The sequence below is a fragment of the Streptomyces sp. NPDC049954 genome (genome assembly GCF_040656295.1).
GTDB lineage: Bacteria > Actinomycetota > Actinomycetes > Streptomycetales > Streptomycetaceae > Streptomyces.
The window spans coordinates 293,077-522,168 of record NZ_JBFALS010000002.1 but is presented as its reverse complement, the minus strand read 5'-3'; the positions used below and the strand labels follow the sequence as shown (position 1 = coordinate 522,168).

Below are 229,092 nucleotides of genomic sequence, written 5' to 3'. Positions count from 1 at the left end.
CGGAGGTGATGACGTCGACGCGGCCCGGGTGCATCGCGGGGATCGCGGCGCGTTCGGGGTGGGTGGAGGTCAGGAGGCGGTCGGTGATCGCGGACACCGACGCGTAGGAGACGCGGGAGTGGTGGATCGCCGCCGAGTCGTACTCCTGGAGGTCCAGGGAGATCGCGGCGAGCGTCGTGACCGTGCCCGCGAGGCCCACGAGGGTGTGCGCCTCGGTCAGCGGGACCGTTTCGGCGGCCTGGTCCAGGGCTCGTTCGATGTCCGACTCGATCGCGGCGACCAGGTCCGCGGTCGGCGGGTCGACCACCGTGCCGTCCTCGCGGGCGAGATGGCGTTCCGTCATGCGGACGCAGCCGATGTCGACCGAGCGGGCCGCGGCCACCGTGTCCTCGCCGACCACGAACTCCGTGGAGCCGCCGCCGATGTCCACCACCAGGTACGGCTTGCGGTACGTGTCGGAGCCGGTGAGTTCCTTCGTCGCGCCGGTGAAGGAGAGCTGGGCCTCCTCGTCGCCGGTGATCACCTCGGGGTCGACGCCCAGGATCTCGTGGACGCCGCGCACGAAGTCCTCGCGGTTGGAGGCGTCGCGGGAGGCGGACGTCGCGACGAAGCGCAGGCGGCCGGCCGGGACGCCGTGCTCCTCGATCACGCGCGCGTACTCGCGGCACGCGTCGAAGGTGCGCTCCAGCGCCTCGGGGGCGAGGCGGCCCGTGCGGTCCACGCCCTGGCCCAGGCGCACGATGCGCATGGCGCGGTGCAGGTCGCGCAGTTCGCCGGTCGCCGGGTCGGCGTCCGCGACGAGCAGGCGGATGGAGTTCGTACCACAGTCGATCGCCGCGACCCGCGTCACTTGCCCTCCCCCTCGGCCGTCGCGCACAGGTCCGCGCACGGGCCCTTCGCCCACCACTCGGGGAGCATCGCGAGGGCCTCGTCGCCGAGCGGGTTGACGCCGGGCCCGGCCGCGAGCGAGTGCGCGACGAGGACGTGCAGGCACTTCACGCGCTCCGGCATGCCGCCCGCGCTCGGGAAGCCGGTCAGCTCCTCGATCTCGTCGCGGCGTTTCAGGTAGTCCTCGTGCGCGGCGCGGTAGGCGTCGGCGAGTTCCGGGTCGCGGGCGAGGCGCTCGCTCATCTCGCGCATCACGCCGTTCGCCTCCAGCGTGCCGATCGCGGACGCGGCGCGCGGGCACGTCAGGTAGTACAGCGTCGGGAACGGGGTGCCGTCGGGCAGCCGGGGCGCCGTCTCCACGACGTCCGGGAGCCCGCAGGGGCAGCGGTGCGCGATGGTGCGCAGCCCGCGCGGCGGACGGCCGAGCTGCTGCTTGAAGGCGGCGACATCGGCCTCGGTCGGCTCGGTGGGCGCGGTGGGCGGCGGGGGCGTGTCCATGCGGGGCTTTCTCTCGTACGTACGGCGGCGGGCCTGGCGGGCGGGGCCGGCTCGGTGCCGTCCCGTTCCCCCCAGTATCGCCGCAGGGCGGCGGCGCGCCGTCCCCGGGCGGTTCAGCGGTCCGCGGCGTCCGCGTGGTCGATCCCGGTGAGCAGGTTCGCGTACCAGGCGCGGCCGGACACGGCGCTGTCGCCCTGCGGGCCCTGGAGCGCGGCGCCCCGGACCACGGCGGTGTAGCCGGTCTCGCCGGGCAGCACGTAGTGGAGGCGTTCGCGGATGCGCTGACGGGCGTAGGAGGGGTCCTCCCAGCGCGCCTTCTCGTCGCGCAGCCGCTCCACGCCGGCGCGGTGCTCGCGCAGTTGCTCGCGCATGTCGGCGATCTCGTTGCGCTGCGAGACGTACTGGCGCATCGGGTAGGCGAGTGCGACGACCAGCGTGCACAGGACCAGGACGAGGAGGGCGGCGCGTCCGGTCAGCCGGGAGCGGCGGTCCTGGCGGCGGGACTGGGAGCGGTAGACGCGGGCGGCGGTCTGCTCGCCGAGCGCCCGCAGCCGGGTGGCCGTGGAGAACCGGTCCCGGTGGTCCCTCGCTGGCATCGTGCCTCCCCGTGCACCCGTGAAACGCGCGTACGTCCTGAACACGCGTACGTCCCCGCACACGGTACGGGACCGGGTGCGGGGACGTACGGAGGCCGTGCGCCCCGGGGCGGGCCGTCAGCCGGGTGCCGACGGGCGCCGCGCGGCGCGGGGGCCTCGGGGGCTCAGCCCTTGAAGCGCGGGAACGCGGAGCGGCCCGCGTACACGGCGGCGTCGTCGAGGATCTCCTCGATGCGCAGGAGCTGGTTGTACTTGGCGACGCGGTCGGTGCGGGCCGGGGCGCCGGACTTGATCTGACCGCAGTTCACGGCGACGGCGAGGTCGGCGATCGTGACGTCCTCGGTCTCGCCGGAGCGGTGGGACATCATGCACTTGAAGCCGTTGCGCTGGGCCAGCTCCACGGCGTCCAGGGTCTCGGTCAGCGAGCCGATCTGGTTGACCTTGACGAGCAGGGCGTTGGCGGAGCCCTCCTCGATGCCGCGCGCCAGGCGCTCCGGGTTGGTGACGAACAGGTCGTCACCGACGAGCTGGACCTTGTCGCCGAGCTTGTCGGTGATGGTCTTCCAGCCGGCCCAGTCGTCCTCGTACAGCGGGTCCTCGATGGACACGAGCGGGTACGCGGAGACGAGCTCCGCGTAGTACTCGGTCATCTCGGCGGCCGAGCGCTCCTTGCCCTCGAACAGGTACGTGCCGTCCTTGTAGAACTCGGAGGCGGCGACGTCCAGGGCGAGCGCGACGTCACGGCCCGGCACGTAGCCGGCTTCCTTGATCGCCTCAAGGATGAGGTCGAGGGCGGCGCGGTTGGACTCCAGGTTCGGGGCGAAGCCGCCCTCGTCACCGAGGCCCGTGGAGAGGCCGCGCTGCTTCAGGACCTTCTTGAGGGTGTGGTAGACCTCGGAGCCCCAGCGGACGGCCTCGGAGAAGGACTCGGCGCCGATCGGCGCGATCATGAACTCCTGGATGTCCACGTTGGAGTCGGCGTGCGAGCCGCCGTTCAGGATGTTCATCATCGGCACCGGGAGCAGGTGCGCGTTGGGGCCGCCCAGGTAGCGGAAGAGCGGCAGGTCGCTGGCCTCGGAGGCGGCGTGCGCGACGGCGAGGGAGACTCCGAGGATGGCGTTGGCGCCGAGCGAGGACTTGTCCGGGGTGGCGTCCAGGTCGAACATCGCCTGGTCGATCAGCCGCTGCTCGGTGGCGTCGTAGCCCACCAGCTCCGGGCCGATCTGCTCGATGACGGCCAGGACGGCCTTCTCGACGCCCTTGCCGCCGTAGCGGTTCGCGTCTCCGTCACGCAGTTCGAGGGCCTCGAAGGCCCCGGTGGAGGCGCCGGAGGGCACGGCCGCGCGGCCCGTGCTCCCGTCGTCGAGGCCGACCTCGACCTCGACCGTGGGGTTGCCTCGGGAGTCCAGGATTTCCCGGGCTACGACGACGTCGATGGACGGCACGAGCATCTCCTTCGTGGGATGTGAAGCAGGAAGTGCGGGGTGCGTGAGCACCTTGCGTCATGAGCCTAACCGGCGCGGGACCTCCGGCCCCCCGAAGCCCGCCCGCTAAGACGAAACGAGCGGACACAACGGGCATCGTCCGCATATCCGGCGCGTTGCCGACGGGGTGACCGAGCATCTGAGCCGCCCGCCGTGACACATGAGCCCGCCGTTGAGCGGGGCCGCGCACGGACGAGCCGGGCGGCCGGAAAGGCCCCCGCCCCGGCACGCGCGGGGGACACGTGCCGGGGCGGGGCGGCCCTCAGGGGCCGGGGCGGCCCGTGCGGGCCGTGGCCCATGGGGGTGGGCCGGGGAGCGGCGGGCGCGGGGCCCGCCGGCCGGGTCAGCTCAGGTGGAGCTGCTGGCCCGGGTAGATCAGGTCGGCGTTCTTGACGATGTCGTCGTTGAGCTGGAACAGCTTGGACCAGCCGCCGGAGACGTGGTGCTTCTGCGCGATCTCGCTCAGCGTGTCGCCGGTGACGACCTTGTACTCGCCGTCGCCCTTGGGGACGATCTTGCCGGTGTCGGTCTTGACCGTGCCGGTCGTGGACTTCGGGGCGGCCTTGGGCGCGGCCTTGGGCTGCGGGGCCGCCTGGCGCTGCTGGCCGCGCGAGGCGGCCTGGCTGTCGGTGTGCTGCGGGGCGGCCTGCTGCGGCTGCTGGCCGGAGGAGGAGCCGGTGCTGACGCCCGGGTCCACACCGTCGTTGGTGAGGCCACCGGCGCCGGCGCAGGACCAGGCGCCCGGTCCCTGCATGGCGAGGAGCTTCTCGGCGGTGGCTATCTGCTGGCCCTTGGTGGCCAGGTCGGCGCGCGGGGCGTACTGGGTGCCACCGGCGGCGGCCCAGGAGGACTGGTTGAACTGGAGGCCACCGTAGTAACCGTTGCCGGTGTTGATGGACCAGTTGCCGCCGGACTCGCACTGCGCGACCTTGTCCCAGGTCGAGACGGAGGCGGCGGAGGCGGTGCCGGAGGCCATCAGCGGGACGGCGATGGCGGCGCCGGTGACACCCGCGAGGGCGACGACGCGGGTGGCCTTGGAAGAACGACGGTGCTTGCCCTTGCTGGAAAACAGCATGAAGAGGTCTCCTCACCGACGCCTACGAGGTGAGCTGTCGGGTTCGGGCCCGTGAGTTGCCCGGCCGTGCGACCTTGCGCACGACTTCACCCCGAGCCCCGTACGCCGCCCGGATCTCTCCGGACGGCGCACGGGGCACAAACCTTGGGTCCCCCGCTCCTGCCTTCGGCGCTCGACGCGACGACTGTCCCGCACGGTCGCCGGCAGGATTCGGCGTGACGACCGTCGGGGCTCCCGGTGGGGAGCGGAGACGACGTTAAGCAAGAAACAACCGGAACTTCAAAGACGATCAGGGCTGTTGAGACTCATGTCTCACTTGCCCTCAACCGGACAATTAGCCCCGAACCCTGACACCCTCTTGTCCGGTTATTGACCCGAATCCACACCAAGATCCAGGCTCTGGCCAGGAAGGATGAGGTCGGGGTCGGCGCCGACGACCTTCTTGTTCTGCTCGTACAGCGCGGTCCAGCCCGCGGGGAGCTTGTGGGCGTCCGCGATGGCCCAGAGATTGTCGCCCGAACGCACCTTGTACGTCTTGTCCTTGGTGTCGTCGTTCGCCGACCTCTGCCCGTTTTCTCCCCGGGAGGCGTGGAGTTCGCCGGCCACGGAACGGTCCGTTCCGGTGGCGGCCGGGTCCTGGGCGGCCTCGTCGTCCGGCGCCTGGTCCGTCGCGCCGGAGCCGGACGTGTCGTCGCCCCCCTCGTAAGAGGCGGACGGGTCGCCGGTGGGGCTCTGAGCGCCCTTCTTGGCGTGGCGGCCGGAGGACTTGCCGGAGGCGTCGTCCCCTCCACTCCCGGCCGAGGGGGAGGCGCTTGACTTGGCGTCCGGTGCGGACGATTCGTCCGAAGCGCCCGGCTTGGCGTGCTTCGAGCTCTTCTTGGGCGACTTCGACGCCTCGGCGCTCTCGTCCCCCTTGCCGGACTTGTCCCCCTTGCCGGACTTCCCCGCTTCGGTGGACTCGTCGCTCTTGCCGGACTTCGCCTTCTTCGCGGAGTCCCCGGAGGCCGAGGGCTTCGCGGAGGGCGAGGCGGGGACGGTCGAGGTGTCGCCGACACCCGCGCCCGCCGCGTCGTCGGTGCCGCCGTCATCGCGGGTCAGCCCCGCCCCGATGGCACAACCGGGCCAGGCGGACGGGCCCTCGGTGGCGAGGATGCGCTGACCGACGAGGATCTGCTGGGCGCGCGTGGCCATGTCGGCGCGCGGGGCGAGGTCGAGACCCCCGTTCGCCTCCCACTCGTCGTCGGAGAGCTGGAGGCCGCCGTAGTAGCCGTTGCCGCCGTCGGCGCTCCACGAGCCGCCGGTCTCACATTCGACGAGGCGGTCCCAAGGGCCCTGGTCCGCGCTGGCGCCGGTCGCGCCGAGCAGCGGAATGGCGATGGCCGAGCCGGTCACACCTGCCGCGACGACAAGGGCCGGGGCCTGGCGGGGGCGTCGGTGACGGCCGTTCCCGGAGAGCATGCGGTTGCCTTTCGCGTGACAGCTGAGTCGGACGTGAACGTAGCCGGATTCGAATGCCTGTCACAAGTCGATGCAGCCCCGATCACGCGAACATCACATTTTTGACGTGGGTTCAGGTCGTACGAGGTGTCACATCGCGGGTAAGTCGGGTATTACGCGCCCCCGTCCGGGGCACGAGTGACGGGAGTGAAGCGGACGGGCAGGGTGCGCAGCCCCCGCATGATGAGGCCGCCGCGCCAGCGCAGGTCCTCGGGTTCGGCGTCGAGCGCGAGGTCCGGAAGGCGGGTCAGCAGCCGCTCCAGCGCGGTCTGCCCTTCGAGGCGGGCGAGCGGCGCGCCGAGGCAGTAGTGGATGCCGTGGCCGTAGCCGAGGTGCTGGTTGTCGCGGCGCGCGAGGTCGAGCGTGTCGGGCTCGGCGAAGCGCTCCGGGTCGCGGTCGGCCGCCGCGAGCACCACGAGTACGGGGTCGCCGGGCGCGATGTCCTGCTCGCCGACGCGCAGCGGCGCGGTCGCGTACCGCCAGGTGGCCAGTTCGACCGGGCCGTCCCAGCGCAGCAGTTCCTCGACGCCGGTCGCGAGCAGGCCCCGGTCCCCCGCGGCCAGGGACTCCTGGAGGCGGGCGCGTTCCCGGGGGTGCCCAAGCAGGGCGAGGACCCCGTTGCCCACGAGGTTCACGGTCGTCTCGAAGCCGGCGAACAGGAGGATGAAGGCCATCGCGGCGGCCTCGTTCTCCGTGAGGTGCTCCCCGCCGTCGGAGGCGCGGACGAGGTCCGAGATGAGGTCGTCGCCGGGGTCCAGGCGTTTGCGGTGGATGAGTTCGGCGAGGTAGCCGCGCATCTTCTTGACAGCCCGGCCCACTCCCCCGCGCGGTCCGCCGCCGTGCCGGATCATCATGCCCGCCCAGTCCCGGAAGTCGTCCTGGTCCTCGCGCGGGACGCCGAGCAGATCGCAGATGGCGTAGATGGGGAGCGGGAACGCGAACTCGTGGATGAGGTCCGCCTCCCCTTTCTGTGCGAACCCGTCGATGAGGGCGTCGGTCAGTTCGCGTACCCGGGGCTCGAAGGCGGCGACCCGGCGCGGCGTGAACGCCTTCGAGACGAGGCGGCGCAGCCGGGTGTGGTCGGGCGGGTCGATGTTGAGCAGGTGCGTCATGAGTTCGGCCTTGCGCTCGCCCGGGATGCCGGTCCTGCCCTTGGCGTGCGCGGACTCGGCGTGGTGCGCCGGGTTCTTCGACAGCCGGGGCTCGGCGAGGGCCTGCCGGGCCTCGGCGTACCGCGTGACGAGCCACGCCTCGACCCCGCTCGGCAACCGCGTCCAGCGCACCGGCTCGTGCTCGCGCAGCCAGGCGTACGCGGGGTAGGGGTCGGCGGCGAACTCCCGGCTGAACAGCGGCGGGGTCGGGCCGGGCGCCGCGAGGGGGCAGGCGGGGGCGGTGGGCTCGGCCGGGGTGGAGGGGGCGTTCTCGGTCACCGGTCGACGGTACCGGGCCGGGCGGGGGGCTCCCTCGGCGCTGCCTCCGTCCGTGCGGGCCCGGCGGCGGCGTGAACTCCCGTGCGCGGCTTTCACTCTTTCGTATATACCTGCGGCATATGCCCCAGGTAGGCTCTTGAGTACGGCCATACTCCGTCGCATGGGAGCGCTTATGAGCACCGCCGCCGAGAACACTCCGGGGCCGCAGGGGCCGGAGCCGCAGGAGGAGCGGTTCGCCTGGCCGACGCCTCCGGCCGGCGGCTGGACGGCGGAGGACCTCGACCGGATTCCGGGGCTCCCGCCGCACACCGAGCTGATCGACGGGGGCCTGTTCTTCATGAGTCCGCAGACGTACTTCCACCTGCTCGTCGTCCGCCTGCTGGAGGACGCGCTGCGGATTCAGGTCCCGGACGACCTGGAAGTGCTCCGGGAGATGACGACGAGACTCGGCTCCCGCACCCGCCCGGAACCGGACCTGATGCTGGTTCCGCTGAAGGCCGTGGAATCGCTGCGGCAGTCCTGGATCGACCCCGCACTCATCCTGCTGGCCGTCGAAGTCGTCTCACCCGAATCGGAGGAACGTGACCGCGAGGTCAAGCCGCGTAAGTACGCGGCGGCCGGCATCCGTCACTACTGGCGGGTGGAGAACGTGGACGACCGCCCTGTCGTCTACGTCTACGAGCTGGACCCGGCGACGGAGAGCTACGCGATCACCGGCATTCACCACGACCAACTGCGGATCCGGGTCCCGTTCCCCCTGGACATCGACCTGAAGTTCGCGCGCCGCCGCCCCCCTCAGCCCTGACGGCTCTCCGCCGCCAGGATCGCGTCCCGGTACGCGCGGGCCGCGCCGCGCAGGGCGGTCTCGGGGTCGACGCCCTGGGCCTGGGCCTTCGCGGCGAGGGCGAGGAGTTCGTAGCCGATGCCGCCGCCCGCTCCTTCGTCGCCGGGGACGGGGACGGGGCCGGTGGGCAGGTCCACGTCGAGGGCCGCCGTGCGGGCGCGGGCGTGGAGTTTCGCGGCGAGGGACAGGGCGGGCTGGCCCAGCGGCACGCCCTCGGTGACCGAGGTGCGGCCCTTCTCCTCGGCCTTCCTGCGCAGCCACAGGGCGCGTACGTCCTCGGGGGTCTCGGCGCTCTCCTCGCCGAAGACGTGCGGGTGGCGGTGGACGAGCTTGTCGACGATGGCGCCCGCGACGTCGTCCACGGAGAAGGGCTCCTCCGCGTCCTCCTCCGCGATCCGGGAGTGGAAGACGACCTGGAGCAGGACGTCGCCCAGCTCCTCGCGCAGTTCGGCGCGGTCCCCCGTCTCGATCGCCTCGACGAGTTCGAAGACCTCCTCCAGCGCGTACGGGGCGAGGCCCTCGTGGGTCTGGAGGCTCGACCACGGGCAGTCGGCGCGGATGCGGTCCATGACCTGCACGAGGTCGAGCAGGCGCGCGCCCGGCAGGTCGTAGGAGGCGGGGAGCAGTTCGAGTTCGGGCATCGCGAAGCGGCCCGAGCCTGCCATCGCGGCCAGCTGGTCGGTCAGGCGCCGGTCCCCCGCCGTGTCGCTCTCCCCGCCGGGCCCGCCCGGGAGGACGACGACGGTCGAGCCGTCGGCGCAGAACTCGACCAGCTCCCGCGCCTCGGGCGCGTACCGCTCGACACCGATCCCGGCCTCGCGCAGGTACGGGAGCTGGGGGTGGTCCGGGTCGGCGCACAGGACGCGGGCGGCGGTGCGCAGCGTGTCCCAGGCCGGCCAGGACAGCAGCCCGGGGGCGACCCGGTGGCTCGTGGTGAGCAGGACGATCCGGCCGGGCCCGGCGGCGGGGGTGGTTGCGTTCACCCCCCGAACGTAACGCAGTGGCCGCGGGCCCCGGCGGGCGGCGGGGGCCCGGTCAGCTCTGCTCGGTGCCCGGTCAGCTCTGTTCGGTGCCCGCCGGTTTCGAGACCTCGCGCAGCCAGGCGGGCTGCGTGTCGGCGCGGGCGCTGGTGCGTGTGTTCCACGAGCCGTACCGCGGGTTGACGTCCACCTTCAGTTTCTTCCCGGCGACGGACAGCGCCTTCCAGAACGCGTCCTGCCCCTCCTTGGTGTTCGGGTCGGCGCCGAGCGCCCGGTAGAGCTTCTGCGCGGCGATCTCGGTGCGCAGGCTCTCGTCCAGGCGGGCGGGCGCGACCCCGTTCTGCTGGAGCCAGGCCGTCCGGAGGGCCTTGTCGCCCCCGGCCTGCTGGGCGAAGGAGGCGCGCAGCCGCTGGACCTCGGCGCGGCTCACGGTGACCCCTGCGTCCCGGGCGGCGCGGTCCAGGACGCGGTCGCGGACCATGGACTGGAGGGTGAAACGGGACAGCTTGCCGCTCTTGCCGACGATCTGCTCGTACGACTTGGTGTCGGGGCTCGCGGCGCGCTGCGCCTCGCGGACCTCGCTGACGCGGTTCTCCAGCTGCGCGACGGTGATGCGCTGGCCACCGACGACGGCCGCGGCCCCGGGATGGGCCTCGCTGCCGCACGCGGACAGCAGGGGCACGCCGGCGAGGAGCGCGGCGGAGAGGGCGAGCCCGGTGGTGCGGCTACGGCTGCGGCTGGTGCGACGGCGGCTGTGCACGGGGAGCCTCCCAGAGATTGTGCTTCGGAGCACAAGCTTGCGGTGATCGATGTTAGGCAGTCGGCAGCCCGCGGGCTACCGCTTCGACCAACGATTCACGGCCAGTTGTGTGGCGCGTGAGCCGATCGGGGGCGAGGAGAGCTGACGCGGGCTCAGCGGACGCGGCTGAGCCAGTGCAGGGTGCGGCGGATCTCGGCGGGGAGGGGGTGGCCCTGGCCGTGCAGCCGTTCGGCGTCGAACAGCAGGGAGGACAGGGCCTCGTGGGCGGCGCCGTGGTCGCCCACGGCGAGCAGGACGTGCCCGATCCTGCGCCGTACGTCGAGGGCGAGCAGCCGGTCACCGGCGTACGGGTGCGAGAAGTACGCGAGCAGCTCGCGGTACTCGCGCAGGGCGCTCGCCGCCTCGCCGAGCTGTTCGAGGCACTGGGCGGCCTCGTAGCGCAGACGCAGCACCTCCCGGTCGGCGGGCCCGCTCCCGGCGGCGTGTTCCCCCACGAGGCGGCGCAGTTCCGGCAGGGCGCGGCGGTACTGGCCGTCCTCCATGAGGGTGGCCGCGTACTGCTTGCGGAGCATGCGGACGACGACGGAGCCCTCGCCGTAGCTCGCGGCGGCGGCCGGCAGGAGATCACCGAGGAGGTCGACGGCCTGGGTGACCCGGCCCTCGCCGAGCAGGTGCTTGACCTGGTCGACGGCGGTGGTGACGTCCGGGACCCCGCCACCGGTGACCGGCCGCGGGGTGTGGGCGCGGGACGGGGACGGGGCCGCCGGGGCCGGGTGGAGGGGCCACGGGGCGTGCGGGCGCAGGAAGGGGCGCAGCGGGTCGAGCGCTCCGGCGGGCGTACCGCGCGCGGGCAGCAGCGGGAGCAGCGCCTCGTGCACGGCGGCGGCGTCGCGCGGACGCGCCTGCGGGTCCTTCGCGAGCAGCCGCCGCACGAGCGTGTCCAGGGCGTGCGGGACCTCGGCGCGCACCTGGCGTACGGGCACCGGGATGTCGTACAGGTGGCTGTGCAGGACGCCGAAGGCCGACCCGGAGAACGGCACCTCGCCGCTGAGCAGCTCGTACAGCAGGACGCCCAGCGCGTACAGGTCGGTGTACGGGCCGACCGCGCCGCCCCTCGCCTGCTCGGGCGCCATGTACGCGGGGGTGCCGACGGGGACGCCGGTCTGCGTGATGCGTGTCGTGTCGGTGTCCATGACCGAGGCCACGCCCAGGTCGAGGACGGTGACGGTGCCGTCCTCGCCGATCATGATGTTGTGCGGCTTGAGGTCGCGGTGGACGATCGGCACCGCGTGCACGGCGGACAGCACGGAACACAGCTGCGCGGCGACCGCGACCGCCCAGGGCCAGGGGTAGGGCCGGTGCCGCGCGAGGTGTTCGGCGAGGTTCACCCCGCCGACGTGCCGCATGACGAGGAACAGGTCCTCCCCCTCGGTGCCCGCGTCGTGCACGGTGACGAGCCCGGGGTGGTCGACCTGCGCGGTGACCCGGCACTCGCGGGCGAAGCGGTGGCGCAGCTCCTCGGCGTGCTGCCCCGAGGAGCGGTCCGGGCGCAGCAGTTTGACGGCGACCCGGCGGTCCAGCCGCTGGTCGTAAGCCGTCCAGACCTGGCCCATGCCGCCCTCGCCGAGCACCGTCGCGAGGCGGTAGCGGCCGGCGACGAGCCGCGAGGTCTCCCCCGTGCCGGCGTGTCCGGCGCTCACCGGGAGGTGGTCCCGTCCGGGCTGTCGGGGGCCCAGCCGTGGGCGCCCGGGTACTCGGGGGCGGTCCCGGAAGGGGCGGGGCCGGAGGGGGAGGGACCGTGGCCGGAGGGGACGTGGTCGGAGGGGCCGTAGCCGGAAGGGACGTGGTCGGAGGGGACCTGGTCGGAGGGGACCTGGTCGGAGGGGACCTGGTCGGAGGGGCCGTCAGCCGGGGTGCGGCCCGCCTCCTCGGCGCGCAGATAGGCGCTCAGTTCGTCGAGTTCGGCGCGGACCTGGTCGATGCGGCCCGGGTACGGGGCCGACAGGGGCACCGGGGCGGGGAGGGGCTGCGGGTATCCGGACGCCGGGCGGGCGGGGAACCCGTGGGCGGTGGGGGCGTAGGGGCCGGCGGGCGCCGCGGGGGCGTAGGTCCCGGGGGCGGGGTAATGGCCCGGGGCGTGGGCGGACACACCCACGAGGCCGGGCGGCGAGGCGGCCGTCGCGCGGTAGCGGATGTCGGAGTACAGGTAGTAGGCCGTTCCCGCGAAGGCGTTGAGCAGCAGGAGGACCATGCCCACATTGCCCTGCCAGCCCTCGATCTCGTCGCTCCCGGGGTCGGCCGCGACGAAGACGGTGCCGAGAACGGCACACGCCACCGAGCACCACAGGGCGAACCAGCCGGCCCGCCTGCGCGTCACGCTCGCCGCCCGCAGCAGGGAGATCCAGCTCAGGAAGCCGAGCGCGCACAGCGAGACCAGCGTGAGCCCGGTGCGCTCGACGGCCAGCGCGGCCGTCGAGGGACGACGGGACCTCGGAGGCACAGGGCCGGGACCGATGCCGTGCATGGCGTGCTCCTGGGGCAGGACGGCGGAGGGAACACCGCTTCTGCGGGCGGCTTCCTGACATGCGCCCATTCTCGCCTCGCGCACCGTCGGGGCGGAACAGTTTCGGAAGGCGGACCGCGAAGCCGCGCCGCCGGGGCGGTGAGCGGGGGCAAGCCCGTCGGTCCCGGTCGGCGCGGGCGAAGCGGCACCCTGCCGGGCGGTGCGAGGCGGTGCTGACGCGCCACGGTCAGGGCGATCCGTCAGGGGGAGCCACCAGGGGGAGCCGCCAGGGCGAGGTCGTCAGGGCGACCCGTCAAGGGAAGCCGTCAAGGCAGTGCGCGTGGCCGCGCACACGCGGCGACGTGCGCGGGGAGGGCCGGTCTCAGCATCCGGGGCGGCTGAGCCGACGGGTGTCCAGCCCTCCGCGCCCGGGAGTCGCCGGGCTGTGCGGGCTGCTCGTGGGCGCGGGCCCCCGCGCTCAGTCCGCGTGGAAGCGGGCCGGGGCGCTGGTCGGGGCGTCACCGGCCGGGAGCTTCTGGCCGGGGCAGGTGGACAGGACCTTCTTCATCGCCGCCCGCTCGGCGCCGGTCACCCACAGCCCGTACTTCTTCTTCACGGCGACCTGGCCGGCGACGTACGTGCACCGGTAGCCCTTGTTCGCGGGCAGCCAGGTCGCGGAGTCGCCCTCGCCCTTGCTGCGGTTGGGACCGGCGCTGACGGCCAGCAGGTTGAGCGGGTCGTTGGCCAGCGCTATGCGCTTGCTCGCGTCCCACTGCTGGGCGCCCTTCTGCCAGGCGTCGGACAGCGACACGAGATGGTCGATGTCGATCGTGCTCGCGCCCCGGGTGAAGCGGATCGTCTTCCCCGAGTAGGGGTCGTCGGTGAGAGTCCCCCCGGCGATGACGCACTTCCCCTCCTTGTACCGCACGTCCTCAAGGTCGCGTTTGAGGACGTCGTCGCGGGTGTCGCAGTGGTTGGAGTCGGTGTCGGCCCAGGCGCTGCCGAAGCGGTCGCGGGCGTAACCCGTCTTGGGCGCGCGGCCCTTGACGGTCAGCGAGTCGACGGCCGCGAGCGCGGAGCCGCGCGCGGCGGTGGCCGGGCCGCCCGAGCCGCCGCCCGAGCCCGCCGTCACCTCGTCCAGGTCCGAGCAGCCCGCGCTTGTGAGCAGTACCCCGCAGAGGACCGCCGTGCCCACCGCGCCCAGCGGTCCCGCCTTGTGCCGCATACCGTGCCTCTCGCTGTGCCCACCGACGTGCCCCCGGCGTTTCGAGCCGGGCTTCATGTCTACCCGGTCGGCGGGCGCCGACTCCGGGCGGGCCGGGGCGAGGTGGGCGAGGTGGGCCTAGACCTTCCCGATGCCCAGGGTCGTCGTGGACGGGAGCAGGCCCGCGCCGATCACGTCGAGCCAGAAGGGGCCGAGGAGTTCGGCGAGGCGGGCGGTGTCCTCCGTGCCGAGGGCCTGCCAGGGGGCGGCCGCCAGGGCGTCGGTGCGGGTCTCGACCTCGGTGCGCAGGGCGCGCCCCGCGGGGGTCGCCGTACCGTCCTCGGCCACCAGGCCCCGGGCGTGGAGGCGTGCGCGGGCCGCCGACCACTCCCGCTCGCTCCAGCCCCGGCTCGCGAAGGTCTCCTCGGGGGCCGCGCCGATCGCGGCGAAGGACACGAGGGACTCGGCCGGGTCCAGGCCCGCCGTGAGCAGGGCGGCGAGGTGGCCGTCGCCCCGGTGCTCGCGCAGGATCGTCGCCGCCTGCCACAGCACGAGGTGCGGGGCGGTGGGCCAGGGCAGGGCCGCGTTCGCGGCGGCCAGGGGGCGGCCCGCCGGCTGCGCCGCGAGCGCCGCGCGCCGCGCGAGCGAGGCCGCCTCGGCGAGTTCGGGGCTCTCGGTGCGCTCCCCGAACAGCCGCCCGTAGAACCGGTCGACGCCGCGCAGCCGCGCCGCGAGGACCTGCTCCGGGCTCGCCTTGCGCCAGTCGGGGGCGTACCGCTCGACCGTGGGCGGGCTGAAGCTGTAGAAGGCGGAGGCGATGCCCGGCGCGCCCACCGGGCCCAGCGGCGCGGCCCGCAGCGGGAAGTAGGACGGCCAGCGCTCGTCCGTCGCGAGGCCCAGCGCGGCCGACTCCTCGAAGACCTCGGGGGCGTAGTAGACGACCGCGTGCACGGGCTCCAGCAGATGCCACATCTGGCGCACCCGCGCGGGATCCACCGGCGCCGCCGCCGGGGCGGGCCCCGCCGCACCCTCGGCCCGTACCTGCTTCTCTTCGTTCTCGGCCGTCATGTCTCCCCCGACTCCCGTACCGGCACCGCTTCTTGTCATTGACAAGATTGGGGGACGGAGAGGGGGCGCGTCAACCTCTCCGGACGCGCCCCCAGCCCCACCGGCAGCTTTACGAGCCCAGGATCGAGGCCAGGAACTCGCCTGCCCAGGACAGGAGTTCGCGGCCCATCAGCGGTTTGCCGCCGACCTTCGCCGTCTTCGGGCGCGGGACGAGCGCCTGCTGGGTGGACGGCTTCATGACGGTGCCCGGGTACAGGCGCTGAAGCCGCAGCTGCTGGGACTCGCGCAGCTCGCCCACGGGCGCGAAGCGGATGTTGTTGCCCTGAAGGACGATCTCACCGACCCCGCAGGAGCGGGCCAGCATGCGCAGCCCCGCGACCAGCAGCAGGTTCTCGACCGGCTCGGGCAACTTGCCGTAGCGGTCCGTAAGTTCCTCGCGGACGGCCTTGACGTCCTCCTCGCTGGTGGCGGAGGCGATCGCGCGGTACGCCTGGAGACGCAGCCGCTCGCCGGGCGCGTAGTCGTGCGGGACGTGCGCGTCGACCGGCAGTTCGATCTTCACCTCAAGCGGCGGCTCCTCGTCCACCGAACCGTCCAGCTCCGCGCGGTAGTCGGCGACGGCCTCGCCGACCATGCGCACGTACAGGTCGAAGCCGACGCCCGCGATGTGCCCGGACTGCTCGCCGCCCAGCAGGTTGCCCGCCCCGCGGATCTCCAGGTCCTTCATCGCGACGTACATCCCGGCGCCCATCTCGGTGTGCTGGGCGATCGTCGCGAGGCGTTCGTGCGCGGTCTCGGTGAGCGGCTTCTCCGGCGGGTACAGGAAGTAGGCGTAGCCACGTTCGCGGCCCCGGCCGACGCGGCCACGCAGCTGGTGGAGCTGGGAGAGGCCGAAGTTGTCGCCGCGCTCCACGATCAGCGTGTTGGCGTTGGAGATGTCAATACCGGACTCGACGATCGTGGTCGACACGAGGACGTCGAACTTGTTCTCCCAGAAGTCGACGACGACCTGTTCCAGGGCCGCTTCGGACATCTGGCCGTGCGCCGTGGCGATCCGCGCCTCGGGCACGATCGCGCGCAGCGCCGACGCGGCCCGGTCGATCGAGTCGACCCGGTTGTGGATGTAGAACACCTGGCCCTCGCGCAGCAGTTCGCGACGGATCGCGGCGCCGATCTGCTTCTCCTCGTAGGGCCCCACGAAGGTCAGCACCGGGTGCCGCTCCTCGGGCGGCGTGGTGATCGTGGACATCTCGCGGATTCCGGTGACCGCCATCTCCAGGGTGCGCGGGATGGGCGTCGCGGACATCGTGAGGACGTCGACGTTGGCGCGCAGCTTCTTCAGCTGCTCCTTGTGCTCGACGCCGAAGCGCTGCTCCTCGTCGACGATGACCAGCCCGAGGTCCTTGAACTTCGTCTCGGAGGAGAACAGGCGGTGGGTGCCGATGACCAGGTCGACGGAGCCGTCCCGCAGCCCCTCCAGGGTGGCCTTGGCCTCGGTGTCGCTCTGGAAGCGGGACAGCGCCCGGATCTTCACCGGGAACTGCGCGTACCGCTCGCTGAACGTCGAGTAGTGCTGCTGGACGAGCAGGGTCGTGGGCACGAGGACGGCGACCTGCTTGCCGTCCTGCACCGCCTTGAACGCGGCGCGCACCGCGATCTCCGTCTTGCCGTAGCCGACGTCCCCGCAGATCAGGCGGTCCATCGGGACCGTCTTCTCCATGTCGGACTTGACCTCGCTGATCGTCGTCAGCTGGTCGGGGGTCTCGGCGTACGGGAAGGCGTCCTCCAGTTCCCGCTGCCACGGGGTGTCCGCGCCGAAGGCGTGGCCGGGCGCCGCCATCCGCGCCGAGTACAGCTTGATGAGGTCGGCGGCGATCTCCTTGACGGCCTTCTTCGCGCGGGCCTTCGTCTTCGTCCAGTCCGCGCCGCCGAGCCGGTGCAGGGTCGGGGCCTCCCCGCCCACGTACTTGGTGATCTGCTCCAGCTGATCGGTGGGGATGTACAGCCGGTCGCCGGGCTGTCCGCGCTTGGCGGGCGCGTACTCGACCACCAGGTACTCGCGGGTCGCGCCCTGCACGGTGCGCTGGACCATCTCGATGTAGCGGCCCACGCCGTGCTGCTCGTGGACGATGTAGTCGCCGGTCTCCAGCGTCAGCGGGTCGATGGTCTTCCTGCGGCGCACCGGCATCCGGGCGCCTTCCTTCCCGGCCGCCTTCTGGCCGGAGAGGTCGGTCTCGGTGAGCACGGCGAGCTTGAGCGCGGGCTCCACGAAGCCGTGGTCGATCGAGCCGCAGGACACGTGCACGACGGACGGGGAGATCTCCCCGAGGTCCGGGTCCAGACGCGCCGCGATGCCCTCGCCGCCCAGCACCTCGACGGTGCGGCTCGCGGGGCCCTGCGCCTCCGTGACGTAGACCATGCGCCAGCCGTCCGACAGCCACTGCTTGGTGTCGGCGAGGGCGCGGGCCGTGTCACCCCGGTAGCTCTCGGGGGCACGCATCCCGAGGTTCAGGGTGTCGGCGCCCAGCTCCTCGTCGATCGCGAACGGCGACACCGACCACCACAGCATGCCCAGCTCGCGCGCGTGCTCGCGGACATCGGCCAGGCCCCACAGGGAGGCGGCGCCGACGTCGATGGGCGCCTCGCCGCCGGTCGCGGACGCCGCCCACGAGGCGTGCAGGAACTCCTGGCTGGTCGCGACGAGGTCCCCGGCCCGGGTACGGACCCGCTCCGGGTCGCACACCACGGTCATGGCGCGCCCGGGCAGCACGTCGAGGAGCAGTTCCATGTCGTCGACCAGCACGGGGGCCAGCGACTCCATGCCCTCCACGGCGATGCCCTCGGCGATCTTGCCGAGCAGTCCCCCCAGTTCGGGGTGGGCCTCGGCGAGGGCGGCGGCCCGCTCCCGCACCTGGTCGGTCAGGAGCAGTTCCCGGCAGGGCGGCGCCCACAGCCCGTACTCGGCGACCTCCAGGGAGCGCTGGTCGGCGACCTTGAAGTAGCGGATCTCCTCGACGTCGTCGCCCCAGAACTCGACGCGCAGCGGGTGTTCCTCGGTCGGCGGGAACACGTCGAGGATGCCGCCACGCACTGCGAACTCGCCGCGCTTCTCGACCAGTTCGACGCGGGCGTAGGCGGCCGCCGCGAGCGCCTCGACGACCTCGCCGAGATCGGCGCTCTGCCCTTGCCGCAGGCTCACCGGTTCGAGGTCGCCCAGGCCCTTGACCTGCGGCTGGAGCACCGAACGGATGGGGGCGACGACGACCGAGACGGGCCCGGTGTCCGGGTCGTCGGTCTGCGGGTGGGCCAGCCGGCGCAGCACGGCGAGGCGCCGGCCCACGGTGTCGGAGCGGGGCGAGAGCCGCTCGTGCGGCAGCGTCTCCCAGGACGGGAACTCGACGACGCCGTCGGCGGGCAGCAGGGTGCGCAGGGCCGCCGCGAGGTCCTCGGCCTCCCGGCCGGTCGCGGTGACGGCGAGCACGGTACGGCCCGTCTCCCGGGCCAGCGCCGCGACCACGAAGGGCCGCGCGGCGGGCGGGCCCACCAGGTCGGCCTGCGTGCGGTGGCCGTCGGCGGCGGCCTTGACCGCTTCGGACAGCGCGGGATCGGCGACCACCGCGTCGAGGAGACCGTGGAGACTCATGAAGGCTTCTTTCCGTCCTGGCGGCTACGGGGTGGAACGGGGTGGACAGGGGACAGGCGCCGGTGGGCCGGTGGGCGGCCCGAAGGTCTCGGACGGCCCCGGCCCCCGGGGAAGGCATCGCGAAGAGCCCGACACGCGCACGGGCCGGGGGTTCCCAGCGTACGACCTACAGCCCCGGAGCGGCTTGCGGGCGGGTCCACGAGCGGGGCCACGAGCGAGCGGCTTGCGGGCGGCTTGCGGGCGGCTTGCGGGCGGGGCCGGTGCGGACAGGGGGGCGGGTGCGGCTTGGGGGGCGGGGTCCGCCGGTACGGCCTCGGGGCGGGGTCGGTGCGGCCTGGGAGAGCGGGTCCGGTGCGGCCCCTGGGGGTAGGGCAGGTTCGGTGCGGCCTGGGGGCCCAGCCCGTGCGGACCCGGACCGGGCGGGTACGGCCTGGGGCGGGGTGCGGCCTGGCGGCGGGTTCGGGCGGGTCCGGGCCTCCGGTCGCTCCGGCCTCCCGCGCAATGCAACCGCGCGCGTACGGGAGTCGCCGGGGCGCCCGTACGCGGCGCCGGCCCCGCCGGGGCGCGCGTCTTGGGTGCCGCACACGAGCGGCGTCGCGGCGCCCGTGCCAGGTACGCCGCTCCCGCCCCCACGTACGGCGGCGGGGCGGGCGGGGCGGGGAGAGGCCGCAGCTGTGCGGTGCCCCTGCCCTGCCCGCCCGCCCCGCCGCCTGCCCGGTACGGTCCCGGCGTCGGCCGCTCAGTCGGTGGCGATCGCGTTCAGGACGTTCATGCGGGCCGCCCGGAAGGCCGGGACGAGCGCGGCGAACAAGCCGACGAAGGCCGAGGCCACGAACACCCCGAGGATCGTCGGCCACGGGATCTCCAGGACGTCGAGCCCTTCCATGGCCAGCAGGGACTGGGCGCTCGCTCCCCAGCCCAGGCCCAGGCCCAGGCCGAGCAGCGCGCCGAACAGGGCGATGACGACGGACTCCAGCCGGATCATGCGGCGCAGCTGCCTGCGGGACAGGCCGACGGCCCGCATGAGGCCGATCTCCCGGGTGCGTTCGACGACGGAGAGGGCCAGCGTGTTGACCACGCCGAGCACGGCGACGACGATCGCGAGGCCCAGCAGCCCGTAGACCATGTTGAGCAGCTGGCCTATCTGGTCCTTGAGGGTCTGCTTGTAGTCGGCCCTGTTCTGGACCTCGTACTGCGGGTAGGAGCGCAGCGCGTCCTTGAGCGCGGCGTACGCCCGGTCCTGCTGGCCGTCGGCGGCCTTCGCGAGCATCATCGCGTTCGCCGGGACCCGGTCGGCCGGTACGTGCGCCTCCAGAGTGGAGATCGCGAGGTAGCGGGCACCCTGGTCGATGCTCGTGTCGTCCGAGGTGATGGCCTTGACCGTCATGGGCACGGTGTCCCCTCCGGCGAAGGACACCTTCAGCCGGTCGCCGACCTCGACCCCGTGCTTCTTCGCGTAGGCGTCACCCACGGACATCGCGTCCTTGCCGTAGGCCGCCGCCAGGTCGCCCGCGACGACCTCGCGCCGCACGTCCTGGCGGTAGCCGGGGTCGGTCGCGGAGAGACTGGTCTTCTCGCTGCTGCCGTCGGGGGCGGTCATCCGCACGTCGACCAGCTTGGTGCGGGTGACGTGGTCGAGTCCGGGCACCGCGCCCACCGCCTTCTCGGCCTTCGGCACGATCGGCTGGGTCGTCGAGTCCACGATGAAGTCGGCGCCGACCGTACGGTCCAGCTGATCGCTCGCGGAGGCCACCATGGAGGAGCCGACCACCGACAGGCACGCGACGAGCGCCAGGCCGATCATGAGGGCCGCCCCGGTGGCGCCGGTGCGGCGCGGGTTGCGCAGTGCGTTGCGCTCCGCGAGCCGGCCGACCGGCCCGAACACCCGCAGCAGCACGGCGCCCAGGGCGCGCACCACGATCCCCGCGAGCAGCGGGCCCACCGCGACCAGGCCGAGGAGGCTCAGCAGGATGCCCAGGCCCAGCCAGGGCGCCCCGCTGCTCGCCTTGTCCGCGTCGGTCGCGAGGTACAGCGTGAGCGCGCCGCCCGCCGTGAGCAGCAGGCCGACGGCGCCCCGGATCCGGCCGGCCCTGCCGTCGGCGGGGGTACCGGCGTCCCGCAGGGCGGCCATCGGCGAGATGGTCCCCGCGCGGCGGGCCGGCAGGTAGGCGGCGAACACGGTCACGAGGATGCCCAGGGCCAGACCGACGACCGGGGTGCTCCAGGCGATCGTCAGATCGCGGGTCGAGAGGTCCATGCCCGCGGCCGACATGAGTTTCATGAGGCCGACCGCGAGACCGATACCGGCGCCGACCCCGAGGACCGAGCCGAACACCCCGAGCAGCAGCGCCTCGACGAGCACCGAGCGGTTGACCTGCTTGCGGGAGGAGCCGATGGCCCGCATGAGGCCGATCTCCCGGGTGCGCTGGGCGACCAGCATGGAGAAGGTGTTGACGATCAGGAAGATCCCGACGAGGAAGGCGATCCCGGCGAAGCCGAGCATCGCGTACTTCACGACGTCCAGGAAGGACCCCAGGTCGTCCTGGTTGGCGTCGGCCGCCTCCTTCTGCGTCTGCACCTTGTACCCGGCGCCCAGGGTGTCGGCGGCGCGCCGCTTGAGCGCGGTGTCGCTGACCCCCTGGTCCGCGGTCAGGTTGACCTGTGTGAACGCCCCCTCCTTGCCCAGCAGTTCACGCTGGGCGGTGGCGGTGTCGAAGTAGAAGACGGCCGCACCCGGGTTGGTGACGGTGAAGGAGGCGATACCGACGATCCGGGTCCGGAAGTCGCCGGTCACGGTGATGGTGCGCAGTGCGTCACCGAGCTTCAGGTGGTGCTTCTTCGCCGTGTCGGAGTCGAGCATGACCTCGGTGGGCCCGCGCGGAGCGTGGCCGGAGGTGATCTCCATGGACCGCAGATCGTTGCGCGTCCAGTTGCCGGCGAAGGTGGGGCCGCTCGCGGCGCCCACATTGTCGTTCTTGTCGTTGACGACGGTGACGCTCTGGCTGCTCACGGCGCCCTCGGCGGCCCGCACCCCCTCGGCCTTCCCGAGGCTGCTCACGACGGAGGCGGGCAGCGACTCGGGGCGGCCGGTGGAGCCGCCGCTCGCGTCGTCCCCGCCGTCCGGGGCCTTCGGGGTGACGGTGACGTCGGCCGAGGTGACCGCGAAGAGCTTGTCGAAGGTCGTGTTCATCGTGTCGGTGAACACGAGGGTGCCGCACACGAAGGCGACGGACAGCAGCACGGCGATCGCCGAGAGGACCATCCGGCCCTTGTGCGCGAGGAAGTTGCGCATTGAGGTCTTGAGCACGGTCATGACGTCCGCCCGCGCGCGTCGAAGTCCTTCATGCGGTCGAGGACCTGCTCGGCGGTCGGGTTGACCATCTCGTCGACCAGCCGGCCGTCGGCGAGGTACAGCACCCGGTCCGCGTAGGAGGCGGCGACCGGGTCGTGGGTGACCATGACCATGGTCTGGCCCAGCTCGTCCACCGAGGTGCGCAGGAAGCCGAGGACCTCGGCGCCGGCCCGGGAGTCGAGGTTCCCGGTCGGCTCGTCACCGAAGATGATCTCGGGGCGGGCGGCCAGGGCCCGCGCCACCGCGACCCGCTGCTGCTGGCCTCCGGAGAGCTGGGTGGGCCGGTGCTTGAGGCGGCCCGCGAGGCCGACCGTCTCCACGACCCGCTCCAGCCACTGCCGGTCGGGTTTGCGGCCCGCGATGTCCATGGGCAGCGTGATGTTCTCCAGCGCGTTCAGGGTGGGCAGCAGGTTGTAGGCCTGGAAGATGAAGCCGATCCGGTCGCGGCGCAGCTGGGTGAGCTTCTTGTCCTTGAGTCCGGTGATCTCGGTGTCGGCGAGGAATATCTGCCCCGAGGTCACCGTGTCGAGACCGGCCAGGCAGTGCATCAGTGTCGACTTCCCCGAGCCCGAGGGCCCCATGATGGCCGTGAACCGGCCCCGCTCGATGTCGACGTCGACTCCGTCGAGGGCGAGGACCCGGGTCTCCCCGCTGCCGTACGCCTTGACGACGCGGCGGGCCCGCGCGGCGACGGCCACCTGCCCGCCGGCACCGTGGTGCTGAGGAATGGTCACAGCCGTTGTCACTGGAAGTCTCCTATGTCGGTCATGCTGATCGCGTGGGTCGCTCACGCCGGTCACGGACGAGGGCGTGCGGCAGCGCGGCCCGGGTGGGCGGTGCCTTGCACGGGGAGGGTCGGAGAGGTGAGGAGAGTGCGGTTTCCCCCGTGAGCCGCACTCTCCTGCTCGCGTTTCCGATTCTTTCGGTCCGGCCGTCCTGGCGCCCTGAGGTACAGCGCAGTCTTTTACTGCGGTAAACCTCAGTACGGGTGCTGCGGTCAGCCTCCAGACCGATGAGACAAGGCTAGAGAACGCACCCTCGCCGCCTCGTCCTCCGACGGGACGAACGACCCCCCACCCAGGGTCCGGTCTTCCCCCCTAGGGGACTCCACCCTCCGGGCCGCCCCCGTCCACCCGGGGGTGGAGCGCGAAACGCGCGGGCGTCCTCCCTCTGACCGGTCCTCGGCCGGCCCGGAGCACCGCCTCGGGCTGTCGGCGCAGGTCAGGGCGTATGCCCTCTCCGCACCTTCGGCGGTCACGCAGCGAGCCTGTCCCGTAGGGGTGGCGCCTGGGCGGGACTTCGGCCGGACCCGGACCGGACTCCGCGCCTCCGCCAGGACCACAGGGACCACAGGGTCCGCCGGGTCCACAGGGTCCGCCGGGTCCACGGGGTCCGCCGGTCCGCCGGTTCGCCGGTTCGCCGGTTCGCCGGTTCGCCGGTTCGCACGGTCCACCGGATCGCACCGTCGTCCCCCGAGTCCGCAGGGTCGGCCGGGCGGCGCTCCTCCGCTTCAGGCGCCGCGTTCCGCCGCGCTCGCCGACCGGGGCCGGCCCACGCGGGGCCGCCTCGCCCCGGACGTCCCCGCGCTTCCGTCCGGGCCACCAGCCCCCGCCGTACCGGCGGTACGGGCCGTGTCCCGCGCCCCCGCCCCACCGGCGGCACCGGGCGCCTCGTCCGTCGCCGTCGTACCCGCGACAGCGGCCGTGCCCCGCGCCCCGGCCACGTCCACGTCCCGCGCCCCGCGAGCCGGTTCCGACGCTCGGTCCCCGGCCGGGCGGACCGCCTCAGGGGCCTTCTCCCCGGCCTCCTCCGCGCCCTGCCGCAGTCCCCGGCCCGTCAGGGCCGCGAGGCTGGCCCGTACGTGACTGAGGTGGGCGCGCACCTGTTCGGCCTGCTCCTCGTGGGCCCGGAGGAGTTCCTCGCTCTCGCGGGCGACGCGTTCGGCGTGGGCCTCGGCGCGGGACAACAGGAGGGCGGCGCGGGCCTGGGCGTCCTCCTGGCGGTGCCGGGCCGCCTCCTCCTGTTCGGCGAGGGCGCGGCGGGCGGCGGACAGGGTCTCCTCCGCCGCGGCCAGGCGGCGCGCGGCCGTCTGCTCCGCCCGCGTCTGCGCGGCGGCCTCCCGCTCCCGCGCGATCCGGGACCGCTCGGCCTGTTCCGCCTCCCGTGCCGCGACGGCCTCCTCGCAGCGGGCGCGCACCTCGCGCAGCGCGGCGAGGGCCCCGGCCCGCAGCCGGTCGGCCTCGTCCTGCGCGGACCGGCGTTCGCCCTCGGCCTCGGCGTGTGCGGCGGCGAGGCGCCGCGCCGCTTCCTCCTCTGCCGCCGCGCGCACTCCCTCCGCGTACCGGGCCGCCTCCCCGGCGAGCCGGGCGGCGTCGACGCGGGCGGACTCCTCGGCCTCCTCGGCGTCGGCGCGGGCCGCGTCCGTGACGGCCGCGACCTCCTCCTCGGTCAGGGCGAGCAGTTCGCGGGCGCGGGAGCCGAGCGTGTCGTACGTCTGCGGGGCGAGCCGGGCCACGGTCTCCCGCAGCCGGTCCGCCTCGGCCGCCACCTCTGCCGCGACCTCCTCCAGCCGTCGCGCGCGCTGCCGGGCGAGGTCGCGGTCCTCGGTGAGGGCGGACACCCGGGGGTCGACCTCGGCGGGGCGGTAGGCGCGGGCCCGCACGGAAGGGGAGACGAAGGCGAAACCGTGCGGCGACCCGGTACTGCTGCTCATCCCGTATCCCTGCCCCTCTGCGTCGGACACCGGCCCGCGCGGCGCTCGCGTGGACCGCTCACCTGCGGTCACCTTCGGTCACCCCGGGTGGGGTACCTCCGGGTGGACACAGGGGAACGCCCCATAACACGACACTCTGCCCATCCATTCGCTCAAGGATGCGTCATTTGGTGTCAGAATCCGGAATCGGGCGATCTTCCCGGAGCGCGCGGAACAGGGCACGGGCGTCCGGCTCCTTCCAGACGACGACGTCGCCGACCCCACTGACCTGCGGCTCGGCGGAGACCGGCACGGTGGTCGTGGCGCCCTTGCCGTCCGAGAGGTCACGCATCTGGCGCGCGAGGCCCAGCAGCGCCCGCACGTCCGTGTCGTCGTCGACGGTGACCGCGTCGAACGTGCTCCGCAGGAACGGCACCAGCTCCCAGGGGTTCAGCACGACGGAGGCCGAGAACGCCTCGTGCGCGACCGCGCTCACCAACTGCCGCTGCCTTTTGACCCGGCCCAGGTCGCCCTGCGGGTCGGTGTAGCGGGCCCGGACGTACGCGAGGGCCTGCACGCCGTTCATCCGCTGACAGCCCGCGTCGAAATCGGCCCCCGAGTGGCTGTCGCGCAGCCCGCCCTTCGGCACGCAGATCCGTACGCCGCCGAGCGAGTCCACGACGTCCACGAAGCCGGGGAAGTCGACCTCCGCGTAGTGGTCCAGGCGCAGCCCCGTCGCCTGCTCGACGGTGCGGGTCAGCAGCTTCGCCCCGCCCAGCGCGTACGCCGCGTTGATCTTGTTCTTCCCGTGCCCGGGGATCGCGACGTAACTGTCGCGCGGGACCGACACGAGGTACGGCCCGTTGTCGCCGTAGTGCACGATCATCAGGGTGTCCGTGTTGCGGCCCGCGTCGCCGCCGACGTGCAGCCGCCTGCGCTCCTCGGCGCTGAGCCCCGAGCGGCTGTCCGAACCGATCAGCAGCCAGTCCGAGCCCTTGCTCACGCCGGGACGGCCCGGGTACGAGGCGAGCGCGGACGTCGTCCGCAGCTGCTGCCCCGCCCAGAGGTACAGCCACGTCCCGTACCCGGCGACGCCCAGCACGAGGACCAGCAGCACCACGAACGTGATCCACGGCCAGCGCCGCCTGCGCCGCCGCGCCGTGGTCCCCTGCGGCGGGGGCCCTGCGGATTCCGGGGACGGGGAGGGAGCAGCCATGACCGCATGATCAGGGGCACCCCACCCGTCACCCGGAGGGGCGCCCCGTGGGGCCACTCACACGGACTACCCCGTCCGGCTCACAGCAGCCCGTCCCACATCTGCTCCAGCAGCACCGACCACCAGGTCTCCGGGGAGCCGAGCGCCGCCGCGTCCAGCGCCGCGAGCTGGGCCTGGAAGTCGACCGTCCAGCGGCCCGCCTGCTCCGGGGTCAGCCCGAACCGCAGCCGCCACATACGGCCCAGCAGCGCGAGGCAGCGCGCGAACTCCGGGAGCCCCGAGTTCACGAACTGCGGCGGCACCGGCGCCCCGTTCGCACCGGCCTCCACCGGCACCGCGACGATGTGCGCCGTGCCGTACTGCACACAGATCGCCCTGCCGAAATCGCTGCCCATCACCAGGTACGTACCGGCGTCCTGCGCCGCGGGCACCCCGCGCTCCTGCGCCAGCTCGGCGAGCGTCGGCACCGGACGGCCCGGCTGGGCCTGCGCCCAGAAGAACGGCCCCATGTCGAAGGGCAGACCCGCCGTCACCAGCGTCCGCGCCACCAGCTCGGGCACGCCCTGCCGCGACACCGCGCGCTCCTCGAAACGGAACAGCCCCTGCGGACCGAAGGCCTGCGCCAGCTCGTGCGCGACCCCCTCCGGCGGCACCGGGGGAAGCGGCGGCACCTGCGGCAGCGGGGCGCGCACCGGGGCGGGCCGCGCCGGCCCGTCCGCGACCTGGTGCAGCTCGCCCTGGTGCGCGAGCAACTGCGCCATGCCCTGCTGCCGGCTCGCGTGGTCCGTCCCGTACGGGGCGATCGACGTGATCCGCGCCTGCGGGAAGGTCTCCCGGATCATCCGCGCGCAGTACGCGCCCGGCAGCTCGCAGGACTCCAGCTCCGTGTGCAGCTCCAGCACCTGCTGCGGCGGCACGTTCATCGCCCGCAGCTCGTGCAGGATCTGCCACTCCGGGTGCGGGGTGCCCGGCGCCGAACGCCGGATCAGCTGCTGCTCGGAACCGTCCGGGGCGCGGTAGCGCAGGACGGCCTGGTACCCCGGGCCGACCGTCGGCAGCCCCTGCTGCTGCGGATAGCCGTAACCGGGCGGCGGCGTCCCCGGGCCCGGCGGCGGCACGCCCGGGCCGGGCGGCATGCCCTGCGGCGGCGTGTGCGGTGCGGCGGGCGGCGGGGGCGGAGCACCCGGACCGCTCACCGGCGGCCCCGAGGGCGGCGGCAGCGGCACGCTCGGACCGCTCGGCGGGGGCAGCGGCACGCCGGACGGGGCGGGCGTCGCGGGACCCGGCTTCGACAGGACCGTCTCCGCGTGGTGCACACCCTGCGGCGGCGTCCCCGGCGCGGGCGGCGGGGTGGGCGGCGGCGGCCCCTGGAAACCACCAGGACCACCGGGCGCCTGCGGGCCGCCCGGCACACCGGGCCCGCCGAGGCTCTGCCCCGGACCCGAGAGCACCGTCGCCGCGTGATGCACACCCTGCGGCGGCGTCCCCGGAACGGGCGGACCCGAAGGAGCGGACTGGCCGGACTGGTCCGGCCGCGGGCGCGCGGCACCCGCACCGCCCGGCACCCCGGGAGCACCCGGAGGCGGCGGCACGGAGGCCCCGCCCCCACGGCGCGGCGACGGCTGCGCCTTGCTCGTCGCGGCCTCGCTGATGTCACCGGCCCCCGGCACGGACGAACCGGACGAAGCGCCGGGCGTACCGGACGAAGCGCCGGGCGTACCGGGAGCACCGGGAGCACCGGGAGCACCAGGAGCGCCCGGTAGGGACGCGTACGGCGCACCGCCCGACAACAGCTCCGTACGCGCCTCCGCCACCGGACCCCGGCCCTCGCCCGCACCCTCGGGCAGCGGCGGCGCGAACACCGTCGCCGGCGGCGGCACGGAACGGTTGTCGCCGTCATGAGCCGTGTCCGTCCCCGCCCACGGCGTCCCCCCGGCCGGAGCGGCCGGCGACGGGGACGGAGAGGCGGCCGGGGAGTGCGGTCCCGCACCCCCGGAAGCGGCCGCCGGACCCGCGACGAACCCCTGACCGCCCGCCGGCCCCTGACCCGCCCCCGAACCCCCACCGGCCGCAGACCCCTGACCGGCAGCCGGACGCTCACGGTCCGCGCCGCGCCGGTCCGGGATACCGAGCTTGTCGGCGGCCTCCTGAAGCCACTCAGGCGGCGACAACAGGAACGAGGTCTGGTTCAGGTCGATCCGCTCCGGCGGCGGCGCGGCCTCCGCCGCCCCGTCCCGCGCCCCGTACTCCTCCTCGTACCGGCGGATCACCTCACCGACCGGCAGCGCGGGCCACAACGAGGCCTCACCGCCGTCCCGCGCGATCACCAGCCGCTGCCCACCGCCGTCCGACACCGGACCACCCTCACGGTCCTGCGCCCACACGACGAACCCCAGACCGAACTCCCGCACCAGAACCTGCCGGTGCTGATACGGCGGAAGGTCCCCGTTGATCCACTGCTCGGCCCGCTCCTGCGCCTGCGCGAAGGTCACCACCGCGCTCACTCCTCCACCGGGACGGCGTACGCGAAGCCGCCGTCCACCATCAGATTCGCCACGGTCTCCAGCTCCGGCGGGTTGCCCGCGAGCCGGGCCAGGAACACGTCGAAATCCTCCCCGCAGGGAAACAGCAGGTCACGCACGCGCTCCTGCACCGAGAGCCCGTCCCGGTCCCGCACGTCGTCATACGCGCAGAACCACACCGACCCCAGCCCCTCCCCGCGCACCTTCACCGCGAGCAGACCACCCTGCACGAACGCCACGCCCAGGAAGTCCTTCGTCAGATGGTCCCGCAGACACTTGTTGACGTACACCAGGTCGTTTATGTCCGCCGAGTCCCGCACCGTGAAAAACGGCTGATCCACCAGCAGACCCAGCTCCGCGTCGAGCGCCACCCCCACCGGAGCACAACCACCCGCCGCCTTCAGAAACGACCGGTACGCGCCCGGCAGCCGGTACCCCAGCTCCTCCTCGACCGCCACGACCTGCTGCTCCGTCACCGACACCAGGCTCTTCGGCAACGCGAAATGCGCCGGCCGCGTCTCCCGCAGCGGACGCGTACCCCGCCGCCCGTGGTCCACCGCCGCCGTCGCCAGACCCCCGTGATGCCGCAACAGGGCCTTCACCTCGACCGGCACCAGCTCAAGACGGCGCCCCCCGGCCACGTGATGCCACGTCCAGCCGTGCGGCGTCGCCACCGGCCCCAAGGTGTCCCACAGCGCATGCCCCGCCGCCGACATCGCCGCGTTCGCCGACACGTAGTCCGTCAGCCGCAACTCGTCCACACCGAAACCCGCCGGCGGCTCCTCGATCTCCACCGCCGCACGCGCGTACGGACCGAACACCGGGAAACCCGACGCGTCGACCGCGACACCCCGAGGATGCCGCCCCGCCCGCACCGGATCCGGAAACTGCACGAGCTGCCCCGCGTAGGCCGCGTTGGGCGGCGCGCCACGCCCCCCGTCCTGGGAGCCCGAGGACGGCACCCCCTGCCCGAGCCGACCTGTCGTCATGGCGGTAGCCCCCTGCACCCTCGCTGTCACGAACCCGGCGGACACACCCTCCGCGGCGGAAGGCGGTCGGCACAGCCTATGCGGTCACCCTCCACAGGTCACCGGGCCATCGCCTGCGTGACCAGCCGACACCGCGCAGTGACCATGAAAAGCTGTACCCCCGGCCGCGGGCCCCGGATGTCGCCCCAGGCCCCACCGTTTGGCAGGCTGTCAGAGTTCTCCCGGACCCGTCCCGGAGAACGACACGGGGGAAGGTACGGAGGGGAAGCACCACCATGCACACCGCACAACCCGGCCCAGCGGCCGTCAGCACCGGCAGGCCCACGGACACCACGCCACGCCCCGGACCAGCCACCTTCACCTCCGCACACCCGGGCCCACCCGCACCGGACGGCACCCCGCGCCCCGCACCGACCGACCCGCGCACCGCCCCGCCGCACCCCGCCACACCCCGTGCCGCCCAGACCGCCGGCCCCCACAGACCCACCCCGCCCGCACCCGGCGCCCCCGCACCCACCGCCGGCGCCGCACCCGCCACGGCCCGCCCCACCCGCCTCGGCGACACCGACCCCCGCGTCGACTGGAGCGCCGACGGCAGCCGGCCCCCCACCCTGCGCCACCGCCGCGACGGCATACTGCCCGCCGTCGCCGCCGCCCTCTCCGTACGCGGCACCACCCTCACCGCCACCGGAGCCCGCGCCGACCAGCCCCCCGCCCTCCACCCCCTCGTCCAGGACTTCCTCTCCACCCTCACCAGCACCCAGCGGGAACGGTTCACCGGCCGCTGCGCCGAAGCCGCCCTCATCTCCCGCCACCTCACCGAGGCCGACACCGCCCGCACCGCCAAATCCAGACGCGCCGCCCGCCGCGCCATGACCACCGGCGAAGCCCGCAAAAGCCTCAAACACGCCAAACTCACCACCCGGCACATCCGCGAGGACGGCGACCCCCTGCACGGCGCCTTCGCCCCACCCTGCCGCTCCTGCACCGCGCTCGCCGACCACTTCGGCGTACACGTCATCGACCCCACCACCGACCAGGACTGACACCCCCGACGCCATGGACACCCCAGCCCTCCCCCTCGACCCGGCCCTCGCCGACACCTCCGGGCCCAGCACCCGCTTCCCCGCCACCGTCGACGCCGCCCTCCGCGCCGCCGGCTGGACCCCCGGCCGCTGGGACATGGCCCAGGCCGAGATCTGGGCCGACACCCTGCGCGCCCACACCTCCCCCGCCGGACACCGCCACACCGTCTCCCCCGCCGCCGTCGAAGCCTGGGCCGAATTCGGCGGACTGCGCCCCACCCCCACCACACACGGCCGCAACCTCGCCCCCACCGCACTCGACCTCGACCCCCTGCACGGCCTCCACCTCGCCCGCACCCTCGGCGACCTCGGCCGCGCCCTCGGCACCGAGCTGTGCCCCCTCGGCCTGGAAACCACCACCCACGCCGCCCTCGCCATCGACACCGACGGCCGCGTCTACGCCCTCGACCACACCGGCGACTGGCACCTCGGCGCCGACATCGACCAGGGCCTCACCGCCCTGCTCACCGGAGCCACACCCACCAGACTCACGACGGAACCCGAGGACTGACCCACCAAGGCCACGCCACACCCCCAGCAGCCGACCCCGAACAGCCGACCCGCAGACGCCGGAGAGCCAGAACTCCGCTACTCCGCGCCGGCCACCGCGGCCGCCGGCAACACGGCCGACACCCGGAAACCACCCGCGTCCGTCGCACCCGCCACGAACACACCCCCGAGCGCCAGCACCCGCTCCCGCATCCCCACCAGACCATTGCCCCCACTCGGCAGACCCGCGTCGACACCCCCCGCCGGCGGAGCCCCGTTCTCCACCTGCATCGCCAGCTCCCCCTCCCGCCGCGCCACCCGCACCCGCGTCGGCGCACCCGCCGCATGCTTGTGCGCGTTCGTCAACGCCTCCTGCACCACCCGGTACGCGGTCCGCTCCACCGAAGCGCCGTACGCCCGCGGCGCCCCCTCCACCGAGAACTCCACCGCCATCCCCGCCGCCCGCGACTGCCCGACCAACTCCTCCAGCTCCCCCAGAGACGGCCCCTCCTCCGCCCGCACCGCGGCCACCCCCACCGCCGCCGCACCCGAGGACACCGCACCCAGCAGCCCCTCCACACCCCCGGACACCACCGGGGAGGCCACCGCCCCCGCGGACACCCCCGCCACACCCGCACCGGACACACCCGCGGAGACCCGGGCCCGCCCCGCACCACCGGCCGACGAACCACCCGCCGCCACACCGTCAACCACCCCGGCCACCGCCCCCGCGGCCGCCCGGTCCACCGCATCCGAACGAGGAACCCCCGACCCCCCGGCCTGACCCGGCAGCGCACCCCGGCCACGCTCCCGCGCACCCGGCCCACCACCCGCGGCCCCACCCTCCGACGACGACCCGGCCCCCGAGGACACCCCCGCACCACCGTCCCCCGACCGCAACACCCCGAGCATCTCCCGCAACTCCGTCAACGCCTGACGCCCCATGTCCCCCACCAGCGCCGCATTCCGCACCGCCTTCTGCGGATCCTTCACCGCGATCGCCTGCAGAGCCGCCGCATGCACCACCATCAGACTCACCCGGTGCGCCACCACGTCATGCATCTCCCGCGCGATCCGCCGCCGCTCCTCACCCCGCGCCCACTCCGCCCGCTCCTCGGCCCGCTCCGCGAGCAACTGCAACTCACGCTCCAGGCTGTCCGCCCGCTCCCGCAGACTCTCCATGAGCCGCCGCCGCGCCCCCACGTACAGGCCGAGCAACACCGGCGGAGCCGTCAGCCCCAACGCCGTCAGCACCGCCATCAGCGGCGCGAACCACACACTCGACACCCGGGCGCCGCTCTCCACGTGCTGCTGCGTACGCACCAGCATCACGACCAGCGTCCCGGCCAGCGACATCCCCGTCAGCAACACCGTGATCCGCCGCGGCAGCTCCGAGGCCGCCAGCGAGTACAGACCCACGAAGCCCAGCACCATGCCCATCTCGGCCGGCGTCACCGCCAGCGCGACCAGCACCACCGCGACCGGCCACCGCCGACGCAACAGCAGCACCGCACCCGTCACCAGGCCGAACACCGCCCCCGGCCACCAGCCGAGCCCGGTCCGCTCCGCGAAGGCCCCGCCCTCGACAACACACTCACCGGCCGACAACACGGCCAGCAGCACGTCCAGGACGAAACTCCGCCACCTCGTCCACCACCACGGCCCCCCGGCCGCCCGGTGCTCTTCCCCCGTCGTGGTCATGGCCCCAGCGTACGGGCGCCCCCCTCCGTTTTCCCGGGGAGTGCGGGAGCACACACCGCGCCCGCACCCCGGCACGACACCCCTCTTCACTCGAACAAGTGAACGTCCACCGGTTTGGGGACGAACAGCGCCCCAACCTGACAAAGCTGCCCCCATGCCCTCCATGGAAGACACCCAGCGCCACTTCGAGACCCTGCGCGAACAAGCCCTCGGCCTGCGCCGGCAGGGCCTCAGCCGCCGTCAGATCCGCGACAGCCTCCACATCGGCAACAACGACCTTCTCAACCGCCTCCTCGCCGGAGAACCCGCCCCGGAGTGGACCACCAGGCCCAACGCCAAGGACGAGCTGCGCGCCCGCGCCCGCGAACTGCGCGCACAGGGCTGGACCTACGACCGCATCCAGGCCGAACTCGGCTGCTCGAAGAGTTCCGTCTCCCTGTGGGTCCGCGACCTGCCGAAACCGGAACCGCGCTATACGCGGGAGGAGCAGATGGAGCTGATGCGGGAGGGGCTGCGATTCCACCGGGAGGCCCAGGACCGCAGGCGCCAGGAGACGAAGGGCGAGGCCGAGCGCTCGGTCGGCGAGCTCACCGATCGCGAACTCTTCCTCGTCGGCGTGGCCCTGTACTGGGCGGAAGGCACCAAGGACAAGCCGCACGCCCGGAGGGAGACGGTCGCGTTCATCAACAGCGACCCGGGAGTGATCCTGACCTTTCTCGCCTGGCTCGACCTGATGGAGGTGGACCGTCAGCGCATTCGCTGCTCGGTGATGATCCATGAGACGGCGGACGTGGCCGGCGCGGAGAACTACTGGGCCGAACTCGTCGGAGCACCGGCCACGACCTTCAACAAGACGGTGCTGAAGAAGCACAACCCCAAGACGAAACGGAAGAACACCGGGGAGGAGTACCGGGGATGCCTCGTGATCAAGGTTCTCCAGAGCGCCGAGCTGTACCGTCGCATCGAAGGGGCATGGTGCGGCATAGTAGGTGCCGCGCACAGGTCGGCTGATGAAATGTCCGATTAGCCCGGCTTGCCCTCCCCTGTGGTGTAATAGGCAACACGAGGCACTTTGGATGCTTTGTTCCAGGTTCGAGTCCTGGCAGGGGAGCCCACCCACGTTCGGGTCCTGACCTCCAGGTCAGGACCCTTCTTCGTGTCCGGCCCGTCGCGCCCCGGTATCCTCCAGGTGACATTTCCCCGTCGCACCCGCAGCCGAAGGGCAGTCCCGTGAGCGCCACTCCTTCTTCGAATCTCGGCTCCGCCGGCGCGGGGGACGCCTCGCCGGCCGCCGTCGTCGTCCTGGCCGCGGGGGGCGGAACCCGCATGAAGTCGGCCACCCCGAAGGTCCTGCACCAGCTCAGCGGCCGCTCACTCGTGGGGCACGTGCTCGCCGCCGCCCGTGAACTGGACCCGCGCGAACTGGTCGTCGTGGTCGGCCACGCCCGTGAGCAGGTGGCCGCGCACGTGGCCGAGGTGGACCCGGCGGCGCGTACCGCCGTCCAGGAGGAGCAGCGGGGCACCGGGCACGCCGTGCGGACCGGTCTGGCGGCGCTGGGCCCGGTCGAGGGCACGGTGGTCGTGGTGTGCGGGGACACTCCGCTGCTGACCGGCGAGACCCTGCGGGCGCTGTCGGCGACGCACGGGGCGGACGGCAACGCGGTGACGGTGCTGACGGCCGAGGTGCCGGACGCGACGGGCTACGGGCGGATCGTGCGGGAGCCCGGTTCCGGTGCGGTGCGGGCGATCGTGGAGCACAAGGACGCCTCGCAGGAGCAGCTGTCGATCCGGGAGATCAATTCCGGGGTGTTCGCGTTCGACGGGAAGCTGCTGGCCGAGGCGCTGGGGAAGGTGCGCAGCGACAACAGTCAGGGGGAGGAGTACCTGACGGACGTGCTGGGGATTCTGCGTGCGGCGGGTCATCGGGTGGGGGCTTCGGTGGCGGTGGACCACCGGGAGATCGCGGGGATCAACAACCGGGTGCAGCTCGCGCAGGCGGGTCGTTCGCTGAACGAGCGGCTGGTGGAGCGGGCGATGTTGTCGGGGGTGACGGTGCTGGATCCGGCGACGACGTATCTGGACGTGTCGGTGACTTTCGAGCGGGACGTGCTGGTGCATCCGGGGACGCAGTTGCTGGGGGCGACGCATGTGGCGGAGGGCGCGGAGGTGGGTCCGCACACGCGGTTGACGGACACGTCGGTGGGTGCGGGGGCACGGGTGGACAACACGGTGGCGCTGGGGGCGGAGATCGGGGCCGAGGCGTCGGTGGGGCCGTTCGCGTATCTGCGTCCGGGTACGCGGCTGGGTGTGGGGGCGAAGGCGGGTACGTACGTGGAGATGAAGAACGCGACGGTGGGGGCGGGGACGAAGGTTCCGCATCTGTCGTACGTGGGGGACGCGACGATCGGTGAGCACTCGAACATCGGGGCGGCGAGTGTGTTCGTGAACTACGACGGTGTGCACAAGCACCACACGACGATCGGCTCTCATTGCCGTACCGGTTCGGACAATATGTTTGTGGCTCCGGTCACGATCGGGGACGGGGTGTACACGGCCGCGGGTTCGGTGATCACGAAGGATGTTCCGGCGGGTTCGCTGGCCGTGGCCCGTGGGCAGCAGCGGAATATCGAGGGTTGGGTGGCCCGTAAGCGTCCGGGCAGCGCGGCCGCGCGGGCGGCCGAGGAGGCCACCGGGAGGTCGGAGGGCGAAAGCTGACCGAAAACAGGTGCGTCTGTCACGGCGTACCGTGATAGATGCACGCGATTCGGCTGGCTCGTTGGTTCTGGGTGTCTTGATGTGTCTGGGCTATGCGGGTGCAGCAGCAGGTAGAACTCGTCTGAGGAGACAAGTGCTGTGACCGGGATCAAGACGACCGGCGAGAAGAAGCTGATGTTCTTCACCGGCCGCGCCCACCCTGAACTGGCGGCTGAGGTGGCGCACCAGCTCGGTGTCGGCATAGTGCCCACCAAGGCTTTCGATTTCGCCAATGGCGAGATCTACGTTCGTTTCCGTGAGTCGGCGCGCGGCGCGGACTGCTTTTTGATCCAGAGCCACACCGCTCCGATCAACAAGTGGATCATGGAGCAGTTGATCATGATCGACGCTCTGAAGCGGGCGTCGGCGCGTTCGATCACGGTGATCGTGCCGTTCTACGGTTATGCGCGGCAGGACAAGAAGCACCGTGGTCGTGAGCCGATCTCGGCGCGGCTGATGGCGGATCTGCTGAAGACGGCGGGTGCGACCCGGATTCTGACGGTGGACCTGCACACGGATCAGATCCAGGGGTTCTTCGACGGTCCGGTGGACCATCTGTTCGCGCTGCCGATCCTGGCGGACTACGTGGGCGCGAAGGTGGACCGGGAGAAGCTGACGATCGTGTCGCCGGACGCGGGCCGGGTGCGGGTCGCGGACCGTTGGTGCGACCGGCTGGGTGCTCCGCTGGCGATCGTGCACAAGCGGCGGGACAAGGACGTCGCGAATCAGGTGACGGTGCACGAGGTGGTCGGTGACGTGAAGGACCGGGTGTGTGTCCTGGTCGACGACATGATCGACACGGGTGGCACGATCTGTGCGGCGGCGGACGCGTTGTTCGCGCACGGTGCGGCGGACGTCATAGTGACGGCGACGCACGGGGTGCTGTCGGGTCCGGCGGCGGACCGGCTGAAGAACTCGAAGGTGAGTGAGTTCGTGCTGACGAACACGCTGCCGACGCCGGGTGAGCTGGAGCTGGACAAGATCACGGTGCTGTCGATCGCGCCGACGATCGCGCGTGCGGTGCGTGAGGTGTTCGAGGACGGTTCGGTGACGAGCCTGTTCGAGACGGAGGCGGAGTCGGCGGCCTGAGCCGTCCGCCCGTCTTCGGGGCCCGGCCGCTTGGAGCGGGGCGGGGTCCGGTGATCGATTTCTGGGGCGGCCTCCCCGCCGGGTAGACTCGGAAGAGTTGCTCGGCGAGGGAGGCCGTCCCGTTTCTGTTCGGGGCCGGCGGTCCGTTATCGACGCGCTCTTCGTAGCAGGCCGATCGTGGCCGGGTGACCGTCACTGTCTGTCTGTTGAGGAGGAGTGCGTCATGGCTGAGGTCAAGATCGCCGTCGAGCCCCGTAGCGAGTTCGGCAAGGGTGCCGCCCGTCGTATCCGTCGTGAGAGCAAGGTTCCCGGTGTGGTCTACGGCCACGGTGGCGACCCGATCCACGTGACGCTGCCGGGTCACGACCTGATGATGGCGCTGAAGGCGTCGAACGTGCTGCTGGCCGTGGAGCTGGAGGGCAAGTCCCAGCTGGTCATCCCGAAGGCCGTGCAGCGTGACGCGCTGAAGGGCTTCATCGAGCACGTGGACCTGCTGCTGGTCCGCAGTGGCGAGAAGGTCCAGGTGGAGATCCCGGTGCTGACCGAGGGCGAGCTGGCCCCGGGTGGTTTCCTGCTGGAGCACCTGCTCAACACGCTTCCGGTGGAGACCGAGGCGACGCACATCCCCGAGTCGGTCACCGTCTCGATCGCGGGCCTGGAGGCCGGTGCGACGATCACCGCGAAGGACATCCCGCTGCCGCAGGGCACGACGCTGGGCGTGGAGGACGACGTCGTCGTCATCCAGGTCGTGTCGGCGCAGGCCGAGGAGGCTCCGGCGGATTCGGCCGAGGGTGAGTCGGCCGAGGGCTGATCCCCGGGTTCCCGGTGACGGGGTGGCGTGCCGTGGGGTGCGCCGCCCCGTTTTCGTGTTCCGGGCGCGTGGGTGTCCGGGTGGGTGTGGCGTCGGGTCGAGGTGAGGAGTGTGGAGCGGATGGCGACGACCGAGGAGGACGCCTCGGCGCCGTGGCTGGTGGCGGGCCTGGGCAATCCCGGTCCCGAGTACGACGGCAACCGGCACAATGTCGGGTTCATGGTGGCGGATCTGCTGGCGGCTCGGATGGGCGGGAAGTTCAAGCGGGCCGGTAAGGCGCAGGCGCAGGTGGTGGAGGGCCGGTTCGGTCCGCCGGGGCTGTCGAGCCGCCGTGTGGTGGTGGTGAAGCCGATGTCGTACATGAACCTGTCGGGTGGTCCGGTGACGGCTCTGCGGGACTTCTACAAGGTGCCGACGGCGCATGTGGTGGCGGTCCACGACGAGCTGGACATCGATTACGGGGTGTTGCGGCTGAAGCTGGGGGGCGGCGACAACGGGCACAACGGGCTGAAGTCGATGACGAAGGCGATGGGTCCGGCGTATCACCGGGTGCGGTTCGGGATCGGCCGGCCGCCGGGCCGGATGCAGGTCGCGGATTTCGTGTTGCGGGACTTCTCCTCGGCGGAGCGCAAGGAGCTGGACTACTTCGTGGACCGGGCGGCGGACGCGGTGGAGGCCTTGGTGTCGGAGGGTCTGGAGCGGGCGCAGTCCTCGTTCAATTCCTAGGGTTCAACTCCTGGCGGGTGTACGTCATGGGGCCGGCCCCCGTACCTGGGTTCAGGTGCGGGGGCCGGTCCTTTGGTGTGTGTGGCGTGGGTGGGTCAGCCGGTGTTGCGCAGGCCGGCGGCGACTCCGTTGACGGTCAGCAGCAGGGCGCGGCTGAGGGTGGGGTCGGGTTCGGCTCCTGCGGCTGCTTCGGCGCGCTGGCGGGCGAGGAGGGAGACCTGGAGGTAGGAGATGGGGTCGAGGTAGGCGTCGCGGATGCCGAAGGTCTGCTGGAGGGGCTTGTTGGAGTCGAGGGGCTTCTCGCCTCCGGTGATGCGCAGGACTTCGGCGACGGTGAGTTCGTGTTCGGCGACGATGGCGTCGAAGACGTGCTTGAGCTCGTCGGGGACGAGGGTGTCGACGTAGTGGCGGGCGATCCGCAGGTCGGTCTTGGCGAGGGTCATCTCGACGTTGGACAGGAAGTTGCGGAAGAAGTGCCAGTGTTCGTGCATCTCGTCGAGGACGGCGTCGGGGCCGGCCTCGCGCAGGGCCTTGAGTCCTGAGCCGACGCCGTACCAGCCGGGGACGATCTGGCGGGACTGGGTCCAGCCGAACACCCAGGGGATGGCGCGCAGTCCGTCGAGGGAGACGCCGGAGCCGGGGCGGCGGGAGGGGCGGGAGCCGAGGTGGAGGTCGGCGAGCTGGTCGACGGGGGTGGAGGCGAGGAAGTAGGCGGGCAGGTCGGGGTCTTCGACGAGCTTGCGGTAGGCGCCGTGGGCGGCGTCGGAGACGAGGTCCATGGCGGCGTCCCAGCGGGCGAGGGCCTCGTCGGACTGCCGGGGCGCGGTGTGCAGGGCGGATGCCTGGAGGGTCGCGGCGACGGTGAGTTCGAGGTTCTCGCGGGCGAGGGAGGGGACGAGGTACTTGTCGGAGATGACCTCGCCCTGTTCGGTGACCTTGATCTCGCCTTCGAGGGTGCCCCAGGGCTGGGCGAGGATCGCGTCGTGGGAGGGGCCGCCGCCGCGGCCGACGGTGCCGCCGCGGCCGTGGAAGAGGCGCAGGCGTACGCCGTAGCGGTGGGCGACGTCGCGCAGTCGGCGCTGGGCGCGGTGGATTTCCCACTGGCTGGTGGTGATGCCGCCGAACTTGGAGGAGTCGGAGTAGCCGAGCATGACTTCCTGGACGTCTCCGCGCAGGGAGACGAGGCGCCGGTAGGAGGGGTCGGCGAGCATCTCGTCGAGGATGACGTCGGCGGCGCGCAGTTCGTCGGTGGTTTCCAGGAGCGGGACGATGCCGATCTTGGCCCAGCCGGAGTGGAGGTCGATGAGGCCGGCCTCGCGGGCGAGTACGGCGGCGGCGAAGACGTCGTCGGCGCCCTGGCACATGGAGATGATGTAGGACTCGATGACCTCGGGTCCGAAGACGTCGAGGGCGCGCTGGATGGTGTGGAAGACGCCGAGGGTCTTCTCGCCGGCCGCGTCGAGGGGGGCGGGGGTGGGGGCGAGGGGGCGGCGGGAGCGGAGTTCCTTGGCGAGGAGCTTGCCGCGGTGGTCGCGGGGCATGTCGGCGTAGCGCCAGGATTCCTCGCCGAGGCGGTCGAAGAGCTGGCCGAGGGCGTGGTGGTGGGCGTCGGCGTGTTCGCGGACGTCCATGGTGGCGAGCTGGAGGCCGAAGGCGGCGAGGGTGCGGATGATGCGGTCGAGGCGGCCGTCGGCGAAGAGGGCGCCGCGGTGTCCGCGCAGGGATTCCTGGACGCAGGTGAGGTCGGTGAGGAGTTCGGCGGTGCCGAGGTAGTCGCGGCCGGGCTGGTGGGCGGTGCCCTTGGCGAGGCGGGTCTTGGTGTTCTCCAGCTTCTGCCGGATGCAGGTGACCTTGAGGCGGTAGGGCTCTTCGGAGTTGAGCCGCTTGTAGCGGGGGCTGATCTCCGGGAGGGCTTCGAGGTCGGCTTCGAGGGAGGTCTGGAGGGCTTCGGTGACGCCGGTGTAGCGGATGGAGTGGGAGAGCAGTCCGCGCAGGTGGTCGATCTGGTCGAGGGCGTCGTTGATGCCGTGTTCGTGCTGGAGGATCAGGATGTCCCAGGTGACGGCGGGGGTGACGTTGGGGTTGCCGTCGCGGTCGCCGCCGATCCAGGTGCCGAAGCTGAGGGGGCGGGTGCCTTCGGGGAGGCGGACGCCGACGCGTTCGAGTTCGGCGCTGAGGTCCTCCAGGACGTCGCCGACGGCGTCGGCGTGGAGTTCGTCGAGGTAGTAGATGGCGTTGCGGGCCTCGTCGGCGGGTTCGGGGCGCACGACGCGCAGTTCGTCGGTCTGCCAGACGAGGTCGATGCTTTCGGCGAGGCGGGCGTCGTAGCGGCGGCGGTCGGCCTCGGTGACGGGGGTTTCGAGGAGTTCGGCGATGCGGCGCAGCTTGTTGAGGACGCTGCGGCGGGCGGCCTCGGTGGGGTGGGCGGTGAAGACCGGCCGGACGTTGAGGTGGGCGACGGTGTCGCGCAGGTGTTCGGGGTCGGCGTCCTTGAGGCGGTCCGCGGTGCGGGCGAGGAGGCTGCCCTCGCTGGCGCGGTGGGCGCGTAGTTCGCGGCCGCGGTGCACCTGCTCGGTGATGTTGGCGAGGTGGAAGTAGGTGGAGAAGGCGCGTACGAGCTTGGCGGCGGTCTCCAGTTCGGTGTCGCCGAGCAGCCGGGCGGCGGCTTCGCCGTCGCTGCGGGTGAGGGCCCGGACGCGTTCGACGAGTTCGAGGAGTTCGGGTCCTTCCTGGCGGACGAGCGTCTCGCCGAGGAGGTCTCCGAGGCGCCGGATGTCGGCGCGCAGTTCGGCTCCGGCCGCCGGGGCGGGAAGGCTGTGGTCGTCGGCACTGCTCACAGGTGCGGCTCCTTGCAGTGTGGAAGCTGTTCCGGAGGGGAACCCGGGCGGTATGCCCGGGGATGGATTTCCGAGCGGACCGCGCTGTCCGACCGTTCCCAGGATAGGTGGCGGTCCGGCGGCGCGGTGGCTCGGCCTCTTGCCGTCCGGCCGCGCGCTGCCATACTTACGTCACCGTAGGTTACGTATCCGTAGGTGCGGCTGTGCGTGGCTCGCTGTGGGCGTGGTGCCGTGTGGGTGCCGTCGCTCGGGCGTATCTACGTGTACGGGTCTACGGGACGGGATCTTCCCGCCGTACGGCTTTCCACACCACCCTCGACACTCAAGGGACGCATATGACGTCGAGCACCTCCCCTTCCTCGGGGACGGATGTGATCGAAGAGAAGTCCGGGGCCGCCGTCTCTGGACCCGCCGCGGCGACGCTGGGCGGGGACAGGAAGGGGTCCGTGGAGCAGATCGCGCTGTTGTTGTTCATCGTGGTGCCGTTCCTGGCGCTGGTCGCGGCGGTGCCGCTGGCCTGGGGCCGGGGGCTGAGCTGGCTGGACGTGGGCCTGCTGGTCTTCTTCTACTTCCTGGGCTGCCACGGCATCACGATCGGTTTCCACCGGTATTTCACGCACGGCTCGTTCAAGGCGAAGCGGCCGTTGCGGATCGCGCTGGCGGTGGCCGGTTCGATGGCCGTGGAGGGGCCGGTGGTGCGCTGGGTCGCGGATCACCGCAAGCACCACAAGTTCTCCGACGCGGAGGGTGACCCGCATTCGCCGTGGCGGTACGGGGAGTCGCTGCCGGCCCTGATGAAGGGTTTGTGGTGGGCGCATCTGGGCTGGATGTTCGACGAGGAGCGGACTCCGCAGGAGAAGTACGCGCCTGATCTGGTGAAGGATCCGGCGATCCGGGCGGTGTCGCGGCAGTTCATGCTGTGGACGGTGGTGTCGCTGGGTCTGCCGCCGCTGATCGGCGGGCTGGCGACGATGTCGTGGTGGGGGGCGTTCACCGGGTTCTTCTGGGGTTCGCTCGTGCGGGTGGCGCTGCTGCACCACGTGACCTGGTCGATCAACTCGATCTGCCACGCGGTGGGCAAGCGGCCGTTCAAGTCCCGGGACCGGTCGGGGAACGTGTGGTGGCTGGCGGTCCTGTCGTGCGGGGAGTCCTGGCACAATCTGCACCATTCGGACCCGACCTCGGCGCGGCACGGGGTGCAGCGGGGGCAGCTGGACTCCTCGGCGCGGATCATCCGCTGGTTCGAGCTGCTGGGCTGGGCGCACGACGTGCGCTGGCCCTCGGCGGAGCGCATCAGGTCCCGGCGCCGGGTGCGGGCTTCCGGACCGGCATGATGGAGCCCGTGGCGACCGACTCGATCTCAGGCAGCAGCGGTGACAAGCCCCGGCGGGCGCGCCGGACCCGGATGACGGGGGCGCAGCGCCGGGAGCAGTTGCTGGACATCGGCCGGACGCTGTTCGCCGCCCGGGGTTTCGAGGGCACGTCGGTGGAGGAGATCGCGGCGAAGGCCGGGGTCTCCAAGCCGGTGGTGTACGAGCACTTCGGCGGCAAGGAGGGCCTGTACGCGGTGGTCGTGGACCGGGAGATGCGGCAGTTGCTCGACATGGTGACGGGGGCGCTGACGGCGGGTCATCCGCGGGAGCTGCTGGAGCAGGCGGCGTTCGCTCTGCTGGACTACATCGAGACGTACACGGACGGGTTCCGCATCCTGGTGCGGGACTCGCCGGTCGCCCAGTCCACGGGGACCTTCGCCTCGCTGATCAGTGACATCGCGACGCAGGTCGAGGACATCCTGGGCCTGGAGTTCAAGAGCCGGGGCTTCGACCAGAAGCTGGCGCCGCTGTACGCGCAGGCGCTGGTGGGGATGGTGGCGCTGACCGGGCAGTGGTGGCTGGACGTGCGGCGGCCGAAGAAGGCGGAGGTCGCCGCGCATCTGGTGAACCTGGCCTGGCACGGTCTGGACGGTCTGGAGCCGAAGCCGAGGCTGATAGGGCACCGCAAGAGCTGAGGGCGCCGGGCCGCCCGGACCGGGGCCGAGGGGCGGGGCCGTCCGCGCGGTGCGCGTCATCGCCGGGCGGTTCCTCACCCTTTGCGGTGACGTGAGCGGATGCCGGGGCTACCGTGGGCGGTCCGGGCCAGACCGTCGTCGATGGGAGGCTCATGACCGCCGAGCCGCTCGCCGAGCAGGAACCGGACCCGCAGCCGACGCCCGCTCCGCGCTGGCCGGTGCCGCCCCTGGACGGATGGACCGTGGACGACCTGTTCACGCTGCCGGACCTCCCGCCGCACACCGAGTTGCTCGACGGGAGCCGAAGGCGCGGGACCAGGACACCAAGCCCGGCAAGTACGCGGCGGCCGGTGTCGAGCACTTCTGGCTCGTGGAGTTGTCGGAGGGCAGCGGTCATCCCGTCGTGCGGGTCTACGGGCGCGACCCGGTCTCGAAGACGTACCTGCTGACCGGCGTCCACCACGAGCGGCTGAAGCTGACCGTGCCCTTCGACATCGACCTGGACATCACGCCGGAGGCGCTGCGGCGTCTGTGAGGGGCTCCAGGAACTCCAGCCGGTTGCCCACCGGGTCCTCGCTGTAGAAGCGGCGGTGGCCGGGGAGCTTGTCGTCCCAGGTGACGGGGGCGCCGTGAGCGGTGAGGCGGGCGGCGTACTCCTCGATGGCGGTGACGCGCAGCCCGGGGTGGGCCTTTCGCGCGGGCCGGAAGTCGTCTTCGACGCCGAGGTGGAGCTGGACGGGCCCGGCCTGGAACCAGCAGCCCCCACGGGCGGCGAGTACGGGCGGCTTGGGGATCTCGGTCATGCCGAGGACGGTCGTGTAGTAGGCGCGCAGGGCGTCCTCGCTGCCGGGCGGGGCGGCGAGCTGGACGTGGTCGACGGCGGCGAGCATCAGGTGGTCTCCTTCGGGCGGTGGGCTACGGCGAAGAGCCGGCGAAAGGGCAGGACGGTGCCGTGCGCTCCCGCCGGGTAGGCGGTGCGCAGCGCTTCGCGGTAGGTGGTGAGGAAGTCCTCGCGCAGCTCGGGCCGTGCGGCGAGGGCGTCGAGGACGGGGCGCAGTCCGGTGCCCTTGACCCAGTCGAGTACGGGGTCGGGGCCTTGGAGGACGTGCAGGTAGGTGGTCTCCCACACGTCGGTGTCGAGGCCGAGGGCCAGCAGGCGTTCGAGGTAGGCGGCGGGTTCGAGGACGGCGTCGGCGTGGCGCAGGACCCCGTCGAGGTGCGGGCGGAAGCGGGGGCTGTCGGCGAGTTCGCGCATCAGGACGTGGCTGGGGGCGTCGAAGTTGCCGGGGACCTGGAAGGCGAAGGTACCGCCGGGGGTGAGCGCGGCGGTCCAGTCGGCGAAGCGGTCGGCGTGGCCGGGGACCCACTGGAGGGTCGCGTTGGAGACGAGGACGTCGAGCGGGGCGGTGGGGCGCCAGGTGGTGGCGTCGGCCTCCGCGAGGTCGACGCGGCCGCCGCCGGGGGCGGGTCCGGCGTGGTCGCGGCGGGCGCGTTCCAGCATGTGCGGGGAGGAGTCGAGGCCGGTGACGCGGGCGCCCGGCCAGTGCTCGGCGAGCAGCGCGGTGAGGTTCCCGGCACCGCAGCCGAGGTCGACGACGTGCGGCCCGTCCCGGTCCGGGCGCGGGACGCGGGCGAGGAGGTCGAGGAAGGGGCGGGCGCGGTGGTCCGCGTGGCGGAGATACTGGGCGGGGTCCCAGGTGGGGCCGGTGGTGGGCATGGCTCTCCTGTGGTTCCGGGGCGCTGCGGCGTCCTGGGACCACCTTGAAGCCAGGATGTCTCGACGTCAAGAGACTTCACGTCGACAGACCAACTACACTGGCCGCATGGAGGACGAGGTCGATCGGCTGGTCGCAGCATGGCGCCGGGAGCGCCCGGACCTCGACGTGGAACCGCTGGAGGTGCTGAGCCGCGTCAGCAGGCTCGCGCGCCACCTGGACCGGGCCCGGCGGCTGGCCTTCGCCGAGCATCAGCTGGAGACCTGGGAGTTCGACGTGCTCACGGCGCTGCGCCGGGCCGGGGACCCCTATCAGCTCTCCCCCGGGCAGTTGCTCACGCAGACCCTGGTGACCTCCGGGACCATGACCAACCGGATCGACAGGCTCGCGAAGAAGGGCCTGGTCGAGCGGCTGCCCGATCCCAGCGACCGGCGCGGGGTACTGGTGCGGCTGACCCCGGAGGGCCGGGAACGGGCCGACGCGGCACTCGCCGGGCTGCTCCAGCAGGAGCGGGCACTGCTCTCCGAGCTGTCCTCCGCCCAGCGCGGGGACCTCGCGGGGCTGCTACGCCAGCTGACCGCCCCGTTCGACAACATCCCCGGCTAGGGCCTGCGGGGAGTCCCCCGCCGCGCTCCCGGCCATACCGCCGGCCCGGCCCGCCGGCCGGCACCACGCCCGCCGTCCAGCCGCACCGGCCTTCGCCCAGAGGTCTCCAGCAGCCACTGAGCCGGGCCAAGACGGACCGGCGCCTGGCGGGCGGCGTCCCGGGGCCTACGGGACGGCGCTGATCTCGGCGGGCCCCACTCCCGCGCGGCGCGCGAGCGCCGCCCAGCACCGGGACCCCGCGACGCCGCTACACCGGCTGGCCACCCCGTTCCACCACGTCCCCGGCCGGCTCGGCGGGGCCCACCCCGGCGCGGCGGGCCAGCGCGACCGCCGCCAGGGTCGAGTGCACGCCGAGTTTGCCCAGCACGTTCTGCATGTGGGTGCGCACGGTGTGCGGGGACAGGAACAGCCGGTCGGCGACGGCCTTGCGGCCCAGGCCCGCGACCATGCAGCGCAGCACCTCCCGCTCACGCGGGGTCAGCGACTCGACCAGGCGCTCGCTCTCGGTGCGGTGCTTGCGGCTCGTGGTCAGCTCGCGCAGGACCCCGGTCAGCAGGGCGGGCGGCAGGTGGGTCTCGTCGCGCAGCACTCCGCGGACGACGGTCAGCAGCCGGGACAGCGAGCAGTCCTTGGCGACCCAGCCGCTGGCCCCGGCCTGGAGGGCGAGCGCGGCGCGGCGCGCGTCGTCCTTCTCGGCGAGGACCACGGGGCGCACCGCGGGATGGGCCTGGCGGACCGCCGCGACCAGCGCTATGCCGTCCACCGGGGCGCCCTCGGCGGACTCGCGCGGGGCGGGCAGCGTGCGGACGGCGGCGCCCGCGACCGCGCCGAGGTCGGCGTCCACGAGCAGGACGTCGAAGCGGCGGCCCTCGGCGGCGGCCCGCTCCAGGCTGCGCAGCGCGGCGGGACCGCTGCCCGCGGCGAAGACGTCCACGTCGGGTTCGGCCGCGAGCGCGGCGGCGAGCGACTCGGCGAAGATGCGGTGGTCGTCGACGACCAGGACGCGGATACGGACCACGGAAACCCCCTTCCCCTCGCTCCGCGGAGCTGGGGATCACCCGGACGGGGCGGTCGCGGGCGCGGCGCCCGCCGAGGGGTCGCCGTGCGCGGGCCGGCCGCCGCCGACGCGCTGTCACTGCCGCCCCCGGCGCCCGGCGCCGCACCCGCTCCACTCGCCCCTGAACGGCGCCGGCCCCCACCGGCGCTGGTTCCTCAGAGTACGGGCGGGGGTGCGCGGGGGAAGGGGATTCCCGGAACTGGTACGGGAGTGCGGGACGGCTGAGCCGTATGGTGCGCGAGGCGACCCAAGAGGACCGGCTACGACAGTAAATGGCCGGTTCGTGACAGGGGTGGCCGGATACGCCGGGACGCCCCGGGCCGGTCGACGGGCCCGGGGCGTCCCGGTGGTCGGGGGCGTGCCCCGCGGGTCAGCTCACCCGGCGTGCGCCCGCCGAGGGGACGGCCGGGAAGACGCGGGGCTCGCGGTGTCCGGCGCGCGCGAAGTCGGCCTTGACGGCCTCGGTCACGGCCTCGGCGCGGTCCCGGTCGACCAGGACGATCGCGGAGCCGCCGAAGCCGCCGCCGGTCATCCGGGCGCCGAGCGCGCCCGCCCGGTTCGCGGACTCCACGACGAGGTCGAGTTCGGGGGCGGACACCTTCAGGTCCTCGCGCAGCGAGCGGTGGCCGTCGGTCAGGACCGGCCCGACCGCGCGCACGTCGCCCCCGTCCAGGAGCGCGGAGACGAGTTCCACGCGGTGGTCGTCGCTCACGACGTGCCGGACGTAGCCGCGCACCCGTTCGTCCTCGATCTTGCCGAGGGCGGCGGACAGTTCGGCGAAGGGCACGTCGCGCAGCTGTTCCACGCCCAGGATCCGGGCCCCCTCCTCGCAGCCCGCGCGGCGTTCCGCGTAGGCGCCGTCGCCGAGGGCGTGCTTGACGCGGGTGTCGAAGACGAGCAGTTCGAGGCCGTGCGCCGACAGGTCGAAGGGCACCTGGCGGATCGACAGGTCGCGGGTGTCCAGGTGCAGGACGTGGCCCGCCTCGCAGCACGCGGAGGCGGTCTGGTCCATGATCCCGGTCGGTACGCCGACGAACTCGTTCTCCGCGCGCTGCCCGATCCGGGCCAGTTCGGGCCGGTCGATGCCGAAGGAGAACAGGTCGTTGAGGGCGAGGGCGGTGACGACCTCCAGGGCCGCAGAGGAGGACAGGCCCGCCCCGGTGGGCACCGTCGAGGCGAGGTGGATGTCCGCGCCGCCGACGTCGTAGCCGGAGCGGCGCAGCACCCACACGACGCCGGTGAGGTAGGCGGCCCAGCTGGTGTCGGCGCCGGGGGCGAGGGTCGCCGCGTCGAGCCGCAGCGCGGGCCCGTCGATGTCGGCGGAGCTGACCCGCAGGACCCCGTCGGTGCGCGTCCGGACGGCGGCCACGGCCGTGTGCGGCAGGGCCAGCGGCATCACGAAGCCGCCGTTGAAGTCGGTGTACTCGCCGATCAGGTTGACCCGGCCCGGAGCGGCCCACACGCCGTCCGGCTCGCCGCCGTACAGGTCGCGGAAGCCTTTGACGACGCCGGGCGCCGCCTCGGTCGCGGTGTCCGCAGGTGTGCTCACGCCTCGGCCCCCGTCTGCTGCGCGAAGGCCCAGGCGTCGGCGACGATGCCGCTCAGGTCGGCGCGCGAGGGCTGCCAGCCGAGCGCCTTGTGCGCGGCCTCGGCGGAGGCGACCAGGACGGCGGGGTCGCCGGCGCGGCGCGGGGCGGCGGTCTCCGGCACGGGGTGGCCGGTGACCTGGCGGACGGTGTCGATGACCTCGCGCACGGAGAAGCCCGCGCCGTTGCCGAGGTTGCAGATCAGGTGGTGGCCCGCGGCGGCGGCGGTCAGCGCGAGGAGGTGGGCCTCGGCGAGGTCGGCGACGTGGATGTAGTCGCGTACGCAGGTGCCGTCGGGCGTCGGGTAGTCGTCCCCGTACACCGAGATGGACTCGCGGCGGCCCTGCGCGACCTGGAGGACCAGCGGGATGAGGTGGGACTCGGGGGTGTGCCGCTCGCCGTAAGCGCCGTAGGCCCCGGCCACGTTGAAGTAGCGCAGCGACACGGCGGCCAGGCCGTGGGCGCGGCACTCGTCGCTGATCATGTGGTCGACGGCGAGCTTCGAGTTGCCGTACGGGCTGGTGGGCACCGTCGGGTCGGTCTCGACGATCGGGGTCTGCACCGGTTCGCCGTAGGTCGCGGCGGTCGAGGAGAAGACGAGGCGGCGCACCCCGGCCTCGCGCATCGCGGACAGCAGCGCCATGGTGCCGCCCACGTTGTTCGACCAGTACTTCTCGGGCTTCTCGACGGACTCGCCGACCTGGGAGGAGGCGGCGAAGTGCAGGACGCCGTCGAAGCTCGCGTCGACGTACCGGGCGGCGTCCTGGACGCGGCCCTCGACGAACTCGGCGCCCTCGGGCACGCCCGCGCGAAAGCCGGTGGAGAGGTCGTCGAGGACGGTCACCCGGTGACCGGCCTCCAGGAGATGGGCCGCCACGACGCTGCCGACGTAACCGGCCCCGCCCGTGACGAGGTACTTGCCGCTCATGAACTCGCTACCTCTCGAAGTCGCTCGGCCGCACGCTCGGGCGGCACGTCGTTGATGAAGACGTTCATACCCGACTCGGAGCCGGCGAGGAACTTGAGCTTGTTCTCGGTCCGGCGGATCGTGAACAGCTCCAGGTGCAGGGCGAAGTCCTCGCGGGTGAGCGGCTCGCCCGTGCCGGGGCCGTAGGCCGCGTACTCCTCGGGCGTCAGGAACGGGGCCTGGTGCCAGCCCGAGATGTAGGGGGTGCGGCCCGCCCCGGGACCGAAGAGACGGTCGAAGCGGCGCAGCAGTTCGAGGTAGATCCCGGGGAACTCGGCGCGCTGCTCCTCGTCGAGCGCGGTCAGGTCGGGGACCCGGCGCAGCGGGTAGAGGTGGACCTCGTAGGGCCAGTGCGCGGAGAACGGCACGAAGGCGGTCCAGTGCTCGCCCTCCAGCACGATCCGCTCCCCGGCGGCGCGCTCCCCGTCCACCACGAGGTCGAAGAGGTTCCCGCCCGAGGTGGTGGCCTTGTGGGCGGCGGCCGAGCGGAGCATCAGGGCGGTGCGCGGCGTGGCGAAGGGGTAGCCGTAGATCTGGCCGTGCGGGTGGGCGAGGGTCACCCCGATCTCCTCGCCCCGGTTCTCGAAGGGGTAGACCTGCCGGACGGCCGGGTGGCGGGCGAGTTCCGCGGTGCGGTCGGTCCAGGCGTCGAGGACCAGGCGGGCGTGCGGTTCGTCCAGGTCGGCGAAGGAGGCTCCGTGGTCGGCGGTGAAGCACACCACCTCGCAACGGCCGGTGTCGCCGGACAGCGAGGGGAACCGGTTCTCGAAGACGACCACGTCGTAGTCGCAGGCCGGGATCTCGGTGAGCCGCTCCCCGCGCGTGGGGTCCAGCGGGCACTGGTCGGCCGGCGGGTGGTAGGTGCGGCCCTGGCGGTGCGAGGCGATGGCCACCGCGTCGCCGAGCAGCGGGTCCGCGCGGACCTCGGAGGCGGTGCCGATCGGGTCGAGCGGCCGGCGGTCCACCGCGTCCCGCACGAGCTTCCCCGCGGTGTCGTCGAGGTCGTAGTAGATCAGTTCCCGGCCGTCGGCGAGCCGGGTCGAGGTCTTTTTCAACGGAACCGTTCCTCCTGGCCGGGCTCCCGCCCGCCACGCCGCCACACTTCGAACATAATTCAACATAACAAATCACGGCACCCTGGCAGGGTCAATGCCTGGAGAACCGTTTCACTCGGTTTGACTAGAGTGTCTCCGCGGACCCCTACCGTCCGGTAGCACCCCATGTTCGAACAAAGAACAACTAAAGACGCCCGCAAGGGTGTTCGTCCCAGCGCTACCGGGGGCAGGCGACCGTCCCCACATGTTCATCGCAACGAAGCGAGTACTCCCCATGCTCCTTGCCGAAGGGCTCAGACTCCCGACCAACTGGCTGGACTATCTGATCCTCGCCCTGTACTTCATCGTGGTCCTGGGCATCGGTTTCGCCGCCCGCCGCAGTGTGAAGACCAGCCTCGACTTCTTCCTCTCCGGCAGGTCCCTGCCGGCGTGGGTGACCGGCCTGGCGTTCGTCGCCGCCAACCTGGGCGCGACCGAGATCCTCGGTATGGCGGCCAACGGCGCGCAGTACGGCGTCTACACCGTGCACTGGTACTGGGTCGGCGCGATCCCCGCGATGGTCTTCCTGGGCCTCGTGATGATGCCGTTCTACTACAACTCCAAGGTCCGCTCGGTGCCGGAATTCCTCCTGCACCGCTTCGGGCCCTCCTCCCACCTGCTGTCCTCGATCATCTTCGCCGTCTCCTCGGTGCTGATCGCGGGCGTCAACCTCTACGCGATGGCGATCGTGCTGGAGGCGCTGCTGGGCTGGCCCGAGTGGTTCGCGATCGTCATCGCGGGCCTGTTCGTGCTCGTCTACATCACCGTGGGCGGACTGTCCTCGGCGATCTACAACGAGGTCCTGCAGTTCTTCGTGATCCTCGCCGCGCTCATCCCGCTCACCATCGTCGGCCTCAAGCGGGTCGGCGGCTGGGACGGCATCACCGACACCCTCACCCAGGACAAGGGCGGGGACTTCATGACCGCCTGGCAGGGCACCGGGATCGGTTCGGACAACCCGCTGGGCGCCAACTGGCTGACCATCGTGCTCGGCCTCGGCTTCGTGATGAGCTTCGGCTACTGGACGACGAACTTCGCCGAGGTGCAGCGCGCGCTGTCCGCGAAGAACCTGTCGGCCGCCAAGCGCACCCCGCTCATCGCCGCCTTCCCGAAGATCTTCATCCCCGCGATCGTCGTGATCCCCGGGCTGATCGCGCTCGTCATGGAGCCCACCCTCGGCAAGACCGGCAGCGGGCTCGACTACAACGACGCGATCCCGGTCCTCATGCGCGACCTGCTGCCCAACGGTGTCCTCGGGATCGCCGTGACCGGTCTGCTCGCCGCCTTCATGGCCGGTATGGCCGCCAACATCTCCTCGTTCAACACGGTGTTCACGACCGACATCTGGCAGCCCTACATAAAGAAGGGCCGGCCGGACGCGTACTACCTGAAGACGGGCCGTGTGGTCACCGCCGTCGGCGTGCTGATCGGCATGGGCACGGCGTTCATCGCCTCCAGCTTCAGCAACATCATGAACTACCTGCAGACGCTGTTCTCCTTCTTCAACGTCCCGCTGTTCGTGGTGTTCATCATCGGCATGTTCTGGAAGCGCACGACGGCCGCGGCCGGCTTCTGGGGGCTGCTGTCCGGCACGGCGGCCGCGATGATCAACTACTTCTGGCTCTACAAGCAGGGCGTCATCGGCATCCCCAGCGACCAGGGAGCGAACTTCGTCTCCTCGATCGTGGCGTTCGTGGTGGGCGCGGTCGTCATGTTCGCCGTCACCATGTTCACCAAGCCCAAACCGGCCGCCAAGCTCGCCGGTCTCGTCTACGGCACCAAGTCCCCCGGGCTGCCGGAACCGCCGGCCGAGGGCGACGACGCCTGGTACCGCAAGCCCGCCCTGCTGGGCTGGGGCGCCGTGATCCTCGCCGCCCTCTGCTACATCCCCTTCTCCTTCTGAGCCAGCGGAGGACACCACCACCATGAGCGAGAAGCACACCAGCGGCGCGGACGAGAACGCGCAGCCGCAGAACCTCAGAGACATCGAGAACGTCGAGCGACTGGAGCGCGAGTCGGCCACCGCCGCGCGCCTCTTCGACGTCCGGCGCATCATCGGCGGACTGTTCGTGGTCTACGGCGTGATCGTCACGATCGCCGGGATCACCGCCTCGGACGCCGACCTGAAGAAGGCGCAGGACATCAACATCAACCTGTGGACCGGCATCGGGATGCTCGTCCTCGGACTGCTGTTCCTGCTGTGGATGTACCTGCGGCCCACCCAGCCGCCGGCCGTCGAGGAACTCGTCCAGGACCTCAAGGAGCACCCGGAGACCTGAGCGGGCGCTCCACCTGGAGCACGAGAACACAGGGCCGGGGGCCGTGGGCCGGGCGCACAGCCCGGAACGCGGCCCCCGGCCCTGTACGTTCCCGCCGGACCGGAACCGCTCAGTCGCGGACGGAACCCGCTCAGTCCCGGCCGGACTCCGGTACGCCGGTGCCGGACGTGAAGGAGCGGTAGGAGCCGGCCCGCTCCAGCAGACCGGTACGGGCCGCGAGCGCCGCCGCCTCCAGACGGGAGCCGACGCCCAGCTTCATCAGGACCCGCTGCACGTGGGTGCGGGCCGTCGACGGGGCGATGCCCATGCCCGCCGCGATGAGCCGGGTGTCCTCGCCGTCCGCGACCCGCACCAGGACCTCGATCTCGCGCGGCGTGAGCATCCCCAGCAGCCGCTGCCCCTCGTCGTCGGGCTGCTCCACCGGGTTCAGCAGCGCGTGGAAGGCGCTCTGCAACAGGGCGGGGGCCACGGCCGCCTCCCCGGCGCGCGCCTTCATGATGGCCCGCTCCACGCCCTCGATCCGCTCGTCGTGCCGTACGTAGCCGCAGGCGCCCGCCGCGAAGGCCGCCGCGATCCCGCGCGGGCTCGGCACCGGGCCCAGGACCAGCACCGCGATCTGCGGCCGCTCGCGCCGGATCTTCACCACCGGGTCGAACATGCCGGGCTCGGCCGGGGTGGCCGTGCCCAGCAGGCACACCTCGGGCGCCCGGCTCACCACCAGGTCCGCCGCGCCCGCCGCCGGGGCGGCCGCCGCGAGCACCCGGTGCCCGCGCAGTTTGAGCGCCGAGGCCAGCGCCTCGGCGAGCAGCCGGTGGTCGTCGACCACCATCAGACGCACTCCCACAAAGCCTCCCCCCAATCCCCCACCGATCCCCCTGTTCCCCCACGGAACGGGGGCCCCTGACCCTGTGTCCACCGGAAGCTACACGGATGTTCGACCTCGCGCGCCCTCTCCCGGCAAGAAGTGCCCGGGAACGCCGAAATCCCGCTCTTTTCCGGGCCGTCGCGGCGTTGAGCGGCACGGGCACAACGCGCCGCTCCCGGCGCGCGGGGTGCGCGCCGGGAGCGGGGGTGCGAGGAGAGGCGCGGGCACGAGGCGGTGCCACGCGCCCGGGTCCGCTACTTCGGGCCGAAGCCCATCACGAGGTGGCGGTTGGTGCCGGAGTCCTCGTCGGCCTCGTCGGCGAAGACCTGCGACATGTAGAGGCGGCCCTTGTCGAAGAGGATCTCCGAGTAGCGCGGCGAGAACCGGCTCTCGGCCTCGCGGACCGCCTCGGTGTCCGGGTTGTGCAGCAGGACCGTCTCCTTGAGGTCCGGGCCGGACAGCGACACGACCTGCCCGCCCTTGTCGTACGGCGGCCTCTTGTACGCGATGACGTTGGGGCCGTCCGAACGGAGCGGGGTGATGATGTACCCCTCCCCGGCCGAAGCGCGCTGTCCGGTGAGCTTCCCGGTGCCGAGGTCGAAGGAGACGATCTCGTTGGTCTCGCTCAGGCTGTCGCCGCCGCCCTCGTGCTCCTCGGTCGGGATGTAGAGGCGGTCGCCCACGACGGCCAGGCCGGTGCACTCGGCGACCGTCGTGGCCCCGCACTCGGCGCCGTACTTCTTCGCGTCGGCGGAGAAACGGGTGCGCAGCTTCCCGGTCTTCGCGTCGACGGAGAAGATGTCGGAGATGCTGGAGCCGTCGTCGGCGGAGTCGTTGACGTCGGTCGCGACGACCAGCGGGTTCACCGAGACGATGCCCGCGTACTCGATGCCGCGCGGCATCTTGTACTCCGAGCGGACCTTCCCGTCGGCCGGGTCGAGCACCTGGATCAGCAGCTGCCTGCTCTCCCCGTACGAACCGCACTTGCGGACCACGGCGAGTCCGGTGCCGCCCATGTACCCGGCGTCGTAGCAGCTGTCGCCCGCCTTCGGGGACCACAGCTGGTCCCCGGACTTGAGGTCCCACGCGGCGCCGCCGCCGGTGCCGCCGGCCGCGGCGGTGTTCCCGGCGACGGTGACCTCGGTGAAGTTGGCCGCGGCCTGTCCGCTGCCGACCCCCTTGGTCCACAGCTTCTTGCCCGCGTTCAGGTCGATCGAGGAGACCTGCGAACAGCCCTTGTGGCGCTCGTCCTTGGTGGGCATCGCCGGCTGGTGCACGATCGCCGTGAGATGGCCCTCGCTCTGGAACCTGCTGGCCGCGCACACCGGGCCGGGCAGTTTGACCGTCCACTTCCTGGCGCCGGTCGCGGCGTCGTAGCCGCTGACGGAGGCGACGCCGGACTTCACGTAGTAGGTGTCGGTGACCCAGGACCCCAGGATGACGGTGCTGTTGGTGTCCTTCGGCGAGACGGCCTGCGGGAGCTGGAACAGCAGCTTGCCGTCCGGGTTCGCGGGGGCCTTCTCCGTGGCGGTGCCTGAACCGGCCGGGCCGGCCTGGTCCTGCTGCCCGTCCTTGCCGTCCTTGCCGTCCGATCCGCCCTTGGTGTCCTTGCCGTCCTTGGTGTCCTTGTCCTTGCTGTCGCTCGCGGCGGTGTCGTCGCTGCCGTTCTTCGCGTACAGGACACCGCCACCGACGATCAGCGCGATCGCGACGACCGCCGCGGCGACGATCAGGACGGGGGCGGACAGCAGCTTGCCGCGGCCTGCGCCGCCGGGCCCCGGCATGGGCGGCATCGGGTGCGTCGGGGGCTGCCCGTAGCCGCCGTACCCCTGCTGCGGGGCGCCCGCCGGGTAGCCGTAACCGGGCGTCTGCGGCTGCTGCCCGGGGTAGCCGTAGCCGGGCTGCTGCTGCGCGGCGGGGCCCGGGTACCCGTAGCCGCCCGGGGGCTGCTGCGGATAGCCGTAGCCCGCGCCGGCCTGCGGCTGCGGGGGCGTCGCGGGACCGAAGCCGCCGCCCGCCGGGGCGCCGAAGCCGGGGCCCTGCGGGCCGGGCGGGGTGGGCGCGCCGAAACCGGGCGCGGGCGGGGTGGGCGCACCGAAGCCCGGGGCGGGCGGGGTCTGGGGCGCGCCGAAACCGGGCGGGGGCGGGGTGGCCGGCGGGCCGTCCTCGGGCGCCCCGAAGCCGGGGGGCGCGGGCGGCGGTCCGGGCGGCTGTTCGGGCGAGGACGCGGGCGCGGGCGCGGGCGGCGCGGGGACAGCGTCCTCGGGGCCCGGGGCGTCCTCGGCGGGGCGGGCGCCCTTGCGGCTCTCGGGGCCCTCGGGCTCCTCGCCGGGCGGCGGCGGTCCGTACGGGGGCCTGGGCGGCTGGGGTGGCTGGCTCATGACGTCCTTACCTGTGTGCTGCGGGTGCTGTGGGGACGGGGCGGGAAGAAGGGGGACGGCGGCTACTGGCCGTAGGCCATCATCAGTTTCTCGGGGGCGTCGTCGTTGCCGGAGAGCCTGCTCTGGGCGAGGAGGAAGCGGCCGTCCACGTAGTCGACGAGCGGGTTGAAGTAGCCGTCCTCGATCCGGGAGACGCTCTGCGGCAGCCGCAGCAGGGTCTTCGCGGCGCCGCCGCCACTCGGCACGGACAGCACGATCCCGCCCGTCTCGAACGAGGGCTGGGCGTACATCACGACCGCGCCGTCCAGCGTCTTGAACGGCAGCATGTCGCGGTCGCCGGGGGCGTTGCCGCGCCAGCTCTCCTTGCCGGTGCCGAGGTCGAAGGCGACGACCGCGTTCGGTTTGCCGCCGTCCGCCTCGGTGGGCAGGTACAGGTGCGTGGCGTCGGCGACCGCGCCGACGCAGCTGGTCAGGTCACGCGCGAGGACCGAGGAGTCGCACTGCGGCGCGAAGCTGTCCTTGGTCGTGAGCTCGGAGCGCCGTTTGCCGTCCGCCGTCAGGACGGTGACGTTCCACTTCTTCTCCTTGTCGTTCGTGAGGTGCACGACGACCGGGTCGACGGAGTAGAGGTCGCTGATCCGCCAGCCGGCCGGGAAGCCGTAGGACCACAGCTTCTTCCCGGTGACGGGGTCGATCCTGCGCAGCTCGGGCTTGTCGGCCTTGGGCCCGCACTCCACGGCGACCAGGAGCGCGGCGCCGCCCGCGTAGCCCTGCGGCTGGCAGTCGTCCGGGTCGTCGACGCTGCGTTGCCTGAAGAGCTTCGCGCCGGTGCTGACCCGGAAGGCGCTGCCGCCGCCGAGGCGGCCGACGGCCACGGTGTCGCCGCTGATGCTCAGCTGCACGGAGGAGAGGATGTCGAAGGTCGCCTCGGAGGGGATCTCCTTGTGCCAGCTGCTCTTCCCCGTCTTCAGGTCGAGGTCCGTCATCTGGTTGCACAGCGCGTCGTCGGCGCCGTTCTTGCGGTACGCGAGGACGACCCGGCCGTCCTTGCTGATCTCGCGCGAGGCGGCGCACAGCGGCTGCGGCAGGGTCAGCGGCTCACCGCCCCACGCGGGCTTCCCGGTGGCCGCGTCGTAGGCGAAGACCTGCTTGTACGCGGGTTTCACGACGATGCCCCCGCGCACCCACAGGGCGGGCGTGGAGGCGCCGTTGCCCGGGGCGTCGGGTGCCTCCTTGTACCAGAGGACCTTCGCCTCGCCGGGTTTGCGGCCGGCGTTGAGGTCCGTCTGCTCGTCCTTGCCGTCGCCGTCGCCGTCCCCGGGGTTGACCGGCGTGGAGACCGAGGGCTTCGCCGTGGCGCTGTGCTTCGCGACGGGCTCCTCGTCCCCTCCGTCCCCGCCGCTCAGCACGGCGAAGACGGTACCGGCGGCGAGGACCACGACGGCGGCGGCCACGGCGATCAGGACCTTGGTCCGTCCCCGGAAGGGGCCGCGCCCGCCGCCGGGGCCCTGCGGGGGCTGCGGGGGCGGGTAGCCGTAGCCGGGACCGCCGTACTGCGGAGCGGTGTACGGGCCGGGCTGCTGCGGCGGTCCGTACGGCCCCGGCTGCGGCGGCGGTCCGTAGGGGCCGGACTGCGGGCCCCAGCCCGCGCCGGGCGGGGAGGGCGGCGGGGCGTACGGGCCCTGCGGCGCCGGATACCCGTAACCGGGCGCGCCCTGCGGGGGCTGCGGCGGCGGGACGGATCCGCCCGCGCCGTCCTGCGGCGGTACGGGCCCCGCGGGCCCCGGCTGCGGGCCCCCGGTCCACGGCGGCTGGTCGGGCGGCTGAGTCATCAGCGGCACCTCTACGCGCGGGACCGCCACCCGTCCGGCTCCCCCGCCGTTCCGTGGGTCACTTCCCCCCGGAACAGAGCGAATCGGGCACGCTCCCCGCAGTCCTGGTCCAGTCGGGCGGGGGTTCTTTGTACCACCCCGCCAAGCGGGCGCGCCGTCCCGTCCGGCGCCTGTGCCCAAGGGAGAACCGGGACGTGACGTCGCCGTGATGCGACGGTCCGTCAGGTGGCGAGGTGGCCGGGCTCAGGCGTCCTCGGCCAGTTCGAGCCAGCGCAGCTCCAGCTCGTCCTTCTCGCCGGCGAGTTCACGCAGTTCGGCATCCAGCTTCGCGACCTTCCCGAAGTCGGTCGCGTTGTCCGCGATCGACTTGTGGAGCGTGACCTCCTGCTGGGCGATGCGGTCCAGCCGCCGTTCGATGCGCTGGAGTTCCTTCTTCGTCGCACGGTCCTCCTTCGCGGAGGTCGCGGCGGGCGCGGCGGCGCCCGCCGGGGCCGCGGCCGGGGCGGGGACGGCCGAGGCGGCCAGGGCCTGGCGGCGCTCGACGTACTCGTCGATCCCGCGCGGCAGCATGCGCAGCGCCCGGTCGCCCAGCAGCGCGAACACCCGGTCGGTGGTGCGCTCGACGAAGAAGCGGTCGTGGCTGATGACGATCATCGAGCCGGGCCAGCCGTCGAGCAGGTCCTCCAGCTGGGTCAGGGTCTCGATGTCGAGGTCGTTGGTGGGCTCGTCGAGGAAGAGGACGTTGGGCTCGTCCATGAGCAGCCGCAGGATCTGCAGGCGGCGGCGCTCACCGCCGGACAGGTCGCCCACCGGCGTCCACTGCTTCTCCTTGCCGAAGCCGAAGGTCTCGCACAGCTGCCCGGCCGTCATCTCGCGGCCCTTGCCGAGGTCGACGCGGTCGCGGATCTGCTGCACGGCCTCCAGCACCCGCAGCTTCGGGTCGAGTTCGCCGACCTCCTGCGAGAGGTAGGCGAGCTTCACCGTCCTGCCGACGACGATCCGCCCGCCCGCCGGCTGCTCCTCGCCCTCGGTGCGGGCGGCCGAGGCCAGCGCGCGCAGCAGCGAGGTCTTGCCCGCGCCGTTGACGCCGACGAGGCCGACCCGGTCGCCGGGGCCCAGCTGCCAGGTGATGCGCCGCAGCAGCTCCTTCGGGCCCGCCGTGACGGTCACGTCCTCCAGGTCGAAGACGGTCCTGCCCAGCCGGGTGGAGGCGAACTTCATCAGCTCGGAGGTGTCGCGCGGGGGCGGCACGTCGGCGATCAGCTCGTTGGCCGCCTCGATGCGGAAGCGCGGCTTGCTGGTACGGGCGGGGGCGCCGCGCCGCAGCCAGGCCAGCTCCTTGCGGACGAGGTTCTGCCGCTTCGTCTCCTCGGTCGCCGCGCGCCGTTCGCGTTCCGCGCGGGCGAACACGTAGTCGGAGTAGCCGCCCTCGTACTCGAAGACGGAGCCGCGCTGCACGTCCCACATGCGGGTGCACACCTGGTCCAGGAACCAGCGGTCGTGCGTCACGCAGACGAGCGCGGAGCGGCGGGTGCGCAGGTGCTGCGCGAGCCACGCGATGCCCTCGACGTCGAGGTGGTTGGTGGGCTCGTCGAGGACGATGAGGTCCTGTTCGGCGATCAGCAGTTTGGCGAGCGCGATACGGCGCCGCTCCCCGCCGGACAGCGGGCCGATCACCGTGTCCAGGCCCTGGTCGAAGCCCGGCAGGTCCAGGCCGCCGAACAGGCCGGTGAGCACGTCGCGGATCTTGGCGCTGCCCGCCCACTCGTGGTCGGCGAGGTCGCCGATGACCTCGTGGCGCACCGTGGCGGCCGGATCGAGGGAGTCGTGCTGCGTCAGGACGCCGATGCGCAGGCCGCCGCTGTGCGTGACGCGGCCCGAGTCGGCCTCCTCCAGCTTCGCGAGGAGCCGGATCAGGGTCGTCTTGCCGTCCCCGTTGCGGCCGACCACCCCGATCCGGTCCCCCTCCGAGACACCGAGGGACACCTCGTCGAGCAGCGCGCGGGTGCCGTACACCTTGCTGACTGCCTCGACATTGACCAGGTTGACGGCCATCCACACTCCAGCTCGACACACGAACCCGCACGGAAGGCCGTACGGGGGGACCGGCTGTCCAGAGTAGTCGGAGCGCGGGCGGGCCCGGTCAGAGCACGGTGGCGCCCGGGGCGGGGGCCGTCGTCACGCGGGCGGCGCGGCAGTGTCCTGAGGCGGTCAGCGCCTCGGCCACCGCGTGCGCGCCGCTCTCGTCGGCGGCCAGGAAGGCCGTCGTGGGACCGGAACCCGAGACGAGCGCGGCCAGCGCCCCGGCCCGCGTCCCGGTGTCCAGGGTCTCGCGCAGCGCGGGGAACAGGGACAGCGCGGCGGGCTGGAGATCGTTGGTCAGCGCCGCCGCGAGGGCCTTCGGGTCGCCGGTGGACAGGGCGTCCAGGACCAGCGGGGACACGAGCGGCTCGGACACGGTACGGCCCTGCGCGAGCCGGTCGAACTCGCGGTAGACCGCCGGGGTGGACAGGCCCCCCTCGGCCTGCGCGAAGACCCAGTGGAAGGTGCCGCCGACCGCCAGCGGGGTCAGCCGCTCCCCGCGTCCGGTGCCGAGGGCGGCGCCGCCGACGAGGCTGAAGGGCACGTCGCTGCCGAGTTCCGCGCAGATCTCCAGCAGCTCCTCGTGGCGCGCGCCGGTGCGCCACAGCCGCTCGCACGCGAGCAGGGCGCCGGCCGCGTCGGCGCTGCCCCCGGCCATGCCGCCCGCGACCGGGATGTCCTTGTCGATGTGCAGGTGCACGGCGGGTGCGAGGCCGGCCCGCTCGGCGAGCGCGGTCGCGGCCCGCGCGGCGAGGTTGCTCGCGTCCAGCGGGACCTGCCCGGCGTCGGGGCCCGAGCAGGTCAGGCGCAGCTCCTGGGCGGGGGTCGCGGTCACCTCGTCGTACAGGCCGACGGCGAGGAACACGTTGGCCAGGTCGTGGAAGCCGTCGGCCCTGGCCGGGCCCACCGCGAGCTGCACGTTGACCTTGGCCGGCACGCGGACGGTGACGTGGTCGCTGCGGTGGTCCGTGGCCTGGCCTGTGCCCGGACCGGTGAGGTGCCCGCTCACGCCCGCTCCCCCTTCTCCTGCTGGGCCGGGGCGCTTCGCTCCGGGCGGTGCTCGGCGATGCGCGCGAACTCCTCGACGGTCAGGGACTCGCCGCGCGCCTGCGGGGAGACCCCGGCCGCGCGCAGCGCCACCTCGGCGGCGGCGGCGGAACCGGCCCAGCCGGCGAGGGCGGCGCGCAGGCCCTTGCGGCGCTGGGCGAAGGCCGCGTCGACGACGGCGAAGACCTCGCGGCGGCTCGCGCTGGTCGCCACCGGTTCGGTGCGGCGTACGAGCGAGACGAGGCCGGAGTCGACGTTGGGCGCGGGCCAGAACACGGAGCGCCCGATCGAGCCGGCCCGCTTGACCGTCGCGTACCACGCGGCTTTCACGGACGGGACGCCGTACACCCGGGAGCCGGGCGCGGCGGCGAGCCGGTCGGCGACCTCGGCCTGGACCATGACGAGGGTGCGCTCGATGCTCGGGAAGGTCTCCAGCATGTGCAGCAGTACGGGGACGGCCACGTTGTACGGGAGGTTCGCGACGAGGGCGGTGGGCGGCGGTCCCGGCAGTTCGGTGACCCGCATCGCGTCGCAGTGCACGAGCGCGAACCGGTCGGCCTTCTCCGGCAGCCGGGCCGCGACGGTCGAGGGGAGCGCGGCGGCGAGCGTGTCGTCGATCTCCACGGCGGTGACCCGGTCGGCGACGTCGAGCAGCGCGAGGGTGAGCGAGCCGAGTCCGGGCCCGACCTCGACGACGGTGTCCTCCGGGCGGACCTCGGCGGTGCGCACGATGCGCCGCACCGTGTTGGCGTCGATGACGAAGTTCTGCCCGCGCTGCTTGGTGGGGCGCACCGAGAGCGCGGCGGCCAGCTCGCGGATGTCGGCCGGGCCGAGGAGGGGGTCTGTACGGGTCACCCCGTAAGGGTACGGGGGCGGCGCCCCCCGCCTGTGCCCGCTGCCGCCCCCGCCGGTGGGCGGCGGGGGCGGCTGCTGCCGGGTCAGAGACGCGCGCCGCACACCGGCCAGGCGCCGGGGCCGCCGCGCTGGGCGTACAGGAGCTGGGCGCGGTAGGTCTGTTCACCGGCGCTCGCGTCCTGGGGACGGCCGCTGCCGCCGACGCTGTTCCACGTGCGCTGGTCGAACTGGTACAGCCCGCCGTACGTACCGGAGGGGTCGACTGCGGCGGGGTTCCCCCCGGACTCGCACTGCGCGAGCGCCGCCCAGTTCCGGCCGCCGCCGCCCGAGGGCAGGCGCGTGGTGGTGCGCGGGCGGGTGGGCCTGGGAGCGGGGGCGGGCGCGGTGGTGCGCGCGGGAGGAGCGACGGTGGGGGCCACCGGCGCCGGGGGCCTGGGCACCCGGGTGCCGATCCGCACGATCCGGTCGCGTGCGGGCCGGACCAGCTTCACGCCGAGGCGGCGCGGCTTCTCCTTCTTCCCGTCCACGGTGCGCTCGCGGTAGGTGATCCGCCGCAGACCGTCCCTGCCGGGGTCCACGACCCGCGTGGTGCCGCGCAGGAGCGAGGAGTCGTGGCGGTGGCGCGTCTTGTGCGCGATCCGCACGTCGCGGGTGCGCGTCTTCTCCCGCACCCGCTGGACGACGACCGCCTGACGGTCCTGCGGAAAGCTTTCCGCGGGTACGGAGATCCGGTCCTGCCGGTGCACCGGGATGCCCGCCTCGGCGAGCGCGTCGGTCGTGGTCGCGGCGGTGGTGCGCACGGTGTGGGTACGGCCGTCGGCGACGACCTTCAGCGTGCGGGCGCTGCGCACCACGAGGGGCAGTCCGGCCCGGCCGATCGGGGTGGAGCGGGAGGCGGTCAGGTGCGCGCCCTCGGCCCGTACGCCGAGCTGCCGCAGGGCCTCGTCCACGCGGCGCGCGGTGGTCCACACGCGGCGGCTGCTCCCGTCGACGGTGAGGTCGACCGGCCGCCCGTAGCGCACGGCGACCTCGTCGCCCGAGGAGAGCGGGGTGCTGGGGGCGGGGGCGACGAGGTCGTGCGGGCCGAGGCTGATCTTCTCGCGGGCGAGCACGACCGACACGTCCCGCGCGAAGGTGTGCAGGACCCGGGGCTCCCCGTCGACGGTGAGCCGGATCTGCTTGTCCTGGGCCGCGTAGGCGAGCGCCCCGCCGGCCAGCAGCACGAGGGCGACGGCCTGCGGGGCGAGGCGGCGCAGCCGGCGCCGCAGGACGGGCGACAGCCGCCCGGGGCCCGCGGCGGGACCCGGCCTCGGCGCCACCGGGCCCAGGTCGTGGCACGGCGGCTCGGGGAGTTCCTGGCCCGGCTCTTGCGCCGGGCTCGACTTCCGTACTGCGGGCACTGCGGGCACAGCGGTCACGGCGTCCCTCCTGCGATCCGATAATCCGGTCGGGGCGGAGCGAACGTAACCGAGGAATCGTCACTCTCCGTGGAGACTCGGCAGCGTTACGTCGAATGCGTAGGCCGTGTTGGTGGCGAGGGCGGCGGCCAGCGCGTCCTCCTGGACACCGCGCACCTCGGCCATCGCCCGCACGGTGACGGGGATCAGATAGGGCGCGTTGGGGCGGCCCCGGTAGGGCGCCGGGGTCAGGAACGGGGCGTCCGTCTCGACCAGGACGCGGTCCAGCGGCGCGACGGCGAGCGCGTCCCGCAGGTTCTGCGCGTTCTTGAAGGTGACGTTGCCCGCGAAGGACAGGAAGTAGCCCGCGCGGGCGCACACCTCGGCCATCTCGGCGTCGCCGGAGTAGCAGTGGAAGACGGTGCGCTCGGGGGCGCCCTCCTCCTTGAGGACGCGCAGGACGTCGGCGTGGGCCTCGCGGTCGTGGATGACGAGGGTCTTGCCGTGCCGCTTGGCGATCTCGATGTGCGCGCGGAAGGAACGCTCCTGCGCGTCCTTGCCCTCGGGCCCGGTACGGAAGTAGTCGAGCCCGGTCTCGCCGACGCCCTTGACCTGCGGGAGCGCCGCGAGCCTGTCGATCTCGGCGAGCGCCTCGTCGAGCGCGGCCTCACCGCCCCCGGCCCGCTCACCCTGCCGCGACCAGCCTTCATCGTCCCCGTGGACGATGCGCGGCGCCTCGTTGGGATGCAGCGCGACGGTGGCGTGGACCGCCGGGTGGGCGGCGGCCGTCTCGGCGGCCCAGCGCGAGCCGGCGAGGTCGCAGCCGACCTGCACGAGCGTCGTCACGCCCACCGAGGCGGCCTTCTCCAGGGCCTCCTCGACGGTCCCGGACTGCATGTCGAGGTGGGTGTGCGAGTCCGCCACCGCGACCCGCAGCGGGGCGGGCGGCGGTGGCGGGGTGCTCTTGTCGGCGCGCGGGGAACTCATGCCCCCGATCCTACGAAGCGGGACGGACGGCGCTCACCGCGCGAGGGCCTCAGCCCTGGCTGTGGTGCTGGAAGGGGTGCAGGAGATCGGACAGGTGCCAGTGGTGGGCGGGCTGCACCGTCCGCTCCCCGGCTGCGGCCCCGGAGGGCGCGGCGGCTTCCGTGCGGGGCGCGTGGGCCTGGGCGCTCGCGGAGGACACCCGGCCCGCCCCCATGATCCGGACGACCTGCCCGCCGCAGTTGAGGCAGGCCGGGCGGGTCAGCGGCGAGGGGACCCGCTGCCCGTCCGCGCGGTAGACGACGTAGGCGTGGCCCTCCGCGTCGACGTGCCGCTCTATCTCGTACGACCGTTCCCAGCCGTGCCCGCAGCGCATGCAGGCGAAGGAGTACGACTCGTGAACGGCGTCGAGGGACGGGAAGGGGGGAGAGGTCCGGTCCGCGGCGCCCTGGCCGGTGCGGGTGGTGCCGGTGCCGCCTGCGAAGTCACTCATGCCAACTCCTGGACTCGTGCCGGACGGGTGGTCGGGCCCGCCCCGGGACGGTGTGCGTCCCTTCATCCAGTGGACGCCTCGGCGGGCCCGCCCGCACGCGTCCTGCCGAGTGTTGGAACGAACTTGGCAGAGGCGTGTGAATCGGGCCCTTCCACGCGAGACGCCCTTTGCCTTCGGCCCGTCCGCTTTACCGTCCCGTGGCCGGGCACACCGCGTTCACGCGCCGGAACGCTCCGCGTTCTTTGCGGCGACGACGGCATCGAACACCTCGCGTTTGGGCAGTCCCGCCTCGGCGGCTACGGCGGCGATGGCCTCCTTGCGCCGCTCCCCCGCCTCCTCGCGCACCCGCACCCTGCGCACCATCTCCCCGGCGTCGAGCACGACGGTCTGCTCGGGGGCCCCTTCCACGACGACGGTGATCTCGCCGCGCACCCCCTCGGCGGCCCACTCGGCCAGTTCCCCGAGCCCGCCGCGCCTGACCTCCTCGTAGGTCTTGGTGAGTTCGCGGCACACGGCGGCGCGCCGCTCGGGCCCGAAGACCTCGGCCATCGCGGCGAGCGTGTCGTCCAGCCGGTGCGGGGCCTCGAAGTAGACGAGGGTGCGGCGTTCGGCGGCGACGTCGGCGAGCCGGGAGCGGCGCTCGCCGGCCTTGCGGGGCAGGAAGCCCTCGAAGCAGAACCGGTCCACGGGCAGCCCCGACACGGCGAGCGCGGTGAGGACGGCGGAGGGCCCGGGAACGGCGGTGACCCGCACGCCGCGCTCCACGGCGGCGGCGACCAGCCGGTACCCCGGGTCGGAGACGGAGGGCATCCCGGCGTCGGTGACGAGCAGCACCCGGGACCCGGCTTCGAGCGCGTCGGCCAGCTCGGGCGTCCGCGCGGCCTCGTTGCCCTCGAAGTACGACACGACCCGCCCCGAGGTCTGCACCCCGAGCGCCTGCGTGAGCCGCCGCAACCGCCGGGTGTCCTCGGCGGCGACGACATCGGCCGAGGCCAGCTCGACAGCAAGCCGCGGCGGAGCATCGGCGACGTCCCCGATGGGAGTACCGGCGAGCACGAGAATTCCGGAGTCAGCAGTCACACCCCCATCCTCCCTGATCCGGAGAACCCCCCGAAGCGGCCTCCCTTCCAGCCCCTCCGGCGCTTGAGGAGCGGGGTCCGGGGCGGAGCCCCGAGCAGGTGCCCGCACGGGGCCCACCCACCCGCGCCACCTTGAAGCCCCTCCGGCGTTTGAGGAGCGGGGCCGGGGGCGGAGCCCCAGAGGGCGACGGGGCCCGGGGCAGCGCCCCGAAACGCCGCGCCCCACCACCGCACGGGACTCCCACAGCCCCGTTCCCTACGATGACCCGGTGACGACCACCGGTACCGCGTCCCCGACCGACGCCCCCGCAGCGCAGACCGGCGGCGGCCCGCAGCAACCGCCGCCCTGGCAGCGCCACCTGCGCCGGTTCGGGTACACGCCCACCGGCGGCGCCGCCCCCGGCACGGACACCGGCGTCGCGGACCGGCTGTGCCCCCCGTACGCGGGCCCCGCGGACCCCCTGCTGTGGACGGCGGTCGGCCTGCCCCGCACCCTGTCCGCCTTCCTGGTCCGCCACGCGCACTGGCTCGGTCCGCTCCTGATCACGCTCGTCGCGGGCGTCACCCGGTTCTGGAACCTCGGTTCGCCGAAGGCGGTGATATTCGACGAGACGTACTACGCGAAGGACGCGTGGGCGCTCATCCACCGCGGCTACGAGGTCAACTGGCCTTCGAGCGCGAACAAGCTGATCCTCGCCGACCCCTCCTCGGTGCGGATCCCCACCGAGCCCGCGTACGTCGTGCACCCGCCGGTCGGCAAGTACGTCATCGGGATCGGCGAGTGGCTGTTCGGGCTGACACCCTTCGGCTGGCGCTTCATGACGGCGGTGCTCGGCACGCTGTCCGTGTGGATGCTGTGCCGGATCGGGCGGCGCATGTTCCGCTCCACCTTCCTGGGCTGCCTGGCCGGGGCGCTGCTCACGGTCGACGGACTGCACCTCGTGATGAGCAGGACCGCGCTGCTCGACCAGGTGCTGATGTTCTTCGTACTGGCCGCGTTCGGCTGCCTCCTGCTGGACCGCGACCGGTCCAGGGCCCGGCTGCTCGCCGCGCTCCCGGTGGAGCCGGACGGCAGGGTCCGGCCCGACGCCGAGGTCGCCGAACGCCTCTTCCTCGGCTGGCGCCCGTGGCGCTGGGCGGCCGGGATCTGCCTGGGCCTGGCCTTCGGCACGAAGTGGAACGGGCTGTTCGTGATGGCCGCGTTCGGCGTGCTGACCGTCCTGTGGGACGTCGGCGCCCGCAAGGTCGCCGGAGCACACCGCGCGTGGCCCGCGATGCTGCGACGGGACGCGCCGCTCGCCTTCGTGGCGATCGTGCCGGTGACCTTCGCCGTGTACCTCGCCTCGTGGACCGCGTGGATCCTCTCCCCGGACAACGGCAAGGGCGGCTACCTGCGGGACTGGGCGAAGACCGCGGGCCGGGGCGGCACCTGGGACTGGCTCCCGGACTGGCTGCGCAGCCTGTGGCACTACGAGCACGCCGTCTACGACTTCCACGTCGGCCTGACCGACGGCCACCGCTACCAGTCCAACGCGTGGAGCTGGATGGTCGACGGCCGGCCCGTCTCGTACTTCTACGAGTCCCCGCGCCCCGGCCAGGACGGCTGCCCCAGCGGCACCGGCGGGGACTGCGCGCGCGAGGTCCTGGCCCTGGGCACCCCCGCCCTGTGGTGGACGGCCTGCGCCGCGCTCGCCTACCTCGTGTGGCGCTGGCTCTTCCGGCGCGACTGGCGGGCTGGCGCCCTGCTGTGCGCCGTCGCGGCGGGACTGCTGCCGTGGCTGCACTACCAGGAACGGACCATCTTCTACTTCTACGCGGTCGTGTTCGTACCGTTCCTGTGCCTCGGCGTCGCCATGATGATCGGGGCGCTGATCGGCCCGCCGGGCTCCTCGGAACGGCGCCGCGTGGTGGGGGCGACGGGCGCGGGCGTACTCGTCCTGCTGATCGCCTGGAACTTCGTCTACTTCTGGCCGATCTACACCGGCCACGCCATCCCGTACTCCTCCTGGCAGGACCGGATGTGGCTCAACTCGTGGATCTGAGCGAGCCCTCGCGCTCCGGGCCCCGAACGGTTTCGTCGCGTTCCCGTAACAGAATCTCCACATGTCAGTGGCGGCTCGTATATTGCGGAGCGTGTGCCTCTCGTACACGGGTGTGATGGTCGAGCACCCGCGGGACGGGGAGGCACCCCTGGGGAGGGGGGTACGCGATGCGTACGGGGGCAAAGGCTGCCTTGGTCGGTGGGGTGCTGGTGGTCATGGTGGGCGGCGCCGGTTACGGCGTCTTCAACATCGTGTCCGGGGTCACCGGTGGCTCCGGCGGCGGCACCGGGCCGGTGGTCGCCGAGGTGAAGGCCGGGCCGATCACCGAGGCCGAGGTCAAGAAGGTCACGAAGGAGTTCTTCGCGGCCTGGGAGAAGGGCGACAGCGTCGGCACGGCCGCCCTCACCGACAACGATGCCGGGGCCACCCCGGTGTTCGCCTCGCTGCGCGAGGACGCGCACGTCTCCAAGGTGCGCATCACCCCGGGTGTCGCGCACGCCACGGAGGTCCCCTTCCAGGTCGAGCTGACCGTGCAGTGGAAGGGCAGCCGGAAGACCGTCCGCTACGACTCGAAACTGACCGTCGTGCGCGGGCCGAGAACCGGCACCCCGCTCGTCGGCTGGAAACCCGAGGTCGTACACCCCGGGATGGAGGAGGGCGACCTCCTCGTCACCGACTACTCCTCGCGCCCGCCGATCGAGGCCGTGGACCGCGACGGTCAGGTGCTGACGGCCGAGAAGTACCCCTCGCTCAAGCCGATCCTGGACACCCTGCGCGTCCGCTACGGGGAGCAGGCGGGCGGCAGGGGCGGCGTCGACTTCTCGATCCGGCACCGCGACGAGGACGCCCCCGACACCACGCTGGTGACCATCGAGAAGGGCCGGCCGGGCAAGGTGCGCACGACGCTCAGCTCGGCCGTGCAGGCCGCCGCCGAGCAGGCCGTCAAGCAGTACCCCAACTCCTCGGTGGTCGCCGAGAAGCCGAGCACCGGCGAGGTTCTGGCCGTCGCCAACCACCGCGACGACGGGTTCAACGCGGCCTTCGAGGGCAAGGTCGCGCCCGGTTCGACGATGAAGCTGATCAGCGCGGCGACCCTCATCGACAAGGGGCTGGCCACCGCGAACAGCAAGGCGCCCTGCCCGGACACCGCCCTGTCCGGCGGGCAGACCGTGCACAACCTCACGGGGATGCAGCCCGACCCGAACGCGACCCTGGCGCAGAGCTTCGCCCGCTCGTGCAACACGGCCTTCGTGTCCTTCGCCCCGAAGCTCGGCGTGGACGACCTCAGCCGGGAGGCGAAGGAGAAGTTCGGCCTCGGGCTCAACTGGCGTACCGGCATCGTCTCGGTCGACGGCAAGGTCCCCGCCGTCGAGGGCGACGACAAGGGCATGGCCCTCATCGGCCAGGGCCAGGTCCAGCTCAACCCGCTCAACATGGCCTCGGTGACCTCGACGGTCCGCACCGGCGCCTTCCACCAGCCCTTCCTGGTGCCCCGGCCGCTGACCACCGAACCGCTGGCCCAGGCCGCGGGGCTGTCGCCGAACACCGCCGCGCAGATACGCCAGATGATGAACCTGACGGCGACGAGCGGCACGGGCGCCGCCGCGATGCGCGGCCTCGGCCCCGACATCGGCGCGAAGACCGGTTCGGCGGAGGTCGACGGACAGGCCACGTCCAACAGCTGGTTCACCGGCTACCGGGGCGACGCGGCGGCCGCCGCCTTCGCCGAGGCCGGCGGGCACGGCGGGGACACGGCGGGCCCGATCGTCGCGGCCGTCCTGCGCGCGACGGGCTGACCCGGGGCCGGACCCCGGGGCCGGACCGGGCCACCGGCGTCCCGCCGTCGAGCCGCCGCCACCGTTGCCGCCGCCACCGTCGCCGTCGCCGTCGCCGTCGCCGTCGCCGTCGCCGTCGCCGAGCAGGAACGAAACACCCGCCCGGGGCCGTCCCGCGACCGTAAGAAAGCGGTCCGTTCCGGTCGCGGGCAGCCTGCCGACGATCTGTCAGGGGCAGTTGTGGGCGGCCTCGATCCTGGGGCCTCCGCCATTTGGGCGGGCGGGGGTGGGTGGGTCACCATGGCCCCGTCTACCCCCCCTGCACCCACCTGGAGCGTCCGCCGATGGACGAACGTCTGGCCACCTCCCTCCTCGGTGACCTGTGCGAGCACCTGGGCCGGGAGGCCGACCCGCACCGTACGGAAATGCGGCGCTGGGCCCACGGCGGGCTGGAGCGGATCACCTTCTCGGACGGCAACACCCTGATCCACAAGTACGGTCAGCGGCCCTTCACCAAGGAGGCCGACATGCTGCGCTCGCTGTACGCGGGCGGCGTCCCCGTACCGAGGGTCGCGGCCTCCCGGGTGCAGGGCCGGCAGATGAGCATGCTGATGGAGGACCTGGGAGAACCGTTGCGCCCGGCGACGGAGGACGAGGCGCTGGCCGCCGTACTGAGCCTGCACGCCGCGCCCATCGACCCGGCGGTGCCCCGGCTGACGGAGTCGAGTCTGCGCACCCTGCCGGAGCGGACCCTGCACCACCTGGACCGGCTGCACGTCATGAACCGCTGGCACGGTTCGGTGAGCATCGGCATGGACCTGGGACGGGTGCGCCGGGTCGCCGAGCACCGCGCGCAGGGCGCCGACCTCCCGCCGTACGGCTGGGTGCACACCGAACTCGGCTACGAGGGGCTGCACGTGGGGCCGCGCGGGCTGCGGCTGCTCGACTTCGCGCGCTCCTACACCGGTCCCGGCCTGTTCGACCTCGTGTCCTGGGGCGACGGCATCAACTCGCTGAGCCCGCGCCGCACCCGGGAGTTCCTGGAGCGGTACGTCGACGCCGGGGGCCCGCCGCAGACCCTGAAGCGGCGGGCGGGCCTCCCGGCGGAGCGGTGGGCGCTGGGCTGGCTGCGGCTGTGGCGGCTGGAATGGATTCTGGAGGACGCCTGCCGGGACTCCTGGGACCAGGCCGACGACGCGCACAGCGAGGCGCTCGCGCGCGCCGAACTCGACCAGGCCCTGGACCTGTTCGAGCTGTGACCGCGCGGCCGCTCAGCCCTGTCGGCGCGCCTCGGCCGCCGCGGCGGACTGCCGGAAGGCGGTGTTGACCGCGAGCAGTCCGCCGTCGACCCGCAGCACGGTGCCGGTGACCCAGGCGGCGTCGCGGGAGGCGAGGTAGGCGACGGCGGCGGCGATGTCCTCGGGCTCGCCGACCCGGCCCAGCGGGTAGCGGTCCGCGAAGGCTTCGAGGTGGGCGGGCCGGTCGGCCCAGGCCGTGGTGCGCACGGTGCCGGGCTGGACGAGGTTGACGCGCACGCCCCGGGGCGCGGCGTGCCCGGCGAGGGTGCGGGTGAGGGATTCCAGTCCGGCCTTGGCGGCGCTGTAGGCGTGCCCGCCGAAGTCCTGCGCGCCGTTGACCGAGCCGATGGTGACGACCGCTCCGCGTCCGGAGGCGACGAGGTGCGGGAGGGCGGCGCGCGAGCAGCGGACGGCGCCGCCGAGGCACGTGTCGAGGTCGCGTTCCCACACCTCGTCGCTCTCGTCCTCGAACAACGGGGCGTCCTGCCCGGCGGAGTAGGCGTTGTTGACCAGGACGTCGAGGGTGCCGAAGAGGTCGACGGCGCGGGCGACGGCCGCCTCGACACCGGCCAGGTCCCGTACGTCGCACGGGTAGGGCTCGGCGCCGTCGATCCCGGCGGCGGTGGCCTCGGCGGCGTCCGCGTCGCGGTCGGTGAGCAGGACGCGGGCGCCCTCGGAGGCGAGTCTGCGGGCGGTCGCCGCGCCGATCCCGCGCGCGGCGCCGGTGATCAGCACGCCGTATCCCTTCAGGCGCGGCGCGGCGGCGGAGGGGCCCTCGGCGGGGGTGGGGCCCGCGATCACGGTCGTCGGTGCGGCTGTCCCGTTCGCGGCCGCCTGCCTCGCGGCCGTCCCGTTCGCGGTTGCCTGGCTCGCGTCTGCCTGGCTCTCGGCTGTCTCGTTCGCGGCTGTCTCGTTCACAGCGCGGAACGTACCGCGCGCACCAGGGCCTGCGCACGGGGGTCGGCGGTAACTCCCTTGCGCAGCCCGTTCGTCACGTAGGCGAGGGCGAGACCGGACTCGGGGTCGGCGAAGGCGAGGGAGCCGCCGCGGCCGGGGTGGCCGAAGGAGCCGGGGGCGAGCAGCGGGGTCGCGGGGCTGTGCAGCATGTAGCCGGCGCCGAAGCGGCTGCGGGCGACGAGGACCCGGTCGGGGCCCTCGGACTCCTGGGTGCGGGCCATCGCGAGGGTCGCGGGGGTGAACAGCCTCCGGCCGCCGTCGACGTCGCCGATGAGCGCGGCGTAGAAGCGGGCGAGGCCGCGCGCGGTCGCGATGCCGTTGGAGGCGGGGAGTTCGGCCGCCCAGTACGCGGGGTCGTTCTCGTCGGCCCCGGGCGCGACGGAGCCGAAGGCGCGGCGGGTCAGGGAGGCGGGGTCGGCGTAGGCCGCGGCGATGTCGCGGCGCGGCCGGGAGCGCAGTCCGCCCGCCGGGAGCGGGTCCAGGGGCGCGAGGCGGCCGACCCGCCAGCGCTCCTCCTCGGGCAGCCCGATCCACAGGTCGAGGCCGAGCGGGGCGGCGATGTGCGCGGCCGCCCAGGAGCCGAGGCTGCGGCCGGTGACGCGGCGGACGATCTCGGCGGTCAGGAAGCCGTAGGTCTGGGCGTGGTAGCCGTGGTCGGTGCCGGGTTCCCACGCGGGGGCCTGCGCGGCGACGGCGGCGGCGGCCCGGTCCTGGTCCATGGCCTCGGCGGGGGTCAGCGGCCGGTCGAGAGCGGGCACCCCCGCGCGGTGGCCGAGGAGGTGGCGGACGAGGGTGCGGTCCTTGCCGTGCTCCTTGTACTGGGGCCAGTAGGTGACGACCGGGGCCTCCAGGTCGAGCTGTCCGCGCTGGTGCAGGAGGAGCAGGACGGCGGCGGCCACGCCCTTGGTCGCGGAGCGCACGATCTGCGCGGTGCCGCGCCGCCAGGGTTCGGTGCCGTGCGCGTCGCGGGTGCCGCCCCACAGGTCGACGACCTTGTGGCCGTCGCGGTAGACGGTGACGGCCGCGCCGCGTTCCCCGAGCCTGCGGAAGCCGGCCGTGAAGGCGTCCTTGACCTGCTCGTATCCCGGGGCGACGACGCCCTCGACGGCGGGCGGCTCCGGGGGCTGCTGTGCTTCGTTCACCTCTCCATGGTCACAGACCGCGGATCGAAGCCGAAGGGCAGTTCGAGACGGTGGGCGCTCATCAGCTCCGGGTCGCCGAGCAGCTCGGCGGTGGGGCCGTCGGCGGCGATCACGCCGTCGCTCAGGATCGCGGAGCGCGGGCACAGTTCGAGGGCGTAGGGGAGGTCGTGGGTGACCATCAGGACGGTCACGTCGAGGGAGCGCAGGATGTCGGCGAGTTCGCGGCGGGAGGCGGGGTCGAGGTTGGAGGAGGGTTCGTCCAGGACGAGGATCTCGGGTTCCATCGCGAGGACGGTGGCGACGGCGACGCGGCGGCGCTGCCCGTACGACAGGTGGTGCGGGGGCCGGTCGGCGTACTCGGCCATGCCGACCCGTTCGAGGGCCTCCTTGACGCGGGCCTCCAGCGCGGGCCCCTTGAGTCCGGCGGCGGCCGGGCCGAAGGCGACGTCCTCGCGCACGCTCGGCATGAACAGCTGGTCGTCGGGGTCCTGGAAGACGAGGCCGACCCGGCGCCTGATCTCGGCCATGTGCTCCTTGCCGACCGGGAGCCCGGCGACGGTGACCGTCCCGGCGCCGCCGCCGAGGATGCCGTTGAGGTGCAGGACGAGCGTGGTCTTGCCCGCGCCGTTGGGCCCGAGCAGGGCGACGCGCTCCCCCTTGGCGAGGGTCAGGTCGACGCCGAACAGCGCCTGGTGCCCGTCCGGGTAGGCGTAGGCGAGACCGGCCACCGCGAGGGAGGGCGGCGGCCCGGCGGGTCCTTCGGCGGGGGTGGGCGTGGGGATCGTGTTCACAGGGTCCATCCCAGCAGACATACGGCGAGGGCGGCGGCGGGCAGGGCGAGGGCGTGGGTCCACTGGGCGCGGGAGGCGGTCACGTCGTCGATGACGGGCATCGAGCCGGAGTAGCCGCGGCTCATCATGGCGAGGTGGACGCGTTCGCCGCGTTCGTAGGAGCGGATGAAGAGGGCGCCGGCCGATTTCGCCAGCACGCCCCAGTGCCGTACGCCGCGCGCCTCGAAGCCGCGGGACTCGCGGGCGATCCGCATGCGGCGCATCTCGTCGGCGATGACGTCCCCGTAGCGGATCATGAAGCTCGCGATCTGGACGAGCATCGGCGGCAGCCTGAGGCGCTGGAGGCCGAGGAGGAGTTCGCGCAGTTCGGTCGTGGAGGCGAGGAGGACGGAGGCGGCGACACCGAGGGTGCCCTTGGCGAGGACGTTGAAGGCGCCCCACAGTCCGTTGACGGACAGGGACAGGCCGAGGAACTCGGTGTGCGGCCCCTCGGCGACGAACGGCAGGAGCACCGCGAAGGCCACGAAGGGCACCTCGATGAGCAGCCGTTTGAGCAGGAACCCGGCCGGGACCCGGGCGAGGTACGCGACCCCGGCCAGCAGCACCGCGTACAGGCCGAAGGCCCACACCGCTTCGCGCGGGGTGGACACGACGACGATCACGAAGGCGAGGACGGCGGCGAGCTTGCAGTGCGGGGGCAGCCGGTGGACCGGGGAGTGGCCGTGCCGGTAGAGCCGGTGGGCGTGTCCGGCGCCCATGTCAGCGGGCCCCCGGGCGCCGGGCGCGGCCTTGCCGGCGGGTGGTGCGCGGGTGCCGGGTGGTGAAGAGGTGCATGTCAGGCGGTTTCCTGGACCTGTCCGCTGCGGGTGGCCCCGTGGTCACGGCGGCGGCGGACGACGTAGAAGATCCCCGAGCCTACGACGACGGTCGCGCCGACCCCGATGACCCCCGCGAGTCCACCGGAGAGCCGGGCGTCGGAGATGTCCTTGACACCGTAGTCGGCGAGCGGGGAGTCCTTCGCGGCGTGGTCCTCGGCCTTGCGGTCGATGCCCTTGTCGTGGGCGACCTTCTCCAGGCCGTCGGGGCTGGCGGAGGCGTAGAAGCTGACGAAACCGGCGAGGACGACGGAGGCGACGATGCCGGTGATCCACACCTTCTTCGTGGAGCGCGCGGCGACCGGCGCGGGGGCCTGGGCGGGCGCGTCGACGAGTTCGCCGCCGACCCGCAGCTTGAGCGGGGTGCTGAGCCCCCGGGCCCCGTACACGAGGTCGGGCCGTACGGCGATCACGGCGCCGACGGTGAGGGCGGTGATGACGGCCTCGCCGATGCCGATCAGGACGTGCACGCCGATCATGGCGCTCGCGACCTTGCCGAGGGAGACGTCGGTCGTGCCGCCGATCGCGTACATCGCGGTGAAGGCGACGGCGGCGGCCGGCACCGAGACGAGGGCGGCGACGAAGGAGGCGGCGGTGACGGAGCCGCGGCGGCGCGGCAGGACCTTCACGAGGCCCCGGAACAGCGCGTAGGCGACGAGGACCGTCACGATCGCCATGTCGGTGATGTTGACGCCGAGCGCGGTGAGCCCGCCGTCGGCGAACAGGACGCCCTGCATGAGCAGGACCACGGACACGCACAGCACCCCGGTGTAGGGGCCGACGAGGATCGCGGCGAGGGCCCCGCCGAGCAGGTGTCCGCTGGTCCCGGCGGCGACCGGGAAGTTGAGCATCTGCACGGCGAAGATGAAGGCGGCGACGAGCCCGGCCAGCGGCGCGGTGCGTTCGCTGCCGCCAGGACCGGCGCTCGTCCCGAGTTCCCGGCGGGCGCCGCGCAGGCTGACGGCGACGGCGGCGGCCGCGACGACTCCCGTCACGGCGGACACCGGTGCGTTGATGAATCCGTCGGGCACATGCATGGCGAGGCTCCGCTTCCTGCGGGGACGACAGGGACGAACAGGGGGTGAACGCGGGGCGGGACGGGGTGACCCGCTTCCCCGGACACGGCTGTGCCGCCTCCGCGACCGGCCGTCCCTCGTTCGAGGGCCGTTCGATCATAGTGCCCACTTGCGAAGAGTTCGCAAGAGCACCCCCCTCACAACTAACACTTCCCCGCCGCCCCCTCCGCGCCCCCTCCCCCGCTCCCCGCCCTCTTTTGTACGGATATATGCCACATTGGTGAACAGAACGTCCTGTGGGTGTTCGCTCCCCTGAGCGGGTACCCGGAGGGGCCCGGAGGTTTTGAGGTTCCCCGAGGTGGAGGAGCGAGCGATGGCCCTGGTCGAGCAGTACACACGGGTCCGGGTGGTCTCGGACGCGGCCGAGACCCCGTCCCTGCCGGTGGCGCTGCGCTACGACCCGGCGGTGGACCCGGCCACCGTCACGGTGTCGTTCCCGCACGCCACGGGCGGCGGGGACCGCAGCTTTCCGCGCTCGCTGCTGGAGGAGGGGCTGCGCGCCCCGGCGCAGTCCGGGAAAGTCCGGATCTGGCCCTGCGGCCGGGTCCAGACCGTCGTCGAGTGCCACGCCCCCGACGCGGTCTCGGTGATCCAGTTCGACAGCACGGATCTCATCCGGTTCCTGCGCCGCACGTACACGGCCGGGGCCCGCTACGAGGCCGAGCTGACCGGCCCGGCGCGCAGCGGGCCGGCACCGGCGCCGGCGCCGGCCACCACCGGGCCCGCCCCGGCGGTCACCCGGCCGGCGGAACCGAAGGTGAGCGGTTAGTCCGCGCCGCACCCCGGTCGGCTCACGCCCGTACCCGAAGCCGCGCGCGCAGGAGGCGGAACAAGGGGCGGACAGGAAGCGGCCCGGCGAGAGCCTTGCCCTCTCGCCGGGCCTTTTTCTTCACGTGCCGGCCCCGTCCCCACGGGCCTCGGCACGGCCCCCCGGGTCCGGCGTCCGGTGCGGACGCCGGGTGTCCCGGGGGCCAGGACCACTCAGACGCGTGTCAACTCCCGTTCCGCGTCCGGGTCCTGGGGCTTGTCGTCCTCGCCGAGGGCCTTCTGGAGCTGTTCGCCCTCGACGTCGACGTTCGGCATGATCCGGTCGAGCCACTTCGGCAGCCACCAGGCCCGCTTGCCGAGCAGGGCGAGCACCGCGGGGACGATCGTCATGCGCACCACGAAGGCGTCGAAGAAGACGGCGATCGCGAGGCTGAAGCCGATCATCTTGACCATCTGCTCGCTGGAGCTGATGAAGCCCGCGAAGACCGCCATCATGATGACCGCCGCCGCCGTGACCACCCGGGCGCCGTGCCGGAACCCGGTCTCCACGGCCTGCTTGGGCGACTCCCCGTGCACGTGGGCCTCGCGCATGCGGGTCACGAGGAAGACCTCGTAGTCCATCGCGAGCCCGAACACCACGCCCACCATGAAGATCGGCATCATGCTCATGATCGGCCCGGGCTGTTCGACGCCGAAGAGCGAGCCGAGCCAGCCCCACTGGTAGACCGCGACGACGGCGCCGAGCGCGGCCACCACGGAGAGCAGGAAGCCGAGGGCCGCCTTGAGCGGGACCAGGATCGAGCGGAAGACGAGCACGAGGAGCAGGAACGCGAGCCCGACCACGAGGATCAGGTACGGCACGAGGGCGTCGTTCAGCTTCTGCGAGACGTCGATGTTCATCGCGGTCGCGCCGGTGACCAGGACCTCGGCGCCGGTGTCGGCGCGTACGTCCTTCCCGGCGTCCCGGATGCCGTGGACCAGGTCCTCGGTCTCGACGGAGGAGGGCTGGGAGTCCGGCACCACGGTGATGGTGGCGGTGTCCCCGGCCTTGTTGAAGTTCGCCGGGGTCACCGCGGCGACGTCCGGGAGCTTCTTGATGTCGGCGACCACGCGCTTGGCGGCGGCCTGCGGGTCGTCCACGCCCTTGGCGTCCACGACGGTCATCAGCGGGCCGTTGAACCCGGGGCCGAAACCGTCGGACAGCAGGTCGTAGGCGCGGCGCTGGGTCGTGTCGGTGGGCTGGGAGCCGTCGTCGGGCAGGCCCAGTTCCAGCTGGGTCACGGGGACGGCGACCACTCCGAGGGCGACGACCGCGGTGACCAGCACCAGGACGGGCCGGCGCAGCACGAACCGCGCCCAGCGGGTGCCCATGTTGACCTTGTGGTTGCCCTCGGGGTCGCGCTGCGCGTCGACGACGGCGCGGGCGACCGCGTCCTCGCCTTCGCCCTTGACGGCCTTCGCGGCCTTGCGGACCTTCTTGCCGAGCACCCGGTTTCCGGCGAAGCCGAGCAGCGCGGGGATCAGGGTCAGGGCGACGAGCACGGCGACGGCCACGGTGCCCGCGGCGGCCACACCCATCTTGGTGAGCATCGGGATGTTGACGACGGCGAGGCCGACGAGGGCGATGATCACAGTGAGGCCGGCGAACACCACGGCGGAGCCCGCCGTACCGGCGGCCCGGCCGACCGCCTCCTCGGGTTTCCTGCCCTCGGCCCGTTCCGCGCGGTAGCGGGAGACGATGAACAGCGCGTAGTCGATGCCGACGGCGAGGCCGATCATCATCGCGAGGATCGAGGTCGTCGAGTCCAGGCTCAGCGCCTTCGCGAGGGCGGTGATGGAGCCGACACCCACGCCGACCCCGATGATCGCGGTGAGCAGCGGGAGCCCGGCCGCGATGAGCGAGCCGAAGGTGATCACGAGGACCACGGCGGCGATGGCGATACCGATGACCTCGGTGGCGCCGGTCTCCGCTTCGGGCTGGAGCGCGTCACCGCCGATCTCCACGGTCAGGCCGGCGTCCTGGGCCTTGCTCGCGGCGTCCTGGAGGGCGTCCTTCGAGGAGTCGTCCAGCTCCATGGAGCTGACCTTGTAGGTCACGGAGGCGTAGGCGACCTCGCCGTTCTTGGCGACGGCGGAGCCGGTCGCGAAGGGGTCGGCGACCGAGGCGACCTGCTTCGAGCCGTGGTCGATGTCGCGGACGGTCTTCTGGACCTCGGCCTTGTTCTCCTGCGCGGTGATCTTCTCACCGGCGGGGGCCTTGAAGACGACGCGGGCGGTGGCCCCGTCCGAGCTGGTGCCGGGGAAGCGCTGGTCGAGGAGGTCGAAGGCCTTCTGGGCCTCGACGCCGGGTATGGAGAACTGGCTGGGGCCAGGGCTGCTCGCGGTCGCGGCACCCACGCCGACGAGCGCGAGCACGGCCACCCAGAACAGGGCGACTATCCGGCGTCGCCGGAAGGCGAAACGGCCGAGTTTGTAGAGGAACGTGGCCACGAGGGCGGTCTCCCGGTCAGGGTCGGGGGCGGATCAGGGCAGGGCGGGCCAGCCCGACGACGGGAGCGGTGCGCGTCAGGAGGAGCTGGAACTACGAGCTGAAGGTCGTACGGACAGGGCGGGGAGACGCGCGTCAGGGAGTGGGCGCGAGGATCTCCCGGGTGCGGTTCACGAGGTCACGGGTGGTGGCGCGCCTGGGCCGGTGAAGGACTCACCGCAGACGCGGCCGCCGCTCGTGCGACGGGAACCGCGGGTGTCGGGGCTGTGCTCTCAGGCGCCGAGGGCGGGGAGGACCACGGCGTCGACGTATCGGAGGAGGAAGTCCCGGTCGACCGAGGCGCCGTCGATCATCTGCCGTGCGACGTAGGCACCGACCATCATGTGCACGACGAAGTCGAGAGCGGGTCTGTCCGCCTCCACCTCGCCGCGCTCCACCGCACGCCGCAGCACCTGGCCGAGTCCGGTGATCTCCGGCTCGACCAGCAGCTCGCGGAAGGCGCGGTGCAGATCGGGGTTGCTCTTCATCTCCATGGCGATTCCGCGCATCAGTGCGGCGTCCTCAGCCATGCGGCAGTCGTCCTGACGGCCCACGAGGGCGTGGAAATCGCCCCGCAGGCTGCCGGTGTCGACATCGGCGGACGAGATCGGCTTGTGATGGCGCAGTGCCATCACCACCAGCTCCGGCTTGCTCCCCCACTGGCGGTAGAGGGTCGCCTTGCTGGACCGGGTGCGGGATGCCACGGCGTCCATGGTGAGCGCCTCGTAGCCGACCTCGCGCAGCAGATCGAGCACGGCCTCGTACAGCTCGGCCTCGCGCTCGGGCGTCAGACGGCTTCGGCGCGTCGTCGCACCGGCAACTGCGGCCATCCCTGCCTCCCTCTGCTCGCTTGTACGTACACGTACCCGCCTCGCGGCGACCCGCACACGTACGGTCCACGCACCTTACGACGTCTTCGACGCCGTGAGGAGCGCTCTCGCACTGGAATGACCCTAACCCGGACGGGTATCGAAACGAAACGGTTTCGTACGTGTCCTGCGCCACACGCCCTGCGCTGCCTTTATTTACTCCTTCCGTACTTATGTCCTGCGGCGAGGCGGGGGAACCCCTCCCTTGCTTTGGAAAGGAGGCCCCACGTGGCGCCCGGGAAACGAGGCTCCGGGACACGGGCGCCCGTATCGCACACCCGTTCCGGTGCTCTCCGTACGGGTGCCGGGCGCCCCGCCGAGTTGCCGCGCCGGTACCCGCGTAAAAGCATGAGGTGGTGAACGAGCACGACGCGGGCTACCTGCGGTTCCCCCACCTCCACGGCGAGCGGCTGTGCTTCGTCGCCGAGGACGACCTCTGGCTGGCCCCCCTGCCGGGCGCGGACGGGCGGGCGGAGCCCGGACGGGCCTGGCGGCTGACCGCCGACCGCACCAAGCTCGGCCATCCCCGTTTCTCGCCGGACGGGCGGCTCATCGCGTTCACCACCTGGCGCAGTCTCGACCCGGAGATCCACCTCGCGGCCGTCGACGGCGGCCCGGTGCGGCGGCTCACCTACTGGGGCGGCTCCGACACCCGCGTGTGCGGCTGGACCCCGCCGGACGCGGAGGGCCGCAGCGAGATCCTCGCGGTCAGCTCGAAGGACCAGCCCTTCTCGTACTACGCCTGGGCGTACAAGGTGCCGCTCGACGGCTCCCCCGGCGGTCCGCTGCCCTGGGGCCCGGTCTCCGACATCGCCGTGGCCGACCCCCACGGCGACAGCCGCACCCTGCTGCTGACCGGCAAACCGCCACACGAGCCCGCCGCGTGGAAACGGTACCGGGGCGGGGCCACCGGCCGGCTGTGGCTGCACGGCGACCGGCTGCTGCCCGGCCTCGACGGGCACCTCGACTGCCCCATGTTCGTCGCCGGGCGCATCGCCTTCCTCTCCGACCACGAGGGCGTCGGCAACCTGTACTCCTGCCTGCCCGACGGGCGGGGCCTGCGCCGTCACACCGACCACGACGCCTTCTACGCCCGGCACGCCTCGACCGACGGGGAGCGCGTCGTCTACCAGTGCGCGGGCGACCTGTGGATCGTCGAGGACCTGTCCGAGGACGGCCGTCCCCGCCGCCTGGACGTGCGGCTCGGCGGTCCCCGCTCGGGGCGGCGCGGCTTCCAGGTGCCCGCCTCCCGGCACGTCGACGCCGTGTCCACCGACGAGACGGGCCGGGCCAGCGCCGTCGCCGTCCGCGGCAGCCTGTACTGGCTCACCCACCGCGACGGCCCGGCCCGCACCATCACCGACACCCCGGGCGTACGGGTACGGCTGCCCGTGCTGCTCGGCGCGGGCGGCGAGGTCGCCTACGTCACCGACGCGGACGGGCCCGACGCCCTGGAGATCGCCTCGCTGCCCCGGGCCAGTGACGAGGGCGCGGTACGGCGCTTCGCGGGCGGCCGGATCGGCCGGGTCGAGGAACTCGTCGCCGACAACGAGGGCACCCGCCTCGCCGTCGCCACCCACGACGGCCGCCTCCTGCTCGTCGACCCGACGCCGACGCCGACGGACGAAGGGAGCGCGGAGGCAGGGGGCGAGGAGGCGCCGCACGACCAGGGAGCGGGCGCGGGCGGGGAGGCGGCCGGGGGCGCCGGACCGGAGGACTCCAACAGTGACCGTCCGGAGGGCTCCAGCGGCGACCGTCCGGAGAGCTCCAGCGGCGACCGCCCGGAGGACTCCGGCGGTGACGGGCAGGTCACCGAGCTGATCCGGTCCCTCAACGGTCCCGTGCGCGACCTCGCCTTCTCCCCCGACGGCGCCTGGATCACCTGGTCGCACCCGGGGATCGGCCGTTCGCTGCGGCAGATCAAGATGGCCCGGATCGCCGGCCCGGGCGCCCCGGTGGTCCTCGACGTCACCAACGGCCGCTTCGAGGACGAGAACCCGGTGTTCACCCGGGACGGCCGGTATCTCGCGTTCCTGTCCTGGCGCGGCTTCGACCCGGTGTACGACGTGCACACCGGCGACCTGTCCTTCCCGCTCGGCTGCCGCCCGTACCTCGTGACGCTGTCCTCGGCGACGCCCTCGCCGTTCGCGCTGCAACCCGACGGCCGCCCGGCCGCCGGCGGACTCGACCCGGACGAACGCGCCGAGGGCTTCGACGGCGTCGTGACCGTCGAGGCGGAGGGCCTGGAGAGCCGGGTCACGCCGTTCCCGGTGCCCGCCTCGAAGTACTCGGCGCTGCACCCGGTGTCCGGCGGCGGGCTCGTGTGGCTGCGCTGGCCGATCTCCGGGGCGCTCGGCGAGACCTTCGTCAACCCGGCCGACACCTCGCACCAGCCGACCCTCGAACACTTCGACCTGACCCGCGCGAAGAAGACCCAGCTCGTCGCGCACATGGACTGGTTCGCGGTGAGCGGCGACGGCTCCCGGCTCGTCGTCGTGGACGAGGACGAACTGCGCGCCGTCCCCGCCACCGAGTCCGGCGACGACGCCACGACCGCGTGGATCGACCTGCGCCGCGTCAAGCACGAGGTGGAGCCGGGCGCCGAGTGGCGGCAGGCGTACGAGGAGGCGGGCCGCATCATCCGCTCCTACTTCTGGGACCCGGGGATGTGCGGCATCGACTGGGAGGCCGTCCTCGACCAGTACCGCCCGCTGCTCGAACGGGTCGCCTCCCCCGACGAGTTCGCCGACCTGCTGCGCGAGGTCCTCGGCGAACTCGGCACCTCCCACGCCTACGTCACCGCCGCCCGCCGCAACGAGGGACCGCCGCACTACCAGCGCCCCATGGGCCTGCTCGGCGCCGACTTCGCCTGCCGGGACGGCGAGTGGACGGTACGGCGCATCCTGCCCGGCGAGTCCTCCGACTCCAAGGCCCGCTCCCCGCTGGCCGGTACGGGCATCCGCGAGGGCGCCGTCCTCACCCATGTCGACGGCCGCCCCGTCGACCCGGTCACCGGCCCCGGGCCGCTGCTCGCCGGGGCGGGCGGCACCACCGTCGAACTGACCTTCCGCCCGGCGGGCGGCGGCCGTCCCCGGCGCGTCGCGGTCGTCCCGCTCGTCGACGACCGGCCGCTGCGCTATCAGCACTGGGTCGCCAAACGCCGCGCCGTCGTCAGGGAGTTGAGCGGGGGTCGCTGCGGCTACCTGCACATCCCGGACCTGGGCGGCTCGGGCTGGGCGCAGTTCAACCGCGATCTGCGGCTGGAGATGTCGAGGCCCTCCCTCATCGTCGACGTACGCGGCAACGCGGGCGGCAACATCAGCGAACTGGTCCTGGAGAAGCTGACCCGCACCATCCTCGGCTGGGACCTGACCCGGGACGCGCAGCCCGTGTCGTACGCCTCGAACGCCCCGCGCGGACCGATCGTCGCCCTCGCCGACGAGGCGACCTCCTCCGACGGCGACATGATCACCGCGGCCTTCAAACTCCTCGGCCTGGGGCCCGTCGTGGGGCAGCGGACCTGGGGCGGCGTCGTCGGCATGACCGGCCGGCAGACCCTCGTGGACGGCACGGTCATCACGGTGCCGATGAACGCGGCCTGGTTCGACGCGTACGGCTGGTCCGTCGAGAACCACGGCGTCGCCCCCGACGTGCCCGCGCTGCGCACCCCCCTCGACTGGGCGGAGGGCCGGTACGCGCAGCTCGACGACGCGGTGGGCCTCGCCCTCGAACTCCTCGACCGCCACCCCGCCGCCGTCCCCCCGGACCTCTCCGCCGTCCCCGACCGCACCCGCCCCCCGCTCCCGCCCCGGGCCTGAGCCGGGGACTGGGCTGAGTCCGGGGACTGGGCTGAGTCCGGGGACTGGGCTGAGTCCGGGGACTGGGCTGAGTCCGGGGACTGGGCTGAGTCCGGGGACTGGGCGGCGGTTCGCGGTCCACGGACTCGCGCGCCGCCGGGCGCGCCGCCGCGCACACAGGTGAACGCCGGAGGGCGGCTCCCGGAGCTGGTCTCCGGAAGCCGCCCTCCAGCTGGTACCGCAACCCGAGCGGTCAGCGGTCACCGCCGGGCGGACCCGGCCGGTGCCGCAACGTCACCGAGGTCACTGGTCGTCGTCGCGACCGAACTTCTCGCGCGCGTCCTCGCCCTTGTCCTGACCCTTCTCACGGGCCTGGTCCTGAGCCTGCGAACCGCGCTCGTTCGCCTGGTCCTTGGCCTCGCCCGCCTTCTGCTTGAGCTGCTCGGCCTTGTCCTGGAACTGGTCCTTGATACCCATGCGGGGTCACTCCTCTAGGGGGTGGGGTGCGGCCCCCGCCAGAGACTGGGGGGCCTCGACCAGACTGACACGCACCGACAGACCCCGCATTTCGATCAATCCACGCAGAGTGACCGGCCGTCGGCAACCGCGCCCGTGCGGGCTCGCGGCCCCGGAACCGCCGCTCAGCCCACCCCGGAGGAGCGCCGCGAACGGTCCTTCTCGTCGGCGGCGCCCCCCGCCCCGACCAGCCCCTTGCGCACCCCGGCCAGCCGCGGCCCGAAGCGTTCCATCTCGCGCCTGCCGACCGTCCCGATCAGCGCGGGAAGCACGCCCCGCACGGACTGCATCCCGCGCAGCCAGCCCTGCGCGTAGACGTGCGCGGAGCGCCGCTCGATGCCCGCGAGCAGGCGGTCGACGGCGGGAGAGAGCGGGTACGTCTTGTTCGCCGGCCACGGCAGCCGCTGCCGCAGCTCCCGCATCACCTCGTCCTCGTCGGCGCCGCGCACCATGTCGGTGTCGGTCCAGCTCAGGTAGGCGACACCGACCTTCACGCCGAGATACCCGACCTCGGCGCGCAGACAGTGCGCGTACGCCTCGACCCCGGACTTGGAGGCGCAGTACGCGCTCATCATGGGGGCCGGGGTCACGGCGGCGAGCGAGGCGACCTGGAGGAGATAGCCGCGGCTCTCGGCGAGCACCGGCAGGAAGGCGCGCGCGGTGACCGCCGAACCGATCAGGTTGACCTCGATCACCCGGCGCCACGACTCCGGGTCGGAGTCGATGAACGGCCCGCCGCCGGCCACCCCGGCGTTGGCGACGACGACGTCGACCTTCCCGAACCGCTCCTTGACCTCGGCCGCGACCCGCGTCATCGCGTCCTGGTCGGTGACGTCCGCGTACCAGTACGCGCTGTCACTGTGCAGCCGCCCCGACAACTCCTCAAGCGCCTCCGGCTCCAGCCCCACGAGCGCGACCCGCACGCCGTGCGCGGACAACTTGCGCGCGAGCAACCGCCCGACCCCGCGCGCCGCGCCCGTCACGACGGCGACCTGCCCGTCGAGGCGGCCGGCGACCCGCCGCCCCGCCCCGCGCTGCCCCGGCACCAGCCCGGCGGAGCGGGTGGGACCTCCGGTGCCCCTGGAGCCCCCGGCCGCGCCGTTGTCATCGGTGGTCGTCATGCCTTCTCCTCAGTGAGCCGGGACGAACGAGTACGGCCTTCGGGCCGCGGCCCGGGGACGGTCTCCGCACCGGCCTCCGAACCGGCCTGCGTATCGGCCTGCGTGCTGGCCTCGGACCCGGCCTCGGACCCGAGCGGCAGATGGTCCGCGACGAGTTCCCTGATCCGCCCGGTCACGGCGGCGGGCCCCTCGATCGGCGTCATGTGACCGAGGCCCGGCAGTTCCGTCAGGCCCAGCGACCGCGGCAGGGCCTCGGCCAGGGCCCGCGCGTGGACGGCCGGGGTCAGCTTGTCGGCGGTCCCGACGATCACGGCGGTGGGCGCCTCGATGAGCCGTACCCCCTCCTCCTCGTCGAGCACGTCGAGCACCCGCGACCAGCCGAAGCGCACCGGCGTGGGACACGCGTGCACGATCCGCGCACACGCGTCCACCTGCTCCGCGGTGGCGCCCGGCCCCATCACCCCGTACTTCAGGACCCGTTTGCCGAGCGGGGTGACCGGGCCGAGCGGGGCCCGCGCCCCGAGGACCGCCCCCGTCAGCCGGGTCCGTACGGGACTCGCGGGCAGCGGCAGCACCGTGGACTCGGCGACGAGCCGCGAAGGGCCGGTCGAGCACAGCAGCACGGCGCCCGCGTGCTCCCGGAAGGCAGGCCGGTCCGCCGCCGCCATGAACGTCATCCCGCCCATCGAGTGCCCGGCCAGCACCGCCTTCTCGCCCGGCTCCAGCGTCGCGTCGAGCACCGCTTCGAGATCGTCGGCGAGCGCCTTCGTGCTGTACCCGAGCGGGCCCAGCGGCGCGGGGGTACGCCCGTGACCGCGCTGGTCGTAGGCGATGACCCGGTGATCGGGCGCCAGGGCCCGGATCTGCGCCGCCCAGAAGGCCACCGAGCAGGTCCAGCCGTGCGCGAGCACCACGGCGGGCGCCCCGGCGGGCCCGAACACCTCGACGTGCACGGGCGATCCGTCCGCCGAGGTGACGGTCAGCTCCCGCGCGGCGACCGGTGGCGCGTACGTACCGCGCGTGGCGTGCCCGAACCCGCTCATGCCGCAGCCCCTTCCCGACCGGCCTCTGCCCCAGCCCTTGCCTCGGCCGCTGTTCGTGCCGCGGCTCCACTGTGCCCCCGGGGCGGCCGCAGTACCTCGTACTCGAAAAGATTCACCCGCCGGGTCGCGGACCGGAACTCCGTCGTCGTCCCGGGCCAGATGGTCGTGTTCCTCCCCGAGGAGTCGAGATACCAGCTGGTGCACCCTCCGGTGCTCCACACCGTGCGCTTCATCCTTTCCTGCACACGGTGGTTCCACGCGTCCACGGCCGGCCTGCGGGCGTCCAGCGCGGAACCGGGCCCCAGCACGTCCAACTGCCGCAGGTAGTCCGCCATGTAGTTGAGCTGCGCCTCGATCATCAGGATCATCGAGGAGTTCCCGAGGCCCGTGTTCGGCCCGATGATGGTCATCCAGTTCGGGAAACCGGCGGCGGTCGCCCCGCGCAGCGAGGCCATCCCGTCCTTCCAGCTCTCGGCGAGCGTGTGCCCGTCGGCGCCCACGACCCGCTCGGCGATCGGCATGTCGGTGACGTGGAAACCGGTGCCGAAGACGATCGCGTCGGCCTCCGTCTCCGTCCCGTCCGCCGCGACCAGGGTGCTCCCGCGCACCTCGCTGAGCCCGGAGGCGACGAGATCCACGTTGTCCCGGGCGAGCGCCGGATAGTACGTGCTCGACAGCAGGATCCGCTTGCAGCCGATCCGGTACGAGGGCGTCAACCGGGCACGCAGCACCGGATCCTTGATGGAGCGCCGGATGTTCGCCTTCGCGAGCTTCTCGACCAGCCCCAGTGCGTCGGGCCGCTTCGTGAACGCCTGCACCTGCAGTTCCCTGATCCCCCACAGCACCCGCCGCCGCGCCTCCGTCGCGAACGGCAGCCTGCGGTGCAGCCACTTCTCCGTCGCGGACACCTCGCGGTCCATCCGGGGCATGACCCAGGCGGGGGTGCGCTGGAACAGGGTCAGCCGCTCCACCTCGGGCTGGATCGAGGGAACGATCTGGATCGCCGAGGCCCCCGTCCCGATCATCGCGACCCGCTTGCCCCGCAACTCGTAGCCGTGGTCCCAGCGGGCCGAGTGGAAGACCTTGCCCGGGAACGTGTCGAGCCCCGGAATGTCCGGGATCTTCGGGTCGGACAGCGGCCCGGTCGCCGAGACCACCAGATCGGCGGTCCAGCGCCCCGACGCCGTGTCCAGCTCCCACCGCATCCGCCGCCCGTCCCAGCGCATCATCCGCACCTCGCTGTTGGTACGGATGTGCGGCCGCAGCCCGAAGGTGTCGACGACCCGCTCCAGGTAGGCCCGGATGTGCGGCTGCCCGGAAAAGGTACGGGGCCACTCGGCGCTCGGCGCGAAGGAGAAGGAGTACAGGTGCGAGGGCACGTCGCAGGCACAGCCCGGATACGTGTTGTCCCGCCAGGTACCGCCGACCGACCCGGCCCGTTCCAGCACGACGAAGTCGGTGACCCCCTCACGCCGCAACCGCACCGCCGCCCCGATCCCCCCGAACCCGGACCCGACCACCGCCACCCGCACATGCCGCACGGCCCCCTCCCCACCCGAGGCTCCACCGCCCTGGCCGGCCTTTACGACCTGCCTGAGCTGCCCGGCCTCACCGCCCTGCCCGGCCTCACCGGTACGGCCAAGTCCTCGGGGATACGCCCCCGGTGCGCCGGCCGTGGCGACCGTGGCGGCATACTCCTGCGCGCCTTGAGTGCCGGGGGCGCTTTGTGTGCCGGGGGCGCCTTGAGTGGTCCGCGTGCTCTGTGCGCCCTGCGCGCCTTGAGAGTTCTGCGCGCTCCGAGCGCTCCGTGCGTTCTCTGTGCTCTCAGTGCTCTCAGTGCTCTGCGCGCCGGGTGACTTCTGCGTTTCCTGCCGGCGGTCCCGCGCGTTCCTCGCGGTGCCCTTGTCCCTCGCGGCGTCCAAGTCACTCGCGGTGTCCATGTTCTCCGTCATAGAGCCGCCTCCCGCACCTCTCCAGACGACGCTGCCAGCAATCACTGGCACGATGGGGAGCGTAGAACAGTCCCGTACCCGTGGGTAGAGGTCGCGCAAGAAGAGTTACCGCCGGTACGACATAGGCTGCGCCCGGGAGTTCACAGTACGGAGAGGCGGAGGGCGAGACGGGGAGCGAAGGCTCGTGGCAAGACGGAGGACCGGCACCGTGACGGCCCCGGGACCGCTCTGTGACGGACCCGTAACGGTACGCATCCGGAGCGGAGCGCGACCGGCCCGCCCAGCCGGACGAGGCGCCGGCCGACCCCCGGCAGAACCCCGCGGCGTTCCCGCTACCGGAAGCCCCTGCGTCAGACAGCGTTCGCCACTTCTACGCGAGACGCCGCAGGAGAGTTGAACGCCGCGGACAGCGCAGCGAGCATGGCCGACGGCACGACGTGGAGCACGACGGGGAGACAGCCCTCGGCGGCCGACCGGACGGAACCCGGGACGCCGGGCGGACACGGTCGAGAGCGAAGACGGACCGGCGGACAGGACGACCGGCGGACAGAGACGAGGGACATGGACGAGCCGGAGAACCGAAGCGCCGGAACCGAGACACAGAGCCGAAGCGACGAGTACCGGGCTGACGAGCACCAGGCCGACGACCAAAGCGGCGGGACCAGGGCGCACCCCCCGAGCACGAGGCACGAGGCGGCAACCCGAAGCGACGAGGGCAGGGCGCAAAGCCGACGCTCCGGAAGCGGGGCCGGAGCGGGGACTCAGGGCGAGAACGGAACCGGAAGTACAGCCGGGGACGGAGTCGGGATGGGGCCCGGAAACGGAGACGGCATGGAAGCCGGGGACGAAAGCGGCACGAGAGCCGGGGGCACAGGTCGCACAGGAACCGGGAACCGCGGCGGCGCGGGAACCCCGGGCGGAAGCGATGCGGGAACCTCGGGCAGCGGCGGCGCGGGGACTGGGAACGAAGCGCATGCAAGAACCGGGGACGAAGGCGGCGCGGAACCAGGGGCCGAGAACGGCGCCGGACCAGGGCCCGAAAGGGGCGCGGGACCGGGGACCGGAAGCGGCGCGGGACCGGGGACCGGAAGCGGCGCGGGAACCCCGGGCGGCGCTGAGGACAGGAGCGGGATGGGAGCCGATCACCTGCTCAACGCCACTGCTACGCGCACTCCTTCGGGGGGCTCCCCCCTCCCCTCCCCCGCCCCCTCCCCCGCCCCCTCCCTCCCCACCCCACCTCCCCGCGAGTACCGCACGACGGAGTTGGCCGCGGCGGCCGGTATCACGGTGCGGACTCTGCGTTTCTACCGTGAGCGCAAGCTCCTCCCGCCGCCTCGCCGTGAGGGGAGGATCGCCTGGTACGACGACCACCACCTGTCACGGCTGCGCACCATCTCGGCCCTCCTGGAGCGTGGTCACACTCTCAACGGCATAGCTGAGCTGGCCGAGGCCTTCGAGCACGGTCGCGATGTCGGCGACGTCCTCGGCCTGGGCGCCCCGTCCGAGGAGACCCCCGTCCGCCTGTCCCCCGAGGAGTTGGCCGACCACTTCGCCGGTGAGGTCACCCCGGAGAACCTGGCGACCGCTCTGGACCTCGGTTACCTCGCGGTGGACGGTGACGAGATCGTCCACATCAGCCGCCGTCTGCTGGACGTCTCGGCCACTCTGGTCCGTGAAGGTGTCCCGCTGGCCACGGTCCTGGAGGCCGGCCGCCAGGTCCGTGTCCACGCGGAGGCATTGGCGGACCTGTTCCTGGAGACGCTGCGCCCGCACACTCCTCCTGCCGACCCGGGCAAGCTCAGGCCCCTTGCGAAGGCCGTCGTAGAAGCCGAGCTCTCCATGGCCCTGGACCGTCGCCTCGCCCCGTTCCGCACAGAGAACACGGAGGACATGAGCGCACCCAAAGGCGTGCCCGGGCCCCCGAAGTCCGCGTGAGTGACTGGCCACCACCAGCCGCGCCCCACCACCTCCCCACATCATCCCGCCCCGAGCGACCGCCCACGCCCACTACGAAGCAACACCTCCCACCGCCCTTTCCATGCAGACGAGTTGGTCCCGCTCGTCCCAGGATTCGACGACACCGAAGCCGAGTCTCTCGTAGAGGGCCATCGCCCCGGCCCGCCACTTCCACACCGACAGCCGCACCGCCTCGGCACCCGCGTCGGCGCAGGCGGCGAGTCCGGCTTCGATCAGCCGTGTGGCGATGCCTCTGCCGCGCAGCGACGGATCAGTCCACAGCCGCTTGATCTCCGCGCGCCCTTCGACCGGGGTGGTCACCACGAGGCAGCCGACGAGTCGGCCCCCGGTGGACGCCACCAGCACGGTGTCCCGCTCGAACGCCTTCTCAGGGTCGAGCACTTCCCGTCTGTACCGCTCGGGCAGCCCGTCGACCTCGGTCACCTCGGCGCCCTTCTCCGCCTCCGTCCGCAGGTGATAGGCGAGCAGGAGCGCGGCCGGTCCCTCCTGCGTGCGAGCGCCCGGCCCGGGCCACCGCCCGATGACGACCTCGCCACCCTCGGACTGTTCGGCCGCTCCCGACGCCTCAACTGCGGCGCCGACGGGACGGCCCGTCACCTCGTTCACCTCATTCACCTTCCCCGGGGCCCCCGGGCGCCCCGTACACCACGGTCACCGGTGCGTGGTCGCTCCAGCGCTGGTCGTGCGTGGCCGCTCGTTCGACGTATGCCTTGAGTGCGCGTTCGGCGAGCCCCCGGGTGGCCATCTGGTAGTCGATCCGCCACCCCGAGTCGTTGTCGAAGGCCCGTCCCCGGTAGGACCACCAGGAGTACGGCCCCTCCACCCCTGGGTGCTGCTGTCGGAAGACGTCCGTGTAGCCGCCGTCCGCCGGGTCGAGTACTCGGGACAGCCATTCCCGCTCTTCCGGCAGGAAGCCGGAGTTCTTGCGGTTGCCGCGCCAGTTCTTGAGGTCGGCCTCCTGGTGCGCGATGTTCCAGTCGCCGCACACGAGGACCTCGCGTCCCTCGGCGGCCGCCTTCTCCCGCAGCTCCTTGAGGTACTCCATGAACTCGGTCATGAAGCGGTACTTCTCGTCCTGTCTCTCCGTGCCGACCTCGCCGGAGGGCAGGTAGAGGCTGGCCACGGTCACGCCGGGCAGGTCCGCCTCCACGTACCGGCCGCTGTCGTCGAACTCGGCGCTGCCGAAGCCGGTCCGCAGGCGGTCGGGTTCGCGTCTGCTGTACAGGGAGACGCCCGCCCTGCCCTTGGTGGCGGCGGGTGCGTGCACGACGAACCAGCCGTCGGGCCCGGCGACCTCGGCGGGGAGCTGGCCTGGTTCTGCGCGTACTTCTTGGAGGCACAGCACATCGGCGGAGGTGCCGGCCAGCCATTCCACGAAACCCTTTTTGGCCGCCGCCCTCAGTCCGTTTACATTGACGGTGGTCACAGTCAGCAAAGCGCTCCCCTCCCTCTCCAAGAGGTGCCGCCACCCGACGCCGCGACCGCCGTGTGCGGGCAGGTCGTCGTGGTGAGCACGTTCGAAACTCTAGGGCAATGGCGTCCGGAGTCGTCCGCAGTTATCCACAGATGTGGACAGTTGTACGATTATCGCCATGCAGATTCGCCGGGTCGCCTACGACCACCCCGACGCCGTCAAGCTCAACGACCAGGTGCAGCTCGAATACGCCGAGCGCTACGGGGACGACGGCGACATCACTCCGCTCGCCGCGACCATGTTCGCCCCGCCGCGCGGCCTGTACCTCCTCGCGTACGACGAGCAGGACCGTCCGGTCGCCACGGGCGGCTGGCGCGCCCAGGAAGCGAACGACGAGGGCTATGCGGACGGCGACGCGGCGCTGAAGCGCATGTACGTGGTCCGCGAGGCCCGGGGGCTGGGGCTCGCGCGCCGCATCCTCGGCCTCCTGGAGGAGGACGCCCGCGCGGCCGGGCGGACGCGCATGGTCCTGGAGACCGGGACGGCGCAGCCGGAAGCGGTCGCCCTCTACCTCTCCAGCGGCTACCGCCCGGCCGCGTCGAAGTTCGGCCTGTACCGCGACACCGACTCCAGCCTCTGCTACACGAAGCCCCTGACCACCCGCTGACCAGCCGGCCGGAGACGACAAGCCCACCCGGCACCGGGTGGCCAGCGCGCCATCCCCTCCGGAAAGGGCCTGCGGTCAGGCACCATCCCCTCCGGAAAAGACTGCGGTCAGTACTCCGGTTCCGCCTCCGCCCCACCGGAACCCGGACCGGGCCCCTGGCTGGGCGTGGAAGTGGAACTTGCGCCCGAACCGGCGCCAGAACCAGAACCAGGTCCGGCGCCCCGTACCGGCCCGCCCTGCGGTGCCGCCCAGAAATTCAGCCCCGCCATGTCGCGGCCCTGAACGACGACCCCGTTCACCGTTCCGTCGACCGCATTGTGCACATCGCCCGCACCGGTCCGCGCGCCCCCGCTCTGCGGGGCCAACTCGTCGAGCAGGGCCCGCAGCTCCTCGGCCGTCTCCGGATGCTCGCGCAGGGCCCGGCGGAAGCGGGCCCGCAGAGCGGCCTGCACATCCGCCGCCGCCTCCTCGTCCCCCTGCTCACGCGCCTCGGCCAGTTCCGCGCGGGACAGCTCCAGCTCCGCCCCCGCCGCGTCCTCGTCGCCCGCACGCCCGAAGAAACGCGCGACCCGGCCCCGTACCTGGTTCCAGCTCTCCGACACCATGAGCCCGACCAGGGTCGTCGCCCCACTCGCCGCCAGCGCCCCGACATCCACCGCCAACACCCTCCCCGTACCGGCCGGGCACGGCCCCCGCACCGTCCGGGGCCGCACGTGGGACTCACCGTAGGCCCAGCGACCGCCCGCACACAGGGCGAAACGGCGTACGTGTCCGAGAAGGGCCGCCCCCGCGCGCTACGGGCGGCACCTGACAGAGCGTCGACGCACGCGCGTCAGTGGGGGTGGCCGTGCCGGCCGAGGGTCTCCACCTGAGTCGCGCCGGGACGGGTCCACTGCGGTACGGGGCGGCTGGTCGGCCCCCAGGTGGGGTTTCCGTCCGCGTCCGAGCGCCAGGACCAGCACGCGTCGCGCCCCTCGGGCCACCCCTCGGGCTTGTCCTCCCACGCCTCGCCGCGGCCGTAGGGCGTCATGTCGAGCAGGCCGAGGGACCCGTTGACCCGCTCGTTGCCACGGCCGGTCGTGGAGTAGGTGAGGAACACGCGCTCGCCCTCGCGGAGAAAGCAGACGAGGTACCCCATGGCGCCACCGATCGGCGCGTCCACGTCACGCACCGAGTACCAGGGCTGGGTGTACCCCATGAACTCGACGTACGGGGCCACCTCCTCCCACCGCCCCGTGGTCAGGACGGCGTACGAGACACCCCGGGCGTTGAGGTAGGTGGCGTCCCGCAGGTGCCAGGCCGTCGTGGTGCAGCCCTCGCACTGCCCCTGGTGCGGCGCACCGTCGTACCACATGTGCTGGTAGACGACGAGCTCGTCGCGGCCCTGGAACAAGTCCAGGAACGGCACCGCGCCCTCGGCCCCGACGACCTCGGCCGTCCCGTCGAGCTCCACCATCGGCAGTCGGCGGCGGGCAGCGGCGAGCGCGTCGCCCTCGTGCGTGTGTGCCTTCTCGCGGACCAGAAGCGCGTCCCGGGCGGTCTGCCAGGTGGCCGGGTCGACGACGGGCGGGCGGCCGGAAGACTCGGCGGCCGAGTCGTTCGGTGTGGTCTTCACAGCGTTCTCCGTGGTGTCTCGCGTCGAACACGTTCCACGAGTTCCCACGACGCCCTCCGAGGGCTCCCCGAACGGACTCGCGCCGAGCCGGGACCCATCGCGGCACGGAGCACCCGCGGCCCGAGCCTGCACCGGCCGCACCGGACTGACAAGCGCACACGCCGCCCCGGCCAGCACTCCCCCCCTAAACGACGAAGATCCCGCCCGGTCTTCCGACCGGACGGGATCTCCTGACGTTCACGGGAGCAACCCGTGAACAGTCGTCTGTGGACCTGTGGGGATTTGAACCCCAGACCCCCTCGATGCGAACGAGGTGCGCTACCAGACTGCGCCACAGGCCCTTGCGACGAGTGAAACTCTAGCACCCCGAACGGGGTGCTCGGTAATCCGTTCCCCGCTGGTCAGGGGAGCGGACGCCGGGGCTCACTCGTTGGCCGCTCGCGGGTGGTCGCCCTCCTCGTACTGGTCGAAGAGCGGGGTCCTGGTACGGCCCTTCGGGCGGCGGTGCGGGCCCTTGCGGGAAGCGGGGGCTTCCTGGCCGTCGGGGCGCGGGCGCTGCGACGGCGGTTCCTGGTCCGTGCGCTCCGGGTCCGTGGCGTCCGGGGCGTCGGTCCGGCCCGGGTCCGCGGTGCCGGACCGGGCGGAGGACCACACGTCGGGCGCCCCGAGGTCGACGTCCTGTGTGGCACGGGGCGCGACCGGCGCCGTCACGTACGTGGGCAGCGGTACGGGCACGGGGTCCCAGCCCGCTCCCCGTGGGTGTCGCTGGCGCTCTCTCTGCTGGTCGACCCATTCGGCGTGGTCGGTCTGCTCCACGAGGGCGCGCCGGCCGGCCGCGAGCGCCGACATCTGCGGGTCCTCCCCGGGGGTGACCGGCTCGGTGACGGCGGCGTCGTGGGCCTGGGCGGCCCGGTCCCGAGCGGTGGCGCCGCGGTGCTGGGGCTCGTGTTCGCCCGTGTCCGCGTCCTCTTCGAGGCCGCGGTACTCCTGGGTGGGTTCGTCGGCCGCGTGGTGGTCGCGGCGGGAGCGTCCCGCCTGCGGAGGCCGTCGGCGGGAGCCCTGCTCGCGCAGTCGCTGGGCCGCCGCCTCGGCCCTGCGGCGGTCCATCGTGTACGCGAAGCGGTGCCGTTCCTGTCCTCGCAGATAGACGATGTACGCGCTCAGCATCAGCGCGGGTGCCGCCGGCGCCCACAGGAAGGCCAAGCCGAAGACGGCGGCCGCGACGGCGCCCAGCGTGAAGAGGAGGAAGAGAAGAGCCGTCGTGCGGCGCCTGCGGGCCAGCACCTTGGAGCGCCGGGCGCGGGCCAGGGACTCGGGGGTCTCCTCTTCGCTCTCCGTCGCCCGCGGTCGGCGCTCCACCGCTCGTGCGCGTTCCTCGCCGGGCCCCTCCGGGGTCTCCTGCTTCTCGCGGGCGTCCCGGGCCGGCTCGTGGCGGACCTCGTGCCGCACGTGCGCGGCTGACGGGGCGGCTTGCTGCCGGTCGGCGGCGGGAGGCGAGGGGGGACGCCCCTGCGGGCCGTGCGCCTCGGGGCCGGCCGACGGGGGGCGCGCCGTCGTGGTCGTCCTGGACACGGCGAAGGACCGGACGTCGACCGAGTCGGTCAACTCCGGCGCGTCGCCAGGCTCCTCCTCGGAGCGCTCCTGGAGGCCCTTGGCGTAGCGGCGCTCCATTCCCGCGCGTCCGGACAGCAGCCGGATGGCGGTACTGAAGCGTTCCGTCGGTCGAGCCTCGTTCAGCTCGTCCTGCCTACGGAGCCACATCGGCACCAGATAGGCGGCCCAGGCCCCGACGATGACTGCGTAAATGAGGCCACTGCTGCTCACGCCTCACACCGTAGAGGGCTTTTCGCCGGGCGATCCGCCAATTGAGTCGGTGTGTCGCACGAATCAACTGATATCAATGACTTTTTTTACGACTGATCTGATCAACGACGAGCCGTAAAGGGTATTTACCGACCAGATGACCCCTTTAATTCGAATACTTATTCGAATTAAAGGGGTCATCTGGCGTTCTGCCTGGTCAGGCGGTGTTCCTGCGTTCCTGTCTGCGGCGCCGCCACCGACTGAGCAGTCCGTCCGGGACTTCCTCCGCGGTGAGCGCGTACACGAGGTGGTCACGCCAGCCACCGTCGATGTGCAGATACCGGGGCCGCAGTCCCTCTTCGCGAAAACCGAGCTTCTCGACCACTCGTCGGCTCGGGCCGTTCTCCGGGCGGATGCACACCTCGATGCGGTGCAGACCGACCGTGCGGAAGCAGTGGTCCGTCGCCATGGCCACCGCCGTGGGCATGACGCCGCGTCCGGCCACCGCCTCGTCCACCCAGTAGCCGACGTGTCCCGAGCACATGGAGCCCCACGTGATGCCGGCCACGGTCAACTGCCCGACGAGACGGCCCTCGAACTCGATGACGAAGGGCAGCATCCGCCCGGCGTTCGCCTCCGACCTCAGATGGCGGACCATTTGACGGTACGTCGGGCGCTGGACGATCGGCCCGGAGGGCGTGGGCGGCGGAATGGTCGCCTCCCAGGGACGCAGCCAGTCCCTGTTGCGCCGGTTCACCTCCCGCCACGCCTTCTGGTCGCGCTGCCTTATCGGGCGCAGCGTGACGGGGCCCTCCGCCAGGGTCACCGGCCAGGGTGAGGCGTACGCGTTCAGCTCGGGCTCCCTGCGGTGTCGGCGGAAGGGGAGGGCGCGGGGCCCGCGGGGTGGTCGCCGCCGTGGATCTGGTCGACGGCGTGGCGCAGCGCCCGTTCCAGGACGGTCAGTCCGTCGCGTACGCCTCCGGTGGAGCCGGGGAGGTTCACGACGAGGGTGGTGCCGGCGACCCCCGCGAGCCCGCGCGACAGGGCGGCCGTGGGCACTTTGGGCAGGCCCTGCGCCCTGATGGCCTCGGCGAGGCCGGGCACTTCGCGGTCCAGGACCTCGCGGGTGGCCTCGGGGGTGAGGTCGGTGGGGGACAGTCCGGTGCCGCCGGTGGTGACGATCACGTCGTAGCCGGCCGCGACGCCCGCGCGCAGCGCCGTCTCGACCGGGGCGCCGTCGGGGACGATCTGGGGTCCCTCGGTGGCGAATCCCCAGGCGGTCAGGGCCTGCGCGATCAGCGGGCCGCCGCGGTCGGGGTAGATCCCGGCGGAGGCGCGGTTCGAAGCGGTCACCACGAGGGCGCGGTAGGGCGTGCGCACGGGTTCGTCCGGCGCCGTCCTGGCCGTCGGCTGCGGGTCGGGGTCGCTCGTGGCCGGTTCGGGGGTGCCGGGGCCGGGCGCGGTCTCGGCGTCGGGGCGCCGCCAGTCGCCGGACTTGCCGCCGGTCTTGGTCTGGACCCGGATGTCGGTGATGGTCGCGGCCTTGTCGACGGCCTTGACCATGTCCACGACCGTGAGCGCGGCGACGGAGACCGCGGTGAGCGCTTCCATCTCGACGCCTGTCCGGTCCGTCGTGCGCACGGTGGCGGTGATCTCCACCGCGTCGTCGGCGACGGCGAGGTCGAGGGTCACTCCGGAGAGGGCCAGCGGGTGGCAGAGGGGGACGAGGTCGGGGGTGCGTTTGGCGCCCATGATGCCGGCGATCCGTGCCGTGGCCAGGGCGTCGCCCTTGGGGACGCCCTCTCCGCGGAGCAGTTCCACGACCTGCGGGGTGACGAGGACGCGGCCGGTGGCGGTGGCCGTACGGGCCGTCACCTCTTTGCGTGTCACGTCGACCATGCGGGCCGCTCCGGCCGCGTCGAGGTGGGTGAGCCCGGTCGGCGCCGGGTCTCCCGCGGCGGGCCGGGGGTGGGAGGGGGCGGGGTCTTCGGCGGGTCCGGGGGCGCCGTCCCCCGGGTGCATCGCGGTCATCTGGCTTGGGTGCTCCCGGTCCTGGCCGTGTGGTGTCCCGCACGGGCCTGTGTGGGCAGACACGCTACCCGCCTCGGGGCGGGGCGGCTGCGGCAGGACGGGCCGCGCGCCGGTCGGCCCCGCTCGGGCGCCCGGCCGCGTGCCGCCCGGCGGCGATCGGGCGGCGCTCCTGCCCGGGCCGCGCTCAGCCCAGGGGGATGACGTCCACCTCGGTGCCGGGTTCCAGGGACGTCGTGCCCTCGGGGACGACGATGAGCGCGTCGGCGCGGGCGAGGGCGGCCACCAGGTGGGATCCGGCGCCACCGACGGGTTCGACGGTGCCGTCGCGGTAGGCGCCGCGCAGGTACTGGCGGCGGCCGTCCGGGGAGGTGAGCGCCTTGTCCGTGCGCAGCCGGGCGCGGACGGCGGGGCGGTGCAGGTCCGTCAGTCCGGCGAGGGCGCGGATCGCGGGGCGGACGAACAGTTCGAAGGAGACGTAGGCGGAGACGGGGTTGCCGGGCAGGGTGAGTACCGGGGTGCGGTCGCGGCCGATCGTGCCGAAGCCCTGCGGTTTGCCCGGCTGCATGGCCAGGGTGCGGAAGTCGACCCCTGTCGACCGGGGGGCGTCGGGGGCGGCGGTCTCGCTCTGCTCCCCGGCGGTCGGGTCCTGCGCACCGTACGCGGTCGGGTCGTCGTCCTCTTCAGCGAGTGCCTCGTCGCCGGTCCAGCCGGAGAGGGCTTCCTTGACGACGTCGTAGGCGCCGACGCTCACCCCGCCCGAGGTCACGATCAGGTCGGCGCGGATCAGCTGGTCCTCGACGGTGGCGCGGAAGGTCTCCGCGTCGTCCCCGACCGCGCCGACGCGGAAGGCGATCGCGCCCGCGTCCCTGGCGGCGGCGGTGAGGGCGAAGCTGTTGGAGTCGTGGATCTGGCCGGGGCCGAGGGGTTCGCCGGGCTGGACCAGTTCGCTGCCGGTGGCGATGACGACGACGCGGGGGCGGGGCCGGACGCGGACGGTGCCGCGCCCGACGGCGGCGAGCAGGGCGAGTTGCGGGGGGCCGAGGACGGTTCCGGCGTCCAGTGCCCGGTCGCCGGCGCGTACGTCGCTGCCGGCTTCGCGGACGTGGGCGCGGGCGGTGGCGGGGCGGAAGACCCTGACCGGCCCGCCGGCGCCCTCGGGGGCGGCGCTGTGTGGCGTCATGCGGTCGGCGGGGCCTCCCCCGGTGCCGCCGTCGGTCCATTCGACGGGGACGACGGTGTCCGCTCCTTCGGGCAGCGCGGCGCCCGTCATGATGCGTACGGCCTGGCCCGGGCCGACGGTGGGGGGCGCGGGCAGGCCGGCGGCGGCGTCACCGACGACGGTGAGGGTGGCGGGGAACTCCTCGCTCGCTCCGGTCACGTCGGCGGTGCGCACCGCGTAGCCGTCCATCGAGCTGTTGGGGAACGGGGGGAGGGAGAGCGGCACGGCGACGTCCTCGACGAGGACGCAGCCCTGGGCGTCGAGGAGCTGGAGTTCGATGGGCTCCAGGGGGCGCACCGTGGCCAGGATGTCGTCCAGGTGCTCCTGGACCGACCAGGTGCGGGCCCGGCCGGGCGCGGTCTTCGTCGTCGTGCTGCTCAAGGTGCTACATCTCCTCGGTGACGTAACTGCGGAGCCAGGACCGGAAGTCGGGTCCCAGATCTTCACGTTCGCACGCGAGTCTGACAATGGCACGCAGATAGTCGCCGCGGTCGCCGGTGTCGTAGCGGCGGCCGCGGAAGACGACGCCGTGCACCGGGCCGCCGACCTTCTCGTCCTCGGCGAGCTGCTGGAGGGCGTCGGTCAGCTGGATCTCGCCGCCGCGTCCGGGTTCGGTCCTGCGGAGTATCTCGAAGACGTGCGGGTCCAGGATGTAGCGGCCGATGATGGCGTAGTTACTGGGGGCGTCGGCGGCCTCGGGCTTCTCGACGAGGCCGGTGATGCGGACGACGTCGCTGTCGTCGGTGCTCTCGACGGCGGCGCTGCCGTAGAGGTGGATCTGTTCGGGCGCCACCTCCATGAGGGCGACGACGCTGCCGCCGCACTGGGCCTGGACCTGCACCATGCGCGAGAGGAGGGCGTCGCGCGGGTCGATGAGGTCGTCGCCGAGGAGGACGGCGAAGGGCTCGTCGCCGACGTGCGGGGCGGCGCACAGGACGGCGTGGCCGAGGCCACGGGGGTCGCCCTGGCGGACGTAGTGCATGGCTGCCAGGTCGGAGGACTCCTGCACCTTGGCGAGCCGTTCGGCGTCGCCCTTGCGGGTCAGCGCCTCCTCCAGCTCGTAGTTGCGGTCGAAGTGGTCCTCCAGCGGGCGCTTGTTGCGTCCGGTGACCATCAGTACGTCCGAGAGACCAGCGGCCACGGCTTCCTCGACCACGTACTGGATCGCCGGCTTGTCGACGACCGGCAGCATCTCCTTGGGCGTGGCTTTCGTGGCGGGCAGGAAGCGTGTGCCCAGGCCGGCGGCGGGAATCACGGCCTTGCTGATACCGGGGTTGGCAGAAGTCATGGCGCAACGATAGCTATCGCCTATGCCTGTGTCCGCACATGTACACAGTTCGTAGTCATATAAGAAGTTTGACGCGCAAAGGAGGCTCTTTGACCACGGAGGAAGCGTCGTCCGGAGGCGGTGCGGGACACCGTCCCGAGGGCGAGGCCGACGCGAATACTGTCAAGCGCGCGTTGCGGCAAGGTCTCCTGACGGTGAGGAACAGTTTGCCGCCGGGGGACGTCGAGAGGACGGGGGCCGTCCTGGCCGACCGGGCCGCACGCCTGCCGGAACTCGCCCGGGCGCGGACCGTCGCCGCCTACGTGTCCGTCGGCAGGGAACCGGACACCGCCCCCCTGCTGGCCGCTCTGCGCGAGCGCGGCGTGCGGGTGCTGCTGCCCGTACTGATGGACGACGACGACCTGGACTGGGGGGAGTACGCGGGCCTCGCCTCGCTCGCCGCCGTGAGACGCGCGGGGCGGATGACCCTGTGGGAGCCGACGGGGCCGCGGCTGGGCCCGGAGGCGGTGTGCGCGGCGGACGCCGTTCTGCTGCCCGGTCTCGCGGTCGACGGCACGGGGACCCGGCTGGGGCGTGGCGGCGGCTCCTACGACCGGGTGCTGGCCCGGCTCGCGGCGGCCGGGACGAACCCGCCGCTCATCGTGCTGCTCTACGACCACGAGGTGGTGGAGGAGGTGCCCGCGCAGGCGCACGACCGTCCCGTGCACACGGTGGTGACGCCCTCGGGCGTGCGGCACTTCGGCTGAATACCCCGTACACGGCGGTGGCCCGCCCCCCGGTCGGGAGGCAGGCCACCGTCAACAGCGCTGCCGGAGCGTCAGGGCTTCAGCACCAGCGTGTCCTCGGTCGCGCCCTTGACGGCCTTCTCGCTGTACGCCCAGGGGAGCGTCTCCCCGTCGGCCCACTTGTCGGTCTGGTCCGTGTAGTGCGAGCTGTAGGCGTGCCCGGAGGCGCCGGTGAGGTTGATCCAGCGGGACTTGTCGAGGTTGTCGAGGTTGACGATCATGCGCATGGACGGGACCCACACGACGCCGTAGCCGCCCGCCGCGTTCCAGCCGGTCGCGTCGACGGCCGCCTCGCCGCCGCCGAGCTTCCACGGGCCGCGGTTGAGCAGGTGCTGGATGAATCCGGGGCCCTCGGTGCCGAGGGTCTGGTTCTTCAGCGTCAGCTCGTGCAGCCGGCCCCAGTTCCAGCTGTCGATGTCCTTGCCCAGCTTGGCCGTCAGCTCCCAGCGGGCGTCCTGCATGGCCCGGCCGAACAGTCCGTCGCGGGTGTTGATCTCCGGCTTGTTACGGCTGCCGGAGACCTTCCACCAGTCGTTGTCCTGGTCCTTGAGGATCTGCCGCACGACCTCGAACCAGCGGTCGCCGCCGTCCGGCTGCGCGGTGTCGGCGTCCCGCTGCCCGCATTCGCGCACCCGCTGGTCCTCGTCCACGGGGCCCGTCGTGTTGACCGGTTCGACGTTGAGGCACTGCCCCTTGACGCGGACCTCCTTGGGCATCTTGTTGCCGAAGGCGAGCTTGAGGATGTTGCGCCACACCGCGTTGAAGTACGCGGCCGCCGCCGAGTCCGGCTCCTGCGTGTAGTCCCAGCCCTGGAGCAGGTTCTGCGCCTCGCGGACGTAGGGGTCCTTGACGTCGATCTTGAGGAGGTACGGCGTCAGCAGACGGGCGATCTCGCTGCTGTTGTCCATCTGCATCGTGCGCATGTCGTCCGTGGAGATCTTCCCGCCGTCCTTGATCTTGGACTTGATCAGGTCGGTGATGCGCTCGCTGCGGGTGCCGTAGCCCCAGTCGGTCGTCAGCTGGTAGGGGTACTTGTCCTGGTCGACGACGGCCTGGTTGGCGGTCACGATGTAGCCGCGCTCCGGGTTGTACTCCCAGGGCAGCTCGCTCTGCTTGATGTAGCCGGTCCACCGGTAGTCCGCGTCCCAGCCCGGTGCCGGGAGCGAACCGTCGTCGCCCTTGGGGCGGGTGGGGATGCGGCCGGGCGCCTGGTAACCGATGTTGCCCTCGGTATCGGCGTAGATGAGGTTCTGGGAGGGCACCTCGAACTGCGCCGCCGCCTTGCGGAACTCGTTGAAGTTCTTCGCCCTGTTCAGCGAGAACACGGCGTCCATGGAGTTGCCGGGCTCCAGCGCCGTCCAGCGCAGCGCCACTCCGTAGCCGTCGCCCCGGTCCGGCGCCACGTTGGCCACGGGCGCCTTCTTGCCGACCTTGGCGATCTCCTTGTCCCGGTCGGACACGAGGGGCCCGTTGTTGGTCTCGCGGACCGTGATGACCTTGTCCGTGCCGCCCGCGACCTTGATGGTCTCCTTGCGGGTCTTGAACGGCAGGGTCTTCCCGTCGTACTGGTAGCCGTCCGAGGTGACCTTCTCCAGGTAGAGGTCGGTCACGTCGGCGCCCAGGTTGGTCATGCCCCAGGAGATGTTCTGGTTGTGGCCGATGACCACGCCCGGCATCCCCGAGAACGTGTATCCCGTGACGTCGTACTGGCACTTCGCGGACACCGACCGGCAGTGCAGGCCCATCTGGTACCAGACGGACGGCAGCTGCGGAGACAGGTGCGGGTCGTTGGCCAGCAGGGGCTTGCCCGTGGTGGTGTGCGCTCCGGAGACGACCCACGAGTTGGAGCCGATGCCGTTGCCGTTGGGGCCGAACACGGCCGGGACCCGCTCCAGGGCGTCGGACAGGCCGGCGAGCTGACTGCTGACGCCCTGCGCGTCGCTCTGCCCGGTGGAGCCCTGAACGCCGGCGCCCTGCCCCCCCTGCTCACCGGAGCCGGCAGTTCCGGATTCCGTGGTGCCGGAGAGGTTTGAACCGTCGGTGTTCTCAGAACTGCCGGAACCGCCCGTCGCGCTCCCGTCACCCGCCACGCCCGAACCGGTGGCGCCGCCGGAGGGATCCGTACCGGTGGAGGGGTCCGTACCGCTGGCGCCGGGGGGGTCGGTGAGGCCGCCGGACTTCAGGTCCGGGTCGAACTCACCGGTGGCCGGGTCGATTCCGCCGCCCTGGATGATCGGCTTGTTCTTGTCGTACGGGTACTCCGGGTACAGCTGCTTGATCTGCTTGGCGCTCAGCCGGCTCGTCATCAGCGAGCGGTCGATCTCGTCCTGCATGTTGCCGCGCAGGTCCCAGGCCATCGCCTTGAGCCAGGCCACCGAGTCGACGGGCGACCACTTCTGCGGCTTGTAGTCGTTGGTGAAGCCCAGAGCGGCGTACTCCAGCGAGATGTCCTTGCCGTCCTTGCCGCTCAAGTAGGCGTTGACGCCCTGCGTGTACGCCTGGAGGTACTTCTTCGTCGAGGCGGACAGCTTCTTGTCGTACTCCTGCTGCGCGACCCGCTGCCAGCCGAGCGTGCGCAGGAAGGCGTCGGTGTCCACCTGGCTGTCCCCGAACATCTCGGAGAGCCGTCCGGAGGTGGTGTGCCGGCGCACGTCCATCTCCCAGAAGCGGTCCTGTGCCTGGACGAAGCCCTGCGCCATGAACAGGTCCTCGTCGGAGTCCGCGTAGATCTGCGGGATGCCGTAGGAGTCACGGCGTACGTCGACGGGCCCCGACAGCCCCTTCAGGGTGATGCTCCCCGTGGTCTGGGGGTACGAGGCACGGACCGTGCTCACACCCCAGTAGGAGCCGTAACCGATGCCCGCGATGACAGCCAGCACCAGGACGATCACGATGAGGCGGGCTCGACGCCCCTTCTTCTTGCCGGACTTATGACCGGAAGAGGCGGTTGTATTCGCGGGCATCGCTGTCCTTGCTGTCCTTCGAGCGGCCGAGCGGGCTGTGTCGTCCGGGCTGATTGTCACGGAACGCTGGAGCAACCATAGGCGCAGAGCCCGCAGGCCCCTGACGCGGTCCCGGCTCCTCTCCCCCTTTGGGGCCGCCCCGCCAACGCCTCAGGACCGCCTCCCAAGGGGCCGGGAAGAGACGGCGGGGGATCTTGTTGTCCCTTCCGTCACCCCTTCTCCGGTACATCGCGGTCGTTTCACCACCCCGCCGCACCGGAGCGGCGAGCGGCCGGTGCGGCGGACGAGATCCACGAGAGGCATCAAGAAAGCGTTAACGATTAGGTAAGGTAACGAAGTAAACAGGTAGGGCGTCGATCCGCGGCGGCCTGTTCCGCGCGGAAGGATTCGGCCCCTGACTGTCGACCACCTCAACCAGCTCCTGTTCGTCTCCGCAGTCGTCCTGCTCGTGGCCGTGGCGGCCGTGCGCATCTCCTCGCGCAGCGGTCTGCCGAGCCTGCTCGTCTATCTCGGCATCGGCGTCGCGATGGGCACCGACGGCATCGGCGACGTGTCCTTCAACAACGTGCGGCTGACCCAGGTCATCGGCTACGCCGCACTGGTGGTGATCCTGGCCGAGGGCGGTCTGGGCACCAAGTGGAAGGAGGCCAGGCCGGCGCTGCCCGCCGCCGCCCTGCTGTCGACCCTCGGCGTGGGCGTGAGCGTCGGGATAACAGCCACGGGCGCGCACTATCTCGTGGGGCTGGAGTGGCGTCAGGCGCTCATCATCGGCGCCGTCGTGTCCTCGACGGACGCGGCCGCCGTGTTCTCGGTGCTGCGCAAGGTCCCCCTGCCCTCCCGCATCACCGGGGCGCTCGAGGCCGAGTCCGGGTTCAACGACGCCCCCGTGGTGATCCTGGTGGTGGCCTTCTCCACGGCGGGCCCGGTCGAGCACTGGTACGTACTGCTCGGCGAGATCGCCCTGGAGCTGGCGATCGGGGCGGCGATCGGTCTCGCGGTCGGCTGGCTGGGGGCCTACGGACTGCGGCACGTCGCGCTGCCCGCCTCGGGCCTGTACCCGATCGCCGTGATGGCCATCGCGGTGACCGCCTACGCGGCCGGGGCCATGGCGCACGGCAGCGGGTTCCTCGCCGTGTATCTCGCCTCGATGGTGCTGGGCAACGCGCGGCTGCCGCACTGGCCTGCCACACGGGGGTTCGCCGAGGGCCTGGGCTGGATAGCGCAGATCGGCATGTTCGTCCTGCTCGGCCTGCTGGTGACCCCGCACGAACTCGCCTCCGACATCGTGCCGGCGCTGGTCGTGGGACTCGTCCTGACGCTGGTCGCCCGGCCCCTCTCGGTGCTTCTCAGCCTGCTGCCGTTCCGGCGGCCCTGGCGCGAGCAGGCGCTGATGTCCTGGGCGGGGCTGCGCGGCGCGGTCCCCGTCATCCTGGCCACGATCCCCATGGTCGCCGGGATCAAGGACAGCCGGCACATCTTCAACATCGTCTTCGTCCTCGTGGTCGTCTACACCCTCGTGCAGGGGCCGACGCTGCCCTGGCTGGCGAAGCTGCTGAAGCTGGGCAACCCGGCCGGGGCGGCGGACCTGGGGATCGAGTCCGCGCCGCTGGAGCGACTGCGCGGCCACCTCCTGTCGGTGTCCGTGCCCGAGGAGTCCCGGATGCACGGCGTGGAGGTCAACGAACTGCGGATGCCGAAGGGCTCGGCGGTCACCCTCGTGGTGCGGGAAGGGGCGAGCTTCGTCCCCTCGCCGACGACGACGCTGCGGCGCGGCGACGAACTGCTCGTCGTCGCGACCGACCCGGTGCGCGACGCCGCCGAGGCCCGGCTGCGGGCGGTCGCCCAGGGCGGGAAGCTCGCCGGATGGCTGCGGCTCCCGGAGGAGGCCGCCGCGCGCTCCTCCCTGCGCAAGATCCAGCCGGGCGGGCCCGCGTCCGCCCGTACCGGCGGGCCCGCGTCCGCCCGTACGGACAGCCGTAAGGACAGCCGTAAGGACAGCCGTGCCGATGTCCGCCAGGCCGGGACCCGCGAGCCGGACGCCCGGCCGGAGCCGGTGGACGCCCCACGGGCGCCGGTGGACGTCCGGCCGGGGAAGACAGGGAGCGGAGAGGAAACCTCCGCGTCGGCCCCCACCGACGGCGGCCCTCTGGACGGCTCCCTGGACAGCTCCGTACGCCGCATGGGCGCCGGCGACGCGACGTCTGCGCGCAACGGCCTGGCGGCTCAGGTCCCGACCGTTCCGGAACGCCGTGACGGGGAGCGCGAGACGGAGCCGGAGGCCCCGGCGGAGCACGACGGGGAGCGTGACCTGGCCTGAGCCGTCATACGATGGGCGGGCACTGATCGACCAACTCTGCCTGACGCAGAGCTGGCGCGACCGTATGGCGGCCGCGACGCCCTTGCCGTGGGCGGAGCGGCATCTACCGCAGTTCCGCGCAAGAGGACAGCTCTCGGCGCCCCTCAGGGGCGCTACCAGGCGGCAGAAAGGCTTGGGCCGTGGAATCCACGGTCACCTCCGCTTCGCCCGACGCCGGCGCGGACAACGGCTCCCGCCCCGGATACGGCTCCTTGCTCCGCACCCCCGGGGTCGCCGGTTTCCTGCTCTCGGGCTTCGCCGCCCGGCAGCCCTTCGGCATGCTGACCATGGCACTCGTCGTCCTGGTCGAGCACACCTCCGGTTCGTACGGCAGCGCCGGCGCCGTGGCGGCGGTCACGGGTGTCTCCATGGCGGTGTTCGCGCCGCAGAGCGGCCGGCTCGCCGACCGGCTGGGGCAGCGCGCCGTCCTCGTCCCCGGGGTGCTGCTGCACGCGGCGTCCGTCGCGGCCCTCACGACGCTGGCCCTGGCCGGTGCCCCTCTGTGGTCGCTGTTCGTCCTGGCGGTGCCCACGGGCGCCTCGGTGCCGCAGATCGGGCCCATGGTGCGCTCGCGCTGGGCGGCCAGGCTCGGGGACTCGCCGCTGCTGCCGACGGCGGCCGCCTTCGAATCGGTCACGGACGAGTTCACCTTCGTGATCGGGCCGGTGCTCGCGACCGCCCTGTCCTCCGGCTGGCACCCGGCCGCCGGACTCGTCGCCGAAGGGGTCCTGACCCTCGTCGGAGGGCTGCTGTTCGCCGGTCAGCGAGCGGGCCGGCCCGCCGCCGGGACGCCCGGACCGGCCGTCGGCCCGGGCCGGGGCGCCGCCCCCGCGCGACGGGTCTCCGCCCTGTCCGTGCCGGGCGTACGGGTGCTCGCGGCGGCCTTCGTCGGGATCGGCGTGGTCTTCGGCGGAATGCAGGTTTCGCTGACCGCCTTCGCAGAAGAGGCGGGCCATCCCGGGATCAACGGACTGCTCTACGGGGTGTTCGCCTCGGGCAACATGATCGCGGGTGCCGCCGTGGGGGCGCTGGCCTGGAAGCGGCCCGCGCACCGGCGGCTGCTGACCGGCTACGCGGCGCTCGCGGTGGCGGCGTCGACGCTGTGGACGATCCACTCCGTGCCGCTGTTCGCCGTGGCCGGCTTCGTGACGGGCCTGTGCATCGCCCCGTCCCTCATCACCGGGTACACGCTGATCGACACCCTGGTGCCCGCTTCGGCGCGAACGGAGGCGTTCACCTGGCTCACCGGGGCGGTCGCCCTGGGGCAGGCGGCGGCCGTGACGGTGTCCGGGAGACTCGCGGACGGGCACGGGGCGAGCGCCGGTTTCCTGGTCCCCGCGGCCGGGACGATCGCCGCGCTGGCGACCCTCGTGGCACTGCGCTCCTGCCTGGTACCGGCCGCGTCGAGTCGTACCGTTGCACGTGGTATCGGTCACCGCACGCCGTCAGCAGTGGACTGAAACCGCGGAATACGTCACTATGGATCGTCGTTAGCACTCATCGAGTAAGAGTGCCAGGAGGAAGCAAGTGCCGACGTACCAGTACCAGTGCACCGAGTGCGGCGAGGGCCTTGAGGCCGTCCAGAAGTTCACCGACGACTCGCTGACCGTGTGCCCGAATTGCGATGGCCGCCTGAAGAAGGTGTTCTCGGCCGTCGGCATCGTCTTCAAGGGCTCCGGCTTCTACCGCAACGACAGCCGCGGCGCGTCGAGCAGCAGCGCCCCCGCCGCCAAGTCCACGTCGGAGGCGTCGAGCACCTCGTCCTCCTCGTCCGAGAAGAAGTCGGAGTCGTCCGCGACGTCCTCCACCTCCTCGGACACGAAGAAGAGCAGTTCCTCCTCGTCCTCCGCGTCCACGGCCGGCTCCGCCGCCTGACACCGGGACTCCGTGTGCGCCCCGTCCTCTCCCGAGGGCGGGGCGCACACGCGTGTCCGGATAATGTGCCGCCATGCCCAACAACACACAGGCGCGGTCCGCGGAGATCGGGGTCATCGGCGGGTCCGGCTTCTACTCGTTCCTCGACAACGTCACCGAGGTGACGGTCGACACCCCTTACGGCGCCCCCAGCGACTCCCTGTTCCTGGGCGAGGTCGGCGGACGCCGGGTGGCCTTCCTGCCCCGGCACGGCCGCTCCCACCATCTGCCGCCGCACCGCATCAACTACCGGGCCAACCTGTGGGCGCTGCGTTCCGTCGGGGTGCGGCAGGTGCTCGGCCCGTGCGCCGTGGGCGGGCTGCGCCCCGAGTACGGGCCCGGGACGCTGCTGGTGCCGGACCAGTTCGTCGACCGCACGAAGAGCCGCGCGCAGAGCTACTTCGACGGGGTGCCGCTGCCGGACGGGACGATCCCGAACGTCGTGCACGTCTCCCCCGCCGATCCCTACTGCCCCACCGGACGGCGCGTGGCGATCGAGGCGGCGGGCCGCGACGGCTGGGAGGCGGTCGACGGCGGCACCCTCGTCGTGGTGGAGGGGCCCCGGTTCTCGACCCGCGCCGAATCGCGCTGGCACGCCGCTCAGGGCTGGTCGGTGGTCGGCATGACCGGGCACCCGGAGGCGATCCTCGCCAGGGAACTGGAGCTCTGCTACACCTCGCTGACCCTGGTGACCGATCTCGACGCGGGCGCGGAGAGCGGCGAGGGCGTCTCGCACGAAGAGGTGCTGAAGGTCTTCGCCGCGAACGTCGACCGGCTGCGGACGGTGCTCTTCGACGCGGTGACCGCGCTCCCCGCCACCGAGGACCGCGACTGCCTGTGCGTGGGGGCCCTGGGCGGCCTCGCGCCGGGAATTGAGCTGCCGTAGAGGCTCCCCCTTGCCGTAGAGGCTCCCTTGCCGTAGAGGCTCCCTTGCCATAGAGGCTCCCGCCGAGTGGGAGGGGCTGCGGGGTTCGGTACCTGCCTTGCGGCGGCCGGCTTTGGTGGCGGGAGGCAGGATTCCGGGCCGGAGGGACAGAGGATCGGGCAGGCAGGATTCCGGGCCGGTAGGCCGGTGGTCCGGGCGCGGTAGGCCGGTGGCTTGGGGGCCGGTAGGCCGGTGGCTTGGGGGCCGGTAGGCCGGTGGCTTGGGGGCCGGTAGGCCGGTGGCTTGGGGGCCGGGCGGCGCGGAATCTCTCCTTCGAGTGAGGGGGTTTTCTGCGAACAGCCCGTTGTCCACAGGCCGTTATCCACAGGTCTGAGCGGGTTGCGGAGGATCGGGGCAGAGTGAGGTCGTCCGTCGCGCACCTGCGGCGGAGTAGCCGCTCCTGCCCGGCCCGCCGCCCGACGCGGCGCGGCTGCGGGCTCGTACGAATGACGGTGCCCACCATGCCTGTGTCCTCCCCGCCCTTGGTTTCCTCCAGCCCCCTGCCTCCCCTCCTCTCCCCCTTCCCTGATGCGCCGCACGCTCGCCCCGAGCCCCCGCGGCTGTCTCCCGCCGGGGTCTTCCCCGCACCGCACGTACCGCTGCGGGAGGCACCGCCGACCGGGGCCGTCCCCCAGTTCCCGCCACTGAGGCCCCGCCGGAGCGGATGGGGGCGGTGGCGGCTCGGCCGGCACCGGGGGAGGCTGGCTGGGGGCTGTCTCGTCCTGGCGGCCGCCGCTCTCGTACTGACTTCGCCGGACGGCGCCGTTACGCGCCCGGACAGGCCCGGTCCGGCCGCGCGGCACAGGCCGGCTGCCGCCGTGGCCCGGGTGACGACTCCCGTGCGGATCGCGGAACCGGCGGTCCTGCGCCTGTTGCGGCCGGGCGCGCGGGTCGACGTGATCGCGACCGCGCCGGGGGACGCCGCCCGCCGTCCCCGCGTGGTCGCCTCGCGGGCCCGCGTGGTGGAGGTACCGGAAGATGCCGCCGCGGACGTTTCGGGTGGGGCCGCAGGGGACAGGCGCCTGGGCGCAGCCGACGGCGGGGCGGTCGTGGTCCTCTCGGTGCCCCGTGCGACAGCGGTGGCCCTTGCGGGAGCGGCCGTGACGTCCTCGCTGGCGGTGGTCCTGTGCTGAGGGACCTCGTCCACGGCTTCGGCCTCCTGCCGGCCCGATCCGCGTCAAGCCCCTCGTTCGAGGGAGGCGACTGGACACCGGTCGGGGCCCCTGCCGTAGGTTGCGGAGCTGTTTGCTCCGATCAACATCCGTACACAGAAGGACTCCTGGGTGAGCGAGAACAGCAAGTCGGGCGTGTGGGAGGGCTTCAAGGCCTTCCTGATGCGTGGCAACGTCATCGACCTGGCGGTCGCGGTGGTCATCGGGGCCGCCTTCACCAACATCGTGAACGCGGTGGTGAAGGGGATCATCAACCCGCTGGTCGGCGCGTTCGGCACCCAGGACCTGGACAAGTACAGCTCGTGCCTGCAGGCCCCGTGCACGACGAACGCGGCCGGCGAGACCGAGGGCATCCGCATCATGTGGGGGACGGTCCTCAGCTCCACGCTGACGTTCCTGATCACGGCGGCGGTCGTGTACTTCCTGATGGTGCTGCCGATGTCGAAGTATCTGGCACGGCAGGCGGAGCGCAGGGCGGCGAAGTACGGGGCCCCCGAGGAGGCGGTGGAGACCACCGAGCTGGACGTCCTCAAGGACATCAGGGACGAGCTGATGGCGCAGCGGGCGGCCCGCGAGGGGCGCGCCCCGGGACCGAACGGTCCGGGGGCCCTGGGCGACTCCTTCGGCGGGGCGACTCCCGGCGAACGCGATCCCGGAGGCTCCTCCCCGAGCGACGGGCCGGGCGGGCCCGACAAGGGCTGACACGGCGCGCCGCCGCGGACGCGGTGGACCGTCCTGCCTCCGGTGCGGTGGGCCGATCGTCTGGGGCACGGTGGACTGGTCCGGCCCGTCCGCGGTGCACCAGTCCGACCCAGGCGCGGTGGAGGTCGGCCGAAAGGGCGGTCGACCTGCCCGGAAGCCGCCCTGCCAGGGCGTTTCCACAAGCGGCGTCCGGCGGGTTCAGGGGCGGGCAGGGCGCGGCGGCTGGTGCGGGGCAGCTCAAAGCGCCGAAGCGCCTCGGTCGGCGCCTCCACTGCTCGAACGGAGTGGAGGGCTCGGGGAAGAAGTTACGGGGCGTTTCGGCTACGCGGCGTGGCGGGGTCCCCCGCCGGAGACTGGGGGAATGCCGTGTCAGGTCGCCGCAACCCCGGCCACGGTCCGCCGGACACCCTCTGAGGGCTCAGGGCTCGCGCTTCTCCACGGGAGGGCGCACAGGCGCAGCAGCGCACGGGTCGGGAGCGCTCAAGGCCCTCAGGAAACACAGGGCGGAATGCACTGCGCGGACGGCGGCCGGGCGGGTTCGGGGGCGGTCTCAGATGTGGTGCGGGGGCTTCTCGTCGAGGAAGCGGGCGAGGTCCGCCGCCGAGCCGGTGGAGGGCGTGGGGCGGTCGCCCCAGCCCCGGTCGCTGTCGTCGGCCGAGCGGCCGGACAGGGGGTCGGCGAAGTCGAGGGCGGCCTTGGCCCGGCGTACCGCCTCTGCCGCGGCCTCCGGCCGGTCCGCCTCGGTCGATGCCTCGGCGCCGGCCACGGGGGCGTCACCGCCCGTCGACGCGGCGCCCGTTTCCTCGGAGGCGTTCCGGAGGGCCGGGGCGTCCTGGGCGGTCGTGGCGGACTGCTGGCGGGGCTTGCTCATTCCTCCAGCGTACGTCCACGTGGTGCGCGAGCGTCGTCCACAGCGGCGCGGGCACCGGCCCGTGCGCCCGGCGGAGACACCCGCGCACCACCGGGCGGCACGGAACCGGGCACTGTCAACCGCGCCGGTTCGGCCCCGGGCCCCGCCCGAGTCCGGCCCCGGATCCCGCCCGCCGCGCTGCTCGACGCAGGCCCTCCGGGCAACCGCACACGCGTCCAGACGCGTACGACGGCGTGTCAGCTTCCGTACACGCGTGCCGTCTTCCGTCGGGACGGCGGGAAGCGCTACGTTCCGAGCGTTGTGTTCCGCCTTGGAGAATACGACGAGGGCATGTGCGGGAACTCGGCGCGGTCTTCGTACGTTTTCCTGATTCCCGGACATGATGTCCGACCGAAGGGCTACGGTATGCACCCACAAGGTGACATGCAGCAACGCCGGGAGATGCCTTGAGCGTTCCGTACGAGACACCTGAGCCGCCGGAGGGCCCCGTCGCGCGGCTCCTGGGGCGTGCCCTCAACTCATTCGAACTGCCCGACGACCTGCTGTCGCGGCTCAACACCACGCTCGCGTACGACAGTTCACTGCATTCCGCCCACCACAGCGCGAGTACGCACCACGAAACCTACCGGCACTGCTGGCTGCTCCCGGACGGGGGTGCGCTGACGCTCTGGGAACTGGTGCACCGCACCGTCCCGGAGACGGAGACGCAGCACGAGATCTACGTGACGGCGGAGGACGCGGCCAACGCGGCGGCGCGCTGGTCCTACGGCCCCGTCGAGTGGGACACCGTCACCGCGAGCGAGGACCTGAGCCTCGTGATCCACGTGGCGGAGGAGGACTTCGGCCCGCAGCGGGACTACGCGCCGGACGATTCCGCCGACCACGCGCGCCGGCTCCTGCGCCGGGCGGAGAACACGGACCGCCCGCGTGAGGACATCGCGGTGCTCCTGCACTCCGCCTTCGCCCACGAGATCACCCAGGCGTTCACGCGGCCGGGACTGCGCGAGGCTTCCGGGATCGGCTTCGCGCTCTACGAGCACGCCTTCCTGCTGCTGGACGGAACGGAGCTTTCGCTCTGGGAGGTCGAGCACACCGCGACACCCGACCGCCGGCACATGTGCGAGGTCTACGAGACGGAGACGGAGGCGCACGAGGCGATGGAGCGCCGGGCCAGAGTTCTCTGAGGCTCGACCCACCAGCCGTGGCCCCCGCCCGCTGCCCCCCACCCGTCTCGCGACGCGGGCCGTCTCGCGACGCGGGCGGGGGCAGGCCGCCCCAGCGCGACCGGACCGCCCGCGCAAGCCCTGACCAACCCTCCGCGCGTCCGCGCGTCCCGCGACTCAGGGAGGCGCGGAGGGGCGGAGGCGCGGAGGGGCGGAGGGAACTTGCGGGTCACTGCGTCACTGCGTCACTGCGTCACTGCGCGCACGGTCGCACCCAAGCGCCGCTTCCAGGGGACGCCTCACCCTCGCCCCTCACGCCTCAGGACGCGCTGCGGACGCAGGCTCACCCACGGACGCACACACAGCGGCACACAGGGGCCGCACAGGGACACGCAACGCAGCCTCGCAGAGACGGCCGGGCCGACCTCGCCTGGACCTCAGCCTCAACCTCAACGTCGGCTCAGACGCAGGAGACACAGGCACACAGACGCGGACGCAACCGCAACCGCAGCCACAGCCACAGCCACAGGCGGGTCATTGACTGAGCGTCAGCCGCCGAACCCGTCTCAGCCGTGCTGTTCGTCGCCCAGTTGGCGAACGAGTCCGGCGAAGGCGGCGCGTTCGTCCGGGGTCAGGTCGACGTGCTCCGTGGCGGGGACGGTCTGGTGAGGGATACCGCCGTGCGGGGGCGCGGGCCGGGCGGCGTGCCAGTCGGTCGCCTCGAACCGGTCACGGCGGGAGAACCGGACACGGCCGACGACCCATGCGGCGGTCGCCACGAGGATGGCGGCCACGCCTATCTGCTGAACGACCGAGACATTTTGGGGCATGGGCTCAGTAGACCTCACTCAAGTGGACCGATGGTAGGAAAAATCGGTTCTTGCACCTCGAAGTGATGCATCTCCTATGCCACTTGTGCCCCGATTGACGCCACAAAACGCCAAAACCGCTTCCAGAACAGCCAAAAGGGCCCGTGCGCGGTGGCGCAGGCCCTGACGGCTCACCCCGGAGAGGGGTCGCTGGGACTCCGGTGACGCGGGCGGCCGGGTCAGGCCGCCGCGTCGAACCCGGTGTCGTGTGCCAGCTTCTTCAGTTCCAGCAGCGCGTGCTTCTCTATCTGCCGGATGCGCTCACGGGTCAGTCCGTGCTGCTTGCCGACCTCGGTGAGGGTGCGTTCGCGGCCGTCGTCGATGCCGTACCGCATCTTGATGATGGAGGCGGTGCGTTCGTCGAGCCGGCCGATGAGGTCGTCCAGTTCCTCACTGCGCAGCAGCGTCATGACGGACTGCTCGGGAGAGACGGCGGAGGTGTCCTCCAGGAGGTCGCCGAACTGCGTCTCGCCCTCGTCGTCCACGGGCATGTTCAGCGAGACCGGGTCACGCGCCCAGTCCAGGACGTCGGAGACGCGCTCCTGGTTGGAGCCGAGTTCCTTGGCGATCTCCGCGTGGTCGGGCTCGCGGCCGTGCTCACGGTTGAACTCGCGCTGGACCCGGCGGATGCGCCCGAGTTCCTCCACGAGGTGGACGGGCAGCCGGATGGTGCGGGACTGGTCCGCGATGGACCGGGTGATGGCCTGCCGGATCCACCAGGTCGCGTAGGTCGAGAACTTGAAGCCCTTGCGGTAGTCGAACTTCTCGACCGCGCGCACCAGGCCGGCGTTGCCCTCCTGGATGAGGTCGAGCAGCGGGAGGCCGCTGCGGGGGTAGCGACGGGCCACGGCCACGACGAGGCGCAGGTTGGAGCGGATGAAGACGTCCTTCGCCCGCTCGCTGGCCTCGACGAGCGCTTCGAGCTCCTCGCGCGAGGCGTCCTCGGCGCTCTTGCTCTCGGCGGTTCCGTCGAGGATCTGCTGGGCGAAGACACCCGCCTCGATGGTCTGCGACAGCTCGACCTCCTTCGCGGCGTCGAGCAGCGGTGTACGCGCGATCTCGTCGAGGTACATGCCGACCAGGTCGCGGTCGGCGATCTCCCCGCTCGTGGAACGGGCGCCGCTTGTCCCCCGGGGCTCTCCCCCGGAGCCCGAAGCCCGGGAGGTGCTCCCCACAGCGGACTTACGACGGGCGACGGCACGGGTTGCCATGCGTGCTCCCTTGCGATGGTGGGTGATCCTGCTCCCTGCGGATGCCGCACCCCTCCCACGACCCAGGTGGGTCGCGGCCGGAGTGCTTCACCCTCGCGGGTGCCCGGCATCTGAAGGAAACAACGACTGTAATCAGGACAGAATTCCCCACGGCGACATCAATCTTTGCGATCATGCAGTACCCTGTCCGACCGCATGGAGGCAAGATGTCCCAATCGTCCACAGAAACGCAGGTCAGAACCGGGGTGAAAGCCGACATCGGGCAGCTCACCGACCTCTACAACCACTACGTGCGCGAGACCCCCATCACGTTCGACACGCGGCCCTTCACCCCGGAGGAGCGACTGCCGTGGCTCCTCGCGCATCCGCCGCAGGGCCCGTACCGGCTTCTGGTGGCGGTGGCCGGGGACCGGATACTCGGGTATGCGACGAGCAGTCCCTTCCGGCCGAAGCCGGCGTACGTCACCTCGGTGGAGGTGAGCGTGTACGTACGGCCCGACGCGGGGCGGCGCGGGGTCGGCTCACGGCTTTACGAGGCGCTCCTCGCGGCGCTGGAGGGCGAGGACCTGCACCGGGCCTACGCCGGGATCGCCCTGCCGAACGAGGCCTCGGTCGCCCTGCACGAGCGTTTCGGCTTCCGGCACCTCGGCACGTACGCCGAGGTGGGGAGGAAGTTCGGCCGCTACTGGGACGTCGCCTGGTACGAACGGGCGCTGGGCTCCTGAGGAGCCGCCCGGCCGTCGCACGGTCGTACGGCCCGGTCGGTTTCCGGTGGGCTCTGGTCGGCTTCCGGTGGGTTCCTGGCCGGTTCCTGGCCAGTGCCCGGTCGGTTCCCGGTCGGTTCAGAGGGCGCCGAGGTCGGCCGCGTACCAGTGCTCGGGCCGCATCCGGAAGGTGACGAGCCCATCGGAGGAGTTACCGGTGGCGCCGGTGCGCTCCACGTAGGCGCGCGCCTTGTCCGGGGACAGGTAGCGCGCGGCGACGGTGGCGACGTCCTGGGAGGTGGTGGGGGCGGAGCCGACGACGGGGCCCTCGACGGAGACGTAGCGGTAGGTGGGTTCGGTCCGCTGCACCAGCAGGCTGAACCGTCCCGCCCGGCCCACCAGCCGGGCCTTGAGGGAGTCGGCACCGGTGAAGACGCGCAGGTCGCCGTCGTCGCCGCGCCAGTACCAGACGGGCACGTTCAGGGGTCCTCGGTGGCCGGTGCTCCTGGCCACGGCGATGCCCGCGACGCGGGACTCGGCGAGGAAGGCGTCTCGTTCCGCCGCACTCAGTGACACCGCTGCTCTCCCATGGGCTGGACCGGCCGGGTCCGCCGGGGCGCGGCTCGGCTCGGGCCGCCCAGTGTCGCCGTTCACCACGGTCCGGCCAAGGACCTAGGACCACAGACCGTTACCGGGCTGTCACGGACGGCCTAGCGTTTCCCGCATGCTCACTACAGGCGGGACCGGCGGGGAACGACCGGACGGAACGCGGGACGAGCCGCGCGCAAGCCGGAGCGGGGCGGCCCACGGGCCGGCCGCCGACGGGCCGCGCGCCAGGTCCGACGGCACGCTGGACGAGGCTCTGGAGCGGCTGCACGCGGCGGGCCCGGAGCGGGACGGCTGGCTGAGCAACCACGCGCCGATGGCGGTGGAGGCCCTCGTACGGGGCGGGCAGGCGGAGAAGGTGCACCGGTGGCTCGACCGCTACCGGCCGAAGCTGGAGGACATGCCCGCCCCCTACGAGAGGGTCACGGAACTGAACTGGCGCGAGGCGCTGGGTGATCCGCGCCGGATCGGTGACTGGTCGGCGTACTTCTCGGCGCGGCTGACGCGGGAGCCCTGGCGGGACGTGCTCGCCGTCTGGTGGCCGCGGCTGCTGCCGGGCATCGCGGGCGGGGCCACGCACCCCGTCATCCGGACCGGTCACGCCGTGCGGACCCTGCTGGAGGACGAGGCGCGGACCCCGGGCGCGACGGCCGGACCGGGGAGTGGTGCGCTCGATCCCCGGCGCGCGGAGCTGGGGCACGCGCTCGGCTACTGGGCGGCGCGCAGCCTGCCGCTGCCGCCGCTGAGCGTGTTGCCGCCCGCCCGGGACGCGGACGGCGCGCTGGCGGCGGTGCCCGGCGTCGAGCGCCGCAGCGGCGGCATCCGGGAGCGGCTGGCGCAGTTGCGGGGGCTGCCGGCCTGGCCCGAGAGGCGGCCGGCCACCCCGGAGGAGGCCGCGGCGCGGCTGCGGGAGCTGGTCGCGGCGGCGGTGCACCGGTACGCGGCCCACGGGCACGGCGAGCCCGTCATGCTGGTGCACGCGGCGACGGCCCCCAACGCCGTACTGCGCACCCTGCCCGCGCTGCCGCGGGAGTTGTGGAGCGTGAGCGTGGACGCGGCGTGGGCGGCGAGCGGGGCGGTGACGGCCGCCTACGAGGTGCCCGGGCCCGGTACGGCGGACGCCGCGCTCCTGGCGGAGGCGTCCGGGCTGGGCGCGGCGGAGCTGTTCGCCCGGGCCGCGGCCCACGGCGACGAGCACGCCGTGAAGTTCACGGACACGGCGCTCGACGTGGGCGGTCCGCTCGCCGGGGCGGCGGCACTGCGCTCACTCGCCCTCGTCGAGCCTCTCGGCTGAAGCGGGGCTCGGGGGCGCGGGCGGGGCGGGACATCACCCGAACTGGACGGAGCGTTTGGCCAGCCCCATCCAGAAGCCGTCGATGACGCTGCGCCGGGTGTCCAGTTCGCCGGTGGCCTCGGCCGCGCCCAGGGTCACGAAGAGGGGCGCGAAGTGCTCCGTACGGGGGTGGGCGAGCTGTCCGGCCGGGGACTTGTGGCGGAAGTCGAGGAGCGCGTCGACGTCTCCGGCGTCCAGCGCGCGCTGCCCCCAGTCGTCGAACTCGGTGGACCAGGCCGGGACGCCGTTCGTGTGCCGGAGCGCGGCGAGGTTGTGCGTGAAGAAGCCGCTGCCGACGATCAGTACGCCCTCGTCGCGCAGCGATGCGAGGACGCGTCCGACGCCCATCAGCGTCTCGGGGTCCAGCGTCGGCAGGGAGATCTGGAGCACCGGCACGTCGGCGTCCGGGTACATCTCGACGAGGGGGACGTACGCGCCGTGGTCGAGCCCCCGGTCCTCGACGTCCTGCACCGGCAGCCCGGCCCCGCGCAGCATTCCGCGGACCGAAGCGGCGAGGAGAGGGGCGCCCGGGGCGCCGTACTGGACGGCGTAGTAGTGCTCGGGGAAGCCCCAGAAGTCGTGGACGAGGGGCAGCGTCCGCGTGGCGCCGAGCGCGAGCGGGCCCTCCTCCCAGTGGGCGGAGACCATGAGGATCGCCCGGGGCCGCGGCAGCGCGGCGGACCAGGCCGCCAGCTCCCCGGGCCAGACCGGGTCGTCGGCGAGCGGCGGCGCGCCGTGGCTGAGGTACAGGGCGGGCATGCGCGCGGGGGCGGCGGCGGACATCACGGTGCTCCTTCGGCGGGCGGCCGACCGGCGCGCGCTGCGGCCGGACGATTTATTTGAAGTATCAAGCTCTTCGCGTCCGAGGTTACGGCAACATTGTTTAAGCTTCAATAAGACCGGTTCGCGGTCGAGCACGGAAGAAGCACGGAATGACGACGGAGACCACTACGCCAACCACGTCCACCACGACGCCTACGGGGACAGCGACGGAGCACGGCGAGGAACGGGACGGGGCGCAGGACGAGACACGAGGCGGGACGCGCTGGCTCACGGACGAGGAGCAGGCGGTCTGGCAGGTCTACCTCCAGGCGAGCACGCTGCTCGACGACTACCTGGACCGTCAGTTGCAGCGGGACGCGAAGATGCCGCACGTCTACTACGGGCTGCTGGTGCGGCTGTCCGAGGCGCCCGGCCGGCGTCTGCGCATGACGGAACTCGCCTGCCACGCCAAGATCACCCGCTCACGCCTCTCGCACGCCGTGGCCCGGCTGGAACGCAACGGCTGGGTCCGGCGGGAGGACTGCCCCTCGGACAAACGGGGCCAGTTCGCGGTGCTGACCGAGGACGGCGCCGGGATGCTGCGGCGCAGCGCCCCGGGACACGTGGCCGCCGTGCGCAGCGCGCTGTTCGACCGGCTCACCCCGGAGCAGCGGCGTTCGCTCGGCGAGATCATGGGCATCCTCGCCGAGGGCCTCCAGCCGGACGGGAGCGGTGGGCGGACGGATCTGCCGTGGCTGCGCTGACGCGGCCACCGGCCACCGCGCGCCCGCGCCCTTGACGCTCGGGCGCCTGAAGCCGCCGTGGTGCTCGCGCACCTGAAGCCGCCCCACTGCACGCGCACCTCACGCCGCCGGCCCCCGTACGGACTGTTCCGTACGGGGGCCGGCGGCGTGTGAGGGTGACGCGAGAGGGCTGGGCCGCTTCAGGCGCGGGCCCGGCCGCGTCAGTGAGCGATGACCGGAACCGCCAGGTCCTCGGCCGACCCCTCGGTGGTGGAGCTGTCCGAGCCGCCGCCCTTCGCGACGGCCGGGCCCGCGCCCTGGGCCCGCGTGTTGACGAGGGTCAGAGCGATGGTCGCGGCGACGGCGAGGATGCCGACCGCCCACCAGATGGCGTGGCTGTAGCCGTCCACGAGGGCCTGCGCCTGCAGGAGCTTCGGGTTGGTCCCGTCGCTCGCGTGCGAGGTCAGGTACGCCGTGGTGGCCGAGGCCGCGATGGTGTTGAGGAGGGCGGTGCCGATCGCTCCGCCGACCTGCTGCGAGGTGTTGACCATGGCGGAGGCCACCCCCGCGTCACGCGGCTGCACACCGTGCGTGGCCAGGGACATGGCCGGCATGAACGCCGTACCCATGCCGAGGCCCAGCATCAGCTCGGCCGGGAGCACGAGGGAGGCGTAGCCGGAGTCGATCTTCATCTGCGTCAGGAGCAGCATGGCGAGCGCGGCGAGGACGAACCCGGGGCCCATGAGCAGGCGCGGGGGGACCTTCGTCATGAGGCGGGCGCCGATCTGGGTCGAGCCCGTGATCATGCCCGCGACCATCGGCAGGAAGGCGAAGCCGGTCTTGACGGGCGAGTACCCCTTGACGACCTGGAGGTAGAAGGTCAGGAAGAGGAACAGGCCGAACATCGCGATGATCGCGAGACCGAGCGAGAGGTAGACCCCGCCGCGGTTGCGGTCGGTGACGACGCGCAGCGGCAGCAGCGGCGCCTTGACGCGGGACTCGACGAACAGGAACGAGCCGAGCAGGACGACGGCCGCGACGAAGGACCCGACGGTGGTCGCGTCGCTCCAGCCCGCGGACTCGGCGCGGGTGAAGCCGTAGACGAGGGACACGAGGCCCAGCGTCGACAGCAGCACACCGGGGATGTCGAGCGAGGAGCGGTTGCGGCTGCCGGCCGGTTCGCGGATCACGAACCACGCGCCGAGGATCGCGACGACCGCGAAGGGCACGTTGACGAAGAAGGTCCAGCGCCAGTTCAGGTACTCGGTGAGGAAACCGCCGAGGATGAGACCGACGGCCCCGCCACCACCGGCGATGGCGCCGTAGATGCCGAAGGCCTTGGCGCGCTCCTTGGCCTGGGTGAAGGTCACCGCGAGCAGGGAGAGCGCGGCGGGCGCGAGCAGCGCGCCGAACACGCCCTGGAGCGCGCGGGAGCCGAGCAGCATGGCCTGGCCGGTCGCGGCGCCACCGAGCGCGGAGGCGAGGGCGAAGCCGATGAGGCCGGTCATGAAGGTCCGCTTGCGGCCCCACATGTCGGCGATCCGGCCGCCGAAGAGGAGGAGTCCGCCGAAGGCGAGCGCGTAGGCCGTGATGACCCACTGCCGGTTGCCGTCGGAGATGCCCAGGTCGGTCTGGGCGCTGGGCAGCGCGATGTTCACGATCGTCGAGTCGAGGACGACCATCAGCTGCGCGAGCGCGATGAAGACGAGTGCCTTCCACCGCCTGGGATCAGGGCCCTCGGCCTCGGCCCGCAGGGGGCCGGAACGCTCGGTACGGAGTGTTTCTGACATGGGGATATCCACCTTGGGACGCTCGTGGAACACCTTCTCGGACGCGGCGGCCGGGCGGGCACACCGTGGGAGAGGGCGCGAAGAGATCGGGACGGGAGAGGCGAGTACGGGCGAGAGGCGAGGGCCTCGGTACGCATGCGCGACGTCATTGTGCGGCAGGAGCGTTACGGAAAAAGAAAGTTGGATACGACCGGGACGGAAGCCCCGGACACGAGACCGTGCTGTGGCGCTTGGCGCTCGTCAACTGAGTTCCTGGTGACGAGTACTGAATTCCTGGTGCCGAGTGCCGGGATTTCGGGCGGTCAACTGGCGTGCTGGGAAGTGGCGGTGGGAGTCGGGTGGAGGTTCTTCACTCCCGGCGGAGCTCCTCCAGGGTCACTGCGGTGCCCGGCAGGACCGAGTGGGCCGGGGCCCGTAGTCCGTCCAGGAAGAGTTGGAGATGGCGGTGGGCGAAGCGGTCGCTGTCCACCCGGCTGCACCCCGGCAACGGCCTGGTGAGCTGGGACAGGGCCATCATCAGGTCCCCGACGCCGATGTCGGGACGCAACTGACCGGCCTCGCGTGCCCGGCTCATCACCGCTTCGACGCCGGCTTCCAGCCCGAGACGCCCGGCGAGCAGATCGGGGTGGTCCATGTCGACGGTGACCGAGAGCAGTGAGCACAGCGCGCCCACCCGCTCCTCGACGGCCGCGTGGGCGAAGCCGCACAGCGCCTCGAAGGGGTCGGCGCCCTCCAGCGCCTCCTCCGCGCGCCGCGAGGCGCGGTCCATGACGGACAGGACGGACTGCCGCATCAGCTCGGCGCGGTCGTGGAAGTGGCGGTAGACGGTCGCGTTGCCCACGCCGGCCCGCCGGGCGACCTCGTCGAGCGAGATGTCGGCACCGTGCTCGACGGCCATCTCCCGGGCCGCCTCGACGATGCGTTCACGGTTGCGCAGGGCGTCGGCGCGGGGGCGGACGGCGCGACGGGGCCCGGTGGTCCCGCACGCGGCGCCATCGCGACCGGCACCGTCGCACTCCTCGGCACCGGCGCTGCACGCGGCACCTTCGACGACCTGAGCGGCCACCATGGCGTCCTCCTCCTTCACCGACGTCGTAGCTGAATCGTTCATCCGCACGGCCGAAGCGGGGACTCACTCCCCGCCTCGTTCCGACACGAGTCCAAACGGGGAGAAGGTCCCCGGATATTTCCGCAGCCCGCTGTGAGCCGGGTCACAGGAAAACCACCGATCGGCCGCATCCCGCGCGCGCCTCACGAGCACTGACCCGAGGCTGAGCTATGAGGGGGCAGCCTCGCAGGTCAGGAAGGTGGCTGCCGCGAACGGAGGGCCGGACGCATGCAGCCGACCAACGGGCCGCACTCCCCTTCGGGACCCATACGCCGACCGTCCACCGGCTCCGCGCCCGCTGTCGGCGACGGGCGGCGGGACGCGCGCCGCAGGGCCCGCCGGGCCCGCGTCCGCCAGGGCGCCGCCCTGGCCTCGCTGACCACACTGGCCGTCGCCGTCTCGATGAGTACGTCGGGGGGCGGGGGTCTCGCGGCGGAGGGGGGGCCGGCGGCGGGCCCCGCCTCCTCGGGCCGGCACGCCTCGCCCGAGACCTGCATGATCAGCGGCCCGCTCGGCGTCCAGATGTCGGAGGGGCTGCCCACGGCCCCCGGGTACACGCGTTCCACCGGCACGGTACGAGCCCTGAACCTGATGATCGACTTCCCGGACGCGCCGGGCGAGGGCACGGCACGGCAGCGGCTCGCGGAGTTCTTCCCGAGCACGACGAAGTGGTTCCGGACGAGTTCGTACGGCCGGCTGGACTACCGTCCGCAGGCTCCGGTGCGGGACTGGCTGCGCATGCCGAAGCCGTTCGCCGAGTACGGAATAGAGCGCGGGGCGCCCTTCGAGCCGGGCTACCGGGCACTCGTACGCGATCTGGTGGCGACGGCCGACCCCCTGGTCGACTTCAGTAAGTACGACCTCGTCAACGTGCTGGTGACGCCGAACGCCGGCCCCTCCGCCCTGGACACGGTGCTGTCGGTGACCTTCGCCGGCAACCACGAGGCGCCGGTCGCGGACGGTACCCCGCTCGCGAACACGTCCTTCGTCTACAGCCGCCAGGACGACGGTTCGGGCAGCTACGGGAAGACCGGCTACCGCGTCCTCCCCCACGAGAACGGCCACGTCTTCGGCCTGCCCGACCTGTACACGCAGGACGGCGGCGGGGCGGCCGGCCACTGGGACATCATGAGCGAGGACTGGGGCTCCAACAACGACCTCCTGGCCTGGCACAAGTGGAAGCTGGGCTGGCTCGACGACGACCAGGTGGGCTGCGTGCCCTCCAGCGGCACCGCTCAGTACGACGTGCTGCCGCTGCCCTCGACGAAGAAGGGCGACAAGCTGGTCTTCGTCCCCCTGACGGCGACCTCGGGCCTCGCCATGGAGGTCCGTACCCGCTCCGGCAACGACGAGACGGTCTGCCGTCCCGGCGTCCTCGTGTACCGCGTGGACACGGACGTCGACACCGGCCGCGGACCGATATCCGTGTCCGACTCCACGAAGGACAGCGGCGGCTGCACCCGCCGCCCCAACGTCCACGCCGAACTCTCCGACGCCCCCTACACCCCCGGCCAGACCTTCACCGACAAGGCGAGCGGCACGACGATGAAGGTCCTGGGGAAGGGACGCGACGGGGGGTACCGGGTGGAGGTGCGGAGGAGGTAGCGCGATGGCCCTTACCCGAACGGCAGCGGACCGACCGGGTCGACCGGGTACTCGCAATTCACGCCCATGATCGACTGGACGCGGACAACGCGACTGCCGTCGGCGTCCGCCCCCACGCACTCCCCGGCCGACGGCCCCGACGCCTCGCCCCATGACCCACCCCACCACGGCCGAACCGGCCTCCCGCCGCCCGGAAGAGCCCCACCCCTCGGTGCCGAAGCGTGTGCCCCCTGGCGGATGGTCATCCGCTACCCTGTTCTCTGGTCGGCCGTTGCCGTGGCGCCTGCCGGACAGCAATGCTGCCCAGCCCGGATCCGCACTACGTCCGACCAACGGGCTTGTCCGCCTCCCGAAAGATCCACCCCTGGACCTTCACCGAGGTTTCCCCAAGCCCATGCCTTCGTAGCTCAGGGGATAGAGCACCGCTCTCCTAAAGCGGGTGTCGCAGGTTCGAATCCTGCCGGGGGCACCAGTTTCACCAGCCGCGTTGACGGCTAAGGCCCAGGTCAGAGCAGCAACGACCTGGGCCTTCCGGGTTCCTGACGCCAGCTCAGGACACCTCGGTGCAGTTTCGATACCGTCTCAGGCAGTCCTCGCACCGAACCGGTGCCCCTGAATTCCTCCTAAACGATCAAGGGGAAGTCGCAGGTCGGACGGGGGAAGGAGAGGCCCCCTCACTACAGGAGGGAGCCTCTCCGTGCCGGGCGCCCATTGAGGGGCCGCCTCAATGGGGCGCGCCGACAGTCTCTGAAGCAGTAGACGCTTCACCTAGTCCAACGGATGCAAGCAGAGAAAGCCAGTCACCCGTTAGATCGAACACGCGTTCGAGCGTCGGCGGTACCCGTGCCCCCGTGGCATATGCCAGCAGGCCGCAGAGCTGGCCGTACATCGTGACCTGTAGCTACCCCCGGTAGCACCATCTACTTATGTTCACGAATGCCTGAAATCGCTGCTGACTTATGATCTTGAGGCGCCGTGCAGCGAATCGAGGGCGGCCGAATGGATGTCCGAATCAGCCGCCTGTGGCGCATCGCCGACGCCCTCGACTGCACCGTCGCCGATCTCCTGCCGTGAGTGGCGCTGGCCCCAGCCGGACCGACATCCGACTGGGGCCGCGACACCCTCGCCCCTGCCGGGAAGAGGCGGCCGGTGCGGGGGTCCCGCCCGCGCGACGAGGGGCGCGCGAGCGGGGCTGGTGGGGCTACGCCGCGGGCCGGGCGGTGAGGCGCGCGGTCGATATCTCGACGAACTCCCGGTGGCCGGTGCGGGCCGCGTGCCGCATCGCCCATGCGTCACCCTCGTACTGCGCGACGGGTCCGGAGTGTTCGGGGCAGTCGCGGCAGCCCGTCGTCCGCGTGGACGACACCGGCTCGCCGGTCTCGTCCACGGCGGCCGCAATGGCCCACTCGGTGCGGCGGATCAGACTTCGAGCCATGACGTCCCCGGCTTCGGCAGGCTGTTCTTCGCGGCGGCGATCTCTTCGGCGGTGGCGGGGGCCAAGTCCTGGCGTCGGCAGACGGTCCCGAGGTGCACGAAGCGCACGTAGACCTTGCCGTCCCCGAGGTCCTGCATGACGATGCCCGTTCCCCACGGCCACGCGGTGTGCTGCACGTACTCGCCGCCGTCGACGGTGACCTTCATGACGCCTCCAGGGTGCAGAACTGATACGGGCTGTCGAGGTGCCCGGGCCGGCGGGGCGGCCGGTGCCAGCACGGGGCGTCCTCCCGTTCGAGCGGGGGCACGCGCAAGTCGCCGGCCAAGGCCCGGCCGGGGAGGATGTGCGCGCAGCCGACGGGGATGAGGACCGTGACGCCGGCGCTCGGTACGGATCGCCGGGCCCGCGAGGTCGACAGCGACAGCGCCCGAGACCTCCATGGCGTCGAAGATCCGGCCGAGCGGGATCTCGGCGCACCGTTCTGCCGCCCACCCGGCCTCGGCCTCGGCAGCGGCCGAGGCCACCATCGCCCCCGTCAGCCAGGTGAGCGACGGAGGGATGGAGTCCTTCTCGATCCTCGCGGCGTCGAGGTGCGGCGCACGCCGCTTCGGGCGGATCATGACGCCGAGCCCACGCACGTCCGGCAGGCCCGCGGGTACCAGACCGCGAAGTGGGTCACGCGTGGCCGCTGCCGGACCCCGAGGTCGACGTCGTTGCCGGCCTTCAGGGGCCTGGCGCACCAGACGCAGGCGGTACCGCGTAACTGAGCCTCGGTGAGGGCGTCACCTTTGGGCAAACTTCGCTGCTCCGTTGTGGCCATCGGGCCCCCGCGTCATCGTCGGTGATCACTGAGATACTCAGGATGCCGCTGCGCGATGGACGGAATACTCACAAATTTGTGAGCGCCGTGAACGTGACCTACAGGCCGATCCAGGTGGCCATGTGCAAGAGAGAATCAGATGGGCGGCGGATGGTGTGCAGAAGCCCGGTGACGGTCTCTTTGGTCCGGGAATGGTAGCGAGTCTGCTCCGGCGCGGCGCGGCGCGCCGCAACAAGGTGACGCAGAGATGCCTCGGTGTGCCCCGTCTCCATCTCGACAACGGCACGGTCCACGAGGAAGCGGGCCCGCCTGCTCGTCAAAGCCCCGGTCGGCATGCGCATCGCGCGAGCCTTCCGTAGGGCGTCGTCGTACCGGCGGAGGGTGATTGCAGCCCCCATCTCGTGGAGGTCGATGTTTGAGTGACCGAACGACAGCCAGTGAACCTCGCGAGCCTCCCCGCCGACACGGCCCGCCAGCTCCCGCGCCATGGCGATGTGTTGCGCCACGGCGGCCAAGTCACCTGTGCGGGCGGCGACGGCAGACGCCCCGAGGTGTAGCTGCCCGGCCACCGCAAGGCCTTCACGTGAGGAGTCGTCGAGGAGGAGGTCCTGCCCAGCGCGAATCAGGCGGCGCCCGAGGTCCTGCTCGGAAGTGGCGTGCCCGAGTGCCCGCTTGTACTGGCGAATCGCGGCAAGACACGGATCGGAAGCACGTCCGGCTGCCCAGCCCATGCGGTCAAGGGCGACGACAGCCAGGTCCGGGTAGCCGACTTTGAGGGCGATGTCGTGCGCGGTGCGGTAGCTGGACGCCAGGGCCCGCCAAGTTTCCGTGGAGGGTCTGACGTGGGCGGCGAGGGTTAAGTCGGCGATCAGGTCGGGAAGTGCGCGGGCTGCCGCACGAAGGTGTGTCGCTCGCACCTCCTGGCTGAGGCGGTCTGCGGTGAGCGCCAAGGCGTCGACAGGCCGTGCTGGGGCGCGCCCGTCTGGGTCGAGGTCGTAGAGATCGAGAGCTTCGCGGATGGGGCGCACGAAGGCAGCGAGGCGCCCGTGCTGCATTTCGGTCACGTGTGGTGGTCCTGTGAGAATGGCGGGGTCGATCGCCAGAGCGGTGGCTACAGCGGAGACGAAGTCTGCGGTGGCCGGGCGGGACCCGCACTCAACCTGGTTGAGCAAGCTGTAGGAATAGGGGATGCGGACGGCGAGCTGCCTCTGTGTGAGCCGGGCGATTTTTCGCTGTTCCTTGATGCGGTCGCCTGTGCTGGTGTCGTCGGGTGTGGGCATACTGGTACCTCGTTCCTGACTCGTCATCTGGAACGGTATCCGCGCAGTCGCGCGGTGGACCTCAACCGCCCTCGATCCAGTGTGGATTGGGGGCGGTTGCGTGTTCGAATGGGGCCAGGATGGGATGGGGGCATGACGACTCTCTACCTGCTCAGCTCTGCGGCTCCCCCCGTCTTGGAGATCGCCCCCGTAATCGAGGATGCTCAGCGCCGTGGCTATGACGTGTGCCTCGGGCTGACTCCGGCGGCCGCTCGGTGGCTGGAGCCGCAGGCGGCTGAGCTGGAGCGGCTGACCGGGCATCCGGTGCGCTTTGAGTACAAGCAGCCGGGCGCTGCGGACGCGTGGCCGCGCGCGGACGTCGCCCTCTTCGCGCCCGCGACCTTCAACAGCCTCAACTCGTGGGCCTTCGGTCTCACGTCGTCCTTCGTCGTGGGCTTCGCTGCCGAGGCGATCGGGAAGGGCATCCCGCTCATCGCGATGCCGTGCGTGAACGCCGCCTACGCGCAGCACCGGGCGCTCGACCGGAGCGTCGCCGAGCTGCGGCAGATGGGCGTGCGTGTGCTGTACGGCGAAGGGGGCTTTGTGCCGAACCCGTCGGGCGAGCGGCGGCCCTTCCCGTGGGATCTCGCACTTGCTGAAGTCGAGCGCACTGTCGGCCCCTGCCCGTAGCCTGACCTTATGCCCTCCCCCTCTACTGCCCGGCCGCGTCCTGCCGCGCTCGTGGACGCGGAGATCCGCCGGTTGATGACGCGGGACGGCCGGCTGTCGGCGACGGAGCGCGCCCGACACGGGCTGCCACCCCGGGAAGGTCGGGGGGACCCGCTGACACTGTCGCCATGACGCGAAGGCAAGGGGCTCCGAGGGCCGGGCCCAACACTGCGACGTCATCTCCTCATTACCTGATGTCACTTGGCCACCATCGGTAGCGTGGGCGGTCTGTGTCTTGTTCCGTCTTGTCTCGCCCCACCGGGAGTTGTCCGTCCGTGAATCGCCGCCGTCGTCCGCTGCTGACCGTGACCGCCTTGTGTGCCGTCGCCGCTTTCTCGCTCACCGCGTGCGGGGGTGGTGACGACGCGTCCGACGACAAGGCCGACAAGCCGGTCGCCGGGGTCGACACCTCCGGCGGGAGTTCCCCATCCGTCAGCCCTAGCCCCAGTCCCAGCGCCTCCGCCGCTCCGGGGCGGCCGAAGATCGAGCTGCCCGCCGACGTGACCTACAAGTTCGAGTGGCCCGAAACGGGGGACGCGAAGAAGGATGCGGTGATGGCCGACACTCGCCAGTTCCTTCAGGCCACGGACATGGCGATTTCCCGGCAAGACCCTGACGACCCGGCATTCCGCTTCTACTCGGAAGGGGATACGGCGGCTGGCGCCCAGGCGTACGTGCAGCGCTTCGTCGACACACACGACCGGGTCACTGGACTCACGCGGTACTCGAAGCCCGACGTGAAGATCAATGAGGATGGCACCGCAGGCTTTGCGTACTGCGAGGACCAGAGCAAGTCGTACCGTAAGAGCGTGAAGACCGGAAAGACCAAGTTGACACAGGGCTCCAAGGACGACTATGTGCTCTACAACTCGCGGCTCCGGCTCAACACCAAGGGTGTCTGGGTCAGTGAAAAGCTGATCTCAGTTGTGGGGAGTGCCACGTGTCAGCCGTGAGGCGTCGGCGAGGGCTCCTCGTCGTCAGTGCCGCAGCGGCAACAGCCCTTGTCTTTTCCGGCCAGGCCGTCGCGGGCAGAGGAGATGACCTTCACTCCCAACACGTCTCCGGCGATGCCGACAAGTCCGGCAAGCTGTCCGCGACCGCCGCCGGGGCCGGTGTCGTCATCGACCGCTCGCGCAACGGGCGCGGGCAGGGGGCCGGGCCGGTGGCTGCCGCGTCCGACTGGGAGCCGCCCGCCTGCTATTACGCGCCGAAGTACACGCCCGACGAGTTGCAGAAGTATCTGGAGCCGATCTGGGCGGTGGACTCCACCAGCCCGGAGTGGGACGCGACGCAGCGTAAACGGTATGTCGAGGGCGGGGAGTACAAGGACTTCAACAAGGCCAAGGCCGGGGACGGGTTCTTCTGGGACTCGTTCGTGACGCCGGGGCGGGAGGGGGACCCGGACGCGCTGTCCTGCGACAAGCCGATCTTCTGGGTCGACACGGGAGACCCGCCGCCCGCCGACGCGCCCCAGGCCGTGACGCCCGAAGTCCTCGCCCAGCTCGCCTACGCGGAGATCCGGGTGCCCTCCACCACCGTGGAACTCGCCCCGGCCGCCGAGTCGAAGGTCAACCTGCCGACCTGGGCCTGGCTGGACGGCGCCCGCTTCGAACCCGTGGCCGTCACCGCCTCCGTGCCCCGCCTCGGGATCCAGGCCACGACCGTCGCCGAACCCGTCTCCCTGCGCATCGAACCCGGCACCGACGACGCCCGCACCCTCCCCGCCTCCGGAATCTGCCCCATCACCGACGGGCACATCGGCGAGCCCTACGCACCGGGGAAATCCGACCGTACTCCGCCCTGCGGCGTCACCTACCTGCGCTCCTCCCACGGCGGAAGCTACCCCCTGCGCGCCACCCTCACCTGGAAGATCCACTGGACCGGCACCGGCATCGCCCAGCCACAGAACCTGCCCGACGGAGAATTCGGCGCCGCACAGGACGTCGTCGTACGCGAAGTCCAGGCCGTCAACCGGTGACACCACACCGTTCTGTCGTCAGTCGGTGTCCTCCGGCTGGGCCGGGCGCAGTTCCTCGGGGCAGCCGGTGCCGCGGGGGAACTGGTACGGGGAGGCGAGGCGGTAGGTGCCCGCCTTCGGGGCGAGCAGTTCCGTCCACTTGTCGCCGAAGGCGTCCTCCGGCGTCTCGCTCAGGCAGCCGTTGAGGTTGTCGTAGGTCTTCGGTTCGTCCTCGTCCGTGCGGTTCTTGGACTGTTCGGTCTCCTGCGGCGCCTTCAGGCCCTTGCCCTTGTCGTCGACGAGGCTGAGCCACGGCGAGTACGGGATGCGGATGAGGACCCGGCCGGGGCTCTTGACCTCGATGGTCAGCTCGCCCTGGTCGGCGCGCTCGACCAGGGCCGGCGGGTCGGCGATCGGGACGGGGTGGCTGACCGCGTACAGCTCCCAGTTGGCGTCGCTCCACAGCAGGTCCAGGTAGGGCTGGCCCTCGGCGACGAGTTCGCGTTCGCGTTCGCCGCCGTCGCCGTCCGCCTCGGCGGTGCCCTTCGGCAGGACGACGAAGTGGACGGCCCAGCGCTTCAGCCACTCGTGGTAGTTCGCCGAGTTCAGGGTGTCGTCGTAGAACAGCGGGTTGCGTTTCATGTCGGCCTGGCGCAGCCAGCCGCGGGCGAGGTTCACGTACGGGGCGAGCGCCGCCGCCTCGCGGTGGCTGCGCGCGGGGACCACCTCGACCCGGCCGCGTTCCGCCCCGGAGCTGCGCAACTGGTGCAGCAGCGGCGCCAGTTCCCCTTCCTGCGCCCAGGACTCGGCGGGCTGCGTGTGGACGACGTCGTCCACCGCCTTGAAGCCGATCCAGAAGGTGACCCCGGTGAAGGCCAGGAGGATCGTGTACCACTTGCGGGTACGGGGCACCGTGAACGGCAGTGCGGCGAGCAGCGCCACCCCCGCGAACAGCATCGCGAGGCGCGTGATGTTGCTGCCGACCTGTGAGCTGATCGCCCAGGACAGCACGACGCCGACGCCGTAGACCGCCGTCGTGATCCGTACCGTGCGCCAGTTCCCCGGCACCAGGAAGAAGACGAACGCGGAGCTGATCACCGGCAGCGAGGCCGAGCCGACGGACATCGGCATCGTCCCGGAGAACGGGAACAGCAGCGAGGACAGGCCCACGACGAGCAGTGGCGTCAGGCCCAGCGCGTAGGCGCCCGGACGGCGTTTGCTCAGGAAAAGAGCCACGGCCACCAGGCCGACGTACAGCCCGGCCACCGGGGAGGCCGCCGTCGCGAGCCCCGCCAGGACCGCGGCCACCGCGGCCTTCGCCCAGCGCCGTTCGCGCCAGCGGCAGGGCCAGCAGAACACCGCGGCGACCGCGCCCAGGCCGAACATGGCGCCGAGGCCGAAGGTGACCCGGCCGGAGGCCGCGTTGCACAGCAGCGCGAAGACGCCGGCCAGTGACGCGGCCATGGGGTTGCGGACCGCGCGGCTGCGCACCAGGATCAGCGCGAGCAGGCCCGCCGAGACCGTACCGGCGGCCATCATCGTCGTCCGCACGCCGAGTACGTGCATCAGGTACGGCGAGATCACGCTGTACGACACGGGGTGCGTACCGCCGTACCAGGCCAGGTTGTAGGCCGAGTCGGGGTGGTGGCCGACGAACTCGGCCCACGCGTCCTGCGCCGCGAGATCACCGCCGCTGTTCGCGAACGCGAAGAACCAGACGAGGTGGAGGACCGCGGCGACCGCCGTCGCGACGGTCACCGGGTGTCTCAGCAGCGCCCGCGTACGGGCGCGGGCGTCCCGCGGTCCCCGCGCCGGCTCCTCGTCCGAGGGATGCGGCTCGGCGCGGGCCCGTTCTCCGTCCGGGTGGTGGGGGGCGAGGGTGTCGCCCGGCCTCGTGTGCTCCGACTCGGGCTCCGGTCCCGGCGCGGAGTCCGCGCTCGTCTCACGGGCCGGACTCGTTCGCAGGTCCGCGCTCGATTCCGGGGCCGGGGGCCCGGCGTCGTGGGTTCGTATGCTCTCGCGCCCGGGGCCGGGCGTCGAGGCGGTCGGCGGTGAGGCCGGGGCCGGTCTTTGCCGCCGGCTCTGTCCCGGGGTCGCTCGGTCCTCCGGCGCCGGGCCGCGTTCCGGCAGGGAACGCTCCTCCGGGCGGGACGTCTCGTCCGGGCGGGAGGACTCCGCCTCGTGCGCCCGCTTCGGCTCCGCGGTGGTCACCGAAGGCCCTCCCCGTGTCCGTACCGGCCGCCCCCGGGGTCCTCCGGTGGACTCGCGGTGTCCCTGTTCTCTGTCCGTTCTGCCCCGGTCCCGGCGACGCTAGCACGCGGTTGTGGGCCGGGGACCGGGGTGGTCACCCTTCGGTCCCCGGCCCACAACCGGGCGTGCGGTCCGCCGGCGGCTCAGCCGAGGCGTTGCAGCTTCGCCCCGAAGCCCGGCTCCGCCAGGGCGCTCTGGAGCGCCACCGGCACCTCGACCGCTCCGCTGGTGCCGTCGCCGACGCGCAGCACCCCGACCTTCGTGCCGGCCTTCGCCTCGTGCGGCGGCGTCCTGCCCTCGTCGGTCAGGCTCAGCTTCACGGTGAGCCCGGACCAGCCGACCGCCGTGACGTCCTTCGTCGCGACGACGGGGGTGGTGCCGCCGAGCCCGTCGTCCACCTGTCCGACGACGTCGCCCTCGCGCACGACGGTCTTGGCCTCCAGTTCGCCCTGCGCCGCCTTGATGAGCGAGGAACCGGCGGTCAGCGCCCCGGTCAGGATCGAGTTGTCCACGGGGGACGGCGGCTGTGCGAGGACCGCGCCGATCACCGTACGGGTCGTGCCGCCGACGTCCTTGGTCGCCGCGAACATCAGGTTGCCGCCCGCCGCCGTCGTCGTGCCGGTCTTGATGCCGACCGTGTTGTTCATGGGGACGAGCTGGTTCCAGTTCGGCTGGTTCTTGCCGTTGCTGTCCGTGTACGAGGGCATCCGGACGACCTCGCGGAACAGCGGGTCCTTCATCGCCTTCTTGCCGAGCTTGACCTGGTCGGCGGCGGTGCTCACCGTCGTCTTGTTGAGCCCGGAGGGGTCCGTGTACGTCGTGTCGCCCATGCCCAGCTCGTCGGCGGTCTTGTTCATCTTGTCGACGAAGGCCTGTTCGGAACCGGCGTCCCAGCGGGCGAGCCGACGAGCGATGTTGTTCGCCGAGGCGATCATGATCGCCTCGATCGCCTCCTTCTGCGTCAGCTGCTGTCCCTTGCGGACCTCGACGGTCGACTCGTTCTGCGCGGACAGTCCCGCGTCGTCCTCCGCCTTCTGGTCCATGGTGATCTTCACGCCGTCGCTGCCCGCCTTGACCGGGTGGTCGCGCAGCACGATGTACGCCGTCATGACCTTCGCGACGCTCGCGATCGGCACCGGCTTCTGCTCCCCGGAGCTGCCGAAGGTGCCGAGGCCGTCGACGTCCATCGCCGCCTGTCCGCTCTTGGGCCACGGCATCTGCGGTTTCTGGCCACCGAAGGAGAAGGTGTCGGAGGCCGTCAGCGACAGAGCGGGTGCCGGCAGCGGGCGGACGGTCTGGGCGACCGCGAAGACGATCAGGAGCAGCAGGACCAGCGGGGTCCAGATCTTGACCCTGCGCACCGCCGTGCGCAGCGGGGTCTCCGGGGGCGGCGGGGTGTTGGTCAGCTCCGCGAGCAGGTCGAGCGGCGGCTTGGGCGGCACGGGCTGCTGACGCGTGTGGTCCGGTCCGACCACCGCCGACCGGGGCAGCTCCCCGGTCGTCGCGTTGGGCGAGGCGGCGGGACGCGGGGCCGAGTAGTCGGTCGCCCAAGACGGCGGGGGCTGCTTGGGCGGCGCGGACTTCTCTGCGGGCGGTACGGACTTCTCGGTGGCCGGCGCGGACTTCTCGGCGGGCAGTGCCTTCCGCTCGTCGAGGGGCCGCAGGGGTACGAAGGTGCTGGTGCGCTCGGCCTCGGTCTCCGCCCCGGTCCCGGCGGCCCCGGGGCCCTCCTTCGGCGTGTCCGTGCGCTTCTGGGCGGGCTTGCCGAGCTTGGCGCCGGTCCGCTGCTGGGCGGGCTTGCCCAGTTTGGCGCCGGTCCGCTGCTGGGCGGGCTTCGGGGCGGTCCTGTCGGCGGGCTCGGCGGTGGGCTCGGCCGCGGGTCCCGCGGTCGGCTTCTCGTCCGGGCGGGAGCCGGTGGCCGGTCCCGTTCCCTGGGCGCCGCCCGGCTTCGGGCGGTCCTTCAGGGAGGAGCTGGGGCCGCCCACGGTCTTCAGGGAGGTCGTGGGGTGGTCCAGCGGGGGACGCAGCACCGCGAACGCCGCGGTCGGCCGGTCGACCGGCGGGGCGGGCTCAGCGGGCTCGGCGGGCTCGGCGGGCTCGGCGGGCTCGTTCGCCTTGGGGGCGGGCTCCTTCGCCTTGGGAGCGCTCGCCTTGGGGGCGGCTTCCTTCGCCTTGGGGGCGACCTCGTCCGTCCTGGCGTCCGGCTCGTGCGTCTCGGACACCTCCGGCTTCGTCGGCTCCTTCGAGGTGTCCGACGTCTCGGAGCCTTCAGCGGTCTCGGAGTCCTCGGAGTCCTCCGCGTGCTCGGAGTCGTCCGAGTGGTCGCGGGCCTCGGGGTCCTCGGCGGGGCCGTCCGGCTCCTCGTCGGTCTCCGCGGCTTCGGGCCCGGTCGCCCCGGCGGGCTCGTCGGCCTCGGGCTCCCCCGCCGGCTTCCCGTCCCCGTCCTGGGAGTCCCGGTCGTCCCTGTCGTCCCCGTTGCCCTCGCGGTCCGTGTCGTCGGCCCTCGCGACCCACGCGGCCACGGCGGCCCGCAGACGGTCGTCGCGGGCGGCCGGGACGGAGGCGTCAGACGTCTCGGACGCCGAGGACGCCGAGGACGCACCCGCCGCCTCATCCGCCTCAGAGGACCCGGACGCCTCGGACACCTCAGACGCCTCGGACGGCTCCTCGGACGACGCCGTCCCGGAGGGCGCGGACTCGGACGGGGAGGGCGAGGACGGTGTGGCGGAGGAAGACCCTGAGCGGCGGGCCATGGCGAGCCGCGGGTCCTTCTCGTCCGCTGCCGGCGTCCGCCCCTCCGATGACTTCTGCCCTTGCGCCCTGTCGGGGGACTCGCCCGCCACCGATGCCTCCTCCGTATGCCGTGCGTCTCACGCACTCGAACCGGCCGTGCTGTCCGAACCATTACCAGTGTCCTGGGTAATGCCGCGACCCGCGCGAAGCACGAGAACGACATCCCCGCGGGTTACCTGACATATCGGTCACGTGCTCTCGACAGACCAATGTGAGAGGGGTCACCCTGTCAGACATCCACGCGGGGAGGCATGGATGGGCAGGAGCCGCAGAACTATTCCGGAGGAGCTTCTGCTGCTCGCTCTGGACCCGGCCACGGGTACCACAGCGCAGCCGCAGTCACTCGATCTGGGTCTGGCCGGAGCACAGCTAGTGGAGCTGGCGATGGCTGGACGGATAGCCCCTGACGGGGATCGTATCGCCGTGGTCGTACCACGGCCGACCGGAGATCCGACGCTGGACTGTGCACTGGAGTTGCTGCGAAGGCGTGGCGCGCCGGTCCGTGCGGTCCACTGGATCGGCGGGCCCCGGCTGGGGCTGCGCCAGACGTATCTCTCGCATCTGGAGCGGTGCGGCATGGTGCATGCCGTGGCGGGCCAGATGTGCGGGGTGCTGCCGACAACGCGCTACCAGGCCACCGACACGGCCATCAGCCGGGAGATCAAGGCCCGGCTGGACACCGCGATCCGTACCGGGGTCCCACCGGACCCCAGGACCGCGGCGCTCGCCGCCCTGGCCCACGCGGTCGGGCTCGGCAAGCATCTGTACCCGGGCAACGAGGGGCGTTCCTCACGTTCCCGGTTGCGGGACCTGATCCGGCACGACCCGATGGGCGGACTCGTGGCGCACGCCGTGATGGACGTCCAGAACGGAGTGGCGGTTCCCGCTCGCCGTCCCGCCGCCCCCGGTGGCAGGACGACCGAGCAGGTGCCCGCGCAGGCACAGGTCCCGGGGCCGATCCCGTCCCAGCCACGGCACGGCGCGGTCGCTCGCGCCGTGGCCCGCTGAGCGGGGCGCCCGGGCAGGCACCACAGCGAAGTACACGGCACGGCGAGGTACACGGCCCGGCGGCGTACGCGGCGCGGCAACGCACCGCGTCGCACGCCGGATTCACCTCACCGTTCCACGGCCGCACCCTCACGGGCCGTGAGCGGAACGCGCTGTGAGGTCGCGCGGAGTGACGGAACGGGGTTGGACCACAACGGTCAACTCCGTTCCGTCACCCGCGCGTCCGCGTTTATCCGCGATTTCTCAGCGCCGTACGGGTTCTCGGTGGCAATCTGCTGAGCAGCAGATCCGCAAAGCGAAAGCGAATTCGCTGAGCGACCGAGATTCAGCCGGAGGAGCGCGCCCGTGGCGGCCAATGTCAATCCCACTGTCAGGCGAAGGCGACTGGGGCAGGAGTTGCGCAAACTGCGCGAGGGGCGCGGAATGACGGCCGAGGAGGTCGCCGAGCGGCTCCTGGTGTCCCAGTCGAAGATCAGCCGCCTGGAGAACGGGCGCCGCAGCATCAGCCAGCGCGACGTGCGCGACCTGTGCGGGGTGTACGAGGTCGAGGACATGCGCATCGTGGACTCGCTCATGCAAATGGCGAAGGACTCGCGGCAGCAGGGCTGGTGGCACACGTTCGGGGACATCCCGTACAGCATCTACATCGGCCTGGAGACCGACGCGGCCTCCCTGCGGGTGTACGACCCGCAGGTGGTGCCGGGGCTGCTCCAGACCCCGCAGTACGCGCACGCGCTGATCACGGGCGCGCTGCCGGAGTCGACGCCCGCCGAGATCGAGAAGCGGGTGCAGGTGCGCATGGCGCGCCAGGACCGGATCACCTCCAAGGACAAGCCGCTGCGGCTGTGGGCGGTGCTCGACGAGGCGACGCTGCTGCGGACCGTGGGCACCGACGACGTGATGCGCGGGCAGCTGGACCACCTCGTGGACATGTCCCAGCTGCCGCACGTCACGGTGCAGGTGATCCCCTTCTCGGTGGGCGCCCACCCCGGCCTGAACGGCCAGTACGCGGTACTGGAGTTCCCGGACACGGCGGACTCCAGCGTCGTCTACATCGAGGGGGTGACGAGCGACCTCTACCTGGAGAAGGCGAACGAGGTCGAGCAGTACAGCGTCATGTACGAGCACCTGCGGGCCCAGGCGATGAACCCGGAGGACAGCCGCGAGTACATCAGGACGACCTCGGCCGAGAGGTACGGGTCGAAATAGCCGGTGAACGCACGTCCGGGGAATGGTTTTCCGGGTTTCCCGGGCAGCCGGCGCCGGAAGGTACACCGTTCCCGGTGTTCAAGGAAGACTCCTCTGGAATATGCCATCCGGTTGAGTGAACGGCAGCTTCCGCTCCCTGAGTTGGCGGGTAGCGTCTTTCACGCAATCACGTAGCGCCACGCGGTCGGTTCGCGGGGCGGTACGGGGTCACCGGCGCACCGGCCGGTGACCGCCTCCCCTCAGGTTCAACCGGAGCAATCACATGGCTATTCAGCAGGGCCTCACGCATTCCTGGGTCAAGTCCTCCTACTCCACCGGCAACGGCGCCTGCGTCGAGGTCAAGTCCCCTGTGACGCGGGCCGTGGCCGTGCGTGACTCCAAGGTCGTCGAGGGCCCGGTCCTCGGCTTCCCCGCCGGTTCCTGGAGCACCTTCGTGGTGACCGTCGCCGACGGTGCCGCGCGCGTCTGAGCACCTCCCGTACGTACGCCCCGGGTACGCCTCTCCTTCGAGCGCCCCGTGTGCGTGCCGGTACTCGTGCCCGTAGTGGCGCAAGAGCCCTCTCGACTGGTCCGCCGTCCTGGCCGAGGGGGCTCGGCCCTTTCCGGGGCGGGGGACGACGCGGCTTCCGGGACCGGGGCTTCGGGCCTCAGAGTTCTCTCGGGTAGCGGCTGAGCCAGCCGGGGGCCGCGGCCACCGGGCTGTGCAGCGAGGCGCCCTGGGTCATCTCCATCGCGAAGTCGTCGGCGAGCTCCAGGATCGTGGCGCGCCCCTCCAGTTCGGCGAGCCAGCCGGGCGGCAGGGCGGTCTCCCCGTGCGCCGCGCCCAGCAGCGCCCCGCACAGGGCGCCGACCGCCGAGGAGTCCCCGAGGTGCCGTACCGCGCAGGACAGGCCCGCGCGGACGTCGGTGGCGACCCGGGCCGCGTACACGGCGGCGGCGAGGCAGTCCTCGGGCCCTGACGCGCCGACGAGTTCGGCGATCCGTACGTCCGCCTGAGCGGGGCCGACGGGCCGTTCAGCGGCCTGTGCGGCGGCGGTCAGGGCGCGGGCGAGAGCGGCGGTGACGGGCTCGTGTCCGGGCCGTCCGGCGAGCAGCGCGGTCGTCTCCGTCACCGCCTGCTCCAGTGGGGCGCCGCGCGCCACCCCGTGCACGAGCAGGGCGTGGGCGCCGGCCACGAGCCCGGAGACGGGGTGCCCGTGGGTCTGCGCGGCGCATTCCACGGCGAGTTGCAGGACGAGCGCGGGGTCCCAGCCGACGAGCAGGCCGAAGGGCGCCGAGCGGGTCGCGGGGGCCGCGCCGCGCGCCTTCGGGTTCTTCGGCTGGTCGAGGGTGCCGGGTGTGGCGTCGCCCAGGCCGGTCAGGCAGTCGCGGTCGGGGGCGCGGCGCGCGTACAGCCATTCCTGGCGGGCCAGCCAGCCGTCCTCGGCGCGGCGTTCGTCGGGCCCCCAGTCGCGCTGCGTCGCGGCCCAGCGGCGGTAGGCGGCGTGCAGGTCGGTGGGCGGGTGCCAGGCGCCGGTGTCGCGGCGGACCTGCGCGCGTATCAGCCCGTCGGCGGAGAACAGGGCGAGCTGGGTGACGGAGGTGACGGCGCCCCTGCGGCCGTGCGCGGGCAGCAGGTCGGCCGTCCCCCCGGGGCCGTGCGCGGGGCGCAGGCCCTCCTCGTCGAGACCGGCCAGGGGTGCGCCGAGGGCGTCCCCGAGCGCCGTGCCGAGCAGGGCGCCGCGCACCCGGCTGCGGTAGTCCTGCTGCTCCGCGCGGCCCCAGACGGTCGCCTCGCTCATGACGCCCACCGCATGTTCCTGCCTCCCGTGCGGGACCGCGCCGCCGGTGCGTTCCCGCGTGCCTGCCGTCGTTCTCCGGGCCCGGTCCCGGGCTGCCCGCGTCATCCGGTCGTCCGTCGTACGGGCGCGTGGCCCCGTTGTCCGTCCGGGTCCGGGTGACCAGTACGAGGAGTCCGCTGCCCCGTTCGTGCCCCGGGCGGCCTGCCCGGAGCTGCCCAGCACTGTAATCGACCGGGTCCGGCCGGCCCCCGGGCCCGACGAGGGCGAAGCGCTCCCCCGATTCCCGTGACCGCCGACTTCAACGGGTGTTCCGGCGTGGTTCACCCGGTGTCCGCGTGCCGCATGTCCGGCCACCGAAGGATTCCGGCCATGAGAACCGTACTAGTCACGGCGACCGTCCTCGTGGCGGGCCTCGCCGCCCCCACCGCCGCCCTCGCCGACCAGACCCCTCGGCACGGCGCCGCGGGGGTGCACACCACGAGTGCCGCCCCGGCCCACGCGGCCCTGACCTCGGCACACCGCAAGGGTGACCGGCGCGCGACGTCGAAGATCCCGTTCACCTCGGCGCGGGTGACGGACAACGGCGACGGCTCGTACAGCCTCCAGTGGACGGCACAGCGGACCCGGAAGGTCGTCGTCCGCGCGGCGGGCCGGGTCGTGGCGCAGGGGGGCGGTTCCGGCCACGCGACCGTCAGGGGGCTGCCCGCCGCCGACCGCCAGTGGTTCGACTTCACGCCCGGCAAGGGGGAGCCCCTGCGGCTCGCGGACCGCCGGATAGCCCTCCAGGGCGCGGTCAACTTCCGGGACGCGGGCGGCTACCGCACCGCCGACGGGCACTGGGTGAAGATGGGCGAGGTCTACCGTTCGGGCGCCCTCGACCAGCTCACCGACGCCGATCTGCGCAAGCTGCGCCGGCTCGGCATCAAACTGGACATCGACCTGCGCACGGACGAGGAGCGCGCGACCGCCCCCGACCGGCTGCCCGCGGGGACCCGCTACACGGTCGCCAACGTCATGGGCGCCTCGACCTCCGGCTACGAGCAGCCGAAGAGCGCCGAGGAGTCCGTGCGGATGATGGTCGACGGCGAGAAGGCCATGGTCTCCAGCGAGCTGGCCAGGTCGGCGTACACGAAGCTCGTCTCCGACGTGTCGGACGGGCGCAACCACGCGGTCCTGTTCCACTGTTCGGCGGGCAAGGACCGTACGGGCTGGGCCAACGCCGTCCTGCTGACCGCGCTCGGGGTTCCCCGCTCCACGGTGACGAGCGACTATCTGGCCTCCAACACCTACCGCGCCCAGGCCAACGCGGACGCCCTCGCGGCCCTCCCGCCCGCGCAGGCCGCCGTCATGAAGCCGATGCTGGATGTGCGCACCGAGTACCTGAACTCGGGCTTCGCCGAGGTGAAGGCCACGTACGGCACCTTCGACAAGTACCTCAAGTCCGCTCTGGGCTTCGACGCGAGCGACCTCGCGCGGTTCAGGAAGCAGATGCTCGTCGGCTGAGGCCGGCCGGGCTCCCGCAGGGTCGTGTCGCCGCCGGCCGGCGGGGACACGACCCTGCGGACGTTCAGTCCAGCACCGGCAGCAGTTCCGGCAGGTGGCCGTCCGAGTGGGCGGCGGTGGTGACGCGTTCGGCGGGAACCTCGCCGTAGAGGGTCGTGCGGGGGCGGGCGGGGCGGCCGGCCGTCTCGGCGATGGAGACCAGGTCCCTGACCGAGCGGTAGGAGCCGTAACTGGAGCCCGCCATGCGGGAGATGGTCTCCTCCATCAGGGTGCCGCCCAGGTCGTTGGCGCCGGAGCGGAGCATTTCCGCCGCGCCCTCGGTGCCCAGTTTGACCCAGCTGGTCTGGATGTTGGGGATGTGCGGGTGCAGGAGGATGCGGGCCATCGCCGTCACCGCGCGGTTGTCGCGGTCGGTGGGGCCGGGGCGGGCGATGCCCGCGAGGTAGACCGGCGCGTTGGTGTGGATGAAGGGGAGCGTCACGAACTCCGTGAAGCCGCCGGTCTCCTGCTGGATCGCGGCGAGCGTGCGGAAGTGGCCGAGCCAGTGCCGGGGCTGGTCGACGTGGCCGTACATCATGGTCGAGGAGGAGCGGATGCCGAGGCTGTGCGCGGTCTTCACGACCTCGATCCAGTCGGCGGCGGGCAGTTTGCCCTTGGTGAGGACCCAGCGGACCTCGTCGTCGAGGATCTCGGCGGCCGTGCCGGGGATCGTGTCGAGCCCGGCCTCCTTCGCCGCCGTCAGCCACTCGCGGATCGAGAGGCCGGTGCGGGAGGCGCCGTTGACGACCTCCATCGGGGAGAAGGCGTGCACGTGCATGCCGGGGACGCGTTCCTTGACGGCACGCGCGATGTCGAAGTACGCGGTGCCCGGCAGGTCCGGGTGGATGCCGCCCTGCATGCACACCTCGACGGCGCCGACCTCCCAGGCCTGCTGCGCGCGGTCGGCGACCTGGTCGAGGGAGAGGGTGTACGCGTCGGCGTCGGTGCGGCGCTGCGCGAAGGCGCAGAAGCGGCAGCCGGTGTAGCAGACGTTGGTGAAGTTGATGTTGCGGGTGACGATGTACGTCACGTCCTCGCCGACGACGGACTTGCGGATGTCGTCGGCGACGCGGCACACCGCGTCGAGGGCGGGGCCGTCCGCGTGCAGGAGGGCGAGGGCCTCGTCGTCGGTGAGTTTCGTCGGGTCGTCGGCCGCGACCGCGAGGGCCTGGCGGACGTCGGTGTCGATGCGCTGGGCGACCATGCCGGGCGCTGCCTGTTCGCGCAGCGCCTCCCAGTCGCCGTAGACCGCGTCGAAGTCCTCGCGGCGGTCGCTCGTACGGCCCTCGGTGTCGATGGTGGCGTGCAGGTCGGTGCGGCCCGAGGCGGTGAAGCCCTCGTCGGGTTCCTGCCAGGGCAGTCCGGCGGGGATCGCGTCCTCGCGGGCGAGGCCGGTCTCGGGGTCGGCCAGGGCGCGGACGTGCGGGAGCAGGCGCGGGTCGAGCCAGGGTTCGCCGCGCTGGAGGAACTCGGGGTAGATGGTGAGGCGTTCGCGCAGCGTGTAGCCGGACTCGGCGGTGCGCGCGGCCAGTTCCTCGATGTGCGGCCAGGGGCGCTCGGGGTTGACGTGGTCGGGGGTCAGCGGGGACACCCCGCCCCAGTCGTCGATCCCGGCGCCGACGATGAGCGCGTACTCGGCGTCGACGAGGTTGGGCGGGGCCTGGATGCGGGCGCTCGGGCCGAGGACGTGCCGGGCCACGGCGACGCACGCGGCCAGTTCCTCCAGCTCCGCGTCGGGCATCGCGCGCATCGCGGTGTCCGGTTTGGCGCGGAAGTTCTGGACGATGACTTCCTGGATGCCGTGGTGGCTGCGCTGCACGCGGCGCAGTTCGAACAGGGCGTCGGCGCGCTCCTCGTAGTTCTCGCCGATGCCGATGAGGACGCCCGTGGTGAAGGGGACGTTGCTGCGGCCCGCGTCCTCAAGGACCCGCAGCCGTACGGCGGGCTCCTTGTCGGGAGAGCCGTGGTGGGGGCCGCCCTTCTCGGACCACAGGCGGGTCGCGGTGGTCTCCAGCATCATGCCGAGCGAGGGCGCGACCGGCTTGAGCCGCTGGAGGTCGGACCAGGACATGACGCCCGGGTTGAGGTGCGGGAGCAGGCCCGTCTCCTCCAGGACGCGGATCGCCATGGCGCGGACGTAGGCGAGGGTGTCGTCGTAGCCGTGCGCGTCGAGCCATTCGCGGGCCTCGGGCCAGCGGTCCTCGGGCTTGTCGCCGAGGGTGAAGAGGGCTTCCTTGCAGCCGAGCGCGGCGCCCTGGCGGGCCACCTCAAGCACCTCGTCGGGGGACATGAACATCCCGTGGCCCTCGCGGCGCAGTCTGCCGGGGACGGTGACGAAGGTGCAGTAGTGGCAGGTGTCCCGGCACAGCCGGGTGAGCGGGACGAAGACCTTCTTGGAGTACGTGATGACGCCGGGGCGGCCCGCCGCCTCCAGTCCGGCGTCGCGGACCCGGGCGGCGGAGGCGCACAGGTCGCGCAGGTCCTCGCCGCGGGCCTGGAGCAGCACGGCGGCCTCGGTGGTGTCGAGGGCGACGCCGTCTCTGGCCCGCCGCAGCGCGCGGCGCATGGCGTTGGCGGTCGGGCGGCCGGGCTGCTGATCAGTCATGCGTCGAGCATACGAGCGGGATCGGGCAGGACGGCAGGCCACCGGGCGTGCGTGATGCCACATCGGGGGGCGCGAAGGGGCGGGCGGCACGGCGGCGGCCTTCCCGGGTGTCACCTCTTCTTCGTGCGCGCCCCTGGTCCCGTTCACCTCGCGGGCCGAGCATGGGCCGGGGCGTGCCCGCAGGGCTCGTGGCGCGCCCTTCACTTTCGTACCACTCGGGAGCAGCACGCATGGAGCAGCGAGAACGACCGCAGGCACAGGGCGAGGGGCGAGCGCTTCCGGCGCGGGGCCCCGGGCGGCGGTCCGTCCTGGTGACGGGGGCCGCCGCCGCTCTTACCGTGGAGGGCATGAGCTTCGCGAGCGCGGCGCAGGGCGGCGGCGGGGAGAGTGGCCGGGGCCCCGTGTCGCACACCGTGCGCGGGCGCCTGGAGCCGGGCGCCCCGGACTGGGTGTACGTGCCGGTCGAGGTGCCGCGCGGGGTGCGGGAGCTGCGCGTGGACTACACGTACGACAAGCCCGCCGTACCGGCCGGGACGCAGGGCAACGCGCTCGACATCGGACTGTTCGACCAGCGCGGTACGGCGCTCGGCGGGCGCGGGTTCCGGGGCTGGTCGGGCGGGGCGCGCTCCGGGTTCTTCGTGCGGGCCGACGAGGCGACCCCCGGCTACCTGGCGGGCCCGGTGGACGCGGGCACCTGGTACGTCGCGCTCGCCCCGTACACCGTCGCCCCGCAGGGACTCGCGTGGGAGGTGGCGGTGACGCTGACGTACGGCACCGAGGCCCCCGCCCCGCGTCCGGTGTACCCGCCGCAGCGCGTGAAGGGGCGCGGAAAGGGCTGGTACCGGGGCGACTGCCACGTGCACTCCGTGCACTCCGACGGGAAGCGGACCCCGGCGCAGATGGCGGGGCTCGCGCGCGCCGCCGGTCTCGACTTCCTGCACTCCTCCGACCACAACACGTCGAGCGCGCACGGCGCGTGGGAGGGGCTGTGGGGCGAGGACCTGCTGATCATGACCGGCGAGGAGATCACGACGCGCAACGGGCACGTGCTGGCGCTCGGACTTGAGCCGGGGACCTTCGTGGACTGGCGCTACCGGGCCCGGGAGAACCGTTTCGGCCGCTTCGCGCGCGAGATCCGGCGGGCCGGGGGCCTCGTCGTCCCGGCCCATCCGCACGCGACCTGCATCGGCTGCAACTGGAAGTTCGGCTTCGCCGAGGCGGACGTCGTCGAGGTGTGGAACGGCCCGTACACCCCGGACGACGAGGTGGCGCTGGCCGACTGGGACAACACGCTGGTCTCGGGCGCCGGCTGGACGCCCGCGATGGGCAACAGCGACGCGCACCGCGACCCGGACCGTGTCGGCCTGCCGCAGACCGTCGTCCTCGCCGAGGAGTTGTCGCGGCCCGCGCTGCTCGCGGGGCTGCGGGCGGGACGCAGTTACGTCGCCGAGTCCGCCGAGGTCGCCGTGTCCTTCGCGGCGTACGGGCCCCGGGGCGCGCACGCCGGGATCGGGGAGCGGCTGCGGGTGGCGCAGGACGCGGACGTGACGGTGCGGGCCGAGGTGTCCGGGGCGCCGGGCTGCACGGTCGGCCTCGTGACCGACCAGGGCACCCTGTTCACCTCGGCGCCGCTCCCGGCCTCCGGTACCGGTTCGGTGGAGTGGCGGACGGCGCCCCAGTACGCGGCGTACGTGCGCGCCGAGGTGCGGCATCCGGTGCAGGAGCCGGCGGTGCCCGGGCTGCCGGGTGCGCTCGCGGCCTTCACGAACCCGGTCTTCCTCGGGGAGGACTGAGCGGTCGTTCGCGGGAGTTCGCGGGCGAGGGGGCGGGCCGGCCGGTCCGCCCCCTCGCGCGTTCCCGCCGCCCGTCGCTCCGGCTCCCCTCCTGTCCCCGGGCCACTTGACATCCACCACCACCCCCTCGCATCATCATTCCACTAATCAAGTAGTGGAATGATGATGCGGGACGGCGCGGACGACGCGGAAACGAGGGCTGCCCCAGTGATCGAGTACCGCATCGAGCGGCGCAGCGGGGTCTCGACGTACATGCAGATCGTCCAGCAGACCAAGCAGGCGCTCCGGCTCGGCATCCTGGTGCCGGGGGACCGGCTCCCCACGGCCAAGCAGGTGGTCGAGGCGACGGCCATCAACCCGAACACGGTGCTGAAGGCGTATCGCGAGCTGGAGCGTGAAGGTCTGGTCGAACCGCAGCCGGGGCGCGGCACCTTCGTGCGGCGCGGGCTCGCGGCCCCGGAGGCGGGCGCCGGTTCCCCCCTGCGGGGCGAGCTTGCGGCCTGGATGCGGCGGGCCCGGGAGGCCGGACTCGGCGGCGACGACGTGAGCGCGATGTTCGAGGCGCAGGCCGAGGAGACCTTCGGGCGCGCCGGGACCTCCGGGCCCTCGTGACCCGCGCCTGCCGCACGTCCTCCGCTTCCCGGACCTCGTGAGCCCGCTCGCGAGCCCCCTCGGTCCGGCCGCCGCACACCGTCCTTCACCCGGAGGAGCCGCGTCGCCTTCGCGCGCCGTGCCCCGGGCGCGTCCACCCGTCACGACCAGGTCAGGAAGTACGTAAACGTGTTCGCACAGAGCTATGGCGCGGGGAATACCGATCCCGTGGCCGTCGAGGCCGTGGGCCTGGAGAAGCGGTATCGGCGCGGGTTCGCCCTGGAGGGCTGCTCCTTCCGGATTCCGGCCGGGCGGATCTGCGGTCTGGTCGGGCCCAACGGGGCCGGGAAGAGCACCCTGCTCGGCCTCGCGACCGGGGTGCTCGCGCCGACCGGCGGAAGTCTGCGGGTCCTCGGGCAGGACCCGCAGACCCTGGGGGCCCGCGAGCAGGTCGCCTACCTCGCCCAGGACAAGCCGCTCTACCCGCGCCTGACCGTCGCCGAGACGCTGCGCCTGGGCCGCGAGCTGAACCCGGGGAGCTGGGACCAGGAGACGGCCGAGCGCGTGGTGCGGGAGGGCGACGTGCCCTTCGACGCGCGGGTCGGCACGCTCTCCGGCGGCCAGCGCACCCGGGTCGCGCTCGCCCTCTGCTTCGGCAAGCGGCCCCGGCTGCTGCTGCTGGACGAGCCGATGGCCGACCTCGATCCGCTGGTGCGGCACGACGTGACGGGCCTCCTGATGGCGGAGGCGGCGGAGCACGGCACGACCATCGTGATGTCCTCGCACGCGCTCACCGAACTGGACGGCGTGTGCGACTACCTGCTCGTCCTGGCCGGGGGCGGGGTACGGCTGGCCGGTGAGGTCGACGACCTGACCGACGCGCACAGCGTGCTGATCGGCGCGCTGCCCGGCCCCGGCCCCGAGCTGCCCGCCTCGCTCACGGCGCACACCGTCGTCGAGGCCCGGGTCACCGGACGGCAGGTCACCGCGCTGGTGCGGCGCGAGAGCGAGGTGTACGGCGAGTGGTCGGTGGGCGTGCCCTCGATGGAGGAGCTGCTGCTCGCCTACCTGCGCTCCCCCGAAACGCCCCCGCTGCTGACCCCCAGCGCCCAGGTCCCCGAGACCCAGGGCCGAATCCACGGCACCGACCGGAGGCACGCGGCATGAGCACCGCCACCCTGAACCGCACCGGGACGCCCGCGCCCCGCTCCGCACGACCCGGTCTCCTGCACGGGCCGGCCTGGCTCGTGTGGCGCCAGCACCGGGCGGCGGCCTGGACGGGGCTCGGACTGCTCCTCGTCGTCGTGGGCCTGTCCGTGTGGCTGCACCACGCCACCGGAACGTACCTGGACAGCCACCACATCCGCGGCTGCTCCTACTTCCGGGGACCCGCGCACTGCGCCGACGGTCAGCGTGCCCTGGAGGACTACCGCGCGCTGTACCGCGACCCGGCGCAGGCGGTCCTGCTGCTCGTGACGGCGCTGCCGGTGCTGGCCGGACTGTTCGTCGGCGCCCCGCTGATCGCGCGGGAACTGGAGGCGGGCACCCATCAACTGGTGTGGTCGCAGTCCGTGACGCGCGGCCGCTGGCTCGCGTACAAGCTGGCGTTGCCGCTGCTCGCGGTGGGCCTCGGCTCCGCCGTCGCCGGCCTGTGCGCCTCGTGGCTGCTGGCCGGCGCCGGGCAGGCCACGATCGGCCTGTACTGGTACGCGTCCACGGACTTCGTGGCGGCCGGGCCCGCCGTCGTCGGCTACTCGCTGTTCACGGTGGCGCTGGGCGCGGCGGTGGGGGTGCTGGTGCGCAAGACCGTCACCTCGATGGTCCTGACGCTGGCCGGTACGGGCGTGGCCTTCTTCGCGCTCCAGTCGCTGCGCTCCCACCTGATGCCGCTCACCGAACGGCTCGCCAAGGGCGCTGTCCCGATCCAGGACACGACGTGGCTGATCGAGACGCATCCGGCGACGGCGGGCGGGCGCGCCTTCCCCAAGGACGTCTGCATGGACGCGGCGGACTTCGGCAAGTGCCTGAAGGCGAGGGGCGCCACGCACCAGTACGCGGGTTTCCACCCGGTCTCGCACATGCGGGAGCTCCAGTTCGTGGAGGGCGGGATCTGTGTCGTCCTCGCGGCGCTCCTGGTGGGGCTGGCCTGGTGGTGGCTGCGCCGCCGCACCGTCTGAGCAGCGCGGTGGGCCCGGCCGCGCCGGGCCCACGACCGCCCACCACCGCCGCCGGGTGTCCCTTTCCGGGCGTTTCCGGGGCGGCCCCGCACACCCCCGTGGCTGACGTTTGCGCCGTCAACAGGCAAACTGGCGGAGCGACAGCCAACTGTGCGGCGGTCACGACCGCCGACAAGGGGGAGAGCGATGGAGGACGGACCGCGGACACCGCGGCTGCCTGTCCCGGGCGACGAGCCGCGGTCCGGCGGACCGCGGCGGGCCGACGGGCTCCGCTTCGCTGTGCTCGGCCCGGTGCGGGCCTGGCGGGGCGAGGAGCAGTTGCCGACGGGTTCCCCGCAGCAGCGGGCGCTGCTCGCGGCGCTGCTGCTGCGCTCGGGCCGTACCGCGACGGCCACCGAACTGATCGACGCCGTATGGGGCGAGAGCTCCCCCTCCCAGGCGCTCGCGGCGATCCGCACCTACGCCTCCCGGCTGCGCAAGGCCCTCGGGGACGACGTCCTGCGCAGCGAGGCCGGCGGGTACGCGGTGCACGCCGGCTCCCTCGACCTGGACGAGGCCGAACGTCTCGTGGCCGAGTCGGAACGGGCCCGCGAGGCGGGCGACCTGCGCCGGGCCCGCGCCGCGTGCGAGGAGGCGCTCGCCCTGTGGGACGGGGAGCCGCTGGCCCAGGTGCCCGGCCCCTTCGCCGCCAACCAGCGCACGCGGCTGGAGGAGTGGCGGCTACAGATCCTGGAGTCCCGGTTCTTCATGGACCTGGAGCAGGGCCGCCACGCGGAGGCGGTGTCCGAACTGACCGCGCTGACCGCCGCGCACCCCCTGCGCGAGCGGCTGCGGGAACTCCTCATGGTCGCGCTGTACCGCTCGGGCCGGCAGGCCGAGGCGCTCGCCGTGTACGCGGACACCCGGAAACTGCTCACCGAGGAGCTGGGCGTCGACCCGCGCCCCGAACTCGCCCGTCTCCAGCAGCTCATCCTGGCCGCCGACGAGGAACTGGCCCAGCCCTCGGCCCCGCAGCGGGAGCAGCCGGGGACCCTCGTGCGTCCCGCGCAACTCCCGGCCACCGTGCCCGACTTCACGGGCCGCTCCGCCTTCGTCAAGGAGCTGGGCGAGACCCTGGCCGGCTCCGGCGCGCGGGTCATGGCGGTGTCGGCCGTCGCCGGGATCGGCGGGGTCGGCAAGACGGCGCTCGCCGTGCACGTCGCGCACAGCGCGCGGGCCGCCTTCCCCGACGGGCAGCTCTACGTCGACCTCCAGGGCGCGGGCACGCGACCCGCCGATCCCGAGACGGTGCTGGGCGCCTTCCTGCGGGCGCTGGGCACGAGCGAGTCCGCGATCCCCGACTCGCTGGAGGAGCGGGCCGCGCTGTACCGCTCGACGCTCGACGGCCGCCGGGTGCTCGTCCTGCTCGACGACGCGAAGGACCCCGCGCAGGTGCGGCCGTTGCTGCCCGGCACGGAGGGCTGCGCGGCGCTCGTCACGAGCCGCTCGCGGATGATGGGGCTGGCCGGGGCGCACCTCGTGGACCTCGACGTGATGGCCCCCGACGAGGCGCTCTCCCTGTTCACCCGGATCGTGGGCGCCGAACGCGTCGCGGGGGAACGCGAGGCCTCCCTCGACGTCGTCGCGGCCTGCGGCTTCCTCCCGCTGGCCATCCGCATCGCCGCGTCCCGGCTCGCGGCGCGCCGCACCTGGACGGTGTCGGTGCTCGCCGCGAAACTCGGTGACGAACGGCGCCGGCTGGACGAGTTGCAGGCCGGGGACCTCGCGGTCGCGGCGACCTTCGAACTCGGCTACGGGCAGCTGGAGCCGGCCCAGGCGCGCGCCTTCCGGCTGCTGGGCCTGGTCGACGGCCCCGACCTCTCCCTGCACGCCGCCGCCGCGCTGCTCGACCTGGACCCGGTGGCCGCCGAGGACCTGCTGGAGTCCCTCGTCGACACCTCGCTGCTGGAGTCGGCGGCCCCCGGCCGCTACCGGTACCACGACCTCGTACGGCTGTACGCGCGCTCCTGCGCGGAGCGGGACGAGCAGCCCGAGTCGCTGCGCACCGAGGCGCTGGGCCGGCTGCTCGACTTCTACCTCGCGACGGCCGCCCGGGTGTACGGCGTCGAGCGGCCCGGGGACCGGCTCGTGGACCGGGTCGCGGCCACCGACTACCCGGGGCTGTCCTTCTCCGGCACGCACGCCGCGCAGGACTGGCTGTACGCCGAGGCGGGCTCCCTGCTGTCGCTCGCCCGGCAGGCCACCGAGCGGGCCGCGTTCCTGCCGCGCGCCGTGGACCTGCTGTGGGTCGCGAAGGACCTGAGCGAGTCCGGGGCGAACACGAAGCAGCACCAGGACATCGTGCGGCTCGCGCTGGCCGCCGCACGGCAACAGGGGCTGCGCCAGGTCGGGATGCGGGCCCTGCTGGTCCTCGTGGACGCCGACCACTCCGCGGGCCGGCTGGAGGCGGCGGACGAGGGGACCGCCCGGATCCTGGAGCACAGCGAGCCGCAGGACGATCCGGTGGTGGTGTGCTGGGCGCACAACCTGCGCGGGGTCCTCGCGCTGTACCGCAACGACCACGAGGCCGGGGAACGGCATCTGTCCGCCGCCATCGAGCAGTTCAGGGCGCTGGGCGACCGGCCCGGCGAGGCGAGCGCGCTGTGCAACCTGTCGCGCATCCACCTCGCGACGGGCCGCACGTCGAGCGCCATCGCCCTGGCCGAGCGGGGCACCGCGATCTACGACACGACGGGCTCCTCGCTGCGCGGCGCCAACGGCCGGTACGCGCTGGCCCTCGCGCTGATCCAGGACGGGCGGACGACCGAGGCGACCGAGCGGCTGGACGAGGCGCTCGCGGTGTTCCGCGAGCACCGGCAGCGGCTGTGGGTGGGCATGACCCTGTGCCGGCTCGCCGAGGCGGGCCTCGCCGCGGGGCAGGCGGCCCGCGCGGCGGCCGACGCGGAGAGCGCCCTCGGGGTGCTCAGCGGGGTCGGCGGCGAGTGGCGGCGCGCGCAGGTGCTCACCGTGCTGGGCCGCGCCCTCGTACGGATCGGCCAGCCCGGCCGGGCACGGGTGTGCTGGGAGGAGGCGGAACGCGTGTACCGCGAACTCGGCGCCGCCGAGGCCGCGGAGGTGCGCGCGCTGCTCGCGGCGCAGGGCACGGGGCTCGCCGCCTGACGCCCCGTCCCGGCACGGGCGCGCGCGGCGACGCCCCGTCAGTCGTCCTCGGCGGGAAGGCCGCGACCTGGGGCGTGTGGCGGCCGGCCACGGCGTTCATCGTTCGTTTATCGCCCTCGGCCATGCTGCACTCCAGTCGTTCCGTCGCGTCGGGGGGCAGGCGGGCCGGCTGAGGGGGCCGCTCCCCGCGCGATTAGGGTGAGCGGCCCGGTGCGGCGGTCCGGCCACTTCGGGGGAGTGACCGGACGGCCCGCCCCGCTCCGGGACCGCCGTACGGGCGGCCCCGGCCCGAGTAGTCCCACAGCCAAGGAGAACCGATCACGATGGCCGACCAGACGAAGCCCGAGCACGTGGTCCAGCCCTACAAGGACATCCACGCGACGGGCAGCCCGGCGAACCCGGACGGCGACATCCACGCGACCGACGAACCGGTCGCCGCCGCCGCGAAGGACATCCACGCGACCGGCAGCCCGGCGAACCCGGACGGCGACATCCACGCGACCGACGAGCCCGCGACCGACAAGTAGGACCGGTCGCCGACCCCTCGGGCCGACGGGGGAACGACCGGCCGTGGCGGGCGGGAACGGGAAACGCCACGGCGGGAAGGCCCGGGGAAACACGGGGGGACACGGGGGAACACCCGGGGGGTCAGGACACCCTCCGGGGCCACGGGGGACCTCCCTGACCACGGGGGACACGGGGGATCAGGGGGATCAGGGGGCGGCGGGAATCCGGTGGGGGCCGGTTCCCGCCGGTGGGGGGCCTTCGGGCCCCCCTTTCCCGTGCCCGGACGTCCGCGGGGGAAGGGGGCGGGCGCGCGAGGAGGATGCGCCGGGGCTCTGGCCGCCGCCTCGCGTTCGGCGTAGCGTCGGGGGCCGGACACGCGACTCCCGGGAGGCGCACCATGGTTCGCAACGCGGTCGGCGCCGTACTCGCCGTGGTCGGGGCGGCCGCCGCGCTCCTCAGCCCGTTCCGCGCGTGGTACGACACGCGGCTGGGCCGCCAGTACCGCCTCTCCGAACTCTTCGGCTCCGGCGGGGTGAGCGGCGCGCACCCCAACCTGCTGTGGTCGCTGTTCCTGCCCTTCCTGGTCACCGCCGTGCTGACGCTGGCCGGTGTCCTGGCCCGCTCGCGAGCGCTCGTGGCGCTGGCCGGGGTGCTCGCCCTCGGTTTCACCGTGCTGTGGATGGTGCGCGTCGGGCAGGCCAACGGCGGCAGCCTCACGCTGGACGCGGACGGCTCGGGCCTCGCGCAGGGCGTGGCGGGCGCGGCCGGCGGCGGACTGCTGCTGCTCCTCGCCGCCGCCGTCATGAGCGGCCGCGCACGGCGCCGCCCCGAGCCGGCCACCGGCCCGTACGCGGGCCACGACGCCCCGGACTCCCCGGACTCCCCCGCGAACGCCTACGGGGAGCCGCGGAGCCCCGCGTCGCCCTACCGCGAGCCGGACACCCCGACCGCCCCGCTGGCGTACGACGCGGACGGGCCCGGCCACCAGGAGGGGCACCGGCCGCCGCCCCGGGGCTGGGAGAACCCGGGGGAACGGCGGTGAGCGCGGCCCCGGTTCAGGGCCTCGGGGCCGCCGGGGTCCCGGTGCCCTCGACGGCGTCCAGGGCGTACACGCAGCGGTCGCCGCTGCACGCGTAGACGACGCCGCCGCGCACCACGGGCGAGCCGGTGATCGCGCCGCCCGTCAGCAGCTTCCAGCGCAGTTGTCCGCCGAGCGCGCCGAGCGTGTAGAGGCAGTGGTCGGCCGAGCCGAAGTGGATGCGGCCGTCGGCGGCGACGGGCGCGCCGACGATGTCCCCGCCCGCCTGGAAACGCCACTTGGGCGTGCCGGTGACGGCGTCCAGGGTGTACATGCCGTTGCCGCTGCCGACGTGCACGTGCCCGCCGGTGACGAGTACCGGTTCGGTGGAGGAGCGGGCCTCGGTGGCGATGCGCCAGCGGTCCCTGCCGTCCGCCGCGTCCAGGGCGTACACGGTGCCGAGGTAGTCCGCGAGGTACACGCCGCCGCCGGTCACGGCGGAGCCCGGGGCGAGGGCGGGCGGGCTGAGGAACACGGCGGGCGCCTCGAAGTGCCAGCGCACCTGCCCGCCGCGCGCGTCGAGCGCCAGGACCCGGGTGCCCGCGCACACGTAGACGTAGCCGTCGCCGCCCGGGGTGAGCCGCAGCGGGACCCCGCCGCACGAGGCCGCGTCCCCCACGGGGTACGACCAGCGTTCGGTGCCGGTGCGGGCGTCGACGGCGCACAGCCGCCCCTCCCGCCACAGGTAGGCGGTGCCCTCGTGCAGGACGGGCCCGGCCTCGGCGGACTCGAAGTCGCTCTGGACCCCGCCGGTCTCCCACAGCTGCTCACCGCCGGCCGCCTCCCAGGCCTGGACGGTGCCGCCCCGGCCCGCCGTCAGGACTACGCCGTCGGCGGACTGGAGGGAGTACACCCAGGCGGCGGCGGTGACCCGCCACAGGTCGTCGCCGCTCGCGGCGTCCAGGGCGTACAGCGTCGGCCCGTCGGAGGCGTGCACCCTGCCGTCGGACACGGACATCTGCCAGGCCACGTCCCGGGTCTTGAACCGGCGGCGGCCCGTCGCGACGTCCAGCGCGTGCACCTCGAAGGAGGTGACGTACACGAGGTCCCCGGCGACGGCGGGCGTGCCCCACACGTCGTTGGACATGCGGAAGCGCCACGGACGCCACGGGGCGCCCTGCTCGGGCCCCGGCGGCGCGGCCTGCGCGGCGGGCGCGGCGGCGCGCGTCCCGGGGCCGGCCGGGGCGCCGTGCGCGGACGTACGAGACCACGTGCGGGACAGTCCGTCGAGGGCGTTCTCGGCGGCGGGCCGGGCGGCGCCCCGTACGTCGGTGACGCGGGGGCCCGGGCCGATCGGCACCCGGCCGCCCGCGAGCCGTACGGGCCCCTCGGCGGCGGGCGGCTGGGCGCCCTCGGCGCGGCCCGCGTGCCGGCCGGGCGCGGGGAGCGCGGGCGGGGCCGGCTCGGCGGGCGGGGGCTGCTGCCACGCGGGCTCGGCCCAGTCCCCGGCAGGGGGCTGCCGGGGCGGCGGCGGGGCGTACGGCGGCACCGGCGGGGCCTGCGGGGGCGCGGCGGGCGCGGCCCGGGGGGCGGGCGGTACCGGGGGCGCGGCGGGCTGCGGGCGCCGCGCGGTCGCGGAACGGGTGCCGCGCCGGCTCTCGATGAGGGCGACGGCGTGGTTCGGCAGCCACGCGGTGGCGGTGCCGCTGTCGTCGGAGCCGGCCGAGAACAGGTGCGGGGCGAGCTGGGTCTGGAGGTCGGCGGGGCTGGGCCGGGAGGCGGCCTCCATGCCCATGCACGACTCGATCAGCGGCCGCAGCTCCTCGGGCAGCCCCTCCAGGTCCGGTCCCTCGCGCAGCAGCATGAACACCGTCTCGACGGGGTTCGCGCCGTGGAAGGGGGCGTGCCCGGTCGCGGCGAACACGAGGGTCGAGCCGAGCGAGAAGATGTCGCTGGCCCCGGTGACGCTGCGGGAGTCCTTGGCCTGCTCGGGCGACATGTAGGCGGGCGTGCCCACGGCGACGTTGGTCATCGTCAGCCGCGTGTTGGAGACGCCCGAGGCGATACCGAAGTCGATGACGCGCGGCCCGTCCTCGACGACCAGGACGTTCGAGGGCTTGAGGTCGCGGTGCACGAGCCCCGCGCCGTGGATGGACTGGAGCGCCTCGGCGACCCCGGCGGCGAGCCAGCGCACCGCGTTGGCGGGCATCGGCCCGCACTCGTTGACGATCTCCTCCAGGGAGGGCGCGGGCACGTAGGCGGTGGCGAGCCAGGGGACGGCGGCGCGCGGGTCGGCGTCCACGACGGCGGCGGTGTAGAAACCGGAGACGGCGCGGGCCGCCTCGACCTCCCGCGTGAAGCGCACCCGGAACAGCTGGTCCTGCGCGAGTTCGGTGCGCACCGTCTTGATCGCGACGCGCCGCCCGGACGCCGAGCGGGCGAGATAGACGAGCCCCATGCCGCCCGCACCGAGCCGGCCCAGCACCTCGAACGGTCCGATACGCCGCGGATCGTGCTGTGTCAGCTGGTCCACCACTTTGTCTGCCACCTCCCCGTACGGGGCCGCACTCGCAGCCCCGTGCAGCGTCTCACCCCGTCGCACCGGCGGACGGTGCGCACCCGATTCTTCCTGTACGCGGGCGTGCTGACCAACCGGGGTGCCCGGGGGGCGTGTCCCGCCGCCCTCCGCCGCTCCGTCCACGCGGCTCAGTACGGGCTCCCGGGGCGGCGGTTCACTCCGAGAGGAGCCCGAACAGCGTGCCCTGGTCGTCGGTGACGGTGGCGAAGGTGCCGTACGGCATGGTCTCCGGTGCGGTGCGGACGCCGCCGCCCAGCCGGACCGCCGAGGCCAGGGCCCGCTCGCAGTCCTCGACCCGGAAGTACGTCAGGAAGTGGGCGGGCCGCGCGGCGGGGACGGCCGCGTCCATCACCTCGCGTCCGGTGACCGCCGTGTCCGGGCCGGTCCGCGCGTCCTCGGGCGACCACAGCCGGTAGCCGCGCAGTGCGGGCGGTTCGGTGCCGGTGTAGCCGAAGACGTGCTCGTAGAAGGGGTCGAGGAGTTCGGGCCGCCGCGTGTGCACCTCGGTCCAGCAGTACGTCCCCGGGGACCGGACGGCGCGGAAGCCCCGGTGCCGGCCGGGCTGCCACAGGCCGAACAGGGCGCCGTCCGGGTCGGTGACGAGCACCCGGGTGGCGTCCTCGTCCTGCTCGGGGCCGGTCACGACGTGGCCGCCGGCCCGCTCGACGCGGCCGGCGAGGGCGCGGGCGTCGGGCGTGGCGAAGTACACCGTCCAGGTGGCGGGCGGCAGTCCGGCGCGCGGGGGGACGAGGGCGGCGGCCGGTTGACGGTCCACGAAGGCTTCGGCACCGACGCGTACCTGTCCGGCCTGGTCCCCGGGGCTCTCGTGGAAGGTCCAGCCGAGCAGCCGCCCGTAGAAACGGCGGCCCGCGGCGGGATCGGGCAGCGCGCACTCGGCCCAGCACGGAACGCCTTCCGCGAATGATGCGGGCATACGGGTCTCCGTCTCACTCGTCTCGCTCCGGCCACAGCTCGTCGTCCACGTTATTCGAGGACCGGGCAAGGCGCATCAGGATCATGAAAGGGGGTTTTCCCACGCGCACATAACAGGGAGTGCCCGACGGCAATTGGGCCCTTCCGGACCGGAAGTGCATGCATAGACCACGTAACCCCTATTCGCCGCCGTTCACAGGGAGTTCAAAGCCCGCACACGCGGGGATTTGCAGCCCCTCCCGACCCTCATTCCCGGCGCCCCTTCCCCATTTGCAGTCGGCCGAATAGCGCGACACGCCGGGCTCGGTAAGCTGACGGCATGACAGCACAAGTACGCACCGTCGACGGTCGCGTGGCCGGAGAACGCGGGCAGGCGACGCGTCAGAAGCTGCTCGACTGCCTCAGCGACATGCTCAGTACCTCGCCCTATCGGGACGTCAAAGTCATTGACGTCGCGCGTAAGGCAGGCACCTCTCCCGCGACCTTCTACCAGTACTTCCCCGACGTCGAAGGGGCCGTACTGGAGCTGGCCGACGAATTGGCCTCCGAGGGTTCCGGATTCGCGGAACTCCTGGCCGGCCGCACCTGGGTCGGCAAGGCCGGCTGGCAGACCTCCCAGGCCCTCGTGGACGGGTTCCTGGACCTGTGGAAGAAGAACGAGGCGATTCTCCGGGTGGTCGATCTCGGCGCCGCCGAGGGCGACAAACGGTTCGCCAAACTCCGTATGAAACTGCTGAACTCGGTGAACAGCGCGCTCACGGGCGCCGTCAAGGACCTCCAGTCCAAGGGCAAGGTCGACAAGGACGTCAGCCCGGCCGCCGTCGCGGGTTCCCTCGTCACGATGCTCGCCGGGGTCGCCTCGCACCAGAAGGGCCTCCAGTCCTGGGGCGTCAAGCAGGGAGATCTGCGCCCCAACCTGGCGCTGCTCATCCACCTCGGCGTGACCGGCAAGAAGCCGACCCGCTGAACCGCGCGGGGCGCGCCCGGGTGCGCCCCGCGCGGCGGCACAATCGGGGGATGTCCTCCGCACCGCACGAGCACGAAGACCGGGGCGTACGAGGCGGCCGGGCCGCGTCCCACGAGCCCGCCGCGCCCTCCCGTCCCGCCCAGCCCCACGACGCTCCCGCACCGGGGGACCCCGGGGACGCGGGGCTGCGGGAGATCCTCAAGTCCCTGCGCGTGTGGGACCCCCGGCACACCTCCCTGCCCGCCTTCGACCCCGGGCGCGCCCCGGACCGGCCCCTGCCGCTGTTCCGCACGTGGTTCGCCGAGGCGGCCGACGCCGGGCAGCCCGAGCCCCACCTCGTGTCCCTCGCGACCTGCGACGAGGAGGGCCGCCCCGACGCGCGCGTCCTCGTCCTGCACGGGGCGGACGAGACCGAGGGCTTCTCCTTCGCCTCGCACTCCGGCAGCCGCAAGGGCCGCCAGCTCGCCGCGCGGCCCTACGCCGCGCTCGTCTTCTCCTGGCCGGTGCTCGGCCGGCAGGTGCGGGTACGCGGCCCGGTGACCCTCGCCCCGCACTCCAGGGCCCTCGCCGATCTGCACGTGCGTTCTACGGGTGCCCTGGCCTCCGCGCTGACCGGCCACCAGAGCGAACCGCTGTCCGGGGCAGGGGAACTGGACCGCGCCTCCGACGCCGCCTGGGAGCGAGCACGGCGCGAACCGGAGGCGGACGCCCCGAGCTGGACGCTGTACCTCCTCGACCCGCACGAGGTCGAGTTCTTCCAGGGCGACCACCGCCGCCGCCACGTCCGCCTGCGCTACGGCCGGGTCGCGGACGGCTGGACGCGCGAGTCGCTGTGGCCCTGAGCGGGTCTCCCCCTCACGCCGTGTACTGCGCGAAGTCGGCGACCTGCCGGTAACCGATGCGCTGGTACAGGGCGTTGCTCGTCGGGTTGGCGAGGTCGGTGAAGAGCAGCACCTCCTCGGCGCCCGCCGCCCGCGCGGCACGGCTCACCTCGGCGGTGACGGCGCCCGCGTAGCCCCTGCGGCGGTGGCCCGGCGGGGTGTAGACGGAGGTGACTCTGGTGGCCCCGGCGACCTCCGGAGTGCGCGCCGCCATGGCGACCGGGACCCCGGCGTCCTCCCACAGGGTCGCCGCGCCCTGCCGCAGGACGCGGACGGCCCAGGGGTCGGCAGGGGCTCAGGCCGTGGGGTCGGGGTGGGGCTCCGGGTCCCCCGCGAGCCGGGCGTGGAGGTGCAGGTCGCGGTACCGGTCGAGGGTGCTGTCGGCGAACATCGCCTCGCGCAGCAGCCCTTCCGCCCGGTAGCCGCAGCGCTCGGCGACGCGGCAGGACGCCAGGTGCCCGTCGGCGTGGCCGAGTTCGACGCGGTGCAGTCCGGCCTCCTGGAAGGCCCAGCGGCTCAGCAGGGCGAGCGCGCGGCGGGCGACACCCCGGCCGCGCGCCTCGGGCAGCACCCAGTAGCCGACGCGGGCCTCGCGCAGGGCGGGCACGATCGCCCGGAGGCTGATCTGCCCGAGCAGCACCCCCGTCGCGGCGTCGGTGACGGCGTACGCGGCGCCCCGCCCCTCCGCGCGCTGCCGCGCCACGCGCGCGAAGTAGTCGAGGACGTCCTCCTGCGTCGTCATGGGCCTGTCCATGATGTTCCAGCGCAGGAACTCGGGGTCGGTCAGGCCGCGCAGCACGGTGCGCGCGTCCTGCGCCGAGCCGGTCCGGTGCGGGCGCAACAGCAGCCCCGCACCGGCTATCTCGGAGTCGGGAAGGGGGACGGGTACGGCGGCGTGGGCGGGCATGCGCGCCATTGAAGCGGTGACCGGACCCCGTGTCCAAGGGGTGGCGGGACAGCACGTGTCGTGATCGTTTCGCAATCGCTTTCGCCGCCGACCGCGTCCCGCGCGCCCCACGGGCCACTACTGTCCGGTACATGCCCAAAGCGCTCCCCCTCGAACAGCTCTCCCCGCTCCCGGCGGACCGTCCCGTGTACGTCGTCGGCGCGGGCCCCGGCGGTCTCGCCGTCGCGGCGGCGCTGCGGGCGCGGGGCGTGCGGGTCGTGGTCCTGGAGAAGGCGGACCGGGTGGGCGCCTCGTGGCGCGGCCACTACGACCGGCTGCGCCTGCACACGACGCGGCGGCTGTCCTCGCTGCCGGGCCTGCGCATTCCGCGCCGCTTCGGCCGCTGGGTCGCGCGCGACGACGTGGTGCGCTACCTGGAGAAGTACGCCGAGTTCCACGGACTCGACGTCGTGACGGGCGTGTCGGTCGAGCGGATCGACCCCGTCCCGCACACCGAGGGCGGCGGCTGGCGGCTGAGCGCGAGTGGCGGCAGGCGGCTGACCGGCGGCGCGGTCGTCGTGGCGACCGGCCACAACCACACGCCGTACGTGCCCCGTTGGCCCGGCGCGGACGCGTACGGGGGCGAACTGCTGCACGCGGGCCGCTACCGCAACCCGGAGCCCTACCGGGGCCGGGACGTGCTGGTCGTCGGGGCAGGCAACACCGGCGCGGAGATCGCGGCGGACCTCGCGCACGGCGGGGCGGGCCGGGTGCGCCTCGCGGTGCGCACCGCGCCGTACATCCTGCGGCGCTCCACGCTGGGCTGGCCCGCGCAGCGCACCGGCATCCTGGTGCGCCGCCTCCCGGTACGGCTCGTGGACACCCTCGCCGACCCGGTGTGCCGGCTGTCCGTCCCCGACCTCTCGGACCGGGGGCTGCCGCGTCCGGCGAGCGGTCTGTACACGCGGGTGCGGCAGGGCGCGATCCCGGTGCAGGACGTCGGCCTGGTCGCGGCGGTGCGCGCGGGCCGCGTCGAACCGGTCGCCGCCGTCGAGGGCTTCGAGGACGGCGCGGTACTCCTCGCGGACGGCTCCCGCCTCACCCCCGACACGGTGATCGCCGCGACCGGCTACCGGCGCGGACTGGAGCCCCTGGTCGGCCACTTGGGGGTCCTGGACCCCCGGGGCCGCCCCCGCGAGCACGGCGCCCGCACGGTGCGCTCGGCCCCCGGCCTGTACTTCACCGGCTTCACCAACCCGATCAGCGGAATGTTCCGCGAACTGGCCCGCGACGCCGACCGCATCGCAAACCGCCTGGCCAAGGACCTTGCGGGGTAGAACCATTGAGGACCGGGCACCTCGTCGGTCGCCCTCGTCACCACCGGACCGCCCTCTTCCCCTTCCTGCCCGTTCCGGGCTGCTGACGTCACCTCCGACAGATGAGACTCTCGGCCTCTGGCCGTCCGAGCGGGGGAACGCATGTCCCAAGGCGATGAATCCACGACGCCGTCCCCCCAGGAACCGGTCACTCCCACCCCGCCACCGGAACCTCCCGGCGCAGGCCGAGCCGCGGCGGCACATACCGGGGAGCCGCCGACGTCCCGGCCAGGAGAGGACGGCCCGGGCGCCGGGACGCGCGTGGCCGGCCATCTGGCAGAGGTCGTCGACCCGGACGGCGTCCGGTCCGGAGACGGTGGCGGGAAGATCGCCGCACGCGTGGTCTACGGCCTTCTGGCCGCCCTTGTCGCGGTACTCGTCTCCGGTGTCGTCACCATCTGGTTCACCGGACCGACGGTGAAAGCGCAGAAGGACACGGAAAGGAGACTTGAGAGAACCGAGGAAAGAGACACCGCACCTTTCGTCGTCCGGATCCGGGAGGAGGACCCCGGCGACTGGCCGACCTACGTGCTGCCCCGCCCGCTCACGGAGCGGGAGAAGAGGAAGCTGCGGACGTTCGGTCCCGGCGCCCCGGGCAGCCTCGCCGAGAGCCGGGCGGCGAAGAGGTACCTGGAGACACTGGGGGCGAGACCCTACTCCCGGGACATGACGTACTCGCTCACGTTCTTCAGCGAGAGGAAGTCCCCTCTCAGCATCACGAACCTGCACGCCCGGAAGGTGAGGTGCACGGAACCGGACACGGTCACCGTCGTCCAGTTCATCTCCCAGGGCGACTCCTCCGTCTCCACGGTCTACTTCGACCTCCGCGAACCCGAGTCCCCCGCGCTGACCGCCGACACGGACGGCGGGCACCACGAGGAACCGTACTTCGACCACAACAAGATGGACCTCGGGGCCGGCGAGACGTCCGGGGCTCTCAGAGTGTCCGGGTGGTCGGACGAGAAGACGTGTGAATGGAACATCCGGGCCGAGTACCGGAACGCCGAGGGCGTTTTCGAGACCACCGTCGAAAACGCCGACGGTAAGCCCTTCGTGGCTCTGGGCATCTCCAGGAAGTACCAGGAGTACTGGACCCGCATCCCCTACGGCGGCGGGTACTGGGCAGTCTGCGGGCCGGAGAGGGACTGTTCCGGCGCACCGACACCCGCCCCCTCCCCGGCCGTCGCGGGTGCCTCGGGGGCGCCGACCGCCCGCGGGCCCCACGTGGTCGCGCCCCACAGGACGGCGCCCAGGACCGGGAGGGCGGCGAGCGCGAAGCACACGGCGAGCGGCAGCGCGCCCAGCAGGAGGCCGGTCAGCGCCGTGCCGCCCGAGGAGCCCGCGTTGAAGGCGGTGTTGACCCAGGCGCCGGTGCGGGTGCGGTGCTCGGGCGCCGCGTGCTCGTCGGCCGCGAGGTAGGCGGTGGCCATGGCGGGCGCGAAGAACAGTCCGGCGACCGCGACGACCGCGCCCAGCGCCCACGTCCCCGGGGCGAGTCCCGCAAGGGCGAGCGTCCCGCCGAGCGCCCCCGCGCACCAGAGCAGCCGGCCGGTCTCGGTGCCACGCCGGGGCAGGGCGCCCTGGACGAGCCCGCCGACGGCGCTGCCCGCCGAGAGCGCCGCCAGCAGCCACGGCACCGCCCCGGCGGCGCGGTGCTCCTCGGCGTACGCGAGGACGAGCAGGTCGAGCGCGCCGAGGCACAGCCCGACCCCGCCGAGCACGAGCACGACGCGCAGCAGCGGCGCGGGCAGCGCGCGCGGGAGCCTCGGCCGCAGGCCGCGGCGCCCGGCCGGCTTCACGGGCGCGGCGGGACCCTCGCGTACGGCGGCCACCGGGGAGGTGACCATGCCGCACGCGCCGAGCAGGACGAGGGCCGCGCTCAGTACGAGCCCGGCGGCCGGCCCGGTCCGCGTCAGCAGCGCGCCGACGATCAACGGGCCGCTCAGGAACAGCAGTTCCTCGGCGACGGCGTCGAGCCCGTAGGCGCGGCGCAGCAGGTCCCGGTCGGGCAGCAGCCTGCTCCACAGGGTGCGCATGACGGGGCCGAGCGGTGGGGTGGCGGCCCCGGCGAGGGCCGCGAGGGCGACGACCGGGGCCGTGCCCACCGGTCCGGATCCGCCGGTGAGGGCGGCGAGCGCGGTGAGCAGCAGGGCGTACAGCGCGCTCATCGGGGGCAGCGCGCGCCGCACCCCGTAGCGGTCGAGGAGCGCGGCCCGCGCCGGGGACAGCACGACGCTCGCGGCGCCGAACAGGGCCATGCCGAGTCCGGCGGCGGCGTAGGAGCCGGTGGAGCGACGCAGGGAGAGCAGGAGGGCGAGCGCGACCGTCCCGTAGGAGAGGCGGCCGAGCAGTGCCAGGGCGAAGGTGCGCGCCGCCTGCGGGGTGCGCAGGACAGCACGGTACGACGGTGGGGCCGGCGAAGACATGAGGGTTCCTCGAAGTGCCCGGCGGCCCGCGGCTGTTCGGGGCGGCCGGTGGGATCAGCAGGGACACCGGGGTGAGCGGTGTCGCCTACGCACAGAGGAGAGCCATGCGCGGGAGCGTAGCCGGGGAGCGGGGCGCCCGCCAGGGGTTTGCGGTGGGCGCCCCGTGGTTCAGGCGGGCGCCCCGGACGCGGGCGGGGCCTTGTCCGGGCGGGCGGTCCTGATGACGAGGACCATGAGCGTGGCCACCGCGCACAGCGCCCCGGAGACGTACCACATGACGTCGTACGCGCCGAAGACGTCCCGGACCACGCCGCCCGCGAAGGCCACGACGGCGGCGCCGATCTGGTGGGCGGCGAGCACCCAGCCGAAGACGATCGCGCTGTCCTCGCCGTAGTGCTCGCGGCACAGCGCGATCGTCGGCGGCACCGTCGCGACCCAGTCGAGTCCGTAGAAGACGATGAAGAACACCATCGGCAGGTGCTCGGCGGAGGCCAGCGGGGCGGACCCGCCCACGGTGTCGAGCAGCATGGGCAGGAACAGCAGGGAGACGCCGCGCAGCGCGTAGTAGACGGCGAGCAGGCGGCGCGGCGAGTAGCGGTCGGTGAACCAGCCGGAGGCCACCGTGCCCACGATGTCGAACACCCCGATGACGGCGAGCAGGGAGGCGGCGGCCGGGACGGGCATGCCGTGGTCGTGCGCGGCGGGCACGAAGTGCGTCTTGACGAGCCCGTTGGTCGAGGCCCCGCAGATCGCGAAGGACCCGGCCAGCAGCCAGAACGGGCCGGTGCGCACCGCCTTGGCCAGCACTCCGAGGGTGCGCCGGGCGGCCCCCCTCGCGGGCGCGGGCTTGGGGACGAACTCCGTCGCCCCGTAGGGCGCGAGGCCCACGTCGGCGGGGTGGTCGCGCAGCAGCAGCCACACGAAGGGCACGACGGCGGCGGCGGTCAGCGCGACGGTCACCGAGGCGGGCTTCCAGCCGTGGTGCTCGACGGTCCACGCCAGCAGGGGCAGGAACACGAGCTGACCGGAGGCGCCGGCCGCCGTGAGGATGCCGGTGACCAGTCCGCGCCGGGCCGTGAACCAGCGGTTGGTGACCGTCGCGGCGAAGGCGAGCGCCATCGACCCGCTGCCGAGCCCGACCAGCACGCCCCAGTACAGGACGAGTTGCCAGGCCGCCGTCATCGTCACGGTGAGCGCCGAGCCGGCCGCGATGACGGCGAGCGCGACCGCGACGACCTTGCGGATGCCGAAGCGGTCCATGAGGGCGGCGGCGAACGGCGCGGTGAGCCCGTAGAGCGTCAGGTTGACCGAGACGGCGAGGCCGATGGTCCCGCGCGACCAGCCGAAGTCCTCGTGCAGGGGGTCGATGAGCAGCCCCGGCACCGACATGAAGGCGGCGGCCCCGACGATCGTGACGAAGGTGACGAGCGCCACCCACCAGGCGCGGTGCGGTCCGCGGCGGGGGCGCGGGGCGGAGCCGCCCGGGCGGCGGAGGACGTGCGTGTCCTCGGGCGGTACCGGGGTGCCCGCGAGAGCCACCCGGCCCTCGGGCGGTACCGGGGAGTCCGCGAGAGCCACCCGGTCCTCGGGGGCCGGGGCGTGGCCGGGGGTCGCCCCGTCTCCCTGTATCAGCTGATCTGCCATGCGCACAGCCTCCGTTGAGGCCGCACTCCGCACCACTGGCCCGATGGACAGCATTCGCTAGGATCGGGCCATGACTGTCACCGAGCACCTTCAGGGGTTCGCCCGCCCCCCGCACCGCGTCGTCCTGCTCGCGCTGGACGGCGTCCTGCCCTTCGAACTCGGCACCGCCGTACGCATCTTCGGTATGGCACGGGACTCGGCGGGGCGGCGGCTGTACGAGGTGACGACCTGCTCGCTGCGGCCACCGGGGCCGGTCCGCGCGGCGGCCGACTTCTCGATCCTCGTCGAGCACGGCCCCGAGGCGCTGGCGGAGGCGGACACCGTGGTGGTCCCGGCCAGCTACGAACTGGGGCCGGTGCACGAGGAGGGCCGCCTCACGCCCGAACTGGCCGAGGCGCTGGGCCGGATACCGGCCGGGGCCCGCACCGTGTCGATCTGCACGGGCGGTTACGTCCTCGCGGCGGCCGGTCTGCTCGACGGGCGCCCCGCCGCGACGCACTGGTCCCACGCCACGCATTTCCAGGGGCTGTTCCCGCGCGTGCGGGTCGTCCCCGAGGTGCTGTTCGTCGACGACGGGGACGTCCTGACCTCGGCGGGCGTCGCGGCCGGTATCGACCTGTGCCTGCACATCGTGCGCCGCGACCACGGGGCCTCGGTGGCCAACGAGGTGGCCAGGCAGACCGTCGTACCGCCCCACCGGGAGGGGGGTCAGGCCCAGTTCATCCGCAGGCCGGTCGCCGCTCCGGGCGCCGACTCGACCACGCTCGCCCGGGAGTGGGCCCTGGAACGGCTGCACGAGCCGCTCCAGCTGCGGGACCTGGCCGAGCGTGCCGCGATGTCGGTACGCACCTTCACGCGGCGCTTCCGCGAGGAGTGCGGCGAGAGCCCGGGACAGTGGCTCACCCGCCAACGCGTGGAGCACGCCCGGTACTTGCTGGAGACGACGGGCCTGTCGATGGACCGGGTGGCCGAGGCCAGCGGCTTCGGCACCGCCCAGTCGCTGCGCCAGCACCTGCGCTCGGCGACCGGCGTCACCCCGAGCGCGTACCGCAGGACCTTCCGGGGCGCCCCGGCGACGCCGGCCCCTGCCTAGAGCGCGTCATCCACAGCCTGTGGACAGCGCGCGCACGGCGAACCCGCAGGCGGCTCCGCCCACCGGGACACGGCGGTCGACCTCGCACCAGATCCGCTTCCCGGTGCCTTCGGGCAGCCAGCCCCAGCGGTCCGCGAGCCCGTCGACCAGCTCCAGGCCCCGGCCGCCGGTGTCCTCGCCCGCCGCGTGCCGCTGGAGCGGGGGGCGCGCACAGGCGTCGGAGACCTCGACCCGCACCGTGCCGCTCGGCTCGGGCTGCGGGCCGCCCGGCATCTGCATGCGCAGCACCGCCGGCCGGCCGGTGTGCACGACGGCGTTCGTCACCAGTTCGGAGACGATGAGGACCAGCGTCTCGGCGACCGGTTCGCCCTCCCCTATCCCCGATCCCGCGAGGCGGGACCGCACCCATCTCCGGGCCCGGCCCACCTCGGCGGGGTCGGGACTCACTTCGAGCTGCACCTGAAGAACCTGCACCGCTCACACCATCCGAACCGGCGGACACATCGCCTCGCGCCTTCGCTGGGCAATGAGGATCACGGTCTGTGATCTCCTTGTCGCCCAGCATGGTTGACGTACAGTCACCCCAACAAGCGCTTCGGGCATATTCCCGCGCGAAGGAGTACGCCTGGGGCATACTGTGCGACGCGTCTCGTGGGGAGTCGAACAGGCAGGCGCGCGGCTTCGCCCTGCCCCGCGAACCGGGCACGCCGCGGAAGTCCGCCGCTCGGCGGCCCTCCGGCCGGCGCTCTCGCCGACCGGGCCGCGCGGGCTCCGGCCGGGGTTCACTCGCATTGCACAGAAGGTACCGGAGCGCGGGGCCGACTCCGTGCCGTGACGGCCCCGGCACGGCACGCGGGCCGAGGTCGACGCTGGGTGACCTTCCCCGGCCGGACGGAAGAGCAGGACAGGGGCCCTTTTCCTCCCGTGACGGCCGGTACTGGCGCATGCGTTCCCCAGGTGAAACCGGCGCGGTGCGCCGCGACGCCGGAACCGTGAACCAGCGCCTCGGACGCGGCCTGGGGTGTCCCGTTCTCCCCTTTTGCCGCATCCCCCGCACCCGTGCGCGGTACACGGACCCGGCTCGCGGGCGTTCGGTGGTACGCGGGAGCCCGCGGCCGTGCGACGCTCACGAGTATGAGTACACACACGGCGGTGCGTCCGCCCCCGCAACAACCTCCTGCCGGAAGCGATTTCGCGGGTCTGTCGAAACTCGTCTCCGAGGCCGGGCTGATGGCCCGCAGGCCCGGGTACTACGTCCTGCGGATCTCGGCGGTGGCGCTGGTGTACGTGGGCGGCTGGACCGCCTTCTTCCTCGTCGGGGCCAGCTGGTGGACGCTCGCGGTCGCCGCCTTCCTCGCCCTCGTCTTCGGCCAGGTCGCCCTGGTCGCGCACGACGTCGCCCACCGCCAGGTCTTCCGGCTGCGCCGGGCCAGCGGCATATCGGGCCGGATCGCGGGCGCCTCGATCGGCATGGGCTACGGGTGGTGGCAGGACAAGCACACCCGGCACCACGCCAATCCCAACCACGCGGAGCTGGATCCCGACGTCGCCCCCGACATCATCGTCTGGTCCCAGGACCAGGCCCGCGAGGCCACCGGTCTCGCCCGCTTCATCGGCCGCTCGCAGGCCTGGCTGTTCTTCCCGCTGATCGCCCTGGAGGGCTTCAACCTCCACGTGGCGGGCGTCCGCGCGCTGTGGAACCGCTCACTCAAGCACCGCACCCTCGAAGGCGCCCTACTGATCGGGCACTTCGTGCTCTACCTCACGGCCCTGTTCCTGGTGCTGCCGCCCGGGATGGCCTTCGCCTTCCTCGCCGTCCACCAGTGCCTGTTCGGCATCTACCTCGGTTCGGCCTTCGCGCCCAACCACAAGGGGATGCCGATACTGTCCGGCAAGGACCGCCCCGACTTCCTGCGCCGCCAGGTACTGACCTCGCGCAACGTGCGCGGCGGCTGGTTCGTGGACCTCGCGCTCGGCGGGCTCAACTACCAGATCGAGCACCACCTGTTCCCCAGCATGCCGAGCCCGCACCTGCGCCGCGCGCAGGTCATCGTGCGCCGCTACTGCGAGGAGCTGGGGGTCGACTACCTGGAGACGGGCTTCGTCACCTCGTACCGGCAGGTGCTGCGCAGCCTGCACGAGGCGGGCGCGCCCATCCGGGAGAGCCGCGCCGCCGCGGCCGGGGCCGTCGACGCCGCCTGACCTCGCCGACCGCCCGCCGCCCGCCCGTGTGCCGCCGCCGCCCGCCTCCCGAGCAAGGGGAGGCGGGCGGCCCGGTGTACGGCACGTCCGGGGGGCTCAGGGCGTGTGCTTGACCGCGTCCCCGTAACCGCCGATGTCCCGCGGGTCGCGGTTGCCGGGGCCCGTGTAGCGCGCCGAGGGGCGTACGAGGCGGCCGGTGCGCTTCTGCTCCAGGATGTGCGCCGACCAGCCGGCCGTACGGGCGCACGTGAACATCGAGGTGAACAGGTGGGCCGGCACCTCGGCGAAGTCCAGGACGATCGCCGCCCAGAACTCCACGTTGGTGGCCAGCACCCGGTCCGGCCTGCGGGCGTGCAGCTCCGCGAGGGCGGCCCGCTCCAGGGCCTCGGCCACCTCGAAGCGCGGGGCGCCCAGCTCCTTCGCGGTACGGCGCAGCACGCGGGCGCGCGGGTCCTCGGCGCGGTAGACGCGGTGCCCGAAGCCCATGAGGCGCTCCCCCGAGTCGAGCGCGCGCCGCACGTAGCCCTCGGCGTCGCCGGTGCGCTCGATCTCCTCGATCATGCCGAGCACCCGGGAGGGCGCCCCGCCGTGCAGCGGGCCCGACATCGCGCCGACCGCCCCGGACAGGGCCGCCGCGACGTCCGCCCCGGTCGAGGCGATGACGCGGGCGGTGAAGGTCGAGGCGTTCATGCCGTGTTCGGCGGCGGAGGTCCAGTAGGCGTCGACCGCCTTCACGTGGAGCGGGTCGGGCTCCCCGCGCCAGCGGATCATGAACCGCTCCACGATCGACTCGGCCCGGTCGATCTCGCTCTGCGGCACCATCGGCAGGCCCTGCCCGCGCGCGGCCTGCGCGACGTAGGACAGCGCGGTGACCGCCGCGCGGGCGAGGTCCTCCCGGGCCTGCCCCGCGTCGATGTCGAGCAACGGTTTCAGGCCCCAGACGGGGGCGAGCTGGGCGAGCGCGGACTGCACGTCGACCCGGATGTCCCCGGAGTGCACGGGCAGCGGGAAGGGCTCGGCGGGCGGCAGGCCGGGCGTGAAGGCGCCGTCGACCAGGAGGCCCCACACGTTCCCGAAGGACACGTGGCCCACCAGGTCCTCGATGTCGACGCCCCGGTAGCGCAGGGCACCGCCCTCCTTGTCCGGTTCGGCGATCTCCGTCTCGAAGGCGACGACCCCTTCGAGGCCGGGCACGAATGCAGACATCTTGCGGCTCCTGACTCGGCTGACTCGGCTGCTGACCGGCCGGCTGCGAAGTGGACGGAGCTGTGCTCATTCCCCGTACGGCACGGTGTCACCCCTCCCGGTGCGGCAGGATGGCGGGGTGAGCGACGATCACCACCCGCAGAGCGCACGGCCCGGCACCGAGGACTCCCGCACGGCCGGGGCGGGGCCCCGGGACCCCGCGAGCGACCTCGACCTCGACTTCGACCCCGGGCGGATGCGCGAGCAGTACCGCGCGGAGGGGGTGGCGGCGGCCGGTTTCGCCGCGGACCCGATGACGCAGTTCGGCCGCTGGTTCCAGGACGCGGCCCGCTCGGGCCTGTTCGAGCCGAACGCGATGGTGGTGTCGACCGTCGACGCGGAGGCCCGGCCCAGTTCCCGCACGGTGCTGCTGAAGAAGTACGAGGACACCGGCTTCGTCTTCTTCACGAACTACACCTCGCGCAAGGCCGGCGAGCTGTCCGGGAACCCGCACGTGGCCCTGCTGTTCCCGTGGCACCCCATGGCCCGCCAGGTCCTCGTGACGGGCACCGCGGTCCGCACCGGGCGGGACGAGACCGCCGCCTACTTCCGTACCCGTCCGCACGGCTCGCAGCTCGGCGCGTGGGCGAGCGCGCAGTCCTCGGTGATCGGCTCGCGCGAGGAGCTGGAGCGCGAGTACGCGCAGCTCGCGGCGCGCTACCCGGAGGGCGAGCGGGTCCCGGTGCCGCCGCACTGGGGCGGGTACCGCGTCACCCCGCGCACCGTCGAGTTCTGGCAGGGCCGCGAGAACCGGCTGCACGACCGGCTGCGCTACGTACGGCGGGACGAGGGCGGCGAACCGGCCGCCGGGGGGCCGTGGCGGCTGGAGCGGCTGAGCCCCTGAGCGCGGGGGCACGCGGCGCCGGGCGGGGCCCGGGAACGCAGTCGACCCGCAGGCCGTGGTTCCTCCCTGGGGAGGAAGCCGGCCGGACGTACCGGCGGCCTGCGGGTCGGGTGAACTGCTGGGATTGGGCCGGCGGCGCGCATTTCCACACGCTCCGGCCAACCGCACATGAGTGCGGAGACAGGGGCCGCTAGCCCGCAGTCACCTCACGCGTCCGGCTGTCATACATCTTCCGAACCACCTCCTTTCTCATGTGCCCACCACTGTAGGAACGCCCCCCCGGGTGCGGGCAAATGTTTTTTTCGCGCCCCTTTCGCGGGGCCGTCGCGCCCCTCGCGCTCCGGTCGCGCCCCCTGCGTGCGCCGGGCCGCCCCTGGGCCGCATCACCGCCCCGCAACGATTTCTTCGAAGGGTGTGTGGGCTGTGTCACCTTGGAGTTCAATTCATTCGAGGTATGGCAGACGTACGACACGACGTACGTACGGCAGGGGGTGCCAGGTGAGTGCTTCCCGGCGCAGTGGGACCACGGACGAACCGGATGCTCAGGAACCGGAGCACGACGATTCGGACTTGCTGGCCGCACTGCTGGACGGCATGGACGCGGCGCTGTGCGCCCTGGACGCGGACGGTGTGATCACCCACTGGAACAAGGAGGCCGAGCGCATCCTCGGCTGGAGCGCCGAGGAGGCGGTGGGCCGCGCGGGTTTCGGGGGCTGGGCCGCCCGGGGCGCGGACGCCCCCGACATGCAGGTGCGGCTGCTCGCCGCGATGCGCTCGCCGGGCCGTCAGGTCCACGAGTTCGCCCTCCTCACGAAGGAGGGCGGCCGGGTGCTGGTCCGCACCCAGACGGCCGCGGTGCGCGATGCCGACGGCCGGCCGGCGGGGGTGTACTGCGCGTTCAGCGAGGTGCACACCCAGATCGACCTGGAGCGGTCCATCGCGTTGAGCGAGGCGCTGTTCGAGGACGTCGGCTGGGGCGTCGTCCTGGTCGACGCGGACCTGCGCCCGGCGCTCGTCAACGCCTACGCGGCCAAGGCCCTGGGCACCGGCCGCACGGCGCTGCTCGGCCGCCCGCTCGGCGATCTGCTGGACCAGGGGGTCGAGGAGCTGGAGAGCGTCCTCGCCCACGTCCTCGCGGAGGGACCGCCGCCCGCCCCCTCGGAGGTGTGGGTGTCGCTGCGCGAGCACGTGGGCGAGGGTGCCGGACCGGGCCGGGACGGGCGGCGCTGCTGGCGTTCCGGCTTCGTGCGCCTGTCCTCCCCGCTGAGCGAGGAGCCCTCGCCGCTCGGGGTGGGCTGGTTCTTCCAGGACGTCACCGAGGCGCGGATCGCCGAACAGGACGCCTCGCAGCTGCGGTTCCGGGCCGGTCAGCTGCACCGGGCGGCGCGCGCGGCGGCCGAGTGCGAGGACCCGGGCGAGGCGGTCACCGTCCACCTGGACTTCGCCCTCGCCGGCTTCGCCGACCACGCCCTCGTCGACCTGCTGCGCGATCCGGTGCCGGACCACGCGGCGCCCGACGAGGCGGAGCCCGAGGTACGGCTCGTGCGCGCCGCCGTCACCCCGGCGGGCCCGCAGGGGCCGCTGCGCTCGGCGCTGAGCGGCGCGGGCGTACCGCTGCGCTACCCGGACCAGCACCCCGCGGTGCAGAGCGTGCAGCGCGCCGGGACGGTACGCGTGACCTGGGGCGGTCGCGGCGGACCGCGGGCCCGGGAGTGGGCGGCGGCCCGCCGCTGGCCGGAGGACACCACGCACGCGCTGTGCGCGGTCCTGCGCAGCCGGGGCACGACCCTGGGCGTGCTGACCTTCCTGCGCGGCCCGGGCCGCCAGCCCTTCGAGCGCCCGGACACCCTGTACGCCGAGTCGGTCGCCCTGCGCGTCGCCTCGGCCGTCGACCTCGCCCGCCTCACGGGCCGCGACTGAGCCCTTGGGGGACGGCCCTCAGTTCTGGTAGAAGATCCGGTCGCCGTAAGTCTCGAAGACCTCGGCGTTCCACTCGGTGCCGCCGTCGACGTTGCCGGAGCGCAGCAGCGGCGGCTCGATGCCGCGGGCGGCGAGTACGGCGGCGGCGCTCGCGGTCGCGGCCTGCAGCAGCGCGCTCGTGACGACGGTCGAGGCGGGGGCGAAGGGCGCGGCGATCCCGTCCAGCGCGAGGACGGTGTCGCCCACCGGGATCTTGTTGTCGAGCACGACGTCGCAGTGGTCCTTGAGGAAGGTCCCGGACGGGTTGCGGGCCTGCGTCCGGCTCGCGTAGACGACCGAGGTGACGCCGACGACCTTGAGGCCGAGGGCGCGGGCGTGCCTCGCCATCTCGACGGGCAGGGCGTTGCGGCCGGACAGGGAGACGACCACGAGGACGTCGCCGGCCCGGGCCGGGCTCGCGTCCAGGACGGCGGTGGCGAGCCCCTCGACCCGCTCCAGCGCGGAGCCGAGCGTCGCGGGCCGTACGTCGACGCCGACGGCGCCCGGCACGGCCAGCAGGTTGACGAGGGCGAGGCCGCCCGCGCGGTAGACGAGGTCCTGCGCGGCGAGTGAGGAGTGCCCGGCCCCGAAGGCGAAGATCCGGCCGCCGGCCGCCACCGCGTCGGCGAGCAGCCGGCCGGCCTGTTCGACGCTGCCGCCGGGCCCCGCCTCCTCCGCCCGCACCCGCTCCAGGAGGCCCGCCGCCGCGTCCAGGTACCGGGTGGCGACGGTCTCGCCGGGGGCGAGGGGCCGCGCCGCGTCCTCGGCCCCGCCCGTACGGGGCCGGGGCGGGGCGGGGTGTGCGGCGGACTCGTCTGCGGCGGACTGGTCTGCGGCGGGGATGTCCGTGGCGCTCATCGGGGGCCTCCTGCTCCGGTGCGGACCGCCGGGCGGTTCCGTCCTGGCCGGCCCGCCCGTGCCGGGTGGTCCGGTGCGGTGCCCGGGGGTGGCACGGCGGCGTGCCGCGGATCACGGTGCGGGCCCCGGGGCCGGGCTGTCAACAGGGCCCAGGCGCCCCGCACCCGGGTCCGGGGCCCGCCGGAGCGGGGTCGCGCGCCGCGGCCGGGGCCGGTTGTCAGTGGGATGCGTCAGAATTGGGTCAGGGCCAGCGCACGCCGACTTCGCGAAGTCACAGCACCGAGGGGCACGTATGTCCGGACTGATCGACACCACGGAGATGTATCTCCGCACCATCCTCGAACTCGAAGAGGAAGGTGTTGTGCCCATGCGCGCCCGGATCGCCGAGCGGCTCGACCAGAGCGGCCCGACTGTCAGCCAGACCGTGGCGCGGATGGAGCGGGACGGACTGGTGTCCGTCGCCAGCGACCGTCATCTGGAGCTGACCGAGGAGGGCCGCAGGCTCGCGACCCGCGTCATGCGCAAGCACCGGCTCGCCGAGTGCCTGCTCGTCGACGTGATCGGTCTCGAATGGGAGCAGGTGCACGCGGAGGCCTGTCGCTGGGAGCACGTGATGAGCGAGGCCGTCGAGCGCCGGGTGCTCGACCTGCTGCGCCACCCGACGGAGTCCCCGTACGGCAACCCGATCCCGGGCCTGGAGGAGCTGGGCGAGGAGGCCGAGGCCGACCCCTTCCTCGACGCGAGCATGGTCTCGCTCGCCGACCTGGACCCGGGCAGCGAGGGCCAGACGGCCGTCGTGCGCCGCATCGGCGAGCCGATCCAGACCGACGCGCAGCTGATGTACACGCTGCGCCGGGCCGGGGTGCAGCCGGGCTCCGTGGTGAGCGTGATGCGTTCGACGGCGGGCGGCGTGCTGGTCGGCTCCAGCGGGGAGGCGGCCGAGCTGGACGCGGAGATCGCCTCGCACGTCTTCGTCGCCAAGCGCTGACCCGGGCGCGCCCGCCGGGGAAACCTGCCGCGCGCCCTTCGCGCCCTCGTGCGCCCTTGCACGCGGTATGCGCGGGCCCGATTCAGCCGTCGCGTCCGGAACAATTCGTCCGTATCCCAAGATTCACTGTGCGGAACCGCAGCGCGGGGGCGCCGACCGTGCCAATCTGTCGCGATGAGGCTTGTGGCCCCGAGGGGCCGGGCGGCCGCGCTCCGGGCAGCGTGCGCCCTGCTGCCCGCGTGCGCCCCCCGGCGGCGCCGGGCGCGCGAACGACGCGGACGACGCGGACGCACCACCGTGCGCTCTCCTCTCGTTTCGGATGCCTGGGCCCCGGCACCTCGCGGCGCCGGGGCCCGGTTCCCCCCGGTGACGACCCGGAGCCCCGAGCTCTCAGGGTCGTCCCCCCACGGGCCTGTTCCCCGAGCGGCCCGTCTCCCGGCAGAGATCTCCCCCGGACCACGGCCGCCAATCTCCCCAGGTCGTCACTCGAACGAGGGGTATTGGCGACAGGACCAGAGCTTTCGAATGGGGGTTCGATAGCTTGGCCGGGTGACCGTTTTCTCCGCACGGGGGGACGCCACGAGGGCGTTCGCGGACCGCGAGGCAGCAGCCCAGGAACAAGATCGTGAACAGTAGGGGGGTGCCGGACCGATGGCGCGGCGAATCGACGTGACGGGTGCGGACGGGGTGCGGCTGGCGGCGTGGGAGTTCACGCGGCCGCCGAAGGAGAGCGAGGAGGGGCGGGCGCCCGGCGTGCTGTTGCTGCACGGTCTGCTGGGCCGGGCCTCGCAGTGGGCGGGCACGGCCGGCTGGCTGGCCGAGCGGCACCGTACGGTCGCTCTCGACCAGCGCGGGCACGGCGCGAGCGAGAAACCGGCCGAGGGGCGGTTCACGCGCGAGGCGTACATCGCCGACGCGGAGGCGGCACTGGAGCAGCTCGGCCTGGGGCCGGCCGTCGTCATCGGCCACGGCATGGGCGCGCTCACCGCGTGGCAGCTCGCGGGGCGCCGCCCCGATCTGGTGCGCGGCGTGGTCGTGTCCGACATGCGGGCCTCGGCCCTCGGGGTGGCCGCGCAGCGGGAGTGGGTGGACTGGCTCAACGCCTGGCCGCTGCCGTTCCCGACGCTGGAGGCCGCGCGCGGCTGGTTCGGCGAGCAGGACCCGTGGGTGGAGCGGCCGAACCCGGCGCGCGGCGCGTTCTGGGCGGAGATCATGGCGCGTACCGAGGACGGCTGGCGGCCCGGGTTCGACAAGGATCAGATGCTCGCCTCCCGGGAGGCCTGGGTGCACGAGGCCCACTGGGAGGACCTGTCCCAGGTCAGCTGCCCGACCCTGGTCCTGCGCGGCCTCGACGGGGTGCTGGGCCGGGCCGAGGCGCAGGAGATGGTGCGGGTCCTGCCACGCGGCACGTACGCCGAGGTGCGGGACGCGGGCCACCTCGTGCACCGCGAGCGGCCCGAGGCCTGGCGAGCGGTCGTGGAACCGTTCCTGGAGGGCGTCCTGACGGGGTGAGGATCGGCGGGGCCGGAGTCCGGGCCGCGTTCCGCCCGTGGGTCTCGGGGCCGGGCCTCCCCGTACAGCGGGGGCACGGCGTGGACACGGCGGGGGGCGGGGCCCCTCCGTACGTCCGGACGTCCCGGCCTTCTCCCCCGCCCCGCCCCGTCCCGTTCTGTCCCATCTCCCGCACCGTCTGCGCTCCGGGGCGCACGGACGTACCTCCGGGGCGCACGGCCGGCACCTCGCGGGGTCCGGCGGCGCCGGCCGGGCGCCGGGACCGGGGCCGGTGCGCGGGGCCGGCGAGCCGGGAAGAGCCACGGAGAGCCACGGAGAGCCGGGCCCGGGGGTGACGGCGCGGAAGGGCGGGGGCGGCGGCTGCCCGGGTCAGGCGCGGTCCCGCCCGCAGGCGTAGGCGAGCGGGCTGATCAGCTCTTCCACGTCGGGCAGCCACCGGTTGGCCGGGGTCGGGCGGCGGGCCCACTGCACGGCTCCCCGGCCGCCGAAGCGGGTCGGGGGCGCCGGCACGTACTGGCCCTCGCCGAGCGGTACGAGGTCGAGTCGCGAGGGGGACCAGCCGAGGGCGCGCACGAGGTCACCGGCCTTGGCCCCGCCGCCGGGCAGGACGAAGAACTGCATGCGGCGCTCCGGAGTGCGGGTGACCGGACCGAGCGTCAGGTCCATGCGCTCCATCCGGGCGAGGGCCAGGAACCCGGCCGTCTCGGGCACGTCGATCGCGTCGAAGGCGCGGCCGGTCGGCAGCAGGATCGCCGCGCGGGGCCGCTCCGTCCACAGCTTGCGGGCGACGGTCACGCTGCCCGTGGCCAGGGCCTGCCAGTCCTCGTCCAGCGGATGCGCTCCGGGGGCCGGGCAGTCGGCGGCGCCGCACGAGCAGCGCTCGGCCCCGTCCACCGCCTCCAGCCAGGTGCCGGGGACGACGTCCCAGTGCCGTTCCTCGGCGTACCGCGCGGCGGCGTCACGCAGGGGCTCCACGCGCTGCCCGGGGATGGTCACGGCTCCGGTCACTCCGATGGTCTTTTCCACGATCAGCACAACTGCGCCCGGCACCCCGGGTTACGGGCCGGGTGCGCGCCGGGGAGGTGCATCGATCCTGCACGCGGGGCGCACAGTGGCACCGCCGGGGGCGCGTACGGGCCGCCGGGCCGACAGGCGGGTACGCAGGTGGGGGGCGCTTACGGAGCCCCGCCGTCCGGGTACGGCCACCGGCATATGTCCCGCCCGGGAGGGGGCGGGAGGGGCGTCACAGGAAGACAGGAACAAAGACCGGAACGAAGACCGGGACAAAGACCGGGACGAAGACCGGGACGAAGACAGGAACACGGCGGGAGAGGCGATCCGGTCCGGGCCCGGAGAAACGATCCGGTCCGGGCCGGGAGGAGCGATCCGGTCCGGGCCGGAGAAGCGACCGGGCCGCGCCGGGAGAAGTAATACCGCATAGGTCCCGTATGCGGCGCATCTTCGGTTTGTCCGCAGGGCATTGATCAGCGAGGGCAGCACTTCACCAGCTCCACCAGGTCACTTCACCCAGTCCATCGAACGAGACCGATCACGCTGACCCTCGACGGTCCACGGTGCACACAGGGGGTATGCCATGGCCGCAAGGCCACTAGTCGCGCGGCAGCCGAACGAACGGCTGCAGGCGCTCATCCAGGAGGCCGGCTGCTCCAACGCCGGTCTCGCCCGCCGCGTGAACATGTGCGGCGCGGAACACGGGCTCGATCTGCGGTACGACAAGACGTCCGTGGCCCGCTGGCTGCGCGGTCAGCAGCCGCGCGGCCGGGCGCCCGCCGTGATCGCCGAGGCGCTCGGCCGCAAGCTGGGCCGGGCCGTCACGATCGACGAGATCGGCATGGCGAACGGCAAGAACCTCGCCTCGGGCGTGGGCCTCCAGTTCTCGCCGACGGTGCTCGGCGCGATCGAGCAGGTCTGCGAGCTGTGGCGCAGCGACGTGGGGCGCAGGGACTTCCTCTCGGGTTCCTCGGTGGCCTCCTCGGCGCTCGTCGAGCCCAGCCGGGACTGGCTGATCTCGGTGCCGGACGGCCAGGTCGCGCGCAACGGCGGCCCCCGGGTGGGCCCTTCGGACGTCGCGGCGGTCCGGTCGATGACGGAGGCCCTGGTCGGCCTCGACCACCAGTACGGCAGCGGGCATGTGCGGCCGGTCGTCGTGCACTACCTCAACAGCGTCGTCTCGGGGCTGCTCTCGGGCTCGTATCGGGAGAACGTGGGCCGCGAACTGTTCGGCGCGGTCGCCCGGTTGACGGAGCTGGCCGGGTACATGGCGATCGACACCGGCCAGCCGGGCCTCGCCCAGCGGTACTACATCCAGGCGCTGCGGCTCGCGCAGGCGGCCGACGACCGGGCGTACGGCGGGTACGTGCTGGCCGCCTCGATGAGTCATCTGGCCGCCCAGCTCGGCAACCCGCGGGAGATCTCGCAGCTCGCGCGCGCCGCCCAGGAAGGGGCGCGGGGCCGGGCCACGCCACGGGCCCGGTCGATGTTCCACGCGGCGGAGGCGCGCGGGCACGCCCTGCTGGGCGACCGCCGCTCCGCGCAGGAGGCAGTGGGCCGGGCCGAGTCCGAACTCGCGCGCTGCGCACCGGAGCGGGACGAGGACCCGGCGTGGATCGCGCACTTCGACGAGGCGTATCTCGCCGACGAACTCGCCCACTGCCACCGGGACCTGGGCGATCCCGTGCAGTCGGCGCGGGCGGCGGGCGCGGCGCTCGCGGGGCATCCGCCCTCGCGCACCCGGCGCCGCGCCATCGGCCTGGTCCTGCTGGCCACGGCGCAGGTGCAGCAGCGGGAGGTCGAGGAGGGCTGCCGTACGGGTCTGCGCGCGGCGGAGCTGCTCGGCTCGCTGCGCTCGAACCGGGGCGCCGAGTACCTGGACGACTTCCGGCTGCGGCTGGAGCCGTACCGGGAGGAGGCGGCGGTACGGGAGTTCGGGGCGCGGCTCGACCTCCAGGCGGTGGCCTGAGGGCGCGCCGGGGCGGACGGCTCGCGGCACAGGCGGGCGGGGAGCGGAGCGGCCGGGGGGCCGCCACCGCTCCCGGCCGCCCGGCCCGCCTCCGGCCTGCGGGGGGCGGGAGTTCGACGGCACCGCGCGGTGTCCGGGGGTTGGTGCTGCGTGGTGGGGGTACTCGGCGACCGGGTAGCGTGAGCCGACGATTCCGAGGGTCCCCCATTCGTAGGAGTTCCGGTGGCGCAGAGCGGTCATGGCGGAGAGCCGCGTCCTTCCGACGGTCGGCAGGCGCGCGAAGGGGTCGTCCTGCCGGCGGACGGCGGCGCGCCGCTGACGCCGGGGCCGGCGGCGACGCCCGCGGGCGGGACCCCGTGGGGCCCGGCGCCCACCGGACAGCAGCAGGGACCGGGGTACGGATACCCGCAGCCGCCACACGCCCAGCAGCCTCCGCAGCAGCCCTACGGTGACGGCGGTTACGCGTCGCCGCAGGGCCCGGGCCCGATCCCCCCGGTGTACGGGGCGGGCGGGGCCGACTCCGAGGCCACCCAGTACATAGCACCCATATCCGGCGATCCGGGCCCGGCCGGCGGCCCTGGCGCCTTCGGCCCGGACTCCGAGGCGACGCAGTACATCGCCCCCGTGCCCGGCGGCCCGTCCCCGCTCCAGGGGGGCCAGGGCCCCGGCCCCGGTGCGCTGCCGCCGGAGAACACCGATCAGGCGACGGCCTACCTCGGCCGGGTACGTCCCGGGGGTGAGCCGGGCCCCGACCAGCAGTCCACGCAGTACCTCCCGCCGGTACCGGCGGGTCCGGGTGCCCCGTCCCCGTACGAGGAGAGCCGGACGCAGCCCCCGGCCGAGTTCGACAACCTCTTCCGGACCGAGAGCCCGCAGGGCCCCGGCGCCTTCGACGAGGCCGGGTCCACGCAGCAGATGCCGGTGTTCACGCCGGGCGCGCCGGGCGGCCCGGGCCAGGCCCCGCCGCCGCCCTACGGCCAGACCCCTCCCCCGTACGGGCAGCAGCCCGGTTACGGCCGGCAGCCCGGCTACGGGCAGGGCGGCGGGTACGAGCAGGACGGCGGGTACGGGCAGCCGCCCCGGTCCGGTGGCGGGCGGCGCTCCGGCGGGGACGACGCGCGGCGCAGGAAGAACCTCGTCATCGCCGCGGCCGCGGGCGTGGTCGTACTGGCCGGGGTCGGGCTCGGCGCGGGGGCGCTGCTGAGCGGTGGGGGCGACGACTCCCCGAAGACCTCCGCCGTGTCCGCGACCTCCCCCACCACGGACAGCGGCGCGGGCGGGGACGAGGGGGACGAGCAGAAGGAGCAGCCGAAGCCCTCGCCGTCCGCCGATCCCGTCAAGCAGCAGGCGGTGGAGCTGGACAAACTGCTCGGGGACAGCAACAACAGCCGGGACGCCGTGGTGCGGTCGGTCGGCAACATCGGGCAGTGCAAGGCGCTCGGTCAGGCCGCGAGCGATCTGCGGGGCGCCGCGAAGCAGCGCAACGAGCTGGTGACCCGGCTCGGCGCCCTCCCGGTCGACAAGCTCCCGCAGCACGACCGGCTGACGGCCGCGCTCAACCGGGCCTGGAAGGCGTCCGCCACGGCCGACTCGCACTACGCGAACTGGGCGAGCGGCGGTTGCCGGGGCGGTCACCCGCGGGCCTCGGGGCAGCGGGCCGCCGGGGACCGGGCGAGCGGTCAGGCGACGTCCGCGAAGCAGGAGGCGGCGGGGCTGTGGAACGCGATTGCCAAGCAGTACGGGTTGAGTGAGCGGGACAAGAGCCAGTTGTAGGGGCCGGGGGTGTGTCGGCCTTGCGGCCTCGTCCTCAAGCGCCGGACGGGCTGGAGGGGCGTGCCGGGCGGGCTGCGGAGGGGCTTCGGCCTTCGGCCGTGTCCTCAAACGCCGGACGGGCTTGAAAGAGACTGCCGGACGGGCTTGAAAAATGAGCGTGCCGGGCGGGCTTGAGGGAAGCGGTTCGGGTTCAGCGGGCTGTTTCCAGGGTTTTGGTCGTGTCGGTTGTCGTGGGGCCCTCGGTGGGGGCTTGCAGGCGGCCTTCGTGGACGGTCTGGTAGGTGACGCGGGGGTTGATCATGCGGGGGTAGTCGATCACCGTGCGGGCTTCCCCGGTGCGCCAGTTGAGGGTGGGGGTCAGGCCGCCGGTGGTGACGTTCAGGCCGCTGTCGAGGGCTTTCCTGACGGTGGCGGCGGTGACGGGGCCGTCCTTCAGGGAGGCGACGGCGGCGCGCAGCACGGTGTAGGCGACCCAGGTGGTCTGCACCCCGGCGTCGGACGGGTCGACCCGGTTGTCGCCGAAGGCGTACTTCTTGACGACCTCGCGCATCGGTTCCCAGCGCGGGTCGTCCGCGGCCGGGTACCACCCGGTGACGCTCGCCCCCTCGTACGGGCCGGAGGCGCCGCCCGAGCGGTCGAGGAGCGCCTGGTCGACGCTGCCGAGCACGGAGGAGATCCGCACGCCGGGGCCCTCGGGGCGCAGGCGGCGGAAGGAGTCGAAGAAGGTGGCGGTGCGTCCGCCGAGTACGGCGGTGACGCAGCCCCGTCCCCCGGGCGCGGTACGGGCCCGGTCCAGGGCCTGCTGGGCCTGCGGCGTGTAGTCGGACAGGTCTGCGGAGACGGGCAGGTCGGCGACGGTGCCGCCGTGCGCGGCGAGGCCGATGCCCATGAGGCGGGCCCAGGGGTCGCCGACGATGGTGTCGGGCCGCACGAGGGACACCTTGGCGCAGGCCCCGGCGAGCTGACCGCCCTGTCCGGCGAGGAGGGCGGGCAGTCCGCCGTTGACCGGGTAGGACACCGGGTCGGTGAACTCCTCGGGCGTGATGCCGTAGCCGCCGATGTAGGGGATGCCGGCGATGGCGAGCGGGGAGAGGACGGCGTCGCCGTGCTCGCTGTAGGAGCCGACGACGGCGACGGCCTTCTCGCGGACGGCGCGCCGCGCGCAGCTCGCGGCGGCGACCGCGTCCCCGCGTTCGTCGCAGGTCAGGACGCGCAGCTGACGGCCGTTGATCCCGCCCTGGGCGTTGACCCAGCGTTCCACGGCGCGGGCGGTCGCCGTCATTCCCGGCAGGTTGGTCCCGGCGGACTTCTGCGGGGCCCAGGTCATGACGGTGACGGGCCCCTCGTCCTCGTCCCCGTGGCCGGGCAGCAGTCCGCAGCCGGACAGCAGCGCGGCGCCGACGCAGGCGAGCGCGGCGGCGGTGCGCAGCCGGCCGCGCGGGCGCCGTGCGGCGGAGGCGGTGCGGGGCGGGCGGGGCGCGGTGGGGAAGGGGGGTCTCGGGCCGGTCGTCATGGGCCCGCAGCCTGTCCGTGGCGTGCCAATGGCCGGGTCACCCGCGGTCAACACGTCGTGACGTACGGATGAACAGCGGGGTGCGGCTCGGTGCGCGGGCGGCCGGGAACGTACGATCACTGACCGTGCAAAGCTCGGAAAGCTCTTCCCGTCGTGCCCGCCGCTCCGCCACCATGGGGGGCATGCCACTCAACGACATGCCGTGGTGGCGCTGGCGCAGTACCGTGCGTTCCGCGCTGCACATGCTCTCCGACCCGGTGTTCCAGCAGGAGACCTGGCTGGCCGGGCGGGAGGGGTACGGGGATGTGACGGACGCGGTCTACCGGCTGGTGGAGGACACCTGGCTGGACAACTGGCCGGCCGAGAAGTACATCGGTTCCGTGTTCCGGGACGGCGCGGAGGCGGCCCTCGTGGACACCGCCGTGCTGCGGGTCCTGCGCATCCTGCACCAGGTCGGGCCGGACGCCCCGCCGGCCACGTACCTCCAGCACCCGGACTGGCCCGCGGCGGTCCAGGCCTGCCGCGAGGCGCACGTGCGGCTCGCCGTGGCGGACGGGGACGACCCGGAGGAGCCGCCGCGTTCCCTGGACGCGCTGAAGGCCCTCGTCCGCGCCGGGTGAGGGGGCCGGGCGTCCGTTGCTGAGACGCGCCGCTGCGGCGGGTGGCGGTGTGGGACCCTGGCGGGCATGACTGAACAGCCCGCCGCGTCCGCCCCCGCCACCTCCTCGTACGTGCTGACCCTGTCCTGCCCCGACAAGCAGGGCATCGTGCACGCCGTGTCGAGCTACCTGTTCATGACCGGGGCGAACATCGAGGACAGCCAGCAGTTCGGGGACGCGGACACGGGCCTGTTCTTCATGCGGGTGCTGTTCTCGGCCGAGGACCCGGTGACGCTGGAGAAGCTGCGGGCGAGTTTCGCGGCGGTCGGCGACTCCTTCCGGATGGACTGGCAGATCCACCGGGACAGCGACCGCATGCGGATCGTGCTGATGGTCAGCAAGTTCGGCCACTGCCTCAACGACCTGCTGTTCCGTTCCCGGATCGGCGCGCTGCCGGTGGAGATCGCGGCCGTCGTCTCCAACCACACGGAGTTCGAGGCGCTGGCCGGCAGCTACGGCGTGCCCTTCCACCACATTCCGGTGCCGAGGGACGGCAAGGCCGAGGCGGAGCAGCGGCTGCTGGACCTGGTGCGCGAGCAGGACGTCGAACTCGTCGTCCTCGCCCGCTACATGCAGGTGCTGTCCGACGATCTGTGCAAGCAGCTCAGCGGCCGGATCATCAACATCCACCACTCCTTCCTGCCGAGCTTCAAGGGCGCCAAGCCCTACCATCAGGCGCACGCGCGGGGCGTCAAGCTGATCGGGGCGACCGCCCACTACGTGACGGCGGACCTCGACGAGGGCCCGATCATCGAGCAGGAGGTCGAGCGGGTGCACCACGGCGTGACCCCGCAGCAGCTCGTGGCGCTCGGCCGGGACGTCGAGTGCCGGGCGCTGGCCCACGCCGTGAAGTGGCACGCCGAGCACCGCATCCTGCTCAACGGCCGCCGCACGGTCGTCTTCGCCTGAGCCGCCCGCGCCTGACGTCCCGCGCCAGATGGTCTACAGGCGGTCTACAGGCGGCTGAGCGAGGCGGTCGCGGTGAGGACGCGGCGGACGACGGAGCGGTCGCCCTCCTGTCCGGCGGCGGCCTCCTCGGGCGCCAGGTGCCCGGCGGCGAGCATGCAGAACTCGACGCCGTCCAGGCGTACCTGGGCGACGTCCTCGTACGGGGCGCGGGCGTCGGGCGGCCCCGGGTCCTTCGGGTCGACCTCGATGCGCCACTCGCCGCCGCCCGGCCCCTCTATGTCGAGCCGCAGGGTGCGCCGGGCCCGCGCGGCCGGCGTCGGCGCGGGCGCGGGGAGCGCGGCGAGGGCGTGCGGGACGAGCGTGGTGGCGAGGTCGATCATGCGGTGCAGGTGCGGTCCCGGGGGCCGGGCGTAGGGGTAGTCGACGGCGTCGGCGATGTCGCTCGCGTGCACCCAGCACTCGAAGGCCCGCTCGACGAGCGCGTCCCGCAGCGGCAGCGCGAACCCGCCGTAGGACACGGGCAGCAGCCCGGAGCCGATCCCCTCCCCCTCGGTGAGGCCGACGGTGCGTACGAGGGCGTGGCGCTGGGCGCGCCAGGGCCCGTGCTCGGCGCGGGTGGGCGGCAGCCCGGAGGCGCTCCAGTACGCCTCGGTGCGCGCCTCGGGCGGTACGGGGAGGGCGGGCGCCCGCTCGCCGAGCGGATCGGGCAGCCCGAGCGCGGTCGCGACCAGTCCGTCGACGGCCAGCAGGTGGCTGATGACCCCGGCGACGGTGGTACGGCGCCGGGCGGGGCCGCCGTTCTCGTACCAGCGCAGCTGGACGGGCGTGTGCCAGTCGGCGTCGCCGAGGGACGTCAGGAGCGCGTCGAGCCGCGCGGTCTCCGTGTCGTAGGGCACGGCCCACTCCGGTACGGGGACGCGGGGCGCCCTGCGGTCGAGGCAGCGCAGCAGGACGCGGGAGCGCAGCCCGGGGTCGAGGTCGAGGCTCTCCTCGGGGTGCAGGAGGCCCACGGCGTCGCGCAGCCGCAGCGCCTCCTCGGCGCACGGGCCGCAGTCGCCGAGGTGGGCCTCGACACGGAGCGCCTCCCGGGCGGAGCACGCGGACAGGGCCCACGCGCCCAGCAGTGACTTGAGCACCCCGTGGTCGAGCGCCCCGTCCTCCGCGTCCGGTATGCCCTCGTGGGGGCCGGACGGCCGCCCGGTCATCGCGGGTCCTCCTCGGGGGCGGGGGGCACCGGCGCGTCGTGGGCGGTGGACAGGAGCTGGAGGCCCAGGCGCAGGCGGCGCGCCGCCTCCTCCTCGGTGATGTCGAGGTCGGCGGCGGTCTGCCGGTAGTCGCGGCGCCTGAAGTACGCCTGGCGCAGGGCGGCGCGCAGCGGGGCCGGCATGGCGGTCACGATGTAGTCGGCGCGGGCGGCGGCCGCGGCCCGGCGGATCCTGTCCTCGGCGGCCCGGGCCCTGCTGTCCGCGTCGCCGGCGCCCGGGCCGGTCAGGGACTCGGTCTCGCTCTGCCGCAGCCGGCGCACCGCCTCGGTCCTCGCGAGGTCGGCGAGATGGGTGCGCAGCGGCTCGCGGTCCGGGTCGTAGCGTTCCGGGCACTCCCAGAGGCGGGCGAACACGTCGTGGGTGACCTGGGCGGCGGCGTGCTCCTCGGACAGGACGCGGTGGGCGAGCCCGTGCACGAGGGAGGCGTACCGGTCGTACACCTCGCCGAGCGCCGCCGCCTCGCCGCGGACGAGCCGCTGCCGCATCGTCCGGTCCCGGCGGCCTGGCGCTTCCATCGGAATCCGACCCCCTGGCTGGCTGTGCGCGCCGCGCATGGCGGCACCTCGCCGGTCCCCGCACCGGTCACAGCCCCATCATCCACACCTGTGATCCGAATGTAAGGGCCGTTCGGACCCCGGCACCGTCCTTTACGGCAATGTCGTCACTCTGAGACGCTGAAACTGGTAAAGGGAACCCGGAATGCCCTGTTCGGCCGCTTTGTGTGTACGCAAGTCATCCATCAGCGACTGAACCTGACCGATATCGATCGGCGTCTGACCGTATGTGGCCCTGTGGAACCGCACCCGGCCGCCGGAGAGTGTGATGGCGTACACGGCGGTTTCGGGGAAGCGCAGCCGGGAAGTCGCCGGTTGCACTGGAGAACGGAAACGGAACGTGGGATTCCAGTGGCACGGGGGCCGGGGGACGAAAGCCGGCCGCACAGGGCCGGCCCGGACGGGGCCGGTTCGCGCGAGGGCCGGTCGTACGGGGTTCGGTACGCGCGCTCGGGCGGCCGGGCCCGGGTCGTCGAACGGAAGGCGTGAGACGTGTCATTCCAGGTGACCGACGAGGAGCAGGACGGCTGGGCCGTGCTGCGCGTGTCGGGCGAGATGGATCTGGTCTCCTCGCCCGCGGTGCGCCAGCGCGTCCACGAGGCGGTGGCGGAGGGCCGGCACAGCGTCGTCCTCGACCTGTCCGAGGTCTTCTTCTGCGATTCGAGCGGGGTCGGCGTCATGATCGCCGCGCGCCGCCTGATGCGCTCGTGCCACGGGAGCCTGCGCGTCGTGCTGCCGGCCCGGGGCGCGGAGGACGGTTCGCACGTCAACCGGGTGCTCGCGGCGCTCGGGGTGCGCCGCCTCTTCGACGTCTACCCGGACGTCCCGACGGCCCTGGACGAACGCGTCCGGCCGATGTCCGCCTGAGCGGACCTGCGCCGCCCGGGGGTCCTACGACCTCTCCGCTGCGGGCGCCTCGCGCGGCGCGGGCCGGCTCTGGCTGCGTACCGCGCCGACGCTGGCCGCGATGACGAGGGCGATGGCCGCCGCCTCGATCCAGGACAGCGCCTGGGACAGGACCAGGAAGCCGGCGAGGGCGGCGATGGCCGGCTCCAGGCTCATGAGGACCGCGAAGGTCGAGGCGGGCAGCCGCCGCAGGGCGATCAGTTCGAGCGTGTACGGCAGGACCGAGGAGAGCACCGCGACGGCCGCCCCGAGCCCGAGGGTGCTCGGCACGAGCAGCGCGTCCCCGGCCTGCGCGATGCCGAACGGCAGGATCAGCACGGCGCCCACGGCCATCGCGAGGGCGAGCCCGTCCGCCTGCGGGAAGCGCCGTCCGGTGCGGGCGCTGAAGACGATGTACGCGGCCCACATGACGCCCGCGCCGAGCGCGAAGGCGACGCCCACCGGGTCGACGTCGCTCACGCCCGTCCCGCTGAGCAGGAAGACGCCGAGCAGCGCGAGCGCCGCCCACAGGACGCTGACGAGGCGGCGTGCGGCCACCACGGACAGCACGAGCGGGCCGAGCACCTCGAAGGTCACGGCGAGGCCGAGCGGGATGCGGTCGGCGGCCTGGTAGAAGAGGCCGTTCATGGCGGACATCGCGAGGCCGAAGGCGAGGACGGTGCCCCAGTCGGCGCGCCGGTAGCCGCGCAGCCTCGGCCGGCACACCACGAGCAGGACGACGGCGGCGACCACGAGGCGGATCGCGACGATGCCGAGCGGACCGGTCCGCGGCATGAGGCTCACCGCGAGCGCCCCGCCGAACTGGACGGACACGCAGCCGGTGAGGACGAGGCCGACCGGCCCCAGGCTGCCCGCGCCGCCCGCGCGGCCCGGGCCCCGGCCGCGCCACGGCAGCCGTCGCCCGCCCGCCGCCCGCAGTTCGCCCGCGACCTCCGGCTGCGCGACGGCAGCCGTCTCGATCCCCTCGCCCCGTACCGCTCCCATGCCTCCGCCTTTCGACCCGCCCCGCCGGCCCACGGTAGGGCGCCGGGGCGAGGGCGTGAAATGCCCGGAGGACTGTGGTTATGCTTGGGAGGAATAACCCTGCGGGTGGGTCTCCCGCCCGCTCGCCCCGAGCACCCCGGAGGTGCCATGCCCCCGCCGCCCGCATCCCCCTCTGCCCCCGCGTCCCCCGAGACACTGGAGATCCGGCATCTGCGCTGTTTCCTCGCGATCGCCGAGGAGCGCAGCGTGACGGGTGCGGCGGCCCGGCTCGGGGTGGGGCAGCCGGCCGTGTCCCGCACCCTCGCCCAGTTGGAGCGGGCGCTCGGGCTGCGGCTCGTGGACCGCTCCACGCACCATCTCGTCCTGACGGCGGAGGGCCTGGCCTTCCGGGAGCGGGCGGCCGTCGCGGTCGCCGCCTTCGCGCAGGCGGTGGGCCCGCCGGGCCCGCTGCGGCTGGGGCACGCGTGGTCGGCGGCCGGCCCGTACACGACGCCCCTGTGGCGCCGCTGGCACGAGGCGCACCCGGAGCTGCCGCTCGAAGTGCTGCGGATCGACGAGCGTACGGCGGGGCTGACGCAGGGCAGGGTGGATGTCGCGCTGCTGCGCGGGCCGGTCACCGCTCCGGGGCTGGTCACGGTCGAGTTGTTCACGGAGCCGCGCGTCGCGGCCGTCCCCTCGGACAGCCCGCTGGCGGGCCGCCGTTCGCTGGTCCTCACCGATCTCGCGCCGTACCCCCTGGCTCTCAACACGGTCTCGGGCACGACGACGACGGACCTGTGGCCGCCGGGCGCCGGTCCCGGTTCGACACGGACGGTCGCGAACACCGACGACTGGCTCGCGGCCATCGCGGCGGGCCTCGCGGTGGGGGTGACCGCGCGGGCCACGCAGGACGTGCACCCGCACCCGGGCGTCGTCTACCTGCCCTTGACGGACGCCCCGCCGCTGACCGTCTCGCTGGCCCGCAGGACGGGCCCGGTACGCCCGGAGGTCGCCGAACTGATCGCGCTGGCGCGGGAGGTCACCCGGGCGGGCGTCTCTCCTCAGGGCTCCGTGCGCTGAGCCCCCGCGCCGTCCCCGCTCCCGGTGATCGCCGCCGCGAGCACCTCCGCGAGGTGGCGGGCCTCGCGCCCCTCGCCGAGGTGGTCGATCTGGGTGCGGCACGAGTAGCCGTCGGCGAGGACGAGGGAGCTTTCGGGTGCGGTGCGCAGGGCCGGCAGGAGGCGGTCCTCGGCGCACGCGGCGGAGACCTCCTCGTGCCCCTTCTCGAAGCCGAAGTTGCCCGCGAGCCCGCAGCAGCCGCCGCTCAACTCGCCGCTGAGCCCCGCCCGTTCCCGCAGGCGACGGTCGGCGGTGTCGCCGAGTACGGCGTGCTGGTGGCAGTGGGTCTGCCCGACGACGGGCGCGTCGAGCCGGGGTGGTCGCCAGCCGGGTGCGGCCCGCTCCTCCAGGATCTCCGCGAACGTCCGCACTGTGGCGGCCAGTTCGGCGGCGCGCGGATCGTCGGGGAGCAGTTCGGGCAGGTCGGTGCGGAGGGTCGCGGCGCAGCTCGGTTCGAGGACGAGGAGCCGGAAGCCGTCCGCGCGGGGCAGGTCGCCGAGGGTGTCGAGGGTGCGGCGCATGGCGGTGCGGGCGAGGTCGAGCTGTCCGGTGGAGACGTAGGTCAGTCCACAGCACACCGCTCCCTTCCTGACCCAGTCGGCCTCCAGGCGCGCGGGGACGCCCGCGTCGGCGAGGACGGTGAGCGCGGCCCGGCCGACCCGCGGGCTCAGGTACTGCGTGAAGGTGTCGGGCCACAGCCACACCGTCGCGTCCGGGTCGCCGGGGCCCGGGGCCCGCCCCCGGCGCGGGACGAGGGGGCGGGGTGCGAGCGGCGGGATGTCGCGCGTCGGCGAGATCCCGGCGAGGCGCTTGGCGAGGGCGGCGAGCGGGCGCAGCCGGGCCGCCGCGTTGACCTGCCGGGCGAGGGGCGCGGACAGCCGCAGCAGGCGGGGCAGCCGGCCGAGCGCGTAGTGGCTCGCGGGCCGCCTGCGCCCGGCGTAGTGGTGGTGCAGGAACTCGGCCTTGTACGTGGCCATGTCGACGCCGACGGGGCAGTCGGAGCGGCAGCCCTTGCAGGACAGGCACAGGTCGAGGGCGTCGCGGACCTCGGTGGAGCGCCAGCCCTCGGTGACGAGGTCCCCGGCGAGCATCTCGTGCAGCAGCCGGGCCCGGCCGCGCGTCGAGTGCTCCTCCTCGCCGGTGGCCCGGAACGAGGGGCACATGACGCCGGGCCCGCCCGAAGGGCCGCCCGAAGGGCCGCCCGGTTCGCGGCACTTGGCGACGCCGACGCAGCGGCGTACGGCGGCCGAGAAGTCCCCGCCGTCCTGCGGGTAGCCGAACTCGACGTCGACGGGGCGGCGGGGCAGCGGCGCGAAGCGCAGGTTCTCGTCGAGTTTCGCGGGCCGCACGAGGATGCCGGGGTTGAGCAGGTCGTCCGGGTCCCACACGGCCTTGGCCCGCGCGAACAGGCCGGTCAGCTCGGGCCCGTACATCGCGGGCAGGAGTTCGGCGCGGGCCTGCCCGTCGCCGTGTTCGCCGGACAGGGAGCCGCCGTGCGCGACGACGAGCGCGGCGAGTTCCTCGGAGAAGCGGCGGAAGACGGCGACACCCTCGCCGCTGAGCAGGTCGAAGTCGACGCGGACGTGCACGCAGCCCTCGCCGAAGTGCCCGTACGGCGTGCCGCGCAGCCCGTGCGCGGCGAGCAGCGCGCGGAACTCCCGCAGGTAGGGGCCGAGCCGGGCGGGCGGCACCGCGCAGTCCTCCCAGCCGGGCCAGGCCTCCGTACCGCCGGGTCCCCGGGTCGCCGTACCGGCGGCGTCCTCCCTGATGCGCCACAGCGCGTGCTGGCCGGCCGGGTCGGTCACGAGCCGGGAGCCGAGCGCGTCGGCGGCCCGGACGATCTCCCCGGCGCGGTGCCGGGCCTCGGCGGGGGTGTCGCCGCCGGTCTCCACGAACAGCCAGGCCGCGCCCCGGGGCAGCGCGGAGGGGTCGGGCACGAGGTCGGCGGCCATGCCCTCGACGGTGAGCGGCCCGTACGGCAGGAGCCCGGGCGCGGCTTCGGCGGCGGCGCTCTCGTCGGCGTATCCGAGGACGGCGAGGGCGCGGGCCCGGGGCGCCTCGACGAGCCGGACGGTGGCCTCGGTGAGGACGCCGAGGGTGCCCTCGCTGCCGCAGAAGGCGCGGGCGAGGCCGGTGCCGTGCTCGGGCAGGAGCGCGTCGAGGGCGTATCCGGAGATGCGGCGCGGCAGCGCGGGGTAGCCGGTGCGCAGCAGCGCGAGGTTGCCCTCGACCAGGGCTCGCAGCCCCTCGGGCGCGCCGCCGTCCCAGCCCTCGCCGAGCCGGTACGCGGTGCCGTCGCCGGCGAGCACGTCGAGGCTCTCGACGTTGTCGGCGGTCGTGCCCCAGGCGACGGAGTGGGCGCCGCACGCGTTGTTGCCGATCATCCCGCCGAGGGTGCAGCGGGCGTGCGTCGAGGGGTCGGGGCCGAAGGTCAGCCCGTGCCCGCTCGCCGCCCGGCGCAGCGTGTCGAGGACCAGTCCGGGCTGGACGCGGGCGGTGCGGGCGTTCGGGTCGAGGTCGAGGAGGCGGTTCAGGTGCCGGGTGAAGTCGAGGACGACGCCGGTCCCGGTGGCCTGTCCGGCGATCGAGGTGCCGCCGCCGCGCGCCAGGACGGGCACCCGGTGCTCGCGGCACACCGCGAGGGCGGCCGCGACGTCCTCGGCGCCGCGCGGCGCGACCACGCCGAGCGGCACCCGCCGGTAGTTGGAGGCGTCCATGGTGGTGAGGGCCCGCGCGGTGACCGAGAAGTCGACGGGGCCGCGCACGGCGGCGGCCAGGTCCCGGCGCAGCGCCTCGGGGTCCGCGTCGAGGCCCGGGACCGCACCCGCGCCCGTTCCCGTACGCGGGCCCGTGGCCCCCGTCGTCTTCCTGCCGCTGCCGCCCCTGCCGCCCCGGTGCGCGAAGTCCGCCATGCCTCCCAGGAGATCACAGAGGAGACGGACGGCACGGGACGGCGCCGGGGTGCCCGGGGAAAGGTGCCGAGCGTGACGTACCCCGCATCCGCGACGGTCCCCACGCCCCGCCCGGAGGGGAGTTCGCCACACCCGGAGGGGAGTTCGCCCCGTTTCGTCCCATCTTGCATGGACGATTCCACCATCCCGCCGTCCGGGAGGTTCGTCTCATCCGACGGACGCGGGGGGCGCGGGGCCCCCGGGAGGTACTACGCTCGCGACGTGGCTGAGATCCAGATTCCCGCTGACATCAAGCCCGCCGACGGCCGTTTCGGCGCGGGCCCCTCCAAGGTGCGGACGGAGGCGCTGGACGCGCTGGCCGCCACCGGAACCTCCCTGCTCGGCACCTCCCACCGCCAGGCCCCCGTGAAGCAGCTCGTGGGCCGGGTCAGGGACGGGGTGCGCGACCTGTTCCAGCTGCCCGAGGGTTACGAGGTGATCCTGGGCAACGGCGGCTCCACGGCGTTCTGGGACGTCGCGACCCACGGGCTGATCGAGAACAGGTCGCAGCACCTGAGCTTCGGCGAGTTCTCCTCCAAGTTCGCGAAGGCGTCGAAGCTCGCGCCGTGGCTCGCCGAGCCGAGCGTCATCAGCTCCGACCCGGGCACCCACCCGGAGCCGGCCGCCGAGGCCGGGGTCGACGTGTACGCGCTGACCCACAACGAGACCTCGACCGGGGTCGCGGCGCCGGTCAAGCGCGTCGCGGGCGCCGACGAGGGCTCCCTCGTCCTGGTGGACGCGACCTCCGGCGCGGGCGGCCTCCCGGTCGACATCGCGCAGACGGACGTCTACTACTTCGCCCCGCAGAAGAACTTCGGTTCCGACGGCGGCCTGTGGATCGGCGTGTTCTCCCCGGCGGCGATCGAGCGCGCCGAGCGGGTGCACGCCTCGGGCCGGCACGTCCCGGAGTTCTTCAGCCTGCCGACGGCGATCGACAACTCCCGCAAGAACCAGACGTACAACACCCCGGCGCTGTCCACGTTGTTCCTGCTCGCCGAGCAGCTCGACTGGTTCAACGGCCAGGGCGGTCTGGACTGGGCGACGGGCCGCACCGCGACCTCGGCGCGCACGCTGTACGGCTGGGCCGAGGACGTGAAGTACGCGAACCCCTTCGTGACGGACCCGGCGAAGCGCTCGGCCGTCATCGGCACGATCGACTTCACCGAGGACGTGGACGCCGCCGCCGTGGCCAAGGTGCTGCGCGCCAACGGCGTCGTGGACACCGAGCCGTACCGCAAGCTGGGCCGCAACCAGTTGCGCGTCGCGATGTTCCCGGCGGTGGACCCGGCGGACGTCGAGGCGCTCACGAAGTGCGTGGACTACGTCATCGAGCAGCTCTGAGACGAGGCGCGGGGGACGGCTTCGCCGGTCTCCCCGCGCGCCGCGTGTGACGAACGGCCCTTTCCCGTACGGGTGTACGGGAAGGGGCCGTTCGTCGTGCGGCGGCGCCGCGGCTCAGTCCCGGTGGGCCCGGTACGTCGTGTCGGCGAAGTCGGCGTGGCCGCCGCTCGCGCCGAGATCCCAGGCCCACAGTCCGGTGAAGGCGCCCGTGAAGGCGGGGCGCGGTTCCTGCCCGGGGGCGGCCTCGTGTTCGCCCGCGTACTCGTCGGACAGGATCGCCGCGTCGAGTACGGGCCCGAGCGGGCGCCACTGTTCGGCCCGCCCGGTCCTGGGGGCGGGCGCCCAGGCGAACCGGGCGCGCGGGCCGTCGAGTTCGACGCGCAGCCGCAGCCGTACGGCGCCGGGCGGGAGGGCGACCTCGGCCTGCGGGTACGGGATGCGGCGGCCGTCGTCGCAGGTCATGACCTGGAGGAGGGCGCGGCCCTCGTCGTCGGCCGTGACGTACGCGAAGTGCCAGTTGCGGCTGTCGTAGTAGGCGGTGACCCCGGCCTGTTCGCGGTGGTCGGCGGGCGCGCAGTCGAGCGTGGTGTCGAGCGCGCAGCGGCGCGCGGTGACGCGGTGCGCGAGCAGGCTCGGGGTGCGCCGCCCGCGCGGCGACTGGCCGCCGTGCACCCGTACGTGGCCGGGGCGGGCGCCGAAGTCGAGCCAGTCGGCGGTGGCCGGGCGGCGCAGGGTGCTCCAGCCGGGGCCGGGGGCGTGCGCGCCGAGCGGCCGTACGGTCGTGCCGTCCGTGGTGGGCGGGGCCCCCTCCGGGAAGGGGTGCGGGGGCAGGCCGGGGGCGGGGACGCGTTCGGCGGGGACGCCGCCCTCGACGCGCGGCCAGCCGTCCGCCGACCACTCGACGCGCTGGAGGGCGGTCTCCCGGCCGCGTACGCACCGGCCGAGCGGGCTGTAGGGGCGTCCCACGAGGTGGGCGAGGTACCACTCGCCGCCCGGGGTCTCGACGAGGCTGCCGTGGCCGGCCTTCTGGAGGGCGAGTCCCGGCTGGTCCCGCGAGGTGAGGGTGGGTCCGGCCGGGTCGGGTTCGTAGGGGCCGGTCAGGGTGCGGGAGCGCGCGACGGTCACCTGGTGCTCGTAGCCGGTACCGCCCTCGGCCGTCACGAGGTAGTACCAGCCCTCGCGCCGGTAGAGGTGCGGGGCCTCGGTCACCCCGGTCTCGGTGCCGCCGAACAGGCGGTGGCGTTCGCCGGTGAGGCGGCCGTGCGCGCAGTCCCAGCGCTGGGCCTCGATCCCGGCGAAGGGGTAGTGGCCGGGCCGCGCGTCCCCGGCGGGCACGAGCATCCAGCACGAGCCGTCCTCGTCGTGGAAGAGCGAGGGGTCGAAGCCGCGCGCGTGCACCGGTACCGGGTCGCTCCACGGACCCTCGGCGGACGGGGCGGTCACCAGGTAGTTCTGGGTGTCCCACCAGCCGCCCTCGACGTTGTCGACGCGCGTGAAGACGAGGTGGAAGAGTCCGTGCGCGTACGACAGGCAGGGCGCCCACACGCCGCCCGAGTCGGGCACCCCGGTCAGGTCGACGAGCCGCCGCTCGCCGAGCGCCCCGGGCAGCGGGCGCCAGTGCACGAGGTCCCGGGAGTGGTGCAGGGTCACGCCCGGGTACCACTCGAAGGTCGAGGTCGCGAGGTAGTAGTCCGTGCCGACGCGCAGCACGGACGGGTCGGGGTGGAAGCCCGGCAGGACGGGGTTGTCGATCCACACCCGGCCGTCGCCGGTGGTCTCGGTGGTCATGCCGTCGCCGGTGGCACCGGTGGTCATGCCGTCCGTCCCTTCGGTGGGCGGTCTCGGCGACCACCCATTAGATCGATTCAATTGACACCCTTGCACGGCACGGGTGCGGGAGGAGTGCGACAGCGCATTCCCTTGAAGAACCACCCTAGGCCCTCACCACCCCATAGTGAATGGTTTCAATCCATTGCCCGGGAGCCGGGCGAGAGTGACGGGGGCCGACCGCCCCGTCAGCGGCCGCCCTTGCCGTTCCCGCCGCCCCGCCCGCCGAGCAGCCGTCGGCCGACGAGGACGACGCCGAGGGCGATGACGAACACGACGGCGACCTTGGAGAAGTCGGCGTCGAAGCCCGCGCCGTCGCCGTCCTGCGCTCTCCCCCCGCCCTTGCCGCCCCGGTCGCCCTGGTCGTTCTTGTCGCCCGGCGGGTTCGCGCCGCCCTTCTCGCCGGGCGCGGTGGAGGGGTTTCCGTGCGCGTCCTTCACGGGTTCGGGCTGGACCCGGCTGTGCTCGCCCTCGGAGCCGTACATGAGCGTCGTACCGTCCGGGGTGTACGTCATGGACTCGCCCTGGCGTTGCAGCGGGACGGAGAGCCGCCCCTCGGCCTTGGGCCGGCCGTCGTTCCAGGCGTAGGACTGGCCGCCGAAGTATCCGCGCAGCGAGAGCTGGCGGCCGTCCGGGGAGAAGGCGCCGTCGGTGACCCACAGGTCGACGGGGGCGAGCTCGCGGAAGACGTTGGTGCCGTGCGCGGTGAGTGTGCGCGGGCCTTCGTAGAGGGCGCCGCCCTCCTCCTTCTTCGACGCGATGTAGACGCGGCCGGTCCCGGGGTGGACCATCAGCGCCTCGGCGTTGCGGGGCCCGTCCGCGTACTGGACGGTGAACTGGGTGGCGCGCAGGGTCTGGTCGCGCAGTTCCTTCGGCTCGGGGAAGCGGTAGATCCACACGTGCGGCCATTTCCCGCCGAGGTTGTCGCCGATGTCGCCGAGGTAGATCTGGTGGCCGGGGCCGATGGAGATCGCCTCGACGTCGCGCGGGGAGCCGATCCCGGTGAGGGTGACGCGGGCGACGGTGCGGCCGGTGCGGCTGTCGACGGCGTACACGTAGGGGCCGTCGTCGCTGTCGTTGTGCGTCCAGTACACGCCCGGGTGCAGGGTGCTCGCGGCGAGACCGCTGGACTCGGTGACGCGCGGGTCCTCGATGGTGAACGCCTCGTGTCCGCCGTCGTCGGCGCGGGCGGGTGTCGCGGGCCCGCCGAGCACCCCGGTCAGGGCCCCGGCGAGCGACAGCAGCAGCGCGGCGAGGAGGGCGGGGCCCCGGGTGGCGCGCGGGGCGCGGGAGGCCCGGGTGCGGGGGCGGTCGGCGGGACGGCGGTCGACACGGCGGCGGAACGTGCGTGGGCGCATGGGGCCAGTCTCCCAAGCCGTACGGGGGCGGTGGGCGCGGTGTCCCGGCGGGGCCCTCGTGGCGATCGTCACCTCGCGGGTGGGGGCCGGGCGGGGCGGGGATCGCGGATGATGTTGCCCATGCGTTTTCTCTTCGTCGGCGACAGCCAGACCATCGGGCGGGCCGGCGACCACACCTGGCGTTACCGCATGTGGCAGCATCTCGGCGCGTCCTTCGGCGGCCCGTTCAAGATCGTGGGGCCGCGTGACGGGCTGTACGACCCCTCGGCCGACGCGCCCGTCTCGTACGCGTACGCCGACGAGGACTGGCCGCTGCACGCCCGCCGTCACCTCGCGGGCTGGGGCGAGGGCTGGCAGCACATGGTGCCGCTGATCGGGGACGCGGTGCGCGGCGGGAAGGCGCAGGTCCTGCTGGTCGCGCTGGGCCTGATCGACCTCGGTTTCTACACCAACAGCGAGCAGACCGCGGACAACGTGCGGCGCTTCTTCGAAGAGGCGCGCGCGGCGAACCCGGGGGTGCGGGCGGTGGTCCTGCCGGTGATACCCAATATCCGGGCGCAGGCCGACGACTCCTTCGCCGACGAGGTGGACCGCTTCAACACGCTGCTCGCGAAGACCGTCGCCGAACTCGACTCCCCGTCCTCCCCGCTCCTGCTGGCCTCGGTCCCGGAGGACTACGACATCCACCTCGACACCTACGACGGCACCCACCCGGGCCCCTCCGGGGAGCGCAGGATCGCGGCGGCCTTCGCGACGGCCCTGCACCAGGGCTGGGGGCTCGGCGGCCCGTACGCCGAGCGCTGAGCCCCCGGGCCTGGTGGGGGCCCGGTGGGTGTACGCGGTCCGGTGGCGGCCCCGCGCCACCGCGTCCCCGCGTCCCCGCGTCACCCGGACGGCCTACCGGGTTAGCCGCGGCGGCGGGACGGGCGCAGGCTCGTTCCACAGGCAGAAGGTTCGCCCCGACGTTGTGGAGGCCGCCATGAGTTCCGCTCCCTACGATCCGACGCACTCGCCCGGCCCGGAGTCCCCTTCCCGGCACGGCACGACCGGCGGCCGCACTCCGGGGCTCGTGGTGTTCGCCGCGGTGCTGCTCATGGTGAACGGCCTCCTCGGGGTGCTGAACGGGATCGCCGGTATCGCCGAGGACGACGTCTACACCCGGGTGAACGGCTACGTCTTCAAGTTCGACCTCACCACCTGGGGCTGGATCCACCTGGTGGTGGGCGCGCTCGCGGTGATCGCGGGTGCCGGGGTCCTGAGCGGGAAGGGCTGGGCGAAGGGCGTCGGCATCGTCCTCGCCGTGTGCGCGCTGGTCGCCAACTTCATGTGGCTGCCGTACCTGCCGTTGTGGGCGCTGGTGTCGATCGCGCTGTCCGTGGTCGTCCTGTGGGCCCTGTGCTCGGACACCGACGGGGGCGGGCGGCGAGGCTGAGGACGTGAGCCCCGGCGGGTCTGCCGGGGCTCTACGTGAACCGCCGGGTCCCTCGCACCTGGCGGTTCAGGTCTTCCCCAGGAGCCGCCGCAGCCACTCGGTGCGCGCGGCGAGGGCGCAGCGGGTGAGCGCGGCTTCGGGGGCGACCCCGTCGAAGCCGTGGAACCCGCCGGGCCACACGTGGAGTTCGGCGCTCCCCCCGCACTGCCAGATCCGGCTCGCGTAGGCGACGTCCTCGTCCCGGAAGGTCTCCGCCGAGCCGACGTCGATGAAGGCGGGCGGCAGCCCCGACAGGTCCTCGGCGCGGGCGGGCGCGGCGTACGGGGACACGTCGGGGCCGCCCCGCGCGTCACCGAGGAGGGCCTCCCAGGCCAGGTGGTTCGCCTCCCGGTCCCAGACCCCGAGGCCCGCCATCTGCCGGGCGGACGGCGAGTCGTTGCGGTCGTCGAGCATCGGGCTCATCAGCAACTGGCCGAGCAGCGCCGGGCCTTGACGGTCGCGGGCGAGCAGGGCGAGCGCCGCGCCGAGCCCGCCGCCCGCGCTGTTGCCCGCGAGCACGATGCGGCCGGGGTCGATCCCGGCCTCCCGCGCGTGCGCGGCGAGCCACACGAGGCCCGCGTAGCAGTCCTCGACGGGGGCGGGGTGCGGGTGTTCGGGCGCGAGCCGGTAGGCGACGGAGGCCACGGCGACACCGAGCCCGCCGACCCACGGGTCGAGCATGTGCAGGACGCTCACCCGGTGGTCGCCGGTGATCATCCCGCCGCCGTGGGCGTGGTAGACGACGGGCAGGCGCCGGTCACCGAGCCCGGCGGGGCGGACCAGCAGCAGACGCACCTCCGGTCCGCCGGGCGGCCCGGGCACGGCGCGCTCACTCACCTCGTACGTGCCGCCGGCCTGCAGCTCCTCCAGCGTCGGGCGCGGCAGCATCCGGGCGAGTTCGGCGCGCCGCCGGGGCAGCTCGTCGAGGCTGCGGGGCGGCGGCGCCTCACCGAAGGCGTCGAGTTCGGCGGCGAGTTCGGGATCGTAGGGCGGCGGCGGCCCGACCGGGACCGCCCCCGGTCCCGGCTCCGCGTCGGCGGGAGGGCGCTCCGGCCCGCCCGCGTGGCCCTTCCCGCCCGCTGGGCCCTTCCCTTCCGCGTGACTCTTCCCGCCCGCGTGGCCCTTCCCGCCCGCTGGGCCTTTCCCTTCCGCGTGACTCTTCCCGCCCGCGTGGCCCTTCCCGCTTCCGCCCATCGCTTCCCCTCCACCGCGTCCGCCGCGCCCGGCCCCGCGCCGGGGCGGCCGTACGGACTCAGTCTTTCCCCGTACGGCCGGGGCACGCCGCAGACGCGCGGCCGGGGGCGCGGGGCGGGGGATACGCGGGGCGCGGGGACACGCGGGGCCGGGCCGGGGAAACGCGGGGCGGGCCGGGTGTGTGCGGTGGTGTCGGTGGTGCCTACCAGCGGCCTTCCACCTGCGCGCGGATGCTCCGGTCGTAGAGGTCGCGGATCGCCTGGAGGGTCTGCCCGGACAGCGGCGGGAGTTCGCCGGCCGCCGCGTTGCCCCTGGCCTGCCCGGGGTTGCGGGCGCCGGGGATGACGGTGGTCACTCCGGGCTGCTGGACGATCCACCGCAGCGCGGTCTGCGCGGGGGTGGCGCCCTCGGGGGCGAGGGCCGCGAACTCCTGTGCCGCTTCCACCCCGGTGGCGAAGTCGACCCCGGCGAAGGTCTCGCCCTGGTCGAACGCCTCCCCGTGCCGGTTGAAGGTGCGGTGGTCGTTGGCGGCGAAGGTCGTGTCCTTCGTGTACTTGCCCGACAGGAGCCCCGAGGCGAGCGGGACGCGCGCGATGATGCCGACACCGGCCTCCCGCGCGGCGGGCAGCACCTGGTCGAGCGGCTTCATCCGGAAGGGGTTGAGGATGATCTGCACGCTCGCGACGCCGGGCCGGGCGATCGCGGTGAGCGCCTCCGCGCACGTCTCGACGCTCACGCCGTAGCCCGCGATCCGCTCCTCCTGGACGAGGGTGTCGAGCGCGTCGTACACCTCGTCCGAGGAGTACACGGCGGTGGGCGGGCAGTGGAGCTGCACGAGGTCGAGCCGGTCCACACCCAGGTTGCGGCGCGAACGGTCGTTCCACTGGCGGAAGTTGTCGAGGACGTAGTTCTCGGGGAGCTGGTCGACGCGGCGCCCCATCTTGGTGGCGACCATGAGGGGGGCGTCGGGCCGCTCCTTGCGGAAGGCCGCGATGGTCTGCTCGCTGCGGCCGTCGCCGTACACGTCGGCCGTGTCGAAAAAGGTGACGCCGGACTCGACGGCGGCGTCGAGCACCGCGAGCGCGTCCTTCTCGTCCACGTCGCCCCAGTCGGCGCCGAGCTGCCAGGTACCGAGCCCGACGGTCGAGACGGACCGCCCCAGCCTGCTGAATTCACGCGATTCCATGAGGGCAGTCTCTCAGCCGCAGGGTCCCGTGGCCCCGCGGCCTCGCCCGCCGGCCTACAGCCTCCGTCGCACCCCCGCAGCCGTACCATCCGGCCGCGTCTCAGTCCCTCTCGTGTCCGGGCCGGCCGTCCCAGCGCCAGGAGTCGAGCCGCTCCCGTCCGGGCAGGACCCCGCGCCCGGTGGCCCACAGCAGGGTCGGCCACGGCTCGTGCTCACGCGGTGCGCCGGGGAACAGCCGGCCGAGGGCGCGGGCGGCGAGGGGCGCGGGCGGATTCCAGTCGAGGCCGAGCCCGCGCGCGATGTCGTCGGTGTGCACGAGGGTCTCGACGACCCCCATGGCGGCGAAGCCCCGCGCGTCGGACCGTCCGAAGACGTGGTGCGCGCGGACGGCGGCCGGGGTGACCCGGACCATGGCGGCGAGCAGCGCCCCGCACGCCTCCAGCACCTGGAGCATGCCGGTGACGCCCGCCCCCGGGTCGGCGTGCACGGCGTTGGAGGGGGCGCCCGGCTGGGAAGGCGCCCACAGGAAGGGGACTTCGCCGGTCAGCGGGGGTGTGCGCGGACCGATCTGCACGGCGTAGGCGAAGAGGTCGTCGGCGAGGTGCCCGGCGGTGTCCCGGCAACTCCAGGTGAGCGGCCCGGCGGGCACCGCCCAGTCACCCCCGGCCGCCTCGGCGAGCGTGTCGGCACAGAGCCGTACGGCCTCCAGCACGTCGTCGGCGGGCTGGCTGACGGACTCGCCGGAGAACTCGCTGACGGGCTGACCGGCGGCGGGCGAACCTGCGGCACCGGGGGCGGGATGCGGAACGTAAGAGGTCATCGCGCTCACGGTGCCGGTGAGCGCCCCGGCCCGCAACCTCTTTCCCGGCGTCCCGGCGTCCCGGCGGCCCGGCCGCCCGCGCGTTTCCCCCTTCCTTCCCGACGGTACGGCCCTCCGGGTCGGGCGCCCTCACATGCGCGCGTGCCGCCCGCCGCCCTCCCGGGTGTCGCGGGCGGCCCGGTCGCGCCGCGCGCCACGCCGGGGCAGGGCCATCAGGGCGAGGACGACGGTGCGGGAGATGAGCCCGGCGAGCAGCGCCGTCCCGTAACCCGAGACGCCGAGTTGCAGGCCGAGCTGCCCGGTCGCCCAGGAGATCAGCAGCCACACCAGGGAGTCCTCGAAGACGCCGACGACCGCGAGGAGCAGCAGGACGACGGACGGCGTGTCACGGACGTTGTCGGAGGGCCAGGCCGAGATCAGCTGGTTCACAACGGTGTAGATGAGGTCGGCGAGCACGAAGGCGACCAGCACCGACACCGCGCCGGACACATGGAACTTGACTCCCGGGAGCAGGACCACAGCGAGGCCGATCCCTGGATAACTCCCCCACACTCTTCGCTTTCTGTTCACATCCATGGCCGAAGCTTCACGTGGAGGGCGGATGGAGGGAAGGGCCCGCGACCCCTCGGGGAACGGTTGTTACACACGTGACGTGCGGGTGACACGGGACCCGGCGGCGGTCAACTTCCCGCGAGCAGCGCCTCGGTGAGGTCCCGGAGGCGCCGGGCGGCCTCGGGGTCGAAGGAGCCGGAGTCGACGGGGATGCGGCGGCCCTCGACGTAGGCGCCGAGCGCCTGGGCCGGCGGGGTGTCGACGGCGGCGAGGACCGGCGGCAGCGCGGCCTCCACCGGCTTCGCGTGCTGCCGCATGGAGTGGATGTGGCGGGCCGTCTCGGCGTCGTACTCGCCGGAGAAACCGGTGGCGGTGACTCCGGGGTGGATCAGTACGTAGCGGATGCCGCTGCTCCCGTACTCCTCGGCGTAGGCGGTGCCCAGCAGGTCGTTGAGGACGCCGCCTTGACCGAGCGCGGCGCCACCGTGGTAGGCGCGGCTCAGCTGGAGGTCGTCCCAGTGCACCAGGTCGAGCGGCGCTCCCGGACCGGCCACGTTGACGACCACCGGACGCGCGGAACGCGCGAGCGGCCCGGCGAGGGCGCGTCCCAGCAGGTAGCGGCTGAGGTAGAACAGCGCGAAGTTCTCCTCGAAGCCCTCGGCGGTCACGGTGCGCCGCGAACGATAGTGGCGGGCGCACAGCACGAGCGCGTCGACCACCGGGAACCGCTCGGCGATCTCCCCGGCGGCGCGGGCGGTCCCGGCGAGCAGACTGAGATCGGCGGTGACGAAGTGGGCGCGGCCGAGGGCCCCGGCCGCCCGCGCGGAGTCGAGGAACCGTTCCCCCTTCGCGGGGTTCCGCCCGATGACGACGACGGTGTCCCCTCTGCCGAGGGCGTACTCGGCGAGGGCTCTGCCGATGCCGTCGGTCCCACCGGCGATGACCAGGGTCTTCATGGACGCTCTCCTCGTACGGGCGATCGTTGTGGCGCAGGAGGCATTCAACGGTGCGGTGCGCCGGGCCGGTTCCCCGATGAGCAGGTGCGAGGCGCGCCCCTCCGCGCTCGGCCTTCCCGTCGTGTCAGGGAGCAACAGTGGTCGTACGCGGCACATTCCGGGGCGCGCTCGGACCTGGCCTCCGGCGTGCGACGGATCTCGCCCGAACACGGCGGGAGACGGGCTCACTGGACGAGGCACTGCCGGGCGCGGGCCACGGCGCGCAGGCGTTCCGGGTGGCGCGGGAGGAACCGCACGCGGCGCCGGCCGCACCCCCGTCCCGCTTCACCAATTCCGGGCCCGTAAGGATCGACCGCCCCGCCGAGGAGATCGAGGCGGCGGTGGCCCGCGACATCGCGCGACCCCGACCACGGGGCATCGGCGACCTGACACCGCCGCCGGGCGGGACGGACGCCGGCAGAACTGCGGGGAGCGGGACGAGCAGGAGTACGCAGGAGCCCGGAGACGACGAGGGGGAGCGGCCGGGTCAGCGCGGCCAGGCCGTCAGGCGAACCGGGTCAGGCGAACCGGTTCAGGCGAACAACTGCCGGGCCAGCGCCTGCGATTCCTCCTCGGCGGCGAGCCAGCCACCGTGTCCACCGGGGAACAGCGCGAGTTCCAGACCGAGTTCCTCGGCGAGCAGGACGGCGGGCTGGTGGGACAGCGCCCCGCGCGAGGTGGTCCCGGCGGCGAGGACGAGCTGACCGGCCCGGGCGGCAGGGCGCAGCGCCTCGACGTCCGGGAGGTAGGAGGTGACGTCGCGCAGCTCGTACTCCAGGAAGTCCGGGAAGTTCCCCATGAGGCGCGCGGCGAGTTCGGGGGCGGGCTCCCAGTGCTGGTCCTCCCCGGTGGACCCGACCCCGGCCCCGAACTGCGCGCCCGCCGGGCCGGGCCCCTCCCGCCGGTAGGTGGCGTACACGTCGTCCACGAACGCCCGGTGTTCGGCGGCGCCGGGCAGCACCTGGAACACCGGGGGTTCGTGGGCGAGGAGCCGCGCGACGTGCTGCGGATACCGGGCGAGCAGATCGAGCCCGACGACCGCGCCGGAACTCCCGCCGAGCACGTAGGCGGGCCCGTCGGCGGCGCCGCCACGCTCCCGCCCGACCTGCCTGATGACGGCGAGCGCGTCATCGGCCTGGGTGTCGACGCGCAGCGTCTGGCGGGGCCCGTCGAGCGTGCTGCGGCTGTACCCGCGCGGGTCGAAGGCCACGACGGTGAACGCGTCGGCGAACAGCGCCCCGAAGGAGTCGTACACCCCGGCGTCACCGCCCCCGCCGGGCAACAGCAGCAACAGAGGCCCGCTCCCGCGTACTTCGTAATGCAGGGTGGCCCCAGGGACTTTGAGCTGTCCGGTGGCGGGAGAGGCGGCGTTGACGTCCATGACGGCAACATAACGTGACGGGCCGAAGATTCACCCCCGATTTTCCGCCGCCCCCGTCAGGGCACGACGGTCAGGGCGACGCCCACCATCTCGTGCAGCAAATCGGCGTCCACGAAGGAGTATTCACGGGTCGGCCGGGACCGCCAGTCGAGCGGCCAGGTGAGCCCTTCGAGCGCGGGCACCCCGACATAGGCGAGCCGGCCGTCCCCCTTGTGCAGCACCCGCGCCCCGGCGGGCCAGCGCCGATCACCGGCGGTCCCGGGCGCGAGCAGGAAGTACATCGCCCGCCCCCCGCTCAACTCCCGCACGACGGGCCCGGCCTCGAAGTTCGTGAACTGCATGATCTCGTAAGCGACCTGCTCCCCGAGAAACCCGGCGATCCGCACGGCATCGAAGTGCACCCCGACATGCCGCAGAGCGTGCCCGTGGGCGGGAATCCAGTCGTGGACGGGGACGGTGGCGGGCCGACGACGTGATGTGGGTGAAGTTTTCCGTTCCATGAGCATGAGGGTGGGGGGCGCTCACATACTGTGACCAGCCCTACACGCGACGGGTGTGGGGCTGTGCACCTTCAGGAGGTCCTGTGCACGGTGGTGAACGCCGCAGGCGAAGGCCGGACGGCAACGCCGAGATGTTCGGAGCGCTACTCCGCTTCTACCGGGAGCGGGCGCGGCAATCGCTCGATTCGCTCGGGAAAACGCTCGGGTACTCGAAATCGCAAGTGGCCATGGTGGAACGTGGTGAACGACCACCGAAGGGCAGATTCGTCCCCCTGGCCGACGAAACCCTGGGCGCGGACGGCGCACTTCTCGTAGCGGCCGCCAAGCTCAAGGGCGGCCCGGACCCGTACTGGTTCGAGGACTACCGGTCCGAGGAGGGCAGAGCCACCGTCCTCAACTCGTACCAGGTGCAGGCGATCCCGGGCCTGCTCCAGACCAAGTCCTACGCTCACGCGATCTTCAACGCCCATCGCCCGGCAGAGGACGAGGAACTGATCGAGGAGCGCCTGGCCTACCGACTCGACCGAGCCAAGCTCTTCGAACGCAAACCGGTCTGCGTCATGAGCTTCATCATCGAAGAGCAGATCCTGCGCCGCCCGCTCGGCGGAAACGCCGCACTCAAGGAAACGCTCCTGAACGTCCTCGACGTCGGCCGCCTCCGGCACGTGGACATCCAGGTCATGCCGACCGAAGTCGAGGAGCACGCAGGACTCGACGGGTCAATGGTCCTGCTGGACACAGCCGATCACACACAGGTCGCCTACGTGGAATGGCAGGGCGGCGGACGCATGATCACGGACGCGGCCGACCTGTCCATGCTGCACGTCCGCTATGGCACGATGCGCACGCAAGCGCTCAGCACGAAGGCTTCTGCCGATCTGATCCACGAGGTGGCAAGCAACCTATGACTGTGGCCAACCCTATTTGGCGCGCCTCCAGTTACTGCGGCTCACAGGGCGGTGACTGCGTCGAGGTATCCACCGAAGCGCGCGTCGTCAGGGTCCGCGACTCAAAGAACACGAACCGCCCGCCCCTGAGCTTCGACAACGGCGCCTGGGCTGGACTTCTGGGGTACCTCACTGCCGGAAGGCCCACTCATTGAGACGCAAGCCGGAAACAGGAACAGCCAGAGCCCAGAAAGCGAAACGGCTTCGCCATGACGGGACACATGGCCGGATATGTCCACTAAATACCGCTATGGCGGATTCTCGCGAAGTTGCTAAAACCACCCCTCACGCCGGATAAAGCCGCAGGTCAGCAAGGGTGGTCCCCGCGCACGCGGGGATGGTCCCGCGCTGTGGACACCGCCGTCCTCGTCGATGTAGTGGTCCCCGCGCACGCGGGGATGGTCCCGCGCTGTGGACACCGCCGTCCTCGTCGATGTAGTGGTCCCCGCGCACGCGGGGATGGTCCCCAGCCGACCGTCGGCATCCTCCACCCCGGCAGGTGGTCCCCGCGCACGCGGGGATGGTCCCCCCGAAGCTGTGCCCGAAGGGCTGCGGGAGCAGTGGTCCCCGCGCACGCGGGGATGGTCCCGTGGCCGAGCCGCTGGGCACCACAGGCGCACGGTGGTCCCCGCGCACGCGGGGATGGTCCCCGAGACCGCCGAGGCCCGGCGGCAGCGGTACGGTGGTCCCCGCGCACGCGGGGATGGTCCCACCATCCGACTCAGACGCGGAGGATCAGCAGGGTGGTCCCCGCGCACGCGGGGATGGTCCCGCCGAAGGGCCCGGCGGACGGGTGTCTCGCCGGTGGTCCCCGCGCACGCGGGGATGGTCCCGTCGTCCCGATCTGCGCGCGGCTTGCCCTTGTGTGGTCCCCGCGCACGCGGGGATGGTCCCATGGGCCGCCTGGCCGCCTGGCGCCTGTGGCGGTGGTCCCCGCGCACGCGGGGATGGTCCCAACAACGCGGACGACACCCAGTACTGGCAGTGGTGGTCCCCGCGCACGCGGGGATGGTCCCGCCCGTCGTCCTGTCTGCCCAGAGTGCGGTGCGTGGTCCCCGCGCACGCGGGGATGGTCCCTGCGCATCCAGGGAGGGGCGCAGTGGCAGCCGGTGGTCCCCGCGCACGCGGGGATGGTCCCAGCATGGACGACCAAAGGACTTGCAGAACCTTGTGGTCCCCGCGCACGCGGGGATGGTCCCTGGGAGAGCGTCGCAATCCGCGACATCATCGCCTTGTGGTCCCCGCGAACGCGGGACGGCCCCCAGCTCTGTTCTCGTGACGCCCCAAGCTGGGTGGACCCGGTCATGATCCCGGTACGCGACGGGATGACCGAAGACAGGGTGCCGGTTATGCGCAGCGGAAAGGCCCCGCAGGAGTGCCCCTGATCGCCCGTCCACCAGCGCCGCCCAGTCCCCGCCCGTACCCCCGTACCCCCGTACCCCCGGAAACGGCGAGGCCCCGGCCGCGCGACCACCCTCCCCCGGCCACTGTCACCTCACAACGGCCCCCGGTGCCGAACTCCGGCCCTGGCCCTGGTCCTTCGCGGCCTGGTCCGCCGCCGCCCCGCCCCCGTAGTACGCGATCTTGTCGTCCAGAACAGCCATGGCCCGGTGCAGTGCCGTCACCCGCTGCTCCAGAGCAACCCGGTGCTCGCGGAGGAAGACGACCCGGTCCTGCGCGGGTCGTTGTGCGCGCAGGATGGCGACGAAGCCGCGCAGGTCCGCGATGCCGAGGCCCGCGTCGCGGAAGCAGGTGACCAGGCCGATCCAGAAGACGTCGTCCTCGGTGTACTGCCTGCGCCCGCCCGGGGTGCGGCCGATCGGGCCGATGAGCCCCTCCCGCTCGTAGTAGCGCAACGTCTCGATGGAGACGCCGGTACGGTCGGCGGCCGCCGACGGGGGAAGAGTGATCACGGAGGGGCTCCTTAGGTGACTGCGCCCGCGCTACCTGGCTTCGGCGAAGCGCGCCACGTGCTCGTCGCTGAGCCGCACACGGCGCGCGGCGAGTGCCTGCTCGATCTGCTCGACGCGGCTCGCCCCGACGATGGGATCGATGCCCTGCCGCATCAGCCAGGCGAGGACGACCTCGTTCCTCGTGGCCGACAGTTCAGCGGCGACCTCGTCCAGGACCGTGAGCACACGGGTGGTTCCGGGGTGATCATAGGACTGCGGAAGTGGCTTGTCCGGGCGTACGTAGGAACCCCACAGCAGCGAGCTGTACGACCACACCGCGAGCCCCTCCGCGCGCGCGAGGTCCAGGTCCTCGGCGGTGAGCATGCGGTGACCGCCCTCCGCGACAGGGGTGAGGGGACGCTGCTGGACGAGCGAGTGCCGCAACTGCACGGCCGTCCACGGCTCGACTCCCTGCTCCCGGGCGAGCGACCGGGCCCGTTCGACGCGCCAGGCGGGGTGGTTGGCGGCCCCGACCCGCAGGGCCGTTCCCTTCGCGACCAGTTCGCCGAACGCGCCGACCGTCTCCTCCAGCGGGACGGCGCGGTCCTCGGCGTGGGCCCAGAGGAGGTCGACGTGGTCGACCCCGAGCCGCTCCAGGCTCTCCTCCACACCGGACTGGACGGCGCGGGCGGACAGCCCTTCGGCGCTCTCCGGCCAGGAGTGCGCGACGAGCGGGTTCTGCCGGACCTTCGTCGCGATCCGTACCGTGTCGCGCACCCCCGGGCGGGCCCTGAGCCAGGAGCCGAGGACGCGCTCGCTGGCGCCCCCGACGCCGCTGGGGTCGCTCCAGAAGGAGTAGCAGTTCGCGGTGTCGAGCCAGACACCGCCGCCGGCGACGAAGGAGTCCAGGATCGCGAAGGCCCGGTCGGGCTCGACGCGGGCCCCGAAGTCCATGGTGCCCAGGACGATTTGGGGTTCGGTGTTGTTCATGTCGTTCATCCTCGAACCTGTAGCGCGCTCCAGGTCAAGAGCGAGGGACGCGACGCGGAGAAGCACGGAGGCGAGGACCGCAGGCGAGGACCGCAGGGCGGGGACGGCCGGACGAGGACCGTAGGGCGGGGGCCTGAGGCCCGAGGTCTCAAAGGCGGACCGAGACCTCCACCGTCACCTCGTCGCCCACCGAGAGGCCCACCCGTTTGCGTACCGCCGCCTTGAGGGGCAACAGGTAGCCGCCGTCCTTCGGGAAGAGCGAGGTGGTGAAGACGGTCGCGCCGACGCGCGCCTCGACGGGGATCACGCCCCACCCGTAGGTGGCCGTCGCGGCCACCTCGCCGATGTCGGCGGCCTGTTCCTCGGGTAGGGGTGCGAAGTAGAACGGTGAGGGGCCCCGCCACTCGATCACACGGCTGGTGAAGGCCAGTTGCATCCCGTCGTCCCCCTTGAGTCCCGCATCCCGTCACCCCGTTCACGGAGCGTCTCGGACGCCGGTCACCCTATACGGGAGGCCAGTTGGGGCACCCCTTCGGTGCCACGCGGGGTGCCTGAGAGACGCCTGAGAGGTGCCCGGGAGGTGCCTCTCCGCGCCACCACCACTCGCCCCTCCGGTCCTTCGACGATCACCGGCGTGCCGCCGCTCCCGGGACGGACCGTGTGCGCGGCTCCCGCCGACATCAGAACAGCTGTCCCGCCCGCACCGACACCGGCACGTCCGTCCACCTCGGTCTCCGGCCGGCCGTCGAGGACGAGCCGCCCGCCGAGGCCCCGCGCGGGGATCCCCACCCCCGCGCGAGGCCGGGAAGCCGTGCGGTCACGCGCCCGGTACGCGGTCCAGGAAGCCCGTCACCGTACGGACACGGCCGTCCTCGGCGAGGGTGACGACGTCGAAACCGGCGACCGGCGCGGAGCCGTCCCCCGAGGACACGAGGTCCCACGTGAACCGCACCACGTCGTGATGGGCGTCCGGCGTTCCGGTCGGGCGGAACGTGAAGCCGGGGAACTGCGCGTGTGCCCCGCGGATCGCCGCGACGATCTGCTCCCGGCCCGAAGCCACCCCCAGCGGATCGGTGTACGTGGCGTCCTCGGCGAACGCCTCCCCCACCGCCTTCTCCAGCTCCCCCGCGTCGCCCGTGGCGTTCCAGGCGGCGAAATACCGTCGTACGGCGTCCTCGTGGCGGCTCATGCTGGTCCTCTCCCTCACTGCTGCGGGCCCCCGCGCCCGGCCGGCGCGGACAGGGGCGGCACCCGTCCGGTACGAGGACCGCCCCGGCCTCTCGACCCCTTCACCGTCCCGTACCGGCCCCAGCGGCGCGATTACGCGCGAGGTAATGCGAACCGGTGTGGGCCCGCACCCCACGGATCCAGTGCGCGCCCGGGGCGGGGTGGGACGTCCGGGAGGGACAGGTGGTCCCGAAGGCCAGGCGACGGTGCGCGGGACGCGACCGAGTACGGGACCGGCCGCCGCGCCGCCCTTACCGTCACTCACCCCTTCAACTGCGTGAACCGCAGCCGGTTGCCGAACGGGTCACGCAGGCCGCAGTCGATGCCGTACGGACGTTCCGTGGGCTCCTCGATGAACTCGACGCCCTTCTCCCGCAGCGTCTCGTACGTCTTGCGGCAGTCGTCCGTGGTGAGGATGAACCAGCCGCCCATCGCCCCCTTCGTCACCAACTCCCGTACCTGCCGCGCCGTCTCCTCCGACATGCCGGGTCCGCCCGGCTTCTCCAGCAGGACCTGCCGCTCCGGGTGGCCGGGGACGGCGACCGTCAGCCAGCGCATGGGGCCGAAGTCGATGTCCTCGACCACCTCCAGGCCCAGCTTGCCGACGTAGAAGTCGAGCGCCTCGTCCTGGTCGAGGACGAACATCTGCGAGTGCGTGATCGCGTTGAAGAACATGCCCTGACGCTACTGAGCGCACGGCCGGAAAACTTATCCAAAACCGCTGCGTTCGCTCAGGCGGTCTCCGGCGGCCCCGGATGGGCGACGAGGCAACTCGTCGCGCCCGGCACCTCACCCGCTCGGACGGGTCCACGCCATCGTGAAACACGTGGGGGCGGGCCGCGGCGCCGCCTCCTTGCGGTACTCCCTCGGCGAGCGGCCCACGATCTCCCGGAACGTACGGCTGAACGTGCCGACACTGCCGAACCCCACCTCGAAGCAGATGTCCGTCACACTGCGCCCGCTCTCCCGCAGCAGGTACATGGACCGTTCGACGCGGCGTCGTTGCAGGTAGCGGTGGGGCGTCTCACCGAAAGTGGCCCGGAAGGTGCGGCCGAAGTGCGCCGGTGACACGTGGGCGATCGCGGCCAGCGAAGGCACGTCGAGCGGCTGCGCGTACGCCCGGTCCATGGCGTCCCGGGCGCGCAGCATACGGCGGTTGGTCTCCTCGGCGGCACGGCTCACGGCGCCATTCCACCATGGCCCCCGTCGCCCGGAGGGGGTGCGGATCGCGGCAGCCCTCCTTCGCCGAGTTCGACGAGCAGCCCGTACGCCGTCGCCGTCAGCCCGCTGGTCCGGCCGCGCCGAGTCGAGAGCGCGACGAGCGCCGTCCCGGAGGCGCGGTGGAAGCCCAGGAAAGCCTGCTGTCCCGGCGACGAGCCGCCGGAGCAGAGCAAGGGGCCGCCGTCGAGCGACTGTTGGAGCCAGCCCGCCAGCGTGTGGGTCTCGCGGAGCGCGGACGGCCCCCGGGTCAGTTGCGGCGCCTGCGCGTCGAGCAGGGCGCCACGCAAAGGCCTACGCTCCGGCGCGAGTTGCGCCTCCAGGCAGGTCAACAGGTCGTCCGGCGTGGCGCGGACACCCGCTGCCGGGGCGAACGCACCCATGCGCACCGGACGTACGGGAGTCACCCCGTCCCTGCGGTGCCCGACGGCGACGGCGCCGCGCGGCCCGGCGGCCGTACTGGTCGACGTCAGCCCGAGCGGCCCCAGGACGTGCCGGGCGAGGAGCGTCGGGAAGCGCTCACCCGCCGCCTCCTCCAGGGCCGCCGCGAGAAGCGCGACCCCGAAACCGGAACGAGCCCAGTGCGCGCCCGGACGGTGCCGGGGCCGGGTCCGCGCGAACGCGTCGAGCAGCCGCGCCGTGTCGTACCGGTCGTAGCCGCTCGCGTACGGGCGCACGACGACGCCCGTCGACAACCCGGCCGGGAGGCGCGGCAGCCCGGAGGTGTGCGTCGCCAGGTGGCGCAGGGTGATCCGCCGGGCCGCCGCCGGGAACCGCAGCCGCAGAGGCGGGAGCCGCGCGATCAGCGGGTCGTCCAGCCGGACGGCTCCCTCCCGGGCGAGCGCGGTGAACAGCAGCACCGTGTACGACGCGGACAACGACCCCACCTCGTAACGCAGGCCCGGCCGGGGCGGGTCGGGGGCCGGACCGGTGCCGCCCGTGACGACCGTACGGCGGCCCGCGCGGCTCACGGCGAACACCACGTCGGGCGCGTCCACCCACTCCAGCGCCACCCGCAGCCGTTCCCGGATCGCCGTGTCCGCCGGTCCGTCGCCCTCCGTGGGGTACGTCGCGTCCGGCCGCTTCACGTCCGCACGCCCGGCAGCAGGTGGGCGGCCGCGACCTGGAGCAGCACCCACGGGTCGCCCCCGGCCCCGCGACGGACACCGTCCAGTCCCTCACCCAGCGGCAGACCCGACGGCGCACCCGGCAGCAGCGCGAGCCACCGCCCGACCCCCGCCGCCTCCCGCCAGTCCCCGCGCCGCACGGCATCCGCGAAGGCGTAGGACAAGTCCAGGGCCCGCGCGTCGAGTTCGGCACCGAGGGGCGTCTCCCGCGCATCCGGTACGGCGAGAGCGGCGAGCTGCGCCACCAGACGGGGCAACCGGTCGGGCGCCGCCTCACGCACCCACCCGGCATCCGGCACCGCGATGTCGGCGGTCCGGCACACCCGGACGTCCGACGCCTCCGCCCCGCCCCCGGTCGGAAGAACCACGCGCGCCGCCTCGACGAGCCCGTGGTGCCGCCACCGCGAAACCTCCGAGCACCCCGGCTCGGACGGAAACGCGTCCAGAACCCGGCCCACCAGCAACGAGTCCTCCGGCACCGGCACATGGCCCGCCAGACGGTACGGCGCGAGCGCGTCGGCCCCGAGCACCCGCACGGCGACGAGCGCGGTGGGATCATCCGGGCGCAACACCCGGCACAACGCGAAAGAGCCGGTGTCGGCGGCGCCTTCGCACGTACCGGCGCTTCCCGTGTCGGCGGCGCCTTCGCACGTACCGGCGCTTCCCGTGTCGGCGGCGCCTTCGCACGTACCGGCGCTTCCCGTGTCGGCGGCGGCTTCGCCAGTGCCGGCGCTTCCCGTGTCGGCGAGGGGGCGGCGGCTTTCTCCACCGGCCAGCGCGCGGGCGATCTCCCGGCTCGCGACGGAGAGCACCGCGCTCAGGGAGGGTGAGGCCCCGGCCTCGTCCCGCGCGGCCACCCGTTCTGCTTCCTGCCGCATCTCCATATGCTGCTCCTCCACCACCTGCTCCTCCACCACGGCCCGGCCGCCCTTACCTGGTGTCCGGTGCGGGAGCGGGGCAGGGCTGCGGCGCGGCGGTCCGGAGGGCGGGCGGCGGGGCGGCTACGGAGGGGCGGGCGGATTCGGGCGGCGCGGGTGCGGGCGGCGGAGCAGGCGCGGGCGGCTGGGTGGCTGCCCGGAAGGCGGCCAGCCGGCTGATGAGCGGCGGACGTCGTACCGGCCCGTACGGGGCGAGGGCCCGGGACGGCGGGGACGGCGGGCACGGGGCGAGAGCGCGCGCGGTCCTCGCGGCGCGGCTGGCCACCGAGGCCCGGGTTCTGGAGGTGGGGCGGGAAGCGCCAGTGGTGCGGGGAGTCTCCGCGGTACTGATGGTTTCCGTGGTGCTGGTGGTGCTGGTGGTGCTGGTGGTGCTGATGTTCCCTGTGGTGCTGGTGGTGCCCGTGATCTCGCTGGTGCGGGTAGTGCCAGTGGCGCGGGTGGCGCGGGAATTGCGGATGAGCTTTGACGCGCGGTCCCCGTCCTTGTCCATGAGCCCAGCTCCCTCCCGATACCCCCGGTTCCTGCTGCTCGGTGAGAACAGCGTCACATTTCATCCGAAAGGGCGCAAAAGAAAGCCGGTTCGGCGGCGTCGGGCCGAGGCCGAGACGCACGAAGCACCGCTCCGAATAGAGAGCACCGCTCTCCCTCGCGAGCACCGCCCTGGAGAGCACCGCTCTCTCCGGCGAGCACCGCCCCTCTTCAGAGCACTGCTCTCGACGTGGGACGGCGCTCTCAGAGGGACGCCAGCACAGGCAGACGGAAGTACAGGCAGCCGTGTCTGCACCCTCATAGCCCGATGAGCGTTCTGGGCGCCGGCCCGCCGGTCGCCACGAACCCCTTCCGCTGTTTCATCACATCAATGCCCTCCCCACGCACCTCCCGATAGGCTGCTGCGCGAGAACGCTGAGGGCTCGGGTGGCCTGTCCCCGTACCGGTTTCCCAGCCGGGGCCGTGGGGGCCGCTCGCACGAACGGGACGGGACGAGGCACGCGCGATGAGCGATCTACGACTCGAAGACACGGTGTTCGAGGATCTGAAGGACACCTTCTCCACGATCAGCGACCGTATGGACCGGGTGCGGCGGACGCTGAAGAACACGGACGCCTCAGCGGTCGGCGCGAACAAACTCGTCGAAGAGGTGCACGAGTTCTCCGACGAGTGGGGTTACGGCGTCAAGCAGCTCGGCAAGCACACGCACGGCGCCGTCAAGATGATCGACAAGATCGGCCAGGAGTTCAGCAAACTCGACCAGGACCTCGCGGCCTCCCTGAAGTCGACCCACAAGGGCGGTAAGTCCGGCTCCGGCAAGGGCCACTGAGGTGACGGCGAAGCGGCCGGCCTTCCCCCACATCGGCTGGGACCCGACACCCGGGGACCCCGACGACACCCGTGAACTGGCGAAGAAGCTGGGCGGTCTCGCCTCCGAACTCGGCACCTCCCTCCAGGAGCTGGGGCGGATCGAGTGCGGTGCCTGGAAGGGCCAGACCGCGCTGGCCTTCGTCCAGTACATCGGCCACGACGTGACCCCGCTGGTCCGCAAGAGCCACGACTCCTTCGCCAAGGCGTCCCGGGCCCTGCACCGGTGGGCGAACCAGCTGGCGGAGTTCCAGGACGAGGCGGACCGCCTGGAGCGCACCGCCGGAGAGAAACTGGCCGCCAGGGAGAAGGCGCAACAGCAGGCCGAGGACCCGGACAAGGGCGACGACGAGACCAAGAACGGCAAGGCACTCGCCAAGGCGTCCGGGGCCGTGGACGAGGTCACCCAGAAGGTGGACGACCTCCAGGACCGCTACGAGCGGGCGGCGGCCGCCGCGGGCAAGGAACTCGACAAGGCCGGCGACCTCGCACCGAACGAGCCGGGCTTCTGGCACAAGCTCGCGAAGGGCGTCGCCGAGGCGTGGGACGCGACCGGGCAGTGGATCGAGGACCACGCCGAGTTGGTCAAACAGATCGGGGACCTGCTGAGCGACCTCACCGGGATGCTCGGCCTCCTCGCCATCATGTCCCTGCCGTTTCCGCCTCTCGCAGCGATTTTCGGCACCGCCGCGCTCATCGCCAGCGGATTGGCCCTCGCGGCCCACAGTCTCGCGAAGGCGCACGGTGCGGACGTGAGCTGGGTGTCGATCGGCTTCGACGCAGTCGGCCTGGTTCCCGGGTTCGGGGGGATCGGGAAGGGGATCAAGATGGCAGACGAGGCAAAAGCCCTCTCCACGGCCTCCAAACTGGGTAAGAATTTCGTCGTGCGCGATCCGGCCGAGGCTCGCAAGCTCTTCTCCAAAGGCTTGCAAGCCGCTGAGAGCACTGGGGGATTGCGGCTACTCTCCGGAAAAGTAGTCGTCTACGGGAAGGCGAATTTGTACTCGGTGGAGCACGCCGGCAGCGGCCTTCTGTCGCGCATGGGTGGCGTGGCGAACGCGGGCTATCACGGGGGTCAGTTGATGGGCACCAAGGGGATGCGGCTGATAGCACCGAAGGTGAACCCTCACGGGGTCGCGTCGCGCATCGGGGCACTCGATCCCTTCAGCGACCAAGCCATGCTGGTGGACGGAGCGGTGAAGATTGCTCCAAAGCTGCTCAGCTATCCCCGCCACATGTGGGAAGCACTCAGCTCGGAAGAATCGGCGGAAGAGGACGGCCCCGGTAGGTGACATCGGTCCCGGTCGAAGCAACTGTCCGGGCGCGGTGAGTTTATGGCGGGCGAGAAAGCGTGAGGAATAAGGGCCATGAAGATCTGGGAGCCAGAGCCGGGCGAAACACTCCTCACCCGTGCCTACGTTCGCTTTGCCGCCGGTGCGGATACAACGGTGCATGGAATGCGCTGGTTTCGGGACTCCGAACGCCGCGATATCACAGGCGAGTTGACTGACTGGCCAGAAGGTCCGGTGTACACCGCCCACAGCGAGAACTCCGCACAGGCCCGCAATACGGGTAAAGGGTTCCTCGCTGTGGCGGGTGCCCTGATCCTGGGCGCACTGTCCCTGAACACCGAAAGTCTCCTGTCGGTCGAGAGCGGCGCGTCCCGCACCTCCGACGACCCCGAAAATGAGATCAACGACTTTCCTGTGCTCTGGGCAGCACCAGGTGCGGTGGCGCGCACCTTGCCCTGGCAGCTTGACTCGGATCGCGTCGACCATGAGCGATACCGCACTCACCTGGCAGTCACCGATCGCCGTCTACTCTTCCTTGGTACCCCGTACAGCGGGAAGGCCGCCCGGCAGATCGAGGATCACGTTCTCTGGGAGGTCGCTCGCGACCTGGTCCAACGGGTGGAGTTGCCGGACTACCGGCATCTGCGAGACTTCCGGATCGTCTTCACCGACGGGTCGTGGTGCCGTCTTCGGGCGACCCCCCGGGCTCACACAGTGCGGTTTCTCAGCTACCCCTACGAGTTGATCGAGCTGGACCAGTTGCCTCCTGGCGTGCTTACCACCCTTGAAGGCCAGGCGGAGGCGAACCGACAGGGCCCACACGAGTCCCTGTTCGTTGCCCGGAGACCTTGCGGCCACTTCCTCGCGGTGTTCCCCGTCAAAGACGGCCTCACTGCTACCTGGGGCTTGCGTACTCGCAGTGTGTGCCTCGCCCACGACGGCACCGTAGTCAGCCCGCAGGACTACCACCCGGGGGACCTGTGAGCCTGGCAGCCCGAAGGCTCGCGGATCCGCCGACCACCGTCGTCCCCGTCCGGAGACGCAAACACGCGGGCGCAGTAAGCGTCCATCACCCTTCTCAGCCGGAGAAATCTTGCTCCGCAGCAATACACCGTGAATCCCGACAGCCCCCGTCGAGTAGAGCGACCTCCGCTCTCCGGACCTCTGACACGATCAGGACCCATCCCATGGCCATCACCACCCCCGCCCCTCCCCTCCCCGCGCCGCCGCCCTTCGCCTTTCAGGTTCCCGAAGGGATTCTGGCCCTGCCGCTCGGGGACACCGAGGAGGAGCGGGAGGTGCGGGCCCGGGCGTTCGTGCGGGAGTTGTATGCCGAGGGGGATGCGCGGGTGTGGGAGCCGGCCGCCGCCTACTACGCCTCGCTCGCCGAGATGATGGGGGCCGGCGGGGTCTCGTACGCGGCTGTGGGGCTGTTCGCGACCGGGCCCCTGGACGAGGAGGGGCGCGGGCGGCCCGGTGACGGGGTCGCGCAGTGTGCGCTGTCGGTGGCTGTCGCCCCTACCGGGCAGGCGGCCGGGGACGTCGACACCGTCGCCCAGGGGCTGCGTGCCGTGCTGGGGGCCGATCCGCTCAACGACGTGCGCTGGCTGGACCTGCCGTGCGGTCCCGCTGTCGCCCGGATCACCCTCACGACGTACCGGCTGACCCCCGAGGTCACCGCCGACGGAGCGCCCGGGGAGCTGCCGACCGGGCAGATACAGGCCCATGTGCCTTTTCCGAACGGCCCGTTCACCGCTGTCTTCACCCTGGACACCGCCTCTCTGGACCACTGGGCCGAGTGGTGCGAGGTCCTGGCCACCGTCCTGGACACCGTGTCCTTCGACGATCAGGACGCCTGACCCGGGGGCCGGGGCGGCGTCGAGTCACACGCCCCGATCATTCCCAGCCCCCCGCCGTCCACGAGCCGCGCCCCGCCCCCGTCACCCGTGGTGCTGTTCCTCCGGCGCCCTGCGCGGCAGGAGGCGCAGGGCCGGGAGGCAGGCCACGGTGATGGCGAGGACGGTGATCAGGCTGACCGTCATCGCGTGCGCCGGGGCTCCCGAGTGGAAGTAGACGGTCGTGACGATCGCCGAGCCGAGGCCGTTCGCGAGCTGCTGGATCGCGCTCAGGGAACCGCTCGCGCTGCCCGCCTCCCCGGGGTCGATGTCGCCGAGGGCGAGGTCGAAGATCGTGCCGAAGCAGGCGCCCATGCCCAGGCCGGTGAGCAGGACGGCGGGGGACAGCGTCCACAGGGACACGTCGGTGCCGTACGCGAGGACCAGGGCCAGCAGCCAGGCGGCGCCCGCGATCGTGCACACCATGCCGAGCAGGACGAGGGTCCGGCCCAGCCGCTTCGTGAGCGCCATGCCCGCGATCGCGGCCAGGATGATGCCGATGGTCAGCGGGAGCAGGCCCAGGGACGTCGCGCCGGGGCTCGCGCCGAGGGCCTGCTGCATGAACAGGGACATGACGTAGACGAGTCCGCTGGTGACCGCGAAGAACAGCAGTCCGACGATCAGGCCCGAGGTGAAGCCCCGGTTCCTCAGCAGGGACGGCTTGACGAGCGGTTCGGCCGCCGTGCGCTGACGCCGGGCGAACAGGGCGAAGGCACCCGCCCCGACCGCGAGGCTCACGACCGGCAGGACGCCCCAGCCGCCGCTCGATCCCTCGATCAGGCCGAACAGCAGCCCGAACATCGTGACGGCGAGGCAGGAGGCGCCCGCACCGTCCACCGTGAGGGAGCGGTCGGCCGCCATACGCGGCAGCAGCTTCGCCGCGAGAGCCACGCCTACGGTGCCGAGCAGGATGTTGATGAGGAAGACGGGCCGCCAGGACAGCCCCGCGAAGTCGGCGTCGATCACGAAACCGGCGAGGATCGGGCCGCCCACCGAGGCGAGGCCCAGCAGCGGGCCGAACAGGCCGAAGGCCTTGCGCATCATGTCGCGCGGGAAGGTCCTCGTCATGATCGCCATGCCCTGCGGGATGAGCAGCGCGCCGAAGGCGCCCTGGACCGCCCGCGCGACGATCATCAGCGCGGGATCGGGTGACAGTCCGCACACCGCCGAGGCCAGCGTGAACCCCGTCATGCCGATCAGGAACAGGCGCCGCTGCCCGAACTTGTCGCCGAGCCGGCCGCCGAGTACCAGCAGCACGCCCATCGACAGGGCGTAGGCGGAGCCCAGCCACTTGATGAGGGGTTCGCCGCCGCCGAGGTCCCGTTCGATGGTGGGCGCGGCGATGTTGGTGACCGTCGAGTCGATCATGTCCAGGGCGTCGGCCACGAGGACCAGGCCGAGGATCAGCCACAGCATCGTCTTCGTGACGGGACCGGTCCCGCCTCGGGGGGCGTCGTCGGACGCGGTCCGGGGCGAGGGCGGCGACGACAGCGACGACGACGCGGACTCCTCGGGAGGGGCGGACGGCTCCCGCGTCGCAGACGGGTTGGCCGTCAGGCTGGACGCCGGACTGGACGTCGGGTTGGGCGTCGGGGACGCCAGCGGGTTGTTCGAAGTCTCCGAATCCATCGGGACCAGCTCCTTTCGGGGTTCTCCGGCACCGCCGGGCCGCCTGCGCGGATCACGGCCGGTTCCGTGCCGTTCGCCGATCCGCGCCGGGCCCGGTGCCGCGCCGGCCTCGTCGGGCCGGACGCCACCAACGTAACGAACATGTTCGTCGCGAACATGTTCGTCGCGAACAAGTTCGTCGCGAACCCGTTCGTTACGGTGAGGGCATGGACGAAGGACGAGCGACCACCGGCGCCGACACCGGCACCCCCACCCCGCGCAGCCGCCGCGAGCGCCCCGCCAAACCGGCTCTGACCAGGGCGGGAATCGTTGGAGCCGCGATGCGGATCATGCGGGAGGAGGGTCTGCGCAAGGTCACGATGCGCCGGCTCGCGAAGGAGCTGGACACGGGTCCGGCCTCGCTCTACGTCTATGTGAGCAACACGGCCGAGCTGCACAGCGCGATCCTTGACGAGTTGCTCGGCGAGCTGGAACCGCCCGCCGGGGACGGCCCGTGGGACGAGCGGCTGATCGGGCTCCTCGGTTCGTACACCACCCTGCTCTTCGCGCATCCGAGCCTGGCCGGGTTCGCGCTGGTGAGCCGGCCGAGCGGCCCGCACTCGCTGGCGCTGCTGGAACAGCTCCTGGCTCTGCTGGACGAGGGCGGGGTGCCGCCCGCGCAGGCCGCCTGGGGCGTGGACGTACTGCTCCAGCAGGCCACCGCCGTCGCCGCCGAGCAGTCCGCCCGCGACCAGGACATCGACGCCCACGACGACTGGAACGCGATGACCCGAGCGGTGCGGGAGGCGCCCGCCGCGACGCATCCGCACGTCCACGCGCTCGGCTCCACGCTGCACTCCGGCGCGCCGCACGAGCGTCTGACCTGGAATTTCCGGACCCTGATCAACGGCATTCTGCACACCCCGACACCCGAGAGCCCGATCCGGGCACCCGGACCCGGCACCGGCCCCCGGGACCACTGAGCAAGGAGCGTCAGCACCATGGAAGACAGCGCCACGAGCCAGAACGCCCCGGGTGAGCACACCCCGGGCAATGACGCCACGAGCGGCAGCGCACAGGGACAGGTCCCTCACCACCCGATCGCCGTCGTCGGCGCGGGGCTCGGCGGGCTCACGCTGGCACGGGTCCTGCACGTCAACGGCGTCGAGGCGGCCGTCTACGACCTGGAGGCGTCCGCCTCGGCCCGTACGCAGGGCGGCATGCTCGACATCCACGAGGACTCGGGGCAGGTGGCGCTGCACGCGGCGGAACTGCACGAGCCCTTCCTGAACCTGGTCCATCAGGGCGGGGAGGCCCAGCGCGTCCTGGACCGGGACGGCGTCCTGCGGCACGCGGACGACTCGGAGGGCGGCCGGCCCGAGGTCGACCGCGGTCACCTGCGGGACCTGCTGCTCGGCTCGCTGCCCGAGGGCACCGTCCGCTGGGGCGCCAAGGCCGTCGCGGCCCGCACCCTGCCGGACGGGCGGCACGAGGTGACCTTCGCGGACGGCCGTTCCTGCACCGCCGACGTCCTCGTCGGCGCGGACGGCACCTGGTCGCGGGTGCGGCCGCTGGTCTCGGACGCCGTGCCCGCGTACACGGGGGTGACCATGGTGGAACTCGACCTGCTCGACGCCGACACCCGGCACCCCGAGAGCACCGCTCTCGTCGGCAAGGGCATGTTCTTCGCGCTCGGTGACAGCCGGGGCTTCCTCGGCCACGGCGAGCCCGACGGCAGTGTGCACGTGTACGCCGCGCTCCGGGTCCCCGAGGGCTGGAGCGGCCTGGTCGACTTCGCCGACAAGGAGGCGTCGACGGCGGCGGTCCTGGAGTTCTACGAGGGCTGGGCGCCGGGCCTGCGCGCGCTGGTCGCGGACGCCGACGGCCCGCTCGTGCCCCGCCCCATCCAAGCCCTGCCGGTGGGCCACCGCTGGGACCGGGTCCCCGGTGTGACGCTGCTCGGCGACGCCGCCCACGTCATGTCGCCGTTCGCCGGGGAGGGCGCGAACCTCGCGATGCTCGACGGCGCCGCACTCGGCCGCGCGCTCGCCGCCCACCCGGGCGACCCCGAGGCCGCGCTCGCCGCCTACGAGAAGGACCTGTTCCCGCGCTCCGAGACCTCGGCCGCCGAGTCCGCCGTCGGCCTCGACCTGTGCCTGGCCCCGGACGCCCCCCGCGCCCTGGTGGAGATGTTCGCGGGCCACGAGGGCTGAGGCACCGGGCGGACGGGGAACGGGGCACGGGGGCGCGGTGCGCGACAGGCCGGCGGCGGCCCGCGCGGGGCGGGAAAACCCGCGCGGGGGCGGGAAAACCCGTATGTTCCCGGTCCCCCGCCCGCCTACTGTCCCCCCATGGACACCGACACCCCACTCGACCCCGGCACCCCGCGCGAACTGCGCACCGAACGCCTTCTCCTGCGCGGCTGGCGGGCGGGCGACCTGGCCCCGTGGGCCGCGCTCAACGCCGACCCCGAGGTCCGCGCGTACTTCCCCGAGGTCCTGGACCGGGCGCGGAGCGAGGCGAGTGCGGCCGAGTTCCAGCGTCAACTGCTCGAACGCGGGTGGGGCTGGTGGGCCGTGGAGGTGCGGGCGACCGGGGAGTTCATCGGCTTCGCGGGCCTCGACCCGGTCGACGAGGACGTGCCCTTCGACGGGGTCGAGGCGGGGTGGCGGCTCGCCAGGAGCGCCTGGGGACACGGTTACGCCACCGAGGCGGCCCGTGCCGTACTCGCCTTCGGCTTCGAGGAGTTGGGGCTGCCCGAGATCCTCGCCCTGTGCGCCGCCGGGAACCTGCGCTCGCGCGCCGTGATGGAACGGCTCGGCATGCGGCACGACCCGGCCGAGGACTTCGACGACCCGACGGTCCCCGAGGGCCCGTTGCGCGCGAGCGTCGCCTACCGGGTCGGCGCGGCCGTCCCGTCTCCGCGTCCGTAGACCGGCGGCTCCGCCCGCTGAGGCCCCTGGCCTCGGCCTCGAACGGGAGGCGCTACCAAAGTCGCCGGGACCGCGACTTTCCCCCGATGGTCCCGGCCGGGCGTTCCCGGAACGCTCTCCTCATGGACCTTTCCTCCCCCGCCCCGCGCGGCCCCGGCACGGTCGTCGGCCCCGCTCGTTGGCTGCTGCCCTGCGCGGTCGCCGGGGCGCCGCTGCTCGGCGCGGCACTCGCCGGCTGGGCGCTGCCGCCGCTCGGCCGGTGGCTGTCCGGCCTTCCCGCCCTGCCCTTCCGTATCGTGTTCCGCTTCCTCGGCGGGATCGACGCGTGGTGGGAAGTGGCCCTCGCCGTCCTCGTGGGCGCCGCTGTCGGTCTCGTCCTCGGACTGTCCGCACTCGAAGGACAAGTACTGCGGGTGAGTATCGACGCGGAAGGGCTCCGCCTGGAGGGCGGTACGCGGGACGGCGACGTGGCGCGCGCGGACGTGTCCGCCGTGTTCCTGGACGGGAGCCGTCTCGTCGTCCTCGGCCCCGACAGCTTCCCGGTGCTCCACGGCCCGCTCCCGCCACCGCGCACCGCGACCGCCGACCGGCTCGCCAAGTCCGCCCGGCGGTACGGCTATCCGTGGCGGGACGCCGACCCGTACGCCGCCGAGTACCGGCACTGGAGCCACGGACGCACCCCCGGCCTCCCACCCGAGGCCGGCACGATGCTCGACGCGCGCCGTACCGCCCTCGAACGCAAGGCGGTACGCGAAGTCGCCGCGCTGGAGAAGGCGTTGCGCGAGCACGGCTGGACGGTCCGCGACGAGGACGGACAGCAGTACGTGCGGCCGCTCACGCGCTGAGGGCGCCGCCCTCTCACTCCCCCGTCGCGCCGTCCGTCAACTCCCGCACGATGTCCAGGTGTCCGGCGTGCCGGGCGTACTCCTGGAGTACGTGGAAGAGGATCCAGCTCAGCGTGGGCGGCGTCGCGGGCGGCTGGAAGCGTCCACCGGTACGGGCGCGCTGCTGGAGGGAGGAGGCCGCCGCGACGATCTCCCGGGACCGGGCGCTCTCCTCGGCGAACAGCTCGCGCACGTCGGCCACGCTCTCCTCGGCCGGCACCTGCCAGCGGCCCGTCTCCGGGGCGTCGTCACCCCAGGCCGTGCGCTCGTCCATCGGCTCCGCCAGGAAACCCCAGCGCAGCCAGCGGCGTTCGACGTGGGCGAGGTGCTTGAGCAGTTCCAGCGGCGTCCACCCGGAGGGCAGCCGGCTGCCGCGCAGCTCCGCCTCGGACAGCCCGTCGAGCTTCCCGAGGACCGTCGAACGGTAGTAGTCGAGATAGGCCGGCAGGAGTTCGGCGGGGTCTTCGAGCGACTGCGGCGGCTCGGCGGCGGCCGAGGACGCGACCGGGGCTCCCGCGCCAGGCGTGGAGGACGCACCGGGCGTGGAGGACGCGCCGGGCGTGGAAGACGCGCCGGGCGTGGAAGACGCGCCGGGCGTGGCCGCCGGGTCAGGCGTGGAGGACGGGTCAGGCGTGGAGGACGTCATGTCGGCACGCTAACGCCCGCCCCCTCCCGTCCACGCGCCTTCGCCTCAACTGTGGTGCTCCAGGTCGCGGGCCCCTTCCCGTACCGGAGCCGGCGGCCGGGTCTGCGCGTCGAGGCCCGCCCCCTCCGTCATGCGGTTGGCGAAGGTCGACAGCGTGTACGTGCCGATGCCCATGACGACCTCCAGGGCGTTGCGCTCGGTGTGGCCGTGGCGCAGGAACGCGTCCATGGCCTCCCGCCTCACCCCGCCCGCCGTCTCCAGTACGTGCAGGGTGAACTCCCATACGGAGTTGAGCCGTTCGTCGGGCAGTAGGCGCTGTTCCAGCAGCGCCGCGACCACCTCCGGTGCCACGTCCAGCCCGCGCAGGCGGGCGGTGTGCATCCGGACGCAGGTCTCGCAGCCGTTGCGTACGGCGACGGTCAGGACGACGACCTCGCGGGCCGGCGCGTCGAGCGTCGCGCCCTCGAAGGCCGCGCTCAACGCCAGGAACCCGTTGAGCAGTTCCGGCGAGGACGCGAGCCGCCCCACCGCCGGCATCACCCGGCCCTGCGGACCGGCCGTCCGCCGCATCGCGGCACGGGACTCCTCGGGCGCCGACTCGATGGTGTGCACGGGAAACATGCCCGCCCCCTAAAATAGACAACATGGTTGACGAGAAAAAGGTAAACCAGGTTGTCGATGAAGGCAAGGGCGCTCCCCCCACTCCCCCCGGCTACGAGCTCCCCCTGCTGCTCCTCGCCGGTTTCCGCACCCTGGTCGACGCCCTGCACGAGGACCTCGCCCGCGAGGGCCACCCCGACGTGCGGCCCGCGCACGGCTTCGCGATGCAGGCGATCGGCGCGGAAGGGGCGACGGCCGTGGAGATCGGGCGGCGGCTCGGCGTCAGCAAGCAGGCGGCCGGGAAGACCGTCGCCGCGCTGGAGGCCCTGGGGTACGCGGAACGCGCCGCCGACCCGGGCGACGCGCGCCGCAAGCTCGTCCGGCTCACCCCGCGCGGGTGGGACGCGCTGGCCCGCTCGGCCGCCGGCTTCGACCGTCTGCGCGCCGCCTGGGCCGCCGCCCTCGGCGAGGACCGCGTCTCCGCGATGGAGTCCGCCCTGCGCGAGGTCGTCTCGCCGCACACCCTGCGCCTCGACGCGAGCGGCTGGCTCGGCGGGGCCTGAGAAGCGGACGTGACCAGGGCGCGTGCGTATCGTTGGACCGCGCGGCCGCGCATGAAGATGCACCGGCCGGGGAGGAGCGCCAACGATGACCGTCGTAGACACCGACAGGATCGCCATGGCAGACAGCAGTGGGCCGGACCTGGACCTGGACACGATGTTCGAGCTGCTGGAGCGGATGCCCACCCCTGAGGGTTACAAGACGGAGATCGTCGAAGGGGTCATCCACATGTCACCGCAGCGTGACGTCCACTGGCAGATCATCCGGCGCATCGTGCGCGCCCTGGAGGACGCCTTCGGGATGGACGCGATCGTGCTCTCCGACGTGCGGATCGACTTTCCCGGCCACCTCAACGGGTTCGCCCCGGACGTCGCGAAAATCCGGGAGGGCGCGGTGCGCTCCGACGCCGGCTGGCGTTACCAGGACGTCGAGTTCGTCGCGGAGGTCATCTCCCGGGGCACCGCGGCCAACGACTACGGACAGAAGAAGACCGCCTACGCCTGGGCCGAAGTGCCGGTGCTCCTCATCGCCGACCCGTACCAGCGCAGGTGCCACGTGTTCAGTGAGCCGAAGGGCGGCGTCTACGCGGCGGAGACGAGCCTCGCCTTCGGGCTCGGAGTCGACCTCGGCAGCACCCCCCTGGGCCTGACGATCGACACCGGCGCGTTCCCCGTCGACTGACCCACCACCCCCGCTTCCCCTCCTCCCCGCAACCGCCGATTCCCCGCGCCCACTTGCCTGGAGCGCACTCCAAGGAGTTGGCTGGAGTGTCATGAGGTACACGCAGCTCGGACGTACGGGACTCAAGGTCAGCAGGCTCGTCCTCGGGACGATGAACTTCGGACCGCAGACCAACGAGTCGGACAGTCACAGCATCATGGACTCCGCGCTGGACGCGGGGATCAACTTCTTCGACACGGCCAACGTCTACGGCTGGGGCGAGAACAAGGGACGTACCGAGGAGATCCTCGGGACGTGGTTCGCGCAGGGCGGCGGCCGGCGCGACAAGGTCGTGCTCGCCACCAAGGTCAACGGCTACATGGGGGCCGGCGAGCCCTGGCCCAACCACGACAAGCTGTCCGCCGTGAACATCCGGCGAGCCGTCGACGCGAGCCTCAAGCGGCTCCAGACCGACTACATCGACCTCTACCAGTTCCACCACGTCGACCGGGACACCCCGTTCGAGGAGATCTGGCAGGCGATCGACGTCCTGATCCAGCAGGGCAAGATCCTGTACGCGGGCTCCTCCAACTTCCCGGGCTACAAGATCGCCCAGGCCAACGAGCTGGCGGCCCGGCGCGGCATGGTCGGCCTCGTCAGCGAGCAGTGCCTGTACAACCTCGCCGAGCGGCGCGCCGAGATGGAGGTCGTCCCGGCCGCCCAGGAGTACGGGCTCGGGGTCATCCCGTGGTCCCCGCTGCACGGTGGTCTGCTCGGCGGCGCGCTGAAGAGGGAGCGGGAGGGCTCGGGGTCCGGCCGCAGCGCCTCCGGGCGTTCCGCGGACGCGCTGAAGAACAGCGCGGTGCGTGAGCAGGTGCAGGCGTACGAGGACCTGCTCGACAAGCACGGGCTCCAGCCGGGCGACACAGCGCTCGCCTGGCTGCTGACCCGCCCGGGAGTGACCGGCCCGATCGTCGGCCCGCGTACGGCGGAGCAGCTGGAGTCGGCGGTCCGCGCGGTCGACGTGGAGCTGTCGGACGAGGTGCTCGCCGGTCTCGACGAGATCTTCCCCGGTCCGGGCCCCTCCCCCGAGGCCTTCGCCTGGTAGGAACCGGTCCCACGGCCGGCCCACGGCCGCATTCCGACTGACCCCGACTCGTCTTCGAGGCGGTGGCGGCGGACCGTTCCCGGTCCGGCGACTACTGGCCGACGGCCGCCGCCACCGCCACGACGACGAACATCAGTACGAGCACACCGGCCATGATCCGGTTCCTGGTCTTGGGGTCCACCCTTTGAGGTTAACGGTCCCCCGGGGCGCCCCCGGTCAGTGGGTACGTCGCCTGCGTCACGTACCGGGGCCGGGCGCCGCGCAGTCCGCCGGGCGGCAGCTCGCTGCGGACCAGGCTCAGCTCCCGTACCGTCCACGGCGTTCCGGTGAAGGCGTCGAGCGCCCGCGCGAAGGGGCCCAGCGGGGTACGGCGGTCGCCGCGCGCGAGCGTGAGGTGCGGGCGGTAGGGGTGCTCGCGCCGCGCGGCCCCGCCCGGCCCGCAGGTCTCCCCGCGCCCGGTCCCGTCCCGCCCGCCGGTCTCCCCGCGCCCGGCCTCGTCCTCCTCGTCCGTCCGGCCGGGCCCGGCCGGTGCTACCGGCACCGCGTCCGCGAGTTCCCGCAGGGCTTGCACCTCGCCCCGTAGGCCCGTCCACAGCGTGCTGTCCCCGAAGTGGCCGCCGCCGTGCAGGGCGAGCCGCAGCGGACCGTGCGCGCGGGCCGCCGCGCGCAGGGCCGGGTCCAGCGCCCCGGGGTCGGCCTCTCCGTGGAAGGCGAGGGTCAGGTGGCGGCCCGCACCCTCCGTCCAGCGCAGCCGGTCCGCGCCCGGCAGGGAGCGGACGGGGCGCAGCGCCCGGGCGAGTTCGGCGAGCGCCTCGGCGGGCGGGATCAGCGCGGTGAAAAGTCTCATGCCGAGCAGTCTGCGCCGCGTCGCCGCCCCCGGGCGCCTACCCTCTGGCGCATGGACACCTCCCGTGCACTGACGCTCCGGCCCGGTTCCGCAGACGATGTCCCGGCCGTGCTCGGCCTGTTCGACGGCGCGATGGAATGGCTCGTGGCGCAGGGCCGTACGGGGCAGTGGGGCACCGCCCCGTGGTCGGCGCGGGAGTCGGCGGTCGCCCTGGTCGAGGGGTACTTCGCGAAGGGCGGTCCGTGGATCGCCGAGCTGGACGGGGCGGTCGTGGGGACGGTGACGCTCACCGACGGGCCCGGCCCGTACCTCGACCCGGCGCCCGAACCGGAGCGGTACGTGCATCTGCTGGTGAGCGAGCGGCGGCTCGCGGGGCACGGCATCGGGGCGGCGCTCCTCGCGCACGCCGCCGCCGAGACCCGCCGGGCGGGGGTCTCGCTGCTGCGCGTGGACTGCTACGCGGGCGACGACGGGAAACTCGTCGACTTCTACCGCAGTTGCGGGTTCCGTCCGACGCTCGCGTTCACCGAGGGGCCGCAGAACTGGCCGGGGCAGGTGCTGGAGATGCGGGTGGACTGAGCCGTGGAAGCGGGGACGCCACCGGAAAGCCGAACCGGTGCGTGGGGCCACCGCCGGACTCGCGTGACCGCCGCACTCGCGTACGGAGAAGGGGTGACCGCCCAAGCCGGAAAGGCCGGGCGGTCACCCCTTTCGCTCGCGTCTCCGCCTCGCTCGCGCGTCTCCGCCTCGCTCGCGCTTCCCGCGGTTCAGGCCGCCGCGGCGAGCTGTTCGCGGGGGACGAACCTGACCTGCGGGTGGCCGTGGTTCCAGCCGAGCTGGACGCGCAGTCCGCCGATCCGGGCGAGGACGAGGCCGACTCCGGCCGCCGCGAGCGCCGCGATCGCGCCGCCGGCCGCGAAGCCGATCCGGGCGCCGTAGGTGTCGGTGATCCAGCCGAGCAGCGGGGCGCCGACGGGCGTGCCGCCGGTGAACACCATCATGTAGAGGCTCATCACGCGCCCGCGCATCTCGGGTTCCGCCGCGAGCTGCACCGACTGGTTGGCGGTGACGTTCGTGGTGAGGCCGAACATGCCGATCGGGACGAGCAGCGCCGCGAACACCCAGAGGTTCGGCGTGACGGAGGCGACGACCTCCAGGACGCCGAAGGCGAGGGCCGCGCCGACCAGGAGCCGCAGCCGGGTGCTGCTGCGCCGTGCGGCGAGCAGCGCGCCCGCGAGGGAACCGGCCGCCATCAGGATGTTGAACATCGAGTAGGTGCCGGCCCCGGCGTGGAAGACGTCGTCGGCGTAGGCCGAGAGCCACACCGGGAAGTTGAACCCGAAGGTGCCGATGAAGCCGACCAGGACGATCGGCCAGATCAGCTCGGGCCGCCCCGCCACGTAGTGCAGGCCCTCGCGCAGCTGTCCCTTGCCGCGCTGGGCGCGGCGGCCCTCGTGCAGTTCGGAGGAACGCATGAGGACGAGGCCGACCAGGGGCGCGATGAAGGACAGCCCGTTGAGCAGGAAGGCGTAGCCGCTGCCGACCGCCGTGATCAGGACACCGGCGACGGCCGGGCCGACGAGCCGGGCGGTCTGGAAGTTCGCCGAGTTGAGCGAGACCGCGTTGCGCAGCTGGTCGGGGCCGACCATCTCGGAGACGAAGGTCTGCCGGGCCGGGTTGTCCACGACGGTCGCGAGACCGAGGACGAAGGCGGTGAGGTAGACGTGCCACACCTCGACGTGGCCGCTCAGCGTGAGGATCGCCAGGGCGACACCGGTCAGGCCCATGACGGTCTGCGTCACGAAGAGGATCTGCCGCTTGGGCAGCCGGTCCACGAGTACGCCGCCGTACAGGCCGAACAGGAGCATCGGGAGGAACTGCAGCGCCGTCGTGATGCCGACCGCCGCCGAGGAACCGGTCAGGCTCAGCACCAACCAGTCCTGGGCGATGCGCTGCATCCAGGTACCGATGTTGGAGACGACCTGCCCGGTGAAGAACAGCCGGTAGTTGCGGATGCTCAGCGAGCTGAACATGCCCTGCTTGCGCGGCTCCCGGCTCTCGCGGGACTCCCGGCTCTCCCGGGACTCGCGCGGCTCGCGGGACTCCTGCGGCCCGCCCGCCCCGCCGGGCCCGGTGGCCTTGCGCAGCGAGGTGGTCTCACGCGGCTCGGTGGTCTCGCGCGGTTCGCCGGTCGGCGCGGTGCCGGCCGTCTCGGACAGCTCACCGGCCCTGTCACCCGTGTCACCCCTGTCACCGGGGGCGGCGCTCTTGCGGGGCTCGCCCGCCCTGTCGGGCTCGGCGGTCTCGCGGGGCTTGCCAGGTTCGGCCGGGCTGCCCGGGGTCTTGTCGAAGTTGTCAGGTGCGGGGGCGGAGTCTGCTCCGGTTCCCGTACTCAAAGACCTTCGCCTTCCTTTCATGCGCTCGTACGTCGGTCACGGACGCGGGGCGGTCGGCGTACTTCCCCCGCGTCCGGCGGCTCACAGGTGCGCGAGCTTCTCCAGGACGGGAGCCGCCGCTCTCAGCTTCTCCCACTCGTCCTCGTCCAGCTCGGCCGCGAGGCCCGCGAGCCAGACGTTCCGCTTGCGGCGGCTCTCCTCCAGCATGCTCACCGCGCGTTCAGTCGAACTGACCACTTTCTGGCGCCGGTCCTCGGGGTGCGGCTCCAGCCGGACCAGGCCCTTCGCCTCCAGCAGGGCCACGATCCTGGTCATCGAGGGCGGCTGCACGTGCTCCTTGCGGGCCAGCTCACCAGGGGTGGCCGAGCCGCAACGGGCGAGCGTGCCGAGCACCGACATCTCGGTGGGGCTGAGGGACTCGTCGACCCGCTGGTGCTTGAGTCGACGCGAAAGCCGCATCACTGCGGAACGGAGGGAACTGATGGCGGCCGCGTCCTCGCCCTGACTGAGGTCAAGCATGGTAGTTAGAGTAACTCATTACTCTGGCTAAAGACGCTGGAGGAAGGTGCCACCGACGTGTCCTCGCACACATCCAGTCGACACGCCGGAGACACTCGTACGCAAGCGCGCCTTCACCCGTAAGAGTGAGACACGTCCGGAAAATATCGGTCTCGGCCCCGTCACCTGGACGCTGGAGGCATGGGGACCGATGTGCTCAGCCTGCGGATCGACGGTGAGCTGCTGGACCGCGTGCGCGCGCACGCCGCCCGGCGCGGGATGACCGTACAGGACTACGTGATCAAGACCCTCGTACGCGAGGACTTCGACGAGCGCTTCAAGACGGCCGTCGAGAAGACGGAGAAGTTCTACGGCTAGCGGACCAGAACCGCGTACGACTGACGGAGGCCGCACCGGACCGCAGCGCGACCCACCGCGCCGCGCCGGGTGCGCGAAGGGCCGCCGCCCCCTCGCGGGGACGGCGGCCCTGACGTGATGCGCGGTACCGGGCGGGCTCAGGTGAGCTGGAGCGCCGGCATCAGGTAGTAGAAGGCGAAGACCGCCGAGACGATGTACATCGCGACCGGCACCTCGCGCCAGCGGCCGACGACGATCCGCAGCACGGTGAAGGTGATGAAGCCGATCCCGATGCCGTTCGTGATCGAGTACGTGAACGGCATCATGACCATGGTCAGGAACGCCGGGATGGCGATCGTGAAGTCGCTCCAGTCGATCTTCGCGATCGAACCGGACAGGATCAGGAAGCCCACCGCGACCAGCGCGGGCGTCGCCGCCTGGGACGGGACCATGGTCGCGACCGGGGTGAGGAACAGCGCGACGACGAACAGACCGCCGGTGACCAGGTTCGCGAAACCGGTGCGCGCGCCCTCGCCGACCCCGGCCGTGGACTCGACGAAGCAGGTGGTGGCCGAGGAGGAGCTGGCGCCGCCCGCCGCGACCGCGATGCCGTCCACGAACAGGATCTTGTTCATGCCCGGCATGCCGCCGTCCTTGGTGGTCAG

General features: G+C 73.0%; 190 protein-coding genes, 3 tRNA genes, 4 pseudogenes, 1 CRISPR repeat array and 1 riboswitch (2 of these 199 cut by a window edge). Of the genes and pseudogenes, 83 read left to right on the top strand and 114 right to left on the bottom strand.

What is annotated here, in order from left to right; translation table 11 throughout:
* The 7 genes from AB0J21_RS05785 to AB0J21_RS05755 form a co-directional block, all read right to left on the bottom strand.
* Nucleotides 1-850, bottom strand: partial view of a Ppx/GppA phosphatase family protein gene (locus AB0J21_RS05785; protein WP_363144547.1) — the 5' portion only. 113 nt of this gene lie to the left of the window's left edge; only the first 850 of its 963 coding nucleotides appear in the window; it begins with the start codon at nt 848-850; its stop codon lies beyond the left edge, outside the window.
* On the bottom strand, nt 847-1,386 hold the full coding sequence (locus AB0J21_RS05780; protein ID WP_363144546.1) for a DUF501 domain-containing protein: 540 nt from the start codon (nt 1,384-1,386) through the stop codon (nt 847-849). The genes AB0J21_RS05785 and AB0J21_RS05780 overlap by 4 nt, the downstream gene beginning before the upstream one ends.
* Nucleotides 1,387-1,499: 113 nt before the next feature.
* Complete coding sequence (locus AB0J21_RS05775; RefSeq protein WP_363144545.1) at nt 1,500-1,982, bottom strand: septum formation initiator family protein; 483 nt, start codon at nt 1,980-1,982, stop codon at nt 1,500-1,502.
* Nucleotides 1,983-2,146: 164 nt separating this feature from the next.
* Entirely contained in the window at nt 2,147-3,433 is a 1,287-nt protein-coding gene (eno, locus tag AB0J21_RS05770; RefSeq protein WP_363144544.1) for a phosphopyruvate hydratase, read from the bottom strand.
* 376 nt (nt 3,434-3,809) lie between these two features.
* A complete protein-coding gene (locus AB0J21_RS05765; RefSeq protein ID WP_363144543.1) occupies nt 3,810-4,541 on the bottom strand; it encodes a transglycosylase family protein in 732 nt (243 codons plus the stop codon).
* A 4-nt stretch (nt 4,542-4,545) separates the two neighbouring features.
* A riboswitch (cyclic di-AMP (ydaO/yuaA leader) is annotated at nt 4,546-4,722 on the bottom strand.
* A gap of 185 nt (nt 4,723-4,907) precedes the next feature.
* Nucleotides 4,908-5,933, bottom strand: coding sequence for a transglycosylase family protein (locus tag AB0J21_RS05760; RefSeq protein ID WP_363144542.1), 1,026 nt, complete (start codon nt 5,931-5,933; stop codon nt 4,908-4,910).
* Between the two features lie 218 nt (nt 5,934-6,151).
* Entirely contained in the window at nt 6,152-7,468 is a 1,317-nt protein-coding gene (locus AB0J21_RS05755) for a cytochrome P450 (protein ID WP_363144541.1), read from the bottom strand.
* A gap of 160 nt (nt 7,469-7,628) precedes the next feature.
* Between AB0J21_RS05755 and AB0J21_RS05750 the strand changes: the two genes are divergently transcribed.
* On the top strand, nt 7,629-8,273 hold the full coding sequence (locus AB0J21_RS05750) for a Uma2 family endonuclease (protein ID WP_363144540.1): 645 nt from the start codon (nt 7,629-7,631) through the stop codon (nt 8,271-8,273).
* Here the strand turns inward: AB0J21_RS05750 and AB0J21_RS05745 are convergent.
* The 13 genes from AB0J21_RS05745 to AB0J21_RS05685 form a co-directional block, all read right to left on the bottom strand.
* The gene (locus AB0J21_RS05745; protein WP_363144539.1) at nt 8,264-9,295 is read right to left on the bottom strand and encodes a nucleoside triphosphate pyrophosphohydrolase; all 1,032 of its coding nucleotides are present in this window, start codon (nt 9,293-9,295) and stop codon (nt 8,264-8,266) included. The genes AB0J21_RS05750 and AB0J21_RS05745 overlap by 10 nt on opposite strands.
* 73 nt (nt 9,296-9,368) lie before the next feature.
* Nucleotides 9,369-10,052, bottom strand: a complete 684-nt coding sequence (locus AB0J21_RS05740) for a SurA N-terminal domain-containing protein (protein ID WP_363144538.1) — start codon at nt 10,050-10,052, stop codon at nt 9,369-9,371.
* 152 nt (nt 10,053-10,204) lie between these two features.
* Entirely contained in the window at nt 10,205-11,752 is a 1,548-nt protein-coding gene (locus AB0J21_RS05735; RefSeq protein WP_363144537.1) for a serine/threonine-protein kinase, read from the bottom strand.
* A complete protein-coding gene (locus AB0J21_RS05730; protein ID WP_363144536.1) occupies nt 11,749-12,576 on the bottom strand; it encodes a hypothetical protein in 828 nt (275 codons plus the stop codon). The genes AB0J21_RS05735 and AB0J21_RS05730 overlap by 4 nt, the downstream gene beginning before the upstream one ends.
* A gap of 457 nt (nt 12,577-13,033) precedes the next feature.
* Nucleotides 13,034-13,780, bottom strand: coding sequence for an HNH endonuclease family protein (locus AB0J21_RS05725; protein WP_363144535.1), 747 nt, complete (start codon nt 13,778-13,780; stop codon nt 13,034-13,036).
* Nucleotides 13,781-13,897: 117 nt separating this feature from the next.
* Nucleotides 13,898-14,731: a hypothetical protein gene (locus AB0J21_RS05720; protein WP_363144711.1), complete on the bottom strand. Its 834-nt coding sequence runs from the start codon at nt 14,729-14,731 to the stop codon at nt 13,898-13,900.
* A gap of 205 nt (nt 14,732-14,936) precedes the next feature.
* Nucleotides 14,937-18,470, bottom strand: coding sequence for a transcription-repair coupling factor (mfd, locus tag AB0J21_RS05715; RefSeq protein WP_363144534.1), 3,534 nt, complete (start codon nt 18,468-18,470; stop codon nt 14,937-14,939).
* A gap of 739 nt (nt 18,471-19,209) precedes the next feature.
* The gene (locus AB0J21_RS05710; protein WP_363144533.1) at nt 19,210-21,783 is read right to left on the bottom strand and encodes an FtsX-like permease family protein; all 2,574 of its coding nucleotides are present in this window, start codon (nt 21,781-21,783) and stop codon (nt 19,210-19,212) included.
* Complete coding sequence (locus AB0J21_RS05705; protein WP_363144532.1) at nt 21,780-22,568, bottom strand: ABC transporter ATP-binding protein; 789 nt, start codon at nt 22,566-22,568, stop codon at nt 21,780-21,782. Before AB0J21_RS05705 ends, AB0J21_RS05710 begins: the two co-directional genes overlap by 4 nt.
* 764 nt (nt 22,569-23,332) lie before the next feature.
* Entirely contained in the window at nt 23,333-24,535 is a 1,203-nt protein-coding gene (locus AB0J21_RS05700; RefSeq protein ID WP_363144531.1) for a hypothetical protein, read from the bottom strand.
* 163 nt (nt 24,536-24,698) lie between these two features.
* Entirely contained in the window at nt 24,699-25,730 is a 1,032-nt protein-coding gene (locus AB0J21_RS05695; RefSeq protein WP_363144530.1) for an LCP family protein, read from the bottom strand.
* An 80-nt stretch (nt 25,731-25,810) separates the two neighbouring features.
* Nucleotides 25,811-28,225, bottom strand: a complete 2,415-nt coding sequence (locus tag AB0J21_RS05690) for an SUKH-4 family immunity protein (RefSeq protein WP_363144710.1) — start codon at nt 28,223-28,225, stop codon at nt 25,811-25,813.
* Between the two features lie 5 nt (nt 28,226-28,230).
* Nucleotides 28,231-29,241, bottom strand: coding sequence for an SMI1/KNR4 family protein (locus AB0J21_RS05685; protein ID WP_363144709.1), 1,011 nt, complete (start codon nt 29,239-29,241; stop codon nt 28,231-28,233).
* A 611-nt stretch (nt 29,242-29,852) separates the two neighbouring features.
* Here AB0J21_RS05685 and AB0J21_RS05680 point away from each other — a divergent pair.
* Complete coding sequence (locus AB0J21_RS05680) at nt 29,853-30,287, top strand: YwqJ-related putative deaminase (protein WP_363144708.1); 435 nt, start codon at nt 29,853-29,855, stop codon at nt 30,285-30,287.
* 13 nt (nt 30,288-30,300) lie between these two features.
* Entirely contained in the window at nt 30,301-30,837 is a 537-nt protein-coding gene (locus tag AB0J21_RS05675; protein WP_363144529.1) for an SUKH-3 domain-containing protein, read from the top strand.
* A gap of 77 nt (nt 30,838-30,914) precedes the next feature.
* Here AB0J21_RS05675 and AB0J21_RS05670 read toward each other — a convergent pair whose 3' ends face one another.
* Nucleotides 30,915-32,516: a histidine kinase gene (locus AB0J21_RS05670; RefSeq protein WP_363144528.1), complete on the bottom strand. Its 1,602-nt coding sequence runs from the start codon at nt 32,514-32,516 to the stop codon at nt 30,915-30,917.
* Nucleotides 32,517-32,670: 154 nt separating this feature from the next.
* Here AB0J21_RS05670 and AB0J21_RS05665 point away from each other — a divergent pair, with 154 nt between their 5' ends.
* From AB0J21_RS05665 to pth, 6 genes are all read left to right on the top strand, one after another.
* Complete coding sequence (locus tag AB0J21_RS05665; protein WP_363144527.1) at nt 32,671-33,543, top strand: helix-turn-helix domain-containing protein; 873 nt, start codon at nt 32,671-32,673, stop codon at nt 33,541-33,543.
* A gap of 12 nt (nt 33,544-33,555) precedes the next feature.
* A tRNA-Gln gene (locus AB0J21_RS05660) sits at nt 33,556-33,627 on the top strand.
* A gap of 119 nt (nt 33,628-33,746) precedes the next feature.
* Nucleotides 33,747-35,231: a bifunctional UDP-N-acetylglucosamine diphosphorylase/glucosamine-1-phosphate N-acetyltransferase GlmU gene (gene glmU, locus AB0J21_RS05655; protein ID WP_363144526.1), complete on the top strand. Its 1,485-nt coding sequence runs from the start codon at nt 33,747-33,749 to the stop codon at nt 35,229-35,231.
* Nucleotides 35,232-35,369: 138 nt separating this feature from the next.
* Entirely contained in the window at nt 35,370-36,359 is a 990-nt protein-coding gene (locus AB0J21_RS05650) for a ribose-phosphate diphosphokinase (protein ID WP_363144525.1), read from the top strand.
* 223 nt (nt 36,360-36,582) lie between these two features.
* On the top strand, nt 36,583-37,170 hold the full coding sequence (locus AB0J21_RS05645; protein ID WP_363144524.1) for a 50S ribosomal protein L25/general stress protein Ctc: 588 nt from the start codon (nt 36,583-36,585) through the stop codon (nt 37,168-37,170).
* 120 nt (nt 37,171-37,290) lie between these two features.
* Nucleotides 37,291-37,896: an aminoacyl-tRNA hydrolase gene (gene pth, locus AB0J21_RS05640; RefSeq protein WP_363144523.1), complete on the top strand. Its 606-nt coding sequence runs from the start codon at nt 37,291-37,293 to the stop codon at nt 37,894-37,896.
* Between the two features lie 95 nt (nt 37,897-37,991).
* Here the strand turns inward: pth and ppc are convergent, their stop codons facing one another.
* A complete protein-coding gene (gene ppc, locus AB0J21_RS05635; protein WP_363144522.1) occupies nt 37,992-40,733 on the bottom strand; it encodes a phosphoenolpyruvate carboxylase in 2,742 nt (913 codons plus the stop codon).
* A 335-nt stretch (nt 40,734-41,068) separates the two neighbouring features.
* Between ppc and AB0J21_RS05630 the strand changes: the two genes are divergently transcribed.
* The 3 genes and pseudogenes from AB0J21_RS05630 to AB0J21_RS05620 all read left to right on the top strand — a co-directional run bounded on the left by AB0J21_RS05630 (nt 41,069) and on the right by AB0J21_RS05620 (nt 43,276).
* On the top strand, nt 41,069-42,067 hold the full coding sequence (locus AB0J21_RS05630; RefSeq protein WP_363144521.1) for a fatty acid desaturase: 999 nt from the start codon (nt 41,069-41,071) through the stop codon (nt 42,065-42,067).
* A complete protein-coding gene (locus tag AB0J21_RS05625; protein WP_363144520.1) occupies nt 42,064-42,741 on the top strand; it encodes a TetR/AcrR family transcriptional regulator in 678 nt (225 codons plus the stop codon). Before AB0J21_RS05630 ends, AB0J21_RS05625 begins: the two co-directional genes overlap by 4 nt.
* A gap of 152 nt (nt 42,742-42,893) precedes the next feature.
* Nucleotides 42,894-43,276 (top strand): annotated as a pseudogene (locus AB0J21_RS05620) (hypothetical protein).
* On the opposite strand, the gene AB0J21_RS05615 reads toward AB0J21_RS05620, so the two are convergent.
* Together AB0J21_RS05615 and AB0J21_RS05610 are read right to left on the bottom strand one after the other, a co-directional pair.
* Nucleotides 43,248-43,631, bottom strand: coding sequence for a VOC family protein (locus tag AB0J21_RS05615; protein WP_363144519.1), 384 nt, complete (start codon nt 43,629-43,631; stop codon nt 43,248-43,250). The pseudogene AB0J21_RS05620 and the gene AB0J21_RS05615 sit on opposite strands and share 29 nt — an antisense overlap.
* Complete coding sequence (locus tag AB0J21_RS05610; RefSeq protein WP_363144518.1) at nt 43,631-44,458, bottom strand: trans-aconitate 2-methyltransferase; 828 nt, start codon at nt 44,456-44,458, stop codon at nt 43,631-43,633. The genes AB0J21_RS05615 and AB0J21_RS05610 overlap by 1 nt, the downstream gene beginning before the upstream one ends.
* A gap of 106 nt (nt 44,459-44,564) precedes the next feature.
* Between AB0J21_RS05610 and AB0J21_RS05605 the strand changes: the two genes are divergently transcribed.
* Complete coding sequence (locus tag AB0J21_RS05605) at nt 44,565-45,062, top strand: MarR family transcriptional regulator (RefSeq protein ID WP_363144517.1); 498 nt, start codon at nt 44,565-44,567, stop codon at nt 45,060-45,062.
* Between the two features lie 247 nt (nt 45,063-45,309).
* On the opposite strand, the gene AB0J21_RS05600 is transcribed toward AB0J21_RS05605, so the two are convergent.
* The 4 genes from AB0J21_RS05600 to galT all read right to left on the bottom strand — a co-directional run bounded on the left by AB0J21_RS05600 (nt 45,310) and on the right by galT (nt 49,727).
* Nucleotides 45,310-46,080, bottom strand: coding sequence for a response regulator transcription factor (locus tag AB0J21_RS05600; RefSeq protein WP_363144516.1), 771 nt, complete (start codon nt 46,078-46,080; stop codon nt 45,310-45,312).
* Between the two features lie 409 nt (nt 46,081-46,489).
* On the bottom strand, nt 46,490-47,668 hold the full coding sequence (gene galK / locus AB0J21_RS05595) for a galactokinase (RefSeq protein WP_363144515.1): 1,179 nt from the start codon (nt 47,666-47,668) through the stop codon (nt 46,490-46,492).
* Nucleotides 47,665-48,633 (bottom strand): UDP-glucose 4-epimerase GalE, encoded by a 969-nt coding sequence (gene galE / locus AB0J21_RS05590; protein ID WP_363144514.1) that lies wholly within the window; start codon nt 48,631-48,633, stop codon nt 47,665-47,667. Before galE ends, galK begins: the two co-directional genes overlap by 4 nt.
* Nucleotides 48,630-49,727: a galactose-1-phosphate uridylyltransferase gene (gene galT, locus AB0J21_RS05585; protein ID WP_363144513.1), complete on the bottom strand. Its 1,098-nt coding sequence runs from the start codon at nt 49,725-49,727 to the stop codon at nt 48,630-48,632. Before galT ends, galE begins: the two co-directional genes overlap by 4 nt.
* Before the next feature lie 274 nt (nt 49,728-50,001).
* On the opposite strand from galT, the gene AB0J21_RS05580 reads away from it, so the two are divergent.
* A complete protein-coding gene (locus AB0J21_RS05580; RefSeq protein ID WP_363144707.1) occupies nt 50,002-51,669 on the top strand; it encodes a sodium:solute symporter family protein in 1,668 nt (555 codons plus the stop codon).
* Between the two features lie 22 nt (nt 51,670-51,691).
* The gene (locus AB0J21_RS05575) at nt 51,692-52,045 is read left to right on the top strand and encodes a hypothetical protein (RefSeq protein WP_363144512.1); all 354 of its coding nucleotides are present in this window, start codon (nt 51,692-51,694) and stop codon (nt 52,043-52,045) included.
* A gap of 130 nt (nt 52,046-52,175) precedes the next feature.
* Here the strand turns inward: AB0J21_RS05575 and AB0J21_RS05570 are convergent, their stop codons facing one another.
* From AB0J21_RS05570 to rsmI, 10 genes are all read right to left on the bottom strand, one after another.
* A complete protein-coding gene (locus AB0J21_RS05570; RefSeq protein WP_363144511.1) occupies nt 52,176-52,889 on the bottom strand; it encodes a response regulator transcription factor in 714 nt (237 codons plus the stop codon).
* Nucleotides 52,890-53,164: 275 nt separating this feature from the next.
* Complete coding sequence (locus AB0J21_RS05565; RefSeq protein ID WP_363144510.1) at nt 53,165-55,291, bottom strand: PQQ-binding-like beta-propeller repeat protein; 2,127 nt, start codon at nt 55,289-55,291, stop codon at nt 53,165-53,167.
* 62 nt (nt 55,292-55,353) lie between these two features.
* Nucleotides 55,354-57,123 (bottom strand): PQQ-binding-like beta-propeller repeat protein, encoded by a 1,770-nt coding sequence (locus tag AB0J21_RS05560; RefSeq protein ID WP_363144509.1) that lies wholly within the window; start codon nt 57,121-57,123, stop codon nt 55,354-55,356.
* A 243-nt stretch (nt 57,124-57,366) separates the two neighbouring features.
* Complete coding sequence (locus AB0J21_RS05555) at nt 57,367-59,178, bottom strand: ABC-F family ATP-binding cassette domain-containing protein (protein ID WP_363144508.1); 1,812 nt, start codon at nt 59,176-59,178, stop codon at nt 57,367-57,369.
* An 88-nt stretch (nt 59,179-59,266) separates the two neighbouring features.
* Nucleotides 59,267-60,214, bottom strand: a complete 948-nt coding sequence (locus tag AB0J21_RS05550; protein ID WP_363144507.1) for a 4-(cytidine 5'-diphospho)-2-C-methyl-D-erythritol kinase — start codon at nt 60,212-60,214, stop codon at nt 59,267-59,269.
* Nucleotides 60,211-61,107 (bottom strand): 16S rRNA (adenine(1518)-N(6)/adenine(1519)-N(6))-dimethyltransferase RsmA, encoded by an 897-nt coding sequence (rsmA, locus tag AB0J21_RS05545; RefSeq protein ID WP_363144506.1) that lies wholly within the window; start codon nt 61,105-61,107, stop codon nt 60,211-60,213. Before rsmA ends, AB0J21_RS05550 begins: the two co-directional genes overlap by 4 nt.
* Nucleotides 61,108-61,190: 83 nt before the next feature.
* Nucleotides 61,191-62,525, bottom strand: coding sequence for a ubiquitin-like domain-containing protein (locus tag AB0J21_RS05540; RefSeq protein ID WP_363144505.1), 1,335 nt, complete (start codon nt 62,523-62,525; stop codon nt 61,191-61,193).
* 60 nt (nt 62,526-62,585) lie between these two features.
* Nucleotides 62,586-63,491 (bottom strand): TatD family hydrolase, encoded by a 906-nt coding sequence (locus AB0J21_RS05535; RefSeq protein ID WP_363144504.1) that lies wholly within the window; start codon nt 63,489-63,491, stop codon nt 62,586-62,588.
* Between the two features lie 49 nt (nt 63,492-63,540).
* Entirely contained in the window at nt 63,541-63,981 is a 441-nt protein-coding gene (locus AB0J21_RS05530) for a hypothetical protein (protein ID WP_363144503.1), read from the bottom strand.
* Between the two features lie 216 nt (nt 63,982-64,197).
* Complete coding sequence (rsmI, locus tag AB0J21_RS05525; protein WP_363144502.1) at nt 64,198-65,061, bottom strand: 16S rRNA (cytidine(1402)-2'-O)-methyltransferase; 864 nt, start codon at nt 65,059-65,061, stop codon at nt 64,198-64,200.
* Between the two features lie 358 nt (nt 65,062-65,419).
* Here rsmI and AB0J21_RS05520 point away from each other — a divergent pair, with 358 nt between their 5' ends.
* The 3 genes from AB0J21_RS05520 to AB0J21_RS05510 all read left to right on the top strand — a co-directional run bounded on the left by AB0J21_RS05520 (nt 65,420) and on the right by AB0J21_RS05510 (nt 70,136).
* A complete protein-coding gene (locus AB0J21_RS05520) occupies nt 65,420-67,102 on the top strand; it encodes a phospholipid carrier-dependent glycosyltransferase (protein WP_363144706.1) in 1,683 nt (560 codons plus the stop codon).
* Between the two features lie 167 nt (nt 67,103-67,269).
* Complete coding sequence (locus AB0J21_RS05515) at nt 67,270-68,898, top strand: penicillin-binding transpeptidase domain-containing protein (RefSeq protein ID WP_363144501.1); 1,629 nt, start codon at nt 67,270-67,272, stop codon at nt 68,896-68,898.
* Between the two features lie 323 nt (nt 68,899-69,221).
* Nucleotides 69,222-70,136: an aminoglycoside phosphotransferase gene (locus AB0J21_RS05510; protein ID WP_363144500.1), complete on the top strand. Its 915-nt coding sequence runs from the start codon at nt 69,222-69,224 to the stop codon at nt 70,134-70,136.
* A 12-nt stretch (nt 70,137-70,148) separates the two neighbouring features.
* Here the strand turns inward: AB0J21_RS05510 and AB0J21_RS05505 are convergent, their stop codons facing one another.
* From AB0J21_RS05505 to AB0J21_RS05485, 5 genes are all read right to left on the bottom strand, one after another.
* A complete protein-coding gene (locus AB0J21_RS05505; protein ID WP_363144705.1) occupies nt 70,149-70,973 on the bottom strand; it encodes an SDR family oxidoreductase in 825 nt (274 codons plus the stop codon).
* 116 nt (nt 70,974-71,089) lie between these two features.
* The gene (locus tag AB0J21_RS05500; RefSeq protein ID WP_363144499.1) at nt 71,090-72,274 is read right to left on the bottom strand and encodes a serine hydrolase domain-containing protein; all 1,185 of its coding nucleotides are present in this window, start codon (nt 72,272-72,274) and stop codon (nt 71,090-71,092) included.
* The gene (locus tag AB0J21_RS05495) at nt 72,271-73,065 is read right to left on the bottom strand and encodes an ABC transporter ATP-binding protein (protein ID WP_363144498.1); all 795 of its coding nucleotides are present in this window, start codon (nt 73,063-73,065) and stop codon (nt 72,271-72,273) included. The genes AB0J21_RS05500 and AB0J21_RS05495 overlap by 4 nt, the downstream gene beginning before the upstream one ends.
* Nucleotides 73,062-73,823 carry a cobalt ECF transporter T component CbiQ gene (gene cbiQ / locus AB0J21_RS05490; protein WP_363144497.1) on the bottom strand — a complete coding sequence of 254 codons (762 nt, stop codon included), beginning with the start codon at nt 73,821-73,823 and terminating at the stop codon, nt 73,062-73,064. The genes AB0J21_RS05495 and cbiQ overlap by 4 nt, the downstream gene beginning before the upstream one ends.
* Nucleotides 73,824-73,900: 77 nt before the next feature.
* Entirely contained in the window at nt 73,901-74,977 is a 1,077-nt protein-coding gene (locus AB0J21_RS05485; RefSeq protein ID WP_363144496.1) for an energy-coupling factor ABC transporter permease, read from the bottom strand.
* Nucleotides 74,978-75,329: 352 nt separating this feature from the next.
* Between AB0J21_RS05485 and AB0J21_RS05480 the strand changes: the two genes are divergently transcribed.
* On the top strand, nt 75,330-75,785 hold the full coding sequence (locus AB0J21_RS05480) for an SsgA family sporulation/cell division regulator (protein WP_363144495.1): 456 nt from the start codon (nt 75,330-75,332) through the stop codon (nt 75,783-75,785).
* A 212-nt stretch (nt 75,786-75,997) separates the two neighbouring features.
* Here the strand turns inward: AB0J21_RS05480 and AB0J21_RS05475 are convergent, their stop codons facing one another.
* The gene (locus AB0J21_RS05475) at nt 75,998-78,274 is read right to left on the bottom strand and encodes an MMPL family transporter (protein WP_363144494.1); all 2,277 of its coding nucleotides are present in this window, start codon (nt 78,272-78,274) and stop codon (nt 75,998-76,000) included.
* Nucleotides 78,275-78,544: 270 nt separating this feature from the next.
* On the bottom strand, nt 78,545-79,141 hold the full coding sequence (locus AB0J21_RS05470) for a TetR/AcrR family transcriptional regulator (RefSeq protein WP_363144493.1): 597 nt from the start codon (nt 79,139-79,141) through the stop codon (nt 78,545-78,547).
* A 395-nt stretch (nt 79,142-79,536) separates the two neighbouring features.
* On the opposite strand from AB0J21_RS05470, the gene AB0J21_RS05465 reads away from it, so the two are divergent.
* Nucleotides 79,537-82,998, top strand: a complete 3,462-nt coding sequence (locus AB0J21_RS05465; protein ID WP_363144492.1) for a S41 family peptidase — start codon at nt 79,537-79,539, stop codon at nt 82,996-82,998.
* A 282-nt stretch (nt 82,999-83,280) separates the two neighbouring features.
* Here the strand turns inward: AB0J21_RS05465 and AB0J21_RS05460 are convergent, their stop codons facing one another.
* The 4 genes from AB0J21_RS05460 to AB0J21_RS05445 all read right to left on the bottom strand — a co-directional run bounded on the left by AB0J21_RS05460 (nt 83,281) and on the right by AB0J21_RS05445 (nt 87,198).
* Complete coding sequence (locus AB0J21_RS05460) at nt 83,281-83,454, bottom strand: hypothetical protein (protein ID WP_363144491.1); 174 nt, start codon at nt 83,452-83,454, stop codon at nt 83,281-83,283.
* 164 nt (nt 83,455-83,618) lie between these two features.
* The gene (locus AB0J21_RS05455; protein ID WP_363144490.1) at nt 83,619-84,614 is read right to left on the bottom strand and encodes an SDR family oxidoreductase; all 996 of its coding nucleotides are present in this window, start codon (nt 84,612-84,614) and stop codon (nt 83,619-83,621) included.
* A complete protein-coding gene (locus AB0J21_RS05450; protein ID WP_363144489.1) occupies nt 84,611-85,657 on the bottom strand; it encodes an alpha/beta hydrolase in 1,047 nt (348 codons plus the stop codon). Before AB0J21_RS05450 ends, AB0J21_RS05455 begins: the two co-directional genes overlap by 4 nt.
* On the bottom strand, nt 85,654-87,198 hold the full coding sequence (locus AB0J21_RS05445) for an NAD(P)/FAD-dependent oxidoreductase (RefSeq protein ID WP_363144488.1): 1,545 nt from the start codon (nt 87,196-87,198) through the stop codon (nt 85,654-85,656). Before AB0J21_RS05445 ends, AB0J21_RS05450 begins: the two co-directional genes overlap by 4 nt.
* 1,542 nt (nt 87,199-88,740) lie before the next feature.
* Between AB0J21_RS05445 and AB0J21_RS05440 the strand changes: the two genes are divergently transcribed.
* Complete coding sequence (locus AB0J21_RS05440; RefSeq protein WP_363144487.1) at nt 88,741-89,544, top strand: MerR family transcriptional regulator; 804 nt, start codon at nt 88,741-88,743, stop codon at nt 89,542-89,544.
* Between the two features lie 72 nt (nt 89,545-89,616).
* Here AB0J21_RS05440 and AB0J21_RS05435 read toward each other — a convergent pair whose 3' ends face one another.
* Nucleotides 89,617-90,108: a GNAT family N-acetyltransferase gene (locus tag AB0J21_RS05435; protein ID WP_363144704.1), complete on the bottom strand. Its 492-nt coding sequence runs from the start codon at nt 90,106-90,108 to the stop codon at nt 89,617-89,619.
* A gap of 85 nt (nt 90,109-90,193) precedes the next feature.
* On the bottom strand, nt 90,194-91,021 hold the full coding sequence (locus tag AB0J21_RS05430; RefSeq protein WP_363144486.1) for an exodeoxyribonuclease III: 828 nt from the start codon (nt 91,019-91,021) through the stop codon (nt 90,194-90,196).
* Between the two features lie 157 nt (nt 91,022-91,178).
* Here AB0J21_RS05430 and AB0J21_RS05425 point away from each other — a divergent pair, with 157 nt between their 5' ends.
* Nucleotides 91,179-91,667 carry a GNAT family N-acetyltransferase gene (locus tag AB0J21_RS05425; RefSeq protein WP_363144485.1) on the top strand — a complete coding sequence of 163 codons (489 nt, stop codon included), beginning with the start codon at nt 91,179-91,181 and terminating at the stop codon, nt 91,665-91,667.
* Nucleotides 91,668-91,774: 107 nt separating this feature from the next.
* Here the strand turns inward: AB0J21_RS05425 and AB0J21_RS05420 are convergent, their stop codons facing one another.
* The 8 genes from AB0J21_RS05420 to galU all read right to left on the bottom strand — a co-directional run bounded on the left by AB0J21_RS05420 (nt 91,775) and on the right by galU (nt 99,623).
* Nucleotides 91,775-92,323 carry a hypothetical protein gene (locus AB0J21_RS05420; protein ID WP_363144703.1) on the bottom strand — a complete coding sequence of 183 codons (549 nt, stop codon included), beginning with the start codon at nt 92,321-92,323 and terminating at the stop codon, nt 91,775-91,777.
* Nucleotides 92,324-92,499: 176 nt separating this feature from the next.
* Nucleotides 92,500-93,282, bottom strand: coding sequence for a DUF899 family protein (locus AB0J21_RS05415; protein WP_363144484.1), 783 nt, complete (start codon nt 93,280-93,282; stop codon nt 92,500-92,502).
* Nucleotides 93,283-93,549: 267 nt separating this feature from the next.
* Nucleotides 93,550-93,623: transfer RNA gene (locus AB0J21_RS05410), tRNA-Ala, on the bottom strand.
* 82 nt (nt 93,624-93,705) lie between these two features.
* A complete protein-coding gene (glpR, locus tag AB0J21_RS05405) occupies nt 93,706-95,106 on the bottom strand; it encodes a gephyrin-like molybdotransferase receptor GlpR (RefSeq protein WP_363144483.1) in 1,401 nt (466 codons plus the stop codon).
* A 196-nt stretch (nt 95,107-95,302) separates the two neighbouring features.
* The gene (locus AB0J21_RS05400; protein ID WP_363144482.1) at nt 95,303-95,911 is read right to left on the bottom strand and encodes a GNAT family protein; all 609 of its coding nucleotides are present in this window, start codon (nt 95,909-95,911) and stop codon (nt 95,303-95,305) included.
* A 23-nt stretch (nt 95,912-95,934) separates the two neighbouring features.
* Nucleotides 95,935-97,116, bottom strand: coding sequence for a bifunctional molybdenum cofactor biosynthesis protein MoaC/MoaB (moaCB, locus tag AB0J21_RS05395; RefSeq protein ID WP_363144481.1), 1,182 nt, complete (start codon nt 97,114-97,116; stop codon nt 95,935-95,937).
* A 184-nt stretch (nt 97,117-97,300) separates the two neighbouring features.
* The gene (gene glp, locus AB0J21_RS05390; protein WP_363144480.1) at nt 97,301-98,716 is read right to left on the bottom strand and encodes a gephyrin-like molybdotransferase Glp; all 1,416 of its coding nucleotides are present in this window, start codon (nt 98,714-98,716) and stop codon (nt 97,301-97,303) included.
* Nucleotides 98,717-98,720: 4 nt separating this feature from the next.
* The gene (gene galU / locus AB0J21_RS05385; RefSeq protein WP_363144479.1) at nt 98,721-99,623 is read right to left on the bottom strand and encodes a UTP--glucose-1-phosphate uridylyltransferase GalU; all 903 of its coding nucleotides are present in this window, start codon (nt 99,621-99,623) and stop codon (nt 98,721-98,723) included.
* A gap of 38 nt (nt 99,624-99,661) precedes the next feature.
* Between galU and AB0J21_RS05380 the strand changes: the two genes are divergently transcribed.
* Entirely contained in the window at nt 99,662-100,369 is a 708-nt protein-coding gene (locus tag AB0J21_RS05380) for a 5-formyltetrahydrofolate cyclo-ligase (RefSeq protein WP_363144478.1), read from the top strand.
* Nucleotides 100,370-100,440: 71 nt separating this feature from the next.
* Here AB0J21_RS05380 and AB0J21_RS05375 read toward each other — a convergent pair whose 3' ends face one another.
* A complete protein-coding gene (locus AB0J21_RS05375) occupies nt 100,441-103,371 on the bottom strand; it encodes a penicillin acylase family protein (protein WP_363144477.1) in 2,931 nt (976 codons plus the stop codon).
* A gap of 421 nt (nt 103,372-103,792) precedes the next feature.
* On the opposite strand from AB0J21_RS05375, the pseudogene AB0J21_RS05370 reads away from it, so the two are divergent.
* The 6 genes and pseudogenes from AB0J21_RS05370 to mscL form a co-directional block, all read left to right on the top strand.
* Nucleotides 103,793-105,241, top strand: a pseudogene (locus tag AB0J21_RS05370) (potassium/proton antiporter); the annotation flags it as partial.
* 626 nt (nt 105,242-105,867) lie between these two features.
* Nucleotides 105,868-107,187 carry an MFS transporter gene (locus AB0J21_RS05365; protein WP_363144476.1) on the top strand — a complete coding sequence of 440 codons (1,320 nt, stop codon included), beginning with the start codon at nt 105,868-105,870 and terminating at the stop codon, nt 107,185-107,187.
* A gap of 67 nt (nt 107,188-107,254) precedes the next feature.
* Nucleotides 107,255-107,602, top strand: a complete 348-nt coding sequence (locus AB0J21_RS05360; protein ID WP_363144475.1) for an FmdB family zinc ribbon protein — start codon at nt 107,255-107,257, stop codon at nt 107,600-107,602.
* 73 nt (nt 107,603-107,675) lie between these two features.
* Nucleotides 107,676-108,527, top strand: a complete 852-nt coding sequence (locus AB0J21_RS05355) for an S-methyl-5'-thioadenosine phosphorylase (protein ID WP_363144474.1) — start codon at nt 107,676-107,678, stop codon at nt 108,525-108,527.
* Between the two features lie 866 nt (nt 108,528-109,393).
* The gene (locus tag AB0J21_RS05350) at nt 109,394-109,699 is read left to right on the top strand and encodes an RcpC/CpaB family pilus assembly protein (RefSeq protein ID WP_363144473.1); all 306 of its coding nucleotides are present in this window, start codon (nt 109,394-109,396) and stop codon (nt 109,697-109,699) included.
* Between the two features lie 150 nt (nt 109,700-109,849).
* A complete protein-coding gene (mscL, locus tag AB0J21_RS05345; RefSeq protein WP_363144472.1) occupies nt 109,850-110,440 on the top strand; it encodes a large conductance mechanosensitive channel protein MscL in 591 nt (196 codons plus the stop codon).
* 550 nt (nt 110,441-110,990) lie between these two features.
* On the opposite strand, the gene AB0J21_RS05340 is transcribed toward mscL, so the two are convergent.
* Nucleotides 110,991-111,206: a hypothetical protein gene (locus AB0J21_RS05340; RefSeq protein WP_363144702.1), complete on the bottom strand. Its 216-nt coding sequence runs from the start codon at nt 111,204-111,206 to the stop codon at nt 110,991-110,993.
* Nucleotides 111,207-111,757: 551 nt separating this feature from the next.
* Here AB0J21_RS05340 and AB0J21_RS05335 point away from each other — a divergent pair.
* Nucleotides 111,758-112,495: a DUF6227 family protein gene (locus AB0J21_RS05335; protein WP_363144471.1), complete on the top strand. Its 738-nt coding sequence runs from the start codon at nt 111,758-111,760 to the stop codon at nt 112,493-112,495.
* Nucleotides 112,496-113,040: 545 nt separating this feature from the next.
* Here AB0J21_RS05335 and AB0J21_RS05330 read toward each other — a convergent pair.
* Complete coding sequence (locus AB0J21_RS05330; RefSeq protein ID WP_363144470.1) at nt 113,041-113,304, bottom strand: hypothetical protein; 264 nt, start codon at nt 113,302-113,304, stop codon at nt 113,041-113,043.
* Nucleotides 113,305-113,522: 218 nt separating this feature from the next.
* Nucleotides 113,523-114,554 carry a sigma-70 family RNA polymerase sigma factor gene (locus AB0J21_RS05325; protein WP_363144469.1) on the bottom strand — a complete coding sequence of 344 codons (1,032 nt, stop codon included), beginning with the start codon at nt 114,552-114,554 and terminating at the stop codon, nt 113,523-113,525.
* 206 nt (nt 114,555-114,760) lie between these two features.
* On the opposite strand from AB0J21_RS05325, the gene AB0J21_RS05320 reads away from it, so the two are divergent.
* On the top strand, nt 114,761-115,279 hold the full coding sequence (locus tag AB0J21_RS05320; protein WP_363144468.1) for an N-acetyltransferase family protein: 519 nt from the start codon (nt 114,761-114,763) through the stop codon (nt 115,277-115,279).
* Nucleotides 115,280-115,396: 117 nt separating this feature from the next.
* Here AB0J21_RS05320 and AB0J21_RS05315 read toward each other — a convergent pair whose 3' ends face one another.
* A complete protein-coding gene (locus AB0J21_RS05315) occupies nt 115,397-115,834 on the bottom strand; it encodes a pyridoxamine 5'-phosphate oxidase family protein (protein ID WP_363144467.1) in 438 nt (145 codons plus the stop codon).
* A 148-nt stretch (nt 115,835-115,982) separates the two neighbouring features.
* On the opposite strand from AB0J21_RS05315, the gene AB0J21_RS05310 reads away from it, so the two are divergent.
* Nucleotides 115,983-117,158, top strand: coding sequence for a questin oxidase family protein (locus tag AB0J21_RS05310; protein ID WP_363144466.1), 1,176 nt, complete (start codon nt 115,983-115,985; stop codon nt 117,156-117,158).
* 33 nt (nt 117,159-117,191) lie between these two features.
* Here AB0J21_RS05310 and AB0J21_RS05305 read toward each other — a convergent pair whose 3' ends face one another.
* Entirely contained in the window at nt 117,192-117,980 is a 789-nt protein-coding gene (locus AB0J21_RS05305) for a class III extradiol ring-cleavage dioxygenase (protein ID WP_363144465.1), read from the bottom strand.
* A 149-nt stretch (nt 117,981-118,129) separates the two neighbouring features.
* On the opposite strand from AB0J21_RS05305, the gene AB0J21_RS05300 reads away from it, so the two are divergent.
* On the top strand, nt 118,130-118,723 hold the full coding sequence (locus AB0J21_RS05300; RefSeq protein ID WP_363144464.1) for a MarR family transcriptional regulator: 594 nt from the start codon (nt 118,130-118,132) through the stop codon (nt 118,721-118,723).
* Nucleotides 118,724-118,923: 200 nt separating this feature from the next.
* On the opposite strand, the gene AB0J21_RS05295 is transcribed toward AB0J21_RS05300, so the two are convergent.
* On the bottom strand, nt 118,924-120,492 hold the full coding sequence (locus tag AB0J21_RS05295; protein WP_363144462.1) for an MFS transporter: 1,569 nt from the start codon (nt 120,490-120,492) through the stop codon (nt 118,924-118,926).
* A gap of 349 nt (nt 120,493-120,841) precedes the next feature.
* Nucleotides 120,842-121,603 carry a TetR/AcrR family transcriptional regulator gene (locus tag AB0J21_RS05290; RefSeq protein ID WP_363144461.1) on the bottom strand — a complete coding sequence of 254 codons (762 nt, stop codon included), beginning with the start codon at nt 121,601-121,603 and terminating at the stop codon, nt 120,842-120,844.
* A gap of 399 nt (nt 121,604-122,002) precedes the next feature.
* Here AB0J21_RS05290 and AB0J21_RS05285 point away from each other — a divergent pair, with 399 nt between their 5' ends.
* The 3 genes from AB0J21_RS05285 (at nt 122,003) to AB0J21_RS05275 (ending at nt 124,279) form a co-directional block, all read left to right on the top strand.
* Nucleotides 122,003-123,205, top strand: a complete 1,203-nt coding sequence (locus tag AB0J21_RS05285; protein ID WP_363144701.1) for a M6 family metalloprotease domain-containing protein — start codon at nt 122,003-122,005, stop codon at nt 123,203-123,205.
* Nucleotides 123,206-123,601: 396 nt separating this feature from the next.
* Nucleotides 123,602-123,677, top strand: a tRNA-Arg gene (locus AB0J21_RS05280).
* A gap of 503 nt (nt 123,678-124,180) precedes the next feature.
* On the top strand, nt 124,181-124,279 hold the full coding sequence (locus AB0J21_RS05275; RefSeq protein ID WP_363144460.1) for a helix-turn-helix domain-containing protein: 99 nt from the start codon (nt 124,181-124,183) through the stop codon (nt 124,277-124,279).
* A 127-nt stretch (nt 124,280-124,406) separates the two neighbouring features.
* Here the strand turns inward: AB0J21_RS05275 and AB0J21_RS05270 are convergent, their stop codons facing one another.
* The 3 genes from AB0J21_RS05270 to AB0J21_RS05260 all read right to left on the bottom strand — a co-directional run bounded on the left by AB0J21_RS05270 (nt 124,407) and on the right by AB0J21_RS05260 (nt 126,740).
* Nucleotides 124,407-124,640 (bottom strand): hypothetical protein, encoded by a 234-nt coding sequence (locus AB0J21_RS05270; RefSeq protein ID WP_363144459.1) that lies wholly within the window; start codon nt 124,638-124,640, stop codon nt 124,407-124,409.
* Entirely contained in the window at nt 124,625-124,846 is a 222-nt protein-coding gene (locus AB0J21_RS05265) for a hypothetical protein (RefSeq protein ID WP_363144458.1), read from the bottom strand. The genes AB0J21_RS05270 and AB0J21_RS05265 overlap by 16 nt, the downstream gene beginning before the upstream one ends.
* A 712-nt stretch (nt 124,847-125,558) precedes the next feature.
* The gene (locus tag AB0J21_RS05260; protein ID WP_363144457.1) at nt 125,559-126,740 is read right to left on the bottom strand and encodes a helix-turn-helix transcriptional regulator; all 1,182 of its coding nucleotides are present in this window, start codon (nt 126,738-126,740) and stop codon (nt 125,559-125,561) included.
* Nucleotides 126,741-126,872: 132 nt separating this feature from the next.
* Here AB0J21_RS05260 and AB0J21_RS05255 point away from each other — a divergent pair, with 132 nt between their 5' ends.
* From AB0J21_RS05255 to AB0J21_RS05245, 3 genes are all read left to right on the top strand, one after another.
* A complete protein-coding gene (locus AB0J21_RS05255; RefSeq protein WP_363144456.1) occupies nt 126,873-127,409 on the top strand; it encodes a flavoprotein in 537 nt (178 codons plus the stop codon).
* Nucleotides 127,410-127,723: 314 nt separating this feature from the next.
* Nucleotides 127,724-128,401, top strand: a complete 678-nt coding sequence (locus AB0J21_RS05250; protein WP_363144455.1) for a hypothetical protein — start codon at nt 127,724-127,726, stop codon at nt 128,399-128,401.
* Nucleotides 128,389-129,426, top strand: a complete 1,038-nt coding sequence (locus AB0J21_RS05245) for a hypothetical protein (RefSeq protein ID WP_363144454.1) — start codon at nt 128,389-128,391, stop codon at nt 129,424-129,426. Before AB0J21_RS05250 ends, AB0J21_RS05245 begins: the two co-directional genes overlap by 13 nt.
* 18 nt (nt 129,427-129,444) lie before the next feature.
* On the opposite strand, the gene AB0J21_RS05240 is transcribed toward AB0J21_RS05245, so the two are convergent.
* Both AB0J21_RS05240 and AB0J21_RS05235 read right to left on the bottom strand, forming a co-directional pair.
* Nucleotides 129,445-131,163: an MFS transporter gene (locus tag AB0J21_RS05240; protein ID WP_363144453.1), complete on the bottom strand. Its 1,719-nt coding sequence runs from the start codon at nt 131,161-131,163 to the stop codon at nt 129,445-129,447.
* Nucleotides 131,164-131,798: 635 nt separating this feature from the next.
* Nucleotides 131,799-134,300 (bottom strand): D-alanyl-D-alanine carboxypeptidase, encoded by a 2,502-nt coding sequence (locus tag AB0J21_RS05235; RefSeq protein ID WP_363144452.1) that lies wholly within the window; start codon nt 134,298-134,300, stop codon nt 131,799-131,801.
* 403 nt (nt 134,301-134,703) lie between these two features.
* On the opposite strand from AB0J21_RS05235, the gene AB0J21_RS05230 reads away from it, so the two are divergent.
* The 3 genes from AB0J21_RS05230 to AB0J21_RS05220 all read left to right on the top strand — a co-directional run bounded on the left by AB0J21_RS05230 (nt 134,704) and on the right by AB0J21_RS05220 (nt 137,134).
* The gene (locus tag AB0J21_RS05230) at nt 134,704-135,456 is read left to right on the top strand and encodes a GPP34 family phosphoprotein (RefSeq protein WP_363144450.1); all 753 of its coding nucleotides are present in this window, start codon (nt 134,704-134,706) and stop codon (nt 135,454-135,456) included.
* Nucleotides 135,457-135,801: 345 nt separating this feature from the next.
* Nucleotides 135,802-136,665, top strand: coding sequence for a helix-turn-helix transcriptional regulator (locus AB0J21_RS05225; protein ID WP_363144449.1), 864 nt, complete (start codon nt 135,802-135,804; stop codon nt 136,663-136,665).
* A gap of 262 nt (nt 136,666-136,927) precedes the next feature.
* The gene (locus AB0J21_RS05220; protein WP_363144448.1) at nt 136,928-137,134 is read left to right on the top strand and encodes a DUF397 domain-containing protein; all 207 of its coding nucleotides are present in this window, start codon (nt 136,928-136,930) and stop codon (nt 137,132-137,134) included.
* Between the two features lie 178 nt (nt 137,135-137,312).
* On the opposite strand, the gene AB0J21_RS05215 is transcribed toward AB0J21_RS05220, so the two are convergent.
* Entirely contained in the window at nt 137,313-138,446 is a 1,134-nt protein-coding gene (locus AB0J21_RS05215; RefSeq protein WP_363144447.1) for an ADP-ribosylglycohydrolase family protein, read from the bottom strand.
* Between the two features lie 369 nt (nt 138,447-138,815).
* On the opposite strand from AB0J21_RS05215, the gene AB0J21_RS05210 reads away from it, so the two are divergent.
* A complete protein-coding gene (locus AB0J21_RS05210; protein ID WP_363144446.1) occupies nt 138,816-139,949 on the top strand; it encodes a tyrosine-protein phosphatase in 1,134 nt (377 codons plus the stop codon).
* A gap of 64 nt (nt 139,950-140,013) precedes the next feature.
* Here AB0J21_RS05210 and AB0J21_RS05205 read toward each other — a convergent pair whose 3' ends face one another.
* Nucleotides 140,014-142,593: a bifunctional FO biosynthesis protein CofGH gene (locus AB0J21_RS05205; RefSeq protein ID WP_363144445.1), complete on the bottom strand. Its 2,580-nt coding sequence runs from the start codon at nt 142,591-142,593 to the stop codon at nt 140,014-140,016.
* A 230-nt stretch (nt 142,594-142,823) separates the two neighbouring features.
* On the opposite strand from AB0J21_RS05205, the gene AB0J21_RS05200 reads away from it, so the two are divergent.
* The 7 genes from AB0J21_RS05200 (at nt 142,824) to AB0J21_RS05170 (ending at nt 151,862) form a co-directional block, all read left to right on the top strand.
* A complete protein-coding gene (locus tag AB0J21_RS05200) occupies nt 142,824-144,386 on the top strand; it encodes a CehA/McbA family metallohydrolase (protein ID WP_363144444.1) in 1,563 nt (520 codons plus the stop codon).
* Nucleotides 144,387-144,593: 207 nt separating this feature from the next.
* Nucleotides 144,594-144,998 carry a GntR family transcriptional regulator gene (locus AB0J21_RS05195; protein WP_363144443.1) on the top strand — a complete coding sequence of 135 codons (405 nt, stop codon included), beginning with the start codon at nt 144,594-144,596 and terminating at the stop codon, nt 144,996-144,998.
* Between the two features lie 207 nt (nt 144,999-145,205).
* On the top strand, nt 145,206-146,144 hold the full coding sequence (locus tag AB0J21_RS05190; protein WP_363144442.1) for an ABC transporter ATP-binding protein: 939 nt from the start codon (nt 145,206-145,208) through the stop codon (nt 146,142-146,144).
* Nucleotides 146,141-147,154, top strand: coding sequence for an ABC transporter permease subunit (locus tag AB0J21_RS05185; RefSeq protein ID WP_363144441.1), 1,014 nt, complete (start codon nt 146,141-146,143; stop codon nt 147,152-147,154). The genes AB0J21_RS05190 and AB0J21_RS05185 overlap by 4 nt, the downstream gene beginning before the upstream one ends.
* Before the next feature lie 186 nt (nt 147,155-147,340).
* Nucleotides 147,341-150,313, top strand: a complete 2,973-nt coding sequence (locus tag AB0J21_RS05180; protein WP_363144440.1) for a BTAD domain-containing putative transcriptional regulator — start codon at nt 147,341-147,343, stop codon at nt 150,311-150,313.
* A 323-nt stretch (nt 150,314-150,636) separates the two neighbouring features.
* The gene (locus tag AB0J21_RS05175; protein WP_363144439.1) at nt 150,637-150,840 is read left to right on the top strand and encodes a hypothetical protein; all 204 of its coding nucleotides are present in this window, start codon (nt 150,637-150,639) and stop codon (nt 150,838-150,840) included.
* 377 nt (nt 150,841-151,217) lie between these two features.
* On the top strand, nt 151,218-151,862 hold the full coding sequence (locus AB0J21_RS05170) for a hypothetical protein (protein ID WP_363144437.1): 645 nt from the start codon (nt 151,218-151,220) through the stop codon (nt 151,860-151,862).
* Between the two features lie 13 nt (nt 151,863-151,875).
* Here the strand turns inward: AB0J21_RS05170 and AB0J21_RS05165 are convergent, their stop codons facing one another.
* Complete coding sequence (locus tag AB0J21_RS05165) at nt 151,876-154,374, bottom strand: PQQ-binding-like beta-propeller repeat protein (protein ID WP_363144700.1); 2,499 nt, start codon at nt 154,372-154,374, stop codon at nt 151,876-151,878.
* A gap of 196 nt (nt 154,375-154,570) precedes the next feature.
* On the bottom strand, nt 154,571-155,350 hold the full coding sequence (locus AB0J21_RS05160; RefSeq protein ID WP_363144436.1) for a VOC family protein: 780 nt from the start codon (nt 155,348-155,350) through the stop codon (nt 154,571-154,573).
* A gap of 318 nt (nt 155,351-155,668) precedes the next feature.
* Here AB0J21_RS05160 and AB0J21_RS05155 point away from each other — a divergent pair, with 318 nt between their 5' ends.
* The gene (locus AB0J21_RS05155) at nt 155,669-156,316 is read left to right on the top strand and encodes a TetR family transcriptional regulator (protein ID WP_363144434.1); all 648 of its coding nucleotides are present in this window, start codon (nt 155,669-155,671) and stop codon (nt 156,314-156,316) included.
* Nucleotides 156,317-156,366: 50 nt separating this feature from the next.
* Nucleotides 156,367-157,158, top strand: a complete 792-nt coding sequence (locus AB0J21_RS05150) for a pyridoxal 5'-phosphate synthase (protein WP_363144433.1) — start codon at nt 156,367-156,369, stop codon at nt 157,156-157,158.
* A 13-nt stretch (nt 157,159-157,171) separates the two neighbouring features.
* On the opposite strand, the pseudogene AB0J21_RS05145 reads toward AB0J21_RS05150, so the two are convergent.
* Both AB0J21_RS05145 and AB0J21_RS05140 read right to left on the bottom strand, forming a co-directional pair.
* Nucleotides 157,172-157,444 (bottom strand): annotated as a pseudogene (locus tag AB0J21_RS05145) (GNAT family N-acetyltransferase); the annotation flags it as partial.
* Nucleotides 157,445-157,492: 48 nt separating this feature from the next.
* Nucleotides 157,493-158,104, bottom strand: coding sequence for a GNAT family N-acetyltransferase (locus AB0J21_RS05140; RefSeq protein ID WP_363144432.1), 612 nt, complete (start codon nt 158,102-158,104; stop codon nt 157,493-157,495).
* Nucleotides 158,105-158,235: 131 nt separating this feature from the next.
* On the opposite strand from AB0J21_RS05140, the gene AB0J21_RS05135 reads away from it, so the two are divergent.
* On the top strand, nt 158,236-159,420 hold the full coding sequence (locus AB0J21_RS05135) for an NAD(P)/FAD-dependent oxidoreductase (protein WP_363144431.1): 1,185 nt from the start codon (nt 158,236-158,238) through the stop codon (nt 159,418-159,420).
* 692 nt (nt 159,421-160,112) lie between these two features.
* Here AB0J21_RS05135 and AB0J21_RS05130 read toward each other — a convergent pair.
* The 3 genes from AB0J21_RS05130 to AB0J21_RS05120 form a co-directional block, all read right to left on the bottom strand.
* Nucleotides 160,113-160,268: a hypothetical protein gene (locus AB0J21_RS05130; protein WP_363144430.1), complete on the bottom strand. Its 156-nt coding sequence runs from the start codon at nt 160,266-160,268 to the stop codon at nt 160,113-160,115.
* 294 nt (nt 160,269-160,562) lie between these two features.
* Nucleotides 160,563-161,885, bottom strand: a complete 1,323-nt coding sequence (locus AB0J21_RS05125; protein WP_363144429.1) for an MFS transporter — start codon at nt 161,883-161,885, stop codon at nt 160,563-160,565.
* 168 nt (nt 161,886-162,053) lie between these two features.
* Complete coding sequence (locus AB0J21_RS05120; protein ID WP_363144428.1) at nt 162,054-163,529, bottom strand: MFS transporter; 1,476 nt, start codon at nt 163,527-163,529, stop codon at nt 162,054-162,056.
* Nucleotides 163,530-163,599: 70 nt separating this feature from the next.
* On the opposite strand from AB0J21_RS05120, the gene AB0J21_RS05115 reads away from it, so the two are divergent.
* Nucleotides 163,600-164,622: a helix-turn-helix domain-containing protein gene (locus AB0J21_RS05115; RefSeq protein WP_363144426.1), complete on the top strand. Its 1,023-nt coding sequence runs from the start codon at nt 163,600-163,602 to the stop codon at nt 164,620-164,622.
* A 6-nt stretch (nt 164,623-164,628) separates the two neighbouring features.
* Here AB0J21_RS05115 and AB0J21_RS05110 read toward each other — a convergent pair whose 3' ends face one another.
* Nucleotides 164,629-165,096: an ATP-binding protein gene (locus tag AB0J21_RS05110; protein WP_363144425.1), complete on the bottom strand. Its 468-nt coding sequence runs from the start codon at nt 165,094-165,096 to the stop codon at nt 164,629-164,631.
* Nucleotides 165,097-165,756: 660 nt separating this feature from the next.
* Here AB0J21_RS05110 and AB0J21_RS05105 point away from each other — a divergent pair.
* Entirely contained in the window at nt 165,757-166,824 is a 1,068-nt protein-coding gene (locus tag AB0J21_RS05105; RefSeq protein ID WP_363144424.1) for an acyl-CoA desaturase, read from the top strand.
* A 96-nt stretch (nt 166,825-166,920) separates the two neighbouring features.
* On the opposite strand, the gene AB0J21_RS05100 is transcribed toward AB0J21_RS05105, so the two are convergent.
* Entirely contained in the window at nt 166,921-168,030 is a 1,110-nt protein-coding gene (locus AB0J21_RS05100) for a citrate synthase 2 (protein WP_363144423.1), read from the bottom strand.
* Nucleotides 168,031-168,265: 235 nt separating this feature from the next.
* Between AB0J21_RS05100 and pdxH the strand changes: the two genes are divergently transcribed.
* Nucleotides 168,266-168,913, top strand: coding sequence for a pyridoxamine 5'-phosphate oxidase (pdxH, locus tag AB0J21_RS05095; RefSeq protein WP_363144699.1), 648 nt, complete (start codon nt 168,266-168,268; stop codon nt 168,911-168,913).
* Nucleotides 168,914-169,411: 498 nt separating this feature from the next.
* Nucleotides 169,412-170,833 (top strand): PAS domain-containing protein, encoded by a 1,422-nt coding sequence (locus AB0J21_RS05090; RefSeq protein ID WP_363144422.1) that lies wholly within the window; start codon nt 169,412-169,414, stop codon nt 170,831-170,833.
* Nucleotides 170,834-170,851: 18 nt separating this feature from the next.
* Here AB0J21_RS05090 and AB0J21_RS05085 read toward each other — a convergent pair whose 3' ends face one another.
* On the bottom strand, nt 170,852-171,730 hold the full coding sequence (locus tag AB0J21_RS05085) for an SIS domain-containing protein (RefSeq protein ID WP_363144421.1): 879 nt from the start codon (nt 171,728-171,730) through the stop codon (nt 170,852-170,854).
* 292 nt (nt 171,731-172,022) lie between these two features.
* On the opposite strand from AB0J21_RS05085, the gene AB0J21_RS05080 reads away from it, so the two are divergent.
* Nucleotides 172,023-172,718 (top strand): metal-dependent transcriptional regulator, encoded by a 696-nt coding sequence (locus AB0J21_RS05080; RefSeq protein ID WP_363144420.1) that lies wholly within the window; start codon nt 172,023-172,025, stop codon nt 172,716-172,718.
* A 651-nt stretch (nt 172,719-173,369) separates the two neighbouring features.
* A complete protein-coding gene (locus tag AB0J21_RS05075) occupies nt 173,370-174,230 on the top strand; it encodes an alpha/beta hydrolase (protein WP_363144419.1) in 861 nt (286 codons plus the stop codon).
* Nucleotides 174,231-174,599: 369 nt separating this feature from the next.
* Here the strand turns inward: AB0J21_RS05075 and AB0J21_RS05070 are convergent, their stop codons facing one another.
* Nucleotides 174,600-175,256 carry a bifunctional DNA primase/polymerase gene (locus AB0J21_RS05070; RefSeq protein ID WP_363144418.1) on the bottom strand — a complete coding sequence of 219 codons (657 nt, stop codon included), beginning with the start codon at nt 175,254-175,256 and terminating at the stop codon, nt 174,600-174,602.
* Between the two features lie 568 nt (nt 175,257-175,824).
* On the opposite strand from AB0J21_RS05070, the gene AB0J21_RS05065 reads away from it, so the two are divergent.
* Nucleotides 175,825-177,210, top strand: a complete 1,386-nt coding sequence (locus AB0J21_RS05065; RefSeq protein ID WP_363144417.1) for a transcriptional regulator — start codon at nt 175,825-175,827, stop codon at nt 177,208-177,210.
* A gap of 222 nt (nt 177,211-177,432) precedes the next feature.
* On the top strand, nt 177,433-178,983 hold the full coding sequence (locus AB0J21_RS05060) for a hypothetical protein (protein ID WP_363144416.1): 1,551 nt from the start codon (nt 177,433-177,435) through the stop codon (nt 178,981-178,983).
* Between the two features lie 190 nt (nt 178,984-179,173).
* Here AB0J21_RS05060 and AB0J21_RS05055 read toward each other — a convergent pair whose 3' ends face one another.
* Entirely contained in the window at nt 179,174-180,496 is a 1,323-nt protein-coding gene (locus AB0J21_RS05055) for an ABC transporter substrate-binding protein (RefSeq protein ID WP_363144415.1), read from the bottom strand.
* A gap of 119 nt (nt 180,497-180,615) precedes the next feature.
* Between AB0J21_RS05055 and AB0J21_RS05050 the strand changes: the two genes are divergently transcribed.
* Together AB0J21_RS05050 and purU are read left to right on the top strand one after the other, a co-directional pair.
* Nucleotides 180,616-181,116 (top strand): hypothetical protein, encoded by a 501-nt coding sequence (locus tag AB0J21_RS05050; protein ID WP_363144698.1) that lies wholly within the window; start codon nt 180,616-180,618, stop codon nt 181,114-181,116.
* 66 nt (nt 181,117-181,182) lie between these two features.
* Nucleotides 181,183-182,064, top strand: a complete 882-nt coding sequence (gene purU / locus AB0J21_RS05045) for a formyltetrahydrofolate deformylase (protein ID WP_363144414.1) — start codon at nt 181,183-181,185, stop codon at nt 182,062-182,064.
* A 44-nt stretch (nt 182,065-182,108) separates the two neighbouring features.
* Here purU and AB0J21_RS05040 read toward each other — a convergent pair whose 3' ends face one another.
* Nucleotides 182,109-183,269 carry a zf-HC2 domain-containing protein gene (locus AB0J21_RS05040; RefSeq protein WP_363144413.1) on the bottom strand — a complete coding sequence of 387 codons (1,161 nt, stop codon included), beginning with the start codon at nt 183,267-183,269 and terminating at the stop codon, nt 182,109-182,111.
* Nucleotides 183,266-183,844, bottom strand: coding sequence for a sigma-70 family RNA polymerase sigma factor (locus AB0J21_RS05035; protein WP_363144412.1), 579 nt, complete (start codon nt 183,842-183,844; stop codon nt 183,266-183,268). Before AB0J21_RS05035 ends, AB0J21_RS05040 begins: the two co-directional genes overlap by 4 nt.
* A gap of 531 nt (nt 183,845-184,375) precedes the next feature.
* Here AB0J21_RS05035 and AB0J21_RS05030 point away from each other — a divergent pair.
* A complete protein-coding gene (locus tag AB0J21_RS05030; RefSeq protein ID WP_363144411.1) occupies nt 184,376-184,750 on the top strand; it encodes an STAS domain-containing protein in 375 nt (124 codons plus the stop codon).
* Nucleotides 184,751-184,774: 24 nt separating this feature from the next.
* Here AB0J21_RS05030 and AB0J21_RS05025 read toward each other — a convergent pair whose 3' ends face one another.
* On the bottom strand, nt 184,775-185,773 hold the full coding sequence (locus tag AB0J21_RS05025; RefSeq protein WP_363144410.1) for an EamA family transporter: 999 nt from the start codon (nt 185,771-185,773) through the stop codon (nt 184,775-184,777).
* A gap of 147 nt (nt 185,774-185,920) precedes the next feature.
* Between AB0J21_RS05025 and AB0J21_RS05020 the strand changes: the two genes are divergently transcribed.
* Entirely contained in the window at nt 185,921-186,832 is a 912-nt protein-coding gene (locus AB0J21_RS05020) for a LysR family transcriptional regulator (RefSeq protein WP_363144409.1), read from the top strand.
* Here AB0J21_RS05020 and AB0J21_RS05015 read toward each other — a convergent pair.
* Complete coding sequence (locus AB0J21_RS05015; protein WP_363144408.1) at nt 186,814-189,783, bottom strand: FAD-binding and (Fe-S)-binding domain-containing protein; 2,970 nt, start codon at nt 189,781-189,783, stop codon at nt 186,814-186,816. The genes AB0J21_RS05020 and AB0J21_RS05015 overlap by 19 nt on opposite strands.
* A 261-nt stretch (nt 189,784-190,044) precedes the next feature.
* Here AB0J21_RS05015 and serC point away from each other — a divergent pair, with 261 nt between their 5' ends.
* Nucleotides 190,045-191,163 (top strand): phosphoserine transaminase, encoded by a 1,119-nt coding sequence (gene serC / locus AB0J21_RS05010; protein ID WP_363144407.1) that lies wholly within the window; start codon nt 190,045-190,047, stop codon nt 191,161-191,163.
* 114 nt (nt 191,164-191,277) lie between these two features.
* Here the strand turns inward: serC and AB0J21_RS05005 are convergent, their stop codons facing one another.
* Nucleotides 191,278-192,978 (bottom strand): glycoside hydrolase family 43 protein, encoded by a 1,701-nt coding sequence (locus AB0J21_RS05005; protein WP_363144406.1) that lies wholly within the window; start codon nt 192,976-192,978, stop codon nt 191,278-191,280.
* 200 nt (nt 192,979-193,178) lie between these two features.
* Nucleotides 193,179-194,348: a WD40 repeat domain-containing protein gene (locus tag AB0J21_RS05000; protein WP_363144405.1), complete on the bottom strand. Its 1,170-nt coding sequence runs from the start codon at nt 194,346-194,348 to the stop codon at nt 193,179-193,181.
* A 120-nt stretch (nt 194,349-194,468) separates the two neighbouring features.
* On the opposite strand from AB0J21_RS05000, the gene AB0J21_RS04995 reads away from it, so the two are divergent.
* Together AB0J21_RS04995 and AB0J21_RS04990 are read left to right on the top strand one after the other, a co-directional pair.
* Entirely contained in the window at nt 194,469-195,152 is a 684-nt protein-coding gene (locus AB0J21_RS04995; RefSeq protein WP_363144404.1) for a GDSL-type esterase/lipase family protein, read from the top strand.
* Nucleotides 195,153-195,327: 175 nt separating this feature from the next.
* The gene (locus AB0J21_RS04990; RefSeq protein ID WP_363144403.1) at nt 195,328-195,780 is read left to right on the top strand and encodes a hypothetical protein; all 453 of its coding nucleotides are present in this window, start codon (nt 195,328-195,330) and stop codon (nt 195,778-195,780) included.
* Nucleotides 195,781-195,846: 66 nt separating this feature from the next.
* Here the strand turns inward: AB0J21_RS04990 and AB0J21_RS04985 are convergent, their stop codons facing one another.
* The 7 genes from AB0J21_RS04985 to AB0J21_RS04955 all read right to left on the bottom strand — a co-directional run bounded on the left by AB0J21_RS04985 (nt 195,847) and on the right by AB0J21_RS04955 (nt 202,447).
* The gene (locus AB0J21_RS04985; RefSeq protein WP_363144402.1) at nt 195,847-197,013 is read right to left on the bottom strand and encodes an alpha/beta hydrolase; all 1,167 of its coding nucleotides are present in this window, start codon (nt 197,011-197,013) and stop codon (nt 195,847-195,849) included.
* A 202-nt stretch (nt 197,014-197,215) separates the two neighbouring features.
* Nucleotides 197,216-198,199, bottom strand: a complete 984-nt coding sequence (locus AB0J21_RS04980; protein ID WP_363144400.1) for an aldo/keto reductase — start codon at nt 198,197-198,199, stop codon at nt 197,216-197,218.
* A 100-nt stretch (nt 198,200-198,299) separates the two neighbouring features.
* On the bottom strand, nt 198,300-199,019 hold the full coding sequence (locus AB0J21_RS04975) for a hypothetical protein (RefSeq protein WP_363144399.1): 720 nt from the start codon (nt 199,017-199,019) through the stop codon (nt 198,300-198,302).
* Between the two features lie 129 nt (nt 199,020-199,148).
* Nucleotides 199,149-199,538 carry a hypothetical protein gene (locus tag AB0J21_RS04970; RefSeq protein ID WP_363144397.1) on the bottom strand — a complete coding sequence of 130 codons (390 nt, stop codon included), beginning with the start codon at nt 199,536-199,538 and terminating at the stop codon, nt 199,149-199,151.
* A gap of 161 nt (nt 199,539-199,699) precedes the next feature.
* Nucleotides 199,700-200,527 (bottom strand): SDR family NAD(P)-dependent oxidoreductase, encoded by an 828-nt coding sequence (locus tag AB0J21_RS04965; protein WP_363144396.1) that lies wholly within the window; start codon nt 200,525-200,527, stop codon nt 199,700-199,702.
* 571 nt (nt 200,528-201,098) lie between these two features.
* Nucleotides 201,099-201,947: an alpha/beta hydrolase gene (locus tag AB0J21_RS04960; protein ID WP_363144395.1), complete on the bottom strand. Its 849-nt coding sequence runs from the start codon at nt 201,945-201,947 to the stop codon at nt 201,099-201,101.
* A gap of 56 nt (nt 201,948-202,003) precedes the next feature.
* Nucleotides 202,004-202,447, bottom strand: a complete 444-nt coding sequence (locus AB0J21_RS04955; protein WP_363144394.1) for a hypothetical protein — start codon at nt 202,445-202,447, stop codon at nt 202,004-202,006.
* Between the two features lie 83 nt (nt 202,448-202,530).
* Between AB0J21_RS04955 and AB0J21_RS04950 the strand changes: the two genes are divergently transcribed.
* Both AB0J21_RS04950 and AB0J21_RS04945 read left to right on the top strand, forming a co-directional pair.
* The gene (locus AB0J21_RS04950) at nt 202,531-203,355 is read left to right on the top strand and encodes a helix-turn-helix transcriptional regulator (RefSeq protein WP_363144393.1); all 825 of its coding nucleotides are present in this window, start codon (nt 202,531-202,533) and stop codon (nt 203,353-203,355) included.
* Nucleotides 203,352-203,549, top strand: a complete 198-nt coding sequence (locus AB0J21_RS04945; RefSeq protein WP_363144392.1) for a DUF397 domain-containing protein — start codon at nt 203,352-203,354, stop codon at nt 203,547-203,549. The genes AB0J21_RS04950 and AB0J21_RS04945 overlap by 4 nt, the downstream gene beginning before the upstream one ends.
* 161 nt (nt 203,550-203,710) lie before the next feature.
* Nucleotides 203,711-204,657: a CRISPR direct-repeat array (repeat unit 29 nt; unit sequence GTGGTCCCCGCGCACGCGGGGATGGTCCC).
* Nucleotides 204,658-204,965: 308 nt separating this feature from the next.
* Here the strand turns inward: AB0J21_RS04945 and AB0J21_RS04940 are convergent.
* The 8 genes and pseudogenes from AB0J21_RS04940 to AB0J21_RS04905 form a co-directional block, all read right to left on the bottom strand.
* Nucleotides 204,966-205,307: pseudogene (locus AB0J21_RS04940) on the bottom strand (MerR family transcriptional regulator); the annotation flags it as partial.
* Between the two features lie 30 nt (nt 205,308-205,337).
* Nucleotides 205,338-206,276 carry an aldo/keto reductase gene (locus AB0J21_RS04935; protein WP_363144391.1) on the bottom strand — a complete coding sequence of 313 codons (939 nt, stop codon included), beginning with the start codon at nt 206,274-206,276 and terminating at the stop codon, nt 205,338-205,340.
* 148 nt (nt 206,277-206,424) lie between these two features.
* Nucleotides 206,425-206,712 carry a DUF1905 domain-containing protein gene (locus tag AB0J21_RS04930; RefSeq protein WP_363144390.1) on the bottom strand — a complete coding sequence of 96 codons (288 nt, stop codon included), beginning with the start codon at nt 206,710-206,712 and terminating at the stop codon, nt 206,425-206,427.
* A gap of 381 nt (nt 206,713-207,093) precedes the next feature.
* On the bottom strand, nt 207,094-207,465 hold the full coding sequence (locus AB0J21_RS04925; protein ID WP_363144389.1) for a nuclear transport factor 2 family protein: 372 nt from the start codon (nt 207,463-207,465) through the stop codon (nt 207,094-207,096).
* A gap of 299 nt (nt 207,466-207,764) precedes the next feature.
* On the bottom strand, nt 207,765-208,178 hold the full coding sequence (locus AB0J21_RS04920; protein ID WP_363144388.1) for a VOC family protein: 414 nt from the start codon (nt 208,176-208,178) through the stop codon (nt 207,765-207,767).
* A 114-nt stretch (nt 208,179-208,292) separates the two neighbouring features.
* The gene (locus AB0J21_RS04915) at nt 208,293-208,685 is read right to left on the bottom strand and encodes an AraC family transcriptional regulator (protein ID WP_363144387.1); all 393 of its coding nucleotides are present in this window, start codon (nt 208,683-208,685) and stop codon (nt 208,293-208,295) included.
* A complete protein-coding gene (locus AB0J21_RS04910) occupies nt 208,682-209,809 on the bottom strand; it encodes a serine hydrolase domain-containing protein (RefSeq protein WP_363144386.1) in 1,128 nt (375 codons plus the stop codon). Before AB0J21_RS04910 ends, AB0J21_RS04915 begins: the two co-directional genes overlap by 4 nt.
* Nucleotides 209,806-210,747, bottom strand: a complete 942-nt coding sequence (locus AB0J21_RS04905) for a hypothetical protein (protein WP_363144385.1) — start codon at nt 210,745-210,747, stop codon at nt 209,806-209,808. Before AB0J21_RS04905 ends, AB0J21_RS04910 begins: the two co-directional genes overlap by 4 nt.
* A gap of 1,033 nt (nt 210,748-211,780) precedes the next feature.
* Between AB0J21_RS04905 and AB0J21_RS04900 the strand changes: the two genes are divergently transcribed.
* From AB0J21_RS04900 to AB0J21_RS04885, 4 genes are all read left to right on the top strand, one after another.
* Complete coding sequence (locus AB0J21_RS04900; protein WP_363144384.1) at nt 211,781-212,104, top strand: hypothetical protein; 324 nt, start codon at nt 211,781-211,783, stop codon at nt 212,102-212,104.
* Between the two features lies 1 nt (nt 212,105).
* Complete coding sequence (locus tag AB0J21_RS04895; protein WP_363144383.1) at nt 212,106-213,434, top strand: enoyl-CoA hydratase/isomerase family protein; 1,329 nt, start codon at nt 212,106-212,108, stop codon at nt 213,432-213,434.
* Nucleotides 213,435-213,509: 75 nt separating this feature from the next.
* Nucleotides 213,510-214,418 carry a hypothetical protein gene (locus AB0J21_RS04890; protein WP_363144382.1) on the top strand — a complete coding sequence of 303 codons (909 nt, stop codon included), beginning with the start codon at nt 213,510-213,512 and terminating at the stop codon, nt 214,416-214,418.
* Between the two features lie 203 nt (nt 214,419-214,621).
* Nucleotides 214,622-215,293 (top strand): hypothetical protein, encoded by a 672-nt coding sequence (locus AB0J21_RS04885; RefSeq protein ID WP_363144381.1) that lies wholly within the window; start codon nt 214,622-214,624, stop codon nt 215,291-215,293.
* 81 nt (nt 215,294-215,374) lie between these two features.
* Here the strand turns inward: AB0J21_RS04885 and AB0J21_RS04880 are convergent, their stop codons facing one another.
* A complete protein-coding gene (locus AB0J21_RS04880; RefSeq protein ID WP_363144380.1) occupies nt 215,375-216,958 on the bottom strand; it encodes an MFS transporter in 1,584 nt (527 codons plus the stop codon).
* A gap of 206 nt (nt 216,959-217,164) precedes the next feature.
* Here AB0J21_RS04880 and AB0J21_RS04875 point away from each other — a divergent pair, with 206 nt between their 5' ends.
* The 4 genes from AB0J21_RS04875 (at nt 217,165) to AB0J21_RS04860 (ending at nt 220,715) form a co-directional block, all read left to right on the top strand.
* The gene (locus AB0J21_RS04875) at nt 217,165-217,920 is read left to right on the top strand and encodes a TetR/AcrR family transcriptional regulator (RefSeq protein WP_363144379.1); all 756 of its coding nucleotides are present in this window, start codon (nt 217,165-217,167) and stop codon (nt 217,918-217,920) included.
* 18 nt (nt 217,921-217,938) lie between these two features.
* Nucleotides 217,939-219,150 carry an NAD(P)/FAD-dependent oxidoreductase gene (locus AB0J21_RS04870; RefSeq protein ID WP_363144378.1) on the top strand — a complete coding sequence of 404 codons (1,212 nt, stop codon included), beginning with the start codon at nt 217,939-217,941 and terminating at the stop codon, nt 219,148-219,150.
* A gap of 138 nt (nt 219,151-219,288) precedes the next feature.
* Nucleotides 219,289-219,870, top strand: coding sequence for a GNAT family N-acetyltransferase (locus AB0J21_RS04865; protein WP_363144377.1), 582 nt, complete (start codon nt 219,289-219,291; stop codon nt 219,868-219,870).
* Nucleotides 219,871-219,992: 122 nt separating this feature from the next.
* Nucleotides 219,993-220,715: a hypothetical protein gene (locus AB0J21_RS04860; protein WP_363144375.1), complete on the top strand. Its 723-nt coding sequence runs from the start codon at nt 219,993-219,995 to the stop codon at nt 220,713-220,715.
* Nucleotides 220,716-220,728: 13 nt separating this feature from the next.
* Here AB0J21_RS04860 and AB0J21_RS04855 read toward each other — a convergent pair whose 3' ends face one another.
* Complete coding sequence (locus tag AB0J21_RS04855) at nt 220,729-221,202, bottom strand: DinB family protein (RefSeq protein ID WP_363144697.1); 474 nt, start codon at nt 221,200-221,202, stop codon at nt 220,729-220,731.
* Between the two features lie 243 nt (nt 221,203-221,445).
* On the bottom strand, nt 221,446-222,021 hold the full coding sequence (locus tag AB0J21_RS04850) for a carboxymuconolactone decarboxylase family protein (protein ID WP_363144374.1): 576 nt from the start codon (nt 222,019-222,021) through the stop codon (nt 221,446-221,448).
* Between the two features lie 23 nt (nt 222,022-222,044).
* Between AB0J21_RS04850 and AB0J21_RS04845 the strand changes: the two genes are divergently transcribed.
* From AB0J21_RS04845 to AB0J21_RS04835, 3 genes are all read left to right on the top strand, one after another.
* Nucleotides 222,045-222,563 carry a MarR family winged helix-turn-helix transcriptional regulator gene (locus AB0J21_RS04845; RefSeq protein ID WP_363144373.1) on the top strand — a complete coding sequence of 173 codons (519 nt, stop codon included), beginning with the start codon at nt 222,045-222,047 and terminating at the stop codon, nt 222,561-222,563.
* A gap of 85 nt (nt 222,564-222,648) precedes the next feature.
* A complete protein-coding gene (locus AB0J21_RS04840; protein WP_363144372.1) occupies nt 222,649-223,242 on the top strand; it encodes a Uma2 family endonuclease in 594 nt (197 codons plus the stop codon).
* 91 nt (nt 223,243-223,333) lie between these two features.
* Nucleotides 223,334-224,329, top strand: a complete 996-nt coding sequence (locus AB0J21_RS04835; protein ID WP_363144371.1) for an aldo/keto reductase — start codon at nt 223,334-223,336, stop codon at nt 224,327-224,329.
* A 190-nt stretch (nt 224,330-224,519) separates the two neighbouring features.
* On the opposite strand, the gene AB0J21_RS04830 is transcribed toward AB0J21_RS04835, so the two are convergent.
* On the bottom strand, nt 224,520-225,176 hold the full coding sequence (locus AB0J21_RS04830) for a 2'-5' RNA ligase family protein (protein WP_363144370.1): 657 nt from the start codon (nt 225,174-225,176) through the stop codon (nt 224,520-224,522).
* Between the two features lie 51 nt (nt 225,177-225,227).
* Here AB0J21_RS04830 and AB0J21_RS04825 point away from each other — a divergent pair, with 51 nt between their 5' ends.
* Nucleotides 225,228-225,755: a GNAT family N-acetyltransferase gene (locus AB0J21_RS04825; RefSeq protein WP_363144369.1), complete on the top strand. Its 528-nt coding sequence runs from the start codon at nt 225,228-225,230 to the stop codon at nt 225,753-225,755.
* A 188-nt stretch (nt 225,756-225,943) separates the two neighbouring features.
* On the opposite strand, the gene AB0J21_RS04820 is transcribed toward AB0J21_RS04825, so the two are convergent.
* Together AB0J21_RS04820 and AB0J21_RS04815 are read right to left on the bottom strand one after the other, a co-directional pair.
* Nucleotides 225,944-227,572: an MFS transporter gene (locus tag AB0J21_RS04820; RefSeq protein WP_363144368.1), complete on the bottom strand. Its 1,629-nt coding sequence runs from the start codon at nt 227,570-227,572 to the stop codon at nt 225,944-225,946.
* 81 nt (nt 227,573-227,653) lie between these two features.
* Nucleotides 227,654-228,091, bottom strand: coding sequence for a MarR family transcriptional regulator (locus AB0J21_RS04815; RefSeq protein WP_363144367.1), 438 nt, complete (start codon nt 228,089-228,091; stop codon nt 227,654-227,656).
* A gap of 180 nt (nt 228,092-228,271) precedes the next feature.
* Here AB0J21_RS04815 and AB0J21_RS04810 point away from each other — a divergent pair, with 180 nt between their 5' ends.
* Nucleotides 228,272-228,448 (top strand): ribbon-helix-helix protein, CopG family, encoded by a 177-nt coding sequence (locus AB0J21_RS04810; RefSeq protein ID WP_363144366.1) that lies wholly within the window; start codon nt 228,272-228,274, stop codon nt 228,446-228,448.
* Nucleotides 228,449-228,585: 137 nt separating this feature from the next.
* Here the strand turns inward: AB0J21_RS04810 and AB0J21_RS04805 are convergent, their stop codons facing one another.
* Nucleotides 228,586-229,092, bottom strand: the end of a protein-coding gene (locus AB0J21_RS04805; RefSeq protein ID WP_363144365.1) for an NCS2 family permease. 951 nt of this gene lie beyond the right edge of the window; only the last 507 of its 1,458 coding nucleotides appear in the window; the start codon falls outside the window, past its right edge — the gene reads right to left on this strand; the stop codon is at nt 228,586-228,588.

Bases quoted from the DNA above. Each gene is read 5' to 3' on its own strand.
- AB0J21_RS05780 (WP_363144546.1), bottom strand. From the start codon at position 1,386: ATGGACACGCCCCCGCCGCCCACCGCGCCCACCGAGCCGACCGAGGCC.
- AB0J21_RS05775 (WP_363144545.1), bottom strand. From the start codon at position 1,982: ATGCCAGCGAGGGACCACCGGGACCGGTTCTCCACGGCCACCCGGCTG.
- eno (WP_363144544.1), bottom strand. From the start codon at position 3,433: ATGCTCGTGCCGTCCATCGACGTCGTCGTAGCCCGGGAAATCCTGGAC.
- AB0J21_RS05765 (WP_363144543.1), bottom strand. From the start codon at position 4,541: ATGCTGTTTTCCAGCAAGGGCAAGCACCGTCGTTCTTCCAAGGCCACC.
- AB0J21_RS05750 (WP_363144540.1), top strand. From the start codon at position 7,629: ATGGGAGCGCTTATGAGCACCGCCGCCGAGAACACTCCGGGGCCGCAG.
- AB0J21_RS05730 (WP_363144536.1), bottom strand. From the start codon at position 12,576: ATGCACGGCATCGGTCCCGGCCCTGTGCCTCCGAGGTCCCGTCGTCCC.
- AB0J21_RS05725 (WP_363144535.1), bottom strand. From the start codon at position 13,780: ATGCGGCACAAGGCGGGACCGCTGGGCGCGGTGGGCACGGCGGTCCTC.
- AB0J21_RS05720 (WP_363144711.1), bottom strand. From the start codon at position 14,731: ATGTGGCATCTGCTGGAGCCCGTGCACGCGGTCGTCTACTACGCCCCC.
- mfd (WP_363144534.1), bottom strand. From the start codon at position 18,470: ATGAGTCTCCACGGTCTCCTCGACGCGGTGGTCGCCGATCCCGCGCTG.
- AB0J21_RS05710 (WP_363144533.1), bottom strand. From the start codon at position 21,783: ATGACCGTGCTCAAGACCTCAATGCGCAACTTCCTCGCGCACAAGGGC.
- AB0J21_RS05700 (WP_363144531.1), bottom strand. From the start codon at position 24,535: ATGAGCAGCAGTACCGGGTCGCCGCACGGTTTCGCCTTCGTCTCCCCT.
- AB0J21_RS05695 (WP_363144530.1), bottom strand. From the start codon at position 25,730: ATGGCTGCTCCCTCCCCGTCCCCGGAATCCGCAGGGCCCCCGCCGCAG.
- AB0J21_RS05685 (WP_363144709.1), bottom strand. From the start codon at position 29,241: ATGACGACAGGTCGGCTCGGGCAGGGGGTGCCGTCCTCGGGCTCCCAG.
- AB0J21_RS05675 (WP_363144529.1), top strand. From the start codon at position 30,301: ATGGACACCCCAGCCCTCCCCCTCGACCCGGCCCTCGCCGACACCTCC.
- AB0J21_RS05670 (WP_363144528.1), bottom strand. From the start codon at position 32,516: ATGACCACGACGGGGGAAGAGCACCGGGCGGCCGGGGGGCCGTGGTGG.
- AB0J21_RS05665 (WP_363144527.1), top strand. From the start codon at position 32,671: ATGCCCTCCATGGAAGACACCCAGCGCCACTTCGAGACCCTGCGCGAA.
- AB0J21_RS05645 (WP_363144524.1), top strand. From the start codon at position 36,583: ATGGCTGAGGTCAAGATCGCCGTCGAGCCCCGTAGCGAGTTCGGCAAG.
- pth (WP_363144523.1), top strand. From the start codon at position 37,291: ATGGCGACGACCGAGGAGGACGCCTCGGCGCCGTGGCTGGTGGCGGGC.
- AB0J21_RS05630 (WP_363144521.1), top strand. From the start codon at position 41,069: ATGACGTCGAGCACCTCCCCTTCCTCGGGGACGGATGTGATCGAAGAG.
- AB0J21_RS05625 (WP_363144520.1), top strand. From the start codon at position 42,064: ATGATGGAGCCCGTGGCGACCGACTCGATCTCAGGCAGCAGCGGTGAC.
- AB0J21_RS05615 (WP_363144519.1), bottom strand. From the start codon at position 43,631: ATGCTCGCCGCCGTCGACCACGTCCAGCTCGCCGCCCCGCCCGGCAGC.
- AB0J21_RS05610 (WP_363144518.1), bottom strand. From the start codon at position 44,458: ATGCCCACCACCGGCCCCACCTGGGACCCCGCCCAGTATCTCCGCCAC.
- AB0J21_RS05605 (WP_363144517.1), top strand. From the start codon at position 44,565: ATGGAGGACGAGGTCGATCGGCTGGTCGCAGCATGGCGCCGGGAGCGC.
- galE (WP_363144514.1), bottom strand. From the start codon at position 48,633: ATGAGCGGCAAGTACCTCGTCACGGGCGGGGCCGGTTACGTCGGCAGC.
- AB0J21_RS05580 (WP_363144707.1), top strand. From the start codon at position 50,002: ATGCTCCTTGCCGAAGGGCTCAGACTCCCGACCAACTGGCTGGACTAT.
- AB0J21_RS05575 (WP_363144512.1), top strand. From the start codon at position 51,692: ATGAGCGAGAAGCACACCAGCGGCGCGGACGAGAACGCGCAGCCGCAG.
- AB0J21_RS05565 (WP_363144510.1), bottom strand. From the start codon at position 55,291: ATGAGCCAGCCACCCCAGCCGCCCAGGCCCCCGTACGGACCGCCGCCG.
- AB0J21_RS05560 (WP_363144509.1), bottom strand. From the start codon at position 57,123: ATGACTCAGCCGCCCGACCAGCCGCCGTGGACCGGGGGCCCGCAGCCG.
- AB0J21_RS05555 (WP_363144508.1), bottom strand. From the start codon at position 59,178: ATGGCCGTCAACCTGGTCAATGTCGAGGCAGTCAGCAAGGTGTACGGC.
- AB0J21_RS05535 (WP_363144504.1), bottom strand. From the start codon at position 63,491: ATGAGTTCCCCGCGCGCCGACAAGAGCACCCCGCCACCGCCGCCCGCC.
- AB0J21_RS05530 (WP_363144503.1), bottom strand. From the start codon at position 63,981: ATGAGTGACTTCGCAGGCGGCACCGGCACCACCCGCACCGGCCAGGGC.
- AB0J21_RS05515 (WP_363144501.1), top strand. From the start codon at position 67,270: ATGCGTACGGGGGCAAAGGCTGCCTTGGTCGGTGGGGTGCTGGTGGTC.
- AB0J21_RS05510 (WP_363144500.1), top strand. From the start codon at position 69,222: ATGGACGAACGTCTGGCCACCTCCCTCCTCGGTGACCTGTGCGAGCAC.
- cbiQ (WP_363144497.1), bottom strand. From the start codon at position 73,823: ATGGGCGCCGGACACGCCCACCGGCTCTACCGGCACGGCCACTCCCCG.
- AB0J21_RS05485 (WP_363144496.1), bottom strand. From the start codon at position 74,977: ATGCATGTGCCCGACGGATTCATCAACGCACCGGTGTCCGCCGTGACG.
- AB0J21_RS05480 (WP_363144495.1), top strand. From the start codon at position 75,330: ATGGCCCTGGTCGAGCAGTACACACGGGTCCGGGTGGTCTCGGACGCG.
- AB0J21_RS05470 (WP_363144493.1), bottom strand. From the start codon at position 79,141: ATGGCCGCAGTTGCCGGTGCGACGACGCGCCGAAGCCGTCTGACGCCC.
- AB0J21_RS05460 (WP_363144491.1), bottom strand. From the start codon at position 83,454: ATGGGTATCAAGGACCAGTTCCAGGACAAGGCCGAGCAGCTCAAGCAG.
- AB0J21_RS05455 (WP_363144490.1), bottom strand. From the start codon at position 84,614: ATGACGACCACCGATGACAACGGCGCGGCCGGGGGCTCCAGGGGCACC.
- AB0J21_RS05450 (WP_363144489.1), bottom strand. From the start codon at position 85,657: ATGAGCGGGTTCGGGCACGCCACGCGCGGTACGTACGCGCCACCGGTC.
- AB0J21_RS05440 (WP_363144487.1), top strand. From the start codon at position 88,741: ATGGGAGCCGATCACCTGCTCAACGCCACTGCTACGCGCACTCCTTCG.
- AB0J21_RS05425 (WP_363144485.1), top strand. From the start codon at position 91,179: ATGCAGATTCGCCGGGTCGCCTACGACCACCCCGACGCCGTCAAGCTC.
- moaCB (WP_363144481.1), bottom strand. From the start codon at position 97,116: ATGACCGCGATGCACCCGGGGGACGGCGCCCCCGGACCCGCCGAAGAC.
- galU (WP_363144479.1), bottom strand. From the start codon at position 99,623: ATGACTTCTGCCAACCCCGGTATCAGCAAGGCCGTGATTCCCGCCGCC.
- AB0J21_RS05380 (WP_363144478.1), top strand. From the start codon at position 99,662: ATGTACACAGTTCGTAGTCATATAAGAAGTTTGACGCGCAAAGGAGGC.
- AB0J21_RS05375 (WP_363144477.1), bottom strand. From the start codon at position 103,371: ATGCCCGCGAATACAACCGCCTCTTCCGGTCATAAGTCCGGCAAGAAG.
- AB0J21_RS05355 (WP_363144474.1), top strand. From the start codon at position 107,676: ATGCCCAACAACACACAGGCGCGGTCCGCGGAGATCGGGGTCATCGGC.
- AB0J21_RS05330 (WP_363144470.1), bottom strand. From the start codon at position 113,304: ATGCCCCAAAATGTCTCGGTCGTTCAGCAGATAGGCGTGGCCGCCATC.
- AB0J21_RS05325 (WP_363144469.1), bottom strand. From the start codon at position 114,554: ATGGCAACCCGTGCCGTCGCCCGTCGTAAGTCCGCTGTGGGGAGCACC.
- AB0J21_RS05320 (WP_363144468.1), top strand. From the start codon at position 114,761: ATGTCCCAATCGTCCACAGAAACGCAGGTCAGAACCGGGGTGAAAGCC.
- AB0J21_RS05310 (WP_363144466.1), top strand. From the start codon at position 115,983: ATGCTCACTACAGGCGGGACCGGCGGGGAACGACCGGACGGAACGCGG.
- AB0J21_RS05305 (WP_363144465.1), bottom strand. From the start codon at position 117,980: ATGTCCGCCGCCGCCCCCGCGCGCATGCCCGCCCTGTACCTCAGCCAC.
- AB0J21_RS05300 (WP_363144464.1), top strand. From the start codon at position 118,130: ATGACGACGGAGACCACTACGCCAACCACGTCCACCACGACGCCTACG.
- AB0J21_RS05295 (WP_363144462.1), bottom strand. From the start codon at position 120,492: ATGTCAGAAACACTCCGTACCGAGCGTTCCGGCCCCCTGCGGGCCGAG.
- AB0J21_RS05290 (WP_363144461.1), bottom strand. From the start codon at position 121,603: ATGAACGATTCAGCTACGACGTCGGTGAAGGAGGAGGACGCCATGGTG.
- AB0J21_RS05285 (WP_363144701.1), top strand. From the start codon at position 122,003: ATGAGTACGTCGGGGGGCGGGGGTCTCGCGGCGGAGGGGGGGCCGGCG.
- AB0J21_RS05270 (WP_363144459.1), bottom strand. From the start codon at position 124,640: ATGGCTCGAAGTCTGATCCGCCGCACCGAGTGGGCCATTGCGGCCGCC.
- AB0J21_RS05265 (WP_363144458.1), bottom strand. From the start codon at position 124,846: ATGAAGGTCACCGTCGACGGCGGCGAGTACGTGCAGCACACCGCGTGG.
- AB0J21_RS05260 (WP_363144457.1), bottom strand. From the start codon at position 126,740: ATGCCCACACCCGACGACACCAGCACAGGCGACCGCATCAAGGAACAG.
- AB0J21_RS05255 (WP_363144456.1), top strand. From the start codon at position 126,873: ATGACGACTCTCTACCTGCTCAGCTCTGCGGCTCCCCCCGTCTTGGAG.
- AB0J21_RS05230 (WP_363144450.1), top strand. From the start codon at position 134,704: ATGGGCAGGAGCCGCAGAACTATTCCGGAGGAGCTTCTGCTGCTCGCT.
- AB0J21_RS05220 (WP_363144448.1), top strand. From the start codon at position 136,928: ATGGCTATTCAGCAGGGCCTCACGCATTCCTGGGTCAAGTCCTCCTAC.
- AB0J21_RS05215 (WP_363144447.1), bottom strand. From the start codon at position 138,446: ATGAGCGAGGCGACCGTCTGGGGCCGCGCGGAGCAGCAGGACTACCGC.
- AB0J21_RS05210 (WP_363144446.1), top strand. From the start codon at position 138,816: ATGAGAACCGTACTAGTCACGGCGACCGTCCTCGTGGCGGGCCTCGCC.
- AB0J21_RS05205 (WP_363144445.1), bottom strand. From the start codon at position 142,593: ATGACTGATCAGCAGCCCGGCCGCCCGACCGCCAACGCCATGCGCCGC.
- AB0J21_RS05200 (WP_363144444.1), top strand. From the start codon at position 142,824: ATGGAGCAGCGAGAACGACCGCAGGCACAGGGCGAGGGGCGAGCGCTT.
- AB0J21_RS05185 (WP_363144441.1), top strand. From the start codon at position 146,141: ATGAGCACCGCCACCCTGAACCGCACCGGGACGCCCGCGCCCCGCTCC.
- AB0J21_RS05180 (WP_363144440.1), top strand. From the start codon at position 147,341: ATGGAGGACGGACCGCGGACACCGCGGCTGCCTGTCCCGGGCGACGAG.
- AB0J21_RS05175 (WP_363144439.1), top strand. From the start codon at position 150,637: ATGGCCGACCAGACGAAGCCCGAGCACGTGGTCCAGCCCTACAAGGAC.
- AB0J21_RS05170 (WP_363144437.1), top strand. From the start codon at position 151,218: ATGGTTCGCAACGCGGTCGGCGCCGTACTCGCCGTGGTCGGGGCGGCC.
- AB0J21_RS05160 (WP_363144436.1), bottom strand. From the start codon at position 155,350: ATGCCCGCATCATTCGCGGAAGGCGTTCCGTGCTGGGCCGAGTGCGCG.
- AB0J21_RS05155 (WP_363144434.1), top strand. From the start codon at position 155,669: ATGACAGCACAAGTACGCACCGTCGACGGTCGCGTGGCCGGAGAACGC.
- AB0J21_RS05150 (WP_363144433.1), top strand. From the start codon at position 156,367: ATGTCCTCCGCACCGCACGAGCACGAAGACCGGGGCGTACGAGGCGGC.
- AB0J21_RS05140 (WP_363144432.1), bottom strand. From the start codon at position 158,104: ATGCCCGCCCACGCCGCCGTACCCGTCCCCCTTCCCGACTCCGAGATA.
- AB0J21_RS05135 (WP_363144431.1), top strand. From the start codon at position 158,236: ATGCCCAAAGCGCTCCCCCTCGAACAGCTCTCCCCGCTCCCGGCGGAC.
- AB0J21_RS05125 (WP_363144429.1), bottom strand. From the start codon at position 161,885: ATGTCTTCGCCGGCCCCACCGTCGTACCGTGCTGTCCTGCGCACCCCG.
- AB0J21_RS05120 (WP_363144428.1), bottom strand. From the start codon at position 163,529: ATGGCAGATCAGCTGATACAGGGAGACGGGGCGACCCCCGGCCACGCC.
- AB0J21_RS05115 (WP_363144426.1), top strand. From the start codon at position 163,600: ATGACTGTCACCGAGCACCTTCAGGGGTTCGCCCGCCCCCCGCACCGC.
- AB0J21_RS05105 (WP_363144424.1), top strand. From the start codon at position 165,757: ATGAGTACACACACGGCGGTGCGTCCGCCCCCGCAACAACCTCCTGCC.
- AB0J21_RS05100 (WP_363144423.1), bottom strand. From the start codon at position 168,030: ATGTCTGCATTCGTGCCCGGCCTCGAAGGGGTCGTCGCCTTCGAGACG.
- pdxH (WP_363144699.1), top strand. From the start codon at position 168,266: ATGCGCGAGCAGTACCGCGCGGAGGGGGTGGCGGCGGCCGGTTTCGCC.
- AB0J21_RS05085 (WP_363144421.1), bottom strand. From the start codon at position 171,730: ATGAGCGCCACGGACATCCCCGCCGCAGACCAGTCCGCCGCAGACGAG.
- AB0J21_RS05080 (WP_363144420.1), top strand. From the start codon at position 172,023: ATGTCCGGACTGATCGACACCACGGAGATGTATCTCCGCACCATCCTC.
- AB0J21_RS05075 (WP_363144419.1), top strand. From the start codon at position 173,370: ATGGCGCGGCGAATCGACGTGACGGGTGCGGACGGGGTGCGGCTGGCG.
- AB0J21_RS05065 (WP_363144417.1), top strand. From the start codon at position 175,825: ATGGCCGCAAGGCCACTAGTCGCGCGGCAGCCGAACGAACGGCTGCAG.
- AB0J21_RS05055 (WP_363144415.1), bottom strand. From the start codon at position 180,496: ATGACGACCGGCCCGAGACCCCCCTTCCCCACCGCGCCCCGCCCGCCC.
- purU (WP_363144414.1), top strand. From the start codon at position 181,183: ATGACTGAACAGCCCGCCGCGTCCGCCCCCGCCACCTCCTCGTACGTG.
- AB0J21_RS05040 (WP_363144413.1), bottom strand. From the start codon at position 183,269: ATGACCGGGCGGCCGTCCGGCCCCCACGAGGGCATACCGGACGCGGAG.
- AB0J21_RS05035 (WP_363144412.1), bottom strand. From the start codon at position 183,844: ATGGAAGCGCCAGGCCGCCGGGACCGGACGATGCGGCAGCGGCTCGTC.
- AB0J21_RS05025 (WP_363144410.1), bottom strand. From the start codon at position 185,773: ATGGGAGCGGTACGGGGCGAGGGGATCGAGACGGCTGCCGTCGCGCAG.
- AB0J21_RS05020 (WP_363144409.1), top strand. From the start codon at position 185,921: ATGCCCCCGCCGCCCGCATCCCCCTCTGCCCCCGCGTCCCCCGAGACA.
- AB0J21_RS05015 (WP_363144408.1), bottom strand. From the start codon at position 189,783: ATGGCGGACTTCGCGCACCGGGGCGGCAGGGGCGGCAGCGGCAGGAAG.
- AB0J21_RS05005 (WP_363144406.1), bottom strand. From the start codon at position 192,978: ATGACCACCGGTGCCACCGGCGACGGCATGACCACCGAGACCACCGGC.
- AB0J21_RS05000 (WP_363144405.1), bottom strand. From the start codon at position 194,348: ATGCGCCCACGCACGTTCCGCCGCCGTGTCGACCGCCGTCCCGCCGAC.
- AB0J21_RS04995 (WP_363144404.1), top strand. From the start codon at position 194,469: ATGCGTTTTCTCTTCGTCGGCGACAGCCAGACCATCGGGCGGGCCGGC.
- AB0J21_RS04990 (WP_363144403.1), top strand. From the start codon at position 195,328: ATGAGTTCCGCTCCCTACGATCCGACGCACTCGCCCGGCCCGGAGTCC.
- AB0J21_RS04985 (WP_363144402.1), bottom strand. From the start codon at position 197,013: ATGGGCGGAAGCGGGAAGGGCCACGCGGGCGGGAAGAGTCACGCGGAA.
- AB0J21_RS04980 (WP_363144400.1), bottom strand. From the start codon at position 198,199: ATGGAATCGCGTGAATTCAGCAGGCTGGGGCGGTCCGTCTCGACCGTC.
- AB0J21_RS04975 (WP_363144399.1), bottom strand. From the start codon at position 199,019: ATGACCTCTTACGTTCCGCATCCCGCCCCCGGTGCCGCAGGTTCGCCC.
- AB0J21_RS04965 (WP_363144396.1), bottom strand. From the start codon at position 200,527: ATGAAGACCCTGGTCATCGCCGGTGGGACCGACGGCATCGGCAGAGCC.
- AB0J21_RS04960 (WP_363144395.1), bottom strand. From the start codon at position 201,947: ATGGACGTCAACGCCGCCTCTCCCGCCACCGGACAGCTCAAAGTCCCT.
- AB0J21_RS04955 (WP_363144394.1), bottom strand. From the start codon at position 202,447: ATGGAACGGAAAACTTCACCCACATCACGTCGTCGGCCCGCCACCGTC.
- AB0J21_RS04945 (WP_363144392.1), top strand. From the start codon at position 203,352: ATGACTGTGGCCAACCCTATTTGGCGCGCCTCCAGTTACTGCGGCTCA.
- AB0J21_RS04935 (WP_363144391.1), bottom strand. From the start codon at position 206,276: ATGAACAACACCGAACCCCAAATCGTCCTGGGCACCATGGACTTCGGG.
- AB0J21_RS04930 (WP_363144390.1), bottom strand. From the start codon at position 206,712: ATGCAACTGGCCTTCACCAGCCGTGTGATCGAGTGGCGGGGCCCCTCA.
- AB0J21_RS04925 (WP_363144389.1), bottom strand. From the start codon at position 207,465: ATGAGCCGCCACGAGGACGCCGTACGACGGTATTTCGCCGCCTGGAAC.
- AB0J21_RS04920 (WP_363144388.1), bottom strand. From the start codon at position 208,178: ATGTTCTTCAACGCGATCACGCACTCGCAGATGTTCGTCCTCGACCAG.
- AB0J21_RS04900 (WP_363144384.1), top strand. From the start codon at position 211,781: ATGAGCGATCTACGACTCGAAGACACGGTGTTCGAGGATCTGAAGGAC.
- AB0J21_RS04890 (WP_363144382.1), top strand. From the start codon at position 213,510: ATGAAGATCTGGGAGCCAGAGCCGGGCGAAACACTCCTCACCCGTGCC.
- AB0J21_RS04885 (WP_363144381.1), top strand. From the start codon at position 214,622: ATGGCCATCACCACCCCCGCCCCTCCCCTCCCCGCGCCGCCGCCCTTC.
- AB0J21_RS04880 (WP_363144380.1), bottom strand. From the start codon at position 216,958: ATGGATTCGGAGACTTCGAACAACCCGCTGGCGTCCCCGACGCCCAAC.
- AB0J21_RS04875 (WP_363144379.1), top strand. From the start codon at position 217,165: ATGGACGAAGGACGAGCGACCACCGGCGCCGACACCGGCACCCCCACC.
- AB0J21_RS04870 (WP_363144378.1), top strand. From the start codon at position 217,939: ATGGAAGACAGCGCCACGAGCCAGAACGCCCCGGGTGAGCACACCCCG.
- AB0J21_RS04865 (WP_363144377.1), top strand. From the start codon at position 219,289: ATGGACACCGACACCCCACTCGACCCCGGCACCCCGCGCGAACTGCGC.
- AB0J21_RS04860 (WP_363144375.1), top strand. From the start codon at position 219,993: ATGGACCTTTCCTCCCCCGCCCCGCGCGGCCCCGGCACGGTCGTCGGC.
- AB0J21_RS04850 (WP_363144374.1), bottom strand. From the start codon at position 222,021: ATGTTTCCCGTGCACACCATCGAGTCGGCGCCCGAGGAGTCCCGTGCC.
- AB0J21_RS04845 (WP_363144373.1), top strand. From the start codon at position 222,045: ATGGTTGACGAGAAAAAGGTAAACCAGGTTGTCGATGAAGGCAAGGGC.
- AB0J21_RS04840 (WP_363144372.1), top strand. From the start codon at position 222,649: ATGACCGTCGTAGACACCGACAGGATCGCCATGGCAGACAGCAGTGGG.
- AB0J21_RS04835 (WP_363144371.1), top strand. From the start codon at position 223,334: ATGAGGTACACGCAGCTCGGACGTACGGGACTCAAGGTCAGCAGGCTC.
- AB0J21_RS04830 (WP_363144370.1), bottom strand. From the start codon at position 225,176: ATGAGACTTTTCACCGCGCTGATCCCGCCCGCCGAGGCGCTCGCCGAA.
- AB0J21_RS04825 (WP_363144369.1), top strand. From the start codon at position 225,228: ATGGACACCTCCCGTGCACTGACGCTCCGGCCCGGTTCCGCAGACGAT.
- AB0J21_RS04815 (WP_363144367.1), bottom strand. From the start codon at position 228,091: ATGCTTGACCTCAGTCAGGGCGAGGACGCGGCCGCCATCAGTTCCCTC.
- AB0J21_RS04810 (WP_363144366.1), top strand. From the start codon at position 228,272: ATGGGGACCGATGTGCTCAGCCTGCGGATCGACGGTGAGCTGCTGGAC.